180 protein-coding genes and 1 tRNA gene (1 of these 181 only partly in view) are annotated in these 230,686 nt (G+C 50.0%); 81 read left to right on the plus strand and 100 right to left on the minus strand.

Annotated features, from left to right (window positions below; all coding sequences use genetic code 11):
• Positions 1-36: the end of a phosphoglucosamine mutase gene (gene glmM, locus ACYVJM_RS05625; protein WP_461147214.1), read on the plus strand. It extends 1,371 nt beyond the left edge of the window; only the last 36 of its 1,407 coding nucleotides appear in the window; its start codon lies off the left edge, out of view; the stop codon is at positions 34-36.
• A 72-nt stretch (positions 37-108) separates the two neighbouring features.
• Here glmM and ACYVJM_RS05630 read toward each other — a convergent pair whose 3' ends face one another.
• The gene (locus tag ACYVJM_RS05630) at positions 109-1,068 is read right to left on the minus strand and encodes a YsnF/AvaK domain-containing protein (RefSeq protein ID WP_461147215.1); all 960 of its coding nucleotides are present in this window, start codon (positions 1,066-1,068) and stop codon (positions 109-111) included.
• A gap of 59 nt (positions 1,069-1,127) precedes the next feature.
• Positions 1,128-1,589 (minus strand): YsnF/AvaK domain-containing protein, encoded by a 462-nt coding sequence (locus tag ACYVJM_RS05635; RefSeq protein WP_461147216.1) that lies wholly within the window; start codon positions 1,587-1,589, stop codon positions 1,128-1,130.
• 369 nt (positions 1,590-1,958) lie between these two features.
• Here ACYVJM_RS05635 and ACYVJM_RS05640 point away from each other — a divergent pair, with 369 nt between their 5' ends.
• Entirely contained in the window at positions 1,959-2,315 is a 357-nt protein-coding gene (locus ACYVJM_RS05640; RefSeq protein WP_461147217.1) for a YtxH domain-containing protein, read from the plus strand.
• Positions 2,316-2,390: 75 nt separating this feature from the next.
• On the opposite strand, the gene ACYVJM_RS05645 is transcribed toward ACYVJM_RS05640, so the two are convergent.
• The 3 genes from ACYVJM_RS05645 to ACYVJM_RS05655 form a co-directional block, all read right to left on the minus strand.
• Positions 2,391-2,924, minus strand: coding sequence for a DUF2911 domain-containing protein (locus ACYVJM_RS05645; protein WP_461147218.1), 534 nt, complete (start codon positions 2,922-2,924; stop codon positions 2,391-2,393).
• Positions 2,925-3,171: 247 nt separating this feature from the next.
• Positions 3,172-4,704 carry a glutamine-hydrolyzing GMP synthase gene (gene guaA / locus ACYVJM_RS05650; RefSeq protein ID WP_461147219.1) on the minus strand — a complete coding sequence of 511 codons (1,533 nt, stop codon included), beginning with the start codon at positions 4,702-4,704 and terminating at the stop codon, positions 3,172-3,174.
• A gap of 71 nt (positions 4,705-4,775) precedes the next feature.
• Positions 4,776-6,830, minus strand: coding sequence for a sialate O-acetylesterase (locus tag ACYVJM_RS05655; protein ID WP_461147220.1), 2,055 nt, complete (start codon positions 6,828-6,830; stop codon positions 4,776-4,778).
• Positions 6,831-7,109: 279 nt separating this feature from the next.
• Between ACYVJM_RS05655 and ACYVJM_RS05660 the strand changes: the two genes are divergently transcribed.
• A complete protein-coding gene (locus tag ACYVJM_RS05660) occupies positions 7,110-8,336 on the plus strand; it encodes an ABC transporter permease (RefSeq protein WP_461147221.1) in 1,227 nt (408 codons plus the stop codon).
• A gap of 99 nt (positions 8,337-8,435) precedes the next feature.
• Here the strand turns inward: ACYVJM_RS05660 and ACYVJM_RS05665 are convergent, their stop codons facing one another.
• Entirely contained in the window at positions 8,436-9,269 is an 834-nt protein-coding gene (locus ACYVJM_RS05665; protein ID WP_461147222.1) for an SdiA-regulated domain-containing protein, read from the minus strand.
• A gap of 192 nt (positions 9,270-9,461) precedes the next feature.
• Here ACYVJM_RS05665 and ACYVJM_RS05670 point away from each other — a divergent pair, with 192 nt between their 5' ends.
• From ACYVJM_RS05670 to ACYVJM_RS05680, 3 genes are all read left to right on the plus strand, one after another.
• Complete coding sequence (locus tag ACYVJM_RS05670; RefSeq protein ID WP_461147223.1) at positions 9,462-10,661, plus strand: sensor histidine kinase; 1,200 nt, start codon at positions 9,462-9,464, stop codon at positions 10,659-10,661.
• A gap of 54 nt (positions 10,662-10,715) precedes the next feature.
• Positions 10,716-11,495, plus strand: a complete 780-nt coding sequence (locus tag ACYVJM_RS05675) for a LytR/AlgR family response regulator transcription factor (protein ID WP_461147224.1) — start codon at positions 10,716-10,718, stop codon at positions 11,493-11,495.
• A gap of 142 nt (positions 11,496-11,637) precedes the next feature.
• Positions 11,638-12,564, plus strand: coding sequence for an RluA family pseudouridine synthase (locus tag ACYVJM_RS05680; protein ID WP_461147225.1), 927 nt, complete (start codon positions 11,638-11,640; stop codon positions 12,562-12,564).
• Between the two features lie 106 nt (positions 12,565-12,670).
• Here the strand turns inward: ACYVJM_RS05680 and ACYVJM_RS05685 are convergent, their stop codons facing one another.
• Positions 12,671-13,354, minus strand: a complete 684-nt coding sequence (locus tag ACYVJM_RS05685) for a glycosyltransferase family 2 protein (RefSeq protein ID WP_461147226.1) — start codon at positions 13,352-13,354, stop codon at positions 12,671-12,673.
• Positions 13,355-13,393: 39 nt separating this feature from the next.
• Entirely contained in the window at positions 13,394-14,857 is a 1,464-nt protein-coding gene (locus ACYVJM_RS05690; protein ID WP_461147227.1) for a glycosyltransferase family 39 protein, read from the minus strand.
• Between the two features lie 271 nt (positions 14,858-15,128).
• On the opposite strand from ACYVJM_RS05690, the gene ACYVJM_RS05695 reads away from it, so the two are divergent.
• From ACYVJM_RS05695 to ACYVJM_RS05710, 4 genes are all read left to right on the plus strand, one after another.
• Positions 15,129-17,936 (plus strand): TonB-dependent receptor, encoded by a 2,808-nt coding sequence (locus ACYVJM_RS05695; protein WP_461147228.1) that lies wholly within the window; start codon positions 15,129-15,131, stop codon positions 17,934-17,936.
• 154 nt (positions 17,937-18,090) lie between these two features.
• On the plus strand, positions 18,091-18,807 hold the full coding sequence (locus ACYVJM_RS05700) for a DUF4405 domain-containing protein (RefSeq protein WP_461147229.1): 717 nt from the start codon (positions 18,091-18,093) through the stop codon (positions 18,805-18,807).
• Between the two features lie 164 nt (positions 18,808-18,971).
• Entirely contained in the window at positions 18,972-19,319 is a 348-nt protein-coding gene (locus ACYVJM_RS05705) for a DUF3024 domain-containing protein (protein WP_461147230.1), read from the plus strand.
• Positions 19,320-19,551: 232 nt separating this feature from the next.
• Positions 19,552-22,083, plus strand: a complete 2,532-nt coding sequence (locus tag ACYVJM_RS05710) for a DUF5686 and carboxypeptidase-like regulatory domain-containing protein (protein ID WP_461147231.1) — start codon at positions 19,552-19,554, stop codon at positions 22,081-22,083.
• Between the two features lie 340 nt (positions 22,084-22,423).
• On the opposite strand, the gene pgmB is transcribed toward ACYVJM_RS05710, so the two are convergent.
• From pgmB to ACYVJM_RS05745, 7 genes are all read right to left on the minus strand, one after another.
• Positions 22,424-23,080 (minus strand): beta-phosphoglucomutase, encoded by a 657-nt coding sequence (pgmB, locus tag ACYVJM_RS05715; RefSeq protein WP_461147736.1) that lies wholly within the window; start codon positions 23,078-23,080, stop codon positions 22,424-22,426.
• A 42-nt stretch (positions 23,081-23,122) separates the two neighbouring features.
• The gene (locus ACYVJM_RS05720; protein ID WP_461147232.1) at positions 23,123-23,854 is read right to left on the minus strand and encodes a DUF4386 domain-containing protein; all 732 of its coding nucleotides are present in this window, start codon (positions 23,852-23,854) and stop codon (positions 23,123-23,125) included.
• 26 nt (positions 23,855-23,880) lie between these two features.
• Positions 23,881-24,330 (minus strand): hypothetical protein, encoded by a 450-nt coding sequence (locus ACYVJM_RS05725; protein WP_461147233.1) that lies wholly within the window; start codon positions 24,328-24,330, stop codon positions 23,881-23,883.
• Between the two features lie 100 nt (positions 24,331-24,430).
• Positions 24,431-26,047 carry a glycoside hydrolase gene (locus tag ACYVJM_RS05730; protein ID WP_461147234.1) on the minus strand — a complete coding sequence of 539 codons (1,617 nt, stop codon included), beginning with the start codon at positions 26,045-26,047 and terminating at the stop codon, positions 24,431-24,433.
• Between the two features lie 146 nt (positions 26,048-26,193).
• Complete coding sequence (locus ACYVJM_RS05735) at positions 26,194-26,757, minus strand: Crp/Fnr family transcriptional regulator (RefSeq protein WP_461147235.1); 564 nt, start codon at positions 26,755-26,757, stop codon at positions 26,194-26,196.
• A gap of 73 nt (positions 26,758-26,830) precedes the next feature.
• The gene (locus ACYVJM_RS05740; protein WP_461147236.1) at positions 26,831-28,444 is read right to left on the minus strand and encodes a sensor histidine kinase; all 1,614 of its coding nucleotides are present in this window, start codon (positions 28,442-28,444) and stop codon (positions 26,831-26,833) included.
• Between the two features lie 87 nt (positions 28,445-28,531).
• Positions 28,532-30,379 (minus strand): glycoside hydrolase family 13 protein, encoded by a 1,848-nt coding sequence (locus ACYVJM_RS05745; protein WP_461147237.1) that lies wholly within the window; start codon positions 30,377-30,379, stop codon positions 28,532-28,534.
• Positions 30,380-30,560: 181 nt separating this feature from the next.
• Here ACYVJM_RS05745 and ACYVJM_RS05750 point away from each other — a divergent pair, with 181 nt between their 5' ends.
• The 3 genes from ACYVJM_RS05750 to ACYVJM_RS05760 all read left to right on the plus strand — a co-directional run bounded on the left by ACYVJM_RS05750 (position 30,561) and on the right by ACYVJM_RS05760 (position 34,244).
• A complete protein-coding gene (locus tag ACYVJM_RS05750; protein WP_461147238.1) occupies positions 30,561-32,285 on the plus strand; it encodes an alpha-amylase family glycosyl hydrolase in 1,725 nt (574 codons plus the stop codon).
• 63 nt (positions 32,286-32,348) lie between these two features.
• On the plus strand, positions 32,349-33,221 hold the full coding sequence (locus tag ACYVJM_RS05755; protein WP_461147239.1) for an N-acetylmuramoyl-L-alanine amidase-like domain-containing protein: 873 nt from the start codon (positions 32,349-32,351) through the stop codon (positions 33,219-33,221).
• A gap of 42 nt (positions 33,222-33,263) precedes the next feature.
• Positions 33,264-34,244 carry a hypothetical protein gene (locus ACYVJM_RS05760; protein ID WP_461147240.1) on the plus strand — a complete coding sequence of 327 codons (981 nt, stop codon included), beginning with the start codon at positions 33,264-33,266 and terminating at the stop codon, positions 34,242-34,244.
• A gap of 269 nt (positions 34,245-34,513) precedes the next feature.
• Here ACYVJM_RS05760 and ACYVJM_RS05765 read toward each other — a convergent pair whose 3' ends face one another.
• The 6 genes from ACYVJM_RS05765 to ACYVJM_RS05790 all read right to left on the minus strand — a co-directional run bounded on the left by ACYVJM_RS05765 (position 34,514) and on the right by ACYVJM_RS05790 (position 40,406).
• Entirely contained in the window at positions 34,514-36,109 is a 1,596-nt protein-coding gene (locus ACYVJM_RS05765; RefSeq protein WP_461147241.1) for a S53 family peptidase, read from the minus strand.
• Positions 36,110-36,226: 117 nt separating this feature from the next.
• Positions 36,227-36,640, minus strand: coding sequence for an EamA family transporter (locus tag ACYVJM_RS05770; RefSeq protein WP_461147242.1), 414 nt, complete (start codon positions 36,638-36,640; stop codon positions 36,227-36,229).
• Positions 36,641-36,872: 232 nt separating this feature from the next.
• Positions 36,873-37,088, minus strand: a complete 216-nt coding sequence (locus tag ACYVJM_RS05775; protein WP_461147243.1) for a hypothetical protein — start codon at positions 37,086-37,088, stop codon at positions 36,873-36,875.
• A 168-nt stretch (positions 37,089-37,256) separates the two neighbouring features.
• Positions 37,257-37,838 carry a hypothetical protein gene (locus tag ACYVJM_RS05780; protein ID WP_461147244.1) on the minus strand — a complete coding sequence of 194 codons (582 nt, stop codon included), beginning with the start codon at positions 37,836-37,838 and terminating at the stop codon, positions 37,257-37,259.
• 52 nt (positions 37,839-37,890) lie between these two features.
• Positions 37,891-37,974 (minus strand) — tRNA-Thr (locus ACYVJM_RS05785).
• Between the two features lie 158 nt (positions 37,975-38,132).
• Complete coding sequence (locus tag ACYVJM_RS05790; protein WP_461147245.1) at positions 38,133-40,406, minus strand: DUF349 domain-containing protein; 2,274 nt, start codon at positions 40,404-40,406, stop codon at positions 38,133-38,135.
• 94 nt (positions 40,407-40,500) lie between these two features.
• Here ACYVJM_RS05790 and pdxH point away from each other — a divergent pair, with 94 nt between their 5' ends.
• The 3 genes from pdxH to ACYVJM_RS05805 all read left to right on the plus strand — a co-directional run bounded on the left by pdxH (position 40,501) and on the right by ACYVJM_RS05805 (position 44,822).
• Positions 40,501-41,142, plus strand: coding sequence for a pyridoxamine 5'-phosphate oxidase (pdxH, locus tag ACYVJM_RS05795; protein ID WP_461147246.1), 642 nt, complete (start codon positions 40,501-40,503; stop codon positions 41,140-41,142).
• 215 nt (positions 41,143-41,357) lie between these two features.
• Positions 41,358-43,253 carry an acetate--CoA ligase gene (gene acs / locus ACYVJM_RS05800; protein WP_461147247.1) on the plus strand — a complete coding sequence of 632 codons (1,896 nt, stop codon included), beginning with the start codon at positions 41,358-41,360 and terminating at the stop codon, positions 43,251-43,253.
• A gap of 168 nt (positions 43,254-43,421) precedes the next feature.
• Positions 43,422-44,822, plus strand: coding sequence for a PQQ-dependent sugar dehydrogenase (locus ACYVJM_RS05805; RefSeq protein WP_461147248.1), 1,401 nt, complete (start codon positions 43,422-43,424; stop codon positions 44,820-44,822).
• Positions 44,823-45,043: 221 nt separating this feature from the next.
• Here the strand turns inward: ACYVJM_RS05805 and ACYVJM_RS05810 are convergent, their stop codons facing one another.
• The 4 genes from ACYVJM_RS05810 to ACYVJM_RS05825 all read right to left on the minus strand — a co-directional run bounded on the left by ACYVJM_RS05810 (position 45,044) and on the right by ACYVJM_RS05825 (position 48,636).
• Positions 45,044-45,334, minus strand: a complete 291-nt coding sequence (locus tag ACYVJM_RS05810) for a Uma2 family endonuclease (RefSeq protein WP_461147737.1) — start codon at positions 45,332-45,334, stop codon at positions 45,044-45,046.
• Between the two features lie 245 nt (positions 45,335-45,579).
• Entirely contained in the window at positions 45,580-46,752 is a 1,173-nt protein-coding gene (locus tag ACYVJM_RS05815; RefSeq protein ID WP_461147249.1) for a DUF1624 domain-containing protein, read from the minus strand.
• The gene (locus tag ACYVJM_RS05820; RefSeq protein WP_461147250.1) at positions 46,749-47,648 is read right to left on the minus strand and encodes a 3-keto-disaccharide hydrolase; all 900 of its coding nucleotides are present in this window, start codon (positions 47,646-47,648) and stop codon (positions 46,749-46,751) included. Before ACYVJM_RS05820 ends, ACYVJM_RS05815 begins: the two co-directional genes overlap by 4 nt.
• Positions 47,649-47,670: 22 nt before the next feature.
• Positions 47,671-48,636 carry a Kelch repeat-containing protein gene (locus ACYVJM_RS05825; protein ID WP_461147251.1) on the minus strand — a complete coding sequence of 322 codons (966 nt, stop codon included), beginning with the start codon at positions 48,634-48,636 and terminating at the stop codon, positions 47,671-47,673.
• A 139-nt stretch (positions 48,637-48,775) separates the two neighbouring features.
• On the opposite strand from ACYVJM_RS05825, the gene ACYVJM_RS05830 reads away from it, so the two are divergent.
• Positions 48,776-50,449 carry a catalase gene (locus tag ACYVJM_RS05830; RefSeq protein ID WP_461147252.1) on the plus strand — a complete coding sequence of 558 codons (1,674 nt, stop codon included), beginning with the start codon at positions 48,776-48,778 and terminating at the stop codon, positions 50,447-50,449.
• A gap of 129 nt (positions 50,450-50,578) precedes the next feature.
• On the opposite strand, the gene ACYVJM_RS05835 is transcribed toward ACYVJM_RS05830, so the two are convergent.
• Positions 50,579-51,043, minus strand: a complete 465-nt coding sequence (locus tag ACYVJM_RS05835; RefSeq protein ID WP_461147253.1) for an Lrp/AsnC family transcriptional regulator — start codon at positions 51,041-51,043, stop codon at positions 50,579-50,581.
• 175 nt (positions 51,044-51,218) lie between these two features.
• Between ACYVJM_RS05835 and ald the strand changes: the two genes are divergently transcribed.
• Complete coding sequence (gene ald / locus ACYVJM_RS05840; protein ID WP_461147254.1) at positions 51,219-52,349, plus strand: alanine dehydrogenase; 1,131 nt, start codon at positions 51,219-51,221, stop codon at positions 52,347-52,349.
• Between the two features lie 70 nt (positions 52,350-52,419).
• Here ald and ACYVJM_RS05845 read toward each other — a convergent pair whose 3' ends face one another.
• From ACYVJM_RS05845 to ACYVJM_RS05865, 5 genes are all read right to left on the minus strand, one after another.
• Positions 52,420-52,707: a hypothetical protein gene (locus ACYVJM_RS05845; RefSeq protein WP_461147255.1), complete on the minus strand. Its 288-nt coding sequence runs from the start codon at positions 52,705-52,707 to the stop codon at positions 52,420-52,422.
• An 11-nt stretch (positions 52,708-52,718) separates the two neighbouring features.
• Positions 52,719-53,516, minus strand: coding sequence for a DUF3298 and DUF4163 domain-containing protein (locus ACYVJM_RS05850; protein WP_461147256.1), 798 nt, complete (start codon positions 53,514-53,516; stop codon positions 52,719-52,721).
• A gap of 68 nt (positions 53,517-53,584) precedes the next feature.
• Entirely contained in the window at positions 53,585-54,322 is a 738-nt protein-coding gene (locus ACYVJM_RS05855; RefSeq protein WP_461147257.1) for a LytR/AlgR family response regulator transcription factor, read from the minus strand.
• A gap of 67 nt (positions 54,323-54,389) precedes the next feature.
• A complete protein-coding gene (locus tag ACYVJM_RS05860) occupies positions 54,390-55,478 on the minus strand; it encodes a sensor histidine kinase (protein WP_461147258.1) in 1,089 nt (362 codons plus the stop codon).
• Between the two features lie 166 nt (positions 55,479-55,644).
• Positions 55,645-56,280 (minus strand): histidine phosphatase family protein, encoded by a 636-nt coding sequence (locus ACYVJM_RS05865; RefSeq protein WP_461147259.1) that lies wholly within the window; start codon positions 56,278-56,280, stop codon positions 55,645-55,647.
• A gap of 68 nt (positions 56,281-56,348) precedes the next feature.
• On the opposite strand from ACYVJM_RS05865, the gene ACYVJM_RS05870 reads away from it, so the two are divergent.
• The 5 genes from ACYVJM_RS05870 (at position 56,349) to ACYVJM_RS05890 (ending at position 61,597) form a co-directional block, all read left to right on the plus strand.
• Complete coding sequence (locus tag ACYVJM_RS05870; protein ID WP_461147260.1) at positions 56,349-56,765, plus strand: hotdog fold thioesterase; 417 nt, start codon at positions 56,349-56,351, stop codon at positions 56,763-56,765.
• 24 nt (positions 56,766-56,789) lie between these two features.
• Positions 56,790-57,818 carry a hypothetical protein gene (locus ACYVJM_RS05875; RefSeq protein ID WP_461147261.1) on the plus strand — a complete coding sequence of 343 codons (1,029 nt, stop codon included), beginning with the start codon at positions 56,790-56,792 and terminating at the stop codon, positions 57,816-57,818.
• 73 nt (positions 57,819-57,891) lie between these two features.
• Entirely contained in the window at positions 57,892-60,159 is a 2,268-nt protein-coding gene (locus ACYVJM_RS05880; RefSeq protein WP_461147262.1) for an NADP-dependent malic enzyme, read from the plus strand.
• A 114-nt stretch (positions 60,160-60,273) separates the two neighbouring features.
• Positions 60,274-61,251, plus strand: a complete 978-nt coding sequence (trpS, locus tag ACYVJM_RS05885) for a tryptophan--tRNA ligase (protein ID WP_461147263.1) — start codon at positions 60,274-60,276, stop codon at positions 61,249-61,251.
• Between the two features lie 112 nt (positions 61,252-61,363).
• Positions 61,364-61,597 carry a response regulator transcription factor gene (locus ACYVJM_RS05890; protein ID WP_461147264.1) on the plus strand — a complete coding sequence of 78 codons (234 nt, stop codon included), beginning with the start codon at positions 61,364-61,366 and terminating at the stop codon, positions 61,595-61,597.
• An 82-nt stretch (positions 61,598-61,679) separates the two neighbouring features.
• On the opposite strand, the gene ACYVJM_RS05895 is transcribed toward ACYVJM_RS05890, so the two are convergent.
• Positions 61,680-62,723 (minus strand): hypothetical protein, encoded by a 1,044-nt coding sequence (locus ACYVJM_RS05895; protein ID WP_461147265.1) that lies wholly within the window; start codon positions 62,721-62,723, stop codon positions 61,680-61,682.
• 198 nt (positions 62,724-62,921) lie between these two features.
• On the opposite strand from ACYVJM_RS05895, the gene ACYVJM_RS05900 reads away from it, so the two are divergent.
• From ACYVJM_RS05900 to ACYVJM_RS05910, 3 genes are all read left to right on the plus strand, one after another.
• Complete coding sequence (locus tag ACYVJM_RS05900; RefSeq protein WP_461147266.1) at positions 62,922-63,836, plus strand: sugar phosphate isomerase/epimerase family protein; 915 nt, start codon at positions 62,922-62,924, stop codon at positions 63,834-63,836.
• Positions 63,837-63,839: 3 nt separating this feature from the next.
• Positions 63,840-64,415: a phosphatase PAP2 family protein gene (locus ACYVJM_RS05905; RefSeq protein ID WP_461147267.1), complete on the plus strand. Its 576-nt coding sequence runs from the start codon at positions 63,840-63,842 to the stop codon at positions 64,413-64,415.
• A gap of 112 nt (positions 64,416-64,527) precedes the next feature.
• On the plus strand, positions 64,528-65,682 hold the full coding sequence (locus ACYVJM_RS05910; protein ID WP_461147268.1) for a glycosyltransferase family 2 protein: 1,155 nt from the start codon (positions 64,528-64,530) through the stop codon (positions 65,680-65,682).
• Positions 65,683-65,722: 40 nt separating this feature from the next.
• On the opposite strand, the gene ACYVJM_RS05915 is transcribed toward ACYVJM_RS05910, so the two are convergent.
• Genes ACYVJM_RS05915 through ACYVJM_RS05925 form a run of 3 tightly spaced genes read right to left on the minus strand, consistent with a single transcriptional unit; the run spans position 65,723 to position 68,226 of the window.
• Positions 65,723-66,310, minus strand: coding sequence for a class I SAM-dependent DNA methyltransferase (locus ACYVJM_RS05915; protein WP_461147269.1), 588 nt, complete (start codon positions 66,308-66,310; stop codon positions 65,723-65,725).
• Positions 66,273-67,067, minus strand: a complete 795-nt coding sequence (locus tag ACYVJM_RS05920) for a PIG-L deacetylase family protein (RefSeq protein ID WP_461147270.1) — start codon at positions 67,065-67,067, stop codon at positions 66,273-66,275. Before ACYVJM_RS05920 ends, ACYVJM_RS05915 begins: the two co-directional genes overlap by 38 nt.
• A complete protein-coding gene (locus tag ACYVJM_RS05925; RefSeq protein ID WP_461147271.1) occupies positions 67,051-68,226 on the minus strand; it encodes an acyl-CoA dehydrogenase family protein in 1,176 nt (391 codons plus the stop codon). Before ACYVJM_RS05925 ends, ACYVJM_RS05920 begins: the two co-directional genes overlap by 17 nt.
• 181 nt (positions 68,227-68,407) lie before the next feature.
• Here ACYVJM_RS05925 and ACYVJM_RS05930 point away from each other — a divergent pair, with 181 nt between their 5' ends.
• Complete coding sequence (locus tag ACYVJM_RS05930) at positions 68,408-69,349, plus strand: ribose-phosphate pyrophosphokinase (protein WP_461147272.1); 942 nt, start codon at positions 68,408-68,410, stop codon at positions 69,347-69,349.
• Positions 69,350-69,442: 93 nt separating this feature from the next.
• Positions 69,443-70,009 carry a 50S ribosomal protein L25/general stress protein Ctc gene (locus ACYVJM_RS05935; RefSeq protein WP_461147273.1) on the plus strand — a complete coding sequence of 189 codons (567 nt, stop codon included), beginning with the start codon at positions 69,443-69,445 and terminating at the stop codon, positions 70,007-70,009.
• A gap of 115 nt (positions 70,010-70,124) precedes the next feature.
• On the opposite strand, the gene ACYVJM_RS05940 is transcribed toward ACYVJM_RS05935, so the two are convergent.
• The 3 genes from ACYVJM_RS05940 to ACYVJM_RS05950 form a co-directional block, all read right to left on the minus strand.
• Positions 70,125-72,428, minus strand: a complete 2,304-nt coding sequence (locus ACYVJM_RS05940) for a heavy metal translocating P-type ATPase (protein WP_461147274.1) — start codon at positions 72,426-72,428, stop codon at positions 70,125-70,127.
• Between the two features lie 7 nt (positions 72,429-72,435).
• Positions 72,436-72,642: a heavy-metal-associated domain-containing protein gene (locus ACYVJM_RS05945; protein WP_461147275.1), complete on the minus strand. Its 207-nt coding sequence runs from the start codon at positions 72,640-72,642 to the stop codon at positions 72,436-72,438.
• Positions 72,643-72,765: 123 nt separating this feature from the next.
• On the minus strand, positions 72,766-74,625 hold the full coding sequence (locus ACYVJM_RS05950; protein WP_461147276.1) for a glycoside hydrolase family 2 protein: 1,860 nt from the start codon (positions 74,623-74,625) through the stop codon (positions 72,766-72,768).
• Between the two features lie 358 nt (positions 74,626-74,983).
• Here ACYVJM_RS05950 and ACYVJM_RS05955 point away from each other — a divergent pair, with 358 nt between their 5' ends.
• From ACYVJM_RS05955 to ACYVJM_RS05965, 3 genes are all read left to right on the plus strand, one after another.
• Entirely contained in the window at positions 74,984-78,082 is a 3,099-nt protein-coding gene (locus ACYVJM_RS05955; protein WP_461147277.1) for an efflux RND transporter permease subunit, read from the plus strand.
• A 474-nt stretch (positions 78,083-78,556) separates the two neighbouring features.
• Positions 78,557-79,234 (plus strand): response regulator, encoded by a 678-nt coding sequence (locus tag ACYVJM_RS05960; RefSeq protein WP_461147738.1) that lies wholly within the window; start codon positions 78,557-78,559, stop codon positions 79,232-79,234.
• 96 nt (positions 79,235-79,330) lie between these two features.
• On the plus strand, positions 79,331-80,734 hold the full coding sequence (locus tag ACYVJM_RS05965) for a sensor histidine kinase (protein WP_461147278.1): 1,404 nt from the start codon (positions 79,331-79,333) through the stop codon (positions 80,732-80,734).
• Between the two features lie 78 nt (positions 80,735-80,812).
• On the opposite strand, the gene ACYVJM_RS05970 is transcribed toward ACYVJM_RS05965, so the two are convergent.
• Entirely contained in the window at positions 80,813-82,138 is a 1,326-nt protein-coding gene (locus ACYVJM_RS05970; protein WP_461147279.1) for a 3-phosphoshikimate 1-carboxyvinyltransferase, read from the minus strand.
• A gap of 107 nt (positions 82,139-82,245) precedes the next feature.
• Between ACYVJM_RS05970 and nagA the strand changes: the two genes are divergently transcribed.
• The gene (gene nagA / locus ACYVJM_RS05975) at positions 82,246-83,418 is read left to right on the plus strand and encodes an N-acetylglucosamine-6-phosphate deacetylase (protein WP_461147280.1); all 1,173 of its coding nucleotides are present in this window, start codon (positions 82,246-82,248) and stop codon (positions 83,416-83,418) included.
• A gap of 11 nt (positions 83,419-83,429) precedes the next feature.
• Here nagA and ACYVJM_RS05980 read toward each other — a convergent pair whose 3' ends face one another.
• A complete protein-coding gene (locus ACYVJM_RS05980; RefSeq protein WP_461147281.1) occupies positions 83,430-84,857 on the minus strand; it encodes a tetratricopeptide repeat protein in 1,428 nt (475 codons plus the stop codon).
• Positions 84,858-85,466: 609 nt separating this feature from the next.
• On the opposite strand from ACYVJM_RS05980, the gene ACYVJM_RS05985 reads away from it, so the two are divergent.
• On the plus strand, positions 85,467-88,421 hold the full coding sequence (locus ACYVJM_RS05985; RefSeq protein ID WP_461147282.1) for a TonB-dependent receptor: 2,955 nt from the start codon (positions 85,467-85,469) through the stop codon (positions 88,419-88,421).
• A 14-nt stretch (positions 88,422-88,435) separates the two neighbouring features.
• Positions 88,436-88,945 carry a hypothetical protein gene (locus ACYVJM_RS05990; RefSeq protein WP_461147283.1) on the plus strand — a complete coding sequence of 170 codons (510 nt, stop codon included), beginning with the start codon at positions 88,436-88,438 and terminating at the stop codon, positions 88,943-88,945.
• 44 nt (positions 88,946-88,989) lie between these two features.
• Here ACYVJM_RS05990 and ACYVJM_RS05995 read toward each other — a convergent pair whose 3' ends face one another.
• From ACYVJM_RS05995 to ACYVJM_RS06005, 3 genes are all read right to left on the minus strand, one after another.
• Positions 88,990-89,166 carry a hypothetical protein gene (locus ACYVJM_RS05995; RefSeq protein ID WP_461147284.1) on the minus strand — a complete coding sequence of 59 codons (177 nt, stop codon included), beginning with the start codon at positions 89,164-89,166 and terminating at the stop codon, positions 88,990-88,992.
• Between the two features lie 71 nt (positions 89,167-89,237).
• Complete coding sequence (ribD, locus tag ACYVJM_RS06000) at positions 89,238-90,281, minus strand: bifunctional diaminohydroxyphosphoribosylaminopyrimidine deaminase/5-amino-6-(5-phosphoribosylamino)uracil reductase RibD (RefSeq protein ID WP_461147739.1); 1,044 nt, start codon at positions 90,279-90,281, stop codon at positions 89,238-89,240.
• Positions 90,271-90,393, minus strand: coding sequence for a hypothetical protein (locus ACYVJM_RS06005; RefSeq protein WP_461147285.1), 123 nt, complete (start codon positions 90,391-90,393; stop codon positions 90,271-90,273). The genes ribD and ACYVJM_RS06005 overlap by 11 nt, the downstream gene beginning before the upstream one ends.
• A gap of 79 nt (positions 90,394-90,472) precedes the next feature.
• On the opposite strand from ACYVJM_RS06005, the gene prmC reads away from it, so the two are divergent.
• The 3 genes from prmC to msrB all read left to right on the plus strand — a co-directional run bounded on the left by prmC (position 90,473) and on the right by msrB (position 92,907).
• Positions 90,473-91,321 carry a peptide chain release factor N(5)-glutamine methyltransferase gene (prmC, locus tag ACYVJM_RS06010; protein WP_461147286.1) on the plus strand — a complete coding sequence of 283 codons (849 nt, stop codon included), beginning with the start codon at positions 90,473-90,475 and terminating at the stop codon, positions 91,319-91,321.
• A 33-nt stretch (positions 91,322-91,354) separates the two neighbouring features.
• Positions 91,355-92,332 (plus strand): AAA family ATPase, encoded by a 978-nt coding sequence (locus ACYVJM_RS06015; RefSeq protein WP_461147287.1) that lies wholly within the window; start codon positions 91,355-91,357, stop codon positions 92,330-92,332.
• Between the two features lie 62 nt (positions 92,333-92,394).
• Positions 92,395-92,907, plus strand: coding sequence for a peptide-methionine (R)-S-oxide reductase MsrB (msrB, locus tag ACYVJM_RS06020; RefSeq protein WP_461147288.1), 513 nt, complete (start codon positions 92,395-92,397; stop codon positions 92,905-92,907).
• Positions 92,908-92,927: 20 nt separating this feature from the next.
• Here msrB and ACYVJM_RS06025 read toward each other — a convergent pair whose 3' ends face one another.
• The 3 genes from ACYVJM_RS06025 to ACYVJM_RS06035 form a co-directional block, all read right to left on the minus strand.
• Complete coding sequence (locus ACYVJM_RS06025) at positions 92,928-93,197, minus strand: hypothetical protein (RefSeq protein WP_461147289.1); 270 nt, start codon at positions 93,195-93,197, stop codon at positions 92,928-92,930.
• Positions 93,198-93,444: 247 nt separating this feature from the next.
• Positions 93,445-94,074, minus strand: coding sequence for an MCP four helix bundle domain-containing protein (locus ACYVJM_RS06030; RefSeq protein WP_461147290.1), 630 nt, complete (start codon positions 94,072-94,074; stop codon positions 93,445-93,447).
• A gap of 19 nt (positions 94,075-94,093) precedes the next feature.
• On the minus strand, positions 94,094-94,483 hold the full coding sequence (locus ACYVJM_RS06035) for a hypothetical protein (protein WP_461147291.1): 390 nt from the start codon (positions 94,481-94,483) through the stop codon (positions 94,094-94,096).
• A gap of 222 nt (positions 94,484-94,705) precedes the next feature.
• Here ACYVJM_RS06035 and ACYVJM_RS06040 point away from each other — a divergent pair, with 222 nt between their 5' ends.
• The 6 genes from ACYVJM_RS06040 to ACYVJM_RS06065 all read left to right on the plus strand — a co-directional run bounded on the left by ACYVJM_RS06040 (position 94,706) and on the right by ACYVJM_RS06065 (position 103,279).
• Positions 94,706-95,377: a response regulator transcription factor gene (locus ACYVJM_RS06040; protein WP_461147292.1), complete on the plus strand. Its 672-nt coding sequence runs from the start codon at positions 94,706-94,708 to the stop codon at positions 95,375-95,377.
• 92 nt (positions 95,378-95,469) lie between these two features.
• Positions 95,470-96,825: a HAMP domain-containing sensor histidine kinase gene (locus tag ACYVJM_RS06045; protein ID WP_461147293.1), complete on the plus strand. Its 1,356-nt coding sequence runs from the start codon at positions 95,470-95,472 to the stop codon at positions 96,823-96,825.
• A gap of 363 nt (positions 96,826-97,188) precedes the next feature.
• The gene (locus tag ACYVJM_RS06050) at positions 97,189-97,479 is read left to right on the plus strand and encodes a hypothetical protein (RefSeq protein ID WP_461147294.1); all 291 of its coding nucleotides are present in this window, start codon (positions 97,189-97,191) and stop codon (positions 97,477-97,479) included.
• Positions 97,480-97,535: 56 nt separating this feature from the next.
• Entirely contained in the window at positions 97,536-98,627 is a 1,092-nt protein-coding gene (locus ACYVJM_RS06055) for an efflux RND transporter periplasmic adaptor subunit (protein WP_461147295.1), read from the plus strand.
• A gap of 25 nt (positions 98,628-98,652) precedes the next feature.
• Complete coding sequence (locus tag ACYVJM_RS06060; protein WP_461147296.1) at positions 98,653-101,856, plus strand: efflux RND transporter permease subunit; 3,204 nt, start codon at positions 98,653-98,655, stop codon at positions 101,854-101,856.
• On the plus strand, positions 101,849-103,279 hold the full coding sequence (locus tag ACYVJM_RS06065) for a TolC family protein (protein ID WP_461147297.1): 1,431 nt from the start codon (positions 101,849-101,851) through the stop codon (positions 103,277-103,279). Before ACYVJM_RS06060 ends, ACYVJM_RS06065 begins: the two co-directional genes overlap by 8 nt.
• 76 nt (positions 103,280-103,355) lie before the next feature.
• Here the strand turns inward: ACYVJM_RS06065 and ACYVJM_RS06070 are convergent, their stop codons facing one another.
• The 8 genes from ACYVJM_RS06070 to ACYVJM_RS06105 all read right to left on the minus strand — a co-directional run bounded on the left by ACYVJM_RS06070 (position 103,356) and on the right by ACYVJM_RS06105 (position 111,493).
• A complete protein-coding gene (locus ACYVJM_RS06070) occupies positions 103,356-104,888 on the minus strand; it encodes an MBOAT family O-acyltransferase (protein WP_461147298.1) in 1,533 nt (510 codons plus the stop codon).
• 48 nt (positions 104,889-104,936) lie between these two features.
• Complete coding sequence (locus ACYVJM_RS06075; RefSeq protein WP_461147299.1) at positions 104,937-105,905, minus strand: glycosyltransferase; 969 nt, start codon at positions 105,903-105,905, stop codon at positions 104,937-104,939.
• 96 nt (positions 105,906-106,001) lie between these two features.
• The gene (locus ACYVJM_RS06080; RefSeq protein WP_461147300.1) at positions 106,002-106,262 is read right to left on the minus strand and encodes a glycosyltransferase; all 261 of its coding nucleotides are present in this window, start codon (positions 106,260-106,262) and stop codon (positions 106,002-106,004) included.
• Positions 106,263-106,388: 126 nt separating this feature from the next.
• A complete protein-coding gene (locus ACYVJM_RS06085; RefSeq protein ID WP_461147301.1) occupies positions 106,389-107,123 on the minus strand; it encodes a glycosyltransferase in 735 nt (244 codons plus the stop codon).
• A 7-nt stretch (positions 107,124-107,130) separates the two neighbouring features.
• Positions 107,131-108,561, minus strand: coding sequence for a DUF6056 family protein (locus ACYVJM_RS06090; RefSeq protein ID WP_461147302.1), 1,431 nt, complete (start codon positions 108,559-108,561; stop codon positions 107,131-107,133).
• A gap of 56 nt (positions 108,562-108,617) precedes the next feature.
• Entirely contained in the window at positions 108,618-109,562 is a 945-nt protein-coding gene (locus ACYVJM_RS06095) for a DMT family transporter (protein WP_461147303.1), read from the minus strand.
• 86 nt (positions 109,563-109,648) lie between these two features.
• Positions 109,649-110,725: an LptF/LptG family permease gene (locus tag ACYVJM_RS06100; protein ID WP_461147304.1), complete on the minus strand. Its 1,077-nt coding sequence runs from the start codon at positions 110,723-110,725 to the stop codon at positions 109,649-109,651.
• A gap of 111 nt (positions 110,726-110,836) precedes the next feature.
• A complete protein-coding gene (locus tag ACYVJM_RS06105) occupies positions 110,837-111,493 on the minus strand; it encodes a metal-dependent transcriptional regulator (RefSeq protein WP_461147305.1) in 657 nt (218 codons plus the stop codon).
• Between the two features lie 243 nt (positions 111,494-111,736).
• Between ACYVJM_RS06105 and ACYVJM_RS06110 the strand changes: the two genes are divergently transcribed.
• From ACYVJM_RS06110 to ACYVJM_RS06125, 4 genes are all read left to right on the plus strand, one after another.
• Positions 111,737-113,083, plus strand: a complete 1,347-nt coding sequence (locus ACYVJM_RS06110; RefSeq protein ID WP_461147306.1) for an Nramp family divalent metal transporter — start codon at positions 111,737-111,739, stop codon at positions 113,081-113,083.
• Between the two features lie 761 nt (positions 113,084-113,844).
• The gene (locus ACYVJM_RS06115; protein WP_461147307.1) at positions 113,845-115,797 is read left to right on the plus strand and encodes a KUP/HAK/KT family potassium transporter; all 1,953 of its coding nucleotides are present in this window, start codon (positions 113,845-113,847) and stop codon (positions 115,795-115,797) included.
• A 38-nt stretch (positions 115,798-115,835) separates the two neighbouring features.
• Positions 115,836-116,897 carry an NAD-dependent epimerase/dehydratase family protein gene (locus ACYVJM_RS06120; protein WP_461147308.1) on the plus strand — a complete coding sequence of 354 codons (1,062 nt, stop codon included), beginning with the start codon at positions 115,836-115,838 and terminating at the stop codon, positions 116,895-116,897.
• Between the two features lie 170 nt (positions 116,898-117,067).
• Positions 117,068-118,219 carry an aldose epimerase family protein gene (locus tag ACYVJM_RS06125; RefSeq protein WP_461147309.1) on the plus strand — a complete coding sequence of 384 codons (1,152 nt, stop codon included), beginning with the start codon at positions 117,068-117,070 and terminating at the stop codon, positions 118,217-118,219.
• A gap of 77 nt (positions 118,220-118,296) precedes the next feature.
• On the opposite strand, the gene ACYVJM_RS06130 is transcribed toward ACYVJM_RS06125, so the two are convergent.
• The 23 genes from ACYVJM_RS06130 to ACYVJM_RS06240 all read right to left on the minus strand — a co-directional run bounded on the left by ACYVJM_RS06130 (position 118,297) and on the right by ACYVJM_RS06240 (position 154,296).
• Positions 118,297-119,355 (minus strand): endo-1,4-beta-xylanase, encoded by a 1,059-nt coding sequence (locus ACYVJM_RS06130; RefSeq protein WP_461147740.1) that lies wholly within the window; start codon positions 119,353-119,355, stop codon positions 118,297-118,299.
• A 155-nt stretch (positions 119,356-119,510) separates the two neighbouring features.
• On the minus strand, positions 119,511-121,433 hold the full coding sequence (locus tag ACYVJM_RS06135; RefSeq protein WP_461147310.1) for an alpha/beta hydrolase-fold protein: 1,923 nt from the start codon (positions 121,431-121,433) through the stop codon (positions 119,511-119,513).
• 169 nt (positions 121,434-121,602) lie between these two features.
• Positions 121,603-122,769, minus strand: a complete 1,167-nt coding sequence (locus ACYVJM_RS06140; RefSeq protein ID WP_461147311.1) for an alpha/beta hydrolase-fold protein — start codon at positions 122,767-122,769, stop codon at positions 121,603-121,605.
• A gap of 24 nt (positions 122,770-122,793) precedes the next feature.
• Entirely contained in the window at positions 122,794-124,053 is a 1,260-nt protein-coding gene (locus ACYVJM_RS06145) for a glycosyl hydrolase family 8 (RefSeq protein ID WP_461147312.1), read from the minus strand.
• Between the two features lie 185 nt (positions 124,054-124,238).
• The gene (locus ACYVJM_RS06150) at positions 124,239-125,345 is read right to left on the minus strand and encodes an alpha/beta hydrolase-fold protein (RefSeq protein WP_461147313.1); all 1,107 of its coding nucleotides are present in this window, start codon (positions 125,343-125,345) and stop codon (positions 124,239-124,241) included.
• A gap of 149 nt (positions 125,346-125,494) precedes the next feature.
• Positions 125,495-126,574 (minus strand): alpha/beta hydrolase, encoded by a 1,080-nt coding sequence (locus tag ACYVJM_RS06155; RefSeq protein WP_461147314.1) that lies wholly within the window; start codon positions 126,572-126,574, stop codon positions 125,495-125,497.
• Positions 126,575-126,586: 12 nt separating this feature from the next.
• Entirely contained in the window at positions 126,587-127,753 is a 1,167-nt protein-coding gene (locus ACYVJM_RS06160; RefSeq protein WP_461147315.1) for an alpha/beta hydrolase-fold protein, read from the minus strand.
• A 64-nt stretch (positions 127,754-127,817) separates the two neighbouring features.
• Positions 127,818-128,945 (minus strand): esterase, encoded by a 1,128-nt coding sequence (locus tag ACYVJM_RS06165; RefSeq protein WP_461147316.1) that lies wholly within the window; start codon positions 128,943-128,945, stop codon positions 127,818-127,820.
• A 149-nt stretch (positions 128,946-129,094) separates the two neighbouring features.
• Positions 129,095-131,182 (minus strand): alpha-L-fucosidase, encoded by a 2,088-nt coding sequence (locus ACYVJM_RS06170; RefSeq protein WP_461147317.1) that lies wholly within the window; start codon positions 131,180-131,182, stop codon positions 129,095-129,097.
• A 22-nt stretch (positions 131,183-131,204) separates the two neighbouring features.
• The gene (locus ACYVJM_RS06175; RefSeq protein WP_461147741.1) at positions 131,205-132,122 is read right to left on the minus strand and encodes an alpha/beta hydrolase; all 918 of its coding nucleotides are present in this window, start codon (positions 132,120-132,122) and stop codon (positions 131,205-131,207) included.
• Positions 132,123-132,242: 120 nt separating this feature from the next.
• Complete coding sequence (locus ACYVJM_RS06180; protein ID WP_461147318.1) at positions 132,243-133,097, minus strand: sialate O-acetylesterase; 855 nt, start codon at positions 133,095-133,097, stop codon at positions 132,243-132,245.
• Positions 133,098-133,153: 56 nt separating this feature from the next.
• Positions 133,154-135,121 carry a family 43 glycosylhydrolase gene (locus ACYVJM_RS06185; RefSeq protein ID WP_461147319.1) on the minus strand — a complete coding sequence of 656 codons (1,968 nt, stop codon included), beginning with the start codon at positions 135,119-135,121 and terminating at the stop codon, positions 133,154-133,156.
• 69 nt (positions 135,122-135,190) lie between these two features.
• A complete protein-coding gene (locus ACYVJM_RS06190) occupies positions 135,191-137,131 on the minus strand; it encodes a glycoside hydrolase family 97 protein (protein WP_461147320.1) in 1,941 nt (646 codons plus the stop codon).
• A 24-nt stretch (positions 137,132-137,155) separates the two neighbouring features.
• Complete coding sequence (locus tag ACYVJM_RS06195; protein WP_461147742.1) at positions 137,156-138,697, minus strand: glycoside hydrolase family 43 protein; 1,542 nt, start codon at positions 138,695-138,697, stop codon at positions 137,156-137,158.
• A gap of 199 nt (positions 138,698-138,896) precedes the next feature.
• The gene (locus ACYVJM_RS06200; protein WP_461147743.1) at positions 138,897-139,415 is read right to left on the minus strand and encodes a VOC family protein; all 519 of its coding nucleotides are present in this window, start codon (positions 139,413-139,415) and stop codon (positions 138,897-138,899) included.
• A gap of 33 nt (positions 139,416-139,448) precedes the next feature.
• A complete protein-coding gene (locus tag ACYVJM_RS06205; RefSeq protein WP_461147321.1) occupies positions 139,449-141,731 on the minus strand; it encodes a glycoside hydrolase family 127 protein in 2,283 nt (760 codons plus the stop codon).
• Between the two features lie 140 nt (positions 141,732-141,871).
• Positions 141,872-143,530 (minus strand): glycoside hydrolase family 43 protein, encoded by a 1,659-nt coding sequence (locus tag ACYVJM_RS06210; protein ID WP_461147322.1) that lies wholly within the window; start codon positions 143,528-143,530, stop codon positions 141,872-141,874.
• A 135-nt stretch (positions 143,531-143,665) separates the two neighbouring features.
• Positions 143,666-145,480 carry a RagB/SusD family nutrient uptake outer membrane protein gene (locus tag ACYVJM_RS06215; protein WP_461147323.1) on the minus strand — a complete coding sequence of 605 codons (1,815 nt, stop codon included), beginning with the start codon at positions 145,478-145,480 and terminating at the stop codon, positions 143,666-143,668.
• A 14-nt stretch (positions 145,481-145,494) separates the two neighbouring features.
• Positions 145,495-148,992, minus strand: a complete 3,498-nt coding sequence (locus ACYVJM_RS06220; RefSeq protein WP_461147324.1) for a SusC/RagA family TonB-linked outer membrane protein — start codon at positions 148,990-148,992, stop codon at positions 145,495-145,497.
• 207 nt (positions 148,993-149,199) lie between these two features.
• On the minus strand, positions 149,200-150,282 hold the full coding sequence (locus ACYVJM_RS06225) for a FecR family protein (RefSeq protein ID WP_461147325.1): 1,083 nt from the start codon (positions 150,280-150,282) through the stop codon (positions 149,200-149,202).
• Positions 150,283-150,340: 58 nt separating this feature from the next.
• The gene (locus ACYVJM_RS06230) at positions 150,341-150,946 is read right to left on the minus strand and encodes an RNA polymerase sigma factor (protein ID WP_461147326.1); all 606 of its coding nucleotides are present in this window, start codon (positions 150,944-150,946) and stop codon (positions 150,341-150,343) included.
• Positions 150,947-151,443: 497 nt separating this feature from the next.
• A complete protein-coding gene (locus ACYVJM_RS06235) occupies positions 151,444-152,532 on the minus strand; it encodes a dienelactone hydrolase family protein (protein WP_461147327.1) in 1,089 nt (362 codons plus the stop codon).
• Between the two features lie 33 nt (positions 152,533-152,565).
• Positions 152,566-154,296 (minus strand): hypothetical protein, encoded by a 1,731-nt coding sequence (locus ACYVJM_RS06240; protein ID WP_461147328.1) that lies wholly within the window; start codon positions 154,294-154,296, stop codon positions 152,566-152,568.
• Between the two features lie 436 nt (positions 154,297-154,732).
• On the opposite strand from ACYVJM_RS06240, the gene ACYVJM_RS06245 reads away from it, so the two are divergent.
• The 6 genes from ACYVJM_RS06245 to ACYVJM_RS06270 all read left to right on the plus strand — a co-directional run bounded on the left by ACYVJM_RS06245 (position 154,733) and on the right by ACYVJM_RS06270 (position 162,880).
• Positions 154,733-158,704 carry a hybrid sensor histidine kinase/response regulator transcription factor gene (locus ACYVJM_RS06245; RefSeq protein WP_461147329.1) on the plus strand — a complete coding sequence of 1,324 codons (3,972 nt, stop codon included), beginning with the start codon at positions 154,733-154,735 and terminating at the stop codon, positions 158,702-158,704.
• Between the two features lie 233 nt (positions 158,705-158,937).
• A complete protein-coding gene (locus ACYVJM_RS06250; protein WP_461147330.1) occupies positions 158,938-159,777 on the plus strand; it encodes a carboxypeptidase-like regulatory domain-containing protein in 840 nt (279 codons plus the stop codon).
• Between the two features lie 94 nt (positions 159,778-159,871).
• Positions 159,872-160,420 (plus strand): nuclear transport factor 2 family protein, encoded by a 549-nt coding sequence (locus ACYVJM_RS06255; protein WP_461147331.1) that lies wholly within the window; start codon positions 159,872-159,874, stop codon positions 160,418-160,420.
• Positions 160,421-160,555: 135 nt separating this feature from the next.
• Complete coding sequence (locus tag ACYVJM_RS06260) at positions 160,556-161,728, plus strand: acyltransferase family protein (protein ID WP_461147332.1); 1,173 nt, start codon at positions 160,556-160,558, stop codon at positions 161,726-161,728.
• A 32-nt stretch (positions 161,729-161,760) separates the two neighbouring features.
• Entirely contained in the window at positions 161,761-162,639 is an 879-nt protein-coding gene (locus ACYVJM_RS06265; RefSeq protein WP_461147333.1) for an SDR family oxidoreductase, read from the plus strand.
• Between the two features lie 31 nt (positions 162,640-162,670).
• Positions 162,671-162,880 carry a hypothetical protein gene (locus ACYVJM_RS06270; RefSeq protein ID WP_461147334.1) on the plus strand — a complete coding sequence of 70 codons (210 nt, stop codon included), beginning with the start codon at positions 162,671-162,673 and terminating at the stop codon, positions 162,878-162,880.
• 196 nt (positions 162,881-163,076) lie between these two features.
• On the opposite strand, the gene ACYVJM_RS06275 is transcribed toward ACYVJM_RS06270, so the two are convergent.
• Positions 163,077-163,718 carry a hypothetical protein gene (locus tag ACYVJM_RS06275; protein WP_461147335.1) on the minus strand — a complete coding sequence of 214 codons (642 nt, stop codon included), beginning with the start codon at positions 163,716-163,718 and terminating at the stop codon, positions 163,077-163,079.
• A gap of 102 nt (positions 163,719-163,820) precedes the next feature.
• On the opposite strand from ACYVJM_RS06275, the gene ACYVJM_RS06280 reads away from it, so the two are divergent.
• Positions 163,821-165,407 (plus strand): serine hydrolase, encoded by a 1,587-nt coding sequence (locus ACYVJM_RS06280; RefSeq protein WP_461147336.1) that lies wholly within the window; start codon positions 163,821-163,823, stop codon positions 165,405-165,407.
• 162 nt (positions 165,408-165,569) lie between these two features.
• Here the strand turns inward: ACYVJM_RS06280 and ACYVJM_RS06285 are convergent, their stop codons facing one another.
• Positions 165,570-167,966: a TonB-dependent receptor gene (locus tag ACYVJM_RS06285; protein ID WP_461147337.1), complete on the minus strand. Its 2,397-nt coding sequence runs from the start codon at positions 167,964-167,966 to the stop codon at positions 165,570-165,572.
• A gap of 329 nt (positions 167,967-168,295) precedes the next feature.
• Between ACYVJM_RS06285 and ACYVJM_RS06290 the strand changes: the two genes are divergently transcribed.
• Positions 168,296-169,597, plus strand: a complete 1,302-nt coding sequence (locus ACYVJM_RS06290; protein ID WP_461147338.1) for a DUF4249 domain-containing protein — start codon at positions 168,296-168,298, stop codon at positions 169,595-169,597.
• Between the two features lie 7 nt (positions 169,598-169,604).
• Here the strand turns inward: ACYVJM_RS06290 and ACYVJM_RS06295 are convergent, their stop codons facing one another.
• From ACYVJM_RS06295 to ACYVJM_RS06305, 3 genes are read right to left on the minus strand one after another with little or no spacing between them, the layout of a single operon-like run.
• Positions 169,605-169,838: a helix-turn-helix domain-containing protein gene (locus ACYVJM_RS06295; RefSeq protein ID WP_461147339.1), complete on the minus strand. Its 234-nt coding sequence runs from the start codon at positions 169,836-169,838 to the stop codon at positions 169,605-169,607.
• 5 nt (positions 169,839-169,843) lie between these two features.
• Positions 169,844-169,981 (minus strand): DUF2975 domain-containing protein, encoded by a 138-nt coding sequence (locus ACYVJM_RS06300; protein ID WP_461147340.1) that lies wholly within the window; start codon positions 169,979-169,981, stop codon positions 169,844-169,846.
• A complete protein-coding gene (locus ACYVJM_RS06305) occupies positions 169,921-170,136 on the minus strand; it encodes a hypothetical protein (protein ID WP_461147752.1) in 216 nt (71 codons plus the stop codon). The genes ACYVJM_RS06300 and ACYVJM_RS06305 overlap by 61 nt, the downstream gene beginning before the upstream one ends.
• A gap of 320 nt (positions 170,137-170,456) precedes the next feature.
• Here ACYVJM_RS06305 and ACYVJM_RS06310 point away from each other — a divergent pair, with 320 nt between their 5' ends.
• The 11 genes from ACYVJM_RS06310 to ACYVJM_RS06360 all read left to right on the plus strand — a co-directional run bounded on the left by ACYVJM_RS06310 (position 170,457) and on the right by ACYVJM_RS06360 (position 188,726).
• Positions 170,457-172,214 (plus strand): phospho-sugar mutase, encoded by a 1,758-nt coding sequence (locus tag ACYVJM_RS06310; protein WP_461147341.1) that lies wholly within the window; start codon positions 170,457-170,459, stop codon positions 172,212-172,214.
• Between the two features lie 210 nt (positions 172,215-172,424).
• On the plus strand, positions 172,425-175,763 hold the full coding sequence (locus ACYVJM_RS06315; RefSeq protein WP_461147342.1) for a SusC/RagA family TonB-linked outer membrane protein: 3,339 nt from the start codon (positions 172,425-172,427) through the stop codon (positions 175,761-175,763).
• Positions 175,764-175,853: 90 nt separating this feature from the next.
• Entirely contained in the window at positions 175,854-177,566 is a 1,713-nt protein-coding gene (locus tag ACYVJM_RS06320; protein WP_461147343.1) for a RagB/SusD family nutrient uptake outer membrane protein, read from the plus strand.
• A 188-nt stretch (positions 177,567-177,754) separates the two neighbouring features.
• A complete protein-coding gene (gene tsaE / locus ACYVJM_RS06325; RefSeq protein ID WP_461147344.1) occupies positions 177,755-178,177 on the plus strand; it encodes a tRNA (adenosine(37)-N6)-threonylcarbamoyltransferase complex ATPase subunit type 1 TsaE in 423 nt (140 codons plus the stop codon).
• Positions 178,178-178,269: 92 nt separating this feature from the next.
• Positions 178,270-179,481, plus strand: coding sequence for an alanine dehydrogenase (locus ACYVJM_RS06330; RefSeq protein WP_461147345.1), 1,212 nt, complete (start codon positions 178,270-178,272; stop codon positions 179,479-179,481).
• Positions 179,482-179,581: 100 nt separating this feature from the next.
• Positions 179,582-179,986: a hypothetical protein gene (locus ACYVJM_RS06335; protein WP_461147346.1), complete on the plus strand. Its 405-nt coding sequence runs from the start codon at positions 179,582-179,584 to the stop codon at positions 179,984-179,986.
• 472 nt (positions 179,987-180,458) lie between these two features.
• Complete coding sequence (gene gyrB / locus ACYVJM_RS06340) at positions 180,459-182,459, plus strand: DNA topoisomerase (ATP-hydrolyzing) subunit B (protein WP_461147347.1); 2,001 nt, start codon at positions 180,459-180,461, stop codon at positions 182,457-182,459.
• A gap of 68 nt (positions 182,460-182,527) precedes the next feature.
• Positions 182,528-184,894, plus strand: coding sequence for a polyphosphate kinase 1 (gene ppk1, locus ACYVJM_RS06345; protein ID WP_461147348.1), 2,367 nt, complete (start codon positions 182,528-182,530; stop codon positions 184,892-184,894).
• A gap of 146 nt (positions 184,895-185,040) precedes the next feature.
• The gene (locus ACYVJM_RS06350) at positions 185,041-186,282 is read left to right on the plus strand and encodes a NupC/NupG family nucleoside CNT transporter (protein WP_461147349.1); all 1,242 of its coding nucleotides are present in this window, start codon (positions 185,041-185,043) and stop codon (positions 186,280-186,282) included.
• A gap of 184 nt (positions 186,283-186,466) precedes the next feature.
• Positions 186,467-188,158: a fatty acid--CoA ligase gene (locus ACYVJM_RS06355; RefSeq protein WP_461147350.1), complete on the plus strand. Its 1,692-nt coding sequence runs from the start codon at positions 186,467-186,469 to the stop codon at positions 188,156-188,158.
• Between the two features lie 76 nt (positions 188,159-188,234).
• Positions 188,235-188,726, plus strand: a complete 492-nt coding sequence (locus ACYVJM_RS06360) for a metallophosphoesterase family protein (RefSeq protein WP_461147351.1) — start codon at positions 188,235-188,237, stop codon at positions 188,724-188,726.
• A gap of 49 nt (positions 188,727-188,775) precedes the next feature.
• On the opposite strand, the gene ftsH is transcribed toward ACYVJM_RS06360, so the two are convergent.
• Positions 188,776-190,806, minus strand: a complete 2,031-nt coding sequence (ftsH, locus tag ACYVJM_RS06365) for an ATP-dependent zinc metalloprotease FtsH (RefSeq protein ID WP_461147352.1) — start codon at positions 190,804-190,806, stop codon at positions 188,776-188,778.
• A gap of 147 nt (positions 190,807-190,953) precedes the next feature.
• The gene (gene rsfS, locus ACYVJM_RS06370) at positions 190,954-191,349 is read right to left on the minus strand and encodes a ribosome silencing factor (protein WP_461147353.1); all 396 of its coding nucleotides are present in this window, start codon (positions 191,347-191,349) and stop codon (positions 190,954-190,956) included.
• A gap of 109 nt (positions 191,350-191,458) precedes the next feature.
• On the opposite strand from rsfS, the gene ACYVJM_RS06375 reads away from it, so the two are divergent.
• The gene (locus tag ACYVJM_RS06375) at positions 191,459-192,223 is read left to right on the plus strand and encodes a biotin--[acetyl-CoA-carboxylase] ligase (protein ID WP_461147354.1); all 765 of its coding nucleotides are present in this window, start codon (positions 191,459-191,461) and stop codon (positions 192,221-192,223) included.
• A 99-nt stretch (positions 192,224-192,322) separates the two neighbouring features.
• Here the strand turns inward: ACYVJM_RS06375 and pafA are convergent, their stop codons facing one another.
• A complete protein-coding gene (pafA, locus tag ACYVJM_RS06380; protein ID WP_461147355.1) occupies positions 192,323-194,011 on the minus strand; it encodes an alkaline phosphatase PafA in 1,689 nt (562 codons plus the stop codon).
• Positions 194,012-194,211: 200 nt separating this feature from the next.
• Here pafA and ACYVJM_RS06385 point away from each other — a divergent pair, with 200 nt between their 5' ends.
• Positions 194,212-195,036: a sterol desaturase family protein gene (locus tag ACYVJM_RS06385; RefSeq protein ID WP_461147356.1), complete on the plus strand. Its 825-nt coding sequence runs from the start codon at positions 194,212-194,214 to the stop codon at positions 195,034-195,036.
• Positions 195,037-195,196: 160 nt separating this feature from the next.
• Here ACYVJM_RS06385 and ACYVJM_RS06390 read toward each other — a convergent pair whose 3' ends face one another.
• Positions 195,197-196,171, minus strand: coding sequence for a polyprenyl synthetase family protein (locus ACYVJM_RS06390; protein WP_461147357.1), 975 nt, complete (start codon positions 196,169-196,171; stop codon positions 195,197-195,199).
• Positions 196,172-196,416: 245 nt separating this feature from the next.
• Between ACYVJM_RS06390 and ACYVJM_RS06395 the strand changes: the two genes are divergently transcribed.
• On the plus strand, positions 196,417-197,412 hold the full coding sequence (locus ACYVJM_RS06395) for a patatin-like phospholipase family protein (RefSeq protein ID WP_461147358.1): 996 nt from the start codon (positions 196,417-196,419) through the stop codon (positions 197,410-197,412).
• A 4-nt stretch (positions 197,413-197,416) separates the two neighbouring features.
• Here the strand turns inward: ACYVJM_RS06395 and ACYVJM_RS06400 are convergent, their stop codons facing one another.
• The 3 genes from ACYVJM_RS06400 to ACYVJM_RS06410 all read right to left on the minus strand — a co-directional run bounded on the left by ACYVJM_RS06400 (position 197,417) and on the right by ACYVJM_RS06410 (position 203,009).
• Entirely contained in the window at positions 197,417-198,676 is a 1,260-nt protein-coding gene (locus ACYVJM_RS06400; RefSeq protein ID WP_461147359.1) for a ComEC/Rec2 family competence protein, read from the minus strand.
• A gap of 15 nt (positions 198,677-198,691) precedes the next feature.
• Positions 198,692-199,561 carry a glycerophosphodiester phosphodiesterase family protein gene (locus tag ACYVJM_RS06405; protein ID WP_461147360.1) on the minus strand — a complete coding sequence of 290 codons (870 nt, stop codon included), beginning with the start codon at positions 199,559-199,561 and terminating at the stop codon, positions 198,692-198,694.
• Between the two features lie 76 nt (positions 199,562-199,637).
• A complete protein-coding gene (locus ACYVJM_RS06410) occupies positions 199,638-203,009 on the minus strand; it encodes a TonB-dependent receptor (protein WP_461147361.1) in 3,372 nt (1,123 codons plus the stop codon).
• Between the two features lie 327 nt (positions 203,010-203,336).
• Here ACYVJM_RS06410 and selD point away from each other — a divergent pair, with 327 nt between their 5' ends.
• The 7 genes from selD (at position 203,337) to ACYVJM_RS06445 (ending at position 209,008) form a co-directional block, all read left to right on the plus strand.
• Positions 203,337-204,416: a selenide, water dikinase SelD gene (selD, locus tag ACYVJM_RS06415; RefSeq protein WP_461147362.1), complete on the plus strand. Its 1,080-nt coding sequence runs from the start codon at positions 203,337-203,339 to the stop codon at positions 204,414-204,416.
• Between the two features lie 86 nt (positions 204,417-204,502).
• Complete coding sequence (locus tag ACYVJM_RS06420) at positions 204,503-205,276, plus strand: alpha/beta fold hydrolase (RefSeq protein WP_461147363.1); 774 nt, start codon at positions 204,503-204,505, stop codon at positions 205,274-205,276.
• A gap of 80 nt (positions 205,277-205,356) precedes the next feature.
• Positions 205,357-206,058 carry an SAM-dependent methyltransferase gene (locus tag ACYVJM_RS06425; RefSeq protein WP_461147364.1) on the plus strand — a complete coding sequence of 234 codons (702 nt, stop codon included), beginning with the start codon at positions 205,357-205,359 and terminating at the stop codon, positions 206,056-206,058.
• 72 nt (positions 206,059-206,130) lie between these two features.
• The gene (locus tag ACYVJM_RS06430; protein WP_461147365.1) at positions 206,131-206,772 is read left to right on the plus strand and encodes an MBL fold metallo-hydrolase; all 642 of its coding nucleotides are present in this window, start codon (positions 206,131-206,133) and stop codon (positions 206,770-206,772) included.
• A gap of 80 nt (positions 206,773-206,852) precedes the next feature.
• A complete protein-coding gene (pssA, locus tag ACYVJM_RS06435; RefSeq protein WP_461147366.1) occupies positions 206,853-207,551 on the plus strand; it encodes a CDP-diacylglycerol--serine O-phosphatidyltransferase in 699 nt (232 codons plus the stop codon).
• Between the two features lie 94 nt (positions 207,552-207,645).
• Positions 207,646-207,897, plus strand: a complete 252-nt coding sequence (purS, locus tag ACYVJM_RS06440) for a phosphoribosylformylglycinamidine synthase subunit PurS (RefSeq protein WP_461147367.1) — start codon at positions 207,646-207,648, stop codon at positions 207,895-207,897.
• Between the two features lie 103 nt (positions 207,898-208,000).
• Entirely contained in the window at positions 208,001-209,008 is a 1,008-nt protein-coding gene (locus ACYVJM_RS06445; RefSeq protein ID WP_461147368.1) for a 3-oxoacyl-ACP synthase III family protein, read from the plus strand.
• 89 nt (positions 209,009-209,097) lie between these two features.
• Here the strand turns inward: ACYVJM_RS06445 and ACYVJM_RS06450 are convergent, their stop codons facing one another.
• Positions 209,098-209,469, minus strand: a complete 372-nt coding sequence (locus ACYVJM_RS06450) for a CoA-binding protein (RefSeq protein ID WP_461147369.1) — start codon at positions 209,467-209,469, stop codon at positions 209,098-209,100.
• Positions 209,470-209,844: 375 nt separating this feature from the next.
• On the opposite strand from ACYVJM_RS06450, the gene ACYVJM_RS06455 reads away from it, so the two are divergent.
• Positions 209,845-210,438: an HNH endonuclease gene (locus tag ACYVJM_RS06455; RefSeq protein WP_461147370.1), complete on the plus strand. Its 594-nt coding sequence runs from the start codon at positions 209,845-209,847 to the stop codon at positions 210,436-210,438.
• 47 nt (positions 210,439-210,485) lie between these two features.
• Here ACYVJM_RS06455 and ACYVJM_RS06460 read toward each other — a convergent pair whose 3' ends face one another.
• Positions 210,486-214,334: a sensor histidine kinase gene (locus tag ACYVJM_RS06460; protein ID WP_461147744.1), complete on the minus strand. Its 3,849-nt coding sequence runs from the start codon at positions 214,332-214,334 to the stop codon at positions 210,486-210,488.
• A 113-nt stretch (positions 214,335-214,447) separates the two neighbouring features.
• Entirely contained in the window at positions 214,448-214,726 is a 279-nt protein-coding gene (locus tag ACYVJM_RS06465; protein ID WP_461147371.1) for an iron-sulfur cluster assembly accessory protein, read from the minus strand.
• 101 nt (positions 214,727-214,827) lie between these two features.
• On the opposite strand from ACYVJM_RS06465, the gene ACYVJM_RS06470 reads away from it, so the two are divergent.
• On the plus strand, positions 214,828-215,352 hold the full coding sequence (locus ACYVJM_RS06470; protein ID WP_461147372.1) for a DUF7935 family protein: 525 nt from the start codon (positions 214,828-214,830) through the stop codon (positions 215,350-215,352).
• Positions 215,353-215,407: 55 nt separating this feature from the next.
• On the opposite strand, the gene ACYVJM_RS06475 is transcribed toward ACYVJM_RS06470, so the two are convergent.
• From ACYVJM_RS06475 to ACYVJM_RS06485, 3 genes are all read right to left on the minus strand, one after another.
• Positions 215,408-216,250 (minus strand): hydroxymethylglutaryl-CoA lyase, encoded by an 843-nt coding sequence (locus tag ACYVJM_RS06475; protein ID WP_461147373.1) that lies wholly within the window; start codon positions 216,248-216,250, stop codon positions 215,408-215,410.
• Positions 216,247-216,597: a transmembrane 220 family protein gene (locus tag ACYVJM_RS06480; RefSeq protein WP_461147374.1), complete on the minus strand. Its 351-nt coding sequence runs from the start codon at positions 216,595-216,597 to the stop codon at positions 216,247-216,249. Before ACYVJM_RS06480 ends, ACYVJM_RS06475 begins: the two co-directional genes overlap by 4 nt.
• A 110-nt stretch (positions 216,598-216,707) precedes the next feature.
• Positions 216,708-217,427, minus strand: coding sequence for a tetratricopeptide repeat protein (locus ACYVJM_RS06485; protein ID WP_461147375.1), 720 nt, complete (start codon positions 217,425-217,427; stop codon positions 216,708-216,710).
• Positions 217,428-217,694: 267 nt separating this feature from the next.
• Between ACYVJM_RS06485 and galK the strand changes: the two genes are divergently transcribed.
• The 3 genes from galK to ACYVJM_RS06500 all read left to right on the plus strand — a co-directional run bounded on the left by galK (position 217,695) and on the right by ACYVJM_RS06500 (position 220,373).
• Positions 217,695-218,864, plus strand: coding sequence for a galactokinase (galK, locus tag ACYVJM_RS06490; protein WP_461147376.1), 1,170 nt, complete (start codon positions 217,695-217,697; stop codon positions 218,862-218,864).
• 91 nt (positions 218,865-218,955) lie between these two features.
• Complete coding sequence (gene fsa, locus ACYVJM_RS06495) at positions 218,956-219,621, plus strand: fructose-6-phosphate aldolase (RefSeq protein WP_012927566.1); 666 nt, start codon at positions 218,956-218,958, stop codon at positions 219,619-219,621.
• Between the two features lie 71 nt (positions 219,622-219,692).
• A complete protein-coding gene (locus ACYVJM_RS06500; protein ID WP_461147377.1) occupies positions 219,693-220,373 on the plus strand; it encodes a cell division ATP-binding protein FtsE in 681 nt (226 codons plus the stop codon).
• Between the two features lie 226 nt (positions 220,374-220,599).
• Here the strand turns inward: ACYVJM_RS06500 and ACYVJM_RS06505 are convergent, their stop codons facing one another.
• From ACYVJM_RS06505 to ACYVJM_RS06525, 5 genes are all read right to left on the minus strand, one after another.
• Positions 220,600-220,758, minus strand: a complete 159-nt coding sequence (locus ACYVJM_RS06505) for a hypothetical protein (protein ID WP_461147378.1) — start codon at positions 220,756-220,758, stop codon at positions 220,600-220,602.
• Between the two features lie 177 nt (positions 220,759-220,935).
• A complete protein-coding gene (locus ACYVJM_RS06510; RefSeq protein ID WP_461147379.1) occupies positions 220,936-222,258 on the minus strand; it encodes a vanadium-dependent haloperoxidase in 1,323 nt (440 codons plus the stop codon).
• The gene (locus tag ACYVJM_RS06515; RefSeq protein WP_461147380.1) at positions 222,255-225,644 is read right to left on the minus strand and encodes a VCBS repeat-containing protein; all 3,390 of its coding nucleotides are present in this window, start codon (positions 225,642-225,644) and stop codon (positions 222,255-222,257) included. Before ACYVJM_RS06515 ends, ACYVJM_RS06510 begins: the two co-directional genes overlap by 4 nt.
• Before the next feature lie 132 nt (positions 225,645-225,776).
• Entirely contained in the window at positions 225,777-227,378 is a 1,602-nt protein-coding gene (locus ACYVJM_RS06520; RefSeq protein WP_461147381.1) for a SusD/RagB family nutrient-binding outer membrane lipoprotein, read from the minus strand.
• Between the two features lie 85 nt (positions 227,379-227,463).
• Complete coding sequence (locus ACYVJM_RS06525; protein WP_461147382.1) at positions 227,464-230,565, minus strand: SusC/RagA family TonB-linked outer membrane protein; 3,102 nt, start codon at positions 230,563-230,565, stop codon at positions 227,464-227,466.
• Positions 230,566-230,686: the final 121 nt, after the last annotated feature.

Here is a 230,686-nt window from a genome sequence, read left to right on the forward strand (position 1 = left end):
AATGATATTCGGGAAGTACTGGCAGAGAAACGTTAACTCAGCCATGATGCATTAAAAAAGGGGACGACGCAGTTTGCGTCGTCCCCTTTTTATGTATAAACCCGCCACCTATCGATTTAACGATGTGGTGTTGAGATCGTCGTCATAATCCGTATCCGTGCGGTTCGTTGTAACCACCTGATCCGCATTTCTTGGCGCGTCAATGTTTTCAATATTGACGTCCGTACTGCGGACCGTGTCACGAATGGTTTCGACACGTTCGTTAACTTCTTTTCCGACAGAGATTTCTTCAACGACGTTGGCTGTCTTCGATACCACCGGAACTTCAGCATGTTCGATCATTTCAATCTGACCCTCCTGAAAGGCATTCAGCTCAGCCTCTGTGGCCGGACGGTTGACGGGTGTCCGCTGGACCCGCACACGCTCTTCACGTAAACGCAGGCTCTCTTCCACCGGGCGCTCGATAATACGACTCCGTACCCGAACACCACCACGCTCCACTTCACGCTTGCCTACTTCCAGATTTTCCTCGATAACCTTGATTGTTTGATCGTTGTCGGTTGTCAGGTCGCGATCGCTCGTAAGGCCACGGTTCGTGGTATCGCCGTAGTTCACCCCGGTCACATCGGTGTCGAGACCAGTGGTCCCCATCGTGGTGTCGGTTGTGCCATAACTAGTGCCAGCATTGCCCATCGTTGTTTGGGTTCCGGTATTCCCGTATCCATACTGCGATGCTCGTTCATCTACGTCTACAGCGCCGTTGTCGTCAAGAATATCTGCAGCCTGCTCTGCTTCATCATCCGATTGAGCATGCACCGTCACAACTGACCCACGACTGGCAACCCGTGTATGGCGACGGGCATCGTCATCGTCGCTACCGAATAGTGAACTGAAAAAACCACCCACGCTCGAATCGTCGTCGCTATCATCCAGATCACTATTGGAATAGTCTCCTGTCTGCGCCGATAAATCAATACTGCTGCGTGAAAATCCTTTGTCTACTAACTCGTCTACTGCCTTTTGGGCTTCTGTGGCGTTGTCGAATACGCCGATCACTGTGTGTGCCATGCTCTTTTAGGGTTTTGTTTATACGTTGAGAACTTACTATTAATCTATAACGAAGCTTTCTACAAAGCCGAACGTCCGAGTTCATTGGAAATCCGTTCTACACTGATTTCCTCTTTTCTGGTAACAACCCGCTGTGGTTCATTGGCTGTTACCAGACGTTTTGTTATGCGCACTTCTTCAACGAGTACCAGTTTTTTCTCAATGACCAGTACTTCCTTCAATACAGGATACACTGTTGTATCACCTTCGTACCGAACTGCCGGTGGCGAATCTACATACTCATTGACGACAATCCGTTCAACATCGAATTCTTCATGCGATAAGGGTAGATCAATCACTTGCTCTTCCTGCTTAACTGTTTTGAGAATCCGTAGCTTACCCGTTTCGACAAGTGCTTTATCAACATGTACGCTCTCTTCGATAACCGGAATAATCACTACTTTCTCACTTTCGGTGATTAGTTCCGGCTGTTTGGCTGCCTGGTTGTACAATTGATCAGTATTGCCGGTTTCGTTACCCATTACATTCAGATTGCAGGTGATTTGTAAAGGCTACTGCCTATCAAACTCACCTAGGATAATAGTATAATAGGAGTAATTGTCTATTTGTTCTGTATTTTATGTATTATTTAATTTAGAGGTCTTTCACAACTTTTTCACAAATATTTCATATCCGCTGATCAATAGCCGCTGTAGACGCATATTTTGCCCATCCAAAACCCCTATCCTGTGGAATTAACTACTCATAAAATAAAGGTGTGTTATGTTTAAAGGCCCTTCTTAACACCAACAATTAGCTGATAAACAGGCACCTATTAACTAAATAAACCATGTGGCACAATTTTTAGTTAGTAGGAGTTATTCGACAACGATATTCAAACAAACACGATTATGAGCTTTTTGAGAGGAGTACTAACAGGCTTGGCCATCGGCTATTTGACAGCCCCACGCAGCGGTAAAGAAACCCGTGATAAGCTGACTAAAAATGTTAACGATTTACAAAGCCAGTGGGAAGAAGGAGTTGCCCAAGTTAAATCGCAGGTCGACAAACTGGTAGGTAACGCTGAGGAGAAAGCCAATCAATTTGCCAATAAGGCCGAGAATAAGTTCGACCAGTATAAAAATGAGGCTCAGTCGAGCTACAATAAGGAGCAGATGAAATCAGATTACAACAACAAAGTTGATGATGCAGCAGACTCAGTGAAGGCAGGCGTCAATAATGTAGAAGATTCATTGAAATTATACTAAGTGAATCACTTAGTAAAAAGACTAAGTTAAAGTCGGGCGCGGAGATGGATTTAGAATCTATCTCCGCGCCTGATTTTATTTTATCGATATAGGCAATTCAACGTGTTCCCATTTTAGAACAATGCCCTTACCCGTTACGTCATAAACGAGTCGCTCGTTCATTTGGGCAGACTTGACCGGTTTGGCCGTTACGCGTAGCGCATCCTGCGCCTGGTCGTACTTGAATGCCCCCCATTGATTCGAGACTTTGTTAAAAATAACAGTCCATTCCTTTTCGCCGGGAATGGTAAAGAAGCCATATTTTCCGGCTGGCAGGGCTTTTCCCTCCACCATAATATCTTTATCCGTTTCGAATGTTGTGGCCTCATTTGCGCCTGACCGCCACACTTTTCCATAAGGAGCCAATGTACTGCCGGCATCCCAAACAGGACGGCCTTTTACGGATGGACTCCCGTAACTGATCGTAATGGAAGCACCATTTACTTTACCGCTAGCCATAGCAGGTGGGCTGGGGCGGTTGGCTTTATCACCTTGTGCCCAGGTTACTACGCTCAATAATACGCCAATCAAGGTTAACGCAACCGTCCGGTTCATGCGTGTCATTTTCATTGTTTCAATAGATGAGTTATTGGTTAATGGTTCTTTATGAGTGGTCTTGGTCTTCAACTAAGCTACTTGCAGCCAGTGCTGACTGACGAATAACCAATCATCAACAACTAAAGTAAAGAAGAACCAGCGAACTACCAACCCGCCTGATTATTGACAAAGCTTCTGTTAGTATTGCTATTGCCAGAAAGCATAAAAAATGCCCGGTACTAATTCCTGTACCGGGCATTTTTTATATTAATACTTGCGCTTATTCCCACTCAATTGTAGCCGGGGGTTTGGAGGAAATGTCATACACTACGCGGTTGACCCCTTTTACCCGATTAATGATTTCGTTGGATACATCGGCCAGGAATTCATAAGGCAAATGCGCCCAGTCGGCAGTCATGCCATCAACGCTCGTAACTGCCCGAAGTGCGACGACTCGCTCGTACGTGCGTTCATCGCCCATTACGCCTACCGATTGTACCGGCAGCAGCATTGCACCCGCCTGCCATACCTTGTCATATAAGCCTTCGCGCTTTAGTCCGTCAATAAACAGTGCGTCGACTTGCTGAAGAATGTCCACTTTTTCGGGAGTGATATCTCCCAGAATCCGAATCGCCAGGCCGGGACCGGGGAACGGGTGACGGCCCAGAATAGCGTCGGGTAAGCCGAGCGTCCGGCCCACAGCACGCACTTCATCTTTAAACAGGGTGTTGAGTGGTTCTACGACTTTCAGTTTCATGAAGTCGGGAAGACCACCTACGTTATGGTGCGACTTGATGGTTGCGGACGGACCTTTTACCGAAACGGATTCGATCACGTCGGGGTAGATAGTCCCCTGCCCCAGCCACGATACCCCTTCAATCAGGTGAGCCTCGTGGTCGAACACATCAATAAACGTTTTACCAATCGCTTTTCGCTTGGCCTCCGGATCGGTAAGACCTGCCAAAGCGGTGTAAAACTGCTCTTTTGCATCAACTCCTTTTACGTTGAGGCCCAGCGTTTTATAGGAGTCCAATACACCCAAAAACTCGTCTTTCCGAAGAAGGCCGTTATCGACAAAAATGCAATACAGATTTTTGCCGATGGCCTGGTGAATGAGCATGGCCGCTACCGACGAATCGACACCACCCGATAGTCCTAGTACGACTTTATCGTCGCCTAGTTTCTCTTTTAGCTGCGCGATGGTGGTTTCGGCAAACGACTCGGCCGTCCAGTTTTGCGAACAACCGCAAATGTCGACCACGAAGTTATGCAGCAACGTTTTACCCTGGAGCGAGTGCGTTACCTCAGGATGAAACTGTATACCATAGGTAGGTTCATTATCGACCTGAAAAGCCGCTACATGAACGGTGTCCGTTGAAGCAATAATGCTGAAGTTTTCGGGAACGCTCGTAATGGTGTCGGCATGTGACATCCATACCTGAGAGTGCTGGTCGATGCCCTTCATCAGTGGACTTTCGCCATTGACGGTACCCAGTTTAGCCCGTCCATACTCACGAATGGCGGATGCTTTTACCTCACCGCCACTGGTATGCGCCAGCAGTTGAGCACCGTAACAAACACCAAGCAATGGCATTTTATGCCGAAAAGCGGCCAGGTGAACCTCGGGTGCATCGGCATCGCGAACGGACGATGGGCTGCCTGAGAGGATGATACCCTTAATGTCGGGCGTAATCGTTGGGAGATGATTGTAAGGATGGATTTCGCAGTAAACATTCAGTTCGCGCACCCGGCGGGCAATGAGTTGAGTATACTGCGAACCGAAATCCAGGATCAGAATCTGTTCGGTGGCCATGAATAGGTCTCTAAAATGCAAAGTTAGGGCATTTTTATGAAAACGCCCTACTTGCTTTTACAGCCAGCCATTTAATGGGCAACGATTAGCCGGCATTGGACACCGCCCGTGCCGTAGCCAAACGAGACGATATAAATTCCGGCAGGGAGGGCTGCGACCGAAAATGTTAGCGATGTTGCCCCGATTGACACCTGGTAATTTCGTTGTAAAACGACTCTTCCTGCCTGATCCGTTAGGGTAAGCCGGATCGCATTACCACTCCACTCCAGCGGAAGTCGGACAAATACCTGGGTATCTGCCGGATTAGGGTACAACAATGTTCCTGGTGCAATGCCCACTAGTGTACTTTCTACCGCCAGTTGGGGCCATAGTTTGGCGTCCTGAATGACAGCCTCAACAACAGGCGAATAATCGGATGCAGACTGAGAAGACACCGACCGTATACGATACTGGTACACTTTTCCGGCTTTAGGTGAATTCGCCAGGTTAGTGCTTCGCAGGTCCTGATACGTTTGACTCGTACCGGACACGACCGCGATTTGCTTAAAAACGCTGTTTGTTTCAGCCCGTTCAATGGACCACTTGGCCAGACTATCGGTCTTGTTCTCCCAGCTCAGTTTTATGGCACTTGTGTCTACAGGAACAGCCTTCAAATTCACTGCCGCAGGTAATGCCGGGGCAATTGGAACCTGGTAAAAGCTAAGCGCCCGCATACCCACTTTATTCCGTATAACTGGCCCCACATAAAAGCCAATCAGATTGTCCTGGTAAGACGAGGGTAAATACGTCAGGTGTTTGGCCGTAATACGCTTTGTCAACTTTATGACCAGCGAATTTCCCCGTTCGGCAACTGACTTAACCAAACCACTTTCGCCGGTTGGGTAGTCAGCATAGATAAAATCAGACAAACTCTTTGTGTATTGATACCCTTTACCGGTGATAATCGTATCAGTTGGCCAGTTCATTTTATGGACTGGCTCGAACTCAAGGGTAATCTCGTCCTGTTCGGGTTTACTGTAATAAAGCTTCTGCAAATTAGGCGACCCAACACCTATGGTATCAACAACCCCATAGAGATCGCGGGCGATGAGCCGATATAGCTCCAACCCGAACTGATAATGGCCTGCTTCATTGTAATGTATTCCTTCGTACCCTGGCAAACCAACGGTAGCAATAGGCTCGTTATCAGCAAAAATAGTTTTAGACCGGCGTTGGAAGTCCCGTAAAACACCCGCATTGATTACGTTGTCGGTCAATATATTAATCTGCGAATGATAAATTTTTCTCAGGCCGGGGTAATCCTGTTTCCAATAGCTGTAGAGTTTTGGAAAGGTACGCGCATAAACATCCGGATTATTGGCGGCTTCGGCTTCTCCCTGCCGCCAGATCAGGGCTCTTGCCTGAGTGGCTACACCAGCCTTACTCGCTCTGTATAGTAAATGTCCATAGAGGGTGCTTAACGACATCGGCTGACTGGCATCCCGATTGGCATGACTGGTAATCGTAGAACCACCCACGGCACCGTTTATAATAGCCGTTGGAATGCCGTGGTTCTCTTTGATCATCCGTTGCAACTCCATACCCCACAGGCAGGTAAGATATTCATTTGTGTTTGTCAGACACCAGGCCGTATCGGCCGGATTGTAGATGCTATTGAAGTTGTGCACACCAAACGTACGGCAGAATGGGCTGCGAATGGTGTAATCACTGTATTGGCCAACGGCATTCGACTGCCCCATAATCAGGAAAACATCGCCACAAACAATACTGTCGCGAAAGGCTACCGGTATGGAGTCTGCCTGTAATTTCCGGTGTACAAATAGCTGAAAACTGTACTGATTCAGTTCGGCTTTGATAACCGGGGCAAAGGCAAAGTGTCCGGTCAGCGAGTCAGGCGTTGTTTTACGATACTGGTACGATTTATTATCTCTGGCGACGACCAGGGAAATGGCTTTTACATTGCCATCCGGAGCCTGCCCGGAAATCGCGACGGCACACTGACTTGATTGATTACGGGGGTAAAGTTGTAATCTGGCAGGCCATTGATCGAGTCTGACACCCTTCTGCGCCCATATAGCGGTACAGTCAACCAGGACACATACCAGAGCTATTCCTATTATTTTCATGGAGTTACGGTATAAAACAAGTACAAACATACCAATTTGTTAGTAGACCCTTTTGAGCAGCAGCCTAAATAAAAAGGTGTAAGAATCTTAGGGCAATAATCCAGCAACGATACCAGCAATCGTGAAACTACATTCTCTAAAACTCTTACTTTTACGAATGATAATAAAACAGTTGTTGGCGGGAGGTCGTTAGTTGTCAGTCTGTAGTCAGTTACTTACCAGGGCTTTCACTTTACTCTTCAGGCCAATAACTATTGACCGATAATCAACGACTTCATTTTGAACGTTCCTGTTTTTCTGGCCCGAAAAGTTCGTCACGCTCCGGAAGGAAGCTTTTCGGCTACCGTTACGCGCGTGGGCATCGCCAGTATTGCGCTTGGACTGGCGATTTTGATTATCGCTTTTGCTGTTTTGTTCGGCTATAAACGCACCATCGAGCAAAAGATTTTTTTGTTTGGTGCCCACTTACAGGTCAGCAAATTCACCAATAATGCCTCGTATGAAGAAACAGCCCTCTCCCTCAAAACCACGCTCTACCGCGACAGCACCCGGGTTCCCGGCGTTCGCCATATCCAGGCCGTTGCCCTGAAAGCGGGAATTTTAAAAACCCCGGAAGAATTAACGGGTGTCATCCTGAAAGGAGTTGGCAAAGACTACGACTGGAATCTATTCAAAGAGTCACTGGTAGCCGGTACTGTACCCATAGTGGGTGCCGATACGGGCTCCGGCTCTACACAACTACTGCTTAGCCAACTGATGGCCAATCAATTGAAAGTAAAAGTGGGCGATAACGTACCGCTTTATTTTCTGGGGAACCCGCCCCGTGCCCGAAAGATGACCGTAGTGGGTATTTACGAAACCGGCCTTGAAGAAGTTGATAAGACAATTGCACTCGGCGATATTCGGCTGGTACAAAAGCTCAACCGCTGGGGACCCGACTCGGTAGGGAGCTACGAAATTTACGTGAATGACTTCAATCAGTTGACGCTCGCAGCCAACAATGTATTCCAGGCCATGGCACCCGACATGCGCTTGACGCGGGTAACGGATCAGTACCGGCCCCTATTCGACTGGATGCTGCTACTCGACCGAAATATGATTATTTTACTGGCACTGATTACGTTCGTAGCCTCGTTCAACATGGTTTCTGTATTGCTCGTTCTCATGATGGAGCGCACACCCATGATTGGTTTACTCAAGGCGTTGGGGGGCAACAATGCCCTCATTCGAAGAATGTTTGTCTTTGTCGGACTCAATATGGTTGGCTGGGGATTACTCATCGGCAATCTGGTTGGAATTGGCCTGTGCTTTGCGCAGCAACGCTTCAAACTCATTCCGCTGGACCCAAAAAACTACTTCGTCAGCTACGTGCCCATCGCATGGGACTGGGAGACTATTCTTGCCCTGAATGGTGCCACAATTATCCTGATTGGTCTTGTTCTCTGGTTATCGACTATTCTCATCAACCGCATTCAACCCGTTAAGGCGCTGGCGTTTAAAAAGTAGTCTGAACCGTGATTTCAACCGGATTAAAAGAGTAAACAAGAGTACAGCGCAGGTTTAATCTGTCAACAATCTCGTTTGATCCTTTAAATCCGGTTAAAATTACGGTCGGTATGTGAACTTCAGTATGTACCCTTTCTTTCCATCGCCCTCGCTGGCAACGTACAGATCGCCGTTGGGGGCGAAACAGATGCCTTCGGGTTGGCGAAATACCTTTGGGTCAAGGGGTTCAGAATAAATAATCTTGGCTTTCCGACTGGTAATCAGTAGTCGTTTGCCAACGGACGTTAACATGTACCACTCTCCCGTTATTGGATGCACGGCAATGCCCGATGGTTTGTATGTTTTCGGGTCAATCCCCGCCCCTTTCAACTGATCGTCATTTAAGCTCATGTCCTTAAAGACAGCCCGGTTTAGCAAGTCAAAAGAATAGACTGCTTTATCGCTCGATCCATTACCGTTTTTTACGGCAATAAGCAGGCGTTTGGTTTTAGGGTCGTATCCTAACCCTTCTACCTCCGTTTTCTTGGGCAGATCTGTTTTGGTCTTACCAATCTGGGTTGATTCAGGCTCAAAGCGGGAAAGTGTACCGTTGCTCTCGAGGACAAAGACCTGCCCGTTCACGTATTCGATACCCTCGAAATCGCCGTATCCGCCAAAACCGAAATCCTTGACGACTTTCCCTTTTTTTGTGTCAAATACATAAACAACGGCCTCTTCGTCCTGCACGCACAGAAGCTGATCGTCTTTGTAATAGGTCAGACCCGATATCTCTTTCAGTTCCTTTGGAAGGGTATACGTTTGTGCCGGGGCATTTAGCTGATATGGCAGTTTAAACTCAGTAGGCAGGGTTCCTGCTTCGGGTTGCTCTTTTATTTTCGACGAGGTACCGCAACCCGCCAGCAGGATTATAATGCCAATGAAAAGACGATTCATAACAGACTGATTTTGGGCAAATGTATGGATTTGGAACGGAGCTGCTCTCAGAATGATAAGACCAGTTACTAAAATTCTTCACTCTTTCAAAATCGGAATGCCGTCATTCAGATTCCTGAAACGGGCATTCCGCCGGTTTCTTTTTTGCTAGTTATCAGATCTACTTAGTTTTGTTTATAAACCTGATGTACCATGGCTAATCGTCTGACGACTTCGCAAAAGTGGCAACTTGCCCTGAGCGTCTTCGTTATCTACTTTCCAATTCGGCTGTACGTCAACGTGCCAACGCTGACGTGGTTGCTGATGGCACGTAATGTGCCTTTCTGGATAGTCGAAACGATCCTGACGGTTCTATTTTTTTACGCCTGGCTCACCGTTACCGAATGGCTTCAGCAGGTACTTTTCAAGCGCTTCGGTGAAGGATTTCTCATTGAGTTCAAAATTCCGGCTCAACTGGCGACCCTGGGTATTGCCAGCGCCCTGGCCCTGGTGTTCAACTTCGCCTTTTTTATGACCTGGCGTGGACTGGATACTGCACTTGAACGCAATTTCGGTGTGTACCGCGATCAGGAAATTCGGCCACAGCGCCCGGTTCCAACACCGTCCATATTGGAAGAACGACGGAAACGGAGTGAACAACGCCGACGCGTCAATAACGGTTTAACGGTTATGGCTATGCTATCCGCCTTCTACCTGGCTGCCAATCGGCGGGCTTACCGCGAGTTGGAAGTTGTTCAGGTACGCGCCGAACGGCTGGAAAAAGAAAATGTACAGGCACAGTTTGCGGCCCTGAAAAGTCAGGTAAATCCGCACTTTCTGTTCAACAGCCTGAGTATACTATCGTCTCTGGTGCATGCCGACGCCGAACTTTCGGAGAAGTTCATTGACCAGTTGTCACGAGCATACCGCTATATTCTGGAACAGAAAGACAACGAACGGGTCTTGCTGAAAACAGAACTGGAGTTTATTCAGGCATACCGCTTCCTGCTGAATATCCGCTTCGAGAAAAAATTCGATGTCCTCATCAACGTTCCCGAAGCAGACCAGACCCGGTATAGCATTGCCCCGCTAACGCTTCAGTTATTGGTCGAAAACGCCGTTAAACATAACCGCATGTCGACCAAAGAGCCGTTGAACGTGCATATTTTGCTTGAGGGGGACTGTCTGGTTGTTAAAAACAATCTACAACCCCGCCCCCAGTCCGAAACATCGACCGGCATGGGTTTGCAGAATATTATTACCCGTTACGCCCTCCTGACCGACCGGCCCGTTCGGGTTAGCGACAGCGAAGGCAGCTTCATCATAAAAATTCCCTTATTATTCAACGAACGAATGAATGAACCGGTGAGTGAGCGCAACGGTGGATTGACCGGCATGCCTACGCTCGCCTGAACGAGACCTTTTTATGAATAGATTTCCTTATTCAGCCATTCGTTCTATACGCCTATGAACGTTACGATTATTGAAGACGAAAACCTGACGGCCAAACGGCTCGAGAGTTTACTTCACAAATATGACCCTACGATAAAAGTACTGGCTCGCATTCCATCGGTAGCCGAAGCCGTGGCCTGGTTCGATGAATCACCCGCGCCCGTCGATCTGGTGTTTATGGACATACACCTGGAGGATGACCTTGGCTTTCGGATTTTTGAACAAACGCAGCTAACTACGCCTGTCATTTTTACGACTGCCTACGATGAATACATGATTCAGGCCTTTAAGGTCAACAGTATCGACTACCTGCTTAAACCCATCAATTATGATGAACTGGTAGCCGCTATTGAAAAATATAAATCCCTAAAGAAACAGTTTGGGCAAACAGCCTCAACGTCGGCTCAGGATATTGAAACGCTGTTAAACCTGATTGGCAAATCAAAACAGACCGACTATAAAGAGCGGTTCATGATAACCGTCGGCACAAAAATAAGGAGCATAGAAACCGGCGACATTGCTTATTTCTATCTGGAAGAAAAAGTCGTTTTTCTGGTTACAAAGGACGGACTGACGCTCCCTGTCGATTACAGTCTGGATAAATTGACACAGATATTGAACCCACGCCAGTTTTTCCGGATCAGTCGGCAGTTTCTGGTTTCGTTACCCGCTATCCAGACCATTCATACCTTTTCGGCGGGTAAGCTTAAGCTCGACCTGATCCCCAAATCCCGTCAGGAAGTTTTCGTCAGTGGCGACCGCATGACGGAATTCAAAGAGTGGCTGGGAAAATAAATTTAAAGCGATTCTACTTCTTTCTGTTTTTACCTGATTCCTATTCCTAAATCCTCCCCTTGGCCTGCGGCAACGCAGGCCTTTTTTGTACCAGTCGAAACGAATACAAGCAAGATCGGTGACGAAGCCGTACCTTTGCGTTATGGAGAATACCGACGACAAGTCTCGCCGACAACGCGGCCAACGTACTGATGTTAAACTGACTGTTTCGGAGCCCGCCGAACTCATGGCATTTTTGATTGCCAATTTGCCACACAAGAACCGCAATAATATCAAGTCGCTGCTCAGCAATAAGCAAATCTTGGTTGATGGCAAGGTGTTTACCCAATTCAACCACCCGTTGAAGCCTGATCAGGTCGTTACGGTGGCGGGCAACCGGGCCCCACAAACAGCGCAGTATCGCGGGCTTACCATTCTGTACGAAGATCAGTTCCTGATTGTCATTAACAAACAGGCCGGGCTCCTCTCCATGGCGACTAATAAAGAACGTGACCGGACGGCGTACGGTATTCTGAGCGAATACACGAAGAAAGAAAACCCGAAGAACAAGATATTTATCATTCACCGTCTCGACCGCGAAACCTCGGGCGTAATGATGTTCGCCAAAAGTGAAAAGGTGCAGCGGTTGATGCAGGAATCCTGGAATGCAACAACCAAAGAGCGAACCTACGTAGCATTGGTGGAGGGGGTTCCGGAACCCCCGCAGGGCACCATCACGTCGTACCTACGGGAGAGCAAGGCCCTGATTGTGTACTCCAGCCAGAACCCCGAAACCGGCCAGCTCTCCATCACGAACTATACGGTCATGAAAGCCGGCAATGGCTATGCCTTACTGGAACTGGAGCTGGAAACGGGTCGCAAAAACCAGATTCGCGTACATATGCAGGACATTAACCACCCGGTGGCAGGCGATGCTAAATACGGTGCAGAAACCGACCCCATTGGCCGGCTGGGTCTGCACGCAGAAGTACTGGCGTTTGAGCACCCTATCACAAAGGCACCTATGCGCTTTGAGGCACCCGTGCCTAAGTCGTTTCTGGCGATGGTTAAAGAACGCGAACAGGAATAAGGCTATTCGACAGGATTTGGGGGTTTGGAGTGGGGTCTGTTTATCAAAACAAGCCTCACCCAAACCCCCGAATCCTGTTAAAAAATCACAATCCTGCCTGAACCCCTCACTTTATAAGCCGGTATTTAAGGAGTACCCAGATGGCTTCGACGCCATCCAGCCAGGAAATTTTCTTCCCTTCGGCAATTGAACGGGGATAATAACTAATCGGCAGCTCTTTGATACGAATTCCCCGCTTGGCTACTTTCGCCGTTACTTCCGGACAAAACTCAAAACGGGTGCAATCGAGGGGGATCGATCGCAACAAGTTGGCATCGAACACCTTATAACACGTTGGCTCATCGGTAAGACGCTGGTTGAACAGTATGTTTGTCAGCAACGTAACAACCTGGCCACCCACGTAAAAGCTAAAGTAAGAATGCCGGTTTTCGGGATTTAAAAACCGTGAGCCATAAATTACTTTCTCTTTGCCATCGGCAATGGGTTTGACGAGCGCCAGGTAGTCCTGCGGTTCATATTCCAGATCGGCGTCCTGTACAATGGCAATATCGCCGGTCATGTGTTGAATGGCGGTTCGGATGGCCGCACCCTTTCCCTGATTCTTTTCGTGAAAGATTACCCGGATGTTGGGAATGGCCTTAAGCGTTAACAGGTGTTCGCGGGTTCCATCCGTGGAGCCATCGTCGACAATAATGATTTCTTTATTTATTGGGACAGCCTGAATCTTTTCGAGGAGGGTATCAATAGATGTGATCTCGTTGTAAGCAGGGATAAGAACTGATAGCAGCATAAAACAAAAGTAAACGAAAACAGGCGAACAATGGTGAGGTCACTTACGTACCCAGTAAAGCAACGGGAAGCGGGGATTTTTCACTTGCACAAAGTTTTCCTGCAACCCCGCTCGCAGTTGCCGGATGGCATAGGCATTAGCCGGATCATTCAGTGCAGTACTGTCGTCGATAACGCTCGACCGGTTACCAAACACCACCATCTTCAAACTCGTATCCGCTAGCGCCTTTTTGTAGGTGTCCGGGTGTGCCTTTATGTAGTGGGTCGTCTGCATCTCGGTAAAAAAGAACGGTACGTTGGGCTTCCGATCCGACAGATAGTACAGACTCAGCGCATTATCAAACAGCAGCACTTTGCCCGTAGGCCCGGCCTGTTCACGGATAAAATCGCCGGCGTCCTTTTCTCCCGAATAATCGGCAATCGTTACAAATCGTTTGATGGCATCGGGCCGGTATAAAAACGCACTGATCAACACCAGGATGCCCACAACACCGACGCCCATAAATATAGACCGATACGGTACGCTGGTGTGCCTCCGTTCGTACTGTCCTAACCACTTATCGCCCATAAAGCCCAGATGAACCGAGAAGAAAACGGCGGCCGGGAAGAAGTAATGGCTTGCCTGTGTCTTCAGCATGGCGATACAGGAGAAGCCCGCAAGCAGTAATGCCAGCCAAAGGGCGGGTGTTCGCTGGTAAGCGGCCCGGTAGGGTTGTTGCAGCATCAAAACCGCCGACACCGCCAGCAAAAGCAGAAACCAGCTTAATTTGATCAGGAATTTAACCAGAAAAATTGTGTGCGACGGGTAGCCGCCAAAGGGATAAATATACGTCCATTCGAGGTGAGCATCCAGCCGGTTCGTCGCGTAAAAGTACAAGGCGGAGAGCACTAGCGGCAGTAAAAAACCCAGCAACACCAGCATCCCCCTTGCCACCATCGGCCAGAACATCAACCGTCCGGTAAGCCATAAAAGCAGGATAAAAGCCCCAAACCCAACAACGTAAAAAGCCACCACGCTCTTAAAGCACATGGCAATGCCAAGCAGGATACCGGCTCCCAGCCAACGCCAGCCCGGCTGTTCTTTACCATCAGTAGCCAACACAAACGCATTGAGGCCAAAAATGCCAATCCAGCTTTCAGGCTCGAGGAAATTCATTTCCATGAAAAAACAACAGGCGGCCGTCAGCGCAGCCGCCATTAAAGACGCCCGCTCCCCAAATTGGCGGGCTGCCCGCCAGGCAGATGCCACGCAGCCCATTGCCAGCAACGTTATCAGGCTGGAAACACTAACGTGGTTGTAGCCCCCCAGGAAACTTAGCAACACATTGGTCGACGAGTAGATCAGGTATGACTTGGATGGAATAAAATCATACAGAGAATATCCCTCATTGAGCGAGCGCCCAATAACCAGGTATTCAAGCGCGTCGTAGCCATACGTTGAATTATAGGTAAACAGAAAGAAAATAGGGCCAAATAAGATAAGTAATAAAAAAAGTCGTGTCATGGTACTCAAATATTGCTCCCGACGAGCCTTCAATACACTGACAAATGTACTGGATTACAAATAAGTCACCAGATTAAACAAATGTTTTTGTTTACTGTTAGCACACTAACGCTACGATGAAACGATCCTGAATAGCCTCAAAATAGCCACTATTGGTTTCCTTTTCGCCACGATATTTTTTGCCTTCGGCAACCAAAAAACGGCATTCAGCCAAATTGTTTTTATCCTATAAATAGAACGTCTCACTTTTGAGCCGTTAATCGACAACCTCATGAAAGCCCTGTTACTATCTTTACTCATCGTTAGCGCAACCGTCTCCCTTGCCCAAACAACAGAGACCCCTGCCAGTAGAAGGCCGACAACACCTTCAACGGATACCACGATCACTCCAACGCCCGCACCAGATCCTTTTGGCGCAGCACCAGCCAATACCCGTCCAGATAATTTCACCGCACCGGCCGGCTCTCGGCCATCCCGCATCGGCAGTCCGGCAGGTATGCCGCCCCAGGTAGGCGCCACTCCGTCAGAAGCGGAGCCAATCGTTCGGGGTACGGGCAAGATCAGCGGTGTCCTGATGGATTCAACAACGAATAAACCCGTAGAATTTGCGACAATCGCTTTACTCAACACGGCTACCAACAAACCCATTGATGGTACTACCGCCGATGCGAAAGGCAAATTTACCATCGGTAGAGTAGCGCCGGGCCGGTATCGGCTCCAGTACTCATTTATCGGTTATAAGGATAAACGAAGCAGCATCCTTACTATTGACAAAAACAGCGACATTAATCTGGGTACTATAAAGCTGGGTGCCGATGTTCGGACACTGAGCGAAGTGAACGTAGTAGGTCAGGCTGCCATGATTGAAGAGAAAGTAGACCGCCTGGTTTACAACGCCGATAAAGATATTGCCGCCAAAGGTGGTGATGCGGGTGACATTCTTCGCAAAGTACCCATGTTATCCGTTGACCTGGACGGGAACGTCAGCCTGCGGGGCAGTGCCAACGTTACGGTACTCATCAATAACAAACCCTCTACCATTGTTGCCAGCAGCGTGGCCGACGCGTTGAAGCAGATTCCGGCCGACATGATCAAGACAGTTGAAGTGATTACCTCGCCCTCTGCCAAATACGACGCCGAAGGATCAGCGGGTATTATCAATATCGTAACCAAGAAAACCACTTTGCAGGGCGCTACGCTCGATGTGAACGGTGGTGCCGGAAACCGGGGCAGTAATCTGGGGCTGAGCGGCAATTACCGAACGGGAAAAATGGGCTTCTCGCTCAGCGGATTTGGCCGGGCTGAATACAATGTAAGAGGGGCTTTTACCAACGATCAGACAACCCGCAGCTACGACGCAGCGACCAATACGTTATCCGGTAGCACCCGCACCCTTCAGACAGCTACTACCCTGAGCCAGCGCTTATTTGGCAATTACCAGTTGGGCTGGGATTATGACATCGACAAACGCACTTCACTAACGGCAAGCCTGCGCTATGGTGCCCGTAACGGTACGGCAAACCAGTACCATCTGCTCACGCAAACCACCGGTCCCAATAGTTATTTTCCAACCGTTAATGACCGGAATGTGCAAACAAAGGATCTGTCAGGAACGGTTGATGCAAACGTCACGTATACCAAGATTTATAAACCACAACAGGAGTTCAGTATCCTGGCCTTATTTAGCCGCAACAACCGGACAAATAACTTCGTAGCAGACATTTTAAGCGGGGCAGATTTTGAAACGATTACCTCCCGGCAAAAGAATGACAACCTGAGCTACAACCAGGAGTCGACACTTCAGATCGATTACCAGACCCCCATTAAGACGAACCAGTTACTCGAATTTGGTGCGAAAGGTATTTTCCGGAAAGCAAACAGCGATTACACCTACTACCTCGCTACCGGCGATAACTTCGACTATATCGTTGACAAAAACCGGCCTTCCAATACGCTGTTTTACGATCAGAACATTGCGGCCTCTTACCTGTCGTACACCCTGACAACGAAGAACAAATACACGGTTAAAGCCGGTGCCCGTTATGAGTACACCTTTATCAATGCCCGGTTTAGCAAAGAAGTAAGCGGCCAGTCGACAGCGATCCCGGACTACGGTACGCTGGTTCCCAGCATTAACATCTCCAAGAGTCTGAAAGGGGGCAAGATTATTAAACTGGCGTATAACCGCCGTATTCAGCGGCCGGGTATCCAGTTTCTTAACCCCAACGTGAACTCCGCAAACCCAACGAACATTACCCAGGGTAATCCCCTGCTATCGCCCGAGTTTACGGACAATCTCGAATTTAGCACCAGTGCCAACATCAAAGGCCTGTACCTGAACGCTTCGCTCTTTGCCCGACGCACGGCCAATGAAATCACCGCCGTTCGTGATGTGTCACTCCAAACATTTGGTGATGTAACCAGCCAAGTTTTTCAGCAAGTAATCCGGACTACATACCAGAACGTTGGTCGGCAGGACGCCGTTGGCTTGAACCTCTTCGGTAACGGGACACTCTTTCGCAAACTGCAACTGGGCGGTGGCCTCGATCTGTACCACGTCAGCCTGACGAATAACAACGCCAACCCAATCTATTCGGCCGCTAACTCTGGTTGGGTTATAGGTGGCCGGATTCAAAGCAGCGTAACCCTCAGCAATGGCTGGGCGTTCCAGCTCTTTGGCGGTGGACGTGGCAAGCAGGTGCAATTGCAGGGCTATCAGACCCCGATGTACTTCTACAGCATTGGTATGCGGAAAGAGTTCAACAACAAGAAAGCAAGTTTGGGTCTGGCCGGAGAGAATATCTTCAACCACCCATTTACGCAACGTTCAGAACTGGCATCGCCTATCCTGACGCAGAATTCGCAAACCAGCTTCTACAATGCAGGTGTCCGGTTAACGTTCAGCTACAAACTGGGTAAAATGAGTTTCGATGCCCCTCAAAAACGCCGGAAGTCAGTTAATAACGACGACGTGAAGGAAGGTGAAGGGGGTGGCGGTGGAGATAACCAGCAACAAGCCGCTCCAGCAGCACCTGCCGGTGGTGGTGGCCGGACGGGCGGAGGTGGTCGTCCACGCTAATAACAGGTAGTATACGCCCCGCCAGACTATTTTGGCGGGGCTTAAGATAATTAGATTAGGTTGGTGATCAATCCCTCTTGCTCTGCGGGAGGGGTTTCTTGTTTATTACAAGTTCATTTTCGATTTTGCCGGCACATTCCCTATACAATAACTCATGAAGTCAAAAAATCTGGTTAGTCTTTCCGTTTCAGCGGTATTTTCCGTTCTGTCCGTTACGGGCCTGTTAATTTATTTTGGGCAAGGCGGCTACGTTGTCGATCACACCCACGCCTGGTTTGGTGTGCTGTTCTTTATCGCTGCGGTCTTTCATATTGTCAATAACTGGTCGTCGATTGTTGGGTACTCCAAAAGCCGACGAACGGGCAGTATTCAAAAGGAACTGATCATTCCGGTTGTTATTGTTGCCATCTTCGCTGCGGGTATCGGGTTCGACGTACCCGTTTTCAAAAAGTTGGGCAATGCCGGTAAAGACCTCGTGCGTGGCAGTCGGCCGCGGGGTGGACCATTACCACAAACCTCCATCGATTCAATTGCCAACGCCGTTGAGGCAGCGTATGCAACGGCCTATACCAAAGGAGATACGGGTGCATTGGCCGCCGTCATGCCGGTAAAAACAGCATTATTAACCGAAGCAGGAACGATCCTGAGTGGTTCAGATATTCAAAAGAATCTGTTAGCCCGCACAACTCCGGAAACCATAAAAACGAAGGTAGACCGCGCCGAAGCGCTCGACGACCACACAATTCTGGTGTATGGTACATCAACCAACTCAACGGCCACATCCCCATCTGTGTATTCGCACATCTTGAAGGAGCAGGATAAAAAATGGAAAATAATTGCGGCTCAGCGGGCATTTCCTGCTGTGCAATAAGACAGCAACGTCGGGCCATGCCTATTGTGGCTCATTATGTTAGTTGACAACAGACATAAAATCCATTTAATTAAATCAAATCCCGGATTTAATTAAATGGATTTTGTCGTTCTATAGCAGAGAACTCTTTCCGTATTTTTTTTTCCAAACCATATTCAATCACGATGAGTCTGGATCTGCTGTTAACCCTGGATACAATCGAGGTACTGGAAAACTACATTGATAAAATCCGACCCAGTGAAGCACTCAGGGATCAGATCGATATAGCGTATAAAATAGAAAATCAGAGTATCATCATCTTTGAGAGCAGGCCTTACCTCCATGAACCGGACAAACGGTTCGAGTCGGCGGTAGCAAAGGCAACATTTGTAAAATCCCGAAACCAGTGGAAGGTTTTTTGGAAACGTTCAAGTTTGACGTGGCAAATCTATGCACCACAACCCTTTGTGAACACAATAGACCAGTTTGTTGCCCTGGTTGAACAGGATGAACAGTATTGCTTCTGGGGTTAGTCAATTTATCGGCAACAGCTGTTTTTCTGCAACATAACGTAAAGATAAAGCGTACAGACTACTAGAGTCTGCATTTATGTATTAGTTTAGATCAATTTCCATTTTTATACTCACCTTATTATTAAGTATTTATCTAGTTGGAAACCAGCTTTAGTCAATTTTTTCCTATATAGTAAACTCAATTGACTACTATCCGGTTAACTATAGGAATATCAGTTCGCCTGACCATTGAATGAAGCAATTCTTACTGTTCTTTAGTACGTATAGCCTGGTTGCATTCGGCTTGTCGCTGTCGACGTCTGCCCAGACCGCTTATGTAGTATCGGGGCGGGTTACCGATGCGGCTACCGGCGAGGGGATCCCGTTTGCCAGTATTGCACTGAAGGGCAAAACCTCCGGTACCACCTCCGATGCAGATGGGCGTTATTCGTTTCGTCTCACTCAGTTATCCGATTCGCTCATCGTTTTAAGCTTAGGCTATAGAACCACCGCTTATCCACTTTTACTACAGGCAGCCCAGACAATCAATGCGCAGCTTACGGCAACTGCCACAAAGTTGAAAGAGGTTAACGTGTACGCCAAAGGGGGCGACCCGGCTTATCGGATCATGCGCGAAGCCCTCCGAAGACGCGACGAGTACAACCCGGCAAAAATGATGGCTTATCAATACGATAGTTATACCAAGGTTGAAGGGTACATCAATAATTTTGCCCAAAAGCGTAAAAACAACAAAAAGCCGGGGCCTATCGGGCGGTTGCTGGGCAAACTGCCCGCCATCGTAGATGAAAATGGGCAACCTGCCGTTCCAGTATTTATCTCCGAAACGGTCTCTAACTTTTACGCCCGCTCCCAGCCCGAAAAAATAAAAGAGGTCGTGCTGAAATCCCATGTAACGGGGGTTGGGGTCAGCGATGGCGGTCTTATTTCCCAGCTCACCGGTGCCTCTTTTCAGCAGTATAACTTCTACCGGAACTCCGTCAACATCCTCCAGAAAGACATACCCTCCCCTATTGGCAGCCAGTGGGAAACGATTTACCGATTCCGGCTCAGGGACACGATTGTTCTGAACAACGCCGTTTGCTTTGCCATTGAGTTCACCCCCAAACGAGCCAGCGACCTGGCGTTTACGGGCACTCTTCTTATCGATACGCTTCATTTTGCGCTGGCCCAAATGGATGCCCGGGTTGGTAAGCGGGCGAATATCAACTTTGTCGATGAGCTACATATCGAGCAGGATTGGGAGACTACCCCTTCGGGTCTTCGCTTCCCAACCCAAACGCAGGTGATGATCGACACCGACGAACCGACTCCACGCGCACCAGGTGCTTTGGTTCGTTTTTTCACGGCGGCCACAAACATTGTTGAAAATCAGCCGAAAGAGGTTGGCTTTTATGACCCATCGATCGAACTCTCGGATGATTACAAAGACACCGATGCCGCTTACTGGCAGCGCGTCCGCCCTGCCTCTCTGTCCGCCCGCGAGTACCGGGCTATGGAAGTTGTCGACTCCGTTCGTAACGTTCCGTTTATGCGAGTGGCCGGGGAGATTATCAAGCTGGGCGTGATCGGGTACAAACCGCTGGGGAAGTTAAACGTCGAACTTGGCCCACTTCTTTACTCTTATGCCAGTAACACCATCGAAGGGCAGCGGTTTCGGCTGGGGCTACGCACGAATACGGGTTTCAGCCGTAAGTGGTTGCTGAGCGGCTATGCAGCCTATGGCACGCAGGATGAAACGTTCAAGTACAGCGCCAACGTCGAATACATCCTGAGTCGTAAGCCCTGGACAGTCATTGGCGTTCGGCAAAGTTATGATCTGGAACGGATTGGCGTATCCGCCGATAACATCGGTAATAATTCCCTTTTTGGGGCGTATTCGCGCTTTGGCACCATTCGGCGGGCTTATTTCCAGGAAGAAAAACTGGCCTATTTCCGGCGCGAAATGGGCCGCAGTTTCACCCAGACAGTTGCGTTGCGCAATCGTAATTTTGAGCCGCTGTTTCCGTTTGCATTCAGCCCGCAGATGAACGACCGTGACCAGACAATTCGGAGCAACTACCAAATCACGGAACTGATTTCGGAAACGCGCTTTGCCCCTGATGAAGTGATTCTGCAAAATGACAATGTGCGGGTGAGCACCGGGGCCATTCGTAAACCCATTTTTACCCTGCGGTACACACTTGCCCTGCGTGATGTGCTGGGAAGCGATTTTACATACCAGCGCATTGCCCTCACCATGAAGCATTCCTTCCGCATGGGCGTTCTGGGCAGGTCCTATTATACCATCGGGGCCGGTATTATTCCCTCAACGGTTCCGTACCCACTGCTGTACACTCCGCTGGGCAACGAATCGTCGTTTTATGTCGGGAATGCCTATAACCTGATGAACTACTTCGAGTTTATCTGCGACCGCTGGGCAACACTACAGTACGAGCACAACTTTGGTGGTCTGTTGTTTAACCGACTCCCGTTGCTTCGACAGCTAAAATGGCGGGAACTGGTTACCGCAAAGGTGCTCATTGGCGGAGTATCGGGCAGCAATTTATCGGTTATCCCAGCTGTCAATGAAGCTGGGCAGGCCGTGGATGGATTTAGTTCGTTGACCCGAACACCTTATGTTGAAGTGGGCTACGGTATCGACAACATCTTTAAAGTGCTCCGCGTCGATGCGATTCATCGGCTCACCTACCGCGACAATATTGGTCGTACCGGCATCCCCGTTACGCCTTTTACTATTAAGGTATCGGGCTGGCTGGCCTTTTAGCCCGGTACACGATACCTACCTAGTGCTGGCAGCATCTGCCAACATTCAACATCAACAAACCCATCAGTAGAAAGCAGGCCAGTAACAATACCGCCGATGATACCGGCCACTAGTCAGGCAGCAGAAGGGGCTCCGGAAGCGAGCGCAATAACCAGACAAAACAGCAAGCCCGTCAGAAAAACTGACGGGCTTGCTGCTAGATCATTCGGAAAATAGGCCGTCCGATATCCTTGAAAGGTGCGAAGGGGATCAGTACGTGGTATTTACTTTTAGTAAGCCCGGTATCAATAGAAGTTGAGTTTAGCAAAAGCCACCAACGGGTTAAAAAGCATACCTGAACTTATTCAGCCTTCGATAACACTTCTTGTACGGTCAGGCTTTCCAGCGAGGGGGCAACCAGATCAGCTTGCGTCAACACATCGGCAGCGCCCAGGCCAACCACAAACATACCTGCCCGTTTACCGGCTTCGACACCCGCCACGGCATCTTCAAAAACGACGCACTCCGCGGGACTTACCTCAAGTTCGTCGGCCCCTTTCGTAAATACTTCCGGGTCCGGTTTACCCTTGCTGATCTTCGTTCCATCGATAATGGCATCGAAAGCCTGTGTCATACCAATGCGCTCCAGAATAAGGGGAGCATTCTTACTGACCGAGCCAAGCGCCGTCTGTAAACCGGCTTTTCGAACCTGGGAGAAAAACGTGGCTACTCCGGGCAGTATATCGTCGGAGTTCATCCGGCTGACAAGTTCGAGATACCACTCATTTTTCTGAGCGGCCAATTCCGTTTTTTTCTCGTCGGGCAAGGTCAATCCTCCGTGCGCGAGTATAAGGTCGAGCGACTCCATTCGGCTTACGCCTTTAAGGCGCTCATTAAACTCCTCGGAAATATCGAAGCCGAGTTCATTGGCCAGCCGCTTCCAAGCCTGATAGTGGAAGATAGCGGTATCAACGATGACCCCGTCGAGGTCGAAAAGAAAGGCTTTTATCTGACTCATTTTGGGCTTTATCTGCTTAATAAGGCGCAAAGGTAGGCAGATTTAAGTAAGTGCGACTATCTGTTTCTGCCGACTCAACCGCAGAAATTGAACACCAATAACCAAAAGCCAGACGAGCCAGAGGGTACTCCCAATCAAGCCAGCCAAATCCCAAACCGGGAAACCCGTTATAACCGTTGCCACTAACTCTCCCTGCGCCAGCACATACACCGCCGACGCCACATAGCCGAGTAAGCTCACCCATCTTGAAAAAAGGCCAAGCCGCTCGAAAGCCAACGACAGCAATATCGTCCAGATAATTGTGAGCAGCTGGCCCAGGTGCTCACCCAGTACTACCCCCCCGAACTGGTGAATGGTCTGAAACGCAACGACACTGGCAGCCCGGATAGCGGGGTCGGTGGCATGAACGTAGGTAGAGGCCAGCACCGGCACGACAAACGTCCAGCGCAGCAAACCAATGATTTGTAAGAAACCCGACACAACCCCCAGCGTAGTTGCCCATCGAACGAAATAGACTTTCGTTTCCAACCGCTGCCCGAGTAGTACATAAGCGATCAGGAGCGGAAACCCGGAGACGGCGAATGCCCACCAGGTGGCAACGAGTGTAGGGCCGCCAGCCAGAAAATGCATCAGTACAACGCCGGGGTCCTGCCGCAGAATAGCGGGATAGTCGAAAATGAGGGTCAGGACAATGTAGGGAATAAGTACCAGTACAGCGCCGGATACGAACAACCAGCCAATGAGCCGGTAAGACGGCAATGCAGTCGTTTTCATGATGACAAGTTTTTAGCGTTGACAGGTTACCAGGCGAATGAATAGCTAATCCCCGGTGTCGGGTTGATTTTCAGATCCAGGCCCGGGGAGGCCAGTGCAGCTACGCCTATCCGGAAATTGAGCCCCTGCCAGACCATCCAGCGAAAGCCCACTTCGGCCATGGCTCCGTTCATACCTTCGTAGTCCCGATCCAGCCCCCGAACGTACGACCCGGACGCGTAAAAAGAAGATGGATTCGGTCGTTGCCCAACGGGTAGAAACCAGTACGTAAGCCCCGCTCGGCCAAATGATGTTGTAACGCCCGAAGTAAAGTTGGTAGGGTAATACCCAGCGTGAACGGAAACGTGACTACGCCGATATTCGAGCCCGATAGACGGGTTGCGAAACCCATTTAAACTGATCTCATTGCGGGAAAACCGCTGAGCATATAAGGGAATGGATACGGTTATAAAAACACCTAAAACCAGCCGTTTCATATCATCTATTTGGTTAAATCTGATGGTACAAAGTTGGCTGGCTCCCCGGCGAAACTACTGGACAAATGTCTAATTCGTACGTTGTCCTTCTTTTCAGGAGTTATTGATAACTACCCACTAATGTGACAACCGATTTAGGTTCCAGTTGAATAACGCCGGACGAAACGACAGACTTTGCCAGTGTTTTCGATTCGCTGGTGGTGTAAGACGCAAAGCGGTTGTTCCGGATGGACGGGCCTTTGAAGGGTAAAGTTTTGGCCGTAGGCGTCATGTTGATGCAAACCAGGACCAGTTGCTTACGGCGCTCGTCTTTGTAGGCCGACACCATGCATTGGCTGGCTTCTTTAACGGGATCGCTATCGGCCAAATGAACGGCGATGCGCTTCATACCGGGCCGCACAAAGCGGGCGTAATTTCCAAACGCCCATAATTGTCTGGAGTCGACCACTTGCCCATCGGTCCGGGCGTTATCGTGATTTCGGTAAGCACCGTCGGGGCCGTTGATATAAACCAGCCCGTCGCTGTAATTATAGGGATTGATGGCCAGCCACCACTGCCAGGAAGTGACATTCGCAACCGTCAGGTCGTTGTGGATGACTTTAGCAACATACAGGCCGTAATCCATCGTGGTATGGCGCGGGCCACCATTGTACTGCCCGCAAATGTCGCCCAATACACCAAACTCACTTTGCCACAACATCGGGCTCCCAACCGCTTTTGCGCGCTGGGCAGCTTTCCGGCGAACATCCACCAGCGTCGAATCCCGGCAGGTTGTAAAGTAGCTGTGATACGCCCAAACCGGCTCAACATTTGGTAACTTCATAACAGCCGGGGCTTCTGTGGGGGCAAAGAAATAATCCAGCTGACGCCCCCGGCCACTCTCTGCTTTCGCATATAAAAAGTCGAGTTGAGCCGTTTCTCCCGTTACGATACTGGTTTTGGATTTCCGCTGAGAAAGCTTCGCCGACAAGGTTTGCGTGACGGCGGCAATATCAGCGTTTTCGGCAGGTGAACCTTCCTGCTTGGCCCGTCCGTTTTTTTCGGCCATCCAGTCCCACTGCGGTTCATTGATAGGGCTCAGGTAATCGAGTTTGAAGTGATCGGCGACCGTTGTCAGGAAGTCGGCGAAGGGGGCCATTGCGGTAGGTTTGAGATTAAACGAGCGCCCCCCCGGCGAAAAAGCCTTGCCGTTACGCGTCATCTGAACGGGTGCCGAGTTGGTGAACCCCAGCGCGTAACGTACGCCCCGTCGACGGGCAGCCTGCAAAAACCACTGACTCCCTGCCTGTTTAGTCCAGTTGTAACGACCGTCCGGGCTCAAAAAACACTCCTCGCGACGCCAGCTATCCGTAATGGAACTACTATCGCCCTGTTCGAAGCTTCCGGCTCCGATATTGATCCGCCACAACGACAGCCCGATTCCCTTTGGCTGCCCGTTAGACAGGGTATCCAGACTGAACAATAGATCGGCAATTTGATTTTTCTTGGTCTCGTCCTTCCATTTGCCGATGTACTTTGCCGACCAGCAGTCCGATGCACCAAAACTATGGATGGTCTGAAACTCCTCCTGCAGATTAACGATTACGGGTTCGTCAGCAGGCACGCCCAGCCCCCACCCCGACCTGTCTTTCAATGGAAGTACTGGCTCAAGGATGGAAACATTACTGCTTAAGCCAGTGAGCAGGATGAGCAGGGTCAGAGCAAGGATTGGTCTCATTGATACGAGTCGTTTGAATAGAATCTACCCTCTAAATTTACAAACTGCTCCTATTCTACTGAGTGCTCCCTCATTTTTCATCAAAAACGACTCAGGTTGTGAACTGCAGGCGAGATTGCGCCAGCGTTCTGATCGTTAAACCTGTTTTACCGAATCTGGCCCCGAATACGGCTCAGATGCCGTGGCGTTACCCCCAAAATGGATGCCAGATGGTGAAGTGGCACGTCCTGCAGCAGGTGCGGTTCTTCGGCTATCAATCGTTGATAACGCTCTTCGGCAGTGAGTGTGAGTAAGTTGAATCGACTCTGGTCGATGCAGCTGATCTGCTCCTCCAAAATGCCGACATAAAAGCTTTCGAAGGAGGTGACCTCCCGCCGAAGTTGATCAAAAGACGATTTATGAATGACCCAGATGATACTATCCGTGAGCGCCCGGATGGATTCACGGGCGGGTCGTTGCTTTAGAAAACTGCTCAGCGAAACCAAAAAACCACCCGAACCGGTCGTATAGGTGGTGATCTCCTCGCCGTCCCGTGTGCAGAAATACTGAAATAACCCCTGCTCGACAAAACCTAACTGCTGGCTAATCTGCCCTTCGCACAGATAGAAACTACCCTTTGTCAACTCCTGCCGTGTAAACGCTTGAGCAATGGCCGTCTGCTGATCCGCATTGAAACCATTTCCGGCAAAAAACAAGCGTAACTGTTCCATCGCTAGTAAGAATTCATAAAACGGATTTTCCGAACCGCTGTCACGACTAGCCACCAGCGCAATACCTTGCTAATCAAGCAGTATAAGCTGGCAGATAGATTGTAAAGGTAGTGCCTTTCTCCGGCTCACTCTGCACGCGAATGGCGCCGTCGTGTTGCTCAACAACTTTTTTGACCACGGCCAGACCGACACCGGTACCCTCAAATTCCTCCCGACTGTGTAAGCGTTTGAAGACTTCAAACACAAGATCGGCGTGTTTCTGGTCGAAACCAATACCATTATCGGCTACACGAATTACCCAGAATGACTCATTCTCGACCAAGTCCTGTTGGACATCGATGGGTAAATTTACACGTCGTTTCTGCTGCGCCGAGACGGTAATAACCGGAGGCACGGGGAGACCAGCCTCATCGGTTTTATAAAATTTAAGGGCGTTGGACAGTAAATTTTGGAAGAGTTGCCGCAACTGAAACCGGTCGCCGATAAGATCGGGCAACGGTTGTTGACTACCCGAACCCAGTTCGATTCGGGCTTTCGTATGCTCAATCGGATGCCAGAGGTCCTCAATGATGTCTTCGAGCAATTTTGTCAGCGAAAAAGGCCGAAACATCTCGCGCTGGGACGTAATCCGCGAATAGTCGAGTAAGTCCCGAATGAGTGAGGACATCCGCTCGGCAGACGACTGCATGCGCTCGATCATGTGCTGGCCCTCTTTATCCAATAGGGGCGAATACTGTTCTTTCAGGATATCGCCAAATGCCTGGATTTTTCGGAGCGGCTCCTGCAAATCATGGGATGCAATGTAAGCGAAGGATTGCAGGTTTTCGTTCGATCGTTTGAGTTCGGTGTTGGCCGCTTCGAGTTGTTGCCGATAGTGCCGGTTCTCGGAGATGTTCATGTTCAAAATGACTACCCCATCGCCCGACTTCGCAGTCCTGCGGAGCCACCACTGTTCGCCAATGTTAAACTCGGTCAAGTCGGGTTCACCCGTTTCGACCACCCGAATGTATTTCTCCAGGTCCTGTTCCAACTGATCCGGTGTGGCCACCTGAAGAAACGTTTGCGTCATGATTGGCTCGGTCAGATCACCCCACATAAGCTTGGCGCGCCGATTGGCCATCATTGTCCGGAAATCGATAATCTGATTATCCGAATCCCGAATAGCTGTGTGGAGCGATATAGCCGCCTGAACATGGTCGAGCACCGTCTGAAACAAGTCGCTCTGTCGCTTTAAAGCCAGTTCAGCCTGCTTACTGTCGGTCACGTTCATAAACGTAACCACAACGGTTTCCGGCTCCTGAAGTACGGCCGATACGGTAAACCAGGCTTCCAGCCCTTTGTCATCTTTGTAATACTGCGTGGTCTGCTCCGGCTCTCCGGTCGTAACAACCCGTACGTAAGTGTCAAACAGACCCGATTCAAGATTACCGGGAAACGTGTCCAGCAGCCGGGTGCCGATAATCTGCTCGGGTGTCATGGCCAAACTCTGCACAACTGACTTATTGGCTGTTTGCATTCGGAAATCCACGATTTGGCCTCTGGCATCCCGCATCGCGGTCATGGACACGATACTATTCAGCGACGCATCGAAGGCAGCCAATGCCAAACGGACCGCTTCGGGAGACCGGTTTGATACACCCGTAGAAGTCCACTCATTATTTAGCTCAGGGACAGATGAAGGGACCATTCTTTGACTCGTTTTGAAAAAGGGTTGCCACGTCTGTGAATAGTAGTCGGATCATTCGGGAACGCGGCAACTAAAAAAACAGGTTTCTTACTTGATCAACTCCAGTACCAGTGCAGATTTAGCTGGCAGCTTAATCATAGCCAGGTTAGTTAACTGATTGTCTGTCTGTATGTTTCTGGCAGCGACAAATCCCTTCATACGTTCAACAAATCGGGATGTATCGAGCGATATCTCTTTATCGCTGGTATTAGACGCCACCATAACGGTTTTGGTAACGTCGTGCCGGAAGTAGACGTATGTTCCTTCCTGTGGCACAAACTGCGTGAGTTTTCCGGATTGCAGAACCGGATTGTTACGTCGATAAGTAGCCAGTTTACGAACAAACTGAAAGGCTTCATTTTCCCGGTCACTTCGTCCGGCTGCTTCGAACTTGTTTTCTTTAGCGCCCGGAAAACCGCCCGGAAAGTCCTTCCTTACTTCAGCGTCACTCGGGTTTTTGGTGCCTTTCATCAAAATTTCCGTTCCATAATACCAATGAGGAATACCCCGCATAGTCAGCAGCCACGTAACGCCCATCTTATACTTATCGAAATCATCTCCAATTACCGACAGATAGCGGTCGGTGTCGTGGTTTTCCAGAAACGTAACCAGCTTGTTGGGATCAGCGTAGACATCGTCCTGGGCGAGTACCTGATGGATGCGGTTTACGCCCGAGTCCCAATCAAATCGCTGATTCAGCGCGTCGTTGAACGCATTGTACAGTACGAAGTCCAGCGCCCCTGGCTGGTTACTTTTAAACGGAAAACCAATGGTATTTTTCACAAAAAATGCCTGACCAACCGGATTGTTGACCACCGATTCGCCAAAGAGGTGAATGGCTGGGTATTCGTCCATAAGGGCTTTATTGCAGCGATTCAGAAAGGCGAGGTCGTTGTACTTATAGGTGTCGATACGCCAGGCATCCAGGCTGAACATTTCCGTAGACCAGATGGCGTGCTGGATCAGGAAGTTCGCTACGTATGGATTTCGCTGGTTCAAATCGGGGAGAAACGGCGTAAACCAGCCATCGAGCAGCGTTTTTTTGTCGGCCATAGCGCCGTGTGGATCATAAAGGGATTGTTCTTTGTGGGTTGAGCCGGTGTAAGTCGGCCACACGTTGACCCAGTCCTGCATGGGTTTGTCCTTGAAGAACCAGTGGTCATCACTGATGTGGTTGTAGACCGCATCCTGCACGAGTTTCATGCCCCGTTTGTGGAGGGCGGCTGCCAGTTCCACGTAGCCAGCAATGCCGCCAAACCGCTTGTCGATCTGATAATGATCAGTAAAATGGTAGCCGTGATAACCAGCCTGATTTCGGTCCGGTCCTTCTTTCTTGAGCGTTTCGTCGTTATCGATGACGGGCGTAAGCCAGAGTGCCGTAACACCGAGGTCTTTTAAATAATCGAGGTGGTTGATAATTCCCTTAAAATCGCCCCCATGCCGCAGGTACGGGTTTTTCGTGTCGGCCTGTGTGTCGAGCATATCCGGAAATTTATCATTGGACGGATCACCGTTGGCAAATCGGTCGGGCATGATGAGATAGATAAAATCGGCCGCCGTCACCCCCTGCCCTTTCGGCGATTTGTCGCGGGCTTTCAGCTCAAACGGCTGGGTAATGGTCTGCCCTCCGCCCTTCCCCACAATCGTTAGCGTCCCGGCTTTGGCCGTTGGCGCAATCGTTAGATCCAGAAATGCATAATTCGGATTTTCGACCTTATTCGCTTTTACCAGTTTTACGCCGGCATAGTTGATGGTGTAGGTAAGGCTCCCCGCATTTGGGCCGTAGATCAGGAGTTGCAGATTAGGGTTTTTCATGCCAACCCACCAGTTGGTTGGGTTGACGCGCTGAATTCGGGGGCTCTGTGCCCTGGCTGAAGGCAAGCTTGTAAGAAGCATAACCACCAGTAAAAAATATATTCGTATAGTGAGTTGATTAGGCATGAACGTGTTGATTTCTAATTCTGACTAAAAATAATGCAACAATAACGCAAAAATAACTCAGGATTTTCGGCAAAAAAGGGCATAGTTTTGCGTCTGCATCCCGAAAGGTCATTGTATCCTGCTTTACGCTGAATCTATGCATACGCTCTCCGTTGTCCCGGTCATGGATAAACTGATTATCTATCAGATTTTTACCCGTCTATTTGGTAACCAAAAAACCACCAACATACCTAATGGCACGTATGCAGAAAACGGGGCGGGGAAGTTCAATGACATCAACGAGGCCGCGCTGCAATCGATCCGGCAGTTTGGCGTCTCGCACGTCTGGTTTACCGGGATCGTGGAGCATGCTACCCAAACCGACTACTCCGCATTTGGCATCAGGCCCGACGATCCAGCCGTTGTAAAAGGGCGGGCAGGTTCCCCATATGCCGTTAAAGATTATTACGATGTCGACCCCGACATGGCCGTTGATGTACCCAATCGGATGGCCGAATTTGAGGCCCTTGTCGATCGCACCCACGCTCACGGTCTGAAGGTGATCATCGACTTTGTTCCGAACCATGTAGCCCGCCAGTACGGGTCGGATGCCAGACCCGCCGGCGTTATTGATTTAGGGGAGAGAGACGACACGTCGGTTCATTTTTCGCCAAACAATAATTTTTATTACCTGCCCGGCGAAACCTTCGTTTCTCCGGAAGCAGGGCGCAGTTATCCCAACGGAACGCCCATTCGTGAGTTTCCGGCCAAAGTGACCGGCAGCGGCTCCATTACGGCCCGACCCGACATCAACGACTGGTACGAAACCGTAAAGCTCAATTATGGCCTCAACGTGTTCGACGGGAGCCGTCAGTTCGACCCTGTTCCAGATACCTGGCACAAGATGCTCGATATTCTGCTCTTCTGGTCGGCCAAAGGGGTCGACGGGTTTCGATGCGACATGGCGCACATGGTTCCGGTCGAGTTCTGGCACTGGGCCATTGGACGGGTCAAGCGGCAGTATCCGCAAATGATTTTCATCGCCGAAATCTACGATCCGAGCCTGTACCGCTCCTATATTTTTGAAGGGGGCTTCGATTATCTGTACGATAAGGTAGGGCTGTACGATTCGCTCCGGCGGCTCATGGAAGGCCACGGCTCCTGCTATGAGCTCACCCGTGTGTGGCAGCAGGAGTCCGGCGATTTCGCCCAACACATGCTCCGGTTTCTGGAAACTCACGACGAACAGCGCATCGCTTCGCGCTTTTTTGCCAACGATCCCTGGGCCGCAGTACCCGCCATGACACTCGCAGCTACTATGCACACCGGTCCAGCGCTGCTCTACTTCGGGCAGGAAGTTGGGGTTCGGGCCGAAGGAGCTGAAGGATTTAGTGGAGACGATGGCCGGACCACTATATTTGATTACTGGGGACTGCCTGAATGGCAGGGCTGGCTCAATGGAGGTCGGTATGATGGAGCCGGACTCACCGACGACCAACGTAATCTGCGTGCATTTTACCAACGGCTAAACCACCTCGTCAACGGTTCCGATGCCATTCAGAACGGCTATTTCTATGACCTGCAATATGTAAATGATAATGGGCAAAGCACCGGCTACGACGCGCACCAGGTGTATAGTTATCTGCGGTTTACTGATCGGCAGAAATTGCTGATCGTCTGTAACTTTTCCCAGCACCAATCGTACGAAACGACCATTACGATTCCGGAGGCCGCTTTTGATGCGATGGGTTTAAACTCTTCCAGGACGTTGCGCCTGTGCGATATCTTCCTGACAGATATACAGTTTGAAGCTGTTGGACGCCGTGGAATTCCTTTGGAACTCCCCCCGCGAAGTGTTCGGGTGCTGGAAATTAAATTGTAGATTTGTAGTACTTTTCAGTTGTGTCTACGTCAATAGATTACAGCCGAAGATTGCTGCTCTTCTATGATAAAACTGTTTACTACTCTTTTCCTGTCTTTTTTTTCACTCGTTGTTCAGGCGCAGGATACAACATCCAGCGACTTCCGCTCGCTGACCCTCACAACGGGCAAAACACCTGCCGAAACCGCCATACTCATCGGAAAGCAATTTCTGAGAAGGCCCTACGCCCCCTACACGCTCGATCAGACACCCACCGAACAGTTGGTTGTCAACTTCCGCGAGTTTGATTGTACAACCTATCTGGAGAGTGTTCTGGCGCTGACGCTCGCCCTGCATGATGTCGGCTACAAACCGGGTACCTCCCTTTTGGAGCAGAGCTTTCGAAACTACCTTACCCGGTTCCGGTACCGAAACGGCCGCATTGATGGGTACGCCAGCCGACTGCATTACTTCTCCGACTGGCTGCGCGATAATGAACGGAAGGGGCTGATCACCGATGTAAGCAACGAACTGCCCGGTAAAATTACGGTTGCCAAACCCGTTTCGTACATGACGTCGGCTATGTACAAGTACCCCCAGCTGCGTGACCTGAACACGTTTAAACAGGTAGCACTTACCGAAGCCTCCCTGAGCCAGCAGACCTTCTCCTTCATTCCGGTTAAGCACATCCGGCAGGCAGAAGCTCAGTTACAGGACGGTGACATTGTTATGCTACTGGCGGCAAGACCGGGTCTTGATATGCGCCATGTCGGGCTTGCCGTTCGACAGCCCAATGGGCGGATGCATCTTTTGCACGCATCTTCCGATCAGGGTACAGTCGTCATTTCGACTTACCCAATAAGCGATTATGTTTTGTTGCACAAACGGCTATCGGGTATCCGGGTAGCCCGTCTGCGTACCAACACAGTACCTGCCGTGGCGGTGGGCGGGAAGTAACAGTCCGGCCGCAACGAGCGTCAGGCGTCTCAGACTATGCAAATGAAATTAACTCATGTAGGGGCCTTTGTGCTTGTCGGGCTCATCTTTGCCTGTAGTCAGGTCAGCCACAATGCGCTTTTTAAGACGCTGGGATTAGTTACGTACCTATCAGTTGTAACGCCTGAAGATTCCGCTGTTCGCTACACCCCCGATGCTCTAAAGGTCGATACAACGCTTTTCATAAAACCCCGGCTTGTCGGCACGTTGACCGATCCATCGCTGATCGAAGCTTCCGGGCTCGCGCCGAGCCGTGCGAATCCGGGTTTCCTCTGGATTCAGGAAGACTCCGGGAATGCGAATCAAATTCAACTGCTGACCAAAACGGGAGGTATAAGTGCCCGCTACATCCTCGATGGCCTGATTAATCATGATTGGGAGGATATAGCAACCGGTCCTGGCCCTTTAGTGGGCAAAACCTACATTTATCTGGCTGAAATTGGCGATAACAATTTTAAACACGACCAGAAAATCATTTACCGTTTTCCGGAGCCCTCCCTAACCGAGAAGAAGGTACCTGTCACAGAACGCATTACCTCGGTCGATGCGCTCCGGTTCAAACTGCCGGACGGCCCCCAGAATGCCGAAGCCCTCCTGCTGGACCCAATCACGAAAGACCTGTTTATCTTGTCGAAAGGCCGGTATTCAACCGTGTACAAGGCTTCCTACCCGCAGCCCGTTAACCAGCCTGCCATGATGACTCGTGTGCTCAGCCTGCCTTTCGAAAAAGTAACGGGAGCCGCCATCTCCGGAGATGGCAGCGAGATCTTGATCCGTACGTATAAAAAACTCTTTTACTACAAACGACACCCGCACGAATCCGTTGTTGATGCCCTTAAACGCGAGCCCGTCCTGATACCGCTTGCCGACGAGCCCCAGGGGGAAGCCGTTTGTTGGGCAGCCGATGGGTCAGGCTACTACACGACATCGGAGCGCATCTTCTTCACCCCTCAGAACCTGTATTTCTACCAACGCAAAAAGTGAGCCTGGCCGTAACAATTTAATAACATGTTCTTTTTCAGGCGTTCGCTTACTTTTGCAACAGACCAAGCGATAACTAACTGGATGGCAAGAAATTGGATTAATGAGTTAATGAATCTGGTAGGCGGGAATAGCCGTTATGTCCATTATTCACGCTTTTGGCAACTTGTCTTCATCCTGCTCTTACTCGTGCTGCTGATTATCCCGGTTCTACTGTATCACTTCAATTGATTTTCGTGGCGGGCACACGATCGGAATAGAGTACAATCGGGTTAAGCAATGGGTGCACTGGTTAAAACACCGGCTAATTTCTTGCCATCGGCAACGCCAAGCCCGGTACAGGCATCCCAACCCGAAGTCGCCGAATAGCCTTTATTCCCTGTTGTTGTACTATTATTTCCCTGGGTAATATCTCTAAATACCCCCGTATTGGTGTAAATGAGGGGATGGATAAACCCAACGGCTTTACCCCGCTGCTGGTTGATAAGGGCAATTAGTCCGGCCATGAGGGGAGCCACTGCACTTGTCCCTCCAAACACGAGGTTACTACCATCAACCCGCACGGCATAGCCCGTAGCAGGGTCCGCCACGGCAGCTACATCCGGAACACCCCGACCGATTCGGGTTTTATCGTTAACGGATGGCGGAACATGGCTTTTCTGTTGGTAATCAGGCAGGTCGAACACGTCGCTGATGCCGCCCCCCGTTGCGCTGGTTTTGCTTTCGTGCCAAACCACTTCCGACGCTATAGTGCTGTCGCTGGCCGTGAGTTTTGTACCGCCACAAGCCAGCACAAACGGGCTCGAAGCCGGAAAGTCAACGTGTGCTTTCCCATCGCCCACACTATCGTCGGAGCCGGTATCGCCCGCAGCGGCACACACGGTTATACCCAAAGCCGCTGCTGCCTGAAAGGCTTGATTAAACGACGTTAGCGCCTGGGGCGTCCAGTTGCTTTCGGCGGCTCCCCAACTAATGGAAATGACCGACGGCTTATTCTTCGTATCGTGCATAGCCGTCGTAATGGCATCCAAAAAACCCTGATCGGTATTGGGAGCAAAATAAACCACTATTTTTGCCCCCGGTGCCACACCACCCGCAACGTCTATATCGAGCATGACCTCACCGTCGGCGCTATCCGCAGTACTGGGTGAGTTGTGCCCTCCATCAACCGACACGGCAACGACAGTCGGTGGTTTGAGTCCGAGGCTACTAAAATACGTTTTAATGTCCGCCGTACGAAAACCGCCCCCTAATTCAATAATGGCAATGCATTGTCCCTTACCGGTCACCCCAGTCGGGAAATTATAAAGCTTTGCCAATTGAGGTGGTGTATAGGAAATACCTCCCGCCCTAGGGGCCACCTTTCCCCCGCTTTCCGGCTTATATACCTGAAAGTGCGCCCGTGCCTGTGGCCGGTCGTCCAGTCCAAACACGCCCTCAATATGCCCGACCAGTTCGACAGGTACGTTGATAACGCCGGTTCGACCCCGAAACACGGTCCCGTCAGCCATCCGGTAATTGGCAAGCGACACCCCAAAAGCCTGCTCCATTTGCGCCACCGTTCCCCGCAACAAGACGCTGCGCCGGGCAAGACTCTGTTCTACCAGACTCAGGTCATAAGCGCTGGCGAAGGCTTCAATCTGCCTGACAATGGCCGGATCAGCTCCGAATCGACTGGCATATTCACTTCGGCTGACAACCTCCGTTACGGAATCGCCCGTGTTTACCAGTGGGTCTAATGTCCTTTTGCGACGAATCCGTATGGTAACGGTCAGGACTTCATGCGGGTCAAGCGTTTGCAGGGGGGTAGCGTTGGGAACAGTCTTTTCGCTGCCGGGTAGTGGAACGAGTTGATCAAAAGCGCTCATAACGGAGAAGTTCGGGGTTTACACAATCAGCTTAGTCCTTTACTAACGAATTTCAGCCGCTTTTGTCGGATTAAAAATTCAGTAAAAACAGGGCTGAAAAGGACCCACATACTTCTGTTACAAGATCAACACCAGGGTACCACCGATTATCAGGACGGCGCCCAGAGCGGCTTTCCAGGTCAGTACTTCACCCAAAAACAAAACCGACAACAAAATCGCTATGGCTACGCTGAGCTTATCGACCGGTGCCACCTGCGACACCTTACCCAGTTGAAGCGCTTTAAAATAGAAAATCCAGGATAGTCCCGTTGCTCCGCCGGACAGGGTAAGAAAAACCCAGTTCTGCCTCGTTAGGCCGGGTAGAGAATCCAGTCCGCCCCGGTAAAAGACAATGCCCCAGGCCACTAGCAAAATAACAACGGTACGAATGGCAGTCGCCAGATTTGTGTCAACCCCTTTGATGCCGATTTTTGCTAATAAGGCCGTTAGGGCAGCAAAAAAGGCCGAAAGTAATGCGTATATCCACCACATAATTTACCAGTTCAAATGCTTAGGCATAACGACCCAATAGCTGAGCTGTTCAAAGTAGCATTACCAGCCGAGATGTACTCTATTAAAGCATGATAATGTCATTCAATAGATAAACGCGCTTCACCGGTGACCGGGGTAGTTTTACCAGGGTCTAAACACCATCTACCAACCTATCGATAAATGCCCGGCCTGCCTTTGTAGGTTGGGTATTTTTTTATTGTTCATTAATACGTTACGGCTCTGTTTTCGCACTGGCTTCCAGCTTCTCCCTAATTCGTCGTAATGTGTCTCTACTGGCACCGTCTCCCGCTCGAAGGCCGATGATCGCCAGATCGACGGTACTTTTCAAGTTGAATGTTGACTCCCAGGCGGATATCTGGAAGTAGCCTTTGGGGGGTAATTTTCGACCTGTGAAGAAGGTAATTAATTTTTCGTCGGCACTATTCATACGACAAAAATACGTGCCAGGTTGCGCCCATATTGTCCCAAAAACGGCTATCTGATTTAGTGGAACAGAGTTATAAACGATTTATGAGGTTAAGACCTTAAGACTCAGCCGCTAGATTTTTGGCATTGTTTTTATTTTTCCAGGCTCCGCGGTGCGTGTAACGGCCTTTCAGGGCAACCCGTTCAGGAAGGAATCAATGGAGGGGTCGGCATACTTCAGTTCACAGTCAGATGCCAGCGCATTTAATCGCTGACCGGTAATAACCAGCTTTCGTTTATTCTCCAGCTCGCACGTGGCCGTGTACCCTGACGATTGCACAACCAGTGCCAATATATCATTCTGCTGCCACAGAGTACCCTTAATGACTAATGGCTTCTCTTTAGAGCAAAGCACGACTCGGCGGTCGGGCTTTTGCGTTCCCGCTCCAAATTTTTTCGTAAAAACCCGTTCGAGTTCATCACTGTAATGGCAGGACAGCTTGAATAAGCGATTATCGTAAAAATACAGGTTGACATCTGTAATGACCACACCCTCAATTACGGCACTCACGGCTTTAAATGAACGAATGTGCGTGCAGGGCAGGGCTATCGTTCCTTTCACATAGGATTGGTCATCTTCCGTAAATTCACTCTCATTGAGCGAATCCGGGCTTGTAACAAGCAGTTGCAGCGTTCCCAAACCGATAGGGCTGATTTGGGCTGTCAACTGTTTAAACTGAAAAAGCAGGAGAAGGATGAGCCAGTGTTTCATACAAACATGAAAAAGCCACTTAACATTTCTGCTAAGTGGCTGATTTCTAGTGAGCCAGTGGAGGGATTCGAACCCCCGACGCGCTTGCGCATCCTGATTACAAATCAGGCGGAATCGACCGCTATCCGACACTGGCGACTCCTTATTTTAATTCGTTTCCGAATCGTGATGCAAAAGTAGGCTTTTTCGCTCTTTTGTGCAAGTAGAGGCACTAAAAGTAAAAACTTTTTTTGACAGGATGCCGAATTGAAACGCTAACATGATGGCAATCAAATCCGTAATCCTGTCAAAAAATTAGGCTTGTGCTACCCGAAGTTGGTGACGGAGGTCGTCAAGTTGCTTCTCTGCATCAGCAATTTTCTTGTCAATTTCGGCACGCAGTTTATCGGCGTTTTTCGAGCGGGCAAAAAACTCGATGTTGTTGCGATAAGTAGCGATATCATTCTCAATAGATGTAATACGCCGACGGATATCACCCTCCCGTTTATTGTCGCCACCACCGTCGCGGTTTCCACGACCGAAGTCACGATCCCGATCGCGGCCACCCGAGCGGGACGCTTCTGCTTCGCTTTGCAGCATGATCCGCTCTTTATCCTTTGCCGGAATTTTACCGGTTGAGCCAACCAAGGCATTTACAGCATTGATGTACCGCTTCTGAATCGACTGCATGTCTTTCTTCGGCACAAAACCAATGCTGTTCCATTCTTTCTTGAACTCATTCAATTCAGAAAGGTCGGCGTTGGCGCTTGCGGCTGCTTCGATTCGTTCGATCAGAGCCGTTTTCTGCACCAGGTTGTTCTCAAATTCGCGTTCCGTTTCCTGATTCTTGGAGCGTTTCTTATTAAAGAACGCATCACAGGCGGCTTTAAACCGGTCGAAGATAGTATTCTTTTGTTTCTCCGGTACCTGACCAATGTTTTTCCACTGGCGCTGTAATTCGATAACCGTCTGTGTAATTTCCGGCGACTCCTCTCCTGCTGCCAGGATAGCTTCAACCTGCTCACAGAGTTCAGTTTTGGCCCGCAGGTTTTCTTCCCGCTTGCTTTCGAGCTGACGGAAAAATTCGCCTTTATTGTGGAAGAAAGTCTTTAAAGCAGCCCAGAATTTCTTACTCAATTCTTTGCCTTCTTCGCGGGGCATCGGACCTTTTATGCCGTTCCAACGATCCTGCAAAGCCATTACTGCCTTCGTTTTGTCGTTCCAGTCGTTAATGCTGTTCGACGTAAATGAGGTAATGGGTACCAGTTCTTCGTAAATGGCCGACTTCTCTTCGTACAATTGCGCCGACTCTTTCCGCTGCTCGTTGGTTTGGCCGCGACGTTTGTCGTACAGCACATCCAACGCGGCTTTCATCCGGCCCCAGAGCACTTCCTGTTCGGCTTTAGGCGCCGGACCGATATGCTTATATTCTTCAAACAGGGCATTGGCTTCATCAATGGTTTGACGCGTTACCGGCGTCTCTTCCGCTGCTTTCGCCATGGCTTCGACCTTCTCGATCACCTCCGTTTTCAGGCTGGTGTTCCGCTTACGGTCGAGTTCTTTTAATTCAAAATAAATATTCCGGTTGCTGTAATAGCGATCCACCAACGCGTGGTAAGTAGCCCAAAGCGTGGCATTGTGCGGGGAGTTCATGTTCCCGGCCGCTTTCCACTCGTCCTGGATTTTCTTGAACTCGTTCCAGCTAACTTTTGGATCGCCGGCGTTGTTCTCATCCGTTTCGACAAGTTCACGCAATCGGGTCAACAACTCCGTTTTAGAGGCAAAGTTTGTATCCTTCGCTTTATCCAGGTTCTGGAAGTAGGTATTTTTCTGACTCTTGATTTGCTTGTACAGCTCATCGAACCGCTGTACAGAATCGTCATATTTATACTCGAATCCTTCTTCAGCACCCGTCTCAGCAACGTATGCCTGCAAAGCAGCTTCCCGCTCAGCCCGCTTCATCTGATCGAAAAGTGGCTTCACTTCCTTCAGTACCTGATCTGCTTTCTTAAAATCACCCGGCGAGACCGACGCAATGCTGATCGCTGCCATTTGTGTTTCGAGCAGATTTACGAAATCCTGCTTGGTGAAATGGCTATAATCAACAGAAACCTGGGCAGCGGTCTCATCTTCAGCGTCTTCCAACTCGGCGTATTGGGCCGTAATCTCTTCGCTAACAGAAGCCTCATCGCCAGCTACCGGTGCAGACTCATTCATCTGGCCCGCATCGGATACTGCCGTTGCGGGCGTATCGGCAATGGGCTCAGTTGCTGTTTCGGCAACCGGCGCTATGTCTTCTACCGGTGTCTCTACCGATAAATCACCTGTTGGGTCGGCACTAGCGGCCACTGGCTGTGTCTCTTCAGATTCAGCAGAATGCGTTTCTGTTTGTTCGGATACAGAAGTGCTATCTTCGACTACAGATTCTGGAGCCGGAGCTTCATCCGAAACAACCGAAGTAGTATCTTCCGAAACGGAACCATCTGCCGATGCGGATGTGGTATCTTCGGGCGTATTGACTGCCAGCACGTCGGTTGCCTGGATTGGGGTTTCCGGCTGCTGGTTAATTTCCTGTTCTTCGTTTGCCATGTTGGGAACGTACCGATTACTTTTGCAAAAGTACGACAATATGCGGATTTTCTTGTAGTACAGTTATTGAAAAGCCACTAACGAACATAATAAGATGCCTTCAGCTATCAGCAAGTTACGGAACGAATACACTTTAAACGGGTTGGATGCGGCCGATGTTTTACCAGATCCGATTGCCCAGTTTAAAGAGTGGTTTGAGGCTGCCCTTGGTGCGGCCGTTCCCGAACCAAATGCCATGCACGTAAGCACCGTTTCGAAGGATGGTCGCCCGGACGGGCGGATTGTACTACTCAAAGATGTGTCAGATGCCGGTTTTGTTTTCTATACAAACTACGAAAGCCGTAAGGGCCGCGAACTTACCGAACATCCTTTCGCTACGCTTACTTTTTTTTATCCCGAACTCGAGCGACAGATCCGGATTGAAGGGCGCGTAGAAAAGGTTGACCCTTCGGAGTCAGACGACTACTTTACCAGTCGCCCACGAGGAAGCCAGATTGGAGCATGGGTATCGCACCAGAGTGCCGTTATTGACAGTCGCGAAGTACTGGAGAACCGGCAGCGTGAACTTATAGAACAGTTTGACGGCCAGTCTATTCCGCGTCCACCGCATTGGGGTGGCTTCCGGGTCGTTCCGGATGTACTGGAGTTCTGGCAAGGCCGCCCCAGCCGACTTCATGATCGCATCCGGTACCGAAAAGAAGCCGGAAACTGGCTCATCGAACGGTTGTCCCCTTAGCCGTTTACTGTCAATTCCTACTTTTTCCTAAGCCCGTATTTCGCGCTTTGCTTGCTCAATCTTACCGGTAAAAAACGAGTAAAAGGCAGGTAATTGACAAATAGGCTTCCTGCAGAGCATACAATTCTGAAGAGTGCATTAGCGATTCATTGAACGAGTGAATAGTTTTGTCCCCTTCTTTTATTCTTACTTAATCGCTCAATCACTCTTTGATTATGCGTATCCGAACCTTTGACGAGTACCAGGAAGCCTACAAGCACAGTGTAGAAGACCCGGAATCTTTCTGGGCTGAAATTGCTCAGGAATTTCAGTGGCGTAAACCCTGGACCAAAACCCTGCAATGGAACTTCGATGAACCCAGCGTGAAGTGGTTCTCCGGAGGCAAACTCAACATTACGGAAAACTGCCTCGATCGTCACCTGCTTACCCAGGGCGATCAACCGGCTATTATCTGGGAACCCAACGACCCTAACGAAGCGAGTGTTACCTTAACCTACCGGATGCTCCACGACCAGGTGTGCCGGTTCGCCAATGTGCTGAAACGCAATGGCGTGGTTAAAGGCGACCGGGTTTGTATTTATATGCCCATGGTGCCCGAACTGGCCATCGCCGTGCTGGCCTGCGCCCGGATCGGTGCCGTACATTCGGTGGTTTTCGGTGGTTTTTCGGCACAAAGCATTGCCGATCGGATCAATGATGCGCAGTGCAAGGTGGTTGTTACGGCCGATGGTGCTTATCGGGGCAACAAAGAAATTCCGCTCAAAAGCACGGTTGACGATGCCCTGATCGGCTGCCCAAGTGTACAAAGAGTGATTGTCCTGACCCGTACCCGTACCCCGGTATCGATGCTGAAAGGGCGCGACATCTGGTGGGAGCAGGAGCTAAAGCAGGTCACCGCCGACTGTCCCGCCGAGGAAATGGACGCCGAAGATATGCTCTTCATCCTGTACACCTCCGGCTCAACGGGTAAGCCCAAAGGTGTTGTACACACCTGCGGTGGGTATATGGTCTACGCGGCCTACACCTTCCAGAATGTGTTTCAGTATGAGCCCGGCGATATTCATTTCTGCACGGCCGATATTGGCTGGATTACCGGCCACAGCTACATTGTATATGGACCACTGGCCTGCGGAGCTACGTCCATAATTTTTGAAGGAACGCCGACCTATCCGGATTACGGCCGTTTCTGGGATATAACAGATAAGCATAAAGTCAACATTCTGTATACAGCACCAACGGCCATCCGATCGCTGATGGGCTTTGGGCTGGATAGAGTGGAGAACCACGACCTGAGCAGTTTACGTGTGCTTGGCTCGGTGGGTGAGCCCATCAACGAAGAAGCCTGGCACTGGTACGACGATCATATCGGTAAAAACCGCTGTCCCATTGTGGATACCTGGTGGCAGACTGAAACGGGTGGTATTCTCATTTCACCGTTGGCCGGTATCACCAAAACAAAACCAACGTTTGCGACCCTTCCCCTGCCGGGTGTTCAGCCGATTCTGGTCGATGAAAACGGCAAGGAGATCGAAGGAAACGGCGTAAGCGGTAATCTGTGCATGAAGTTTCCCTGGCCGGGTATATTACGAACGACCTACGGTGACCACGAACGCTGCCGCCAAACATACTTTGCAACCTATCCGGGTCTTTATTTCACGGGCGATGGCTGCCTACGCGACGAAGATGGGTATTATCGGATTACTGGCCGTGTGGATGATGTGCTGAACGTATCCGGGCACCGAATCGGTACGGCCGAAGTCGAAAACGCCATTAACATGCACACGGGCGTGGTCGAAAGCGCGGTTGTTGGTTACCCGCACGACATTAAAGGACAGGGCATCTATGCTTACGTCATTACCGATCAGCAACCGTCCGACCACGACGCAGACCTGACCAAACGCGATATTCTGGCTACGGTAACACGGGTCATTGGCCCCATCGCCAAGCCCGATAAAATTCAGTTTGTCACGGGCTTACCCAAAACGCGTTCCGGCAAAATCATGCGCCGTATCCTCCGCAAAATTGCAGAAGGAGACACCAGCAATTTAGGCGACACAACCACCCTGCTCGACCCGGCCGTGGTTGACGAGATTAAGGAGGGAGCGTTGTAACCGACACCTTTCGTTACGATTTTCACTGGCGCCGGGCGGAAACGTTCGGCGCTGGTGCGTTCCACTGGTTGGTTAAAGAAAACACGAAAGGCCTATCCCATTCAAAATCAGTAGAAAAGCCAGAATCATAGCATTTTACGGGAAGATACATTCCCTACACAGAGACCCATGCTTAAATTTACCATCAGCGCTGCATTTGCCGCTGTCTTTTTGCTCAGCAGCTTCCTTATTGACCGAAAGCCGGTTGCGAAAACAGCCCGCGAAAACTATACGACATATTGCTCCTCCTGCCACGGCGAAAAAGTCGAAGCGTTTGTTGACCGTAAGTGGAAACACGGCAACGCGAAAAGCGACCTTATTAAAAGTATTACGGAAGGGTACCCCGATCTGGGCATGCCGACCTGGAAAGCCACGCTGAGCGCATCCGAAATCGACGCGCTGGCCGAGCTGATTACCGAAAGCCTGAAAACTGTTGACCAGTACAAGTTTGCCAGCAAGCCCACCTCCAATCTGTTAGCATCTGAAGGCCAGACGGTAAAGCTTGACACCATTGCCACGGGACTTGGCTCGCCCTGGGGACTGGCATTCCTGCCCAATGATGAACTGCTCATTACCGACCGTTCCGGCGATATCTATCGGATTGACAAAAGCCACCAGAAAGTTAAAGTGAAAGGTGGCCCAACGGTGCTGGCCGAAGGGCAGGGTGGTTTGCTGGATGTAGTTCTGCACCCCGACTTTGCCAAAAACCAACTCGTCTACTTTTCGTATTCGGCCGTAAAGACCGAGGGCGACCAGAAACTATCGACTACCGCCGTTATGTGTGCGAAGTTAACGGGAGCTACCCTAACCGACCAGAAGGTCATTTTTGAGGCTCTCCCTTATTCAAAAACCCGGCACCATTATGGCTCCCGGATGGCGTTCGATAACAAAGGTTACCTGTTTGTTTCGGTAGGCGAGCGGGGTAATGAAAAAGAAAATCCGCAAACCATCACAAACGATCTGGGTAAAGTTCATCGCCTGCACGACGACGGACGCATACCGGCAGACAACCCCTTTGTGAACGACAAAACCGCTCGTGCGTCGATCTATTCGTATGGGCACCGCAATCCGCAGGGGATGATGAAACACCCCATAACCGGCGAAATCTGGACGAACGAGCACGGTCCACGCGGGGGTGATGAACTCAACATTGTCAAGAAAGGCAGCAATTACGGCTGGCCGGTTATATCGTACGGCATCAATTATGACGGCAAACCCATTACGGCCCTGTCGGCCAAAGAGGGCATGGAGCAGCCCCTCACCTACTGGCTTCCGTCTATTGCGCCTTCGGGTATGGCGTTCGTCAATAGTGCGAAGTACCCCGGCTGGAAAGACAACGTACTCATTGGCTCGTTGCGGTTCCAGTACCTGAATCGCTGCGTCATGAACGGTAACAAAGTAGTTAAACAGGAAAAACTGCTGCCCAACATCGGCCGCGTCCGAAACATCAAACAAGGGCCCGATGGGTATTTGTATGTGTCGGTTGAAGACCCCGGCTACGTATTTCGGTTAATGCCCGTGTCGATGTAATGCCCCGTTGGGAAACTGACCTTTTTTACACACGTTCTTACAACAGAAAAGCCGGACAACATGGTCCGGCTTTTCTGTTGTAAGAACGTGACATTTATCCTGTATTTACTTTTCCAAAATATTGGCCAGCACCGTTTCAAAGCCAATTATCACCTCCTCGCCCGACAGTATTCCAGTAAACACTTTCGTTTCGGCAACCTGGTTCGGACAATAGATGTAGGTTAATTTTTCATTTGGATCAACCAGCCACGCCAGCCGAACGCCGTTTTCGATCCATTTCCCCATTTTCTCTCTTTTAGAACCTCTATATTATCTGAGTCGCTGGCTAACTCAAGGACAAAATCCGGGGCCAGATGCGGAAAGGAATGTTTTTCTTTCTTGCTGAGAGCATCCCATTGTTCGCGTCGAATCCAAGCGACATCAGGCGCTTTCATGGATTTATCGTTTAGGAAAAACCCTCCGTTCGAATCAATGACTTTACCCGCTTTTGCCTTACGGTTCCAGATACCGATTTAAGTATTTGATTCGCTGTTATTCGAGCTCGTCAGAAGGTGAGTAGGAGATATATTAATATACAGATTACCATTCTCATCACGCTCAATAGTTAGTTCCGGGTTAGCCAGACAGAACCGGACTAATTCATCATCCGTAAAAACGTCGAGTTGCGGTATGTGCAGCGGCAGTTGGATAAGTAATCGGGTTTCAGCTGTAACTAATCTATCAAATTTGGTAAAGCAATTAAAGCCTGCAACCATTCTTACACGTACCGCAACCAGCTAATTTCAGGGTGAGCGGCCTTATACTTTCCGTACCATTTACACAGCGGATAAAGCAATAATACTAATCCCAGCCAAACCGCATAGACCCATTCGAGCGAGATACCCGCATTGGGCGGCCGGCCGAAATTCAACGGGCCGGACGGCAGGTCAGACCAGGAATATCCTTGCAGCAGACTCATCCCGATCATGGACAGATGCACCAGATACCAGTGAAGGATATAATAAAACATCGGCACCTTTCCGTACACCGTAAGCCAGCGGGTGAAGCGGTTGTCGGCTCCATCAGTGAGGTATAGAAACACCAGCATCAGCCCGAGCATGAGCAAGGCATACAAAAGTGAAGGTGGATATTTGGTGACGTTGATAAACGAAAGGAACGTAAACAGTGCGCTTTTCTGTGGTGCCCAGGGAGCCGGATCGCCATATACGTTCAGAAAACGCAGCACCAAAAACAAAGAAAGTATCCCCAGACCAATTTGAAGCAAGAGCGGTTTCCGCTGCTCCATTGGCCGTTCCATCAACTGACCGCAGGCATACCCAACCAGCATAATACCCAGCCACGGAATGAGTGGATACGCGACCAGCAACGCAAAGTGAGGACTCACCGGAAAGAAATCCGTTCGAAAAAATAAGGCCCACAGCAATTTAGCCGCTGGGTTCGTGAACGTTGGTACAAGCTGGAGAATGTTATGCCCGAACACAATTACCAAACCAATCAGGCCAACCTGTTTCGCGGGCAATTTCGACAGCAGGGAAAGGATAATTAGCCCTCCACCAATGGCATAAATAACCTGCAACATCAGCGACTGAAAGTGAATGTCGAACCAGAAGGCGAAGTTAATAACAGTCAATTCGAGCAGGATGAGTACTACCCCCCGTTTCAGCAAAAACCGTCGCGCCGACTGGCTTGTCTCAACCGTCATACCCTGCTTCCTCAATGACAAATAGGCCGACGTTCCAGATAGAAAGACGAAAGTTGGGGCACACAGATGAGTGATCCACCGGGTCATGAAAATAGCCGGTGTAGTTGTAGCGAAGTCAGTTGGATTCTGGGTAAGTGCAGGCGTATGAAGCAGATCGCGGACATGATCGAGCGCCATGATAACCATCACCAACCCACGCGTTACGTCGATGGCAGTGACCCGTTTCATTTCTTAAACCGGCACTTTGTATTGTCGGCTTTCACGTAATACGACTTATAATTCAACGCTTTCGGGTTCATGCACCCCTTAAGCTCAAGCACTTCAATGTTTTTAAAATCGATGGGATGGCTTTCAGCCTGCAAGGCAAGGTATCCACTGCCAAGTGGGGTGTTAGCCTGACTGACCCAGTGTTTTTCGGCATTGGCGCCAAATCGTCCGGCATCCCAGTCATGATCTTTACTGACAAAACCGCCACCTACTTGGGGCCGCTGGTACGTCAACACGGTGTCTCCATTGATGAGATGATGCACCAGGGAATCCCCCAGCACAATGGCTTCGGCAGTAACCCACTGGTCACCATCGTAGGTTTTCGAATTGGAGTCCGTGCAGTGTTCGGGACGGAGGCTATTTCCTATAAATACCTGCGTTCCAGGTGTGCATAAGTTACCAGTATGGCGCTCTCCTTTACCCAGACCACCCAGCAACTGCATCTCCAGAGAAACAGGGAACGTTTGATTAAGCGACAAACTTTCTGCGGACTGAGAGTGCAGCATAATGCCACTATTACGCACATTCCAGGAATCGCCGCCGGGGGTTTGATTACCTAAAAAGCGGTACTTGAATCGTACACGATAATAGGCGTAGGGCTTTTTGTAATAGATATGTCCGTACTTGAAATCAAAAGTTTTATACTGGTCATAGGCCACACGCAGAATACCATTCTCGACCCGAAAGGTATTTTGATAATTGTCGTTGAGTGGCCGTCCGGCAATTTTTATGTCCCAGTCTTTTAAATCTTTTCCATTGAAAATCTGAACCCATTCCTCTTTACTGGCTGTCTTCTGAGCGAAAACCGTTGTGATTGAGAGGAAGCCGATCAGGAGCAGGCGTAGTGTGTGTTTCATGAGACAAGCTGGTCAAATTATATTATTTCAGTGCTTCAACGGTGTTTAATTCCGGGCCACCACCATGATTGGCCGATCCTGCGACAATGTAGATTTTATCTTTGTAAACGACCGCCTGCGTACCATGACGCCCCTGTTTTAAGGTCGGGCCGGTGGTCCACTTGTTTGTTTTTGGGTCGAGTGCTTCGGCTTCGTTATGAGCCAGCAGTTGTACGGTTTCACCACCAATGATCCAGACTTTACCGCCCAGCGTCACGGCCGTTGCGCCTGCCCGCTGGGTTGGGATGTTAGCTGTAGCGGGCAGCGTTTCCCAACGGCCCGTTTTAAAATCGTACACATCGACCTCAGCAATGGTTGTTTCCAGCACTTTGTTGATCCGCGCCGTCGAATTACGTCCACCAGCCAGATATAATTTATCCCCTACAATGGCGGCCGTAATGTGGTCGCGGGTGCGGGGAGCGTCAGGAAGACGTTTCCAGGTATTCGTTTTCGGGTTATATTCATCCAGCCAGGCTACGTGTCCGTCGTAGTGCCCGTCGATGATACCGCAGGCCATGTATATTTTGTCTTTGTAGACCACCACACCTGCCGAGCCCCGCAGCCGCTCCTTCGGAATTTCGGGACCAGTGCGCCATTTTCCGGTTTTAGGGCTGTAAATGTATATGTTTGGCAATGGAGTTTCGTGCGGGTATTTTCCCTGAAAAGCCCCCATTACGTACAACTCGCCCTGGTATGTAATGGCTTGAAAGTGATTCATTTCAACGGGTGGCGTAGGTAGTGTTTGCCAGACGAGCGTTTTTAGGTTGAGTGCTTCGAGTGGTTTCATACCCCGTCCACCCACGGCATACAGACTGTCGCCAATCAGCGTAGCAGCGTTCTCATGGCGGGTAGAACAGGTGTTCTGGGTTGTAACAGGTTGCCAGCTTTGCGCCTGAACATCCATACTGATGCTGGCGAAGCCCAATAAATAATGAAAATAGCCCTTCATAAAGGTTTGTAATAGAGCAAAAAGAGTGATTGATCAATAAATCATATTTGAACCCGATACTACTCTAATTTAGGGGGTATTTGGTAAACCATTTACTTCATTTACCGTTAAACTATAGAGTTAATATATATATGTTGTTATGGAAACGAACCAAAATGGGAACCTGTCTTCCGAACAGGCAAACGGTCAGAACGGGCATAGCCCCGGACCAGAATTTGGTGCTACCGGACTTCAGCCACAAGACCAGCCCACAGACCAGACCTTAACGACCAGACAGGGTCATCCACTCACCAACAACCAGAATGTCCGCACGGTGGGAAGCCGGGGGCCAACCACCCTGGAAAACTACCCTTTCCTCGAGAAAATCAGTCATTTTGACCGGGAGCGCATTCCGGAACGTGTTGTTCACGCCCGTGGCGCTGGCGCCCATGGTGTGTTCGAAGCTTACGGAACCGTTGGCGACGAGTCCGTTTCGAAATACACCCGCGCCAAACTATTCCAGGAAAAAGGAAAGCAAACACCGGTTTTTGTCCGTTTCTCGTCCGTTATTCATGGTGGTCACTCACCCGAAACACTCCGCGACCCTCGTGGTTTCGCCGTGAAATTTTACACGGAAGAGGGTAACTGGGATCTGGTGGGCAACAACCTTAAAGTGTTCTTCATTCGCGACGCGATGAAGTTCCCGGATATGGTACACGCCTTGAAACCGGACCCAATAACGAACCGGCAGGACGGCGGACGCATTTTTGACTTCATGAGCAATACGCCCGAGTCGGTTCACATGCTCACATTCCTGTTTTCACCCTGGGGTATTCCTGCCAATTACCGCCAGATGCAGGGATCAGGCGTCAACACGTATAAATGGGTAAATGAACAGGGCGAAGCCGTGCTGATCAAATACCATTGGGAACCCAAACAAGGAATTAAGAACCTGACTCAGCCCGAAGCTGAGCAGATTCAGTCAAAAAACTTTAACCACGCCACGCAGGATCTGTACGACGCCATCGAGGCCGGAAACTTTCCCCAGTGGGAGCTCCTGGTTCAGATCATGAGCGATGATGAGCATCCTGAACTCGATTTCGATCCCCTCGACGATACAAAGCTGTGGCCGCCGGAGCAGTTCCCGTGGTTGCCAGTGGGTATGATGACGCTCAACAAAAACCCGGAGAACTATTTCCATGAGGTAGAGCAGGTTGCTTTTGGAACGGGGGTGCTGGTCGATGGGCTGGATTTCTCCGATGACAAAATGCTGCAGGGCCGTACCTTTTCTTACTCGGATACGCAGCGTTACCGTGTAGGTACCAATTACCTGCAACTACCCATCAATGCGCCGAAAAAACATGTGGCGACAAACCAGCGCGACGGTCAGATGCAATACCGCGTTGACACCGCACCGGGGCAGAATAAGCATGTCAATTACGAGCCGTCGTCCATGAACGGCCTGAAAGAAGCGCCCCGGACATATCCGGACAATAAGCCTTTCATTTCAGGAAACCTGATGCGTCAGCCGATCGACCGGACCAATAATTTCAAACAAGCCGGCGATCGCTATCGTACGTTTGAAGACTGGGAACGCGATGACCTGATCAACAACCTGGTGGATAACCTATCGGGCGCTCAGCAAAATGTGCAGGATAAGATGGTCGAACTGTTCAGTCAGTGCGACGAAGAGTATGGTCGACGGGTGAAGGAAGGTCTGCAAAAAGTGGCCAATGGCACAGGCCAGCAACCGCATGGCCAGGCAAACACGCAGGTTGGTCATGAAGCTGCTCAGCAGGCCGAAGAAATGGCCCACGATGCCAAAGCTTATTAACTAATGGATAATGAGAAATGAAGCGTGGAAGTCAAGCTATGAGTAGTAATTGTCCATTTTACATTTTTCATTATCTCTTTACTTTCCAAGGTTCAGTAAAAAAGGCTCTCCCATACAGGAGAGCCTTTTTTACTCGAGCGGAACGATGGTTGAACTTTTAACATCGGCCATAACAAAAAAGCTGCTGATGTGCAGCGTACCGGGAATGACCGATAGCTGCTCCTGATAGAAATAGTTGTACGTCTCCATATCGCGGCTTACAATCTTGAGCAGGTAATCGAATGTTCCCGATACCCGGTTGCATTCCAGTACATCGGGCAGCAAACGTATAGCCCCTTCAAAGTCGGCGAAAGCATCGCGGGTTTGTCGGTCGAGGGTCACCTGACAGTATACCATCAGTAAATTCCCCAGTTTCTTTTTGTTGAGTATCGTTACGTACCGCTCAATGATACCCTCCCGTTCGAGTCGTTTGATGCGTTCATGAACGGGTGTTTTCGACAGATTGATCTGCTGCCCGATCTCCTGTATCGTTAATCGGGCATTCTGCTGAAGCAACGTAAGTATTTTACGATCGGTTTTATCCAAATTCTCCATAAAGGCATTTTTACGGCTTACATTCGCAAATAAAGGTATTTATAGATTTATTTCCTTACAGATTGCCATCTATTAGCAATTTTTCCTAAAAATAAACTTTCTAATAGAAAACTAGTGCATCAATTTTACCTTTGTACTACGCAACTGAATCACTTTTCCAACGCACGTATACGTTATGGTTATTGGTGTTCCCAAAGAAATTAAGAATAACGAAAACCGCGTTGCACTGACTCCCGCCGGTGTAACCGAACTCCGCAAAGCTGGCCATACCGTATATGTCCAGGTAAATGCGGGTGAGGGCAGTGGTTTTGAAGACGAAGAGTACATTGCCGCCGGCGCTGTCATGCTGCCTACAATTGAAGAGGTGTATGGCATTGCCGAAATGATCATGAAGGTTAAAGAACCAATTGCGTCTGAGTACGATCTCATCAAGCAGGACCAGTTGCTCTTCACCTATTTCCACTTCGCATCTTCGGAAGAACTGACACAGGCCATGCTCGCCAAAGGAGCGGTTTGCCTGGCGTACGAAACCGTTGAGCGTCCTGACCGCAGCTTGCCTTTACTGGTTCCCATGTCGGAAGTAGCGGGGCGCATGGCGATTCAGGAGGGGGCTAAATACCTCGAAAAACCATTGAAAGGCCGTGGCATTCTGCTGGGGGGCGTTCCTGGCGTGAAACCGGCGAACGTGCTTATCCTGGGTGGTGGCATCGTTGGTACACAGGCGGCTAAAATGGCAGCCGGACTGGGCGCCCATGTTACCATCATGGATGTTAGCCTGGCTCGTTTACGTTACCTGTCGGACATTATGCCGCCCAACGTGCAGACCATGATGTCGAACGAATACAACATTCGGGAGATGATTAAAGTCTGTGACCTGATTGTTGGTGCCGTTCTTATTCCGGGTGCAAAAGCTCCTCACCTGATTACCCGTGAGATGCTGAAGCAGATGCGTCCCGGTACGGTATTGGTAGACGTAGCCGTTGACCAGGGCGGTTGCATCGAAACCTGCCACCCAACGACTCACGAAAATCCAACCTTTATTATTGACGGTGTTGTACACTACTGCGTCGCCAATATGCCGGGTGCCGTGCCCTATACCAGCACCCTTGCCTTAACAAACGCTACCCTCCCTTACGCCCTGCAACTCGCCAACAAAGGCTGGCAGAAAGCGTGCCGCGACAATGCCGATCTTAAGATGGGTTTGAATGTGGTGGATGGCAAAATAGTTTATAAAGGCGTTGCCGAAGCATTTAACCTACCCCTTACCGAAGTGAGCACCATGCTGACCGAGGAGGAAATGGCTTAATAAAATATTACCTATTCATCGACAGACGCAGGTCGCATTCGCAAGAATGCGGCCTTTTTTTATCCTCTATTCAGAGCTGCTGCTGAACTAAAACACGCCACTCTTCCTCAAGTGACCCCTCGAAGAACGACGTTTTTGCCCGCCGATACCAGTAGTTCGCGTTAAAACGATCCCCTTCTTTGCGGTGTAAATACGCGTGGAGCCGGTCGTACGGAGGCTCTCCCTCCCGGCTTTGTGCAATGTTGTGAGCTTCCTCCCATTGTTCTTTTGCATCAAACCAGAGCCCTTTCAAGATGGGGTTTAGGCCGGCTGGGGGGGCTGTTTGTGTAAGGGTTGCGGTGAATTGATCGAGTGTCATGTGCGTGTAGATTAAAGCCAGTCCTCGCGCAGTATTCCATTGAGCTGCTCGTAGGGAATGGTTACCCGAATGGGGCCAACGGCGTAGGCCGCAATTTCGTAAGGGTTGTAGTAGAATAGCATCCCTGTGCTGCTCATTCCCACGTTAGCCGGGAGAAAAAAATGACCATCACGTAAAAAGTAGCCCTGCTCTTCAAGGTTATTCAGCGGAGACACCGCCTGCTGTTTACGGAAGGCCTTTTCCACGACAGCCAACAAAGCTGTTGTGTCGGACACCAAGTCGGACAGCGTCAGCAACCGACCGGTTTCGCGGTCAAAATTATACAATGACAGGTTTGTGTTTGGATGGGCACCACCTGTATACGCAAACGTTTCAAACTTGACGGTCAATGCTTTTTGACCAACGTGAAGCGTATCGGCATCGGTTTTCACTTCCCAGCACCCGCCTAAACTGCCCATGTCTTTGCGAACGGTTTCGTAATCGGCAGCAAAGAGGGCGGCCGCTTTGGCAAGGTCTGTCTGCGCCTGAGGATTACTGGCAATTGTGGCACTGTCGAGCCAGCCGGTTATGCTGCTCACGGCCAATCGACGCAGACTGTCATTGATCTTCCGGGCACCGTCTGAGTCATCTTTCAGAAGAATATAGGAAACGCCAACATCGACACCACTGTTTTTAGCGGTGTCGCATCGGTTCTCTCCGGCAAATGTAAATTGTTGTTTATTGAATACTGGCAGCTCCGAATTCCTGGAATGACAAGCGGAGAGTAGTGTAATTGAGCCGCCGAAAAACAGGGCCAGAAAGTACTTCATGTGAACGTTGTAGTAGAACTACACGTAAGTTGCTGATTTATTGATTCCGGCAACCTACGTGCCATAGACTACAAACTTAACAAATCTTTAAATCGAATAGCCTGACGCCGGCTAATTTCAATTTTATCACCACCTCTAAGGGTTACCAGCAACCCACCACTGAACCAGGGTTCTATTTTTTCAATCCATTGCAGATTGATAATGTGTTTGCGATTGGCCCGGAAAAATGTGGCCGGGTTCAGCCGGTCTTCAAGTGCATTCAATGACTTGAGCACGAGTGGCTTTTGGTCATCGAAATACAACCGGACATAATTGCCCATCGACTCAAACAAGCGAACTTTACCCAGTTTAACGAACCAGCATTTCTCGCCGTCCTTTACAAAGACCTGGTCATTCTCACCCAATATCTTTGTCGAAATTCCGATTGAAGCACTACCGGAAGTTTCCGGAATATGCTGTTCCTCTTCCACCCGGTGGATCGCTTCTGATAGCCGGGCCAATTCAACGGGCTTAAGCAGGTAGTCGAGCGCGTTATATTCAAACGCTTTGATGGCATACTCATCGAAGGCCGTTGTGAAAATAACTTCGGGGGTCTTGCCTTCAATGGACTGCAACAACTCGAACCCATTTTTGCCGGGCATCTGAATATCCAGGAACAAGAGTTCCGGCTCCAGTTCTTCGATCATTGGCAGTGCTTCGTCCGCGTTGGCGGCTTCACCGATAATCTGAACTTTTGGGAAATTTTCAAGCAGCCGGCGTAGTTCGTTGCGAGCCAGGCGTTCATCGTCAATAATAAGCGTCTTCATTCGTTTTTTTAGCTTTTGAATTCAGGAGCAACAACAGGTCGAAGGGAGCAGATTTACCGATATCGTATTAGTCCAGACTCTTTACGGCAGCCTCTTTTCGGCGGAATATACTTTCAGACTGGGCCGGAATAGTTATTTCGGCACAGACAATCGGGCCGCTTTCTGAGGATTCTTCTTCCTGGAAAATTTGAAACCGGGCATCGGGGCCGTACAGTAACTCCAGACGTTGGGCGGTATTGGCCAGCCCAAATCCGCCCGAAGCGCTCTTATCGCCCAGCACACCTGTATTGCGAATGATGATGTGGAGTTTATCGGCAACCAGGTTTGAGCGAACCTCAATAAATCCGCCCCGAATGGCCGTTGATACCCCATGTTTAATAGCATTTTCAACCAATGTTTGCAGCATCATGGGCGGTACCTGCCAAAACAACGTCCGCCCGTCGAGTTCAATATGTGATGTCAGCCGATCTTCATACCGTACCTTTTCGAGGGCCAGATAGTCCTCGACGGTTTTTATTTCTTCGCGCAGCTCAACGGTTTTCCGCCGGTCGGCGAGGAGCGAATTACGGAGCAGATTCGAAAGTTGGGTGATACTCTGCTGCGCTTTAGCCGGATTTTCGAACACCAGGGCCCGAATGCTGTTCAGGGCATTGAACACGAAATGAGGGTTCAGCTGCGACCGTAATACTTTAGCTTCTGTTTCGCGAATACTGGTTTTTAAAAGGATCTTTTCAATTTCGGCGTTGCGGTTCTCTTCCACATAATGATAGGCCGTATAGCTCAATACCCAGGCAAGCATCGTTTTACCAAAGGTCATAATGTACCCAAATACGGGCCAGGGTTCATCGATCAGATGCTGCGGCACAATCAGTCGATCCATGGGCAGGTTTACCATGGTCATAATCAATGCCAGTACAAAAACAGATAACAGCACACGCGGAGCTAAGCGAAAAAAGGGCAGCCGTACCCAGTTCCACCGCCGAATCATAAGCCGGTAGAGGTGAGTCAGAGTAATACCCAAAAATATATTGGCAATGGCTAAATAGAGCGTGTCCGGGTCAAAGCCATCTTCCAGCAGGTAGGCAATATACTCCACCAGAATGAGGAGCGACCACCCAAATAACTGACAAAACCAATATATTTTCTGTTTAGACATACCTGTTTCCTATGGCGCTGCCGGTCAAAAAGCGAATATACTGAATAAGGCGTCGGATGGCCGTTACATACTACACCAGTGGAGTAAAAGGAGGAAGGCCGGGCCATCTGGCGGAGAAACGAAAAAGCGGGACTTTCGTCACCGCTTTTCTTTGAATCGTATGAAATCACGCGAGGGCCAGCGACAATAAGTGGGCTGTGTCGTTCGCCAGTTCGATGGTAAAGGTTTCCGTTTCATAGCTGTACTGTAGTTTGTACAGACACAGATTGCTGTGCTCAAACTGGTCCATTGTCGACAGCGGCTGGTTAGTTAGCCAGCAAAGCAGAATACGCATAGCCCGACCGTGCATGGCCACCAGAATAATTGACTCATCGGGGTGGGAAAGGATGATGTCAATGGCCACTTTCTGCCGGTCGGCAACCTGTTCAGGGCTCTCCCCACCATCGGTCGTCTGATTGGTTTTTCCCGACTCCCAAGCTTCGATCAGATTCCGGTAATATTCGTTATCCAGATTTCCCGGGGCTTTTCCCTCCATTACACCCCAGCTGATCTCGTTGAGGCCCGTCAATTTTTCGAACGGTAACCCTAGCTCAATGAAGGGCTCAGCGGTTTGGAAAGTCCGCTTCAGACCTGAGATGTAAATCTTGTTGAAAGGTACATGCTGATAGGCGTGAAAGAATGCCTGCGCCTGCGCCCGTCCCATATCGTTGAGGTCTGAGTCTACACCACTGCCCTGTACAACGCCCCGCCGGTTGTAGTCGGTTTCGCCATGGCGAATCAGATAAATTGTTTTTTGTATCAAGCCCGTGTCCTTGCCTATTGGCAAATTTTCCCAAATTTGAGTGCAAAATTACATAAAACACGCTCTTTATGAAAGCTGACGTAGACTTAACTGCGCTTGATTTTATCCATACCGATTCTATTGGCACACATTTAGGCATTGAGTTTACAGAAGCCGGCGAAGGGTATCTACTAGCCCGGATGCCCGTCGACAAGCGTACCCACCAGCCGTTTGGCATTTTGCACGGAGGAGCCTCCGTTGTGCTAGCCGAAACGCTGGGTAGCGTAGCGTCTTACCTGATGCTGGACGATCCCACCAAACAACGGGCGGTGGGTCTGGAAATCAATGCCAACCACATCCGCTCGGTGCGCGATGGCTGGGTTTACGGCCGCTGTACACCCATTCACGTAGGCCGTACCACCCACGTTTGGGACATTCGCATTACGGATGAACAAAACAAGCTTGTCTGCGTAAGTCGGTTAACCATTGCCGTCATCGGGAGTTAAGCGCATACCTCCAACATTCGTTTTATGGTAGCCCAACAGGAAGAGACGTTTCGAATAAGCAGGCGTATTATATATTGGCTACTGTTTGGCCTTTTTATGATTGTGGCGGCAACGATTGTTTTGCCCCTTTTTATTGCTCTGGCCGGGCAGCCTTACCCTGACCTTAGTTTCGCCCCTTTTTATGGGGCTGCCTGCGCGTTTATATGGATACCCTATCTAACCGAATGTTGGCGTCTGACTACGGCAATAACCCTCACCGACCAGGGCTTCCATATTCGGAAACTAGCTCAAAAATCCCGTCAGTTTCACTACAGCGATTGTCTAGCGTATAATGAACGGAAGGAAATTGGTCGGGGAGACTCGTTTCTAGTATTGACGGTCTATCTGAAAAATGATTTCTTTATCGTTAAGTCAAATGCGTTTCCTGACTATGAGCGTATAAAGGCTCACTTCTGTCAATTTGGCGAGTTGATCCCCTACCGGAGAGTGGTGACTCTACCGGAACGGAATCGACTTCGCGTGCTTTTGTCCAGCCTGGCCATGTTTATTATAGCCAATATCGTTTTTGGCTATCTGGCCCATAACCGTGTTGACCATACAAGGGCAAGGCTGACTGCCGTGACTGATGTAGTTGACCGAATCACGGAAAACCGCCCCAAAGGAAGTTTCAAGGGGGTTTACTTTCGGCTGCGCCGATGGCCGGAGTTAAGCTTTTACGCCAGTCGGAGAGCTTACACCCTACCCCTGCAACCGCTTAAACAGGTGATTCGTGTCAATCAGCCAATTACGCTGCTGATTCCGGAGAGTGAGTTTCGCAAAAAGATCACCCACACAGAGCCCCTGACCATCGGCGACAAATACATCAATTACGGTCTGGTTTCAGTATATGGCATTTACCAGGATCATACCGCGCGGATTCGGGCGGTAGAGCCCGCACTTGAACCAACCCGGACAAATCCTTTATTTCGCACCATTCTGCTCGTTTTTTTGCTGCTGATATGTTGGACGGGGTGGGTTTATGTGGACCGACACCAGGTTATCCGAACAGATTGATACGCTACCCGGCTCACTTTTTACGTACCTTCGCGCTCCAATCAGCGAGACAACAATCCTCGTCATCAACAGTATGAATCAGAAAATACGGCGCGAAGATGCCCTCGACTACCACGCCAAAGGGCGGCCGGGAAAACTTGAAGTCGTGCCCACCAAAGAATACAGCACGCAGCGCGACCTTTCACTTGCCTACTCTCCCGGCGTTGCCGAACCGTGTCTGGCCATTGAAGCTAACCGCGACGATGCCTTCAAGTACACCGCCAAAGGGAACCTGGTGGCCGTTATCAGCAACGGTACGGCCGTTTTAGGACTGGGTAATATTGGACCGGACGCCAGCAAACCCGTTATGGAAGGCAAAGGGCTGCTGTTCAAGATTTATTCCGATATCGACGTTTTCGACCTTGAGCTGAACACCACTGATATCGACGAGTTTGTGCGGACGGTCAAGATTCTGGAACCGACTTTTGGCGGTGTGAACCTGGAAGATATCAAAGCACCGGAATGTTTCGAAATTGAAGAACGACTCAAACGGGAGATGAACATTCCGGTCATGCATGACGACCAGCATGGCACGGCCATTGTGAGTGGTGCCGCGTTGCTCAACGCGCTTGAGCTGGTTCATAAGCCGATCGAGACGGCTAAATTCGTCATCCTGGGCGCGGGGGCAGCCGCTATATCGTGCGCCCGCCAGTACATTGCCCTGGGAGCCAAACACGAAAACATGGTGATGTTCGATGTGAACGGCCCGCTTCGCACCGACCGCACCGACCTCAGCGAACTCATGAAACCGTTTGCTACCAGCCGCGACATAAAAACGCTGGAAGACGCCTTTGCCGGAGCCGACGTGTTTGTGGGCTTGTCGAAGGGAAATATCGTCAGTCAGGATATGATTCGCCTGATGGCTAAAGACGCCGTTGTGTTTGCCATGGCCAATCCGAATCCGGAAATCAGTTACGATGATGCCATGGCCGCCCGCCCCGACATTATCATGGCCACAGGCCGATCCGATTACCCCAATCAGGTGAATAACGTGCTCGGTTTTCCGTACATTTTCCGGGGAGCGCTGGACGTTCGGGCTACAGAAATCAACGAAGCCATGAAGTTGGCCGCTACCTACGCGCTGGCCGAGTTAGCCAAAAAGCCCGTACCTGATCTGGTCAACCTGGCTTATGGTGAGTCGAACATGGTCTTTGGCCGGACGTATATCCTGCCAAAACCTGTTGACCCACGGCTGCTCTCTACCGTGGCTCCGGCAGTGGCGAAAGCCGCCATCGAGTCGGGGGTGGCGCGGTCGCCCATTACGGATTGGGAAGCCTACGAACACCAGCTCGCCCGCCGACTTGGACAGGATAACCAAATTTCGCGGGTTATTCTGACGAAAGCCAAAGCGAACCCTAAACGGGTTGTTTTTGCCGATGCCGAAAACCTGAAAGTGCTGAAAGCGGCTCAGCAGGTACGGGACGAAGGCATTGCTCTCCCGATTTTGCTGGGCGAACGCGCCAAAATTGAGCGGCTCATTCAGGAAAACAGCCTCGACTTGGGACACATCCCGATTCTCGATCCCCGTGCGCCTGAGCAGGCAGGGCTGATCGAGAAGTTCGCGAACGCGTATTTCGACAAGCGAAAACGCAAGGGTGTCAACCCGACCGAATCGCGGAAGATGATGTATTACCGCAATTATTTTGGGGCCATGATGGTCGAAACCGGGGAAGCCGATGCCCTGATTTCGGGTTTGACGGGTTCGTATCCCGAAACCATCCGGCCAGCCCTCCAGATTATCGGCAAAGAGCCGGGGGTGAAACGTGTAGCGGGTATGTACATTCTGCTCACCAAACGCGGTCCGTTGTTCTTCTCCGATACCACCGTCAACTTCAACCCCACAGCGGAAGAGATCGTTGAAATTACTGAACTGACCGCTCAAACGGTTGAGCGATTTAACATAAAGCCCCGGATTGCGCTGGTCACTTACTCGAACTTTGGCAGTGCCAAAGGCGAAGACGCGGAGAAGATGAATCGGGCTGTCGAGATTTTACAACGCAAACACCCCGATCTGGTCGTTGATGGGGAAATTCAGGCCCACTTAGCCTTCAATACCGAGCTGCTTCAGCAAAACCACCCATTTAGCAAGCTGGTTGGTGAAGGGGCCAATACACTCATTTTCCCGAACCTGTCGGCGGCCAACATCGCCTACAACCTAATGAGTGAAGCGGCCGGGTTCGATGCTATCGGGCCTATTCTGCTCGGCATCCGCAAGCCGGTTTATGTGTTGCAGTTGGGCTCCTCGGAGCGCGAAATTGTCAACATGGTCGCCATTGCGGTTGTTGAAGCACAAGGGAAGTAAGAAGTAAGTATCAGGAGTGAGGAGCCAGGAGTGAGGAGGGCTGACGCGTCAGCAAAAAACACGCGTCAGCCCTCCTCACTCCTGGCTCCTCACTCCTCACTCCTATAAAAAAACATGTCACGAATTTTAACAGGTATTCAGAGCAGCGGTCGACCGCATTTAGGGAACATTCTGGGGGCCATTAAGCCCGCCATCGACTTGTCCAAAGAGGCTGACAATGAGTCATTTTTATTCATTGCGGATCTTCATTCGCTCACGACCATTAAAGACGGCCCTACGCGTCGGGAGTTTACGCGAGCCGTGGCGGCTACCTGGCTGGCCTTTGGACTGGACACCGCCAAGAACACATTCTGGCGGCAGTCGCGGGTGGCCGAGCATACAGAACTGGCGTGGCACCTGAGCTGCTTTACCCCCGTTCCGATGCTGAACAACGCTACATCGTTCAAGGAAAAATCGGATCGGTCCGCTGGTCCGGTCAATACGGGACTGTTCGTTTACCCCGTTTTGCAGGCCGCCGATATTCTGCTTTACGACGCCGAGATCATCCCCGTCGGCAAAGACCAGCGGCAACACATTGAAATGACCCGCGACATTGCCAGTGCGTTCAACAGACAATACGACGAAGAGGTGTTTGTCCTGCCCGAAGCGCGTATCGATGACCGGCTCATGACGATTCCGGGTATCGATGGGGCCAAAATGAGTAAGTCGTACAACAATTACATCGACATTTTCCTGCCGGAAAACGAGCTATGGAAAGTGGTCAAGAAAATTAAGTCGGACTCGACACCACTCGAAGACCCTAAAGACCCCGATACCGACATTACCTTTCAGTTGTATTCGTTACTGGCTCCGGACGCAAAAATTGCCGAGATGCGCAGTCTGTACGAAGGAGGGAATTATGGGTACGGGATGGCGAAAAAAGCATTTTACGAGCTCATTCTGGAGCAGTTTGCCGAAGAGCGTGAGCGGTTCACTTTTTACATGACCAACAACGATGCCCTCGAAGCCGAACTTCAGGCGGGCGAAGCCAAAGCGAGGGTTGTAGCGGGTCAGACAATTGCGCGAGTACGTGAAAAACTAGGTTTTAACTAACTGAAAGCCAGAAAACAACCGTTAACACAGATGATTTGGTAAAAAGCGCGGGCTCTGTTTATTTTCACCGTAATCTACCGAAGTGAACACCCAACTCTCCATATCCTGAATCATGACTGATCAACGTCCTCCCTACAATCTGAATTCAGTTAAGCTGAATCCACGCGAACGTCATTTTCTACAACTGGCGTGCTCCGAATTAACGTACGTTCAAATTGCCGACCAAATGTGCGTCAGTCCACGTACAGTGGATGGGTATCGTGAAACGCTTTTCGAACGATTCAGTGTAAAAAGTAGGGTTGGTCTGGCACTATGGGCCGTGCGAACCGGCCTGGTAACGCCCTGATTTTATTGCTTGAGTGTATAAAATTGTCCTGAAAAAGAGGTGCCCAGTGGGCACCTCTTTTTGTTATAGTCTATCCAAAATACTACTTACCCGGACCGGCATTTCCGGGCGGACGACGAGCCGTATTGCGGATATTGACCAGTTTAAGCAACAGATCGAACCAGAATGGGGCGCCAAACGAGAGCGCGGCAGCGGTCAGCAGCCAGCCTAAAAACGCAATGACATGATCCTGTCCCGGTAACCAGGGGCCTTGTTTACCGGTCAATACCCAGCCAACCGGTAACTTTAGATCGGCTACCCGGCTTTTCACGAAATCGACATAAACTGCCTGTACCACAAGGCTATCGGCTCCGGTGAGCGAAGATTTAATCTGGATCTTCCTGCTGTCGCGAGAATCTATTGTAACGAGGCTGGAGTCGTACCGGGCCAGCTGACTGACAAAAGCTGTATCTTGTTTGAAGGAAGCTCCTCCATCGACCGTCGTTTTTACGGCGGCATCGACCAATCGATCGCGCAGGCCGTTGTCGTTAAAGAGCTGATTAGTGAGGTGAATGGTATCGACATTCAGCACGAGGGTTACGGCAATGGAAACACCCCACACCACACCCTGTGCGTAACGCTTAAACCAGCCCGAAACTTGCTCCATGTAGCCGTTATACCATTTCTCCAACTCCGATTTAAACATCTGAAAGTTGTCGGACTTGGCCAGTAGGGGTTCAATTAAGTCAATGACGGTCTTGAACTTTTCTGCACTGGGTTGGCTGCTGAGTTGCCTGATCTTGGCAAACGTCGCTTCTGTGGGCTTGAGTCCCGGCGGCAACGGCCCGGCCGAGCGGGTTAATAAGTCAATCAGCACCGTTGAAAACGACTCGGCCGAGAGATAGTTGATGGGCTTCCTAAATCCGGCAAACCGCTGTTCCTTGATTTTTGTGAGCTGATGATCAAAAAACTCATCATTCAGAACGGTGCCCAGTAATTTGTCCAGCGCGATTCGAAGCATACGCGCCCGTTGCTCGATCAGGCTGTTGATCAGTTCGACAATGCCCGAAACAAAAACGCTGAAAACAAAAAAGATGAAAATGAGCCCAATGGCCACATCGAGCAGCGTGGATATATTAATATGCATGGCAGAAACCAGTTTCAGGTGGGGTTCCAAAGATATAACTATTCAGTTAATCCAATCATAGTCAACTAATTGAACGGCATATCTATGTATAGTAACCGTTGTTATTTAGTAGGTTTTTTAGCCTGTCCCGTAACAATCGATTAACTTAGCCCGCCATTTCCCGATAAACCGGTCAGTACCATAAACCTACAGTATTCCATGCTTAACCTTGGCTTTGTTTCGGCTATTCTGGCCGACTATGATCTCAACAGCGTGTTAAAATTTGCCTCAGAGCATCAATTTAAGTGTGTTGAATTGATGTGCTGGCCGTCGGGAAATGCCGATGCACGTCGGTATGCCGGGGTAACGCACATTGATGTCGACAATCTGCATGTCGATCAGATCCATAACCTGACCCGACTCTATCGGGTGTCGATTTCAGGTCTGGGGTATTACCCCAATCCGCTCGACCCCAACCCGGAACAGGCCGAATTTTACCGCGAACATATTAAGAAGATCATTCGGGCAGCTGCCCGGCTGGGTGTTCCGGTGGTCAACACATTCATTGGTCGAAATCCATCGCTGAGCATTACGGATAACCTTAAACTATACGCCGAGCACTGGCCAGCCATCGTAAAGGAAGCGGAAGCCTGTAACGTAAAAATAGGCATTGAAAACTGCCCCATGTGGTTCACGGACGATGAATGGCCGGGCGGCAAAAATCTCGCTACCACGCCTGCCGTCTGGGATCGTATGTTTGAGATTATCCCCTCCCGGGCGCTGGGCCTCAACTACGACCCGAGCCACCTGATCTGGCAGATGATGGATGAAGTGAAACCTATTTACGATTATCGCGACCGCCTGCACCACATCCACCTGAAAGATGTAAAACTGTACCGTGATAAATTGAACCGGGTAGGCATTATGGCCAACCCACTGGAATACCACTCACCCAAACTGCCCGGCCTGGGCGATGTTCGCTGGCGTGACTTTTTTGCCGCCCTGACCGACGTTCGTTACCGCGGACCGGTCTGTATTGAGGTGGAAGACAAAGCCTACGAAAGCCAAGCGGAGGATGTGAAAACCGCCATCCTGACGGCCCGCAACTACCTAAGTCAGTTTCTGGTTCTGTAATTCATGATCGACGCACTTAATCAACTGGACATCCGGTTTTTTCTTTGGCTCAATGGTCGCTACCTGCCCTGGCTGGACCCGATCATGATCTGGATCACGGAGCGAAACAGCTGGATTCCATTTTATGCGCTCCTGATCGGCTGGCTGATTTATCGGTATCGCCAACAGGCCATCGGGTTCATTTTAACCATTATCCTGTCGGTAGCCCTGGCCGATCAGGTGGCGTCTTCAATCATCAAGCCCCTCGCCCACCGGCTGCGGCCCTGCCATGAACTTTCCCTTCAAAAACTAATTCATCCGGTGCTTGAATGTGGCGGTCAGTATGGTTTCTGTTCCTCGCACGCATCGACTACGTTTGCCCTCGCAGCCAGCCTTTGGCTGATGCTGGGAATCGAACACCGCTGGCTGCGGTGGGGCTTTTTGTGGGCCGCCGTGGTGTCTTACAGCCGGATCTACGTGGCCGCTCACTATCCGCTCGATGTACTCGCCGGCACTGGCGTCGGCATATTGGCAGCGGCCCTTTGCGTAACTGGTTTCAGGAAATGGCAGCGGCAGTCCCGAAGCCGTAAAATAGCCTGATCAATTTCTGCCAATAACTTCCGGTGCGGCCGCCAACAATCCGGCGTACAGATGGTTAAAAACTACGACGTGTCCGCACAAAATTTTCGCATACGGACCCACGAGCAGTTCTATGCAAGCTTATATCACGGAGACTAATGACACCGCTGGCAACCAGTTTTTGTTTAACCAAACAGCGCCTTCATCAACCCTGCAACTATCTGTAATTGTGCCGGCACGAAATGAAGCGTATCATTTAACCGACACGCTGGATTCGTTGCGTAATCAATTTAACAGCAACGACTTACCTATCAATCCAGCCCTTTACGAAGTCCTTTTACTGGCCAATAACTGCACCGATAATTCATACGAGGTGGCGCATCGGTACCAGCATCGATATCCAACATTTCCCCTTCACATTGCTCAGATTCATTTACCACCCGACAAAGCAAATATCGGTACGGTTAGGCGGCTGCTGATGGATGAAGCGTACCGGCGGCTAACCGGGAGTGGTCATCCGAACGGTATCATTGCTTCGACCGATGGAGACACGATTGTCGACCGGCACTGGATTCAGAGTATCATGACCGAGATTGCGAATGGCAACGATGCCGTTGGCGGACGAATTTTAACCCGCCCCGATCAGAGTCAGGTTCGTCTGTATCACCTGCGCGATGTAATGTACCGATCTTTGGTTGCCAAAGCTGAAGCCCAATTCGACCCTTGTATACACGATCCCTGGCCCCGGCATTTTCAGCACTTCGGCGCCAGCATTGCCGTGACTTGCCAAATGTATGACCGGGTGGGCCGACTTCCCGAAACACCATTTCTGGAGGACGAAGCGTTTTATCGGGCGTTACTTCGAATGGATGCCAAGGTTCGGAAAAGCCCCCTCGTTAAAGTCTATACCTCTACGCGAACGCAGGGTCGGGTGGCCGTTGGCTTTTCGGAACAGCTCCGATACTGGTCGGCCATGACCGAAACCAATCAATGTCAGTTGGCCCAACCGGCAGAAGCGGTCATTACGCAACTTCGTAACCGCCAGCAGCTTCGGATATGCTGGCAGCAGCGAAAGCAGCCGGTTCAAATCCACTTACTGCAACGTATCGCCAGCGAACTACTGATCGATTTCGACTGGCTGGCCGCGGAACTCAGGCAAAATTGTTTCTTTGGCTCCCTGTGGGAAAAGGTTGAGGAAAAAATGACAACGGGAGCCTGGGCTACTCATTGGAAACCCGTTCCGATTACGGTTGCCATCCAGAGCTTACGGACCAGCCTGGCCTCCTGATACGTTCCTGTCGTACCGACGCGACGGTCGGTACTACACTTCAGACCTTTTGAAACAAATCCAGCCGATACGTTTCTGCGCGCTGCCCCAACAGATGTTTCAGCGGTTGATCAGGGCCAGCCATTTTCATGAACTCGTCGTGAACCTGATCACCCGTCAGCGGATAATCGTGGACAACCGGCGTCCAGTGAACCAATAACAAATGGCCATTTTGGGTCAACTGGTCCAGCATTTTTCGGCGCGCCCGTTGGAGGTCTTCCATAGCCAGGTAATACCCCACTTCCGATAACAGTATTAAATCGAACGCCCCCTCAGGAAACTCATCCGGAATGCTCAGTTGCCGAACAGTTACCTGTTTATAGGGCTCCAGCCGGGCACGGGCCGTTTTTAGCGGGAGTTCACTGGCATCAACGGCTAACAGGGCCTCACACCGATCGGCCAGCAGTTGACTGAGCACCCCAATAGAACACCCGATTTCGAAGGCATTTGTATATCGTTCACGAGGCAATGCCGCCAGCGTAGCTTCGTATTTTGCCCGCTCGTAGGGACTGGTTTCAAAAGCCCAGGGGTCATTGCTGGCCCGGTAGACATCATCGAAATAGCTGGTACTCAGACTGGGCGCTGGCATAATGAGGCTCACGGTTAGGTTGTTCCAGAAACAATTCTCTCGGCTCCCTGAAATGCTCCAGCAATTCGGGAGAAAGGTAAAAAGCGGTGGGGTCATCGTCGATCATCCGGCTAACCTGCGAGCGATGCGCGGCAATAGCCCGGTTGCGCAGGTCCATGACCGATTCGATCGGAATACGCCATGCCAGCATTTCGTTTTCTACCGGCATGTCCTGCTCCGTACCCAATTCCCACAACCAGATCAGGTATTCCAGTACACGGGGTTTGTACTGAAGTTTATCAACGGCAGCCATCAGTTGATGCCAGCTCGCCCGGTGGTCGCGGTGGGGGTCGCGTCGCCAGGGTACAAGCACCGTTGTTGGCTTATAGATCGTCAACAGATCATGTATGCAGTCGACTGCATTATAAAAATAAGGGCTGTCGGGCAAAGCAACCCGTGTATCCTTCTGCCGCATAAAAATGACATTTCCGGTCGGCACCCCTAAGATACCGAGCGCTTCCAGCGCTTCCAGTTCGCGCACTTGCCGGAGCCGCTCGGCCGGATAGCTCGCCGAATTGGGGTGCGACATGGTGCCGTCACTGATGAACAGCACATGTACAGCATAACCCCGTTGGCACAATTGGGCAATAGTCCCTCCGCATCCTAATGATTCATCATCGGGGTGCGGGGCAATTACGAAAGTATCCCCAAGGGTATCGAGGTCGGCCGTACGGGCTAAATCGTCCAGAGCGTGCGCTTTATCATTGCCAGAGTTCATGTGCATTTTGTTGAGTATCAAGAACAAATCGACCAATATCGAGTAATGTGGCATCGGGTGCCGGTTGCCGGAGGTAAAACGTCAGGTCACGGTGAATCCGCTCAAATGGCAGCGGACGCATCAACCCACGAGCACCCACCGATCGCTCGGCGAGGGGCATTATCCGCAGGCAGATCTCTTCGATGTTCGTGCGGGTCATGTTCGCGTAGGCGACAATTTTATCGGCGCTGTTTCCCCTGGCCTGCCATTCATCGGTTTTCAGCCCGGCGCTGTTAATCCACTGATTGCCCGATTCGATCAGGCAAGCCATTTCAGCCAGTCGCGTTCGCTGAAAAGCATCATCGGTACGGCCCATCGACGCTAGAAACGATCTTGTTGCATCGAACAAAGCTTCTGCCCCACCCAGCTGAACGGCCGCAAACCGAATAGCCCCTCCACTAAAATATGGTTGCCGATAATAATCGTCGGGTTGCCCCAGCAGATCCTCTTCATCAATTTCTACGCCGGTAAAGTCCAGCTTATAGCTAATAGAGGCCCGCATACCCAGGGGTTGCCAGAACCGATCATCCTGCGGAATTGGCTGCACTCGCTCGGTAGGAACGATGCACATTTGCCAGCCCGCTTTTGAACCGCCGACGAGCTGCCCTGTGACAAGTGGCCGCTGGATGGAGCCCGCGCCGGAGCAAAACGTTTTTGATCCTTCAAGCCGGTAACGCCCATTCCCAAGAGGGTGGATTTTTACGCCGTCGGCAGCCTGGGTGTTCCAGACACTGAACAAACGATGATGCTGACTTACATCGGCAAACCAAGTCTTTTTTTGCGTTGGTGTGGCGTACTGACGGATCAAACTCAAGGCATTGATGTGTCCTTCATAGACCCGCCCAACCGCCAGATTAGCCGCCCCGATCCGCTTCAGCAACTGCAACAGCCCGGCCATCCGGGGTAGTTGACCGTCGAGCTGATGGTTCGGTAACGTAACCGCCAATAGGCCCGCGTTAGCCAATTCGTTGAATGCTTCGTCCGGAAATGTCTTCTCATTATCGGTTTCAGCCGCAAGGGCATGAATCCGGGCAAGTAAGTCCGTTAACTGACTCGAATTGACGCTTACCGACGGTTTTGGTATAGACTCTATCACCAGGGTAGTAGTGGGAACTTCCATACCTCTTTAAGTTATTGTTTGTCGAATTGTTTTGTTTTTTGGTGCCTATTTATGGGTCTTTCTAGCGACTGGTTTGTCCCCGTTAATCTTACGGTGGTACCCGATTCGTAAAGAAACTTAACGGCAAACCGGTATTCTGCCCGTTTTTTCCGTACCTTTGCGGGAAATTTGTCTGGCACTCATGGCTTCGTTTAACCCCGTCAAGATTTTTTCTGGTAGTCAATCCACATATCTGGCAGAAAAGATTGCTCACTATTACGGCAAGGACTTAGGTGGTTATACCTGCCGGCGGTTCAGCGATGGCGAAATGTCACCCAGTTTTGAGGAATCCGTTCGGGGCTGCGATGTATTTCTCATTCAGTCGACACCTCCTCCCGGCGACAACCTGCTGGAACTGATGCTGATGGTCGATGCCGCCCGGCGTGCCTCGGCCCACTATGTAACCGTGGTGATCCCCTATTTCGGGTACGCCCGCCAGGACCGGAAAGACAAGCCCAGGGTATCGATTGCGGCCAAACTGGTTGCCAATATGCTGGCCGCATCGGGTGTCGACCGGTTGATGACCATTGACCTTCATGCCGGGCAGATTCAGGGTTTCTTCGACTTTCCCGTCGACCACTTGGAAGGTACCTCGGTTTTTGTACCGTACATCCGGAGTCTGAATTTGGAAAATCTGGTTGTAGCGTCGCCGGATGTGGGTGGTGCCAACCGCGCCCGTACATTCGCAAAGCACTTCAACGCCGATATTGTGCTGTGCGACAAACACCGCAAACGGGCTAATGAGATTGCATCTATGCAGGTTATTGGCGATGTGGAAGGCGCCAATGTGGTACTGGTGGATGACCTGATCGACACGGGCGGTACCATGGCGAAAGCGGCCCAGATTATTATGGATAAAGGGGCCCTGTCCGTTCGGGCGGTATGTACCCACCCAATTATGTCGGGCAAAGCCCATGAGAACATTGCTGGCTCAGTATTGCAGGAGTTAGTCGTTGCGGATACGTTACCGTTGAAGCAGACCAATGAAAAAATAAGAGTACTGTCGGTGGCCGAGTTATTTGCCAAAGCCATCGGACGCATTCGTGACCACGAATCTATTAGTTCACTGTTTATAAAATACTGAAGAACGAACGAGTGAATGAGCAAACGAACGGCTAATCTCCGCTTCTATCGTTCTTTCGCTAATTCGTTCTTTCACTCATTAAATTTTTAAGTCATGAAAAAAATCGAGATTGTAGGGTATCAACGAGCGAATCTCGGCCGCACGGAATCACAGGCGATTCGGGCCGAGGGCAATGTTCCATGCGTGTTATATGGTGGAGAAGAGCAGGTGCATTTTTATGCCCCGGCTATTCTGTTCCGTGATTTGATTTATACGCCCAATATTTTTGAAGTAGCACTCAACATTGAGGGCGCTGAATACCGGGCTATTCTTCAGGAAGCACAATTCCACCCAGTGAGTGACGTGCTGCTGCACGCCGACTTCCTGTTGGTAACGGATAAAAAACCAATCAAAATTGCTGTTCCAGTTCGGTTAGTTGGCACAGCGCCAGGGGTACAAAAAGGTGGTAAGCTGGTAACGCGCGTTCGTAAACTGCGCGTGAAAGGTACTGTTGAAAACATCCCTGATTTTATCGATGTAGACGTATCTGGTCTTGATCTGGGCAAATCTGTCCGTGTTGGTCAAATCCCGGTAAAAAATATCGAGATGCTTGAAGAAGGGTCAAACCCCGTAGCCAGCATCGAAATCCCACGTGCTCTGCGTGGTACTGTTGGTAAATAATACCGCGAATACGCTAATAGATCATGAAAAAGCCCGACCAGCAAACTGGTCGGGCTTTTTTGTTTTTGAACGGATGATTCTCCTAATCCTTTCTTAAAAGTGGAAAATGGCATCGTTACAACCGTATACCCCGCAAACGCAGACTGTTGCTAACCACCGATACCGAACTTAGGGCCATGGCAGCGCCGGCAATCATCGGGTTTAGCAGAAAGCCAAAGGCCGGATAAAGAACCCCGGCGGCAATGGGTATACCGATCAGATTATAAATAAATGCCCAGAACAGGTTTTGGCGAACGACCCTAACTGTTTGCTTCGACAACTGAAGCGCCCTGGGTACGCTGGTCAGATCGGACGTGATCAGCGTCATTCGGGCCACGTCCATGGCAATATCGGACCCCTTCCCCATCGCAATGCTGACATCGGCCTGAGCCAGTGCCTCCGAATCGTTGATGCCGTCGCCGACCATCGCTACGATTTTTCCCGAAGCCTGCAACTCACGCACAAAAGCCGCCTTATCAGAGGGCATTACTTCAGCTTTATACTGGCTGATACCTACCTGTTTGGCTACAGCGGCTGCGGTCTGGGCGTTATCGCCGGTTAGCATATAGACGGCAATACCCTGACTCGCCAGCCGGTCGATGGCCTGCTTCGAGCTGGCTTTGACAGGATCGGTAATGGCAAGGATAGCCAGCACCTCTCCCCTGGGAGCTTCCGACAACCGGCGGGCGAAAAACACCACCGTTTTCGCCTGATTTTGTAATTCCAGCGCCTGACGGGTTAACTCTTCGGATACTTCAATCTGGTTTTCGTCTAACAATGCCGGATTACCAACGAGGTATACGCCGTTAGTATATCGAGCACTTACTCCCCGCCCTGTAACACTGGTAAACGTTTCCAACGGCACGGGTTCTGGTTTGGTCAGGTGAGCAACGACCGCTTCGGCCAGCGGGTGCTCAGACTGTTTCTCGAGCGCGTAAAGTACGGCCTCCAGTTGCGGCTGCTGGTTGGCCTCAACGAACCAGCGTAGATCCGTTACCACGGGTTTTCCTTCGGTAATCGTTCCGGTTTTGTCGAGGACAATTGCGTTAACGGTATGCCCAATTTCCAGACTTTCGGCATCTTTGATCAGGATATTGTTTTCGGCTCCTATGCCAACACCCACCATAATGGCCGTTGGGGTGGCCAAACCCAATGCACAGGGGCAGGCAATGACCAGAACCGTTACCGATGTCAGCAGGGCCGTTGTTAACGAATCCGTTCCCGGCATGAAATAGCTTCCAAAAACCGCCCAGACAACGAATGTCAACACGGCAATGCCAAGCACCACGGGTACAAACACACCGGCAATCCGGTCGACGGTTCGCTGCACCGGGGCCTTGCTGCCCTGTGCATCCTGAACCAGCCGGATAATTTGCGCGAGCAGTGTATCGGCCCCTACCTTTTCGGCATGAAAGCGAAAACTTCCTTTCTGATTGATAGTCCCGGCAAAGACCGAAGCACCGGCTAGTTTTTCAACCGGTACGGGCTCCCCACTGATCATGCTTTCATCGACATACGACTGCCCCGACGCCACCCGGCCATCGACCGGAATTTTCTCACCCGGCCGAACCAGCAGCAGATTCCCAACCTGTACGGAAGCAATTGGAATTTCCTGTTCGGTATCGCCCACCACCAGATGAACCGTTTTTGGCTGTAGGCCCATTAGCTTTTTAATAGCCGATGACGTATTTGACTTGGCCCCCTCTTCGAGCAGTTTACCCAGCATGATAAAGGTAATCACGATCGATGCTGCCTCGAAATAAACGTGTGGGTGGACGCCCCGACTGTGCCAGAAATCCGGGTTGAGTGTGGTAAAGGCACTAAATAGAAAAGCTATACCCGTACTCAGTGCCACCAGCGTATCCATGTTGGCAGTGCCATGCCGGGCCTGTTTCCAGGCATTGACAAAAAACGACCGCCCCAGCCCAAACACAACGGGTGCCGAGAGGGCCATCATGACGTAATTGCTGTAGGGTATCTGGTCCATAAAAAACATACCGATCACCACCACGGGCAACGACAGGATCAAGGCCCAGATCGTTCGCTGTTTCAGGCGCTGCACCCGCTGTTGCTGGGCCTCTTCCTGAACCTGCCGGGCATCGACACCCGTCTCTTCCGTTTCGATAATAATATCGTAGCCCATTTCCCGAACGGCGGTTTGCAGTTCGGTGGGTGTCACGGTAGCCGGATTGAACTGAACCCAGGCCGTTTGCGTGGCATAGTTCACCCCGGCGGCACGCACACCGGGTGTGTGTTGCAGGATGGATTCAACACTAACGGCACAAGCCGCGCAGGACATTTCCAGCACGGGATACGTTTTCCTGATTTCCCCGGCCGAAAGCCCTGAATCGGACTTTCGGTCTGTATCGGCAACGGTCATGGCTTTTTTAGTTTAGGGGCTCAGCTTTATAGCCAGCCTTTTCAATGGCCTGACGTACTGTATCGGCCGTTGCAGTTGAAACGGTCAGCACTTTTTTAGGGTCTTTTACATCCACTTCCCAGTTCCCCTCCCCAACGGCTTCGTTCAGAAATGGGGTGACGGTAGCAATGCAGTTACCACACTTTATATTGGTCTTGAATTTTAAAGTTTCCATGATTTCTGTGTCTTTGATGGTATAACACAAAGGTCAGCCCGATGCATCCATTTTGTCGTATATAATTACTGATAGCCTGTACAGAATTAGGGAAGACATCGGGCGATTCCTCTTCTGAACTGCTTACAAGGCTACATTGGGCATGTTCTCGTAGCCACCGGTAGCCAGCAATCCGGCCGGTACGCTGAGTTCGCCGGTTTGCGGGTCAATGAGCCCATTGCGCTCATCTTCAATATTGGTAGCTTGCGTGTACACATCACCCGCAATGGAGCGTTTCCGCATTTCCTGCTTGAACAGGCGAATGCGCTCGGTGCGATCTTCGGCATCCTGCGGCCCGCCGTAGTTGGCAAAGCCGAAACCTCCCCATTCACTCACGATCAGGGGCACCTGGCGCCGGTAAAAGAATGGATCGCCAACTACCAGCGGAAACGCAGCGACGGCCTCCAGATCCCCGGCAACCAGCCGGTCGAGGAGGTTCTGCCAATGGCCCAGGTCGGGGGTGTAGAGGTGTGCCGTGAGCAGATCGGACTTGAGTCGCCCTTCGAACGAAATATGCTGCCAGCCGTCGTTGTCAACCACCAGAAACTGCGGGAAGGCCAGTTGCATGAAATGGTACATGTTCATGATGTACTCACGGGTTTCGGGATTGGTGGCAATATCCTGCGCGCCCCAGTCTTCATTATATAAGCTCCAGATCACGACCGACGGGTGCGTTCCAATGAGGGCCAGCATCCGCATCAGCTCCGCCCGGTGATTCTGGCGGCTGCGGGTTGTGGAACTGTGGGGGCTGGGTACCTCCACCCAAAGCAACAAACCCAGTTTATCGGCCAGGTTATAAATTCGGGGATCAATACCGGCAATGTGTACCCGAACCAGATTGCAGCCCAACTCTTTCATCGCCTTCATATGCCGCTTCATCTCTTCGTAGGTGGCGGTACCGGGTTGATACAGAATCCCGTCAAGATAGATTGGCTTGTTGTTCAGGTAGATGTAACGGCCGCGGGCTTCTATTTTACGAAGGCCAAACTGCGTTTCTATCTGAGCAATATGCCCTTCCGAATCAATCAACTGAGCCACGAGCCGGTAGCGAACCGGTGTTTCCGTTGACCAAAGCTCCGCCCCCGGCACCTCCATAGACACCCGTTGCTGTTTCTGCCCGGCTTCCAGTCGCAACGGGAAATCGGACGTTGCCAGCGGTGTTGCCGATTCGGGTCCTTTTCGCTCGAAGACCTGAAGCCGTAACACATAGTTGCCCGGATCATGAATACGAATGGTCAGCGTAAAGCGTACCAGACGGTCTTCAATGGTGCTTACCACCCCTACCCTGGACCGCAAACGGTTTCGTTCAACGGTTTCCAGCCACACAGAACGCACGGCACCCGTATAGGTCTGGTACCAGATGCCTCCTCGTTTGTAGACGTGCGACTCCTGCTTTCCGCGCGGGGTTTCGGCATCCATGGTATCCGCAATACGGACGGTCAGGCGGTTTGTAGGCCGGAGGTATTCATCAGCCAGTTCGTAGGAAAAGGAGGTATACTCGCCATAGTGAACCTCATCTCCCTCAATGGTGCTAAGTGGGTGGCCGTTGAGCCATACCCGTGTTTCGTACCCGCAGGCACCAAACGTTAACTGAATAATAGAGCGGGAAAGAGGCTCGCTGCGTTCCGGCAGCGAAAACTCCCGTTCATACCAGGCAATTACTTTATCGTGCCAGATCACCGGACTCTCCTGACCTCTGGCATAGGCCATATGTGCTTCTATCGAACCCGGCCACTGGGCAACCCCGTCGTATGAATGACCCAGGTACCATCTGTCACGTAGTCCCGTGTCTTTGGGGTCCAGAGAAAACTGCCACTCGCCATCGAGTAACCAGTGGGTATTTGGCCGCAAAACAGCTCTGGGTAAAGGGTTTATGGGGTCTTCAATTAATGATGTTTCTTCTTTACTGGAAGCAAAGCCAAAGTTTGATTGAATGTCAGACATACTTGTTGAGTTAATTAAGCACTGTAGAAAACTGAAGTACCTTCTAAACGCAACAAACGGCTTATTGGCATAAAAAGTTAGCCTTTATCCAGTTAGGAACAGCTGCTTCAGCAGGCCGAATTGAACTCCTCTATACAGCGCTTTTTTTAAGAACTCTAAAGAAATATACTCCTCTCTGTCATCTGGCTGCGCTAAAGGCAGTATGTCAATATGCTGATTATCAATAATATAAATAAAACAATTAGAATCAATTGAGAAAGATCACTACTTATTTAACTCACTTTTAACAGCAGGTTAAGCCCAATTTAAGTTCGGCCCGGCACTTTTGTACACAACAAAGTCGTACACAATAGCTGGTATGAACAAATTCATCAAAAGCATACTTTCCTTCTCACTGAAGAATAAATTTTTTATTTTCTTTCTGACGGCGCTGTCCGTTGTTGCCGGCATTATCAGCTATCAGAATACCCCGATTGAGGCCTTTCCCGATGTAACGAATACCCAGATTACCCTTATCACGCAATGGCCGGGCCGGTCGGCGGAGGAAGTTGAAAAGTTCGTGACAATCCCGATAGAAATAGGCCTGAACTCCGTTCAAAAACGGACCGATATACGCTCGACTTCCCTCTTTGGACTATCTGTCGTTAAGATACTGTTCGATGATGGGGCCGATGATGCCTTTGCCCGGCAGCAGGTAAACAACCTGCTCAGTGGCATTGAATTACCCGAAGGTATTCGGCCGGACGTACAGCCGCCTTACGGCCCAACGGGCGAGATTTTTCGCTATACCCTCCAGTCGTCGACCCGTACGGCGCGCGAGTTGAAAACGATACAGGACTGGGTCATTGACCGGCAGCTAAAGAGTGTGCCGGGCGTGGCCGATGTGGTTAGCTTCGGCGGAGAAGTGAAAACCTATGAGATTTCGGTTGATCCACGTCGGTTGATCGATTATAACATCACCCCCCTCCAACTCTACCAGGCCGTTGCCAATGCCAATGTAAATGTGGGTGGCGATGTCATCGAAAAAAACTCGGAAGCCTATGTAGTTCGGGGTATTGGGCTGTTGAAAAATCAGCAGGATATCCAGAACATCATCGTTAAGAACATCAAAGGGACGCCCATCACGGTTCATAATGTCGCGCAGGTTTCAGAATCTGCTTTACCTCGACTCGGCCAATCCGGACGTGATAAAAAAGATGACGAAGTAGAGTGCATCATTATCATGCGCAAGGGCGAAAACCCGAGTGAGGTTATTGAGCGGGTAAAGGATAAGATTAATGAACTGAACACCAGCATCCTGCCCACAGACGTTCAGATCAATACCTTTTATAACCGGGAAACGCTCATCAATTTCGCCACCCACACGGTAACGCACAACCTGATCGAGGGCATCATCTTCGTAACGGTTATCGTATTTATCTTCATGGCCGACTGGCGTACCACGATTACCGTTTCGATCGTGATTCCCCTTGCCCTGTTGTTTGCATTCATCTGTTTACGGCTCAAGGGCATGTCGGCAAATTTACTTTCGATGGGTGCCATTGACTTTGGGATCATCGTTGATGGTGCCGTTGTGATGGTGGAGGGTATTTTCGTAACGCTCGACGAACTGGCCCACCAACAGGGCATGGCTAAATTTAACCGTCTTGCCAAGCTGGGCATCCTCCGCCGAACAGGTACTGAAATGGGGAAAGCCATTTTCTTCTCGAAGGCCATTATCATTACCTGTCTGATTCCGATCTTTTCCTTTCAGAAAGTAGAAGGTAAAATGTTCTCACCACTGGCCTGGACGCTGGGGTTTGCGTTGCTGGGTGCCCTCATATTCACCCTGACACTCGTTCCGGTTCTGGCGAGCATACTGTTGAAAAAGAACGTTCGGGAAAAGCATAATCCGTTCGTCAATTTCGTCACGAACTATTCGACCCGGCTCTTTGGCTTTACGTTTGCGCACAAGAAATTAAGCATCATATTTACGGGCTTGCTAGTTCTGGTTGGCCTGTCGGGTTTTACCTTGCTCGGTACTGAATTTTTGCCCGAATTGAACGAGGGTTCCATTTACGTGCGGGCCACCATGCCCATGAGTATTTCGCTGCCCGAATCGGTCAAGCAAAGTGTACAGATGCGCCATATTTTTGAACAGTTCCCGGAAGTAAAAGGCGTCATTTCTCAGACGGGCAGACCTAATGATGGAACCGACCCAACGGGTTTCTATAACATTGAATTTCTGGTCGATATTTATCCGCAGGATGACTGGAAAAGCGGACTAACGAAGGAAGAATTAGTGGAGAAAATGCAGGAAAAACTCAGTGTTTTTCCCGGCGTAAATTTTGGCTTCTCACAACCCATTATGGACAATGTAGAAGAAGCTGTTTCGGGCGTTAAAGGCTCCATAGCCGTCAAAATCTACGGCCCGGACCAGACCATTCTGGAAGCTAAAGCGGGCGAAATCAGGAACCAGCTCGCCACCGTTCAGGGGATCGAAGATCTGGGTGTGATTCGCACCACCGGCCAGCCAGAAATGCGCATTGAGCTCGACGAACAGAAACTGGCTTTATACGGCGTCAACAAATCCGATGCCGAGGCTGTCATTGAAATGGCCATTGGCGGTAAAGCTGCCACGCAGATCTATGAAGGTGAGCGAAAGTTTGACCTGCGCATTCGGTATGACAGGCCTTTTCGTTCCAGCGAGCAACAGATTAGTCAGTTGATGGTCCCTACTGAAAACGGCAGTATGATCCCCATCAAGGAGATTGCGAATGTTTACACCCAAACCGGCCCGGTATTGATTTTCCGGGAAGGTGGGCAGCGATATGGAGCGGTGAAGTTTTCGGTCCGGGGTCGCGATATGGGCAGTGCGGTGGCCGAAGCTCAGCAAAAAGTACTGGCCCACGTAAAACTTCCGGCAGGGTATACTGCCAAATGGGCCGGTGATTTTGAGAACCAACAACGCGCTACTGCTCGTTTGGCCCAGGTGGTGCCTATCAGTTTACTGGCTATCTTCTTTATTCTGTTCGTTCTTTTCGGCAATGTTAAAGACGCTGGTCTGGTCTTATTCAACGTACCTTTTGCGATCATTGGCGGCATTGCCGCGTTGCTGCTCACCCATGTTAATTTTAGCATATCGGCAGGTATTGGCTTCATTGCCCTCTTTGGTATCTGTATTCAGAATGGGGTGATCCTGATATCAGTTTTCAAGAAAAACTTACGGAATGGATTGCCTTTAAACGACGCTATTCGGGAAGGAGTTGTTTCCCGTATACGCCCGGTCGTCATGACGGCCATGATGGCTGGTATTGGCCTGATTCCAGCAGCTATTTCGCACGGTATTGGCTCCGAAACGGCTAAACCACTGGCTATTGTCGTCATTGGTGGGCTGATTACGGCTACTTTGTTAACTCTTTTTATATTTCCACTCATTTTCTACGCTTTCTATCGGCAGAAATTCAGTGACATTTAATCCTGATTCCCTTTTTTGCGCAACACCAAATAATTTTAACCGGCTTTTCACGTTTTATTGAAAAGATGTTGCAACATTTGTAGTGTCTTATACGTAGAAAAAGATATACGTTTCTACCGTATATAAAGAAATTGCTTACTTTAGCATAACAATCCTTTACAAAGGGAAGGTTGAACATCAAGATGTGACGGCCGCTCGGTCGTTCATCTTGAAATGGTGTGGATAGAAGCGGAAAGCCGCCCCGACATTCGGAGCGGCTTTTTTGTATTTTCTTTAGTTTTTGTCCAAAGTAATTTAACAGCCTTTTAATTCTGTTTTCAATTGCTTTTAAGACGGGGCAGCGAGTTTTGATTGCTCGATTGAGCAACGCATTTGCCGGCATTAATAGAGCTATTTTCGCCAGGCTGTGTCTCATTAAGTAAATATTTTATTCTGCCGTTTTTAAATCAGCCGATAGCTATGTATGTTGCCGATATGAAGATTCTGGTAGTAGAAGACGAGCCTAAATTGGCTTCGTTTGTCAAGAAAGGGCTGGAGGAACAATCTTGTGAAGTAGATGTAGCGTATGACGGCCAGGTAGGGCGGAATATGGCTCTCAATAATCTTTACGACGTTATTGTACTGGATATTAATCTGCCCAAAATGAACGGCTTCGATGTTGTTCAGTCAATCAGGCAGGAAAAAAATCGCACGCCCGTACTCATGCTAACGGCAATGGGATCTGTAGATGATAAACTCACAGGTTTTGAAGCCGGTGCCGACGACTATCTGGTCAAACCCTTTGAATTCCGGGAGTTGATGGCGCGGCTGCGGGCCTTAACGAAGCGAAGCAGCGATGCGGGTATGCAGGCCAATGTTCTGAAAGTAGCTGACCTCGAACTTGATCTGAATGAAAAAGTAGCCCGAAGGGGTGATAAACGGATTGAGCTTACCGCCAAAGAGTTTGGCCTGCTCGACTACCTGATGCGCAACCGGGGCCGGGTGGTCTCTCGCGTAGACATTGCCGAAAAGGTTTGGGACATCCATTTCGATACCGGCACAAACGTAATTGATGTGTATGTCAATTTTCTACGCAAAAAAATCGATAAAGACTTCCCCACCAAACTCATCCATACTGTAATTGGTATGGGGTATATGTTGAAGGAAGAGTAATTGATAGTAGTATTAGGAGTTAGAAGTGAAGAGCGAGGAGGGCTGACGCGTTAGCAACTCCTGACTTCTCGCTTCTGACTCCTAACTCCTTAAAAGATGAATATCCGCACGCGCCTGACACTGCTGTTTGTGCTGCTGGTCGCTTCGATCGTGCTGCTCTTTACGGTTTCGGTTTATTACCTCTATGATCAGTTCAGGGAGCAGGAATTCCAGCAGCGTCTTCAGGAAAAAGCCTTTACCACGATTCGCCTTCGCGAAGATGTGGGCGAAGTGCCGCAGGCCGACTTACCCGTTATCACCAACGAACAGGTAACCGTTTATAACATACAGGGAAGGGTACTGTTCAATCAGGGAAACCAACGGCCCCGCTTCCCGGTAACGCCCGACTTTCTGCGCAAAATAACCCTTCGTCAATTTCAGTACATTCGCATTGGCGATCTGGAAGCCGTTGGCGTACTTCACCTTAACGGGCGTGGGGAAAAATTATTGATCGTTGCCTCGGGTAATGACCGCTATGGACTCACAAAACTCGTCCGGCTACGGGAGATCTTATTTTCGGGCTGGCTGCTGAGCCTGATCATTGTCGGCATTTCGGGATATCTGTTTGCTACCGATGCCCTCAGGCCGGTAGCTGAACTGATTACCCAGGTCAACGCCATCTCGGCAACCAACATTCACCAGCGGTTGAGTGTGGGTCGCCAGCGTGATGAGCTAGCCGATCTGGCACGTACTTTCAACGATCTGCTTACGCGACTCGAAGAAGCGTTTGTCCTGCAAAAGAGTTTCGTTTCGCATGCATCGCACGAGTTGCGAACGCCTTTGACCGTGATGATGGGCCAAATCGAAGTAACTCGATTACAGGCGCGTACGACCGAAGAGTACGAAGTGGCATTCGACGCCCTGCTCGAAGAAGTTAAAAGTATGATTCGCCTGGTCAATGGCCTCCTCGAACTGGCCAGAGCTAATTCTGACATCGTCACGTTGAATTACCAGCCTGTCCGTATCGATGAATTATTATGGCAGGCCCAAAGTCTGATCGTCAGCAAAAAAACTGATTATCAGATCGACATTGACTTCGATAATCTGCCCGTTCAGGAAGAAGAACTGGTTATTGTTGGCGAAGAGTCACTCTTGCAGACAGCGTTTCAAAACTTAATGGAGAACGGCTGTAAATATTCCCCCGACAATAGAATGTCTGTCCGGATTTTGTTCAAGCCCGGAAAGATCGTCCTCACCTTCAGCGATCATGGGTATGGAATCTCCCAAAGCGACATTGTCCATATTTTTGAGCCCTTTTATCGGTCCGAATCGACGATGACTATCAGTGGGCATGGCATTGGGCTAGCCCTCACACAACGTATTATCGAGTTACACCACGGTTCTATCGAAGTAGAGTCTACCATTGGCAAAGGCACAACCTTTCGCATTACCCTGCCTACCTCCAGCCCATTTAAAAAACACCTCTCCGTGTCTGGAGAAAGTAGCAGCACCACTTCATAACGCCCGGAAGCGGAAAGCCGGTACAAGGTGAATTTCATCCTGTACCGGCTTTCCGCTTCTATTTGCAGGCTCAGCAAGCTATTCGTTTATAAACTCGACCGCTGTTACGCGCGCCATATCTTCCCAGAAAGAAGGGTATGATTTAGCTACGACACCCGGCTCGTCGATGATGATTTCCTGTTGCATGGCCACGGGGGCAAAGGCCATGGCCATTCGGTGGTCGTCGTAGGTGTCAATGGTTGCCGGACCGGGAGGAGCAACGGCCAGCCGATGAACTTCATACAAATGATTGGCTTCGAGCTCTACCAGCTCTGCACCAATTTTCTGCAATTCGGCCTGTAGCGCAGCCACTCGGTCGGTTTCTTTAATCTTCAGGCTTTCGATACCTGTCATTCGCAGAACAACGCCTTTTACGGCTGCACAAACGGCAACGGTTTGGGCCAGATCCGGGCAATCGGTAAAGTCCCAGGCCAGGGATTGATGCGTCGGGGCTTTCGTTAGCCGAACGCCCGTATCCGTAAAGGTGCTTTCCACACCTAAAGAACGCATAATCGCTACAATGGCACTGTCGCCCTGTAAGGATTTGGCTTTAAGACCCAGCAAATTTATTTCAGCCGTTTCATCCGTTGCCAATGCAGCCACACTGTACCAGTAACTGGCTCCTGACCAGTCCGACTCAATAGCATAGGGTTTCGGCACGTATGGCCGGGGAGCAACCGTTATCGTTTTTGCTTCCCAATCTGCCCGAACATCGGCCCCGAAATAACGCATCTGCTCCAGTGTCATCTCTATATACGGTCGGGAGCCGATAGCGCCGGTCAATTCCAGCGTCAATCCATTAGGCAGTAACGGAGCAATCATAACCAGTGCCGAAATATACTGACTGCTTACATCGCCACGAATGCTGAGCCGGTTGGTCGATTCAGCGGAGGCCGCAAACCCGTTGATTTGAAGCGGAGGGTACCCTTCATTTTTCAGGTACGCAATATCGGCACCCAGCGCCCGCAGGGCATCCACCAGAATACCGATTGGGCGCTCACACATCCGGGGCGTGCCCGTCATCGTTTTATGCTGCCCCGTTACACTGAAATAAGCGGTCAGAAACCGCATGGTAGTGCCGGCATCCAGCACATCGGCGGTGTCGTCCTCGGCTTTCAGCAGCCGAATCATCGTCTGGGTATCGCGGGCGGTTGAAAGGTTTTGCAGATCGCAGCGAAAACCGGTAAGCGCGTCGATAATTAAAGCGCGATTACTTTCACTCTTCGATGAGGCCAGGGGAATCGTAGCCCGGAGTAGATGATCCTGACCAATTTCCAGACTGGAGGGTTCCGTACTGGAAGGTTCCGGACTGGAAGGTCCCGGCTTGGCCAGCGTGGCGGGGGGAGTTAAACGAACGGCGTTCAAAAGAAAAACAGGTTGGTACTCACATGAAATAGTTCGCAAAAAAACGAAAAATCGACTACATTCCAGCCATCATTTACCGGACCAGTCCTAATTCAGACCCAACCCCAATGTCGTATAAATTTGTAAATGCGCATATTTTTACCGGAACCGACTGGTTACCGGGCAGTTCGGTAAAAATCAGCAACGATCGTATTACTGAAATTAGCCCGGCCGCATCGGCTTCCAATACCACCGATGACACAGACACAGTCATTGATGTTGATGGAGATTATTTGATACCGGGCCTGATTGACCTACAGCTTTACGGGGGATCAACGCTATTTCTGAACGACCAGCCAACTCCCGAAACCGTTCGGCACATTTATAACGCCCACGCCCGAAATGGCACCACTACCCTGCTCCCAACCATTCACTCGACCTCGCTCGACGTTATGCGGGATTCGATGGCGGCTGTGCAGGCTGTTCGGAAGGAGAACCCATTCGGCGTACCGGGCATCCATATTGAAGGGCCTTATTTTAATCCGATCAAACGGGGAGCCCACAGTACAGCCTACGTTCGCACGCCGGCGGACGGTGAGCTGGAAACCCTTTTCAGCGCCAATGCCGATGTTATCCGAATTCTTACCTTAGCTCCGGAGATACTTACGCCTACCCAATTCGCAACGATCAAGGCGTTAAAGGATTCAAATACGCTGTTATCGCTCGGGCACAGCAACGCAACCTATCAGCAAGCCACGGCGGCTTTCAACGATGGAATTCCACTGGCAACACACTTGTATAATGCCATGCGTGGCTACGAAAGCCGTGAACCCGGTGTGGTGGGGGCCGTTTTCGACCATCCCACCGTGTATGCCAGTATCATTGCCGACAGCTACCACTGCAACCCAACCACCATCCGTATTGCTTACCGGCTGCTGGGCGAACGTCTCTTCCTCATTTCTGACGCGCTCTTTGCCAACCCGCCCCGACCAACGTTTGAACTCGGTCAATTTGTGGTCCACTACGAGCCCGATACCAGCGGACCCGGTCGCTACGTCAACAATGAGGGCAATCTGGCCGGGTCGGCCATTACGTTGATTGACTGCGTTAAGATTGCCGTAGAACAAGCTGGGATTCCCCTTACCAGTGCCTTACGCATGGCGTCGACCGTTCCGGCCGAAATTATCAGCCTGGGCGACCAGCTCGGCAAAATTCAACCGGGTTACCTGGCAAATCTGGTACGCCTGGATAAGGACCTGCGGGTAAAAGGCGTCTGGACATCAGGCCAGTTGCTGACCTGATGTCCAAACTGCTAGCGGGCACTTTTGACTACAGCCTGCTCGTAGCTCTGGTTGAGGGATTCCAGAAACTTACCCGCTACCCAGCTAATGTCTGAATCCCGGATAAATACGAACCGTTTGGGTATGGATGTATTGGCGTAGGCCCGAAATACAGATTCCAGTAACAGAGCCCCTGCAATCAATTGCTTCTCATTGAATTGATTCTGGACATTAGCAATATCCGCTTCGGCTTTCCGGCGCACAACGGGGTCCGCTAAATCGGTCAAATCGGGCTGAATCAGACTCTGATAATCGGTCATGGCCAGGCGGGCAAATCGCTGCGCATCACTCAATGTCAGCGGTACGGCGGTGGTACCGGCTTTTTCTGGATGCAGATACACGGTCATGGCCCAGGCAATTCCCCCGCCGATGGCCACCGTTTTGCGCTGGTGTAAACCAGGGCTGGCCGTGTTAAATTCAACATTTACTGCGGTGTCGGCAATCATCTTCATAACCCGTTTAGCCTCTTCTTTGTAGGCGTCTATAGGCAAGGACCGATTACGGTCAATCAGATTGGCCAGCGTTTTGGTACCATACGGCAAACTCACCGCATGAAACCTTCGCCCATTATCATAATAGCCACCCTTGGTATTACCACTGCCAATGTCAATGCAGGAAGTGGCGACCCACAACCGCCGGGGAATGGAGCCAATCAAAAACAGTTCGGCTTCGCGGGCAGCCGTCAATGTAGTATCTATGCGAAGGCTGTCACCACCAGACGCGCTGCTGCTCACCAGCGACGAAAACAGTTCGTATAGTTTATTCTTTCGGGCCGGTGTTTTTCCCAACGTTTCATTGATCCCACTGCTAAATGCAATGTAGGTGTGATCGGCAGGAATTTTATACCGCCTGATGGAGTCCATATAGGCTTTCATAACGTCCTGCCCATCTTTAAACGATTGCGGGGTGCCGGACACCAGGGTTACGTTTGGCGCAAGAGGTTTGACCTTAATGTCTTTATTATAAAATCCGTTCTCATAAACTGACCTAAAAATAGCCAGTTTAACGCCCGATGCCCCGATATCGATGCCTGCGTACAACTCCTTACCCGACATTTCGCCAATCAGTTGGCGCATGGCGGCTGCACTAGCGCCGTAATTCAGTTTTTGATACAAGTTATGTGCCTTGTAAAAGTAGCTCAGTGCCGTCTGGCTATTTTCCAGATCCGTGTAGGCAAATCCGAGGTTCTCATAAGCGACGGCCTCCAGATAAACATCTTTCGATTGCACAGCGGGCAGGGCCCGGAGAACCAAGTCAATGGCCTGCTGTGGTCTGTCAACCATCCTGAGCGTATTACCTAATTTAATGAAGTGCAGCGCTTCGACAGGATTGGTTGCGTTTTGCGCGCTAACGGAAAGTTTACAAAAAATAATCAGACAGGTAAGTAAATAATAGTTCATGGAACGTGGAGGAATAAATAACCGATTTTCCGTTGCCCAATGACGGGCAACGCCAAGACCATAAGTTTACTAAACACTTCTGATAACCAGCATATTGTTACCAGAATTTTAGGCAAAGGCCCGGTTGGTTGACCGGTTAGTGGTGGCAACTGAGTATCTATTTAATAGCAATTTAGGGATGAATTACTCTATTGATTACACTACCTCCGATTGAACTTCCGTAAAAAAATATTCGACTACCAATTTAATATTGCATTAATCAAATAAAACAGTATTTAATTCTACCTATTTATTTGAACTCATAATTTTAGTAGGCATATTTGACAAAGTACAACAAAAAATTACCTCTCGTTTCGTGCGCGCGAATTATCAACAGGGGTTCATTTATTAAATGAGCGGGTAATTAAACGATCGTTCAGGATCGACTTGATTACCGTCGGCATTTACGCATTCCGTTTACTAGCATACAGTAGTCGAAAAAATCGGCTAATGGTAGTCCATTGCCCAAACTTTTTCAATACTAACCAGCAATATCCGGCTAAGAATAACTACCCGAGAATAAATAGTGACCTAACAATCAGTGTGTTCAACTTTATCTAAATGCTAAACATGGAAATAAAATTACGTAAGCATGACATTCTACCTGTGTTGGTTGCCATGTTCATGATGGTCGCTCTCTGTCCGACGTCCGCCCTGGCACAAAGCAAGCGAATAACCGGTAAAGTAGTCTCCAGCGTTAACTCCGAAATAGTACAGGGCGTCAATGTATTGGTAAAAGGCAACAGCCGTAAGGGAGCTGTGACGGATGGCGACGGGAAATTCTCGCTGGAAGCCACCCCTAACGACGTGCTTGTGTTTAGTTTCATTGGCTTCAAAACAAAGGAAGTCAAAGTAGGTAATGAGACTGCATTCAACATTTCGCTGGATGAAGACGCTACGCAACTGACGGAGTTGATTGTCACGGGGTCGCGCAATACCGGGCGTACCATTCTGGAAACGCCCGTTCCGGTCGATGTTATTTCGATCAAGGACATCATGGGCGAGCTACCGCAAATCGACCTTGCGCAAATGCTGGCTTTTGTGGCACCCAGTTTCAATGCTGTTCGGTCGCAGGGGGGTGATTTGAACTCGCATGTCGATCCCGTTCAGTTGCGGAACATGGCTCCGAACCAGATTCTTGTGCTGGTAAATGGAAAGCGACGCCACACATCGGCTCTCCTCATTACAGAAACTGCCGTGGGTAGCCCCTCAACAACGGTAGACCTGATGACAATCCCTGTTTCGGCCATTGACCGGGTCGAAATCCTCCGCGATGGTGCCGCTGCCCAGTACGGTTCTGACGCCGTTGCGGGTGTGGTGAACATCATCCTCAAGAAAGGCACCAATAAACTAACGGCTAATTTGACCGGTGGCGGGTACGCCAACACAGGCGGTCAGGCCGGAGCGCTGACAAAATCAGGCAAACCTGACGGCTTCAACTACCAGTTTGACGCTAACTACGGCTTCAAGATTGGGGATAAAGGCTATTTTAACATGTCGGGCCAGATTACGCAACGACGGCCAACGCTGCGCCCGTTCGTGAATGACTGGGGCTTTTTCGATAAAACCTACCTCAACAACCTGCGGACTGACAAAGCAGGCAACCCAGTTATTACCAACCCTGAACTAATCAACGCCCAAGCGGCAGGCAACACCTCACAGATTGCCGCACTGACCACAGAAACCGGGTTGATGAGCGCTCGGGGGCTAACCAAAGCCGATTTTGCCGTGTACGCCGGTATGCCCGCCATTACGCTGGGCAGCACCTTTTACAACGCGGGGTACGAGATAAATCCAACCACCACCATCTATAGTTTTGGGGGCGCATCGTATAAGTATCTGGAAGGCTTCTCCTGCTATTTCCGCCGACCCGCCCAAACTGACCGCTTCAATTACCTGCTCTATCCAAACGGTTTCCGGCCTCAGATGACCTCCAACACCTCGGATGTGTCGAATACCATTGGCCTCAAGAGCAAGATCGGCGAGTTCAGCGTTGACTTCAGCAACACCTTCGGCCGCAATACGATGCGCCTTGGCATGGTCAACACCATGAATGCGTCCTTGGGCTCCAATTCGCCGGTGAACATGAACCTGGGAACTCATCAGTTCTCTCAGAACTCGACTAACCTCGACATGTCCCGTTACTTCAAAGGCATCATGAACGGCTTGAACATCGCTTTCGGCGCTGAGATGCGAATTGAAAATTACAAGATCATGAAAGGGCAGGAAGAAAGTTACGCCTATGGAACAGCAGGCATTGTTACCGTCAGCAAAGAAGGCCTCCTGGTTGGCCCGGACGGTAAACCGCTGGAAAATGCCAGCAGCACTCCTATTGTTGATGCCAACGGAAACCCCCTGGCAGTAACGGCTGGCCAGCAGGTAACGGTCAAGTCCCTCTCCTCGAACTGCCAGTGCTTCGCGGGTTTCGGTCCTAAAAATGAGCGAAATGAGTTCAGAACGACAATGGCCGCCTATCTGGACGCAGAACTGGAGCTCACCCGGAAATTCCTCGTGGCCGGTGCATTCCGTCTGGAGAACTATTCTGATTTTGGTGGCGTAACGATTGGTAAACTGGCTGCTCGCTATTCGATCACCAAAACGCTTTCGCTGCGTGGTTCGATTGCCACAGGTTTTCGGGCACCTTCGTTGCAGGAATTGAACTATACGCACACCGCTACAGCCTTCGTACCGGATAAGAACGGTATTCCCCAGCCACTTGATGTAACCACGTATCCTACCAACAGCACAGCGGCACGGGTGTTGGGCATCAAAGGCCTGAAGCAGGAACAATCGCGTACGTATGGCATAGGCCTTACTTACCAGCCGGCCCCAGGTTTTGAAGTAACACTGGATGCGTATCAAATTGATGTCGACAACCGGATTTTCAGAACCAGCTATTTCAACGCGTTGGAAGTTGGCAACAACTACGGCGAGGTAATTGGTGAAGGGGAAGCTCAGTTCTTCGTGAATGGTGCCGATGTTCGCTCGAAAGGTCTTGAGGCCGTTGGTAACTATACCCTTAATCTTCAGAAAGGCAAAAGCGTAACGTTTACGCTGGCCACTATTCTCAGCAAAAACACGGTTCTCAACCGGAAAGTCCTTGACCTGAATGTGGCCAATCTTACGTCGGAGCAAATTGTGGGCAAGTACCTCAGCCGCGATATCATCGGGCAGTTTGAAACAGGTACGCCACGGACCAAACTGATTGGTTCGGTAACGTATCGGGTTAACCGATTCAATGCCATGCTGCGTGGTACCTACTTTGGCACTGTAACGGAGCGGTCAGTTTCTTCAGACAACGATGGCAACTTCTATGATCAGACCTTCTCGCCACAAGCCGTTTTTGACCTGAGCTTCGGCTATGACCTGAATCGGAACGTGAAAGTATCGATTGGCGGTAGTAACATCTTCGATAAATACCCACAAATACTCCGTCCTGAGAATCAGGGTTTCTATCTGTACTCCAACAATCAGCAAGGGTCAAATGGTGCGTACTACTATGGCCGTTTAACCTTCAACTTCTAACCGCAACTCCAGCTATGAATCGATTCAATAATACAAGAACCGTTGTTCCAGTACTAGGCCTGTTTCTGTGCATGCTCGTTTTTTTGAGTTCGTGCGAGCAGAACAAATATGAGCCCAATACAAGTGTGGCTCCTGGCGGTGGTACTGTAACGACATATAAATCCTATTCGTTAGCCTCGGCAACGGGCTCTACGGTTTATGGACGAGTGGTATTCTATAAGTACAGCACTTCGGTTACGATGGTGGAAATGGGCCTTTACAATACCGTTTCGGGTACCACCTACTCGTCGGCCATTTACGAAGGCAAACTCGCCGACAACTCGAGCAAGTCGCTCAAAACGCTCGACGCCATTAATGGTGCTACCGGGGACTTTGCTACCACCAAATACTACATTATCAGCGAAGCAGGTTTCTACGATAAACTAGGCACTTATAACGCGAATGTGAAGATTATGTCGGGCACCAAGTTGATGGCCAGCGGCAACATAGGCAGTAACGCCTTGCCGGTTGCTCAGTCTCAATAGGTTCTTAAATAGGCAACATGACGGGCTTCGGTCGATGGGTGCGTTCAGGCAACTGACGCGTTCATCGACCGAAGTTTTTTTGTAGCCGGTCTCACCTGAACACGTCGTCCCACCCCAACGACAATACCCACCACGCCATCGTGGTTGGGATCGGTTACACACGGGGACGAAAATGTCCCAACGCCCGGCAGCAATTTTGCCCAGTTGACCTGTGCAGTCATGACTGTTGCTGACAGTGTCAGCCTTAAAACGTAGATCAAACGGGTAATAAGTATCCGGCAGAGGTTTGCCTTTATCGTTGTGTGTATCTAGTCAATTCGTCAGACTCTACTTTCTCCCGATTACGGAATACGCCCCGTACGGTGGGTGCTTTGACTCCTGCGCCAAGCATCATTGGATTACGAAAAACACGTATTTCGTCCCACAGGTCAGCCTCCATGAGAGAGGTCAATACAGCTGCCCCCCCTTCTACCAGCACCGACTGCACCTTACGCTGGTAGAGGTCATGTACTACCTGATCCAGCGATTCGGCAAATATGTAATTAACATTGGGGGCGTCGGGCGGCACGTCCGTTTGGGAAGCATGGTAGACAAGCGTTGCTTGCGAACCATCGAACAAATTCAGGTCGGTGCCCAGCGTCAGGTTTCGGTCCAGTACAATACGTATGGGGTTTTTACCTGCCCATAAACGCGTATTCAGGCGCGGGTTATCCAGTCGGGCCGTGTTCGTACCAACAAGGATGGCATCTTCCTCACCCCGCCAGCGATGGACCAGCCGATGCGCCAGATCACCGCTTATTTTAACGGGTTTACCGCCTTCTCCAGCAATGAATCCATCGGCGGTTTCAGCCCATTTTAGAAGAATATAGGGCCGTTTGTGCTCAAAAAATGTAAAGAATCGGGCGTTCAGCAAACGTCCTTCTTCAGCCAGAACACCCGTCTCGACCTGTATGCCAGCAGCCCGTAGTTTCGCAAATCCCTGACCGGACACCAGTGGATTAGGGTCATCGTTGCAACAAACAACCCGCTTCACCCGGCGTTCAATCAACAGATCGGCGCAGGGGGGCGTTTTTCCCCAGTGCGAACAGGGTTCCAGGGTAACATACACGGTTGCTTCGGCGAGCAAATGTTGATTTTCTGGCTGTACGGCGTTGACCGCATTGACTTCGGCATGCCAGTCGCCATACTGCTTGTGCCAGCCTTCGCCAATGATGCGCTCTTGGCTGCCGGAGCCATGCGTAATGACACAGCCCACCATTGGATTTGGACTTACGTGTCCTCGCCCAAGCCTAGCCAGTTCGAGCGCACGGCGCATAAAACGATCATCAACAGACATATTCATTTTTCAAAGTTAGCCAAAAACGACCGGCGGTCAGGGCGGTTTTGGCGGCAAAGGTTGTTTCCCGGCTGATCTTCTTCCAGGCTCCGGACAGGCCAGATGAGAGCATACGCACTCTTGCCCGGGAAGGAAGCCATGTTTCAGGGAAAACTTCCCTATTTTTGACAAAATTACTAGTCCCGATTCAAATGGCTACTGCCAAACCCTTATACGAACGTCTCAGCAAGAATATCACCGCCTATCCGCCCGAAGAAGCGCGGGAAATGGCGTTCATGCTGCTCGACCATTATTTTGGTCTGCGTAAGACCGATGTATTAACCGATAAACCCCTCCCCCCCAACCGTACCGAGCCCGACTGGTTTAAAATTCTGGAACGGCTGAACCGGCAGGAACCCATCCAGCATGTTATCGGCACGACGATTTTCTGCGGGTTAGAGTTCGAGGTATCGCCCGATGTGCTGATCCCCCGCCCCGAAACCGAAGACCTGGTTCGACTGATCATGCACGATTTTGCAGACCGGGTCGATGATGTGCCCATTCTGGATATTGGTACCGGCAGTGGCTGCATTGCGATTACGATGGCGCGATTCCTGCCCCAGTCGGTGGTAACAGGCTGGGATGTTTCGGAAAAAGCCCTTACGCTGGCCCGTCAGAATGCGGAGCATCTGAAAGCTGATGTCCAGTTTTCGATTCAGGACATTTTAAATGTTCCGGCAGATTTTAATGAGCGTTTCGACTGTGTGGTGAGCAATCCTCCTTATGTTACCCGTTCTGAGGCCGCCGATATGGACCGAAATGTATTGGATTACGAACCCGACCTTGCGCTGTTCGTGGAGGATAATGACCCGCTGGTTTTTTACAAAGCCGTTGCCGATTTCTGCGTTCGCCACCTCACCAAAGAGGGAGCCTGCTACGTAGAGATCAACGAGCGCTTTGGTGAAGCGACGCGTCAGGTATTTGCCGATCGGGGTTTTACGAAGATTCAGGTATACAAAGATATTCACGGTAAAGACCGCAGCATACGGGCAACATTTTAAACGTAGTCGGTAAGTCATGCGACTTTTTAGCTTATGCAATCAACCCCTTCATTCACCTACCACACTAAAATCCGCGAAGTATTCAGCGAAATGAGTCAGGTTGTGGTTGGCCAGGACCGGCTCCTCAATCGATTGCTCATTGGGCTGTTTACCGGGGGCCATATTCTGCTCGAAGGGGTTCCGGGCCTTGCCAAAACGCTTACCATCAACACCTTAGCCAAGGTACTCGAACTGGATTTTCAGCGAATTCAGTTTACGCCCGATCTGCTCCCCGCCGATTTGATTGGTACCATGATCTTCAATCAGAAAACGGCTGAGTTTGAGGTAAAGCAGGGGCCTATTTTTGCGAATCTGATCCTGGCTGATGAAGTCAACCGATCGCCGGCCAAAGTGCAGGCAGCCCTGCTCGAAGCCATGCAGGAAAAACAGGTGACGATCGGAGAGGAAACCTTTGTTCTCGACCGGCCATTTCTGGTATTAGCCACCCAGAATCCGGTGGAGCAGGAAGGCACCTACCCCCTTCCTGAAGCCCAGGTGGACCGATTTATGATGAAAGTCTTTGTGGACTATCTGAGCCGGGAGGATGAAATAGAGGTGATGCGTCGAATGTCGAACATGAATTTCGCCTATGAGGTAAAACCCGTACTGGGTAAAGAAGATTTGGTAGCCATCCGCAATGACATAAATGCCATTACCATCTCCGAAACCCTTGAACGATACATTATAGAACTGGTTTTCGCCACTCGCCGACCGCTGGAGTACAGCCTCCGGGATGAAGCCCGCTACATCCAGTTTGGCGTCTCGCCCCGTGCCAGTATCAATCTGAATCTGGCCGCGAAAGCCCTTGCCTATTTCGACCGGCGCGATTACGTCCTGCCCGAAGACATTAAAGAAGTAGCGCCGGATGTATTCAATCACCGCATTATGCTCAACTACGAAGCGGAAGCCGACGGGGTTACAACCTTACAGGTCATTGACTCCATTCTTCGTAAAGTAGCCATTGGTCGTTAGCCGTTTGTGAACGTCATACTACCTGTTTTGCGTTTCATAGGAAACCCTCCGGGACTTTATCTATGCGGCAAAACAGGTTTTTCTTTTTGATAGCGCTTCTGCTGGCTGGTGGATTATGGATTTATGGAACTTACCTTGCCGCACCCCGTCCTCCGCATAAACGCCCGGCGGGCACCACCTCGCCCGGCAATCGGCGTGTGGAGAAAACGGATGCCGACTGGAAAGCGATTTTAACACGTTCGGCATACAACATAACCCGGGAAAGCGGCACCGAATGGCCCAACAGCAGTGATCTGACGCACGAAACGCAGGAGGGTATATACCGATGTGTGTGTTGTCAGAATCCGCTTTTTTCGTCCGCCACCAAATTCGACTCCCACACTGGCTGGCCCAGTTTCTACGCGCCTGTTGTTTCCAATGCCGTTTATACTGAAGCGGATGGCAATCGGACAGAAGTACGGTGTTCGGTTTGCGATGCCCATCTGGGGCACGTTTTTACGGATGGACCAGCGCCTTCCGGTTTGCGGTATTGCATGAACGGCGTAGCGCTGGCTTTTTCTGCACAGGCCAAGTAACCGGGGTTCAGCCAGCGCCTTCAGGAACGGTCAGCAGGTCGGGTCAAGGCTTTTTTCTCCACTATCCAGACGCTCGAAATAGCCCCCCCTTGCAGCAGTGCACCGCCCGTTACATACCAGACGCCGTTTACGTCCTGGTTGATCAGGCTGGTCAGGCCCCAGGTCAGACTGCTCATGGACATAAAAAACAGCACGCCAGCCGCTATAATTACCAGCCATGAGCTCAGGCTAAGAACGTATTTTGTCTTTTGTGACAGGCTGACGCCGAGTGTAGGAACAGGTTTTTTCACCGATGTACGAGTTGAGTTGTTAGTTTGTTGCTTGAGCGTACCCTGCAAATTCGTTCGGGGCGTTCATCTGCATGAACCTCCATTACTAAGAATATCCTCCCAAGAGAGGGCGTCAGTAATACGCAATAAGTTAACTCAACTCGAACATAGGTCTATGTATAGGTGTTGCCAAGCAAAGGTTGCGGAAGCGCCTTTTCAGGCTTTCGAATGCCCTGATTTCGACCTTGAAAAGTTCTTCCGCATATCCTTAAAAGCGATGCCAGAATAGGCTTAAGCCAACAAACAGGACCAGCCCTATTTGTAAAGCAGTTAAGATGTAGATGTCGTTTGTCTTTCCCCTCGATTCTTCCAGCAGTTCCTGGCCTACCGTAAGTTGTAAGGCAGCTAATTCGTTGAGCGTCTGTACCGTTTGACCGAACGCCATGCTGGCCGTACGGGTAATCTGAAGCTGCCGGTCTTTCGGTAACGAAGTAAACTGGGTAGCCAGTTCAACTTCCAGCCGATCATATATGCTTAGCTGCCGCTTAAACAACCGAAGTTGATCGGCTTCTTTAGCCGTCAATTTGGTTCGGTTAAACTCGGTCAGCAGCGAGTCTGTCCGACGGTTAAACTGATCCAAATTTGATCTAACCAAACCGACATCGGGCTTTTCGGCAGCCAGAAGCTGGGCTTCAAGCATCATCCGTTTGCCGTAGACCGTTGACATCAGATTGACCAGAATAGCCGTTGGCACCAGCCGATCTTTGTAGATAGATACGGACTCTTCCTGGATCTTTTGGGTGTTACTTCGGCTCATAAAAATGCTCGTCAGGATTAAGCCAAGCAAGCTAATGACCAACAGGCCGGAACGTAAGGGATTATAATAAGTTTGCGACATATCCTTAACCTTGTTCTTATTAATTGCCTCCAATAATCGGCTGGGCGGGTACCCGCTCAACGGCAACAGAGGCAGGTTGGGTGGCCAATCGGATTACATTAGTCTGCTGGGCTTTGTAATTCCGCACGGCCACATCCATCTCCGGCGTATGGGGTAACGTTACCCCACCGGCGGGTACATTGCCCGGTACCGGCTGTTTGTAATTGGCAACTGGCTGCTGGCCGAAGCCGGGCGTACGAACCTCAATTCCCGATTGACCTTTCCAGGACTCAGCCGTTTTCGCCTTGTTCGGGTGTTTATAATTGTGCGTTGAATAAGTAGGGTCGTTGCGTAGCTTGCGATCATCCTGAGCCGAAGCCGTCGAAAATAAAAAGCTGCTTAATGCGACGATAAATAGGTACGTTTTCATGATTTCTCTTGATTTTACATCAACCAGATTGAACTGATACAGTTTAAAACTATCCCCTGGTTGACATGACAAAGGTGACGTACCCGAGTTAGGCAGGAGTTAGAACCAGATTAGAACAGCATTAGAAAATTCACACCCCGGCCAACCAGCCAACTAAAAGGGGGAAGTTCGAGTTGACTATATGTTACGAGTGCACCATACTACTCAACCAGAAACGTTAACATGAAAATCCTTTTAGTTGAAGACGAAGAGCGGTTAGCCTCTTTTATCCGAAAAGGTATTCTGGCCGAAGGCTATGAAGTCGAAGTGGCCCACGATGGCTGTACAGGCCTATCTTTATTTCGCCGGGATATTTATGATCTTATCATCCTGGATGTCAATCTGCCGCAAATGAATGGCTTCGATCTGTGTCGGCACATCCGGTCGGAGAACGAAGCTGTGCCTGTTTTGATGCTGACGGCGCTGGATAGCATGGCAGACAAATCGGATGGCTTCAATGCCGGAGCCGACGACTACCTGGCCAAGCCATTTGAATTTCAGGAATTACTGTTACGACTTCGAGCCTTGACACGCCGGATCGGCTCCCGGCCAAAGACCATCCTCAGGCTGGCCGACCTGGAATTGAATCTGGATACGAAAGCCGTAACACGGGCCGGAAAACGCATCGACCTGACCACCCGCGAATACGCACTGGTCGAGTACATGATGCTCAACAAAGGAAAAATCATTTCGCGGGTCGACATTGGCGAACGGGTTTGGAGTCTCAACTTCGACAATAACAGCAACGTTATCGACGTGTATATCAGCTACCTGCGTAAAAAGCTGGATAAAGGTTATTCGCCAAAATTGCTCCATACCATTGTCGGCATGGGATATGTACTCCGGGAAGATTAGTTAATAATTGGTCAGTCGTTAATGGTTACTATTCCGGAACGCACTACTACCCATTACGAATCACCAACAACCATTAACCCGCCACCAACGCTGTGCTTATTCGAAACCGCCTGACCATAATTTTTACGTTGCTGGCTACAGCCATCCAGCTTACGCTGTCGTTGCTAGTCCTGTATTTTTATTCGTTGTATCGGCAGGAAGAGTTTTACAGTCGACTGGAGTCAAAAGCCCGCGTGGCCGGACGGGTGCTGATTTCCCGTCGGCATTTACACGACGACTTTTTCAAGAATATGGTGCGTACCGACCTCCTCACAATTGTAGAGGAGCAGATCAGTATTTACGATAGTCGTCACAATCTGGTCTTCACCAACCGAACCCTGAAAGAATCGGATTATTACAAAGAGAAAATACCCCTGCTGGCAACCGACCCGCTTTCTGAGTTTAGAAGTGGGCATATCGAATCCATCGCTATACCCTACCAGGACCGTGGACAACTGTTTTATATTTTTGCCTCTGGCTATGACCGTATTGGCCTGGCAAAGTTGGGTACATTGCAAAAAATAATGCTGCTGGCCAATCTGCTGGGCTTTACGTTGATCGTGCTGGCTGGCTGGTATTTCTCCGGGCGCGTACTGAATCCCATTTCCCAGATCGTAGACGAAGTGGAGCAGATTACCGCCACCCAGTTGTACAAGCGGGTAAATGAAGGAAATCGTCAGGATGAGATCGCTCAGCTCGCCATGACCTTTAACCAGATGCTCTTTCGGCTGGAAGATGCCTTTGTCTCCCAACGCAGTTTTGTAGCCCATGCTTCACACGAATTGCGTACCCCCCTTACGAACACGCTGGGCACGCTGGAAACGTCCCTTCGCTACGACCACAACCCGGCCGACTGGCGCGACAGTATGGAAGTCGCTATTCAAGAACTGAAAAAAGTGATTGCCCTGACGAATGGCCTACTTGGTCTGGCTAAAGTTACCGATGGAACCATTGCCTTAACGCCCGTTCAGGTGGACGACTGCCTGCTCACGGCTATTGGACAGGTACAGACAAAATATCCCGGTCGGGGTTTGCCACTTCAATTCATGACGGGCGACGAAGCTTCGTTCACCGTGAAAGGAAGCATTACCCTGCTAACGACGGCTTTTTTGAACGTGCTGGATAATGCCTGTAAGTACTCCAGCGAAGACGTTTCGGTACAGCTAAAAGCAAAGCAGGATCAGATCATTGTAATCGTTGCCGACCAGGGGCGCGGCATTTCGGCCACCGATGCTGCTCACATTTTTGATCCGCTTTACCGGGGGGAAAATGTAGAAGGTGTGCCGGGTTATGGTATTGGTCTGGCCGTAACCCAAAAGATCATCGACTTACACCAAGGCATTCTCGATATTAACTCCATAGTGAACCAGGGAACCACTGTTACGATCACCTTACCGATTCAGGAATAAATTGTATTAATTACTTTACACAATTGGTAGGTTTCCTCTAACCCCATTTTGTGAATCCTAAAACTTAACGATACAAAACACCCATAATGAGCCTACAAAATAGTGAGAACAACTATATTTTAATGACTTTTAAATTTGGCATTTTAAGATATAAAATAGTATCTTTTTAATAACACATACATATTTTAATTCATATACACATACAAATAACCACATAACATACTAATAGACAACAACTTACAAATACAACTGACATTCAGCATTAATAAGCTTTTGGACAATTTTAATGCATTCTAATTTCCTTCTCACACCGTTTTAATGTTACGGGGCTTGATTTGTATTGAAGTACAAAGGATACAAGTTATGCAACGCCGAAATTTTCCCTCGATTTTGCTCTATGGTTTTGGACTGGCCCTGGCTCTTTCGCTGGGATTCAATGGCTTTCTGCTGTATGAGCAAAGCCAACGGCTGGGCCTTTACGAATACGAATCAGGCTACACTGCTCGTCCGGTCGATCTCGTGGCCTGGCAACAGCAACTCTCCGACTGCAAACGAGCAAATGAGCAGAAAGACAGCCTGATTAGCCGTTTAGAGCAGGTGCCTGCTCCACCGCCGGGGCAAGCAGCCATTGTTAGCCCCATGTCTTCGCGATAGCATCAACCAGACCCTCAAAATTTTCAAAAATAGGTTCGTGTAAAAATAAAATTAGTATGAAAAGAAATCCCATTCTCATGAGCTTGTTCGCCGTATTGTCCTTTCTAGGCACTATAGGCTGTTCATCAAATGCAGAAGAAAAGAAAGAAGAGGAAGTCAAATTCCTTGTTACAAGTCCTTTACAGAAAGATACACTGGCTACCAAAGATTACGTGTGTCAGGTTCATGCCATCCAGCACATTGAGGTGAGGGCGTTGGAGAAGGGCTATCTGCAAAAGATTTTTGTAGACGAAGGTCAGTACGTAAAACAAGGGCAGCTTATGTTCCAGATCATGCCCGTGGTCTATAATGCCGAGCTACAGAAATCGCAGGCGGAAGCCAATTACGTAGGCATCGAATTTCAGAACACCAAGCGCCTGGCCGACAGCAACATCGTATCGAAAAACGAGCTTGCGCTGGCCAAAGCCAAATTTGATAAAGCGAACGCCGACGTGACACTCGCGAAAACGCACTTGCAGTTCACCGAGATCCGTGCCCCGTTCAGCGGCATTATGGATCACTTTCAAGTACGGTTAGGTAGCCTTGTCGATGATGGTGATTTGCTGACAACGCTGTCTGACAACAGCAAAATGTGGGTGTATTTCAACGTACCGGAAGCCGAGTACCTCGATTATAAAACTCACCACGACGACAATATGAAGCATGTGAAGCTGGTGATGGCCAACAATGAATTATTCGACCATCCCGGCGAAGTGCAGACCATTGAAGCTGACTTCAACAACGAAACCGGTAACATCGCTTTCCGGGCTACCTTTCCTAATCCCAAAGGCCTCCTGCGTCATGGCGAAACGGGTAGCGTACGCATGACGGTGCCCCTGAAAAATGCCCTTATCATCCCGCAGAAAGCCACCTTTGAAGTACTGGAGAAAAAGTATGTGTATGTGGTAGATAAGAACAACACGATCCGGTCGAGGGAGATAAAGATAGCCGCCGAAATGCCGCACATTTTTGTCGTTCAGTCTGGTTTGAACAAAGGCGATAAGATTCTGCTGGAAGGCTTACGTCAGGTAAAGGAAAACGAGAAAATCCACTATAACTACGTGCAGCCTGCTTCTGTCATCTCGAATCTGAGTCTATACGCCGAGTAATCAACTAGTCTAAAACGGAGAAGACATGTTCAATAAATTCATACGTAGACCTGTATTCGCTATCGTGATCTCGATCATGATCGTGTTTATTGGTGTACTGGCTATCAAGAGCTTACCAATTTCTCAGTTTCCCGATATTGCCCCCACAACGGTAAACATATTCATTGCTTATCCCGGGGCCAGTGCCGACGTACTCGTTAAATCCACGCTGATTACGCTGGAACAGGCGATCAACGGTGTTCAGGACATGCGCTACATTGCAACTGATGCAACGAGTGCTGGTGAAGCTACCCTCCGGATTATTTTTGAGCCGGGTACCGACCCCAACGACGCCGTTATCAGGGTAAAAACCAGGGTGGACCAGGTTATGCCCCTCCTACCCGAACTGGTACAGCGCGAAGGGGTTATCATTACGCCTATTCAGCCTAGTATGCTGATGTACGTCAACCTCTACTCAAAAGAGAAGAGCATTGACGAAAAATTCCTGTTTAACTACGCTACCGTTAAAATGATCCCTGAAATCCAGCGGACCAGAGGGGTAGCGCGGGCGCAGATTCTGGGTAGCCGCCGGTACGCCATGCGTGTTTGGCTCAACCCCGAACGCATGCGGGCCTACAACATTTCGGTAGAAGAAGTGATGAAGGCGATTGGCGAGCAGAGTATTATCGGTCGGCCGGGCCGGATTGGTCAAAGCTCCGGTATAGCCGCCCAGTCGCTGGAATATGTACTTACCTACAAAGGCCGGTATAATAAACCGGAAGAGTACGAAGGGATTATTATCCGGGCCAATTCCGCCGGTGAAAGCATTCACCTGAAGGATATTGCCCGAGTGGAATTAGGCAGCGAATTCTTCGACATCTATTCCAATCTGGATGGCAACCCGTCGGCGGCTATCGTGTTGCGGCAAAACTACGGCAGTAACGCCAGCGATGTTATTGAAGAAGTGAAGAAAAAGCTGGAAGTGATGAAAACGTCCTTTCCTCCGGGCGTCGACTACAAAATCAGCTATGACGTATCTAACTTCCTGGATGCGTCGATCGAGCAGGTAATCGATACCCTGCGCGATGCGTTTATTCTGGTAGCGCTGGTCGTGTTCATATTCCTGGGCGACTGGCGGTCCACACTGATCCCGATCCTCGCGGTTCCGGTATCGCTGATTGGTGCATTCTTCGTGATTCAGGCGTTTGGACTATCCATTAACCTGATTACGCTCTTCGCTCTGGTACTGGCCATTGGTATTGTGGTCGATGATGCCATCGTGGTCGTGGAAGCGGTACACGCCAAGATGGAAGAAGAACCGCATTTAACCCCTTTCAGGGCTGTTCAGAAAGTGCTTGGAGAAATCAGTGGCGCCATTATCGCCATTACCCTTGTGATGGTATCGGTGTTCCTGCCCATTTCGTTTATGTCGGGTCCGGTGGGTACCTTCTATCGGCAGTTCTCCATTACTATGGCCAGTTCCATTGTGATTTCGGCACTGATCGCCCTAACGTTAACGCCTGTGTTGTGTGCCATGCTGTTGAAAAACCATCATGGTCACCCACCCAAGAAAAACCCGCTGACCCGCGCACTCGACAGTTTCAACCGGGGCTTTGATAAAATGACCGGGTGGTACGTTGGCTTGCTGAAATTAATTGTTAGCCGCCGTTTCGTTACGTTCGCCATTCTGGTGGGTTTCTGCGCAGGCATCGTATTCGTGAACAAGATTTTGCCTGCCGGCTTTATCCCGAACGAAGATCAGAGCACGATTTATGCTATTATTCAAACGCCACCGGGCTCAACGCTGGAAAAAACCAACGAAGTATCCCGACGGCTTCAGAAGATTTGCGAAGAAGTTCCGGGTATCGAATCCGTATCCTCGCTGGCCGGTTACGAGATCATGACTGAAGGCCGGGGTTCCAACGCCGGTACCTGTCTGATTAACCTGAAAAGCTGGGGAGATCGTGATAAGAACGTGAAAGAGATCATGGAGGAACTGGAAGAGAAATCGAGAAACCTCGGCGCAACAGTCGAATTCTTCGAACCACCGGCTATCCCAGGTTTCGGTACATCGGGTGGTTTCTCGATGCGTCTGCTCGACAAAACGACCGATACGGACTACAGCGAGTTCGACAAGATCAACAAGCAGTTCATGGAGAACCTGGGCAAGCGGAAAGAGCTTACGGGCTTGTTTACCTTCTTTGCCGCGAACTATCCGCAGTACGAACTGGAGATCGACAACAAACTGGCCATGCAAAAGGGCGTGTCCATCGGCAAAGCGATGGATAACCTCAACATCATGATTGGTAGTACGTACGAGCAAGGGTTTATCAAGTACAACCAGTTCTTTAAGGTGTATGTGCAGTCGGACCCCAGTTTCCGGCGGCTTCCTACCGACCTGCTGAAGTTGTTTGTCAAGAACGATGAAGGTGAGATGGTCCCTTACTCGGCCTTCATGCACCTGAAAAAAGGGCAGGGACCCAACGAAATCACCCGGTTCAACTTGTATAACTCGGCGGCTATTCAGGGGCTTCCGGCAAAGGGATACACCACTGCCGATGCCATCCAGGCCATCCGGGAAGTAGCCGCCAAGACACTGCCCAAAGGATACGACATCGCGTTTGAAGGTCTTTCGTACGATGAGTCGATCCGTGGTAATGAGGCTCTTTACGTGTTCCTGATCGTATTGTCTTTCGTATACTTTGTACTGGCCGCCCAGTACGAGAGCTTCATCATTCCGCTGGCTGTTGTGTTCTCGCTGCCGGTGGGGGTATTCGGATCATTCCTGGTACTGAAAATGATGGGCCTGGAAAACAACATCTATGCACAGATCGGACTCATCATGCTGATTGGTCTATTGGGTAAAAACGCCGTACTGATTGTGGAGTTTGCCGTTCAAAAGCGACAGCAGGGCGAAACAATCCTGAACGCAGCCATCGAAGGAGCCCGAGTTCGTTTCCGACCAATTCTGATGACCTCCTTCGCCTTCGTGGCCGGTTTGATACCGCTGATCATTGCAACGGGTGCGGGGGCTATTGGTAACCGGACCATTGGAGCGTCGGCTCTGGGGGGTATGTTATTCGGAACAATCTTTGGGGTCGTCATCATCCCCGGCTTGTATTACATATTTGGCAGTCTGGCCGATGGCCGCAAGATGATCAAAGATGAAGAGGCTGATTCGTTAACCGATAATCTGGTCCACCAATTAGACGAATTTCCTGTCACAGAAGAAAGCACGAACCATGTTTAAAAAATGCATTAAGATAGGGCTGGGTATTGCCTGCACGACGTTAGCTATAACGTCGTGCAAGACCCCGGCATTGGTTACACGAACCGAAAACAGAAACGTTCCGGTCAGTTTTAACACGGGGCAGGATACGCTCAATACAGGAAGAGCGAGCTGGCGGGAATTTTTCACCGACCCGAATCTGGCCGCCCTGATTGATACCGCCCTGCGGAATAACCAGGAACTGAATATCTCGGTACAGGAGATTCAGATCGCCCAAAACGAGATAAGAGCCAGAACCGGGGAATATCTGCCGTTTGTCGGTTTACAAGCCGGTGCCGGTATCGACAAAGTGGGACGCTACACCCGGTCGGGTGCGATCGAAGAGAGTACGGAAATTCGGCCCGGCCATAATTTCCCGAATCCCCTGCCCGATTTTCTGTTGTCGGCCAATGCTTCCTGGCAGGTAGATATCTGGAACAAGCTGCACAACGCCAAACGAGCCGCAGCAATCCGCTACTTATCGTCTATCGAAGGACGAAATTTTACCGTTACGAACCTGGTTTCGGAAATTGCCAACTCGTATTACGAATTGTTGGGACTCGACAGCCAGTTGGATATCGTCAAGCGAAACATCGATATTCAGACCAATGCCCTGTCCATCGTACGGCTGGAGAAAGAATCGGCCAAGGTTACGGAACTGGCGGTACGTCGATTTGAAGCGCAGGTGCTCCGCACCCAAAGTCTTCAGTACGATATTCAGCAGCGGATCACGGAAACAGAGAACCATATAAATTTTCTAATAGGCCGGTTCCCGCAGCCCGTTCAGCGGACTACGCAGGGCTTCAATACATTAATCCCCGAAGCCATGCACGCGGGTATACCTACGCAGCTACTGCAAAACCGGCCGGACATTCGGCGGGCCGAGCGGGAGCTGGAAGCAGCCAAGCTGGATGTTCAGGTGGCCAGAGCCAACTTCCTTCCTTCGCTGGACCTTTCGGCAGCCGTGGGTTTCAATTCCTACAAGCCCACGCTGTTGTTAACGCCCGAATCGTTTCTGTATTCGCTGGTTGGCGGTTTCGTCCGGCCACTGGTGAACCGAAACTCCATTAAAGCCATGTATTACAGTGCCAACGCCAGGCAGATACAGGCTGTGTACAATTACGAACGGACCATTCTGAACGCCTACATCGAAGTAGCCAACCAGATATCCAATATTAACAACCTGCAAAAGAGCTATGATTTGAAAGCAAAGCAGGTAGATGCGTTAATTCAATCGACCAATATCTCAAATACGCTCTTTAAATCAGCACGGGCCGATTATATGGAAGTATTGCTGACCCAACGCGATGCACTGGAATCCACATTCGATCTGGTTGAAACTAAAGTACAACAACTGAATGCTATGGTCAACACGTACCGGGCATTGGGTGGCGGCTGGAAGTAAAATCCTTAAACGGGAAGGGGGGGTCTAAACGCCATATCGTCAAGATATGGCGTTTAGACCCCCCCTTCCCGTTTACTTAGAACTGAAAATAGATAAACTGATTGGAGGAAAACACCCCAAAGAGATAAGTTACGAACGAGATCAGGCCAAACAGCACCGCAAAACGGATCGTGTTGCGCGTTGGGATGGTAAGGTAAAACTGCTCTTTCAGCAAGAGGAATATGATCAGAAAAAAGCAGAACCACATCTCCACCGAATTGAGCGGACTATTGATGGTATCCGCCAGCGATGCCGTTGGTATCCGCTTTAGGATGAGGAAGGCGTCGGCCAGGCTGCGTGCCCGGAAAAACACCCACGTCAACATGATCAGCGTAAATGTTATCAGCACATTGACAACTACCCGCACGGGCGACTTGCGGCTCTCCTTATCCTGTACCGGCGAGGTAACCAGACTTGGCGGGGTGCTCGAAAAGCCCATCCTGGACAGTGCCTTATCCCGCAGGACAGCCAGTATCTGGTAAAAGCCGTTCAGACCGCCCCAAATGACATAGGTCCAGTTAGGGCCATGCCAGAGACCACTAGCCAGAAAGACGATGAGCATGTTGAGGTACTGCCGCAACTCTCCTTTTCGGTTGCCACCCAGCGGAATGTATAGATAATCGCGAAACCAGGTCGAAAGCGAGATATGCCACCGACGCCAGAACTCGGAGACCGACTGGGCAACATATGGCGTCCGAAAGTTTTCCATCAGGGTAAATCCCATCACCCGGGCAGCCCCAATGGCCACATCAGAATAACCCGAAAAGTCGCAGTAAATCTGGAAGGTGTAAAAGAAAGTGGCAATCAGTAGTGTCAGGCCGTTTTGCTGCGCCGGATCGGCATAGGCATGGTCGACGAGCATGGCGAGCCGATCGGCAATAACGAGTTTCTTGAAAAGCCCGAAGGCCATCTGCATCAGGCCCGCTTTTACCTTCTCGACATCGTATTTGAAGTAATCATGAAACTGCCAAAGCACATTCTGCGGTCGTTCAATGGGCCCTGCCACCAACTGCGGGTAAAACATGACATACAACGCGTAGATGCCAAAGTGTTTCTCGGCTTTTTGATTGCCCCGGTACACTTCAATGGTGTAACTCATGGCCTGGAAGGTGTGAAACGACAGCCCGATGGGCAAAATGCTCATGTTGTCTTTGTACGACGAAATTCCGCTCTGCCCAAACACATGCAGCACTTTCACAAACACCCGGTTTACCAGTTCCGTTATCGATTCGGCAACGCCGGGCATGCTCAACTTCTCAAACAGCAAGGAAATATTTTCAGTAAAAAAGCCGAGGTATTTAAAGAAAGCCAGAATACCCAGGTTCGAAATGAGTGATAGAATCAGCAGCCATCGCCGGGACTTACCACTTGATTTCTCAATCCAGATCCCCGCTACGTAATCAATCACAATGGTGAGAAAGAGAATCAGAATGTAAGCGGGCTGGAAGACCATGTAGAAGTAGCAACTGGCTACCAGCAACAAGATCCATCGCCCCTGCCACTTCAAACTAAAGTAACTGAGGGTAACTACCGTAAAAAAAAGTAAAAATTGTAGTGAATTAAAAAGCATCGGTTAGTGAGTAAGTCGGCAAGATGATACATCATCTTGCCGACTCCATTAATATACCTTCTCGACCTTTTCGACAAAATCCTGAAACTGACGCGCCGGGATAAACTGGGGCTGCGTTCGGTAAGACAGAACAATGAAGACCAGCAACAGCGAGATCAGGAAGGCCTGTAAGATAACGATCAGGAAAGAGAACACTAAATAATTGGCCCAGCCCGGCACGGCTGTATCGGTAAACAACCGTAGGGCAACCACCATACCGATACCGGATACCGATACGACGACCATGATAACGCAAAACAACGCCAGGCGTACGGCGGTGGTATCCATAAGTACCGAAACAGCACTCAGACCATGCAGCACCAGCGAAACGAAGTTCATCTTGGATTCGCCCGCCAGCCGACGTCCCCTTTCCAGAGGCACAGCGGTATAAGGTAACCGGGAGCGGATAACGCCACCGGGGTAGTTGTTCCAGATTTCCGAAACATGGGTCAGCTTACGCAACTGCCGGGCGGGCACAAGACTGAAATTCCCAAACGTAATGACTTTGCCGGTAAGCAATTGAAATACCCGTTTATACACTTCGTAGAATAAGCGAAAGACGAAGCTTTCGTGCCGTTTGGCCCGGTGTGCAAAGACAATCCGGTCCGGACTGCTCACGCCGGTTTTTATCAGCTCCGGAATATCTTCGGGCCGGTCTTCACCGTCAGAATCCATCACGATTGTCGGGTACTGCTCGGGTAAGGAGGCCAGATACGAAAGGCCAAGGGCTATGGCTTTCTGATGGCCGACATTCCGGAATAACCGCAGAATCGACAGCGACTGTCCAATACCGGCTGGTAAGGTTTCGAAGTTTGTCGACGAGCAATCGTCAACAATGAGAAAGTCCAACCGGCGAACCAGCGTGGCCTCATTTACCGCCTGAATACGCTCTAATAAAAGTCCGAGTGCCTGCCAGTCATTAAAGAGCGGAATGACGACATTGATGCGGTCGGGATAGCTGGCTAGCGTTTTATCCAATGGTATCGGGGTTCACAACAATAATTAATGATTTACAAAAAGGGACTATTGGGGATTTATGGCCGCCTAGTTTGACGAGTACCGAACAGACAACGGTTAACGCTGCTTCTCCCGAATTATGTCCCTGACCACATAAAATGGCCTTCCTTTTGATTGAAAAAAGTGGTACCGGCTATCAGTCAGGGCAAGCTGTTGCATCAAAACAGCCGTATTATCGCGGCTCCCGCCATCAATCGATACCACTTTGATTGCATGGGGAGAAGTATCCATTATGGCATTCAGCCGTTTTATAAGACGCGGAAACGATTCGGTTTCGTTGTATAATGGAGCAATAATAGAAATCTGCGGATTCAACAAAACAAATAAAGCTGGAACAGTGTCAAACTGGGCAAAAGTAAACTTTTCGCACGAAAAACCTGCTAAAGTCTATCTTACAGCCTACCAGTGACATGGTCAAATTGACTGCATAGCCTTCGAACCGGATTAGGTTCGATACGTCTGGTAGATTCGGAATAGTTCGTACCACATCTTGAAAACATAGCCCGAACTAATTCGAGAGTCGCTTTGCTCAACCCATTGGCGCAGCGGGTACTCGGCTACGTGCGCCAGCACCTTGGGGCGGCCATGTTTCCGGATCAGCCGGGCCAGCAGCTCGACATCAAAGAGCCAGGGACTGATAAACGACTCGTCAAACAATCCGGCCACGGTAGCGCGCCGGAATAATTTGGCTCCGCATTGCGAGTCGTACACGGGTAACCTGAGAATATTACTGATGATTGTAGCAATAACGCGGCCAACGTAATGCCGAAACGGGTCTCGCCGGATGTCCACACCCAGAAATTTTATCCGCGACCCCATCACCATATCCAGCGCCGGGTTGGCATCCAACACGGCGGCCAGGTCGGTAATAGCGGTTAAGGGTGTGGCCAGATCAGCATCCAGGAAGCCCAGATAATCGAACGAACGGGTGGCACAATGCAGCATTCCAGCCCGCACAGCCCCTGCTTTCCCCTGATTCTGGGGGAGAATCAACGCATCAATACAGTCAGGATACCGGACTTTCATCGCTGTCAGTACAGCTTTAGTAGCATCTGTACTCCCATCGTCGACAAAGCAAAAATTCACATTTTCTGTCTGCTGCACATACGAAAGAAACGCATCGACAGGAAGTCGGGTGGCTTCGTTATAACAGGGGACAATAATACAGACAGAGGACATAAAGCCTTTAGCGATTGGCAGTTAGAGTGGAGTCGAGGACAAGTACCTTATGACCATAATAGCCCGATTGGCAGCGATTCCACCAATGCGTACGGTCTGGCTTTACGTCCTCCACAAATAAACTGGGCGGGTATACACTGATGGGGCGGAGCCGAACCGTATCGGCCGAGATCATCAATTGCTGATGCCGATCGGTCATTTCGCGGTCGTAAGTAGCCGCCCGTCCACTCAGCCAATCGGCATACAACTGGTTAACGGCATTGCTGGCTACTACGCTGCCAATTAGCCAGATACCCGTTAAAAGCCACACGGGTGCGGGCCATTTTTGAGCGATCGTGAGGCTGCGCCCCCGCCGGTCGAGCCAGCCTACCCACACCGTCGCGACATAAAACCAGCCTAGTACAAAGAATACGAACAGGATATTCATCGTTCGGGCGTAAGGAGCAATGCCCAGCCCGTAGTAAGACGGGAAAATCATAGCCGCCAGCAAGCCCAGATATACGACTGTTAGCAATCCTGCCGGGATCATAAATAAATCGCGAACCGGACTTCCCTGCCGGGTGGCCCTCCGGGCAAACGGGATAAACAGAATTGTAAACGGAAGAATGGGCGTTTTCAGTAGCCAGAACGCGATGGAACGGCCCAGCCAGATAAATGACCGGGCAATAGATACGAACAGCTCACCGGCTTTAGCTTCATTGCTTCCCATGCGGATGGCATTGCCCGGTGCCTGAAACAACAACCAGGCCGACACGAAGGATACCAGTACAAGCCACATCATGAGTGAATCAAGCTTACGCAGAAATACCAGCCGATAGCCCGTAATGGCCAACAACAGCAAAATCAGCAATACCAGGCTTGTTTCGCCGGAGCCAACAATGGCAAATACTAAAAAACTGGTCCATACAAGGGTGAGCCATTTTATGGGACCATCCGACAGTCGGTTGTACCTGATCAGAACAGCGACTAAATAAATCGTCAGGATGGTAGGAACCGTATAAGTAGCGATCGCGGCTGTCCAGAAAAATGCCTCGACCGGGCTCTGAAGGGCCAAAACGACTAAAAAGAAGAGAATACCTGTGGCAGTGAGTTTATTTATAAGCGATTCGGGGCGAAGCAATTCACTGACCAATGTGTAAATGGCCCCGGCTAAAGCCGTCGCCATCAAGGCCGGAATAAACCGGTATCCATCATACCAGCCCCAGACAAGCGGACTGCCGTGAACCAGCATATTGGAAAAATAACGCCCTGTCCACCCGTTATAATAGAACTTCTGTGCCTGCCAGAAACCGTATTTTAGTGCCGTATCAGCAAAACAGTAATCATCGGCGGCCGAGGGATGGTTGTGGAACGAGAGTAACACCAACGGCAGGTAAGCCACCAGAAATAAGAGAATAACGATTACGGTCGCCAACCGGTCAATAAGCGGATGTTTCATGTAGTAGTATTCATAGGCACACTTAAGTTAACGACTTCAGCTTTCTGCCTGCTGTTTTAATGTAGGTCAATTTCCAGATCGCCCCCGGTGGGCGTTGTGGTTGCTGGCTTTTGACGGTTGAGGAACGGATACGTCAACACCGCCAGCAAAATGACCAGCGTACCAATATAAAATCCAGACGTCATGTGCTCGGTATCACCAAAGATCAGAACGGCCAGTAAAATACCATATACCGGCTCCAAATTTACGGTTAATATGGCCAGGTAGGGCGAAAACTTACGCAACAGGCTTACCCCAACGGTATAGGCGTATACTGTACACACCATAGACAGCACCAGCAGCCATAGCCACTGCATGGGCGTTTGGGGTGTATACTGAACCAGGCTCCCCACCGATCCATCGAACTGTTGCACTGCCAGCCATAGAATTAATGCGCTCAATAGAGCACCCGCCATTTCATAAAAAGAAATTACCAGCGCATCATACTTATGCGTGAACCGGCTATTGATAATCGTAAACAGCGAAGATAGCATAGCCGAACTAACGGCCACTGCCAGCCCAACTACCTTGTCGAACTCAAATCGGAAGATCAGGTACAGGCCTGCCATGACAACAGCTCCTAATGCCACTTCAACCAAACGCACCCGCCGACGCAGCAATAAAGGCTCCAGTACACTAGCCCATAACGAACTGGTTGCCATCCCCGCCAGACAAACCGATACATTGGAAAGGCGGGCGGCCAGAAAAAACAAGACCCAATGCAAACCGATCAGGCAGCCGGTGGCGAGTAACCGCCACCGATCCGTCGATGAAACCTGGATGGATTGCCGCCGAACGAACAGCACAATGCCCAGGCCAAAAACGGCCAGTAACGTTCTAAACAAAACAACCGCCGACGAGTCGAGCGGTACCAGCAGTTTGCCCAGAATGGCCGTGAATCCCCAGATCAGTACAATGAAGTGGAGTTGAAAATAATCTGTTAATGATGCTTTTTTTTGCATAGGGTTGAGGACCGATGAGCAGAGACGGAGAAACCATTTGGCAGAAAATAAACTGAAAGCTCCTCAGTCTCCGCTCTTCACTCCTATTACCTTGGAATCGTATTATACAGTAATACGCCGATAGCTGCAAAAATAGCGTTTGGCAGCCAGACCGCCACTATCGGATTCAGATTGCCGGATTCAGCGATACCCTTCGCTAACATAAAAAACAGCAGGTAGGTAAAGGCCAGGAAGAACCCCAGCGCCACCTGCCAGCCCACCCCCCGCCGACTTTTACGAGCCGACATGATGACCCCGATGACGGTCAGGATAATGATGGCGAAAGGACGGGTATCCCGACTGTATTTCTCAAGCAGGTAAGTTTCTACCCCGTCGGCCCCTCGGCTTTGCAGCAACTCGATGTGGTCATTTAATTCCGGTCGGGTCAGGGTTTCATACAGGTTAAAATCCGAACTAAAGTCGTCAGGCTTCAGATTGAGCGTGGTATCAACCCGGGCACCGGGAGTAAGGGTTTCCTGTAGCCCGTTAATGGTACGTATCTTATAGTCATACACCGTCCATTTTTTCTTTTTAGCATCCCACTCAATATGGTCGGCCGAGAGCTTCTGCTTTAGCTGATTGCCCTCCACACGCTCCATGGTAAACTTGAAGCCCGTATTGGTTTGGTTATTGTAACTCTCCAGGTAGGCATAGGTATTAGGGGCAATTTTCAGGTGCACATTCCGTCCGGAGTAGTTATAGGCATCGTTGATGTACTTTATTTCAAAAGCTATACGGGTTTTATTGGCCTTGGGAATCACGTAGTTCACCATGAAATAGGTGGCTACGGCCAACACCACAGCGCCTAAAACATAGGGAAACAACAGCCGGACAAAACTGACACCACTACTCAGAATAGCAATAATTTCGGTGCGGGCCGCCAGTCGGGACGTTAGAAAAACAGTGGCGATAAATACCATTAGCGGGCTGATGTAATTGGCCCAGTACGGAATAAAATTCAGGTAGTAATTGAACAGGATTTCATTTCCCGGAGCGTGTGTTTTGTGAAAATTGTCCACCTTTTCGGTGTAATCGATCATCACCACCACAAGCACAATCACCATCACCACAAAGATGTAGGTTTGCAGAAAGCGCTTGAGTATATAAGCGTCTAGGAGTTTCATGGAGAAGTTGATAAGTTTTTTTGTCCGTAACCTGGTAAGTCAATAAGCTGGTAGGTGCTGCCGCATTATGGTCACTAACGTTAACCATTTATTGATCCGCCCACGTATCGACTAATTTTTTACTAATAAATTCCGGGCTACCTCGTAGCTGATAAACACGGAACGACCGCTTTCAATCTGCACCAGTACTGATTTATCGAAGGCGTTTATCTCCTGAACCGTTACCGTACAACCAAGCGTTAGCTGTGAATGATCGAGGTGTTTAAGGAACTCGGTGGAGTGTTCCAGAACGGCCATCAGGCATACCCCCTCCCCGGACTCCACTTCCGACAGTTTTCGATAGCCGGTTTCGGGCATCTGTCCGGCCGGAGTCGGAATCGGATCGCCGTGCGGATCAAACTGCGGATGGTTCAAAAACGTATCTAATCGGGTAACCAGCTCTTCCGATCGAATATGCTCCAGTTCCTCGGCTATTTCATGGACTTCGTCCCAGCCAAAACCAAGCTTTTGAACCAAAAAAACCTCCCAGAGCCGATGCCGCCGAATAATCTGCAACGCCAGACGTTCGCCTTCGTCCGTTAATCGTACGCCCTGGTATTTTTTATAATGAATCAACTGTTTATCAGCCAGTTTCCGCAACATGTCTGTCACCGAGGCCGCTTTTGTCGCTGTCATTTCTGCCAGAGCATTCGTGCTGACTTCTCCCTGCCGACGGTTAGCCAGGTAATAGATAGTCTTCAGGTAGTTTTCTTCAGTGAATGAGTGCATAAACAAGACGGCTGCTTACCCACAACGGTGATATAAGCGAAAACAGTTTACCTACAAAGGTAGTTTTTATGTTAAACTTTCTAAAAATTTAGGGCAGTCTAAATTTTTATTTCAACAATCCTTATCTTTGAAACGTTATATGTTTGCTCAGTTGATTAAGGATGTTCAGATACTTGAGTTCGACAGGCTCCATTTATTGAACAGTAAGGTGCAACAAATAGTAGTAAGCAGGTAACAGAAACGATGGAAGCTACGAATACGTCAATGAAAGGCTGGCGGCAGGAGAACACGACTAATTCACTGGCCGACGTACACAGTTCAGTCCATGTACCTGTAGGTGCGGGCTTTTTCAAGACATTACGGGCTTATGCAGGCCCCGGCCTGATGGTTGCCGTTGGCTACATGGACCCCGGAAACTGGGCTACAGATATTGCCGGTGGAGCACGTTACGGCTACAAACTTCTGTCGGTCGTCCTGATTTCCAACTTATTTGCCATTCTGCTGCAGCATCTGGCCCTAAAGCTGGGCATCGCAACCGGACGTGACCTCGCGCAAGCCTGTCGGGATAACTTCAGTCGGCCAGTTGCTATTGGGTTGTGGTTGCTGGCCGAAATAGCCATTGCCGCAACCGATCTGGCCGAAGTGATTGGCTCGGCCATTGCGCTGAATCTGTTGTTCGGTTTACCGTTGACGATTGGTATCTTACTGACAGCACTGGACGTACTGCTGCTTTTATACTTGCAGAATAAGGGCTTTCAGTTGCTCGAACGAATTGTAGCCAGTCTAATTTTCCTTATTATCGGCTGTTTTGGCTACGAATTGATTATTTCCCGACCCGATATAGCCAGCGTGGCGGGGGGCTTGCTTCCACGTACCGAAGTAATTACCAATCCGGGTATGCTCTACATCGCCATTGGTATTCTGGGCGCTACCGTGATGCCCCATAATTTGTACCTACATTCCAGTATTGTACAAACCCGAGATTTTGGCCGTACGGATAGTGGTCGGCAATCGGCTATCAAATTCGCCACGATCGACTCTACGGTTTCATTGTTTCTGGCATTTTTCATCAATGCTGCCATCCTGATCTTATCGGCTTCTGCTTTTCACTTTTCGGGCAACCAGCAAGTGGCTGATATTACTGATGCCCATCGGTTGCTCGACCCGATTCTGGGGGTAAAACTAGCGGGGATTCTGTTCGCCGTTGCTTTGCTGGCCTCTGGACAAAACTCAACCCTTACCGGTACCCTCGCCGGGCAAATTGTGATGGAAGGTTTTGTGAATCTACGGGTAAAACCCTGGCTGCGTCGGCTGATTACCCGTCTGGTGGCTATCGTTCCCGCCCTGGTTGTTGCCATTCTGTATGGTGAACACGGCACCAGCGAACTACTCGTATTCAGTCAGGTTATCCTCTCCCTTCAGTTGAGCTTTGCGGTTGTCCCGCTGGTTTCGTTCACGAACAACAAGACCAAAATGGGCCGTTTTGTTAATCCGTCCTGGATAAAATGGCTATCCTGGGTTGTGGCGGTACTGATTATCGGGTTAAACGGATACCTGTTGTGGGATACTGTTTTGAAGATGGTTAGCTAAGGCAATCATTCGTTTCCTTTAATCTACCCGACTTCCTTATAACTTGACTTCTTCAGAAGGTCGGGCAGCACTGAACCGCCTGGCTTTTTAGGTTGATCACCACATTTCAGGTGAGTTAACGTAACAAGCCGTTCACCTCTTGGCAGTAACCTCGTTTACACCCTGCCGCCATCATGTAGAATACCTTTTCTCCACTTCAACGAAATAGTATAGTCTACAGCGGGCTGAGAGTCCAGCGACTGGCTGGATGTGGAAGCCCGAATGTGGTAGAATCATATGTTTTTTTCAAACTAAATGGTTTACAAGCCCAGGTTACTCTTTACTCTTTTGGCAAGAACTGACGTCTAAAAAAGAGATGGCCCGCTTACTAAGCGAGCCATCTGCCAAACACACCTAATTAAACAAACCCCAAAGAGCCCGTGTGATAAAACGAGTATACATACGCTAACGCCAATGATCCGGTTTTAATCGATTTCACTTACCAGAAAATTCAAGCTGTCTGGAAAGCAATTATTCCACCATTCACTAAACCATTAGACGCGTGTTCTTCGTTAGTTTATCATGTATTGCAATTCACTAAACTGTTCTTTACGCTACTCTTTGTTCGGACCTTTGTTTTATAAAAAAGTAATTATTTTAACCCATTAGCCGGGCGCTGCTCGTGGGTAACTTTCAGCTAAAAAACAGTAAAGAAGGCAAACATCGGTTATCTTTGCGCCGTTTTGACCCGCTCGTAAGGCAAGAAGGCGCAAGCCTATTTTATGGAAGATAAGAAACATTTGGACACCGTTACGGCTGCCGGCTTGCTGGTGGCAATGGGTATCATCTACGGCGATATTGGTACATCGCCTTTATACACACTTAGGGCCATTGTTGGGCCCAATAATGTGATTCGACCGGATGTGGTTCGTGGCGCACTTTCCTGCGTTCTCTGGACGTTAACGCTTCAGACAACCGTCAAGTATGTAATCCTGATTCTTAGGGCCGACAACCGCGGAGAAGGCGGCATATTTGCTTTATATGCACTCGTTCGGCGGCATGCGCGCTGGCTTACGCTCCCCGCCATTATTGGCGGGGCCGCCCTGCTCGCTGATGGGATTATCACACCGCCCATCTCCGTGTCGTCGGCAGTGGAAGGATTGAGACTCCTTTATCCCGCCATTACGCATACTCAGATTATCGAGATTGTTATTGCGATCCTAACGATACTCTTCCTGATTCAGGCCTTTGGAACGAATGTAGTAGGTACGGCTTTTGGACCGATCATGCTGGTGTGGTTCGTGATGTTGGGTACACTCGGTGCCATTCAAATTGCCCATTATCCGGGTATCCTGGCGGCTGCAAACCCCTATTACGCCTGGTGGCTGCTGGCCGAATATCCGGGAGGATTCTGGTTACTGGGCTCCGTTTTCCTGTGCACTACCGGTGCCGAAGCGCTGTATTCCGACATGGGCCACTGCGGCCGCTCCAACATTCGGGTGAGCTGGGTCTTTGTCAAATCATGCCTGATCCTCAACTACTTTGGTCAGGGTGCCTGGCTGATCAGTATCCAGGGGCAGGTCCTGAAAGATCGTATTCCTTTTTATGAAGTAATGCCCTCCTGGTTCCTGACCATCGGAATTGTTATCGCAACGGCCGCTACCGTTATTGCCAGTCAGGCGCTCATTAGTGGCTCTTTTACACTCATCAGCGAAGCCATTCGACTGAATTTCTGGCCTAAAGTACAGCTTCGTTACCCAAGCGTTCAGAAAGGCCAGTTGTATGTGCCGAGCGTGAATATGCTGCTTTGGGCGGGTTGTGTAGGCGTCGTGTTGTACTTCCGCGAATCGTCGAACATGGAAGCCGCTTACGGGCTGGCGATCACGCTGACCATGCTCATGACCACGCTGCTGATGTCGTATTACTTATATACGCATAAGTACCAGGCCTGGTGGGTTGTCCTATTTCTGACGGTTTATCTGGGCATTGAAGGTTCTTTCCTGGTTGCTAACCTGATCAAGTTCCCACACGGCGGCTGGGTATCGGTACTGATTGGTGCCACCATTGCCGGGGTGATGTACATCTGGCTACAGGCATTCCAGATCAAACTCAGGCTTACAGAATATGTCCGCATTGATCAATATACCCAGGCGATCAAAGAGCTTAGCCGCGACATCAGTATTCCGAAGTACGCCACGCACATTGTCTTCATGAGCAATGCCGCCCGGCAATCGGAAATCGAATCAAAGATCATCTATTCTATCTTCCAGAAACGCCCCAAACGCGCCGACATCTATTGGTTTGTCCACGTTGATACGACCGACGACCCGTACACGATGGAGTATAAAGTGAACACCATTGCGCCCGACGATGCCTATAAGGTGACGTTCAAGCTGGGATTCCGGGTCGAGCAACGCATTAACCTGTTCTTCCGTAAGGTGATTGAAGACATGGTAAAGAACAAAGAAGTGGATATTACCAGTCGCTACGAGTCGCTTAGCCGACAGAATGTCATCGGCGATTTTCGCTTCGTTGTGCTGGAGAAGTTCCTTTCGTTCGAAAACGAACTGCCCGCCCGCGAACGGTTCATTATGAATTTGTACTTCACGATCAAAGGGTTTACTACCCCGGAAGACCGCTGGTTTGGCCTTGACAGCAGTTCGGTTAAAGTCGAAAAAGTGCCCCTCGTTATTCGCCCCGTCGAAAACGTCCAGTTGAAACGCATTACATCTTAACGTGGAGACGCAACCCTTCGCGTCTCTACATACTACACATGAAAATTCTCATTACCGGCGGTGCCGGATTCGTTGGTGCATCGCTCGCCATTTCGCTTAAACAGAATTATCCGCAGTACCAGATTTTTGCGCTTGATAACCTTAAACGTCGCGGTTCGGAGCTGAGTCTGGCCCGCCTGAAAGCGGCCGGCATAGAATTCCTGCACGGCGATATTCGGAACAAGGAAGATTTCGATGCACTGCCCGCTGTCGATACCGTCATTGAAGCTTCTGCAGAACCATCCGTACTGGCCGGATTAGATGGTACCCCCGACTATCTCATCAACACGAACCTTTTTGGTACGGTCAACTGCCTCAATTATACGCTGAAACACAAAGCCAACTTCATCTTCCTGTCGACGAGCCGCGTGTATCCGATCAAAACCATCGAAACCCTCAATTTCGAGGAAGCCGACACACGTTTTGTTCTGACGGATGAGCAGCCCGTGCCGGGTGTGTCGTCTAAAGGCATTGCCGAAAATTTTCCCCTCGACGGTGCGCGCTCTCTCTACGGAACGACTAAACTGGCGTCGGAACTGCTGATTCAGGAGTATAACGAATTTTACGGCCTGAAAACGGTCATTAACCGTTGCGGTGTAATCACGGGTCCGTGGCAAATGGGTAAGGTTGATCAGGGCGTGATGGTGCTCTGGATTGCCAAGCACTTCTTCGAGCAGCAACTGGCGTATATTGGCTATGGTGGCACCGGCAAACAAACCCGCGACATGCTTCATATCGCCGACCTCTACCGGCTCATCGACTGGGAACTGCATCACCTTGATAAAGTTGATGGCAAGATACTGAATGCGGGCGGTGGCGTAGAAAGCAGTGCCTCGCTGCAGGAGCTAACCAAGATCTGTCAGGAAGTAACGGGTAAAACAATACCAATAAAGGAAGTCGCCGAAAACCGGGCCGCCGACATTCGCCTGTACATCACCGACAACACCAACGTCACGAACCTGACGGGCTGGAAACCGGAGCTAGGTATCCGCGAAATCGTCACCGATATTCACGACTGGCTGAAGGAAAACCGGACCGCGCTGGAGCCGATCTTGAAGTAAAGCATTCGTATTAATCTCTATTGACAGCCCCCGATTCATAGCCGAGTCGGGGGCTTTTTTGTCTATTGCGGCCTCCGGTCTAACTTAAAGGAATTGTGGACTGAAACACAGTAAATGAATTGAAAACTCTACTTAGAGTAAACAGAGCGCCGACCTAAACCCGCACAACCATGAAATTCTTTGCTCCTGCCTTATTTCTCAACCTGGTCCTTGGCCTGTTAAACAGCTATGCCGGACCGAAGCCTACCCCACCGATCAAAAAAATGGCTGGTATCGAAAAAACACCTTTCGGACAATTTCCCGATGGCCGGGAAGCGGACCTGTTCACGCTTCGGAACGCGGCTGGTATGACCGTAAAAATCACCAACTACGGTGGCTACATCGTATCCATGACCGCTCCCGATAAATCGGGAAATTACGAAGACATCATCCTGGGCATGCCAACCTTTGCCGATTACCTGAAAGGCACACCCAGTCTGGGACCCATCATCGGTCGGTTTGGCAATCGAATTGGCGGTGCCAAATTCACGCTGGATGGAAAGGAATATGTGCTGGCAGCGAACAACCGGGGTAACCAGATTCATGGCGGGCGCGTGGGTTTCGACAAAAAATTATGGAACGCCACGCCCGTAGATGGAAACGAGCCGACACTGAAACTCACCTATACCTCCGCCGATGGCGAAGAAGGTTACCCCGGAAACCTGGCGGTAGAGGTTGATTATACCCTGCAAAAAGATAACTCACTCCGCATTACGTATCAGGCAACTACCGACAAACCAACCGTGTTGAACCTGACCAACCATGCCTACTTTAACCTGTCGGGCATGAAACGGGACGTGCTGGGTTACGAGCTGATGATCAAAGCCAATACCTATCTGCCCACCGATGCCAGTCAGATTCCCACCGGAGCCATCGAACCGGTAAAAGGAACTCCATTCGACTTTACCAAACCTACCGTAGTAGGCGCCCGAATAAACGATACGACGAACATTCAGATCAAATATGGCTCGGGCTACGACCACTGCTGGGTGCTCGGCGAACCGTCTAACAAACTCAGACTGGGGGCAACGGTATACGACCCCGAAAGTGGACGACTCATGACCATGTACACCACCGAGCCGGGAGTACAGGTATACACCGCCAACCATCTGAACGGGCTGAAAGGAAAAGACGGTGTGGCCTATACAAAGCGCTTTGGTATTTGCCTGGAAACGCAGCACTTCCCCGATTCACCCAACAAGCCTAATTTTCCCTCGACCGTTCTCCGGCCGGGTGAGACCTATCGCAGCACAACGGTATATAATTTCGCTGCTAAAAAGTAAGTACGTTCCGGTCTACATGAATCAGGCACCCTTTTGCAAGGGTGCCTGATTCATGTAGGCTGACTTGGTTTTATCCGTTATTTCTTCAGCGCAATTACTTTCTCAAAAGCAGGCTTCGGCTGGTTCTTCCGGTCGAACAGCAGCGGGTAGTTGGTCCGTCCACGAATGGGCCAACCATTCAGCCAGCTATTCCCATCGTTAACACCCCAGAATGTGACACGTGTGACTTTGTCTTTGTGCTTCAAAAAGAGCTTGAACAGATTCTCGTAGTCAGTAGCCAGTTGAGTCTGCACACTATCGGGCAGACCTGCCGTGTAGGGATTCGACTGCTCGTTGGCAGTCATTCGCGCACCTACGTCGGCTCCCTGAAAGTTGCGGGGCAGCACCTCGATATCCAGTTCAGTAAACATGACCTTTACGCCCAAAGCCGAGTATTGCAAAATGCTTTCTTCGATTTCTTTCAGCGGCACTTTGCCTACGTGCCAGTGTCCCTGAATACCAACCCCGTCGATACGTACCCCGGCGTCTTTGATCTTTTTGACTAACTCAATACAGCCCGCCCGCTTTTTGGGTTGCTCGTTGTTGTAATCGTTGTAGTACAGCTCCGTTTTAGGCGATGCCTGCTGCGCCAGTCGGAACGCTTCCGTCACGAAATCATCACCCAGGTGCTGGAGAAATACGGACTTTCGCATCGTTCCATCTTCATTCAGGGCCTCATTGACGACGTCCCACGAGTACACCTTGCCATTATAGTGACCAGCCACCGTTTTGATGTGGTCGGCAAAGAACGTCCGAATCGAATCGGTACTCTTTATCCCCCGAACGAATGACGGCAGTTGACTGTGCCAGATCAGTGTGTGCCCATTGATCTTGATGTTGTGCTTCTTGCCAAACTCGATCAGTTTGTCGCCCATCGTAAAATCGTAGGTGTCCCACTTCGGGTGGACCACTTCCGCCTTCATGACATTTTCGGGGGTGGCCATGTTGAATTGGCTCGCAATGAAAGCCGTCATGGCCGGATCGCGTTCGTCGATCTGGGCGTTGTTCAGCGCCGTACCGATGCCGAAGTCCTTTTTAAACGTGTCTTTCAGCGAAGGGATTTTCTGGGCTGAAGCGGCATTGGGTAGCATAGACATGCTAAGCCAGGCTGCTGCACTGAAGGTGATTATGTGGTTTTTCATAAATAGTATCTGGTTATTTTTGAGCTGAGTTTTATGGTGTAATACATTGATCAACCATTTTGCCTAGCTAAGCCGGTTTTGTCATCGGAATGACAAAAAGCCTATACTTTTTACTTGAACAGCACCTGACTGAACAGCATCAGATCGTGCCGCCAGACGGGCCAGGTGTGCCCACCGGCGTATTCACTGTAGTTGTATTTAACGCCCATCTCGTCGAATTTTTTCATCATGATCTGACAGTTCTGATAGGCAATATCTTCCTTGCCGCCCATCGAGATCCATAGATTCTTGAGGTTGTTGTTGATGGCCGACGCATTGTCTTTCATGAACGCATACTGCGGGTCGGTGAGCTTGGGATTGTTGGCGAACCAGCCCGAACTGAACACACCCAGACTGGCAAACATATTGGTGTTTTTGATGCCCGCGTACAACGTCTGCAGCCCACCCATCGACAGGCCAGCCAGCGCCCGGTTTTTAGCATCGGTCTCGACCCGAAAGTTGCTCTCTACGAAGGGAATAGCAGCCATTTTCAGCTCGTTTTCAAATGCTTTCAGCACATTTTCGTTGAAACCCGCCAGACCACCGGCGCTTACGTTCCCGTCGAGCATGGCAATAATCATCGGTTTGGCCTTTCCCTCAGCGATCAGATTGTCCAGAATCATGTCCGTTTTGCCCTGCGTAGCCCAGCCGCGCTGATCTTCACCCCCGCCATGCAACAGGTACAAAACCGGGTATTTATCGGTCGTTTTGTCGTAGCCCGGTGGCGTGTAAACGTACATTTCCCGCCAGCTATTGGTGGCTTTAGACAGATAACGTTTGATGCGGATGTCGCCGTGGGGTACGTCTTTCATGGCGTAGAAAGCCCCGTCTTTATCAGGTATCTCGATACCGCTCGCCTGACGCCCCATACCGTAGAACGTCTCGCTGGCCGGATCGACAACGGCCACCCCGTCGATCAGGACGGAGTAGTAATGAAAACCCCGACTGACAGAATCGGTGGTGGCGGTCCAGAAACCGCTGGTATCTTTCACCATGTCGTATTTTTTACCGAGGTCAACCTGCACTTTTTGGGCGTCGGGGGCTTTCACGCGGAACACGACGCGGTTATCGGGCAGAATCTGTGGGTATTTGGCATTGCGGATGTTGGTAGCCGCCGGGGTTCCCAGCACGCTGTATTTGGTTAGCGAGGCTACATCGACCGGCTTGAACAGGAACTGGGAGAACATGTACAGACCGTTTTTCCAGACTTTGAAATCATGCCCGCCCGGCTCCACGTAATAGATGTGCGGCACTCCGTTCTGGTACAGGTAGTCGTGGGTGCGTTTGCTGAAGGTGATCAGCCCATCGGCGTCTCCGCACGAAATCCAGAGCAGCTTCAATTGCTTCTTAGCAACTTCAGGGTTCGGCACCAGTTCTTCGGGACGTTTGGTGTTGGGAGCCGACGAGAAGCCACCCACCCAGGCGAACTTGTCCAGATTACCCAGGCCGAAATTCAGCGACTGCCCGCCCCCCATCGACAGCCCGGCAATGGCGCGGTGTTCGCGGTCGGTCAGCGTCGGGTATTTCTTTTCGACATACGGAATCAGATCGTTCAGCAGGTCTTTTTCGAAGGTGGCGAACGCTTCGACTTTGTCTTTTTCGAACACGTTGCCAATGGCCCGGTCGTCTTTCATGGCTCGTCCGTTGGGCATTACCACAATCATCGGCTGGAGTTTGTTTTCGGCGTATAGATTGTCCAGAATAATCTGCGGGTTGCCGCCTTTCAGCCATTCTTTCTCATCGCCCCCAATACCGTGAAGCAGATACAGCACGGGGTATTTGGTCTTCTTGTTATAGCCCGGCGGGGTGTACACCAGCGCCTTACGGGTGTTGCCTACGGTTTTCGACGGGTAGCTGATCGAGTCCAGCTTACCCGTGGCGATACCCGAGCGTAGCTGATCGAACCCTTTAGGGCCTTCTTTCTCAATTTTCTGGGCGTAACCGGCAGAGCAGGCTATGCCCAGGATTGCCACTAATGCAATGAATCGTTTCATTCGTGTTTATCTTTTTTGGGTGGTACCAATACATGATTCCGGCTCTTTTGTCTTTGCATTTTTTTGTCATGCCGACGTCAGGAGGGATCTTCAGGTTAGGCTAAAAACCTCCACTTGCCGCAGATCCCTCGTTCCTCGGGATGACAAAAACTAGCGATGGTCAAAAAGCTTACTTCTTAAAAATCAAACTGGCGTACTGCCGCAGTGAACGGCGCCAGGTTTGCCACTCGTGCGACGTACCCGGCGACTCGTAGTACACGTGCTTGATGCCTGCTTTCTCCAGCGCTTCGTGGAAGCCTTTCACGCCCGTATACATCCGCTCGGGTTCTTTGGTACCGATGCTCACGTACACCAGTTTCATCTTTTTGTTAAAGGCATCGGCATCGGCCCAGGCACCGTCGTAAGCCTGCTTGATATCGGCACCCGGCTGCAACCGACCGGCACCGCTGAACCCACCGATGTACGCGAACTTATCGAGGTTCGTCATCGTGGTCTGAAACGTCTGGAAACCGCCCATCGACAGACCCGCCATGGCCCGGTTGTCGCGGTCGGTCAGCGTGCGAAACGACTTGTCGATCATTGGGATTACTTCCTTTACCAGCACCTCGGGAAACACGTTTGCGTTCATGCTGGCGGGGCCGCCCCCGGCCGGACCGCTCACTGTGGTGCTGACGGGGCGTGTCGGGTCGGTGGCGTAACCGCGTTCCATCACCACAATCATGGGCCTTGCTTTCCCCTCGGCAATCAGGTTATCGAGAATAAAGTCCATTTTACCCTGCGTTGGCCAGCCGGTTTCGTCTTCGCCCGCACCATGTTGCAGGTACATCACAGGGTAGCGCTTCTTCGGATTTTCGTCGTAACCGGGGGGCGTGTACACATTGGCCCGTCGCCACGCTTTGGTGATATTGGAGTAGTAATTGACCGAACGCACCTGACCATGCGGCACATTTTTGGGTTGATAATAGTCCATATCCTTGTCCGGAATATCGATGCCACTAGCCATCCGACCCATGCCATAGAACGTCTGGCTAGACGGGTCGCAGGTGGCTACGCCGTCGGCAATGAGCGAGTAATAGTGAAAGCCTTCTACTACCGGCTCCGTCGTGACCGTCCAGAAGCCGCTGGTGTCTTTCACCATGTCATATTTCTTCACCAGGTCAATTTGCAGCTTGCGGGCGTCGGGCGCTTTCACCCGAAACACAACCCGATTGTCGGGCAGAATCTGCGGGTATTTCTGCCCCGGTATGTTGGTTGAGGCCGGTACGCCAGCCGTTTGGGCATATGCCTGACTGATCAGAGCCGCCACGCCAATGAGTAATGTAATGATCGTTTTCATAGTTAGGGAGTTAGGAGACGGCGATTATTTCGTCTGTGGCGTAATCATCTGGTATTTTCCACTCAAGTGCATCAGGCTGAACACATACAACAGCCCATCGTAATACGGATCGAAATAGCCATCCTCGAACGGTTCCAGTTTGGCATTCCAGAGGGCATGGACAAAATCGAGGCTGTTCTTCTCTTTGTTAATGAGCGACAACGTTGCCGACGTAGATACCAGTCCGAGCGAGTGGCGGAGTTTTTTCACCGGTCCGGCCTGAAGGATAGTCTCAGGTCTCGAACCATCGAGGTTAAACTGATCTTCATACGTATCCATACCTTTCGAGCGCAGAAAGTTCTGAAACCGTTTGGCGTAATCTTCCTGCCAGACTTTGTCCTTGCCCGACCAGGTGTAATCCATCGCAATGTTCATGGGCACCCGCCACGAATCATAACGAAACGCTGAGACCGACCAGCGGGTGTCGTGCGGTTTGCCGCTGAACTCGGTATAATCGGCGTTGAGGCCCGTAACGGGATGACAGGCTCGGTGCAAAAAAACCCGCGACGTGTCGGCGCATTCCTTGTAAAACGCTTCGTGCCCGTCTTTGGCGTACAGCACCCAGGCATCGTAAAAAGCGGGCAGGTGATACGACGGGTCGGTCCATTTGTAATTGTTGCCTTCAGGAACGAACGAGATCTGTTTGGCGTCGGTGTTGATCAGGTTGTAGATGTTGCCGGTGCCATCCTTCTTCCACATCGCATCCAGAATCCGCCGGGCTTCGCCGTAATAATTAATGCCGGTGTTATTGCCCCACTTATTGGCCGCAAAGAGCAGACTGGTGATGTAGTACAACTCGCCATCCGACGCCGACCCTTCCGAGTTTTTCTTCATCGTCTGCGGATTGATACTCCACGCAAAATACGCTTCCCGTGGGCCGCTCTGGTGTTGCAGGTACTTTTTAGACCACCGCCAGATCCGGTCGAATACGTCTTTTTTGTTAAGCTGAACAGCGATCATCATCCCGTACGACAGTCCTTCGGTCCGGGCATCTTTGTTCTTCACGTCCGACACATACGCCATCGTATCACCCACTTCGAAATAGACCTTATTCGGCCCTTCGAAGACGTCATGATAGGCTTTCGCCAGTTTCGCATCAATGTCGGCCTGTCTGTAGCCCGCTTCACGGAACAGGTTCCGGTAGTTGGGCTGACCGGCCTTTTTGCTTTGCCCCAGAACGATACCCTGGCCATAACACAGCACCGCCAGTATCAGCCAAAAATTGAGCGTGCGTTTTCTGTTCATTCGTATTAGTTGTACCATAGAGGAGGTTGAGTAGTAGGCTGTTTATAAGTTTTGTTGCCCAATTTTGTCATCCCGACGTCAGGAGGGATCTTCGGGTGAGGCTAAAAATCTCCACTTACCGAGATTCCTCCTGACGTCGGGATGACAAAGACACGTGATGACAAAACCGACGAAGCTGATCTGCCCTACTTGAACAGCATTGGGGCCATCTCGTGCAGACTCCGGCGCCAGGTCAGGAATTCATGAGCTGTGTTTTCAGACACATACGAAACTGCGTTGTATCCGGCGGCCTTCAGATCGGTGGCGGACTTCTTCACACCATCGGGGCGTTCCTTACTGCCACAGCTGATAAACACAAGCTTCGGTTTTGCCTTGCCGTTGAGGTCTTCCGGTGCGTAAACACCACCGCTGAGCAGGCCGTAATACCCAAACACGTCCGGCTTATTAAGGGTGATCGTTTTGGTTTCCATGCCACCCATCGACAGACCTGCCATGGCCCGATTATCCCGGTTAGCCATTGTTCGGAAGTTGGCATCCACATAAGGAATCAGCTCTTCGGTCAGCACCGTCTGGAAACCATCGATCTTGAAATCTCTCATTTTCCCCCACTTCACTTCGTTGGTCATGCCATAGGTCATTACGATGATGAATGGCTTCGTTTTGCCTTCGGCGATCAGGTTATCCATAATCAGGTTAGCATGTCCCTGATTACTCCAGGCCGTTTCATCTTCGCCCCAGCCGTGTTGCAGATACAGCACCGGGTATTTTTTCGACTTCTCTTTCTCATAGCCCGGTGGCGTATACACAAACGCCCGACGGGGTGTGCCTGTGCTTTTTGAAGGGAACAGAATCTGCTGGACGTTGCCATGGGGCACATCTTTCAGCGCGTAGAAATCCTGGTCGTGGGCAGGTATCTCAATACCACTTTCCCAACGAACGGAGCCATAATAGTTCTTGGCACCGGGATCGTTGAACTTGCCGCCGTCGATGGTCACGTTGTAGTAGTGGAAGCCTTCATCCATCGGTCCCGCCGTTGTGCCGGTCCAGTAGCCGTCCGCTCCTTTAGTGAGGATGGTACCACCACGGCCGCCCAGCCCCAGACTCACCCGGACACTATCTGCTTTGGGAGCGAGAATCCGAAATCGGGCGTAGCCCTGCGAGTTCACCTGCGGGTACTCCTGCCCCGGCTGATTTAACGAGGAGGGTTTGAAATCCTCCTGGATTGTCTGCGCAAAACTGCTTACGCTGATCATCGTGGCTACCACGAATGACGCAATTGATTTGATTGTCATTTGGTTATTGGGTTTAAGGAAATGGATATGAAATTGTTTGTAGTCGTTTTGGGTTCGGGGCCTCGTTTTTGTCATCCCGAAGAATGAATGATCTTCGGGTAAGGTTAGAAGCCTCCGGCGGCCCGGTCATTCTTCGGGATGACAAAAAATCACCGAAACAACTGTGGCAACGTATTCGCCAAATACAGTTTGCAGTTCATCCAGGTATGTCCGCCTGGTACGATCAGCGGTTCTACCTTGATTTTCTTATCCTGAAACATCGCAATGTTTTTCTTCACCGGCTCGTACAGAAAGTCTTCCGTGCCGACGCTGACAGTGAACAGTTTCAGTTGGCTATTGAGCTTAGCAGCATCCGGCGACCAGTTCGAAAAGTTCTTCTGAAACTCCTCGGTGGCTGTGTAAGGCGCATACGAACACACATACGCAAACATAGCGGGGTTGGTCAGGCCGATGTTCAGGGTTTGCCCGCCACCGACCGAAAAACCGGCCACGGCCCGGCCTTTACTTTCCTTCATGACCGGATAATTAGCCTCCACGAACGGGACAATGTCGTTCACCATGTCTTTGGTAAAGTCAGCCATCGGCGCGGGGCGAACGTTTCCGTAGGGCATTACGATCAGCATCGGCTTGGCTTTGCCCTGCGCGATCAGATTATCGGCAATCAGGTTGGCGCGCCCTACTTTCGTCCACGTTTCTTCCGTGTCGGAACCGCCGTGAATCAGATAAAGTACCGGGTATTTCGTTTTGCCATTCGCGTTGAAACCGGGCGGGGTGTAGACCAGCAACTGCCGCGTGGTACCCAACGTACCGGATTTATAGTAGCGGTAGCTGATTTTGCCGTGGGGTACGTTCTGCAGCGAATGCACCAGCGGCTGGTCGCCGGGGACGTCCACAATGCTGCGTTTGAAGCGTTCGTTGGCAAAAATATAGGTGTTGCTGGGATCGGCGATTTGTACGCTGTCGACCGTAAAGCTGTACGGATAGATATCAGGCTTGACCGGCGGCACCGTCACGCTCCAGATACCCGACGTGTCTTTGGTCATGGCGACGGGTGCCACCAAAAACTCGCCGGAAACCATGACCTTTTTCGCGTTTCGGGAGAAGAACCGGAACGTAATGCTGTGGTCTTTATGCACATCCGGCGAGCTAATGGCCGGTGGGCGTTGCTGGGCTACGGCCGAAACCCCCGAAATGACAACAGCCAGAAGAATAAATAGAATGTGTTTCATGGTCGGTTGGGTTTAGGGTTGGAACAGCAGTGGCGTGGTGGCGGCAACGTAGGTTTTTACATTCATCCAGGTATGGCCTCCGTCGGTGATCAGGCTTTTGTAGTTCACTTTTTTCGCTTTCAGGTAGTCCATGAATTCCACCGTTCCCTTGTACAGAAAATCGTCACTGCCGACGCTCACCCACAGCAGCTTGAGTTGCTTGTTGGTCTGGTCTGGTTGAGCCACGATCTGGTTGAAATTGCCGTCCATCTCCTGGGGCGACAGGTACGAACTGTAGGCGCACACATATGCAAACTTGTCCATGTTGCTGAAAGCCGCCCGGAGCGTTTGCCCGCCCCCACGGGAGAAGCCACCAATAGCCCGGTTTTCGCGGTTGGGAATAGCCCGGTAGGTTTTCTCGACGTACGGAATAACGTTGCTCACCAGATCCGTAGTGAAATCGTTGGCCCGTTTCACCGCATCGGCCCCATCGCGAACGGTTGGGTCGGCGGGTTTTGAACCTCCTTTTTGTTCAGCTACGCGAGCCGCAATGTTGCCGTAAGGCATCACAACAATCATCGGTTTTACTTTGCCTTCAGCCAGCAGATTATCCAGTATCAGATTCGTTTTGCCGACTTTAAAAAAGGTCTCTTCGGTATCCGTCGTGCCGCTGATAAGGTAATAAACGGGGTACTTTTTCGACGGATTCTGGTCGTAGCCCGGTGGCGTGTAAACCACCAGCGAACCCGTTGTTCCCTCCATCGACGGGTAATATTCATAATTGATCGACCCGTGTGGTACATCGCGCATGGCGTGGATCAGTGGCTGGTCGCCGGGTACGTCGACGAGGCTGGCTTTGAACCGTTCGTTGGGAAAGAACGCGACGTTGGCGGGGTCCATAACCGATACGCCATCCACCCGAAAGTTGTACGGGTAAATATCCGGCTTGACGGGGCCGACCGTCACGCTCCAGATTCCCTGCGCATCTTTGGTCATGGCAACCGGGCCTTTTTCAAACTGTGCGCTCAGTTCCACCCCTTTGGCCTGCGGAGCCTGATAGCGGAAGGTAACGGTCTTGTCGGGGTTCACCTGGGGCGACACCACCAGCGGCCCGCGTGGCGGCTGGCCAACTGCCAGCCCGGATACCAGCAGCCATACGGACCAGCAGAGCAGCAGGCGTCTTCGTGTTTTTGTGTGCATAGCTATTCACAGATTAGGACACTGAGGGCAGTGTCGGGTTTTAGGAAACGGGTATTGTAATGGCTTACTGAAATAATTTCCGGGCGATGGTCGACAGATAGAGTTTGCAGTTCATCCAGGTATGGCCACCGTCCGAAATCAGGGTTTCGTGTTTGATTTTTTTCTCGTCGAGTACCTTCAGGTAGTCGTTGATGACCGGGTACAGCCCGTCATCTTTCCCGACGCCGATCCAGAACAGTTTCAGGCGTTGGTTGGTGAGGGTGGGGTTGGCAAAGGCCGTGGCGTTGTTGCGGTCGAACTCCTCTTTCAGCATACCGGGGGCAAAGCCGCAAACCCAGCTAAACAGGTCGGGGTTGTTCAGGCTAAGGTAGAGCGTTTCACCACCGCCCCCCGAAAATCCGGCAATGGCCCGGCTGTCTTTGTCCTTTTTTACCCGGTAATTTTTCTCAACAAACGGGAACAGATTGCCCATAAAATCCTTCTTGAACGCCTGTAGATTGTCCCAGTTGCGAAGGCTCCCCGACGATTTGCTGATCACCGGATACGCCCGTCCGTAGGGCATGACAATGATCATGGGTTTGGCTTTGCGCTGCGCAATCAGGTTATCCAGAATGATGTTGGCGCGCCCCACTTTCGTCCAGGTTTCTTCCAGATCCGTGGTGCCGTGGAGGAGGTATAGTACCGGGTACGTTGTTTTTGTATCTGTCTCATAGCCAGGCGGAGTATAGACAACTACGGGCCGTTGCCCCAGCTCGGGCGAGGTATAATACCGATACGACAGGGTGCCGTGGGGCACGTTCTGAAGGGTGTGCACCAGGGGCGTTGAACCGGTTATCTCGACCACGCTGTTCTGAAAACCTTCGTTCGGAAAGATGGCTGAGTTTTTGGGGTCGGCCACCGAAATTCCGTCCACCACAAACGAATAGGGGTACATATCGGGCTTCACAGGGCCAACCGTCACGCTCCAAACACCCTGCGCATCCCTGGTCATGGACACGGGTGCCTTCTCGAACTGGGCATTCAGTTTCACGTCTTTGGCGGACGGGGCCTGCAACCGGAACGTGACCGTATTGTCGGGATTGACCTGGGGCGACACCACGACCGAGCCACCCGGCTGTTGGGCCAGTGCCCCGGCATACAGGCCAAATACGGCCAAGAAGAGCCAGAATCGATGGAGTAATTGTTGGTTCATAAGGGGTTAAGGGTTTAGGGGTTGTCTTTTGTCATCAAGACCATATTGTCATCCTGTTTTTGTCATCCCGAGGAACGAGGGATCTTCGGGTGAGGATAAAAAACTCCGGCTAGAGAAGATCCCTCATTCTTCGGGATGACAAAACGCACTCACTGCGTAATCACATCTACTTCCGCATAGCCTGAGGCTGACCCCTCCTGTGTATTCTTCAGCGCGCGCAGTTTAATGTACCGAGCTTTAGTCGGTGCAAATGGTTTGGTTTGCCAGAACGGACTATTTTTGATATTCGAAAATTCGCCTTCGCTGACCCGTTTCCAGACTTTGTTGTCGGTCGACACTCCGAACTCGTAATGGGTGATGATGCTGGCTTCCTCCCACCAGTTCTGGGCGGGCAGATACCGGAAACCAACCAAATTTTCTTCCTTACCTAAATCAATCACTAAATCCGCAGGCAGGCGCTGGCTTTTAGGCTGCTGCCAGGACGTACCGGGGTTGCCGTCTAAAGCCTGATAGGCCGATTTGGCATCCGTATTCAGAACTTTCCAGTTGCTGCGGGCGACGTCGAATTTCTCTTCGCTGACCACGCTGCTTTGCTTGGTAAAGGGGTTGTACGCAATGGCCTTCAGTTCAACTTTGCCGCTTTCGGTTTTCACCGGAGCCGTGTATTTAGTAGCTTTTGCCGTTGGCGTGCTACCGTCCAGCGTGTAATACAGTTCCGATTCGGTGTCGCCCGGCTTGATCTGAATGTCGCCCGCCTGATTGCGGGTAATAACCGGGGGCGATAGAATCAGGGGGGCATTGTAAACGGCCAGATTGGATATCAGCGGGCTTCCTTTGGCGTCCAGAATCGTCAGGCGCAGTTGCGTGGCTTCGACGGTCGGAAACCGCAGAATACGTTTGTAGCCAATGGTCGTTTGCTTGTCAATCTCTTTCCAATTTCCATCGACCAGCGCTTCGACTTTGAATGCTTTTACCCGTTGCCCTAACCGAATAGGCTCTTGTACTAAAAATCGATTAAACATCATGGGTTTGTTGAATGTCAGCGTCAGCGATGCACTGCGAACGGCGTCATCCGTGGCCCAATAGCTTTCCGGGTCGGCATCGATGGCTTTGCTGGCGTCGTAAGCCGCACTTTTTCCACGTACCTCAGAGGCCGTAGCTTTCGCATTTTTGGCCAGATTTACGGCAAAGGCTTCTTTCCTGGCTTTGGCAAATGCTTGTACAGCTTTTTCGTCCTTTTCGTGAATCAGGCCGTTGGGCATGATCGGGAAATTAAGCAACAACGTCCCATTCCGACCGATGGAATTGTAATATGTATCCATCAGTTGGGGCAATGTTTTCACCTTTCTGTCTTCGCGTTCGTGGTAAAACCACTCGGGCCTAATGGACGTGTTTACTTCGCCCGGCACCCAGGCATTGCCGTTTTCAACGCCGTGCCGAAGCATCTCTTCCGGTACATCGCCGGTCGCATTCAGCAGGCTCCAGTTTGTCTCGCCGACGTACCCGGCTTCGGTACCCACCCAGCGCAGATCGGCCCGGTCGCCCCCATCGTTCCAGATCACGATGTTAGGCTGGAGCTTCCGTACCAGTTTGTAGGTATTTGGCCAGTCGTAATACGTTTTTGCGTCGATTTTTCGCGTTTCGTTGGCTCCGCCATAATACCCCGACCCGCCGTTGGCGCCGTCGTACCAGACTTCAAAAATGTCACCGTAGTTGGTGAGCAACTCTGTTAGCTGATTACGGAAGTAGGTGATATATTCCGGCTTACCATAGTCGGCATGGTTCCGGTCCCAAGGCGAGAGGTACACACCGAACTTAAGCCCGTATTCCTTGCAGGCGTCGGCCAGTTCGCGCACGACATCGGCTTTCCCGTTGCGCCAGGGCACATTTTTAACAGAGTAGTCCGTGTATTTCGACGGCCAGAGGCAGAAACCGCTGTGGTGCTTTGCGGTAAAAATAATGCCTGTCATCCCGGCCTCTTTACAGATACGCGCCCACTGCCGGCAATCCAGTTTGGTCGGGTTGAACAACTTCGGGTCTTCATTACCAAGGCCCCAGGCCATGTCCGTATACGTGTTGATCGAAAAATGGATGAAGGCATAGTACTCCATTTTCTGCCAGCGCAACTGATTCGCATTCGGAAGCGGCCCAACGGGTTTTGGTGGAGCTGTTTGGGCAAATCCGGAAAGACCTGTCAGCAGAACGAGAGATAATCGAATGAAAAAGGATTTCGACATAGTTGGGCAGGTCAATACATGATTAGTTTTTAATCCAGTTATTCAGCTTCATCCAGGCAAACAAGGGCTCCATCCATCCGGGGTGACGAAAGATAAACCCGTGGTCGCCTTTGGGGTAGATGTGCATCTCGACCGGTACCTTCTGGCGTCGCAGGGTTTCGAAATAGAGAATGCTGTTGTCCACATCAACCAGTTTATCGTCGGCCGCATGGGTCAGGTACGTTGGGGGCGTGTTGGCACGTACCTGAAGCTCGTTGGAAAACAGCTCGACGTCGGGTCGCGATGGATTTTTACCCAACAGCGCATCGCGCGAGCCGCCGTGCGTGAGGCTGTCGCGCATGCTGATGACGGGATAAACCAGGATCTGGAAATCGGGCCGCAGACTGGTGTTACCGGTGTTCTCGACATATGCTTTCTCGAAATGCGTTGCCGCTGTGGCAGCCAGGTGTCCACCCGCCGAAAAACCCATGATGCCTATTTTCGTAGCGTCGATCCCCCATTTGGCGGCCCCTTCGCGCACTAGCTTGATGGCTTGCTGGGCATCCTGCAAAGGGCCAATCTTCTTGTCGGGCATGATCGCATCGCCGGGAAGCCGGTACTTCAGCACGAAAGCCGCAACGCCTTTTTCAGCCAGCGCTTTTGCCGTTGCTACGCCCTCGCCGTTGTATACGACTACGCCATAGCCGCCCCCGGCAATGACGATGACAGCCGCACCGGACGCTTTGTCTGGAGAAGGTTTGAAATACTCCAGTGTGGGCTTGGTAATGCCCTTTAAAATTCCGGTCTCCGCCCCTGTTTCCTGTACATCAGATACTTTCGAATTGGGAACGGCACCCGAATAGAGCGGCATTATCTCCTGCGCGGTTGCGATTACTGGCGCTAACAGCCATCCAAACAACGCGACAATACAGTGTGTATAATTTAAACGAAAGCGCTTCATATCAATGAATCCAGTATGGTAAAACGTTTTTTTCACGTTGAGGTATTTTGTCATACGTGCTCTTGTTATCCCGACGCAGGACCGGGCCGCTCGTGCTTAAACAAACTTTCATAACTCACGCTAGTTCGTTGCAGTCGGCTTATACCCCAGCAAGGACAGCATTTGCGTAGCATATCGTTTCCCCAATTCCCGATAACCGGCGGCATTGAAGTGCAGGTCGTCGGCCGAATCAGTGCAGCCCGCTGATGAAATCACGTGGGCGTTTTTGATCGTTTGCGGAAGCGTGGCAATGATTTGGTTCATGCTCGCACATTTGCCGTTCTGGTCAGCGCCGACCGTTTCACCCGCCAGCAGCGGCACTTTTTTGGGTTTCAGGTCGAGGTCATTCATCAGGTTGTCGTACACGACCTTCACCTTCTTCGTCCACAGTGTGTCGCCCGTATTCGACTCGCCCTGGTGCAGCAGAATACCTTTGATTACCCCGTCTTTTTGCGCCAGTTTCGCCATTTCGACCAGCCGGGCGTAAGGATTTCCGCCGTATTCGCCGATAAAATTCTTCATCCAGCCCGGCACGTTGGCAGTATACGATTCGTAATGGTCTTTGTCGAACAGCTCGATCTTACAGCCACCGACGGCTACGTTGATAACGCCGATTCTCACCTTTTCAGGAAGATTCGCTACCAGTTCCCGACCGAAATAATCGGCTGGGGTGAGACCCGTCCGGCAGCGGCAGAGGGGCGGTTTAGCGGTATACCAGTTTCCTTTCGTTCGGTTGATGGCCGGACAGTCAACGGCTTCCATTACCTGAAAACGAGGGTTTACATTGATGGTATCCTGCGCTTCAATTTTAGCATTTCCCTCCATGTTCGATTGCCCGAAACAGAGAAAGATGTAAAAGTTTTTGTCCTGGGCAACGGCGTTCAGACTCAACAGAAAGAGCCCGATCAAGAGGAAATTACCAGTTCGCTTTTTCATGGGTTTAGTCAGTTTAGGATCTTCAATATATCGATAATGACGCTCGGCATGGACCACTACTTTTGAAATTGAAGGGTTTTAATCGTCGCGACATTAGCTTGTCCGGCGGGAAATTTTACGAATACATCATGATGCCCGGAGACACTTTTGATGGACTGGCTTATCGTTTTCCAGTTGGCCTTGCCACCGGTCGATTTGAACGGAATGCTGGCCAGTTTCTTTCCCGTCTTCAGATCGTCGAGCCATAGTTCCAGCGTACCTGACGAAGCCGTTGCCAGTTGAACCTGAACTTGTTTGGCGACATCTTTTCCAACGCCTAGATCAACGCCCGACAGCATGAACCAGCCGCCCAGATCGGAGTCGTTGGTAACGCCACTCTCAGCAGCCTCGCCTACCTTTTCAACGCCATAAAAGTTGCTGAAGCCTACGGCGGGAAGCGCCGAAAAACCATCCTTGCACACGAAGAAGTCAAAGTCGGAGGGTTTACCTTCGGCGAATAGGCCGACGCTGGTACCCACCCACGAATTGTAATTGGGCTGAACTTTATCCAGACTGACAGCACTGACAGGCGCGCCGATGGCTATCCATTGCTTCCCGTCACCGCTATAGTATCCGGTCAGTTGGTGCTCGTACCGCTCTATTTTCAGCCAGACAACATTCCCGACCGAATTGGGAACCGTACGCATAGCCGTATCAAGCTTAAAAATTATCTTCTTGCCACCTTCGAACCCACTGTAGAGCTGCACAACCACTTTCTGATTACCGTTGGACAAATAAAGCCCGGCTTTTGCAGCGGTATCCCCGGCATTCAGGTCAACGCGGGTTACGGCCGAATAATAGTGGTCCGTTTCTTTCTGCATCAGGTGCACGCGGGCGGTGTCGGGCGAGAGACGTACCCAACCTTTGCGGGCAGACAGTGAATAGCAGCCAGCGGCACGTTTGTTCAGGAAATGCCAGTTCAGTGACAGCGTCTCGCTGTCGAACCGGTCAGACTGGGCACTCCGCCACAGAATACCCGACTGCGGTAAGTTGGGCTTTGTAACAGGTTTCGTTGTGGGTGCCACACCCCAAGGGCGGTCATCTTCCCAGATTACCTGATAAAGACCCGTTTGCCGGCCCATCCCCGACCAGTCGGCTCCTTCCAGCGGCTTTTCGTAACTCTGGCCAATGGTCCACCACGTGCCATCATCCAACTTGATCGGTGCTGAAATATGATTGGGCCGACGGAAGCCCGTTTTGGGATCGGTGATCGGTTTAAAGAAATTCCCCAGCCGTTCCCATTGAGTCGAGTCGGCGGTGAGGGCTTTGCCGCGCATGGCATACTGCCCGCCCGAGACGTCGCCCGCCGGAAAATAATAGTAGTATCCGTTGCGCTTGCACATGACCGGCCCCTCCGCCCAACTGTACTGGAGTTTGGCATTGACCCAGTCGAGATCAATGACTGACGACGTTAGTTGCCCATCGCGGCCGAGTTCCTGAATGCGGTTGGTTTTCTGGCCGTTCTTGATCACCATGTAGGGCTTGCCATCATCGTCGACAAAAATGGAATTGTCGTAACCCAGTGGTCCCGTTTTGGGGTCGCCTTTCACCCGAACCGGTTCCGACCACGGCCCTTTGGGGTCGCTGGCTTTAGAAAACCACTGCCCATTGGCCGAGAAATAGATCCAGTACGAGCCATAGAAGTAAGTGATGGCCCCCTGCCAGATGCCTGCCGAAGGCCGGTCGGTGACGAAGCTGGCCGTAGGCGGAACCACGCGACTGATCACCTCCCAGTGTACCATGTCTTTTGAATGGTAGATGGGCAGGTAGGGCGTAAAATGGAAGCTCGACCCGCAATGGTAAAAATCATTACCTACGCGCAGCATCGTCGGGTCGGGATGGTCGCCGGGCAATACGGGATTGACGTAGGTTTTCACCTCGCTGTAGAACGATTTGTCACCTGTACTGCTTTGTGCAAACCCGGTACTGTGGCCCACAATGAGTGCCAGCGTCAGTAGCAGAGTAATTGTCTTCTCGTTTTTCATTCAACTGCCAATTTCCGGTGCTTTATTTCACACCAGGCTTCAGGAAAATTTATCCGTACCCGCGTTACATCAATTTATTAGAACCGCAGCCCCGTTTGTTGGAATTAGCCACTCTACTTCCTGACTTTTCGGAAGCTTTTCAGACGTTAGTTTTCCCGTTAATTGTGCATCGTCGCTATATAATTTATACGTTGTTCCGGCGGCAATCATGGGTAATTTGATTTTCAGTTTGACCGGTTCTTTTTGCGCATTTACACCAGCCACGTACCATTTCGTGCCCTGCCGACGCGCCAGCACCACATACTTGCCCGGATAGCCGTCGATGTAACGGACCTCATCCCAGGTAGTCGGCACGGCTTTCATGAAGTCGATGGCCCAGGCTGGGGCATCGGTGAGATTGTTCGGGGCCAGGGCAAAATGCTGCACGGCACTCTGAAACAGAACCGCCGTTGCCAGCGCGTACACGTCAGAGGTGACTCGTTTGGAGCCCCGGTTTGGCGTATTCGTAGCATTGTAGAATTTGTTCAGGGCACTGCCGCCGAAATCCATGCTGCCCACCGTATTACGGATAAACGGGTGAATAGTGGCGTTGAATGCTTCCATATCACAGCTCCGTTGCGAAAAAGCGAGATTCTCACTAGCTAACACCGCTTCGCTTGCCGCGTAGTTAGGATACATTTTTTCCCAGCCACGCGGCAGTGTCGACCCGTGAAAAATGCACAGGATCCCGTAGTCGTTGGCGTCGTAAAGAATGTCTTCGTACAGCTTCATGGTCTCCTGCTTGTCGCCACCGAAAAAGTCGACTTTGATACCCTTCACGCCAATACTTTTCATCCAGGCCATTTCTTTACGACGAGCAATAGTGTTGTCCATAATGCCTCGTGGTCCTTGTGGCGCATCGTTCCAGTAGCCGTTGGAGTTATACCACAAATACAGGCTCACCCCTTTACTGGCCCCGTATTTAGCCAGATTAGCCATTTTCTCCCGGCCGATCTGCGTGTCCCAAAGAGCATCGACCAAAATGGTTTTGTAGCCCATGGCCGCGCTGAAGTCGATGTACCGAACTTGCTCATCATAGACCGTACGGCCATCCATGCCAATAATCCAGCTCCACGAACCCTTAGTGTATTCGTATTTTTGCGACCCCTCATAACGGGGTTCGACGACATCGAAGGGCACGGTTGTCTCCACAATTGGGGCAAGTGTTTCGCCGACGGTAATGGTGCGCCAGGGTGTTTCGCCGGGCAGTGGAATACCCGGTGCCGAGGTGCCGATGCCGTTGTTTTCATCGGGCATCGGGAAGCCAATCGTATATAATCCACCGGAACGACCCAGCAGGCGGCTCGCACAGTACCGGCTGTCGACGCCCGTCTCCGAGATCAGCACCCAGCCATTGGTGTTCACCTTGAACAGGCAGGGAAATGTGTAGCCATTACCCCGACCGTTTTCACCCAGCGTATCATCGACCGTATAGGGAATCTCGTAGCTGGGCATGGTTCGGGCAAAACCCACCATCGCTTTGCTTTGTGCCGACAAAAACGTGGTTGTTCCAGCAGGCAGCACAAACCCCGATGTTTCCTCATTGATCACACAGGAGCGTGACGCTTTTTGCGGATAGACTTTGTACTTGAACGCTACGTCGTTATTGCTCACCCGGAAGGTGATGTCGATAGCAGGAAGGTTAGCTTTGGAGTAAGACAATACGCCTTCGTTGGCAACGTAATGAACCTTACTTTTCTTGATGTTGGGCAATTCATACGACCGGTCAAGGGTGGTCATGCTCGCCGGCTTACCCGCGACAAGTCCTTCCGAAAAGTCGCCCACATTCGTCTTTACCCCCAATGGCGATTTAGTCAAAAACGACTTACCATTAAGCGAAACACTATAGACCGGCTTGCCATTTTCCAGCGAGACGGACACTACTAATTTTCCATCCGGGCTGCTGATCGTTGTGGTTTGCGCCTTTGCCCAGAGGGTGGCTAACAGCAAAAGACAAAGCGTATAGTTCATTGGAGTAGTTGAAACGAAGAGGGTTTATTTTCCGGAAATGGCGTCGCTAATCCGGAAGAAATCGAAGTCGGCAAAGCCGCCCACTGCCTGGGTAGCGTAATTAAACAGTCCGAAGCGGTAGCCCATAAAATGCGGGATCGTATACGGCATTTTCAGCGGCTCGCCGATGGCCGTCCACGCTTTGCCGTCGAGGCTGTAGAAGAAATGGGCCGTGTCTTTGCGGTCGCGGAAATCACATTCGGCTTTCAGGTATACCGTTTTCTGACCCAGCGGCACCCGCTGTACGTCTACCGGTTTCCCGGAACTGGCGCTGACCATCACGATCGACTTTGCGCCGTTTTCCATTTTCACGCCCACCAGTCCGTAGTTCTTTTGCAGCAGGCTCAGCCCGGCAAAGTCGCCGTCTTTCAGGTTCGATGCATCGAGCATCGTCGATCCGGTGCATTCAGGGCCGATGGTGCGCTGGGTGAGCGTGTTGCGAGCCATCACGAACGAGGTGTCGGTCCGGCCGGTTTTCAACCGCAGAAAGCCTTTTCGCTCCGAAACCGACCAAAGGGCGTTGTCGGGGTTGTGGTTCCACTGCCAAACCAGCGGCAGGGCTGGATCGCCTTTTTTACGGGTGAACTCATCGGCGTTGACGATGCCCGGAATCAAGCCTTTACTGGCTGGCAAGTCGAGGGTTTCAGGCACTTTGCCATTTTCGCCCAACACGGGCCAGCCATCTTTCCACTCAACGGGCACCAGATACGGAATGCGGCCTACGCCACCGAAATCGCGAAACAGGTAAGCAAACCAGCGGCCGTCGGGCGTGTCGATCAATCCGCCCTGTGCCACGCCTTTATCCTGCAAGGCTACGCGGCCTTCCCACGGACCGGTGATCTTGTCGGCCCGGTGAATGATTACCGTCCGCATGCCGCCACGGGGCCACGAAATATTGAACAGGTAGTATTTACCCTTCACCTTGAACAACTGCGACCCTTCGGCGGGTAGGCCGCCACCGGTGCCCGATGGGGTGCTGGCGTTCTCGATAATCACCTGTTCGGTCGTGCCGGGCTTCATCCCCGACGCATCGGCGTTGAGTTCGACCAGACGGAGTTTGCCTGCGCCGTAGATTAGGTATGTTCGACCGTCGTCGTCAAAAAACAAGCTATGGTCGTGGTATGACGGTTTGAAAGACACTTCTTTCCAAGGGCCTTTCTCAATGTTTTTGGTGGTATAGATGTGCGTCCTGCCACTGGTCTGGGCGAAGGTCGTCACGTAGTACAGTCCGTTGTGGTAGCGGAGACTGCTGGCCCATGACCCGCGCCCGTAAGTGCTTTTGCCATTGGTCAGGCTCATCGCATCGGCCGTTGTCAGCGTATCGTAGGCGTAGCCAACCAGTTTCCAGTTGACCAGGTCTTTCGACTTCATGATGGGCAGTCCCGGACTCAGGTGCATGGTGGTGCTGCTCATGTAGTATGTATCACCCACCCGAATCATGGCCATATCGGGCACATCGGCAAAAATGACCGGGTTCCGGGCCGTTTGGGCAACTGCAACCCCGCCAAAGCGGGGCAGGCTCCCCATAAACAGGAAAATACTTGCTAATACAGAGAAGCGAAACAACTTGATTTTCATGTATGTACTCAAGTGTAACTAGTTTTGCAAAGGTGTTTTGTCATGCTGATGAAGGAAGCATCTTCGGTAACAGTCAAAATGCAGCGACCGAAGATGCTTCCTTCGTCAGCATGACAAAAACAATCGGATCAGTTACGGTCTTCCTCCGTTACTGCAGCGGCCCGATCAGCTCAATAAAATTTCCATCGGGGTCCTGCACGAAGACGAAGTGCGCTTTGTCGTTCAGCGGTGTGGGCGTACTGCCCAGAAATGGCACGTTCATCTTCGTCAACCGGTCGATGATGGGTTGCAGGGCTTTCACCTGGATGGTGATGTATTGCATACCTGTATCGTCCTGAATGTATTTCGGCTTTGGGTGCGCTGCTTTTTTGCCAAAACTCATCAGTTTCCAGTCGGTGGCGTCGGGACTGTTTTCGAGTTTCAGGATGGTTACGTTCGTCGCTACGCCGTTGGTGAGGCCGGAGCGTTTGCCAAAATCTTCATTGATGGTAAAGCTGCCCGTTTTGACCATGCCAATGCCATTGACATAAAAATCAACCGAGCGATCGATATCGGCCACTACAACGCCAACGCCGATGGTTTTGCTGGAAAAGTTAGATTGTGCATGGGCACTCAGCGTACACAAAAATATAAATAGTGTTGTTCTGACACATTTATAGACAGTCATCATTCTTCTGGTCCTGTTTAAAAGAGGCATTGGTTAGTTGGTTACAAGTCTGATTTGGTGAAAGCGAGGGGTGTTCGTCTTATTCTGAGCCCTGATCGTCAACGTATTCACTTCGTCGCCATGGGCTTTTAGTCGAATTGTTTTTCCCTTTATAGAAAGAATTTCGGCCGGTTTTTCGTTGATCAGGAACTGTATAGCGTCCGGCTTTATATCCTCTAAAGCAAGTATGTCAATGTATTTACCCGTCCGGTTTTTGTTCTGTAACTGGTAGGTGATGTACGACCGGGTGCGTCGCCAGAACCGCTCATCGTCGTAGCCTGATTCGCTGATTTCTCCCTTGTACTGATGGTCGACTTCGGGCTGCTGTTCCCCACAATTTACTTTATCGACGGTGCTTGCTTCCAGAGCCAAGGCTTCGACCTCCTGCTGCTTCAGTCGCGCCTTCTGCTCATTGTAAGCGGCCTGCGAGAAAGTCTGAAAATACATCTGATAGCGGGCGTCGTGTACCTCGTAAAATGGTTGCAGCGTGAGCGAATCCAGACTAAAACGGAGTTTGTCGACGGATTTAAGTTTTGTCAGGTAGGTTGCCGGGTCGCCCACCAGCGCGTAGGCTTCGTTAATGGGAAATAGTCTGCCTTTGGTCTCGTGACCCATACGGCTATCATCGGCAAAAAGCCCTTTCAGGTCGGTGGTCGACGTTTTGGCGGCCAGTACGATGGGGCCGTTGACAAACGCTGACCAGTTAGAGCCGTCGGGCAGTTGCTCCAATCGGGTGGTGGTGGTGAAGCGCACAGTCACTTTATCGCCCGTTTTCCATTTGCGGTTGACGGCAACGTAACTGGCGGGCTTTCCGGTAACGGGTTGCGCCTTGCCGTTGACGAGGATTTCAAGGTTTTCGGCCCATTTCGGGTAACGGATGTTCAGTGAAAATTTCTGTGGTTTTGTGGTCTCTACAATCAGTTCAGATTGGTTCTGGTACGGGAACCCGGTGCGCTGAGTCAACGTGAGCTTTTTATCTGCCCAGCTCAGCGTTGAGGGGACAAACAGGTTGACGAACAGGTCACTGGCCGAGTGGCTGTAGATCAGTTCGCCGTACTTGGTATGGTTCTCAATACCTGACCCTACGCAGCACCACATACTCGTTTCGGGCTGCGAATAAACCCGGTAATGGTTGGGCCGAATGGGTGTAAAATACACAAACCCGCCTTTCTCCGGATGCTGACTCGACAGGATATGGTTGTACAGCGTCCGTTCGTAGAAATCCAGATAGCTCACGTCGTTCTTATCCAGAAACAGGGCTTTGCTTAGTCGCAGCATATTAAACGAATTACACGTTTCCGGACCCTGATTCGACTTCAATAGCTGGCTAAAATCGGTTGTGGGGTTGAAATGCTCCCGCACGCTGTTGCCGCCAAAAGCCACCGATCGCGTTTGTGATACGTTTTGCCAGAAAAACATAGCTGCTTCCGACCAGTCCCTTTTGCCCGTCAGCGTGGCAATCTTCTCAAATCCGATCACCTTCGGAATTTGCGTATTGGCGTGCAGGCCGGTCAGCTTGTCCTGTTTTGCCAGCAGTGGTTCCAGAATCGCCCGGTGCGAAATCCGCTGCGCCGTTTCGAGGTACTTCTTATCTTTCGTTAGAATGTACAAATCCGCAAACGTTTCGTTGATACCACCGTGTTCGGTACGCAACACCTGCTGAATTTGCTCGTCGGACAGCGGGTTGATCAGGTCAACGAACCAGTCGCCCAACCCGATCAGCACCTGTTTGGCCTGCTGATTTCCGGCGTACTCATAGGCATCGCGCAGGCCGGCAAACAGCTTGTGAATGTTGTACAGCGGCACCCACGTATTATTCAGCCCGAAGCTGCTGCCGTCGATATCGCCTTTGTGAATCCGCTCCCAGAACACTTTTCCCTGCGGAATGCCTCCCACGTACCCATTGCCGTTTTTCGCCTGGCATTGCGCCAGTTGATCGACCATGTAATCCAGCCGTTTTTTCAGTTCGGCATCCCCGGTCGAAGCGTACATCATCGCCAGCGCCGACAGGTAATGCCCGCCGATATGGCCGTCCAGCCCTGAACTTTCCCAGTTGCCGTAACGTGGGGCCTTTACCGGTATGCCAGCGTCGATCAGGTACGGTGCCAGCAGTTTATCCGGGTTCAGGGCCAGGATATAGCGTCTGTCAACATCCTGCGCGTTTTTAAACGGCCCGCCTGTCAGCTTCACTTCCTGCAAAGCAAACGGCTGCATCTGCGCCAGTGTGGTGACGCTTAGTAACAGAAGGAGGGTGATATGGAGTAGGTTCGTTTTCAAAGGGTGATGTTGTGTTTTTGTTATTCCGTCTTTGTCATCCCGACGCAGGAGGGATCTTCGGTCGCCGGAGGTTTTGCCGTCTCACCCGAAGATCCCTCCTGCGTCGGGATGACAAAAACAACAAGAATGTACTCAACTTACTACTTATACATTGGGTCGTCGCCTTTGTATTTCAGGTACTTGAACGAAGCGAAATTCCCGGATTTTTCGCCCGATGAGGTTGCATACAGGCCATACACGCATCCAATGAAGCTGTTAGCCACTTTGGTGCTCAAAAACTTGCCATCAACCTGGTCTTTTAACAAGTTCCAGTTTTTTCCATCGGTCGAATAATAGAAGCTGTACAGGGCACCTGCCGACTGTATTTTAAAATCCACTTTAGCAGCGGCCGACGCTAAAGGGACTTCAGTTATCAATTCCAGGGTCTTGTCTTTACTCTTGAACAATTGAATCACGTCTTTGCCTGCGTTTTTTGATTTGGCCGCGAAGTAAAAATGGCGTTCGTCCTGAAAAATCACCAGCCCTGCTTTTTCATTATCCGATTTGGGCGAAAAGGTCAGTTCAGTCTCGGCTGTGCTCGTTAAATGTTGTTGACGCTTACCCACAAATGAAGGGTTTCCCATCTCAGAAATTGTTTCCGGTTTGAGTGTAAGCGTAAGCCCATTGGCCTTCGACGTCTTAAACGAACTACTATCCACCGTTCTCAAAAAAAGCATCGACAGATCAAGCCCTTTATCGAACGTCATGGTATAGCCGAAGTTGCCGTTTTGTGGTAACGCGCCTTTCTGTTTTACTTCTTTGATGTTGGTTTTGTATTGGTATTCAATGGCTTTTTCGCCGTGCTCAATCATCGGCCAATCGTTTACCCACGTCAGCGGAGCAATGAACATTTCGCGGCCTGTATTATAAAAATCGCCTTCGTAGGGGCGCACCGCCAGGAAGATCGAATACCAATTGCCATCGGGACCTTCGATGAACTGAGCGTGTCCGGCCGATGTAATCGGATTAGGCCGGTCGGCCGGTAAACCTCGTTGCGTCAGCACCGGATTGCCGTCAAACGGTACATAAGGCCCCCAAATATCTTTGCTGCGCAGCGCCACCTGCGAGTGATTGACGGAGGTTCCGCCTTCGGCCGCATACAGGATATACCAACCGTTATGCTTTAAAATATGGGGTCCTTCAATCCAAACCGGTTTTTTAGACAGATCGACGCCCCCGTTCACCAGTTGCTTTTCTTCGCCCAGCACTGTCAGGTTCTTATAATCGAACGCATACATTCGGATGGTGCGGTGGCCCGGATAGAGCGGTTTGCGATCAGGCGCATCGCTGTTGTAAATGATGTAGGCTTTGTCGGTTTCTTCATCGAAATAAATGGAGGGGTCAATGCCTATTACCTGCGGAATTTTTACGGGATCGCTGTAAGGGCCCGCCGGATTTTTGGACGTTACGACAAAATTTCCATCATGGTCAATATCTGTACATGTTATATAATACGTCCCTTTGTAATACGTGATGGCCGGAGCAAACAGCCCGCGCGTCATCCGCTCGCCCATGAACTCCATTTGCGAAGGGCGGTTGATCACGTTGCCAATTTGCTTCCAGTTTTTCAGGTCACGGCTGTGCATGATGGGCAACCCCGGAAAATAGGAAAACGTAGAATGCACCGAATAATAATCAGGACCCACCCGCACAATGCTCGGGTCGGGGTAGAAACCGGTCAGGATGGGGTTGACCAACGTGGTCTGCGCCGGTAAAGTGTAGCTCGTAACTAAACAGAATGCTGCAAAAACAGCTTTCATCAGGTTCTTAAACATAATCCTATGGGCCTGGCTGAACTTTGGGTATGGGAAAGCAGCGTACGAAATGACAAAAAAGATAAAAGAGGATAAAGCCTTAATCCTCTTTTATCTAACCCTTAAATGAACTGTGGTTTATTAATAGCCCGGGTTTTGCGGGAACTTCGGTCCATCGACCACGCGGTCGATCTGTGTCTGGGGAATGGGACGCAGCATGTGATAATCCTGAATGTAGGGAGCCCCTTCCGGATTCCAGGCCTTTACACGACGTACCAGCGAGCGGGTACGAACCAGGTCATGCCAACGCTGCCACTCGCCAAACAGCTCGCGGGTACGCTCATCCAGAACAAAGTCTACCGTTACATCGGCGGGTGTGATGAGCATGGCTGCAGCCGCTGCGGTGTTCTGAGCAGCTGTATTTGTCTTTTTGAAAGCAGCCCGTTGACGTATCACATTCAGCAAGTTGGCTGCCTTATTCGCATCACCTGCTTTCAGATACGCTTCGGCGCCCGTCAGATACACATCAGCAAAACGATACAGCACAACGGGGCGGGTCGAAGGGTCGTTGAAGTTGGCACCCCGGCTGGGGTCCATGAATTTCTTCAGCGCTGGAAAAATCCCGTTGTTCCACAAGCTTGGAGGCACCACGATCCCTTTGAAGGGCCGGTTCCCGACAAACTGGGGGGCACCCGCCACCTCGAAATCGGGCAGCCAGACGGATGTATCGGCCCCAACAACAGTTGTGTAGCTAATTCCCCGTTTGTTGTTGGCCGCCGTAGCCGTGTTGGTAACGGCCGTATTGGCAATGTATACCGTAGTGAACGAATTGGCAAAGCGCGTGTCGATAGTCCGATTCGTAAAGGCCTGATCCAGAAAATAACTCTTCCCTGCATTGGGGCCCGTTGTTAGTTTGTCCGTGTTGGGGCGCATCCGAACATACGGCCGGCCGTACTGCGAGTCGCGAATCATACCCGATGTGCCACTGTTTACAAGGGTCCCGGCCGCATTGACGAACGAGTTGATACCGCTGTTATTCGGGTAGTTCCAGTTTGTAAACCAGGGAGTCAGGTTTTGGGCGGCTCCACCACCGGCGGCTCCACCCACTGTATAGTAACCAAACTTTGGATCCAGTACGTGATCGCTGACAAACATGGTTTCTTTACCATAGTCATTGGCAGGCGCAAACGCATCCCCATAGTCCGCCCACAAATCAAGTCCGTAGGTAGCTTTATTGGCAATGATATCGGCGCAGATCGTAGCGGCCTGTGTAAAATCGGCAGCGGTATTGTTGAGCCAGCCACGGGTCAGGTAGGCCTTGGCCAGCAGCAGCTGCGCAACAGGTTTGGTTGCCGCTTTGCCGAGGAACGGAGCGACTGGCGTGTTCGGCAAATCGGCGGCAGCTTCGGTAAGGTCTTTGATTATCTGCTCATATACCTGGGCGGCTGGCTGGCGCGATGCCGCCTGCGAGGGTACTGTAATGAACGTAGTGTTCAGCGGTACATCGCCCCAGGTCTGCACCAGATAAAAATACCAGAATCCGCGCAGGAATTTGGCCTGGGCCAGATACTGCTTGCGGGTAGCCTCCGGCAAGTCGATGGTGGCACCGTACTGCAATACGCCGTTCAGCGTGTTGATATCCTGAAAAGCCACGCCCCATGCCGAGCCGAAATTACTTCCGTTGAGCCCATTATAGGTGTAAGCGGGACCACCGCCCGAACTGGCCCCTTGCAGGAAATCATCGGTACCTGCCTGCATCTCCACCGTGAACCCTTCGGTACCCCATTGCCCCCGAATGTCGTTATACACCCCGGCAATACCACCCAGTACCCCGGCGGGACTATTGAAATAGGATGGAACAATCTGGGACTGTGGGTTCTCTTCCAGTATTTTTTCGCAGCCTGTATTTAGTAAAGCCGTAAGGCCAATGAGGGCCCAAACGTTTATATGTTTCATTGGAGTGTCCAGGATTAGAATTTAAGATTTAGACCTAAGGTGAATTGCCGAACCGGCGGGTTGTTCAGGTTCACCGCGATCTGGCGCTCGGGGGTTGCCCGGTTTCCCGACTGGTCGTTGAGCGTTGACTGACCCGAAGCATAGCTGTTCCCCTCCGGATCGATTGCCAGTTTCTGGCGCACCAGGGGTGAATACAGGATGAGCGGGTTAGTAGCGTTGAAGTAAAGCCGGGCCGAACTGGCACCGATCTTTTTGATCAGCTGGCTGGTGAAGGTGTAACCCAGGTTAATGCTTCGGATCTTAACGAACGACCCGTCATAGTAACCCAGCGTTGACCCAAAGTTAGCCACGGCGCCACCAGCATCGGGTGCAGGAAAAGCATTGGTTGGGTTGGTATCCGTCCAGTAATCGGTTTTTATCTGGTTTACCCGGCCCTGGTTGTAGAACGCAAACCCGCCCGAACCGGTGGAGTTACCCGTCAGGTAAGGAACGACCACTTTCATGCCCATCCGGGCAAAGGTCACGATAGACGCATCGAAGTTTTTAAACGTAAACCGGTTAGTCAGGCCCCCCTCCCACTTGGGCTGAAAATTGCCCAGAATCTGGCGGTCGTTGGGGTCTATTTTTCCGTCGCCATTTACGTCCTGAACCCGGATCTGACCGGGGAACTGCACCGGCGACGTTTGCTTGGCCAGCGTGCCGTTTTCTTTATCGGAGGTTTGCCAGATACCAATCTTGTTGTAATCGTAGATGACCGAAAGCGGCTGTCCTACAAACCAGCCCGCCCCTATGTTGGAGAGTTCGGTTGGCGTAGTGAGCTGGGTGATTTTTTCACGATTGAAGAAGTAGATCAGGTCGGCACTCCAGTTAAAACCACCGGGCTTTCTGAAAATCTCAAACGTCAGCGATGTCTCTAAACCCCGACCCTCTGTCCGGCCCAGGTTCTTCAGCGTCGAACCGGCACCATTGCTGGGCGGCAGTGGAACGGACAGCAGAATATCTTTGGTTTTCTGAAGATACCAGTCGACCGTACCCGTAATCCGATTGTTCAGGAAACCGAAATCGATCCCCACATCGACTTGCGAGGTCGACTGCCAACCCAGATTCGACGCGGGCAGGCTGGTAACCGTATACGCCAGCTGCTGACCGGCCGTTCCCAGGCCAAAGTTGTAATACCCCGCCGACAGCGCACCCAGTGTCGAGTACGCGCCTACGTTCCGGTTGCCGGAAATACCCCAGCCACCCCGCAGTTTCAGGTTCGAAATAGCGGGAACATTTTTCATGAACGGCTCGTCGATAATGTTCCAGCCAGCACCAATAGCAGGGTAGTTGAAGTAACGATTTTGCGGGGATAAGGTAGAGGAACCATCCCGACGCAGGGTTAACGTAAGCAGATAGCGGCTGTTGTAGCTGTAATTGACCCGGCCCATGTAAGAGAGCAGACCCGTTTCGGCAAAAGAGTTACCGAAGTCCGAGTTTGCCACGGGCTGACCCGACGCCAGCGAGAAGTTCGATGTCTTGATGTAGTCGGCGGGCACCCCGGTTACCGTAAACCGGCTCCCCAGCGAGTGGTTTTGGGTGACCTCATACAGGCCTGTGAAACCTAGCTTATGCTTGCCAAACGTTTTGTCATAATACAACAGGTGCTGGAGGTTGATGTCCCAGTACTCTGTATTGCTGATCTCGGCATTGGACGACGACTGAACCGTAGCGGAGTTGAAATAGGTAAGCGGGCCACCGTAGCCATTGTAGTTCGACTGGCTGAAGTTCAGACCGGCGTTGAACCGATACCGCAGACCCGGCAGAATGTTTACCTCGGCATACAGGCTGTTGAAGGTTCTCAACGACCGCGTACGACCCAGATAGGCATCTTTTTTCGTAATAATCGTCAGCGGGCTGATCCCGGCCGCATCGATCGACCCTTCCGACGGGAACAGGTTTACGGAGCCATCGGCATTATAGGGAGACGCCAGGGGCGTTAACCGGACCAGCCCCCCCGGCACACCACCGCCACCGGGCGTGTTGGTGTAGGTCAGCGTGTTTAACGTATTCAACCCGATTTTGACATTTTTCCCAAGGCGCTGGTCGATGGTGGCCCGGATGGTGTACCGTTCGAATTTCTGGCTGGGGATAATACCCGTCTCGTTGAAATAACCAAGGCCAAGTGAGTACTGCGTATTGTCGGTCCCACCCTGCAAACCCAACTGGTGATTCGTATTAAAGCCGGCTTTGTAAATCAGATCCTGCCAGTCTGTCGAAACACCAGCGGCCAGAGCTTCCTGTTCTTTGATGGTGAGTGGATAGGCGGTGGTTCCGGGCGCGGTGCGGTTATACTTGGCAGCCTCCTGTTTGAACTGTGCATACTCGGGACCGTTCATGACATTGTACTTGCCCATAATGGTCGTGATGCCATGATAGCCGTCGTAGGTCAACACGGGTTTCCCTACTTTTCCGCGTTTGGTGGTCACCAGAATAACGCCACCCGCTCCCCGCGATCCGTAAATGGCCGTCGCGGAAGCATCTTTCAGAATTTCAAGGTTGGCAATATCATCCGGGTTAATGTCATTCAGCCCCCCGTACGGAATGCCATCGACAACCACCAGCGGACCATCGAGCCCATCGCCATTGCTGGTGGTTAACGTGCGGTTTCCCCGGATACGAATCGATCCCTGCGAACCGGGGGTAGACCCGTTACTGACAATCGTTACACCGGCAGCACGGCCTTTCAACTGGTTGACGATGTTTGGGGCAGGGACTTCTTTCAGCGTCGCTTCGTTGACCGACACAACAGAGCCCGTCACATCCCGTTTGCGCTGGATGCCGTACCCCACTACCACAACCTCATTCAGCGTTTTGTCGTCGTTGGCCAGGGTAACGTTAATGGTTGTCTGCGCGCCAACGGCCACTTCTTTCGTCAGGTAGCCGATGAAGGAGAAAACCAGCGTCGTGCCGGGGCCGTTCGGTACGGTCAGTTTATAATTACCGTTCACGTCGGTCGTGGTGCCGCGATTGGTCGATTTTATCTGAATATTTACGCCTGGCAACCCTTCACCATTTTCGGCCGTAACCCGACCGCTGAGTTGTACGTCCTGAACGCCTTCCGTTCTAAGCTCACTTGTAGAGCTTTGCTGCGGGAGTGCGGCTGGAGCCGTTTCTCGTTTTATCAGGATCTGCTGACCAATAACCTCGTATTTTAAATTGAGGGGCGTCAGAATATGATCCAGCAAGAGTGAAAGCTGCTCATTGGTAGCCTGATAGGTTACTTTTCGCTTCGACTGAATGATTTCCCGGCTGAACAGAAACTGCACGTTAGCCTGTTTTTCAATTCGTTTGAAGACAGCCTCAACATCCTGATTTTGAGCCGAAATGCTCACTCGTCTGCCTAAGAGTTCCTGTGCGTTGCCATCAAAGGCAAAGCTGATGTTGACCAGGGCGAATGCAAACAAGATTTGTAGACTTGTGATTTTCATAATCCTGACCCAAACGCTGCGGTTTAGTAAAATGTAATGCATAAGTTTGTGAACGTTGTTGTTCTTTTTTTGGAAGAATGGACAAAAAATTCCCTTACCCTGTACAAGGGTTACGTGTGATAAGAGGCACAAAAAGTGGGGACTTTACAGGCGATAGTGTTGGAAGCACTGTCGCCTTTTGTCATTAGCGGGGAATGTTGATTTACACCATAGCTTACTGTGGGTTTGTTGATGGGTTAGACGAGATAATTAATTACACCCGGCGCTTTGGATAACCACCTGGTTATTGGCTACACTGAAACTCGATTCGATTGTCTGGCACACCAGCCGGATTTTTTCGAGAAACGGAACATCGTCCAGTTGCCCCGTAAACGTGCATTTTTTAAGCAACTCACGATCATACACAATCTGCATATGATATGTAGCCTCTAGTTGAGAAAGTACTTCCGGAACAGGCGTAAAATCGAACTTGAACTGGTGAGTAATAATATCCGGTGCTCCTGACTCCGACAGTTGGTTTACCTTCTTTTCAATCTTATCTGTTTTCGTATCAAGGCTCAACTGCTGATTTACCGAGAGTAACACTTCTTTTTTAGGCGAGCCGGGCGCATTAACTTGCGTCACCATCACCTTCCCCGTCTTCACGGTTACCAACGCGTCTGGCTCATTCGTAAAGGAACGGACCTGAAAGCTGGTCCCCGTTACGCGGGTCGTTAGCCGATCCGTGTACACGATGAATGGTTTCGCCGGATTTTTGGCCACTTCAAAAAATCCTTCGCCCTGTAAGTAAACCTCTCGCAGAGAATCCGCTGTTCCCATCCGGAAACGGATCTGGCTGTTGGCCGATAGCAGAACCGACGATTGTTCGGGAAGCAGGACCGTTACCGCCCGATCCGCTACATTTTTCACGACTTTCCACTGGCTGGCCGTCAAAGCAGTTGTTTTTCCAGTGCCGATACCGGCTATTGACCCGATCGTTGGCTTGCCCGCCTGCCACCAGACCAATGCCAACAGAATGCTGGCTGCGGCTGCCCAACGCCCCCAATGCCAGCTTAGCAAGGGTCTTATCGGTGTTTCTGCATCCGGAATCTGATCCAGAATCTGTTGTGTTTTGACTTTTACTGCTTGGTCGGACAGGGAGACCCTTTCGCCCTCTAACGTCAGAAGAACTGCCACCGCCTGCTCGTAGAGGTCAATTCGCTCCGGGTGTTCAGACAGCCATTGCTGCCAAACCAACTGGTCTTCCGGGCGTTTTTCCAGAATCCAAGTCCGGAAAGCGTCGTTTCCTAAGAAGTCCTCGACGGTCGAAAAGTCGCCAGTTGACAGGTTCATTGGTACTTTTAAGGTATTTTTAATGATAGTATGGGGATTCGGCCCGGCGATACCCTTCTTAAAGCAAATTTTTTTGAAGAAAAATACAGATAAGGCAAAAGAAGGGTACAAGCCATTTCGTCCGCAGTTTGCTGAGGGCTTTTTGCAAAAAATTGGAAACCGACTGGCGGTTCACTTCCATAACCTCGGCAATTTCGGGGATGGACAGGTTTTCGTAGTAGCGTAAATAGAGTGCTTCACGTTCCCGGGCGGGTAAGGTAGCTAACTGGGCCTGTATGGTTTGGGACAGGATAGCCATCGACTCCTGCCGAATCAGCAGGGTTTCGGTGTCGACATCTTCGGCTACCGAAGTGTCCCAGTCCAACTCCTGAAATGTCTGCCTTTTTTGCGACCGCATCGATTGCAGGATATGATGCCGCAACGCTTTTAAGAGGTAATGTTTAACCGAATCAGTATCATTGATCTGGGCACGATTTTGCCAGAGTTGTAAAAAAAGCTCCTGAATACAATCCTCAACAACCGCCCCATCGACCATAAATTTCAGACCATAGTGCTTTAGCATACGATAATAGCGCTCAGCCAATTGACCTAATGCGTGCTTATCGCCTTTACGATATGATTGCCATAAAATCTGGTCCAGGGTTTGTGAAGTCTTGAAGTCCACTTAAATACACGTTGGTGAAAAATGTAAAATCTAAGCAAGGGTCATGATCGTTTCAGGCAAGCCCATATTGAGGCAATAACCTGAACAGTGAGGATCTTTTCTCACTGGCAAAGCAGTCAATGATTGGCTTATCGCATGAACCAAATCTCATTTTTGGTATTGTGTATGGTTGACACTATTTTAGTTATGAATTAATCCTTTCCTGTAGCCTGGCTGCTACGACCTTTAGTTGTACGAAATTCATTGAAAGACAAGTTAGATGGCGTACAAGCGACCTAAATCCTGAAAAGAGAACAAGTATAGGTAAAAAAACAGGATTTTCCCTTAAAAAGAATACAATTCTACAACAATATAATTATAGTCAATTTAAATATATTAACCTAAACTGACTGTTTTTTGACATTTTTAATTTTAGAGGAAATAGAAGTACTGTCAGAGTAAGTCTTATACTAGCCTCACCCGGGTGCTTACCCTCAATAAAGTTTCCTTATCGATAGTTAACCTTCCTTCAAATGTCGGGCAAAAACCGCTTTGGCATGCTCCCACATGGCTTTGGATAAAACGTGTCCTTGACCTGTTTCAATAAAGGAGGTAAAATTTTGAGGCACTCCTGCTCGTTGATAAGCTTTTTCAATACGGGTCAACCCACGGCGAACGGAGTTAATGGGCGAGCCTTCATCCGTTTCACCAAAGTTCAGGTGCAGGGCTCTGGGGGCTATAAGCGCGGCAATGTCGGGCGTATCACCATATTGCAACCAGCCCGGAACAAAGTTTGGAAAACAGTGAAGCAAATGGGCTTCTTCAATGGCTTCGTAGGTTGGCAGGCAGCAGTTCCCAACCACGCATTTCAGCCGGGTGTCGAGCGGGGCCGTCAACCAGGCGTGGGTCGAGCCCATGGAATGCCCGTAACAGCCAATTCGGGCGGGAATCACCTCCGAACGGCCAGACAGGTAATCGATAGCGCGATGCATTTCCATCACATTTTGCCAGGCCATACTGCGTCCACGTACGACCTGACGCAAAAAGGCAAAGCGTTCGTAGTCTCCGCCTTTGAGCTTTCCGGTTGGGTCCTGCCGCTCTTCAAAGCAAAGGGCATCAGGACACAAAACCACGTATCCCTCCCGCACCAGTGCCACAGCGGTATGATGCATCGGATTTCCGGCCAGTCCGGCCGGTTCCGACTTACCGAGGTGATACTCCCCATTGTGCTGATGCCAGACGGCAATTCCCGGAGCCGGACGGGCAGCCGTTACCTCATCCGGCACGAGGATCAAAGCCGGAACCCGTTCGTCCGGGCCAACCTGGTACGTAATCGACTCGATCCGATAGCCATCTTTTTGCGTGATATTCCGGAGGTTCGGCTGCAAGGGCACAGGCGCCGGAAACGGCCCGCCCAAACAAGTTTGATATTGTTTCAGGAGCGTTTGTGGCGGCAATGATTCCGCTTCGGGGGATGTATTCATGTTAGCGGTTCCGGCTGCCAGCCCGGCTGTAGCTGTCAATGCACTCAGGCCACCAACAAGCTGCGCCTTCATGAAATCTCGCCGGTTAGACGTTTGTTCTGACGAAAAAAGATCCTCTTCCATTTTCAGGCATCGGTTACGGGCTACGGGGTTTAGTTACTCAGGTATGGAAAGGCTTTGACAACTGAACCGGTACGGCTGGTTTGACTGTGCCGGCGTCAGCACACCCAGCTGATAACGCCCAGGTGCCAGTACGATGGTAAGGATTTCCGAGTGCGCCGATGTGACCGGCTTGTTCAGCCAGAAATGCCTGAACGTAAAGGGTGTTTCTGACGCGTACAGAATGGTGTGTCGATTTGATTTAAGCATTATAGCTGCCTGGCCTACATCCGACGGGTAGGCGTTGAACGCCGTTGAGGTCTGGTAAATCACCCCCCCTCCGAATATACTCATTGACAGACATGAATCCTTCGATGGCGTACTGTTCATTGACGCTAGCAATGGTTCGACGGGGGTAAGATAGCTTTCGGGATAGTGATATATACCCCGGCTAACGGATTCCCGCATAACGGATCGGGCCATATTGGCAAAAGGCGTTCCCCAGGTGGCTCCCAGCCCAATGTCGCTGTGTTTCTGGTTCATTGCACCGGTTAGCAGCATTTGTTTCCGAAAGGCCATTTTGGGCCAGTAATACCCATACGCAAACAGCCAGACAAACACACCGCCAATTATCCCGATGCGTAAGCACCACTGCTTGGCCTGCCAGGTAACACATTCGCTCAATATATTGAGGTAAACAAGCGCCACCAGGACTGCCGGGTAGATCATGTAATTACTCACCACCATCACATCGTAGCCATACCGAAGCCGGAGCAATGCGATGATAGCTGCGTTTCCGTAGAAAAAAGCGTAAGCGCCACTGAAGAACAAGCGTCGTTTCTGTAAACCATCGTCCACCTGTTCAACCTTTGTCATCCACAGACTGCGGTTCATGCGGTAGAGCAAGCTTACGACAATTGCCGCCAGTAGTGCCCCACCTACCGTTGGCGGTACGTATCGCCAGTTGCTTTTGACCATCGGAATAAAGTCGAACAGGCCGCCGGTGAATGTAAAAAACGCAGCTAAGGCCTGTGCCGGATGCGCCATACTATAGGCTAAACTTTCGCCGGTACGGCTTGCGCTTTGAAAATTATAAAAATAAAGAACGACAGCCAGCACGCTACCGGCCAGCCAACCGGCCAGCTTGTACCATTTTTTATTGAGCGCCAGCACTAACCCACCGGCTACCCAACCCATCAGGCCATTGCTCATAGACAGGGTGGCAAATACCTGCATGAGTATCGCTCCGGCAAACCGATTGCGTCCGGACCGGGTCAGCAAGTACAACGACCAGAGTGTCAGGCAAATCACAACAGGGTGCTGAAGCCCCGGTATAGACCATAAGCTCGTCAGGTAATACTGGGGGCGCAGCATCAAAAAGGGCACCGGAGCAAACAACAGCCAGGACACCTGCATCGATCGGAATACCCGGCTCAGCAGGGCCAGTACACTCAACATAAAAAGCAATGCAATCAGAATGAGCCACCTGAAATTGACTTCCCCCGTCAGGTAATACATGCCCAGGGTAATCAGTTTTGCGACGACAATCCGATGCTCGTTATTCGGGACAAAGATGTTGTAGACTTTCTCCGAGAGGTCCGTTGCCTTCGTATAAGCCAGTGTGAAGCCAAGAAACGCGTCGATATCATCGAACCAGGGGACATTTACGGCGTACGTCCACACAAAGAGGACAAAACAAATAACTGGTAACGCGATCAGGAAGGGAGCAGCCTTCTGTAGGCGGGAAACAAAGGGTCTTTCGATGGGTGCGGAAAGCGTTGCAGCCATAGGAGAACTCATTTTATTCAAATTTAAAGAAGAGAAAAATGACGGCCAGCCACCGATAGATACCTCGTCACGAAATGGCTATGGCCTCGCAATCCTCCCTTTCAGTCATAAAAGACTAAAAGCAGGTACTGTAGAGGATACATAGTGAAAACACAGAGATCAAAAGCTACTACTGGCAAGAGCGTTACCTAACGCTACGCGAGAATAAGTTTTTTTACTGATCTGAGCACTAACATTAAAAAATATTTACCCGGTTAGCCTCGATGAATAGCGGAATGTTCCTACCGCCAGAATCACGAAAGAGATCCTTTTAATTTCCTTCCAGATACGCTTTCAGACAGACAATCTCTGGTGGATTGGGAAAGCATCCTTTGACAATTAATTGACTATCAGTTACCTTCCAGCCTTCGTTCACAACCGACTTGATTACTTACTTATGAATGTCCAACGGATTACGTTGGCCCTTTTGCTATGGGCAGCCGTTCCCCGGCTATTTGCCCAGACTTTTTCGGGTATTAACCGGATTCTGTCTACAGCCGACGGCCTCCCCAGTTCAACCATAACCGGTCTCGTTCAGGATCGGGCAGGTTTCATCTGGATGGCCACAGCCGACGGCCTTGCTCGCTACGATGGGAGAAATGTCAGGATATTCCGGCAGGATGATCAGCCAAATGCACTACTGGAAAACAACATTGCCCATATACAGCTTTTGTCCAATGGCACCTTTCTGCTTCAGACCCGCACGGGCGACTTTCAAAAATTTGATCCTGTAACAGAACGGTTCAGCTTATTCTTTCCATTAGCCAGACAAGGTAAACGTAAAATTGATGACGGCTGGCTGGCACCTGACGGAAAAACATTCTGGGGGCTGTGGCGGGGTGAAAAAATTCAATACTTCGATCAAAAGCTTCATTCGACCTATCGCTGGGATCAACGCACGCTGGGCATTGCAGCCAACACGCTCCATAGTATGATCGTGGCCTCTTCGGGCCTGGTTTATGCACACTCCGACAAAGGATTGATTGTGATAAATCCTCACACGCGGCAACATCGCCTGCTGCCCTTTGCCGGCCCGGTGGAGCGACGACTCAACACCCTTACACCCGTTGTCGATTGGGCACACGTAGTCGAACGACCCAGTGGTGACATTTTGGTTATCGGCCAGCATTGTCTGCATGTATTCAACCCAACAACCCGCCAGTTCCGTGAAGTGGTGATGCCGGGGCCTTTCGCGCCCAACGGGGCTTATGCACTGCGGGTACTGGCTGATGGTAAGGTGTATCTGGGTATTGGTCAACACCTTTATGAACTGTTACCAAACGACCAATTCGCCACGGTCTATACGGGGGAGTTACCCATCGGTGAGCAACGGGCTTTTGGGATACCTTATATCTGCGACCGCACGGGTATCGTGTGGCTTTACGATCAGGCCGGTAAGCTGACCCTGCTCAACCAACGCCAACAGCCTTTCCGGACCTATCCCTACCGCACGAGCTGGACAACGGATTTACTCCAGACCGGATTGGGGATGGAGCCAGTACAAACAATCAAAAACAGTGATAGCTGGACCCGGCTTACTCCATTCCGGGGCAGCTTGTGGTTCATCGATCAACGGACGCTGTACCGGTATAACATAGTCCGCCACCGGCCGGAACAAACGTCCAGTTTTATTATCAACGATACGTGTCATTTTAAAATCGCGTTGAAGCCCGATCAGCACGGGCATCTTTGGGTATATGGAAATGAGAGGGGCGGTTTAACGGAAATAGATTCAGTGGGGCATGTAAAGCGGTACTGGCCAAACAGTCTGGTCCCGCAACCACTCGAAAATCGTGGTCTGGACGTAGCCGACATTCAGCCGATGGGCCAGACAATCTGGATGGCTTCTTACCAGGGTAAAGGCCTTTATCAATATGACCTCCGGCAGAAAAAAATCATCAGGCAATGGCTGCACATACCTGGCAACACCCAGTCGTTGCCTACGAACCAACTGTTGGGTCTGCTGGCCGACCCACGAGAACCCAACCGGACGCTTTGGCTGGGTACCCTGGGCAGAGGACTTATCCGATTCGATACGCAAACGGGTCAGTTCCGGACGTTTACGGTGTCTGATGGCCTTCCCGACAACACCATCAACAGTTTACAGACTGATCACCGGGGATTTATCTGGGTGGCTACCAACAAAGGGTTGGTTCGGCTCGATGCGCACTCGTTCAGGATGCGCGTATTTACCCGTTCGGACGGCTTACAGGACGATGAGTTTGTTTTTGCCGCGGCTACCCAATTACCGGACGGCCGCTTGGCTTTCGGGAGTAAAACCGGGATGACCGTATTTAACCCGAGTGCCATTCGGGAGCAAACAAGTCAAACGCCCGTGGTCCTGTCGGCACTTCGGATCAACAACGAGCTGGTCGAAGCCAATAAACCGTCATCTCCCCTAACCAGCCCAGTCAATGCGCTTACAACGCTGACCCTCAGCCATAAGCAGAACTTCCTCACGTTTGAGTTTGCCGGATTGGCCTATGCCAAACCCGACCAGATTCATTATCGTCATCGTCTGCTGGGAGTCGATCAGGACTGGGTCACAACAGGTACAAACAACTCGGCTACATATACCCAGCTTCGGCCCGGCAATTACGTATTTGAGGTAATGGCTACCAATGCAGATGGCCGGTGGAGCCACAACCTGAAACAGCTGGCTATCAGGATTACCCCCCCCTGGTGGGCAAGCTGGTGGGCGTATATTGTGTACACCCTGACCTTTGGTGTGAGCCTGGCTGGTTTTATCCGATTTCGAATCAAACAGCGCCGGCAACTGCAAGAGATTGATCTTCGTAAGCAGGAAGCAGCGCAGTTAAAGATTATCGGCGAGTTAAAAACGCGGTTCTTTGATAACATTACCCACGAATTCAGGACGCCCCTATCGCTCATTCTTTCGCCAACCGAAAAGTTGCTGGATGAATCGAAACACGATACCATCACTCGCCAGCGGCTGGAAACGATACGACGGAATGGCAACCGGCTTTTGCACCTGGTCAACCAATTACTCGATCTGTCGAAGCTGGAAGCGGGCAGCATGACCGTAACGCCGATTCGATGTAATATAGCGCAGTTCATGAACCATCTGATAGAGCCATTTCGGCCGGTCGCGGAGGAACGGGGTATTGAGTTGATCCTGCTGGTTGACGAATGCCCGCAGGATTATTTACTCGACACGGATAAGTGGGGCACTATTCTCACAAACCTGCTGTCCAATGCGTTAAAATTCACCAGCAAAGGTGGTCGTATAACCGCCATTGTAAGCAGTCCGGATGAGTTTTCCCGCCGTATACTCATCTCAGACACCGGCATCGGTATTTCGGCCGACAAGCTTCCGCATATTTTTGACCGTTTCTACCAGGTCGACGACACACAGACCCGCGCTTACGATGGGACAGGCATCGGGCTGGCGTTGGTTAAGGAATACACCCGCATTCTTGGCGGCAGTATTTATGTATCCAGCCAACCGGCCGTGGGCACTACATTCACCCTTTTACTGCCCGTCTTACCCGCACTCCCCAACGCCGATGCAGCACCGGCGACTACTACACTCAACTTGCCGGACACGTTGGCCTATATACATGACCGTTCGCTGATGAATATGGCTGATTCTCCTACAGATTCACCCGTCATACTGGTCGTAGAAGACAATGTTGAACTTCGTGATTTTATCGCTAGTGAGCTGTATCAGTCATACCGTGTTCTAATCGCCCAAAACGGAGAGGAAGGTTGGGAATTGGCAAAAAGTGAACTACCGGACGTAGTCATCTCGGATGTCATGATGCCGAAGATGGATGGATATGCCCTGACCCGGCACCTGAAAACAAACACCCTTACCAATCACATTGCCGTGCTGCTTCTCACCGCCAGAGCGTCTCAGGAGAGCCGTATGGATGGATTGAGGCAGGGGGCGGATGATTACCTCACCAAGCCCTTTCACGTTAATGAATTACAGCAACGGATACACAATCTGCTCAGTCGTCAGCAAGCGCTGCGGGCTTTTTACGGACAACAGTTTGCCCAGCCAAACGCCCTTTTACCTACCGAAACCCTGGCGAATGAATTTGTCCATCGGTTGCACGAGGCCATCGATTTGCACTTGTCAGACAGCACCTTTGGCGTTGAGGAGATGGCCCGCCATATGGGGGTGAGCCGACGAACGCTCCACCGCAAACTGACGGCCACGGTCAACCTGTCGGCCAACGAGGTGATCCGGCAGCATCGCTTGAAACGGGCTGCTCAACTGCTGCTCGCGGGGCATAACGTATCGGAAACGGCTTACCTCGTTGGCTACGAGAGCTCTGCCCATTTTTCACTGATCTTCAAGGAGTTCTTTCAAAAAACTCCCACCGAATACACCCAGCAGTAGGTGTGGCTCATTTGATTGCCGGACAGCTAAGTTCGAGCCGATAACCAGCCCCTTTTGCCCTAATTCTCAGGCGCTTTTTTTCACAAACGCTGACAGAATATATCTAGCGGTAGGCATGACTCATTACCGATAGGATTTGACTCAAAACCGGACCTTACTTGCGAGTCAGTAACGGAATATTGCAGGGCAGTTCAGATGGACTGCACATTGTTATCACACCGGCAACTATTTCCATGAAGATTATCAATACCTACTCATCGATCGTGGGCCTTTTTATAGGCTTAACAACGTCCGCTTTTTCTCAGGCGACCCTCACCGGCTCGGTTCAGGACGCAGCGGGTAAACCCTTGCCGTTCAGTAACATCGCCCTACTAAATGCCCGCGATTCAAGTTTGGTAAAAGGCACCATTAGTAAAGAAACGGGAAGCTATTCGTTTGAGAATACCAAACCGGGCCAGTACAGGCTGATGGCCTCGGCCGTAGGCTATGCCGCCAATCGAACCAAGGCGTTTTATGTCACATCGACCTCTATGGAAATCCCGGCTATTACGCTCGTCGAATCAGCCAAAACCCTCAATGAGGTGACCGTAGCTACCAAAAAACCCTTTGTTGAGCAGCAGATCGACCGAACGGTGATCAACGTGGCGGGCAGCATCATTGCCAGCGGCAGCACCGCCCTTGAGGTGCTGGAAAAAGCCCCCGGCGTCACCGTCGACCGGCAGAACGATGCCCTGCAACTCCGCGGAAAAGACGGGGTGATCGTACAAATCGACGGCAAGCAGACATACCTTTCCATGCAGGATGTGGTAAATATGCTAAAGAGTATGTCGAGTGATAATATCGAAAAGATCGAACTTATCACCAATCCCGGCGCCCGATACGATGCGTCGGGTAATTCGGGAATTATCAATATCCGGCTGAAAAAGAACAACAACATTGGCACCAATGGCATGGTATCGCTGGCGGGTGGATCGGGGCGATTCGATCGGGAGCGGGGTAGCCCTGATAACTGTATCCTACGCCTTCGGCAATCAGAAAGTGAAGGCCGCCCGTCAACGACGAACAGCTACTGAAGAAGAAATGCAGCGGGCCAACTGATTTCTACGTAGTTGACTTCCCTAACCTTACCGTTTCCATTAATTCACCTAAACAAACCCTCGTTCACCCATGAAAACTACAGGCCGCTTACCCCTCGCTATTGCTTTCATTGTCGCTTCGCTGGCACTCGTTTCCTGTCAGAAACAGGAAGAAAAGGTTAAGGAAAATATAAAGAAATACGTAACCATTACCGACAGTGCCGATGTATACGCAAAGGTGCTGGCCGACTTTGTTAATGCGCTCACGGCCGCCGATTATGAAAAGACCCGGAGCCTGGCTGCCCCCAACTTTAAAAGCTACGGCCCCGCTGCTGCCGATTCGGTCGGTATTGATAGCGTGATTGCCGAATGGCAGCGAAATCACGCTCTTTATAGCGGTATTAAGCTGGTGAGAGCAACACCAATGGGCTTTACCTCAACCGCCCCGGGAACCACGGGCGATTGGGGCTTTCAGTGGGGCGTTTATAGTATGACGTATAAGGCTACCGGCAAGACCATCACCTTTCCGTATCACCTGACGGCTATGATTGCAAACGGCAAGATTCAGCGGTTGGGCAACTATTATGATAAGGCTCAGTTCATTGGTCCGATGGGTAGTAAAGTTGTTAAAGCGGACTAATTCCGCCCGACCAGAAAGCAGCTTCTATCCATAAAAATGCCTTTACGTATACCTACAAAAAGCAGAACAACGATTGGACGATCGTGGCCCTGCAACATACCAAAATTGAGTATAAATAAGCCCTGCCACTCAATCATGAAACAACAAACAACATACCTGACAACCTTGACCCCGCTACGTGGTATTGCGGCCCTGCTGGTGGTTGTCTTTCATTCCAGCATCTATACAATGCCCCTTGTTAATCCGGCACTCACTGGATTGATTAATGAAGGCTGGCTTTGGGTCGATTTCTTTTTTGTACTGAGTGGCTTTGTCCTCAGTCATGTGTATGGTCATTATTTTGAGACCTCAGTCACGAAGGCTCAGTTCATATCCTACGTTGGGGCACGATTTGCCAGAGTTTATCCGCTTCACCTTTTCTCGCTGGTATGTATCACAATAGCAGCCATCTTTATCCGTCAGGAAGCAAGCCAGGTTGATCCTATCCTACAACCCATGTTTAGTTATTGGGGCTTCCCGGCATCGCTGCTGCTGATTCAGTCCATGCATATCTTTCCCATTGCCCCGTTGAATGGCCCATCCTGGTCACTTAGTACCGAGTGGTGGGTTTATATGCTCTTTCCGCTCGTTGTTGGCCCCCTTCGACGATTGCCTGTTTTTGGAAAAGTGCTTTCCTGGCTCGGTGTTGCGGTTTTTTACTATTTTCTGATGTACTATATCGCTCCCCGATATGGGTTGACACGCCAGGTTACCCTCAATCTGGTTGCCGACTGGGGCTTTTTTCGATGTGTTGCCGGTTTTGGGCTGGGCATGCTGCTGTACGATGCGTACCAACATAATTGGGGAAGGCAACTGGCAGGCAATGGGTGGTTCTTTATGCTGGCATCGGGAGCGGTGTTGCTTGCCATGCATGCAAGCCTGCATTCACTGTTGATTGTTGGCCTTTTCCTGCCAGTGATCTTATCGGCAGCTTACCAGACGGGCTGGGTTAAACAAGCATTGAACGTACGGCCCTTGCAACGCCTGGGCGATTGGTCTTTTTCTATCTATATGGTTCACGTCCCCATCATTTATTTTTATTACATCGGGTGGCTGCAAAAGAAACCAGACCTTCTTGCCCACTATTTGCCAACAGGCCCGGCGAATCCAGACTACGCAGCAGGGCAGATATTCTGTGTAATGCTCATTGGCATTACCCTCGTGGTGGCGGCACTAACCTACAATTTTATCGAAGTTCCGGCGCGCCGGTATCTCAACGCCCGGTTTCAGACCAGTAAGCCCAAGGAGTCTCTTTCCGTATCCTTATAAAGCGTCATATACATAACCCTTTTCCTGAAATCATGTCTACCATTCTTATTACCGGATGCAGTACCGGCATTGGCTTTGCCACCGCCGAAGTGTTAGCCCGCAGCGGCCACACCGTTTATGCTACCATGCGCAACCCGCAACGGGCGCCCCAACTGGGTCAACTCGCTGAGCGCGACAACCTGCCCATTGTCGTTTTGCCGATGGATGTTGATTCGGATGAGTCGGTGAAGGCAACTATTACCGAAGTGTTGGCACAGGCAGGTACCATCGACGTACTGGTCAACAATGCCGGTATTTTCAAGCTAGGTTCCGTTGAAGAATTACCACTTTCGGCGTTTCAGGAAGTAATGGAAACCAATTATTTCGGCACCATTCGCTGCATTCAGGCGGTGCTCCCGTCTATGCGGGAAAAGGGGGCAGGCTGTATCGTCAATGTCACCTCCGTTTCCGGTAAAATTTATGGGATTTTTCAGGGAACGTATGCAGCGTCAAAAGCGGCAACCGAAGCCTTCAGCGAAAGCCTGGCCGCCGAAGTTCAACCCTTTGGCATTCGGGTGGTTGTGGTTGAACCGGGCGTTATTGACACCCCAATTCTGGACAAAATACAAACACCATCAGCGGATACCAAGTACCCTATCATGAACCGGGTAAAAGCGTTTTTTGCAGCTTCGCAGACCAATCATGTACCGCCCAGTATCGTTGGCGAAACAATCCGGGATATTTTGACGGACAACAGTACGCAAATGCGCTACCCGGTGGACCCGGATTCCGCTCTGTTGCTCGGCTGGCGGGCATCGTTATCTGACTATGAGTGGATTTCGTCGGGCAATGTGGACGAAGAAATCTGGATTGCGGGCATGGATCAGTTAGGCCTGGACGTACGGCCGTATATGAACGTTGCGGGTCAATAGGCGAATAGGTGCTCTTCTAACTAAAAAGTCCATGAACTCCCGGCTTTCACTCATCACAGCCCGCACCGTTGCGGTAGAGCCCCTTACCCTGCCGCAGTTACTCACCCGGTCGACGATGCGATTCGGTGACCAGCCCGCGCTGACGTTCATGGGCTTTTCTATTACTTACAAAGCGCTCACCGATCTGGTGAACTGGACGGCTCAGGCCCTTGCAGACTTGACTATACGGCCCCGTGTGTGATCGGTGTCAACGGCGTTCTGCCGGGAGCGGCTGGCAGCCTATAAAATTCCAAAGCAAATCGAGTTAATGGCCGAACTCCCCAAAAGCGCCGTCGGTAAGATATTAAGCCGGGAGTTGCTCCGGCTAGACTTATTGACGTCATCATTGTAGGGTTACCCCTTGCCGGATTATCAGCTAACACAAAATTTATGGTTGCCTACCGGACCCGGCTACGGCGGCTATGGCGCGCACGGGATCGGCCGCCAATGCTGAGCAGACCGCCCGAATCAGTGCGGGGCAGGCCGTAGCGAAAATAGATGCCGTAGTACGTTTTTGACGAATCGTAGTGTTCGTTGCTGAAATCGAAATAACCGGAGATAAGACCCACCCCCAGTCGCCGACCAATCTGGGCAAAAATGGTGTACGATAGTTCAAGCATGAGGCTACCTCGGGTATCGAAGAGTTTACCCGCGCCAATCGTGATTTCGCTGGCGAAGATACCCACGTTGCCCGCGTCGAGTGTAGCGCGCCCCTCTACGAACAACGTAGTGTCGGGTCGGACTGAGTTTCGACCGAAAGCCACACCCACATCCAGCACGCCAAATGATTTGCCAACCTCCACATTCTGCGCCAGCCGATCACCCATTTTTCCGGGACCGGTATACACCGACAAGGGCATGGTGCGGGCATACCAGGGTGCGTGCCGAAAGCTGAGCTTGGGCATGCTGGCCCAGATCGAGTCGGCCTGGGCGGCTTTCTGAGCGCGGGTCGTAACAGACGACTGGCCCGACGCGGGCGTCAACACCACCCATGTACAGCAAACGAGCAACAGGCAGACAGCAGATAAGCGATAGCGCATAATCAATCAGGCAAATAATCCAGCGAAGATACCTTGTGAGATAAGCTGTTTGTATGCCTGTAATAGCCTATCTTTTCGGATCATGTTAACCAGCCAGTATTCATGAAGAATAGATTTCGTTTTGCACGTCTCTTTTGGGCTGTTCTTGTGGCGTGGGCTAGCCCCTGTATCGCCACAGCGCAGGTCATTTCCGCCCCGCAGATTGATGCCCTCGTGCAGCGTACCCTAACCACGTTCGATGTGCCGGGCATGGCCGTAGCCGTGGTCAAAGATGGAAAAGTGGTTCACTCGAAAGGGTATGGCGTTCGTTCCCTGAAAACCGGCGCCCCGGTCGACGAAAACACCCTGTTTGGCATTGCCTCCAACAGCAAAGCTTTTACGTCGGCCGCATTGGGCATACTGATGGATGAAGGCAAACTGACCTGGGACGATAAGGTGATCGATTACATTCCCGAATTCAGGATGTACGACCCGTACGTAACCGAGGCCTTCACCATTCGGGATTTGCTTACCCACCGCAGCGGCCTTGGCCTTGGCGCGGGTGATCTAATGTTCTGGCCCGATTCAAGCACCTTTACCATGAAAGACGTTATCCATAATTTGCGCTACCTGAAACCGGTTTCGGGCTTTCGGACAAAATATGATTACGACAATCTGTTGTATATGGTGGCTGGCGAAGTAATCGAGCGGGTCAGCGGAAAAACGTGGCCTGATTTTATCCAGGAACGGATCATGAAACCACTGCAAATGAATCGCAGCGCCGGTTCGTACGAACGGCTTCCCGATAAAGTAAATGCGATTGATGCCCACGCGCCCGTTAATGGGAAGGTACAGGTCATTAGCCGGGATCTATTCCGGTTTGGATACGCGGCCGGCGGAATTAATTCGAGCGTAGCCGATATGAGCAAGTGGGTGATTGCGCAGCTTAATAAAGGAAAGTATGGGGGAGGTAATACGAAACAACTGTTCAGCGAGAAAGTACACGCCGAGATGTGGAGCGCACAAACCATTCTGCCGGTAAACGCTACCCCAACGCCCCCCTACAACACGCATTTCTCGGCCTACGGACTCGGCTGGGAGCTCAGCGACGTAAAAGGCTACAAGCAGGTAACGCACACGGGGGGTCTGGCAGGCATGGTGACACAGGTGACGTTACTGCCCGAGCTTCAGTTGGGCATAATTGTGTTCACCAATCAACAATCGGGAGCTGCTTTCAGGGCGGTTACCAACACGATCAAAGACAGCTACCTGGGCCTTTCACCAACGAATTGGGTTGGTATTTACAACGACCGCGTCAAGAAAGGAGAGACTGAAGCAGCAAAAATCACCAAAGAAATTTGGGACGGTATCGCCAACGCGCAGGCCATAAATACAACCAAAATGGACTTTGCGAACTATGCCGGTACCTACCGCGATCGATGGTTCGGTGATGTTGTGCTGAGTCAGGCAAACGGCAGGTGGTGGTTCCGGTCGGTACGCTCACCCAAACTGACCGGCGAGCTGTTTTATTACAAAGGCAATAGTTTCGTGGTCAAATGGAACAATCGGAGTCTGGATGCGGATGCGTACGTAACGTTTCAGGTAGATGACCAGATGAAACCGGTTTCCATAAAAATGAAACCTATTTCGCCCCTAACCGACTTCAGCTTTGATTTTCAGGACCTGGATCTGCAACGGGTAAAGGAATAATCGGATAGGATTGTATTGACTCCCTCCACGTCGATAATATCCGCTATACCCCGCAGAATCTGATCCTCGGGATCACCGCAGCCTATCGGCACTGTAGAAACAGCCAGACAGCCAATCAGAAGGATGAACCCTGAACGCATGAGTCAGGGAAAAAACGTTGATTTATTTGAACTCAAAATTGTACGTCAAACTTGGTATCGGGGCGCCAAAAATGCTGAGTCGGTAGGGATTCGTGGCCTGCCCTTCTGTACGATAAAAGATCGAGTACGCATTTTTACGACCATAAATATTGTAAACCGTAAAGGTCCAGTGCCCTTGCCAGCGTCGGTTTTTCATACCTGGCCGGTAGATGTTCCAGGCAAAATCCAGCCGGTGATAGTCTGGCAACCGGTACTGATTCCGCTCGTCATAATAGGGATACGTCCGACCCTGATACCGGATAAACCCTTCCGGTGCCGTGTAAGGCCGGCCCGAACTGTAGGCAAAGTTGAACGAAAAGCTGTGCGTCCGGCCCTGGTTAATCGTCAGGCTCATGTTCAGGCTGTGCGGACGATCATAGTTAGCGCGGTACCAGTTACCCTCATTGATCTGCTGCTGAAAATCAACGCCTTCGCTGACCTGATTAAGCGTTCGGGCATACGTATAATTGACCCAGCCCGTTAGCTCACCTTTTTTCTTGGATACCATCACTTCCAGCCCGTAGGCTTTGCTTTTACCCGGTAAAAGTTGCGTTTCGGGATAAGGTTGCAGCAGGAAATCGGCACCGGGTTTATAATCCAGAATATGCTGCGTACTTCGCCAGTATACCTCTGCCGAAAGCTCAAAAATGTTGTTCTTCGAGTTCTGAAAATACCCCGCCGACCAGAGCTGGCTCACCTGTGGCTGGATATGACCATCGGATGTTTTCCAGCGAGCGGTGGGTAAAGGCGTCGTGGTGTTGGTGATGACCTGTAGATATTGCCGCATCAGGTTGTAACCCAGCTTGATGGACGAATTGGGTGTCAGGGCATAGCGAAACCCTAAGCGTGGTTCGAGTCCACCATATTGCTTGCTTACCTGCCCGGCACCGAAGACCATAGAATCCACAACGGTTGTGGCGTCAGGCACCTCACCGTTTGCATAGCGACGGACCACAGAAGGCCCCAGGTTCAGGAAATGGGAGTACCGCAAACCAGCCGATACCGCAAGTTTGTCCGACAAACTGAGCTCATCTTCGGCATGAATGGCAAATTCCATGGCATTTTCGAGGGGCGTTTTCCGGTAATTGACCGCCAAACTGTTCCCCGGAATCAGTTCCCCGGGGTTAAGCCGGTAATGTGTGCCGCTGATGCCAATTTCGATCTTCTGGTTTTCCAGTTGATAGTTCAAATTCGATTTGATCTGTCGTTGTAACAGCGATTGCTTTAACGCCACCTTATTGCTGGTACTGTCTTCGGTCGACAAAATCCTTGGAATATACTGTGCCGCCAAAGCGGTGGTTTGCAGATTCAGCCGTGGCGAAAACGCATGAAACCAGCGCACCATGCCGTTGGCCGTTTGCTGGGCATACTGTGTGTTAACGGCATTTATGTTGGACAGACTACCTAATAGATTCGTCTGAAACAGATCCTGACTGTAATAGCTCATGGCAGTTACGGTATTGCGGTCGTTTACCCGCCAGAAAAGCTTGGCCGTTCCATCGCCAAATTTCGCCCGAATGTTGTCGAATCGGGGCGAAACGGCCCGTAATAAAAAGTCGTTGAAGGCTCCCCTACCCGATACCAGCAAGGCCAGTTTCCCTTTCACGATCGGCGTCTCGATCGTTAGTCGATTGGACACAAAACTAACGCCACCGCTCAGTTGAAACTGATTAAGATCAGGGTTACGCAGGCTGATGTCCAGCACCGATGCCGCCCGTCCGCCGTAGCGGGCCGGGACATTGCCTTTATAGAGATCCAGCCCCCCAACGGCGTCGGGTGGAAAAACCGAAAACAGCCCAAACATATGCGTAGGGTTAAAAATCGGCGTATCGTCCAGCAGGATCAGGTTCTGGTCTGTCGTCCCTCCCCTGATAGTTAACCCGTTGGCCGCTTCGCCCACGCTCGTAACACCCGGCAGCATTTGCAGACTTCGGAGAATATCGACTTCACCCAAAGCCGCAGGCATTTTCCGGAGTGTCGCCATATTGATCTGACTTACGCCCAGCAGCGGTTGCCGAACGTTGCGGTCGTAGCCTTTGCTCGTTACAACCACCTCCTCTAACTGGCTGGCAACGGATGGTAAAATAACATCCACCGTCGCATTGCCCCGTATATAAATCGTCTTCCTGAAGGGAACAAAGCCAACATTTCGAACAACCAGCACGTGCTGCCCCGACCGGATTTTGATGGCGTAATTACCCTGCTCATCGGTATAGGTACCGTTCGTAGACTTTTCGTAGTCGATTACTACAGCGGCCCGAACAAGGGGCTGCTGCGTTGATGAATCCCGAACGGTTCCCGAAAGTGTATATAGAATTTGGGCGCTGACGTAGGTTTGGGTGAGCACTGCCAGCAAAAGGCTTACTAAAAATCGATTCATGAAAAGAAAAGATAAAGGTGTGGCCCTGTTTTCGCTGCCATGGAAGACAACGTTTCAGTAGCACCTATGTGCAAACGACTAAATTTCCTAACAGCGATTTTATTAGTGTCTGAACAAAGTCCCCCTAAGGGAATTTAAAGATTGGTGAGTTTAATCAAGAGTAATGTTACTGCCTTACCTATTCGTTGATGAACTAGTAAAACCAGATGTTCAACATATATACCTATTATATACCTATAATTCCAACACATACCCTGCGTTCCCTATTTGGTACAGGAAAGCGTATTTTTTATCGACTATTTCTGGCTAAATTTCTTTTTTGAGATACTATGCGCTTCTTCCGTTTTGCCTTCAGCAGCTTACTCATGGCAATGGCATTGACCGCCTGCGTGGACCCGCTTGAGCTGACTCTGTCTGAATCGGTCGATATTCTGGTCGTTGACGGCACGATTACGAACCTGCCCGAACCGCAGCTGATCCGGTTAAATCGCTCCAAGTCAGATCCGTTAACCGGCCGCTTTGGCACGATGCCCATCACCAAAGCCAACGTCGAAGTACTCTTTGATTCAACGCAGCGCATACCCTGCCACGAAACCGTAGACGGCACGTATCAATTACCGGCAGATTTTAAGGGACAGGTCGGCCATGCGTATCAATTACAATTTACCCTCAGCGATGGGACCTCCTATGTATCGACTCCGCAAATTATGCAACCGGTACCGTCCATAAGCCGCGTTAATGCCAGGTTTAATTCTGCCAGTCTGCCGGTTGAGGTACAATTACCCGGTGGCTACCGGGGTGGGCACGATGTATTCATCGACTGGCAAGACCCCGCCAATCAACACAATTATTACCGTTGGGAGTGGAAACTCTATGAAAAGCAGAACTGGTGCCGAAGTTGCCAGCAGGGTGTTTATGCCGTTAATGATATTCCGGCGCATGCGTACAAGGACAAACTATTTTACATGTCGGGCAACGAGCCTTTCGAAAACTGCTTCGTCCCGATCAATTACTCAGAAGCAGCCCAGCCTCCAATTCCGAACGGATTGTTCGTATATGACTATCCCTGCCGAACACAATGCTGGGAGATTATATACAGCTCTGCCCTTAATGTGTTTGATGACCAGTACAGCAACGGTGGGCAGATCACCGGCCGAAACGTTGCGCAGATTCCCTATTACGACAGCACAGCCGCCTTGGTAGAAATCAGGCAGCTGTCGTTGCCACAAACAGCCTATTCATTTTTCAGCAAATTCCAGAACCAGACGCAAAATGTGAATGGCCTGGCCGATTCGCCCCCATCGGCGGTGGCGGGAAATATCAGGAATACGGCGAATCGGCGGGAATCCGTCGTGGGTTACTTTACCGCTTCGGCAGTATCAAGCGTCCGGTACTGGCTCGACCGAAAAGACGTTGTTGGCTTACCATACGGTCAAACCGACCCAACGGGCAAATCGATATTGCCGGGCTCCGAACTGTTTTATTCGCTCAACCAGCGGCAACCCATCCCTGAGCCCCTCTACCCCTACCCGAACATCCGTATCTGGGGCGGCCCGCCCCGACCCGTCACGGCCATTTGCGTTCCCAGCGACAGCCGAACGCCCTATAAACCTGATGGTTGGAAAGAGTAAAATACGATCATACCGAATTTAGTTGACGACTTTCTGTTTGAGGTACGTATTCAAGTAAATCGCCCGGCTGACAATCCAGCGCCCGGCATAACGCTTCCAGTGTGTTGAAGCGAATGGCTTTGGCTTTACCTGTTTTCAAGATGGATAAATTGGCTAGTGTCAGATCGACCTTTTCGGCAAGTTCGGTCAACGACATTTTTCGACGGGCCATCATCACGTCTACATTTACAATTATTGGCATGGCTTTCAGATCGTTAGTTCCTGCTCCTCTTTTAGGTATAACCCGGAACGAAACACTTCGGCCAGTCCAAATAATAATAATCCTATAAAAAAACTGGCAGACAATAGAGCAGGAACCCATAGCTGCCCACAACTTCTTCGCACAATCGAACAGGCACTATAACAAACAACTTATACTGGTCGATAGACCCAAAATAGATGTACAGCAGGGCGACTAACCCGGCAACGATGGTACACGACGAAGCATAATAGATAACAGCTGCTATACTTTTTAATGGCTTACTATAAAAGACATGCATAGAGGTAGATGATCTAAGTACACTCAGATCTACAAGAAATATTTATTGTATCCCTAAAATGTTAATCGTGATTTTTGGGAATCTATGCTGTGTATTTGTAGGGTACAGGTATAATTGTAATTTTGACCAACAAACCTGGTAAGCGTGTAAACAAGCTGTTGATGCGGTGCTCTTGTGAGATATTGAGTACCCTAAACAGCTGCACAATTCAGCTAATGCTTTGACCATAAAGGCTTTTACTGTATTTCAAAACAATTTTCTTTTTTGTACCGTAACGTTCTTCGTTACTTCATAACTATTACCCGTTTAGTAAACATACGATGACAACTTCCCTCGACTCCTCGACTCAGCAACGCGTTGACCAGTGGCTTGGCGGTAATTATGATGCCGCTAGCAAAGAATCCATACAACACCTGATCGACTCGGGTAATATTACCGAACTGACAGACTCCTTCTACCGCGACCTTGAGTTTGGAACGGGTGGTCTGCGGGGCGTTTTGGGCGTTGGTTCGAACCGCATGAACCGGTACACGGTTGGCGCGGCTACCCAGGGGCTTTCCAACTACATCAATGCAGCTTTTCCGGGCGAAGACATCAGCGTAGCCATTGCACACGACAGTCGGCGGATGAGCCCAGAGTTTGCTCAGCTGGTTGCCGATATTTTTTCGGCCAATGGCATTAAAGTTTACCTTTTCAGCAGCCTTCGGCCTACGCCAGAGTTGTCGTTTGCTATTCGGCAGTTAGGCTGCCAGAGCGGTATCGTCGTAACAGCCTCGCACAACCCTCCCGAGTACAACGGGTACAAAGTGTACTGGAACGATGGAGGTCAGGTGGTGTCTCCGCACGACAAGGCCATTATTGCCGAGGTGAACAAGATTACCTCCGTCGATGACATCAAATTTGACGGAATTCCCGAACGGATTCACCTGATCGACGAAGAAATTGATGCGCCTTACGTTGAACGCGTCAAATCCAATGCCGTAAACCCGAATGTGATCAAGCGGCAGGCTAACCTGAATATCGTCTACACGCCTATTCACGGAACCGGCATTACCCTCGTTCCCCGCGTTCTGGATGCGTTGGGCTTTACCAATGTACATATCGTTGAGCAGCAGGCTACACCCGACGGCAATTTCCCCACGGTGAAATCGCCAAACCCCGAAGAACGGGCGGCCATGCAACTGGCGCTCGACCTGGCCAATTCGCTCAACGCCGACCTCGTCATGGCTACCGATCCCGATGCCGACCGCGTTGGCGCGGGTGCCCGCAATCACCACGGCGAATTTGAATTGCTGAACGGCAATCAGATGGCCAGCCTGATCATTTATTACCTGCTCAACGCCTGGAAAGATGCAGGTAAACTTACAGGCAAGGAGTTCGTTGCCAAGACCATCGTTACCACCGACCTCATCGACAAGATGTGCGAACGCTACGGGGTCAACTGCTACAATACCTTAACGGGCTTCAAATACATTGCCGAAGTTATCCGTGAGCTGGAAGGCAAAGAGCAGTTCATTGGCGGTGGCGAAGAAAGCTACGGCTACCTCATTGGCGATTTTGTTCGGGACAAAGATGCCATCGCTTCCTGCGCCATCATTGCCGAATTGACAGCCTATGCCAAAGATCAGGGCAAGAGCCTGTTCGATATGCTGATGGCTATGTACCAAGAGAATGGTTTTTATTACGAAGCATTGGTTTCGCTCACCAAAAAAGGGAAATCGGGGGCTGAAGAAATTCAGCAGATGATGGCCGACTTCCGGGCTAATCCACCAAAATCCATTGCCGGTTCAGCCGTTGTTCGGGTGGATGACTACAAAGCATTAACCCGTCTGGACCCATCAACGGGCCAGACATCGGTCATTGAATCCGGTAAAATGGGCATCGAACCTTCTAACGTGTTGCAATTCTTCACCGCAGACGGTACCAAAGTATCCGCTCGCCCATCGGGTACAGAGCCCAAAATCAAGTTTTATGTCAGCGTTGTGGAGCCTCTTGAAAGTAAAGAAGCGTTCGATGATACGTATGCGCAACTAAAGGCAAAAGTACAGCGGGTTATTGATGAGCTGAACCTTAATTAAGACCAATTACTCAATTTTCCCACAGTACTCGTAGTACAAAAAAAGGCCGCTCAGTGCTAACTGGGCGGCCTTTTTTTGTACTATACGACGCTAAAACAAAAATATTCCGTCAAAAAAGAATTAAAATTCCATTAAAAGCATTTTTATTTGCAATGAGTATTAATACTCATTGCAAATCACTCATCACTTATCTAATCTAATTAGTCTATCATGAATAATGCGTACCCAAAAGTTTACCGAATACCCTTGCTGTTTCTGCTCAGCTGGTTCGTATTCACAGGGACAAGTATGGCTCAGGATCGCCGGATTACCGGCCGAATCACGGACGGCGCCGAAAACAGCCCGCTCCCTGGTGCCAACGTTGTTATTAAGGGCACCCAAACCGGTATGGTTACCGATGCCAATGGGCAGTACACGATCCTTGTACCCTCAGGACGGAATGTGCTGACCATCTCAGCTATTGGATTTACCGCTCAGGATGTTACGATTGGGAATAAAAGCGAAGTGAACGTCGCCCTTGTTGCTGACGTCAAAACCCTGAACGAAGTCGTTGTAACCGGTTACGGCGCCCAGTCCAAACGCGACATTACCGGAGCCATCGCCACCGTAAGTACACGGGAGTTACTATCCGTTCCCGCAACCAACGTGGCTCAGGCTCTCCAGGGGCGCGTAGCGGGCGTATCGGTTGGTAACGAAAACTCACCAGGTGGCGGTGTTATCGTTCGGATCAGGGGCTTCGGTACACTCAACGACAACTCCCCCCTTTACATAATTGACGGAGTACCCACCAAAGGAAACTTAAACACCATCAACCAAAACGATATTGAATCCCTGCAAGTGTTGAAAGATGCTGCAGCGGCTTCGCAATATGGTGCCCGCGCCGGTAATGGCGTAGTAATCATTACAACAAAAAAAGGGAAAGCCGGAAAACCCAAACTAACCTACGACGCCTACTATGGTGTGCAAAAACGCGGCAAACTCCTCGACCTGCTCAACACCCAGCAATACGCAGACCTGTGGTGGGAGTCACGCATTAACTCGGGGGTTCTGGTCAACGGTAACCCGCGAAACGCTCAATTTGGAAATGGCCCGCGGCCGGTTATTCCGGACTATATCTTCCCGGATGGCGCTATGGAAGGCGACCCACGCGTTAACCCCGCCAACTATTCGACAGACATTGACGCGGCCGACTTCCGGCGGAGTAAATGGCTGATCACCAAAGCCAACAAAGAGGGCACCAACTGGATGGAGGAGATTTTTAACCCCGCCCCAATGCAAAACCACCAGCTGGGTGTTTCAGGAGGTACGGAAGGGGGCCGATACGCCATCTCGCTCAACTACTTCAACCAGGAAGGTATTATGAAGTACACGGGCTACAAACGGTACTCGGCGCGTGCCAACACCGAATTTAACGTTAACAAACGAATTCGCATCGGCGAAAACATTCAGGTTGCCTATGCCGAACGCATTGGTGGCCCCTTCTCAACCCGTGGTATTGCCAGTAACCAGAGTGAGAGCAACGCCGTTTCGTTTGCCTACCGGTTACAGCCAATTGTTCCTGTCTATGATATTGCCGGAAACTTTGCCGGTACCAAAGGTGGCGACCTCGATAATGCCCGCAACCCGGTGGCCGATCTATACCGCAACCGCACCAATATCAACAAGGAAATCCGTTTGTTTGGCAATGCCTACGCTGAACTTGATCTGGCCAAAAATCTGACGGCACGTACCAGTTTTGGCATCGACTATAACCTGTTCAACGTTCGGGTGTATACCCCACGCGATTTTGAATCATCGGAGTCGGCCGGTACCAACCAGTTGCAAACCCGTAATGATTACGAAGCTACCTGGACCTGGACCAACACACTGAGCTATAACACAACCCTGTTTGATAAACTTCGCCTGAGTGCTATTCTGGGAACGGAGTCGATCAAAAACTATTACGAATTTGTGAACGCCGTTCGGAGCCGGTTTGCTTCCGACGACATTAACAATCAGTTCCTGGCGGCCGGTAATGCCGGTACACAAACCAACGATGGCAGCGCAACCTACTGGCGCTTAGCGTCTGAATTTGCCGTAGCGAACCTGTCGTTCGACGAAAAATACCTACTGAGCGGTACGTTGCGCCGTGACCGGTCGTCGCGTTTTGCCTCCGATTACCGCATCGCTTATTTCCCGGCCTTATCGGCAGGCTGGCGTATTTCGGAAGAAAAGTTTTTGAAAAATTCGACAGCTGGCTGGCTTAATGACTTGAAAATTCGCGCAAGCTGGGGCCAGACGGGTAACCAGGAGATCGGTAACTTCAACCCCTACACATTCTATGGCACCAGCCCCGCCAACAGCTTTTACGACCTGAACGGCTCACGCACATCGGCGCTGCAAGGCTACGACCTGTTCCAGTTTGGTAATGCACAAGCCAAGTGGGAAACCACAACCCAAACCGACTTTGGGTTTGATGCGTCGCTGCTGAAGGGTAAAGTTGATGTCAACTTCGACTGGTTTAACCGCGTTACGACGGATGCGCTCTTCCCGGTCGATCTACCGTTTACGGCGGGCAATGCCACGAATCCCTTCCGAAATATTGCTTCGTTCCGTAACCGGGGTGTTGAACTCAACCTGTCCTATACTGGCAAAGCGTTAAATAATGAACTGACCTATACGCTGTCCGGTAACATTTCGACCTATCGGAATACGGTACTGACCACCAACGGCGACCCAAACACACAGTATTTTGGTTTCGCTACCCGTCTGCCTGCCGTGACGGTTACCCAAGAGGGCTATCCCATTTCGGCTTTTTACGGCTATACCATCGACGGCATCAACAACACGCCCGAGCAGGCGGCCTCCGGTCCCATCTGGAAAGGCTATAACGACGTTGTTACCTACCGGCAGGCCAACGGTACCGGCGTTGTTGGTGCTGGTACGTTCCGGTACCGCGACCTTAACGGCGATGGACTCATAACCCCGGCCGACCGGAGTATTATTGGCTCGCCCCATCCTGATTTCAGCTATGGCTTGAACGTAAATGTAAACTACAAAAACTTCGGTCTTCAGCTATTCGGACAGGGAGTTCAGGGTAACCAGTTGTTCAACTACGTTCGCTACTGGACCGATTTCCCAACGTTTGGCGGTAATCGCAGCCTGCGCATGTACGAACAGTCCTGGCGGCCCGGTGCCGATAATTCCAGGGCTATGCTCCCCATTGTACGGGCAGCCGACAACGTGAGTTCGGTACCATCGACTTACTACCTGGAATCCGGTTCCTACCTGCGCATGCGCAACATACAGTTGTCCTACAACCTGCCGCGCACACTGATGAGCAAAATGGGCATGAGTGCCGCACAGGTGTACATACAGGGACAGAACCTGTTTACTATTACCAAATACACGGGTATGGATCCTGAAATCAACGTTCGTAACTCGCAGGGAGCGGTTTCGGGTAATACCGGCACCACAGCGGGCCAGAATCAGGATCGCCAGATTGGCGTCGATGAAGGTTTATATCCAGTAGCCAGAACGGTGCTGGTTGGTTTGAGCTTAAGTTTTTAATCCAGGAAAAATCATAATGTAACACGAAGATGACCACGTCCTGAAAGAACTGGTCATTCCGGTGCATCATTCGTCATACATTCTAATCTAATGAAAAAGACACTTTTAACTTCTGCATTACTGACAGCCTTATTGGTGACAGGCTGCAAAGAATCCTTTCTGGAAGTAAAACCCCCGGCTGTCTTCGATGAAAGCGGTTTACAGAACCGGGCGGGCGTTAACTTCCTGCTCATTGGTGCTTATTCTATGCTCGACGGTGTCGGATCAGGCGCAACGTCATGGCATGGCTCGGCCGATAACTGGATTTACGGTAGTGTAGCCTCAGATGATGCCTATAAAGGGTCAACATCCGGCGACCAACCGGAAATCACGTTTATCGAGATCAAAAATATCCTCTCCGATAATTCACACTTCCGGGGTAAGTGGCGCACCGTTTACGACGGAGTAGCCCGTGCCAATGACGTCTTACGTGTTGTTGAAAAAACAACGGACCTCACCGATGCCGAGAAAGTACAGATTCGGGCGCAGGCTCGTTTCCTGCGCGGCTGGTACCACTTCGAAGCCAAACGGATGTTTAACCAGGTGCCGTACCTGGACGAAAAAACCTATAATCCGGAAGACCCGAACAGCACCAAAATCCCGAACGATAAAGATATCTGGCCTAACATTGAAGCAGATTTCAAGTTTGCGTACGAAAATCTGCCCAGCACACAGTCTCAGCCGGGCCGGGCAACCAAATGGGCCGCTGCAGCCTCGCTCGCCAAAGCTGAAATGTATCAGAAAAACTGGGCTGATGCCAAAGTTTTGTTGACAGCTGTTGTCAACAGTGGCCGTTACAGATTGATGGAGCGGTATCACGACAATTTCCGCGCGGCTATGAACAACAACGCTGAGTCGATTCTGGAGGCACAAAACTCGGTAAATGATGGTGCTGGCGGGGGCGAAAATGGAAACAGTGGCGCTACCCTGAACTACCCCTATGCCGGGCCAACTACCTGCTGTGGTTTCTTCCAGCCCTCACAGAACCTGGTCAATGCCTATAAAACAAACGCTAATGGCCTGCCGCTGCTCACTAATTTCAACGACTCCGACGTAACTAGTGACCAGGGAATAGAAGGGAATCAGCCCTTCACAGCCTTTACCGGTAATCTGGACCCTCGTTTAGACTGGACTGTTGGCCGCCGGGACATTCCTTTTCTCGACTGGGGCCTCATGCCGGGTAAACCCTGGATCCGCGACCAGGGCAACGGTGGTCCTTACATTGCCAAAAAGCACCTGTTCTACCGCTCGGATGTAGGCACCAACACCTTTGCCAACAACTCACGCCTGAATGCCAACAACACCCGCCTGATCCGGTACGCGCACGTGTTGCTGATGCTGGCCGAATGCGAAATAGAACTGGGTAATCTGGAACCAGCCCGTGCACTCGTGAACCAAGTCCGGAAGCGGGCAGCGAACCCCGACGGTTTTGTAAAAAAAGCGGATGGCACCAACGCGGCCAACTATGTCATCGGTGAATATACAGCGCCTTGGACCGATGCAACCGTAGCGCGTAACGCCCTCCGTTTCGAAACTCGTCTGGAGCTGGCGCTGGAAGGGCATCGCTTCTTTGACCTCGTTCGATGGGGCATTGCCGATCAGGTGCTAAACGCTTATATGGAGCGAGAAGCCCGGTTACGCCCCTATTTCACCGGAGCTACTTTCGTAAAAGGCAAGCACGAGTACTACCCTATTCCGCTTCTTGAAATAACAAACAGCGCGATTAATGGCAAGCCCGTACTCAAGCAAAACCCAAACTATTAATTCTTAACCCGTAAGCGAAGGCCTCTTTCCGTATAAGCCATTGCTTCTTTCGTGGTCGATTGGCAAGTACAACTTGTCGATCGACCACTTTTTCTTGTAAACCCATCGACTTGTTGTAAGTCAGCCGATGGGAGCCAACCAGACCGTTTAAAAATTCCTATCTTTGCCGGTTGTTGCTAAATAATGCCATGATTATTCATATTGACCACCTTGATGAACTCGACACGATGGCCCGTAAACTACTGGCAGAAGGCAGAGAACATCCGGTCTGGCTGTTTGAAGGCGATATGGGTGCTGGTAAAACAACCCTTATCAAGTCCATTTGCCGATCACTTGGCGTGCTCAGTATGGTGCAAAGTCCAACGTTCTCTATTGTGAACGAGTACACCACTCACGAAGGGCATTCGGTTTATCATTTCGATTGCTACCGGCTTCGAAACGAAGCCGAAGCGTTGGACATCGGACTGGAAGAGTACATGTATTCAGGCGATTATTGCTTTATTGAGTGGCCGGAACGGATTGCATCCCTCTGGCCCGCTACTTATTATCAGATCCACATTTCGGCAGATACAGCAGGCCGTCGAACTGTGAAAACTGTACTGGTTGAGTAGGTTATAGTATCCCGTTCAGGCCGAGCTTACTACTAACAGCTCGGAAACGGAATGCAATACGCCGAATACCATAAACCGTAAACTTTTTACAAGTGACTGGATTTGAGGAATTGGCCAAACAAACGGCCCTATACCCGAAAGAAGCGCCATTGGCCGTAAAGACGAATCGAAACAGTCTTCTGATCGGGCTACCCAAAGAGGTATCGCTTCAGGAAAACCGTATTGCACTTACACCCGAAGCGGTGTCAATACTGGTGCGTAATGGCCACAACGTAATTGTTGAACAGGGAGCAGGCGAAAAAGCTAAATTCACGGATACGGAATACAGCGAAGCCGGTGCCCAGATTGCCCGATCACCCAAAGAAGTCTACGAAGCCAACCTGATTTTAAAAGTTGAACCTCTCGTCGACGATGAATTTGAGCATGTTCAATCGGGAAGTACGGTTATTTCGGCGTTGAACCTGCCGGTTCATGACCGATCTTACTTCGAGAAAATAAACAGCAAAAACTTAACCTCGTTCGGCTACGAATTCATTGAGGATCAAGGCGGAAACCTACCGGTAATCCGCTCCATGAGCGAAATTGCCGGCAGTACGGTCATGCTGATTGCCGGTGAATACCTCAGCAATGCCGATAACGGGCGGGGCATCATTTTAGGGGGTATTACGGGCGTTCCACCCACCAAAGTGGTTATGCTCGGCGCTGGAACGGTTACGGAATATGCCGTACGAACGGCGCTGGGTATGGGGGCCGACATAAAGGTCTTTGATAAACATCTGTATAAGCTCCAACGGCTTAAGTATGCCGTTGGGCAACATGTATACACGTCTATTATCGACTCAGATACACTCGCCGAAGCCATTCAGCGAGCCGATGTTGTGATTGGCGCTATGCGCGCCGATGATGCCATGAGCCCGGTCGTTGTCACGGAAGAGATGGTTGGCCGTATGAAACCGGATTCGGTGATCATTGACGTGTCCATTGATCAGGGAGGGAATTTCGAAACGTCGCGCATGACCACCCACAAGCAACCTACGTTCAAGCATATGGGTGTCATTCATTATTGCGTCCCGAATATTGCCGCCCGCGTTGCGTATACAGCCAGCATGGCGCTGAGTAACATATTCCTTCCGTTTCTGCTCGAAACGGGCACCACGGGTGGAATTGAACAGATGATGTACGCGAACCGTTGGTTTATGAAAGGTGTTTATACCCATAAAGGAACGCTCACCAACGCCTATATCGCCCGCAAATTCAACATGCGTTTTAAAGATCTTGACCTTTTGCTGGCCGCTAGATTTTAAAAATAGTAATGAGAAGTTAGGAGTGAGGAGGGTGGACCAGCATATATTTTGCTGACGCCAGTCAACCCTCTTCACTCCTAACTTCTAACTCCTCAAAAAAATGATTAACCATAGCAACGAAAATACGCTACTCGACGATGCAAACTCGTACGACGTAAACAAAGAGTTGATGGGCAAAATCTCATCGGATTTTGTAAAAGTGGCTGATCAGTTGAAAGAAGCATCTTATCAGATCAGAAAACGTGGCTTTTCCGATTATCCCATCTTTGTCGCGTCACGTCGTGATGTACCCATGGGCCAGCTCCTCATCGCGGCCGATGAACTGGGTAATCACTGGAATTATAAAGCCTCGTTTGTCGATGAGTTTACGCAGCGTGAACTCATCGGTCCGGAATCACTCGATCTGTGGAAAGAGAATTACAAAGCGCCGGATGAATATTGCTGTCTTTTTATTGTACATGGCGACTTTGCCGGCTTCGTTTACATTCCATTTCCGGAAGATTAAGGAACCGCGTACCAGACCTTTACCGAAGCCGATTCAGAATGAATCGGCTTTATTTTTTACTGTTTTTATAGAATCGACTCGAGTACTATTTCATAAATAACTACTCATCAAATTGTTGAACAGGAAGCCGGCAAATTTCAAACAAAACTACCCTGAACAACACCATTTAATAATACTTTTTCGAGAAAACGTATGTCGGAAAAATACCCGTTCGAATTCTTCTTTTTTTTAGCATCCATACCTTTTGATAACCTGCTTATACCTGTCGCAAAAGGCCCTAAAAATGAACGCTGAGGCATTATCTATCAAAGAAACTGATGTTCAGGCCTTTTTTTTACACATTAAGTTATTCTTAAAAAAAAGGCATTGGAAATGCGTAATTTTTTTTGTATTTTTACAATCTGTTAGACCTGCATAAACAGGCTATTTTTAAGCATAAAACAACAAATTTCAGACACGCTCCCATTCCGATATGACCAACGAACTAGTTGAAACAGACGCTCCCGTTGATACAAGCAAGAGCAATTACGGTGCTGATAATATCCAGGTATTAGAAGGCCTGGAAGCCGTTCGCAAACGGCCATCTATGTATATCGGCGACGTAGGTGTGCGTGGTCTTCACCATTTAATTTGGGAGGTTGTTGATAACTCCATTGACGAAGCGCTGGCGGGCTACTGCGACAAGATTAGCGTAACCATCAATCCTGACAATTCCATTACAGTACAAGATAACGGGCGGGGTATTCCAACGGGCATTAACACCAAAATGGGTAAGTCGGCGCTGGAAATTGCCATGACCATACTCCATGCTGGTGGCAAGTTCGACAAAGACACCTATAAAGTTTCAGGTGGTTTACACGGTGTCGGCGTTTCCTGCGTCAACGCCCTTTCGACCGATGTACGCGTTGAGGTTCACCGCGAAGGCAAAATATTTGAGCAGGAATATAAAATTGGTATTCCTCAGTATGATGTCCGCATCATTGGTGAAGCGACAGACACGGGTACAACCACCCACTTCAAACCCGACAGCAGTATTTTCACCGAAACCGTTTATAAGTACGACACGGTTGCCGGTCGTCTTCGCGAGCTAGCCTACCTGAACAAAGGCATTCACATATTCCTCAAGGATATGCGCGAAGTTGATGAAACAGGTGAACCGATTCGGCAGAACGATTTCTTCTCGGAAGGCGGCCTGGTCGAATTTGTTGAGTTTCTCGATGAAACCCGGCCCGCCCTCGATGGGATGAAACCCATCTACATGGAAAACAATAAAGGGGCTACACCCGTACAGGTGGCCCTGGTATACAACTACGAAGCCGGTGAAAACGTCCTATCGTATGTTAACAACATCAACACCCACGAAGGTGGTACGCACGTTCAGGGCTTTCGCTCAGCCCTGACCCGGGTATTGAAAAACTATGCCGACAAAAATCCGGGTGTCCTGCCCAAGAACTCGGGTAAAGTAACGTTTAGCGGAGAAGATTTCCGCAAAGGGCTTACTGCTGTCATTTCGGTGAAAGTTCAGGAACCGCAGTTTGAAGGCCAAACCAAAACAAAGCTTGGCAACCAGGAGGTAGTGAGTGCTGTAAGCCAGACTATGGCCGACCTGCTCGAAACATGGCTGGAAGAAAACCCAAAAACGGCTCAGGGTATCGTTAAGAAGGTGCTTGTTTCAGCTCAGGCGCGTATCGCGGCCGATCTGGCCTACAAGCGCATTATGACCGAGCGCAAGGACTTTATGGGTGGCATGGGCCTACCCGGTAAACTGGCCGACTGCTCCGACACCGATCCGGAAAAGTGTGAATTATATCTTGTAGAGGGTGACTCGGCTGGTGGAACGGCCAAACAAGGCCGTAACCGGGCGTTTCAGGCCATTTTGCCGCTTCGTGGTAAAATTCTGAACGTCGAGAAAGCCATGGAGCATAAGATCTACGAAAACGAAGAGATCAAGAACATCTGGACAGCCCTTGGCGTACGGCTTGAGAAAAAGGATGATGAAACCGTGATGAACCTGGATAAACTCCGGTATCATAAAATCATCATCATGACTGATGCCGACGTAGACGGTAGCCACATCCGTACCCTCATTTTGACGCTCTTCTACCGCAACATGAAGGCGTTGATCGACAATGGCTACATCTACATTGCCCAGCCTCCTCTATATCTGGTTAAAAAAGGTAAAGAAGAGCGGTATTGCTGGACAGAAGCCCAGCGCGAAGCTGCGGTAAAAGAACTGGCAGGCAGCGGTCGTGAAGAAAATGTTGGTGTTCAGCGCTATAAAGGGCTAGGCGAAATGAACGCCGAACAACTCTGGAGCACCACAATGAATCCCGATACCCGGTCGTTAAAAATAGTAACGGTCGAGTCTGCTGCTGATGCCGACCATGTTTTCTCGACACTGATGGGTGATGAAGTTGCCCCCAGACGAGAATTTATCGAACGAAACGCCAAATACGCCCGAGTGGATGTTTAACCGAATGATAACATAAAGCGGGCTTTTTAGTCCGCTTTTTTGTTTTATTTCACAGTTCTGTAAACAGTATGCGTTATTCCCTAAACTCAAACCGCACTATATTGGGTAATTTGGTTTCCCGTTTCACCAATAAACAGGCCAATACGCCTGCTCAGGGGACAGACAAAATGGCAAAAGTTAGCGAAAAGGTTACCAGTGTCATCGATCAGAGTAACTACCTGAGCCGTGATTTAAGTTGGCTCAAGTTTAACGAGCGCGTTCTGGACCAGGCCCGTGACACCAAGCCACCACTGAGCAACCGTACCCTCATGGAACGGTTGAAGTTTCTGGCGATTTCGGCCTCGAATCTGGACGAATTTTTCATGATTCGGGTGGGCAGCCTGTATAACTACCTCGACTATCATAAACAACGGGTCGATTATTCGGGCTTGCGTGAAGTGCCGTTTCGGAAAGCGTTGTACACAACCGCTCATAACTTTTTTCGGGACCAGCAAACCGTTTTTTCAGAACAGCTACTACCGCTTTTTGCCGAAAATGGCCTGCAACTAGTGACTCATTCCAGCCTGACACCGGAAGAGCAGGTCGAAGCAACCAATTATTTTGATCGGGCTATCTACCCCACGCTGACACCGATGCTGTATGACTACACGCATACGTTTCCGGTATTGCTGGCAAAAGTCCTCATTTTTGGCGTCGTTACACAGAATCCGGACGACGTCGAGATTAAGAGTTTGCGTGCCGAAGATGAAGATGAGCGTCAACGACTTTCGTTCGTCCAGATTCCGGCTAATCTCCCCAGATTTATTTCATTTGAGCGAGAAGATTCGATCGTTTTCATCCCAATCGAAGAAATTGTTCGTCATAATATCAAGAAACTTTACCGCAACGTAGAGATACTGTCGATGAACCTGTTTCGTATTACACGAAACGGCGATTTTACACTCGATGAGAATGACGACGATGAGGTCGATTTCATTGACGAAGTCAGGCAGAAGATCAAGAACCGGCGGCTTGGCCGGGTTACACGGGTCGAGATCGAAACCGAAGGCAGTGCTGCAGGCAGTCAGTCGACAATCAGCTCTCCCTGGATGCTGAATCTATTGAAAAAGCGGTGGGAGATTGATGATTTGAATATTTTCGAATCGCACACGCTGCTCGACTTTTCGTCCCTATGGCAAATTATCGGCAATCCGGAATTTAAAGACGACATGCCCCTACCCCACGCACCGGTGCAGCCACTTGGGTTGGGGCGTGATAAAACGGACGATATTTTTGAACTGATCAAGCAGCGTGATTTACTGCTGCACCACCCATACAACAATTTCGAGCCCGTACTCCAGTTACTGGAACAGGCGGCCGAAGATCCCAATGTACTAGCTATCAAAATTACCGTTTACCGCCTGGCAAAACGCTCCAGAATTACGGAAGCCTTGCTGAAAGCGGCCGAAAACGGCAAACACGTTTCGGTACTTTTTGAAGTAAAAGCGCGTTTTGACGAGGAAAACAATATCCGCGAAGCCCAGCGGCTGCAAAAAGCCGGTTGTTTCGTTATTTACGGGATTAGTCGGTTCAAAACGCATACCAAACTACTGCTCGTTGTTCGAAATGAAGGTAGCCGCGTGGTGCGTTACGCCCACATGGCTACGGGTAACTACAATGAAGATACGTCGAAACTCTACACGGATATCGGGTTGCTGACAACGAACGAAACCTATACGCATGATATTTCGGAGTTTTTCAATGTAATTACGGGCCACTCCGTACCAAACGAATACCAGTATCTGATTACGGCTCCCCGCGACATGCGCGAGCAACTGTTGCGCCTGATTAGACTGGAAGCCGAAAATGCCAAACATGGTCTACCGAGCGGCATTTGCATAAAAGTCAACTCGCTTGAAGATAAATTAGTTATTGACGAGCTATACAAGGCATCTCAGGCGGGCGTGCCCATTCGCCTTATTGTTCGAAGCATTTGCTGCCTGCGCCCCCATCGTGCAGAACTCAGTGAAAACATCACCGTACGTTCCATTGTTGGTGATTTTCTGGAGCATACCCGCATCTATTATTTTCATAATAATGGCGACCCAAAAGTGTACGGAGGCAGTGCCGACGTGATGGTTCGTAGTTTTGACCGGCGTATCGAATCACTTTTCTATCTGGCTGATCCGCGCGTAAAACAGCAGGCCGTCTTGATTCTGAAATACAACCTTCGTGATAATGTCAATGCTTACGAACTAAAGGAGGACGGTGATTTCAAGAAATGTGAAATACCAACCGGTGGCGAGCCTTTCAGCATACACCAGCGTTTCTTCGAAATTACTGAGAAGGAAGCAATGGATGCCCGCCTTTTCGATGGTGAGCTTAAGCCGGCAGAGATTGCTCAGATAGAGGAAGAATATCAGGAAGGAGCGGAACGAGCTATTGCAAATATTTAAGTTAACGAAACGCTAGCAAAACGGGCAGATTTGACGAATAATATTCGTCAAATCTGCCCGTTTTGCTTTCCGGGCTTTTTTATGGGTTCGTCCCATTCCTTCTTTTTGTATCTTCGCCAACCTAACTGTAATTGTGTCGTCACTGAATGGAGCGTTTTACCGGCCTACTGGGCATTGTTTTAATTCTGGGCATTGCCTATGCCCTTTCTGATAACCGTAAAGCTATTAATTATCGTACTGTTGGGGTAGGGCTAGCTCTTCAATTTGGCCTGGCGGTTTTCGTTTTAAAGACGGATATTGGCCAGCGTCTCTTTCAGGGTCTTGGTTATTACGTTGATCGATTGCTGCAAAAAGCCAATATTGGTGCTGAGTTCGTTTTCTCATCTCTGGTAAGACCAGATATCCTCACCAAAGCCTTTGGTCCCGGAAACAACTTTATTTTCTTCTTCAAGGTCGTTCCAACAATCATTTTCGTGGCCGTTCTGGTCAACATTTTTTATCACCTGGGCATTATGCAGCGCATCGTAGCTGTTATGGCAAAAGCGATGAAATGGTTGATGGGCGTTAGTGGAGCCGAAGCATTATCCAACGTAGCCAGTACGTTTGTTGGGCAGGTAGAGGCACAGATTATGATCAAGCCTTACCTAAATGGCATGACCAACTCCGAACTGCTGGCCAGTATGACCGGTTCATTTGCCTGTATTGCCGGGGGAGTTCTAGCAGTTTATATCTCACTGGGTGTGCCTGCTCCCTACTTGCTGGCCGCCAGCATTATGGCCGCTCCCGGAGCGTTGGTCATCAGCAAGATCGTAATGCCGGAAACGCAGGTATCGGAAACGCAGGGGACCGTGAAAGTAGAAATCAAAAAAATCTACGCGAACCTACTCGATGCCATTGCCGCTGGTGCCAGCGAAGGCCTTAAAGTGGGTTTCAATGTAGTAGCTATGCTGATAGGCTTCATTGCCCTGATTGCGCTGATCGACAGCCTGATGTTTCGGATAGGTTTCTACATTTTCAACGTCGATTTTTTAAGCCTGAACTACCTTCTCGGCAAACTCTTTTCTCTCTTTGCCTGGGCTATGGGCGTCCCTGCCAAAGATATCGAAGCGGCTGGCGCCCTGATGGGTACCAAAATGGTTGTGAATGAATTTGTCGCGTATCTGGACCTTGTTAAAATCAAACAAACACTTGATCCAAAAACAATCGCCATCGTTAGTTTTGCTCTCTGTGGCTTTGCCAATTTCAGCTCTATTGCCATTCAGGTAGGTGGTATCGGCGAGTTAGCTCCGAAACGCCGAAGTGACCTGGCCCGAATTGGTTTCAAAGCACTCATCTGCGGCACACTAGCGAGCTACATGTCGGCGACCATAGCCGGACTGCTCTTGTAACATCTACGTCGACTAGAATTGATGCTTTTAACCAGCTGATCTCTGAGATTAGCTGGTTTTTTTTTGTGCACCAAATAAATTGCCCCTCTCTGGTATCATCTTTTTACCAAATACCATTTTTTCTTTCCATTATTCAATTCTACCTTCGATTTATCCGTTTGTTTACACATACAGTCAAGTTATTATGATTCAGACAAAGCTTATTCCCCGCACTACCGAAGCCCATGAGCCCCCGTTACTTATAAAAAACCTGCTCGCTCAGTCGCTCAAGTATGAGCCCCAGCGCGAAATAGTTTATCGGGACTTATTCCGCATGAATTATCACCAATTTAATCAGCGTGTCCGCCAACTTGCGAACGTCCTGGCCGATCTGGACGTAAAACCGGGCGACACGGTTGCCGTATTGGATTGGGACAGTCATCGCTATCTTGAATGTTTTCTGGGCGTAACCAGTGCCGGTGCTATACTGCACACGATAAACATCCGGCTATCCCCAACGCAGATTCTGTACACCATGAATCATGCCCAGGACAAGGTTGTCTTTGTCCATGAAGATTTCCTCCCGATTCTGGCCGCTATCAAGCCTCAATTGACTACGGTAGAGACGTATGTTGTCATCAGTGATAAGGTTTACTCTGGGACATCAGATACGACGAGTCTTTCAGAAATTCCCGATGGGTTTGCCGGGGAGTACGAGTCGCTTTTGAAAGGTGCATCAGACCAGTACGACTTCCCTGATTTCGACGAGAACACCTGGGCAACCACCTTCTACACAACCGGAACGACGGGCAACCCTAAAGGGGTCTACTTTTCGCATCGGCAGTTGTTCATGCATACGATGGGGCTACTGACGTACATAATCGGTTATGAAGCGATGCCGTTTAAAGGCTCTACGGATGTATACATGCCAATTACACCCATGTTCCACGTACACGCTTGGGGATTCCCGTTCCTGGCAACGATGATGTCGGCAAAGCAGGTGTATCCGGGACGATATGAGCCCGAATTACTGCTTAAGCTACTCATCACCGAAGGAGTTACCTTATCGCACTGCGTACCTACCATATTAAATATGCTGGTAAGCAGCCCGGCTGCGCCAAAATACAAACAGAACCTTAGTCGATGGAAAGTGCTTATTGGCGGCTCAGCGCTCACAAAAGGGCTTGCCAAAGCAGCAACGGAGCTGGGTATTACGGTCATGTCAGGCTACGGTATGTCGGAAACGGCTCCCGTGATGGCCGTAGGGTATTTAAACGAGCAGGAACAAAAACTGTCGCCTGAGGAACAGATCGAACTCCGTACGCGTGCCGGGCGAATATCACCGTTTATTGAGATGCGCTTGATGGACGATGACGGCAATTTTGTTCCCCATGATGGCCATTCGCTGGGGGAGATTGTGGCCCGTGGCCCGTGGCTTACCCAAGGCTATTACGATGATCCTGAACGGGGAGCTGATCTATGGAAAGGTGGCTGGCTTCATACAGGCGACGTAGCCAGTATCTCGCCCGACTATTGGGTGATGATCGCTGATCGCACGAAAGATGTTATCAAGACGGGTGGCGAATGGGTATCCTCGCTGGATATGGAAGATGTCCTTTCACAAATTGAAGGGGTTGCCGAATCGGCCGTGGTTGGTCTACCGGACGACCGCTGGGGGGAGCGCCCTCATGCGCTCATCGTTCAAAAGCCAGGATATACATTACAGGCAGATGGTATAAAAGCCGGTTTACAGGCAAAAGTCGACCGGGGTGAATTGCATAAATGGTATGTTCCCGACCGCATCCTTTTTGTTTCTGAAATTCCCAAAACCAGTGTTGGCAAAATTGACAAGAAGAAGATCCGTAGTGAAATGAAAGAGCTAATTTTGGGCAAATAAGTCAGTAAATTGGCAAGTCGGTGCGTGTCTGACACGTAAGCCACTTATTGACTTGCCATCTTATTAACTCTACAGTATGATTCGAATCGGACTTTTATCCGACACACACAGCTTTCTGGACCCTCAGATTTTCACTCACTTCGAAGCTTGCGATGAGGTCTGGCATGCCGGAGATGTAGGAAACTTTGCGGTGGCAGATTCTTTGAGACAGTTTCGGCCCTTACGGATCGTTAGCGGTAATATTGATACGGAAACAACTGAGTTACCGTTAAATCAGCGCTTTGCATTGGAAGGATTTGACATTTGGATGACGCACATTGGCGGTATACCCCCAAATTACAATCCAACTACACGTCCCCTACTACGCGCCAATCCACCCGATATTTTCATCTGTGGCCATTCGCATATCCTTAAAGTTGTTCGTGACCCGACTCTAAATAACCTACTGTTTCTAAACCCAGGAGCAGCTGGTAAAACAGGGTTTCACAAAATGCGTACCGCCATCCGATTCTCCCTCGATGCAGGTCGCATTCTGGATATGCAGGTAATTGAATTGGGTAAGAAGTAAAAAAGGTCTCCTGTGTACAGGAGACCTTTTTTACTTCTTCTTTATTTTATTAGATGGGAAGCGATTCCGGCTCCGTTTCGGCAGGTTTTGACTCCTTACCAATTTCTTCTTTCACCTCTTCGGCCACACCTTTGTTTTTGTATGCCTGATAAACCGTTTCCCGTTCGAATGGGCGCTTACCGATCAAGCGTACTAAATCGTTTTGGTACAGAATCTCTTTTTCAAGTAACTCTTTCGCAAGAATCTCCAGAGCGTCGCGGTGCTCGGTCAGCAGGTTTTTTGTCCGCTCGTATGCCAAACTAACGATCTTACGAACTTCATCATCAATGTGTTTGGCCGTCTCTTCCGAATAAGGCTTATTGAAGTTGTAGTCCGACTGCTTGGAATCGTAGAAAGATACGTTACCGATCTTATCATTCATTCCATACATCGTCACCATGCTGTAGGCAAGCTTGGTAATTCGCTCCAGGTCACTTAGCGCACCGGTCGATACTTTACCAAAGATCAGATCTTCTGAAGCGCGGCCTCCCAATGCCATGCACATTTCGTCCATGAGTTGTTCGGTGCGATACAGATACTGCTCACGGGGGAGATACTGCGCATAGCCAAGAGCGGCAACACCACGCGGTACAATCGTTACTTTCACGAGGGGATCGGCATGTTCCAGATACCAGCCTGCCACTGCGTGACCAGCTTCGTGATAAGCCACAATCTCTTTCTCTTCGGGAGAAATAATCTTGTTTTTCTTTTCCAGACCACCGATCACACGATCCATCGCATCCTGGAAATCTTTCATATCGACCGCTTCTTTATCACTACGGGCAGCGATCAAAGCGGCTTCGTTACAGACGTTGGCAATCTCAGCACCCGCAAAGCCAGGTGTTTGGGCCGCTAATTCTTTTGGATCAACATCGGACGCCAGTTTAATTGGCTTCAAGTGAACCCGGAAGATAGCTTCCCGACCGATGATATCCGGTTTATCGATGCTGATCTGACGGTCAAAACGGCCGGGACGCTGCAAAGCAGAATCCAGTACATCAGGACGGTTCGTTGCGGCCAGGATAATGATACCTGAGTCGGTAGCAAAGCCATCCATTTCTACCAGCAATGAGTTGAGGGTATTTTCCCGCTCATCATTTGCGCCGGGCATTGAGCCACGACCCCGTGAACGGCCTACTGCGTCAATCTCATCGATAAAGATGATACACGGTGCTTTCTCCTTTGCCTGTTTGAACAGGTCACGTACCCGTGCCGCACCAACACCTACGAACATTTCGACGAAGTCGGAACCCGACAGGGAGAAGAATGGAACACCTGCCTCACCAGCTACCGCTTTCGCTAAAAGGGTTTTACCAGTACCCGGAGGGCCTATGAGCAACGCTCCTTTCGGAATTTTTGCCCCCAGTTTCGTGAACTTGGTTGGATTCTTCAGGTAATCGACAATCTCTTTAATTTCTTCCTTCGCTTCGTCAAGACCAGCAACGTCATTGAAAGTGATCTTAACTTTATTGTCTGCATCGAACAGAGCGGCCTTTGATTTTCCAATGTTGAAAATCTGACCACCCGGACCACCGGCTCCAGACATACGTCCGAGCAGGAAATACATGGCCAATATCATTACGATCAGGAAACCCCAGGTGCTGATAATGCTGCCAAAATCACTGCGGGTTTCAAACTTAAGGTCGATCTTCTCATTTTCAGGCTGCCCTTGCTGAAGTTGATCCAAGTCCTTTTTGAACGTCTCGCCAGAAGCAATCTGGAATTGAAAATGTGGCCCCTGGTTATTCCCAAAGTAGGGTTTATCGGCAAATCGATTTTTGTATCTGGGACTCTGAGCGGCCTGCTGCGTAAGCGTCACTTCGGCAATTTTATCGTTCACGACGATTGCTTCGGCAACCTCATGATCTCTGACCATACGCTCGAACTGCTTCTGCGAAATTTCCTGGGTAGCTGAGCTTCTGTTAAAGAATGTAATGCCAAGAATCGCGGCAATCAGCAACGCAACAATCCAGCCCTGGAAATTGGGTTTACGTGGCCCACCACGGGGTACTAACGGATTTCTATTATTATTTTCTGCCATTTCCTCAGGTTGTACTAACGGATTACATGGGTAACACCGTTTTGCAGTTGATTGTTTCTATCGCGAAAACGGTTAGGACAGACGGTTCGCCAGCCCCATAAACGGCCCGTTTAAATGGTATGTTTAAACAGCCGGACTAAATTTTCCTCAGGAGGCTACTGCCAGGTCACTGTCGGCAATCAAACTAATTTCAGCGTCGCCCCAAAGTTGTTCAAGATCGTAAAACGAGCGTCTATCTTTCTTGAACACGTGAGCAACTACGTCCACGTAATCCAGCAAAATCCACTCCCGGTTTAATTTTCCTTCTCTATGCCAGGGGTCTTGCTTGCTGGCTTTATAAACTTCTTCTTCAATGGAAGTCGAGATAGCGTCAATCTGTGTATCAGAGTTACCCGAACAAAGGACAAAATAATCACAGATCGCGTTTTTCACTTTTCGCAGGTCCATGACAACGATATCCTGGCCTTTTTTCTCCTGCATTCCCCGAACGACGAAGTCACGTATTTGCTCGGCTGTAAACTCACTATTTTTGTTAATTCTCATGCTTTCGGTTTAACATTGCACGATAAGCCAGTCAGCGGGTACATGATTATTAAGAGGAGTTCCTCAGCACCATTCGTTGGCTCTCTATACTACTAAATTACATATTATTTTGTACAAAATCCATCCCAAAACGCTTTTTATTGGACAAATTATCCAATACCTGCCAAGCTGTCAGTCAACTAACGACGAAGCTTCCGTTTTGATTGCACAAACCGACCCAAATGAAGGACTAGTTGTCATTACTGACAATCAAACCGCTGGTCGGGGGCAACGCGGAAATCAGTGGGAAGCTAAACCGGGTGAAAATCTGACCTTTTCCCTCCTTCTTAAGCCCGGATTCTTAATGGCAACTGAACAGTTCTTGCTAAATATGGCCATTTCGCTGGGCATTTACGACACGCTCCAACCCCTTGTTGGACCGTCGCTCCGCATCAAATGGCCGAACGACATTTATGTCGGCAATCAGAAGTTAGGGGGAATCCTGATTGAAAATACGCTGCATGGCTATAGTATTGCCTGGTCGGTGGTGGGCATAGGCCTTAACGTAAATCAGACTGAGTTCGGTTACTCGACCGCTACCGCCTTACAAGCATTGGCTCCTTTACCAAATGCTTATGACCTGCCCGGACTGCTAAGCCGACTTTGTGAAACGTTAGAACAACGCTATCTGCAGTTACGATCTGGCCAGCGCGACGTACTGAAGATTAATTATCTGCAAATACTTTACCGTTTCCAGGAAGAGCACAGTTTCACAAGCGAAGGGCAGGTCTTTAGAGGAACTATCATTGGAATAGACCCGAACGGTCGCCTGGCTATCAATGCCAACGGCCAGATTCGCTATTTTGGTTTTAAAGAAATAAGTTTTGAAATATGAGTTAGCAGGTAGAAGCGAGGGGGCAGGAGTCGCTGACGCATTCTTGGTTCATTACCTGCATCAATAACTCCTGCCTCCTCGCTTCTACCTGCTAACTCTTCATTTTATGGCTTCTTCTACCGGGTTGCCAATGCAGCCACTGGGTTCCAGCAGGCCGAGCAATGCGGTGATGGTTGGAGCGATGTCATGGATGTGGGTTCGGCGCAAGGTTTGCCCTGGCCGAACCCCCCAGCCGTAGAGCAGAAACGGTACGTGCGTATCGTAAGCATAGGTTGTCCCGTGGGTTGTGCCTTTATTACGCCCTTCGAGCCAGCCGGGTTGTTGCATGACGTAAAAATCGCCACTGCGGTTAGGATGATACACATTCCGAAACAGGTTCTCCTGTAATGCGGGCAAGGCCTCTGCACCGAGATTGTGTAGATTAACAACGTTAACTACCGCCTTTTGCTTAAGCAACATTGAACGAAGCAGTTCATACACATCCTGCATGGCTATTTTCTTCTCTGTCAGCAAAGCATGATTGAGGTAGATCTGCTGGTTCATGTAAGAGAGCACCCACTGTCCGGGTCCGTACGCCTTTTCCAGCGTCGACTTCACTGCTTCACCTATCTCACCGTAGCCCCGTACACCGGCAGGAATCCGGTTCTGCTGTAGAAAACCGGGCGCATCAACAACACCATGATCGGCCGACAGAAACGCCACCCACTGGCCTTTACCAACACTGGCATCCAATTGATTGAATAGATCGGCCAACTGGTGGTCCAGGCGGATGTACTGATCCTCCGTTTCGATAGCATGGGTACCAAAAGCATGTCCAATGTAATCGGGAGACGAAAAACTAACGCAAAGCATATCAGTCACATCGCCCTGCCCCAGTTTCTCTTCCTTGAGTGCTGTCAGTGCAAACTCTTTGGTAATTTCATCCCCGTAAGGGCTGGTGCGCAGGGGCTCATATTTACTACCCCCGGCCTGAATGGCAAACGCGTGGGGAAAAACAGACTTTGTCTCACCCGCCAGCACGGTCTCGTAAGGTTCGTCATCCTGCGTACTTTCCGTATACTGGTTCAGGGGCAACGATGGTTCCCACGTTTGGCTTAAGTACTTATCGGATAGCTTTCGGGCATTGAAGGTCTGTACCCACTGTGGCAACTCATTCTGGTAAAAGGTGCTGCTGATAAAATTGCCATCTTTAGAGTCGTACCAGTAAGCTGCATTGGCCGCATGACCAGCGGGCAAAATGGCTCCCCGGTCCTTTAAGGCAATACCAATGACTTTCGCCCGACCGTCGGTGGCGAGTTTAAGCTGATCACCGATGGTCGTTACCAGCAAATTCCGGGGCGACATTTTGCCAGCCGTTCCCGTATTGCCAACGGTTTTGACGGTTGTATCCTCGGCACAATAGAGCAAACGGCCAATGTTTCGCTCATAAAAATCATTCCCAACGATACCGTTTAGCGCAGGAGCTGAACCGGTGTAGATTGCCGCATGACCGGGGCCGGTATACGTGGCAGCATAGTGATAATGATTGTTTCGGGCGTTGAACCCACCGTCCATCATACGGCGAAAACCACCCGAGCTGAACTTATTATAATAGCGGTATAAGTAATCGTACCGCATCTGGTCTACCACAATACCAACAACAAGTTTAGGTTTTGCCAGTTGTTTGCCCGGTGCTGGATGTTGAGCAGAAGTTACAGGTTTCGCTGTACCCAGAACCGTTTTCTTAGGTTGTGCCAAGGTTGCTGTGGTGACCATTGCCACCAGCAAGACAGGGATAATCAGGCGCATAAGCCGTTTCTATAGAATAATTGAGAGACTTCGGCAAAGGTACAAACAAATTGCCCCGTCAGCGAACAGACTGAATTAAGGTACAGTAAACTCATTTTAATGAAACCTTATAGGTCCATTGGTCGTATTGATTATCAGTTAGCTATTCGTTAACAAAGCTGTGCGGGCAGGTTAACCTGACAGATAAGTTTTTGCACTCTATGATTCATTTAACGAGTCCGTCCACAGTAGGGCTGACGGCTTTACTTTTTTTTTCAGCTATTTTCGGACGATACGTTCTCTTTTCGTTAGGCTTCTGGTGGTTATTCAAAGTCTCACTTAAAGAGCAATTCGCTCACCGGGCTGTCCAGACACGCCCCCGAAAAGCGGGACAGGATTGGCGTGAAATTGGCTGGTCTGTCATTACATCGCTGATCTTTACAACGATTGCCATTGGGGTTATTTACGCCTATCAGTTAGGCTACACCCGGATTTACACCGATATAAACGCCTATCCGTTACTGTGGTATCCCGCCAGCATTGTATTGGTGCTTTTCATTCATGAAACGTATTATTACTGGCTGCATCGATGGATGCACTGGCCCGGTATTTATAAGTGGGTACACAAGACCCACCACGACAGCATCACAACCTCACCCTGGACTGCCTTTTCATTTCATCCAACCGAAAGCACTTTACAAGCCATTGTTATTCCGGCGCTGACGTTCGTCATACCCCTGCACATTTCTGCGGTGGGCCTTATTCTGATGATTATGACTATGTCGAGCGCCATAAATCACCTGAACACGGAAATTTACCCACAGGATTTCAACCGGCATTGGCTGGGGCGATGGCTCATTGGTGCAACTCACCACAGCCTCCATCATACGCAGTTCAGGTTCAACTACGGCCTTTATTTCACCTTCTGGGATAAATGGATGAACACCGAAAGCCCGGACTTTCATAGACTGTTTGGGGAGAAGAGTAAGAAGGCGGGCAGTATTCGGAATGAGGAAGCAGTAATAGGAGCGAGAAGTGAAAAGTGAGGAGTTGCTGACGCGGGTAATTACCCATGCCTTGTATGAGGTCAGTATTCACTGACGCAAGCGAATGCTTGCTAAATAAAAAGGCACGGGTAAATACCCGCGCCAGCACGCGCTACCAACTTCTCACTCCACGCTCCTGACTCCTAATACCCTAACCACCTTACTTGCTCCGATCAATCGTGTACTGAACCAGTTTATGAAGAGAGGAGCGATAAGGAGAATCGGGGAAGTCATTTAATAGTGCCTGCGCTTGGGTAACGTATTGGTTCATTACCTCGGTAGCGTATTCGATACCACCTGAATTTTTTACGAAACCAATCACCTCGTTGACTTTTTTGGGCTTTCCGCTTTCGTTTTTGATAATATTGATGATCCGGCGTTTTTCCAGATAACCCGCTTTGTTCAGGGCGTAAATAAGCGGCAGGGTCATCTTCTTCTCTTTAATATCAATGCCCAGCGGCTTGCCTACCTCAGCCGTGCCATAGTCGAATAAGTCATCCTTGATCTGAAATGCGATCCCAACCTTCTCTCCGAAGGCATGAGCCTTATCGACAATTTCCGGGGCATTACCAGCCGATCTTGCGCCTACAGCACAACAGGCAGCAATAAGGGAAGCTGTTTTCTGGCGAATAATCTCGTAGTAAATTGCCTCTGTAATATCCAGCCGACGAGCTTTATAAAGTTGTAGTAACTCGCCTTCGCTCAGTTCGCGCACAGCGGTCGAAACAATCCGGAGCAGGTCGAAATCGTTGTTGTCGACCGATAGTAACAACCCACGTGAAAGCAGATAATCGCCCACCAGTACGGCTACTTTATTCTTCCAGAGTGCATTTATGGAAAAAAAACCCCGTCGGTAGTTCGACTCGTCAACCACATCGTCGTGAACGAGCGTGGCCGTATGAAGCAATTCAATTAACGACGCGCCACGGTAAGTGGCTTCTGTGATGGAACCGCACACCCCGGCCATCAGGAACACAAACATTGGACGCAATTGCTTGCCTTTCCGCTTCACGATGTAATTCATGATTTGGTCCAGCAGCATAACGTCGCTTTTCATTTGCCCTTTGAACTTCTGCTCAAACAGTTCCATTTCAGCAGCAATCGGGGCTTGTATCTCGGCGACGGTAATAGCCATGAAGAAGTTATCAGTCAGTAGCGGTAGTCAATAAGCAGGAAGCACAGGCTATTGCCTTATAATAAATGACTACCGGTTAAATTTCCAGCAAGTATAGTAAGGAAAGCGCAGACCCCGAAAAAGGGTTCCAGAAAACAGAGCGCCGGTTTCATAACTATCCGTGTGTCAATTCGTTTTGATTATTAGTCGAAAAACATCAACTTTCCACACTTCTGATCTTATAACGTTACCTGCTATAGGTGTATATGATTGACAACCCCACCCCGCCCCTTCCGCATCCCGGAGCTATTTCATCTACTCCTCATCCATCCATGCGTGCACTCGTCCTTGGTGGGGGGTCACTTAAAGGAGCCTTTCAGGTAGGGGCTGTCATGGCTCTCTTTGAATCAGGGTTTGTGCCGGACCAACTCTATGGCATTTCGGTGGGTAGTCTGAACGCAACCTTCATTGCGCACGAGGCCGCCCGCCAACACGCGTCCACCGGTCATGTTGATTGGGTAAAAGTTGGCAAGTTTTTAATTGAATTCTGGATTCGAAACATTACCAAACCCGATGATGTAGCCGTTATCCGTTCGCGCTTTCGAATGGGCTACGACACCGTTATGAGCCGTTTTGATGGCTTACTGGACAACTCGCCCATACAGAACCTGATTCGGAACACCATAGATGTTGAAGCACTCAAAACGGGCCCGGTAAAAATTAAAGTCGGGGCTGTGGATATCATCGAAGGCGACATGTGCTATGCCGATGCCCATGACCCTCATTTTCTGGATTATGTGTATGCCAGCAGCTCGCTCCCGTTTCTAATGCCCGCCGTGCAAATCGGGGGCGATCACCGGCGGGCGTTTCTGGATGGAGGCTTACGGGAGGTAGCCCCGCTGCGGGTAGCCATCGAAGATGGCGCGACAGAAATTGCCTGTGTCGCGTGTCACGCCAAGAAAATCTATAACGAAAAGTTCAACTACCGAAACCTGTTGAACCTCATGGATCGGGTTAAAGACATTACAGTCAACCAGTTGGTTAACAATGATATTGCCTGGGCGGAACGGTTTGCCAGCCGCGAGCATCTCCACGGACGGGAACTGAACCTAACGATTATCCGTCCAACCGAGCCGCTTTCCCTTAATCTCATGAAGTTCACCTCCGACGACATTGGCCGGATGATTGTTCAGGGCTATCAGGCCGGAACGGATATGCTCAGACTGAATCAGACTATCGGAAATCCAGCCAATCCGACCTGATCCGTTACTTAGACTTGTAAGGCCCATAAGTCATCTTCACAGGATAGGCTTCACTCGTGTCATCAAGCACGATCACTTTATAGGATTTTCCACCGGGTTCAACCCGAATAACCACATGTCCTGACTGACTTTTTAGCCTTGGCAAAAAATCATTGATAGCCACTTTTGCCTCTGGAAGCAAGTTGGTAGCGAATACGTCGCGCTCAGTCGTATAGATCTCTTTGGCGAAAAGTCGGCTGAGTACGTCAGGTGCCGGATGAGACGATGCCCACGCGGGAATCACGAAAACCCGGGGCTGCAAACTTGCCAGTAGTGCTCCGTTTTCTGAGTCAGCATAACCGTGGTGGTCGAGTAACTGAACGTCGACCGGCCCGACGATGCTTGCCAGTGGTGTTTCGACATCGTGCCAGACTGGTGCTCCAAACTGAAGAACGCCCTGAATGTCTCCGCCAGAAAAGTAAGTAAATCTGCCGTACCGCAGTTGAAACGCAATACTGCACATATTCTCGTTAGGATACTCGGCCGCTTTTAGTGTCTTCAGTTCAGGAAAAAGTTGCCGTACCCTGTCGCCTTCACCCGTCCAGACGGCGCCATTAACCATCAGGTTTCTAATTTCTACTAAATACTTCCAGCGTAATTCCGGCTGTTTCACAAACGCAATCTGATTCATTTGCCCGGCCGTAAACCGCTCGGCAACCAGACCGTTATGCTGCGCCTGCCAAGCCAGAAATCGACGGTAGTTGACGACCATCGAATCACCATCAAACGAACGAGGGTAGTTATAATCCGGCCATCCCCGATCCAGCACTTTACGAATAGGGATGTATTCGCCTACCTCGGTAATGCCCGCCAATGTATACCCGCCCCGCCCCCGTTTGGCCACATTCAACGGTGTTCCCATATGGTCATCGTGAAAATGCGTAATGACAGCATAGTCAAGAACCGGATTAGTTTGAGAACGCAGTGCATTCCGTACGTAACGTGCTATCCACTCGCCGGCCTGTCGGCTGTTATTGGGCTTCACGGGGATATTTCTGGGGGTATTCGTTCGCCAGTCGAGGGAGTTGATGGCACCGGCATCAACCAGCACAGTTGTCCCGTCTGGCAGTACCAGGAGGGTAGCGTTGCCCTGCCCGGTGTTGATATGGTGAATATCCAGCTGACCCGTCCGCCAGACAGGAAGAGACTCACCTATCTGTTGCGCTGGTGCGGCAAACCACGTCAGGAGTAGAGTGAGGCAGATTAACAGTCGGGTGAAGGGCATACAACGGTTGATGGGTTAGAATAAAGCGAAGACCTCAACTGGCCGGTCAGTCGTGATAATGTCGCCACCTTGTCGATATATCTCCTTGTAACCGACAGCCGCTTCTGTCAGTGGTTTTTCATCGAGTTGATCGGTGCCGTACGTACCTACAGAAGCGAGGATACCAAGTTTATGCAGCCGCTCATAAAATGAAACCGGCTGAAGTTTCTGGGGAGTGAGCGCAATTAATCGTTGTCCGGATACCAGTTCACTTGTTTCAAATCGATCCAGATCTGCCGCATTGTTAACCCCAACGGCCAGCCAGAGAGTTGGATACTGATTACGAACACGTTGTGCCTCCGCCATGGAATAACAAATGACAAAAACCGAATGCACGGCCTGGTGCTTTTCCACTTCCTTCATCACTCTGAGCGGGTCTGTTCCGGGTTTTACATCCAGAGCCAGCATATACCGATTCCGGTTCCAGCTCAGTACGTCCGTAAATGTTGGCACAGACTGCTCCGTCGAGGCTCCGGACAGTGTTTTGAGTTTCACTTTTCTCAGGTTTGCCAGCGTCCATTCAGATACAGCCCCTTTCGCATCCGACTCCCGATCTAACGTAGCATCGTGCAACAGCACAAAATTGCTGTCTGCGGTCATGCGTACATCCATTTCGATAATGGCATCCGGCAGTTTTTGCGCTGTCCGGGTAAATGTTACGATTGAATTTTCGGTATCTAATGGTCCGGGGCCACCCCGATGTGCCAGAACAAGTGGATGTTTACGGGCCGCTTTAAGCGAAAAAAAAGAATCAGCGGCCTTAGTGTTCTGAAATCTGTTCAGCCGTTGTGCCATTGCTCCGCTTACAGCAAGGAGAAGCACGAGTATAATCAGGTTAATTTTCATGACGTGTGGCAATTAAATGAAAAATCCCCCGCCACATTACCTGTGCGGGGGATTTCCACATGATTCAATAGTTTGTCTAGAATGAGTAACGCACGCCAAGCTGTGCCTGCCAAACGTTATCAATCGTAATGCTCTTCACAAATGAGTCCTGTAACAGAACTGTTTGACCATTTACGTTCTGCGTACCTAGACGGTATGAAGGAATACCGGCAGCATTAGGTGTTCCGGAAACCAGAGACAACGGCTGCGTTGAAGTATTTGCATATCCAACACCCCATTTGTTGTTGAGCAGGTTACCAACGTTCAGGATATCAGCACGGAACTGAATGGTGTGGCGTGTGCCTTTCGCTCCCGTTGCGATATAGAACTCCTGAATAGCAGTGAAATCAAAACGGGTCAGCCAAGGAGAGTAACCACCGTTACGTTCGGCATATTGACCACGACGGGTTTTCAAGTAATCGTTGTTATTGATATAGGCATCGAAAGCGGCTTGTTGCTGCTCTGGAGAGAACGTTTGCGCGGTAGCTCCCGAACCCACAGTAAGGGGTGCGAATGTCAGCTCAGAAGCAGTCTTTGGAACATAGATCAGATCGTTCGTCGTCTGTCCATCGCCGTTTAGGTCGCCACCTACTACATACGAAACTTTGTAGCCACTAGTCGACTGAGTACCCAGCGTAAAGGTTGTCGATCCGCCGAATTTACCACCGTAGTTCAGGCGATAGTTTACGTAACCAATGATCCGGTGGCGCAGGTCATTATCAGCGAAAGAAACGCCCAGATAATTTTGTCCCTGTACCGTTGGGATGTTAGCTTGTACTGTGCTACCAACCGATTGTAAATCTCTGGCCAGACCATAGGTGTAGGCAAGCATACCGCCAAAGCCATTCGACGTTGGTTTTTCAAGTTTAGCCGTGAACGTATACGCATCGCCCTGGTTCGCGTTTTTCAGAACAAAGGCGTTTGTAACTGCCGTGTTATAGAAACGGGCGATGTTAACCGTGTTGTTGGCACCTGAACCCGAACTAGCCACCCCTGAGGCAGGGAAACGACCGCGGGTATCTGCGCCACTCAAGGTACGATCCGGTGCTTTCAGGTTGGCATCAATATAACGCAGACCCTGAAGTGTTTTGTTGTAAATTACTTCAAGCGTTCCAACTAAGCCCCAGGGTAACCGCTGGTCGATGGCCAGGTTGGTTTTCCAAACAAGCGGGTACTTCAGGTTAGGATCGGTAGCATTGATTACATACGGAGGCAATTTAGTGATATCCGTAGTAGACGGGATGAACCGGCTCGGGTCTGTTGTAAACGGATAAGCCGTTGTGTTTGTAACGTTGATAACGGCGGTATTCACACCATTATTACCCAACTGGTTAGACACAAGTACCTCTGGAATACGGGATACGAAGAAACCGCTACCACCCCGAATCTGCGTCATTTTGTCGTTTTTTACATCCCAGTTGAAACCAACACGGGGCGAAACCAGTAAACGTGCTTTGGGGAAAGCACCGGTGTTGATGCCGTAGTTAGCTCCATTTTCGTCGCGGAAATTGAGACTACCAACTACAGGGTTGAAAAAATCTTTAGCGGTTGAGTTATCATAGGCGAAAATATCAGCGCGAATACCAGCGGTCAATTTGAAATTCGGCCGCACCTGGAATTCATCCTGAACATACGCACTATACGTACTCCGGTTCAGCGTCTGCAAAGGTTCCGCGCCACCTGGCAACAGCGAATAGCGCAGGTTATACCGGGCAGCCGTTACGGGTGACGTCGTTGCATTAGGATTATCGAGGAATGCCTGAGCAGCCGTCTTGAAATCAGCGATTGAGTTATACACGTAAACGCCATTCGAAGCCGGGAAGAATACGTTATTCGACGTAAACTTCTCATACGAAAGGCCAAGTGTCAGCGTGTGATTACCCGCAAAATAGCTGAAGTTATCTGTAATATTCAGTGTCGAATAGTTCAGCTTGTTGTTCGGGGTGAACGGGTCGAAACCAACCGTCGTGTAAGTCGTATTGTCCTTCAGAATATCAATTGTCGGAAATACAGCCGTCTTATAGGTACGGTCTTCAATCTGCTTGTTGTATGTAGCAACCAGTTTGTTAGCAAACTTACCACCAAACGTAGAGTTCAGCTCAGCGGCAACAGAACGGGTGTTGTCAGCAATAATGTATCCCGTATTTTCTGCAGAAAGCGCCAACTGCGAGTTGGTGCGGTTACCGTTACCTGCCGTGTTGCTACTGTTACTGTTACTGATAACCTGACCCGATTCAGAATCGTGGTGTGAGTAACGGACGGATAGTTTGTGATTATCGTTGATGTTGTAATCAATACGAATCAGCCCTTTCGTGCTTTTCACTTCGTTGTTGAAGTTGTCAAAAGCCCCCAGCGAGTAGTTGAATTTCGACTGCATAAACTGATTCAAGTCCGTCAAATCAGCTTCCGTAACGCGCGATACGTTACCAGTTGTACCTGCTCCACGGTTCACTACCCAATCCAGCGCAGGCTGGCTGCTTTTGAATTGCTCCACGTTAGCGAAGAAGAACAGTTTGTTTTTGATGATCGGACCACCAATCCGAAAACCGGTTGTTTTCTGGTCGATCGTAACCGGTGGCAGGTCTTTACCATCAGCTTTCTTACCTGCCAGGCTATTGTTTCTGAACAGGTGATAAACCGAACCCGAAAAATCGTTGGTTCCTGAGCGGGTTACAGCGTTGATGCTCGCCCCCGAGAAACCGGTCTGACGAACGTCGAATGGAGCTACGTTCAACTGAACTTCATCCAGTGCGTCGAGTGATACAGCGGTTGTATTTGTCCGGCCACCAGCTGAAGCACTGTTGCCTAAGCCGAAGCCGTTATTAAATACAGCACCGTCAATCGTAATGTTGTTAAAACGGGCATCCTGTCCACCAAACGACTGGCCATTGCCGTAGGCATTGTACTTGGTAATATCAGCAATGGTACGACCCAGTGTCGGAATGGTATTAATCGTTCCCCGACCATACGATGTTGCAGCACCGGTCCGGTTCGAACTGATAATACCGTTCTGATTACCCGAAACAACGATTTCTGATAACTGCGTGCTGTTATCAGCCATTTTAAAACTTACATCAGAAGACGTACCCAGGTTCGTGAAAACACCTTCGGTTACCTGATCTTTGAACCCTACAAATGTGGCCGTTATTTTAAAAGGACCACCTACCCGCACACCGGGCAACGTATAACGACCAGAAGCGTTTGTTGTCGTACCATAACGGCTACCCGACGGCTCGTGCACAGCTACAACCGTAGCACCCGGTAAGGCCGCCCCTTTATCGTCCGTTACCAGTCCATTAATAACAGACGTCGTTACCTGTGCTGTGGCGGTGTTCCCACTGAGAACAGCCATCACGATACTGCCGATTAGCATGAAAGCCAGCCGAAATTGCAGTAAATTTTTAGACATAGAAGTGTTTGATTTAGTTAATTGTCTTAGGACACAAGTCAAGTTCGGTGAAGTCCCAATTCAGAGACAAATATGCTTCATTTTTTTGAGCTGCGAGATGGGGGTTCTTAAAAAAGTACCAGAATATCAAAGTCTGTATATAAAATTCTAAAAATAACCCAATTTAAGACTGGATACGTTCTATTATGTTTGATTACCAAATTGTTAAGTCATTATTGTCCTTCGTTGGGTATGTTGAAGAAAGAAGAACCATTACACCTATGGATATGTACATAAAGAACGGTTATGTACAATACTCAATTATTTACCTCTTAGCTTTGTCACGTTATGATGTCAACCGAAACAACTGCCTTTAAACTCACCCAATACAGCCACGGTGCAGGTTGTGGATGTAAAATATCGCCCAAGATCCTGGACCGGATTCTGCACGGTCAGACGAGTGGCCCCAAGGGAGAGGTTTCCGGCCTTTCGAGTACGCCTGCTTTCTCGAATTTACTCGTTGGTAACGACTCCCGCGACGATGCTGCGGTGATGGACATGGGAAATGGGGAGGCCATCATAAGCACCACCGATTTCTTTATGCCCATTGTCGACGATGCCTATGACTTCGGGCGCATTGCATCGGCTAATGCCATTAGTGATGTGTATGCCATGGGGGGTGAACCCGTCATGGCCATCGCCATATTAGGCTGGCCTCTGGACAAGCTCCCCCCGGAAGTAGCCGCGCAAGTACTGGAAGGCTCGCGGGCGGTTTGCCGGGAAGCGGGAATTCCGTTGGCGGGTGGTCATAGCATCGATTCCCCCGAGCCTATCTTTGGGTTGGCCGTTACGGGACGTGTTCGGCTCGACCATCTCAAACAGAATAATACCGCAACCCTGGGGTGCAAACTATACCTGACTAAACCACTTGGCGTTGGCATTCTGACCACGGCCCAGAAAAAAGGAATCCTTAAACCCGAACATGCCGATGTAGCCCCCGTTCAAATGGCTAAACTCAACAGTTTTGGCGCTGTTTTGGGCAAACTTCCCTATGTAAAAGCGTTGACCGACGTAACGGGTTTCGGCTTGCTGGGGCACCTGACCGAAATGGCGGAGGGCTCCGGCTTAAGCGCAGTTGTGACGTTTATCGATGTTCCCAAACTCGCCATGCTGGACGAATACCTGGCTCAAAAAAGCTTTCCGGGTGGCACAGTCCGCAACTGGGATAGTTATGGACACAAGATCAGTGACGTTACCGAGGTGCAGAAATATACACTGGCCGACCCTCAAACGTCGGGTGGTCTGCTCATTGCCATTGAACCGGAGAGCACCATCGAGTTTGAACGCGTGGCCCGCGAAAACGGCTTCGACCTAACGAATTTTGGTGAACTCGTTGAACAACGGGAAAAAGTTGTGTACGTAAATTAAAGGGAGCGGGCGTCAAGGAAAGAGGAAATGGCATGATTTTGCCTACTCCGCTTCTTTGCTCCCCTTCCGCCCTCTACTTCTCTCCTATGAAGTTATTCTTCCGCCAAACGGGCGAAACTGGCCCGGCCATTGTCATTTTACACGGTCTTTTTGGCTCTTCCGACAATTGGCTTACCAACAGCAAAGCCATTGCCGCCCAGGGGTACCGCGTATTTCTCGTCGACCAGCGCAACCATGGCCAGTCGCCCCGCGCCGATGATCAGGATTATCAGCATATGGCCGATGATTTGCACGAATTCCTAACCGATCAGCAGTTGGACCAGCCTATTCTGGTTGGGCATTCGATGGGTGGCAAAACCGTTATGCAGTATGCGATGTCGTATCCCGGTACGTTTGCCAAACTTGTGGTTGTCGATATTGCCCCTAAGTTTTACCCGATACACCATGCCGAAATTATTCGGGGCCTAAAAGCCATCAACCTTTTGGGTATCAAAGGTCGAAACGAGGCCGATGCCGTTTTACAGGCCTACGAGCCTATATTACCCGTCCGGCAGTTTCTGCTAAAGAATCTGTACCGAAATGAAGAAGGTGTATTCGACTGGCGAATCAATATTCCGGTCATTGAACGGGAATTACATGGCATTGGTGAAGAGTTAACAAATCCGAGCATTGTCACTACCCCAACGTTATTTATACGGGGCAGCGAGTCGCCGTACATTATTGACGACGATATCCCGGCCATCAAACGTATTTTCCCGAATGCACAGATCGAGACAATTCGGGGAGCCGGACATTGGGTGCAGGCCGAGAAGCCCGTCGAATTTGTAGATGTACTAATAAACTTTATCCGTAAGAATTAACCACAGGACCCTAAAACGCACAGCGTTGATCAGACTACAACCTATCTGCGCGCTTTGGAATTGGTGGTCAAAATCACTTTATGCCCACATTATATCTTATTCCTACACTCCTTGCCGACGACACGGCCGAGCAGGTACTTCCGCCACATATTCGGGACGTTATTGAAAAAACCGATGCTTATTTCGTCGAGAATATCCGGTCCGCACGTCGGTTTATTACTGGGTTGAAAACCAGTCGAATTATTGACGAAACAACTTTTTTCGAACTCAGTAAAGACACACCGCCCGCCGACACGCGCCGACAGATTCAGGAAATGATGGAGCGCAAACGCAATGTTGGCGTCCTGTCCGAAGCAGGTTGCCCTGGTGTGGCCGATCCGGGTTCTGTTGTTGTTAGCATGGCCCATACGCTGGGCTGGCGGGTTGACCCCCTGGTTGGCCCATCATCTATTCTGCTGGCGTTAATGGCGTCGGGAATGAACGGTCAATCGTTTGTTTTTCATGGGTATCTGCCCATTGAACGGCAGGATCGGGCCCGTGCGTTACGGTTTCTTGAAAAAGAAGCGCAGACCCGCCAACAAACGCAGATATTCATGGAAACGCCCTACCGAAACGATGCCATGTTTACCGAGATACTGGCTAATTGTCAGGGTAATACGCGCGTCTGTGTTGCGTGTAATTTAACCGGTCCCGATGCCTTTGTCCGTACCCTGACGATCCGGGAATGGAAAACACAGGTACCCGACTTACGTAAAAAACCAACGGTGTTTCTACTTTTGTAGCGTAACGTGGGTTTCCACCCGCGCTGAATGTGTATATACGATGAGCCACAACGGGTTTCTGCCCGCGTTACCATGATTCAAACCTTTGAATTTTCTCCCTTGCAAGAAAACACGTACGTCATTGCCGACGACGCGACAGGAGAAGCGGTTATTATTGATCCCGGTTGTTATGATCAGGCTGAGAAGGAAGCACTCGGGCACTTTATTACGACCAACAAGTTAACCGTCAAGTATTTACTACTCACGCACTCGCACCTCGACCATGTGTTTGGTGTAGCGTACGTAAAGCGAAAATTTGGAGTTAAGGCATACCTGCATGAATCGGATATGGTGATCTTTAACGATGTACCAACCCGCTGCGCGCTCTACGGTCTTCGAGGATATGAACCCTCAACGATTGATGCGTTTCTGAAAGAAGGCGACCAGTTTCGGTTTGGGAACACGGTGCTGGATGTCATTTTTGTTCCCGGACACGCGCCTGGCCATGTGGCCTTTGTGAACCACGCCGACCGATATATCATTGGGGGCGACGTTTTGTTTAATGGAAGCGTAGGTCGTACAGACTTTCCTTACTGCAATCATGCCGACCTGATCAACAGCATTCGCAACAAGTTCTTCACCCTGCCTGACGATTACATTGTATACGCCGGGCATATGGAACCAACCACCATTGGCGAGGAAAAACGCAGCAACCCTTTTGTCAAAATGGCCTGAGAAGGCTTCCTGAACCCGCTTTTTTAGTAATACCGATTGGTCCTGGTGGCCTGACGAGCTGACAGCTCGTTATTACATACATGAAATTACTCAAACACCTCCCCAATGCCATGACCTGCGGCAATCTGCTCTGCGGTTGTATCGGTATGGTTATGGCACTTCGTGGTCATCTGGATACGGCAGCCTGGTTAATTGGTCTGGCCGCCATTCTTGATTTTGGAGATGGCTTTGTGGCCCGCATGGTACATGTTTCGGGACCATTCGGCAAAGAACTTGATTCACTGGCCGATGTGGTAACGTTTGGGGCCTTGCCCGCCATGATTGTGTTTCAGCTTTGCTGGTTTCAGAATCTGGGCGCTATTTCGTACGGGGCCTTTTTAATTGCTGTATTATCCGCCCTGCGGCTGGCCAATTTCAACATCGACACACGCCAGTCGGAGTCATTTATTGGTTTACCCGTTCCGGCTAATGCCATGCTTATTGGCGCCTTTCCGCTTATGGAACGCTATCAGCCCCAGTTCGACGCTATCTGGAAAAACGATATTGCATTAGGTATGATGATTGCGTTTTCGTTCATGCTGGTGTCTGAACTACCTCTATTTGCGTTAAAATTCAAAACCTTTGGCTGGGCAGAAAACCGGATAAAATTCAGTTTTCTGATTGCATCCGTATTGCTCTTGCTATTTTTGCAATTCGCAGCCATTCCACTAATTATTCTGCTGTACATTCTTGTTTCACTTTTTACTAATGAGCGAAAGAACGAGATAGCGAACGAGTGAACGAGCGTTGGTCAATGAGTACGCTCCACTCGTTTACCCATTTCACTCAATCACTCAATCACTCAATCACTCTTGCGCTCTTTTACTCTTTATAATGAAATACATCGCTGAAATTAACATCATGACCCGTTCGGAAATTTTAGATCCGCAGGGTAAAGCCGTTAAACTGGGGCTTCATAACCTTCAGATGGACACCATTGATAATGTCCGGATTGGCAAACACATTCGCCTTGAGGTCGATGCCGATACCGAAGAACAAGCCCGCACAACGGTCGATGCCGCCTGTCGGCAATTACTGGCCAACATGATTATGGAAGAGTATTCGTTTGAACTGCATGCGGCTTAAGGTACCGTTGACTTTTTTGTACCACAAATAGTACCCGCACACGAGATAAGATAAGCACCACAAGAATAAGTGCTATTTTTGCGGACTATTTTAGCATCAACAAATGAATACAGTTCACTCGACAATTAAGGGATTAGGTTTTTATGTGCCAGACAACATCGTCACAAACGATGATCTGACTCAATATATGGATACGTCTGATGCCTGGATTCAGGAACGGACTGGTATCAAGCAACGTCGGTATTTCACCTATGGCAAAGACACCAACGCCAGCATGGCTACGGCCGCTTCCCGCATGGCGCTGGATCGGGCTGGTCTGGAGGCATCGGCCGTTGATTTGATCGTTTACGCAACCATCACCCCCGATTATTATTTTCCCGGCTCTGCTTTTCTGATGCAGCGCGAACTGGGTTTGGATGGCATAGGCGTTATTGATATCCGAAACCAATGTTCTGGCTTTGTTTACGCTCTATCCATTGCCGATCAGTTCATCAAAACCGGCATGTATAAAACGATTTTGGTGGTTGGCTCCGAAATACAGTCGTCGCTGCTCAACAAAAGCAATGAAGGTCGTGGGGTAGCTGTAATTTTTGGCGATGGGGCCGGGGCCGCTGTGCTACAGGCCACAACCGATCCTGAACACCGGGTTCTGTCCACCCATCTCCACGCCGACGGTCGTTATGCCGAGGAATTGTATATCCGCGATCCTGGTAGCAGCCGGGATGGGCAATGGCTCACCGACGCTACAATTGCTGAAGGGAATTACAATGTTACTATGAACGGAAATGCGGTCTTCAAGCACGCAGTTGTCCGGTTCATGGAAGTAATTAATGAGAGTTTAACAGCCAATGGTTTTCAACCTGAAGATCTTAGTCTGCTGGTGCCTCACCAAGCCAATATTCGTATTTCGGGCTACGTACAGCAACAAATGAACCTGCCCGACGAAAAGGTATTCAACAACATTCAGCAGTACGGAAATACCACTGCTGCTTCCATTCCTATTGCGCTCACAGAAGCGTTTGAACAGGGACGCATCAAACCCGGCGATCTGGTTTGTCTGGCCGCCTTTGGGAGCGGATTCACCTGGGCATCGGCTTTGATTAAGTGGTAAATCGGTTGATTAATGGAATAAGTAATTTGTGGAGTCAGGCGGTTAGTAACTACTGCACTTATTCCACAAATTACTTTTTTCACCACCCCTCAATACGTCCCCACCGATAACATCACCAGCGTACAAGCCTCAATTGACTCGATACCTTCGGCATTTAATTGTCGTTCAAAGTCTGGATTTTCTGCACCAGGATTAAAAATAACCCGCCGAGGTTTAAGGCTTTTGATATATTCGTATAATGGCGGCTGATTTTGCGGTCCCACATACATGGTAACGGTGTCGATATTTTCCAGAGTCGGTTGGCCCACCTGTATCGGGCGTCCTTCAATTTGTCCTTCTTTCAGGCCAACCAATGCTATATCATGTCCGTGTCGAAGCAGCCGGTAGGCAGCCAGGTTAGCGTAACGGCCTGCTTTTTCGGTAGCGCCCACAATCAGCGTCTTTTTCAAACTTGTATCCATATCCATAAGTCAGCACGAAAGACATAGGTTAGGTCTGACTGTTTCCTTAACAAAGAAGTCCCTTTACCTGTTTCAGCATCTGGTAGTCCATTTTCAAACCGTGAATGGGTTCTGGACTAGCTTGTTGATACTTATTGGTACATTACCTTGTTTTTTCTGCAAAAAACCTTGGGAATGGAAAAATAGGTAACCATTTAAGCTTATTCTAGTTTAAATGTCAATATCATCACATTAACTGGTAAAAGTCAGTTGTTAGTTTAGTCTATCACCTGAAATTCAACCGATTAACTTTTAACCTCTTAATCAGATTTGCTGTATTTGTATAAATTAGCAACGTGTTTAAGACATTAATTACGCTTAAAATTTGCTTCGTTCATGAATGCCAGGGAGAGCCAGAGTTTTTGGAATGAGAAGTGGGTACCGATTGTGTTTGAGGGCGTTGAGAATCCACCTCATTACGAAGTCTCCAACTATGGGCGGTTGCGTAGCTTTCAATCAGCTTCAGCAACACGAGCAGGCATACAAGCCAGTCAGCCTACGGGGAAATTCATTAAAGGGTCTGTGATTCAGGGGTATCGGTCCCTAAATATTCGCTCGGCCGGGAAAACGCTCAACCGTTACGTTCATAAATTGGTTGCCGAACACTTTGTGAAGCAGGAAAAGCCCGATCAGGTATTTGTCATCCATGTGGACCACGATAAGTTAAACAACTACCATTTGAATCTGCGCTGGGTGACTAAGGACGAAATGATTGAACACAATCGGAACAATCCGAGTCTAAAAAACCGCCAGTTACCGCGCCAAACGCGTAATTATAAGCTCACCGAAAGCAAAGTCAGAATTATCAAGAAGTTGCTGTTGAATGACAAAAACCGCTTAAAAATGATTGCCAAGCAGTTTGGCATCACGCATACGCAACTCAACCGTATTCGGTCGGGCGAGAACTGGAAACACGTTACGCTCGATTAACAAGAGCTTTATTCTGGTCGACAACCTCTGGTGGGTGATCTCTTACCTTAAACGTTTATGGAATCTCCTGCCAGAGGACCCGAAACTCCTGCCAGCGGCAGCGATACAAAAAATGAAGTCCCCACATTCTCGGCTGTCTCAAACCATATAGTCCCCCCTGCGTGTTCAACACCGCGCTTGGCAATAGCCAGCCCCAGGCCTGACCCACCCCGTTTTGTGCTGAAGTTTGGCAGAAATACTTTACTTCTGATTGACTCCGCAATACCTGCCCCGTTGTCATGAATTTCGATCTGCACATTATCGACGTTCACAAATAGTTTGAGTCCTATAATGGGTCTTCGGTCAGACGGAACCGACTGAATAGCATTGATAAGCAGATTTGTTAAAATACGGCCAATCATCTGCCGATCGCCAATGGCCATCACGGGTCCATTAATGATTTCACGCTGAAGTGAGATTCGCTTGTCATCAGCGTATAAATCGGCCGTTTTGTTGAACACGTTGGTTACTTCAAAGACCTCTTTTTTGGGCAGCGGCATCTTCGCGAATTCGGAGAACGACGTAGCGATATCACTCAGATTATCAATCTGGTCCAACAGTGAATCAAATGCCCGGAGCATGATTCGACGGGCGGGGTCGTTGGCGCTTCCCGAATCATTTCCGCCCGGCAAAGTTCGCTGCAGGTGCTGCAACGTTAACTTCATGGGCGTAAGCGGATTTTTTATTTCGTGGGCTACCTGCTTGGCCATTTCCCGCCATGCCGATTGCTTTTCATTTTGAGCCAGTGCCTGCTTACTTTCTTCCAGATTCACCAGCATACGGTTGTATTCCCGTATCAATAAACCAATCTCGTCATCAGATTGCCAGGGTAAGGGGTCGTTGGGCAGTTCAAGGTTTGTCTTCCTGATTTTCTGGGTAAGCAGTCGAAGTGGTTTTGTCAGTATATGCGATGCGAAATAAGACAGGATAAGGAAGAAAAGGAACAGGCCAGTGAAAATACTTAACGCCGATGCCACGACCTCAATAATCTGGTGGTCGAGTTCGGGACGGGCGTAAAAATAAGGTACACTCAACACGCCAAGTAATTGCCCGTCGTACGATTTGATGCCAGCATAGGCCGTCCGATATTCCTTGTTACCCAACGATTCGTTAAGCAGCCGTTCATTCTCTTTATCTTCGATGATGTGCGTAAAGGCTTCCGGATTAATGTATTTTGAGAGATAACCTCTTTCATAAATAATTGGGCGGGTGGATGTATACAGCCTTCCCTGAGTGTCGAAGAGGTTAATGTAGATGTCGGCATCGCGGGCAATTTTCGCCAGTTCTTCCTCCATCGACGCTTTACTACGTTTTTTTGCATTGACATGCTCATCCAGATATGTCAGGAAATTGGCGGCTATGTTTCGCGTATTACTGATGTAAGCGCTCTCCTGATTGGCTATGTAATTTGAGTTGATCACCTTCACGATAATGACAATGACAAACAGCAAGGGCAGAAAAAAGGCCACATTCAGCAGAATCTGGATTCGGGTTGAATAGTTGATACTGAACTGCGAAAAGCCATAATTAATGGCGTATCCAAGAATAACAATGATGACCGTAAGTACCAGCAGCAGATACAGGAAAGAAAAATTGGAAAATATATTCCTGAATGGATACTCTGCCGTCGATACCACAACGATTCGGCCATCCTGGCTTTGCTGGGCAACGTGCAGGTAGCCATTGCTAGTCACGCCATTGACAAAAAGTGCCGAATTATCCAGTAGCGAGAGGTCAAGTTTTCGATCGTAATTATAACTTCCCGTGCTGAACAGTCGTTTGTACCGCTGTGTCTGACCCTGTGAATAATTTCCGGACAAGGGGCCACTAAAAAAAGCATAACTATAATCCTGCGTATCGGCACTCTGATTAAACTTTGTATCAATGAGTAAGTCAGGGTAAACACTTTTAGGGCGTTCATTACGAAGGCGTAGGTCCAACACAACATAGCCAAGTGTATCTTCGGCAAAGCCTACTGTATTTTCATTGGACGCCAATTGTAACTCCGGCAGCCGGATAGCAACAATGCACACATACTGCTTGACAAATTGATTACTGACCTCGTTGATAAAGTAAATGCCGGGATGTTCTGTCTGATAAGCTTCCCGTTTATAGCGTTTGATAAACGTCGCTAACGAAGCGGCATCGGGACTGATGTCGAGTGGACGGCCATCCGCGCGGAATGAAAATACTTCAATGTCATATTTGTCGAAGTAGTTGTCCAGATGAAGGCTTTTAACCCGTTGCTGAATACGCTCACGTACGAGCAGGGTGTCGCTTTGTAACGCACGACTGATTTCAGTGTCTCGCTGGATAGACTCCTGCGCTTTCGTCATCAGAAATTCACCAAACTCATCGTTTTCGGCTAACAGTTGGGTGGCAAATTCCTGCTCATGAATCAGTTGTTTTTTTATTTCCTGACTATAGACAACGTACGCGGTCATTACGGCGCAGACAAAAGCTGCAAAGAACAGATAAATGGATGTTTTGTACCGAAACGTATAGAGTGTTTTGGTAAACTGGGTTAGGTAAACGATCAGGAAGTAAATTCCATTGAGTAGAATAACACTCTCCAGCGGCAAGCCTAAAACAATCCAGAGCCCGCAACTAATGAGTGTTCCCACTAAAATCAGCAGTACCCCTACCCCTATCCGTTTTTTTCGGTTATACCGCAGAAACAAACTAGCCAGCAGGTGAGTAGTCAGGAAATAGATGAACGATACCGTAATGAAAACGACCAGGCAAACAATTTTCAGAAACGAGAAGTGAATGTTAAGGGTAATATCGAGTGTAAACTGCGACTTCTCGTAAATATTATTTAGTTCAACATAGCACGCTGTAAAGGCCCCGTAGCTGGCTATCACACATGCTACCGATATAATCATCCTTGAGCCGTTTGCCAGGTGTATCAGGTAATCATAAAGGTGTGAACGGTAATAATACCGAACCCAGTAAAATACCAGAGTGGCAATGACAAGAGCATTCAACAGCAAGTCGCCCAATGAGGGGACAATGACCGACGATGCGTAAAATTTCGGATTGAAGAGATCTGTTTCAAAAAACAGGAAGGGTACGCCAAAATAAAGCATCACCACTCTTAGCAAAAGTAAATAAGTGGCAAGGCAAAGGAAGCCCAACTCATACCAGCGTTTCCGCTTGAGCCGGATCATCAGCTGAAAAACATACAGACCCAGAAAAATTATGGCCAGCGTTGCCAGTATAACGGTGTTGACAGGCGTGCAACGATTACGGTACGCGTTTACTTTGGGCGGAACGACCGAGAACAGAAAACTGGAAGCGTTGTCGTAAATGGATTGATACGTACCCAACCGCTTGTCTGAAATAGACTCTGGATCAAGCGAAAACAATTCAGGATTGTAACTCGACTGTAAATAAGAGTTGTTGCTGGGATAGTATCGGTAAATAGTAATAAGCGAAAAAACATCAAGCTCATCGTTACCATCTGCAACACGCTGCCGGCTAACGATATAGCGCTCTTTTTCGAAATTAACCAGTGTGGGTTTTGTAACGGCAGCCAGGCGGGCGAAATCCGGCACAAAACGATGATCAGACCAATAGATCAACTGCTTGTTTCGAAAGACAAAATACGGATATTTTGTAGGGCGGCTAAGGTCGGCAAATGAAGGATTGTGCTTGCGCTTAAGCAAGGTTGTAACGCTATCGAGCTCACTTGCACTAACTAGTAATTCTTCCTTGACGCGCTGCTGAATAGAACTTAAATACTGCTCATCCGTAGCACCGGGCGCATTTTGCTCTAGCAGGAAGAAGTACACGATAGATAACGTGACAGCCAATATGGCTAACAGCAAAAAAATATGTTCTTCTAGGCGCTTCACAAACTGGTAGAATTGTCTTTGCACGAATTGTTCCTAAAATCATGCCAGAATTCCAACAGCAGTCATTTGTGTGGTATTATATGATTAATAGATCAGGATACCAATTAACGGCTTTACCCCTTCTCCACCGTGAAGCCCCCGGGTTCGTAGCCAATTTGTGCACCCAGCACATACAGTAAATGTTTGCGGTCAATAATGACCTGCACACCTTCTACGTTATAGACTTCGTCGGAAGGGCCGGGAACGTCGAAGCCCAATAACCAGGACGAACCACAGCCTCCACCCCGAACGCCAACGCGTAAACCGTATTCTCCAGGAATTTTATTGGCACGTAGTGTGTCCTGAATTTGATGACGCGCTTCTGGCTTTACAGTAACCGGATTATCAAGCATATGCGTGAACGAAATAAAGCTTTTTCAACCAGTTAGCTGGTTGACAATGACTGACTAACTACTGTAAAATTACCTTTTTCTGCTAAACACGTTTGCCTTTTATGGACCTATTGAGTGATTTCCTGAAGTTAATAGTACCCGCCGGACTGGTTTTATACGGCATGTATTTGACCGTCAAATTATTACTGGAGCGCGAAGCCAATCGTCATCAGTTCGACGTTAAGAACCGATATACCGAAACTGTAGTGCCCATACGCCTGCAAGCCTACGAACGAATGGTGTTATTTCTGGAACGAATCAGCCCCAATAATTTATTATTGCGGCTGGGAGGAAGCTCAACAACCGTTCTGGAACTTCAGCAGCGGCTTTTACAGGAGATCAGAGATGAGTATAACCACAACCTTTCTCAACAGGTGTACATGAGTCAGACTACCTGGGATCAGGTTCAGGCGGCCATGAACGACGTGATGATACTCATTAATCAGGCATCCGGCGACACTCGTCCCGATGCCCCCGCTCTCGAACTCTCCAAGCGGATCTTTGAGCGAATAATCCAACAAGACCGGCAGCCGACCTACGAAGCACTGAAAGCCGTAAAAGAAGAGATTCAGGTGATGTTTATGTAGGAAAGGCATGGTGGTAAGGGCATTGGGATTCAAGCTATACCCTTACCCCTATGCCCTAAAACACCCCTGTCGATAAAGTCAGGGCTTTTTGAAAAGCTTCCTGATTGATTGTCAGGGTAACGCCTTCCTGAGCCAGCGTCTGGATAATTTCTTCGGTGGGCAGGTTGCCCGTGAGCTGATCATCGGCCATCGGACATCCGCCAAATCCCCGAAGTGCCCCGTCAATTCGCCGGACGCCTGCCCGAACGGCAGCCCGGACTTTGGCGGGCGCGTCTCCTGGTCGTGCGTGCAGGTGCGCCCCAAACTCAACCTGTGGAAACCCACTGATCAGAGGCCTAAATAAAGCCTCAATGGCCTCGGGCGTCGATGAGCCGATGGTATCGGAAGGGGCAATGATCCGGACACCCAGCTCTACTAACTGCTCCGTAAACGCGCCAACAAGATCCGGACTGTAGGCATCTCCATAAGGATTTCCAAAGCCCATTGACAGATAAACAACCAGTTCTTTTCCTGTCTTCTCACATAACGATTGCATTTCCGACACCTCCATAAAGGCCTGAGCGATCGACTTGTTGGTATTTCGCTGCTGAAACGTTTCGGATATAGACAGTGGAAAACCTACGTACCGAATAAGGCCGGAAGCAACGGCCTGTTCGGCCCCGCGGGCGTTGGCCACAATAGCCAGCAATTTTGTTTTTGTCTCGGCTACGGCCAAACCGGCCAATACCTCAGGCGTATCGCGCATCTGCGGAATGGCTTTGGGCGAAACGAAGCTTCCGAAGTCGAGTGTGTCGAAGCCAATGGCCAACAAAGCATTCAGATACTGGATTTTAAGGTCTGTCGGCACAAAATGCCCCAGCCCCTGCATGGCATCGCGGGGACATTCTATGAGTTTCATGCGTGTACAGGTCGACGCATAAGCACAGCCAGAACGGCCATAACTAACGCACAAATAGCCAATCCCCCTGCTTCGCGGGCCATCTCGATATTCATACTGCGCATCCCGACTTCGCTGAACAGAAATCCTTCAAAAACGGGTGGCCATTGATAAACGGCAGCCACTATATACAGGAGAGCCATAGCTACAAAAAACCACCATTTTCCTACCCCGAAATAAGCCATAAAACAGGCCACAGCCGCAAATCCGTAAATAGGAATCCAGACTTCCGGGTCGGGGTCGTTGTATTGAAAAACGGCAAACAGGATAAATAACAAGCCAAAAACAACAGAGAAGGTCTTTTTCATTGGTTGGTAGTTAGGCGGATAAACCGGTATAATAAGATCATTGGTTAAGCGACTTACTGAATCCGAACAATCCGATTGGTAAATTTTAATTTATCGGGTCTGCCCTTGCGCTATTGGCAGTATTCTGCCACCGCATTGGCGGCATCGACATACCCCAAATTCTGCGCCTGTTTCAGACTCAGGCAAGCGCTCTCACGCTCATTATTTATGATCTGAGCAATCCCCAAACCGTAAAACGCTTTCCCGAATTTAGGGTCAGCCTGAACCGCATGCTGAAAATCGGCGATGGCCCCCTTCAAATCTTTCTCCTGAAACCGCAGATTGCCCCGATTGTAGAGCGCCAGCGAATTTTTGGGGTTAAGCTCAATAGCTTTCGTAAAATCGGTGAGGGCGGGCTGAATCTGACCTTGGGTAGCAAATAACTGGCCCCGGTTCAGGTAAAGCTCGGCCCCAATGCCTCGGCTAGTGTCGGGTACCAATCGAATAGCGTCTGAATAATCTTTCAACGCGCCAGCCTGATCGTTTTGGGCAACTTTCAACAGCCCACGATTATAATAGGGTCGATAAAAATCGGGCTTAAGTTTAATAGCCTGATCGTAATCGAGCGTGGCATTGGCAAACTCTTTCAGCTCGAAATAAGCCACTCCCCGCGAGTTAAAGGCTTCTACATTTTTATCATCGGCCTCGATTGCCTGGTTCAAAATCTGTACTGCCTCCCGAAATTTGCCCTCTTTTAAATAATTTCGGCCCTGTTCAACGAATTTATCCGACGAACTACACGCACTGATACTGAATACAATACCTATTATTACTACTAGTGAACGCTTCATACTTCCTTAATTTACCAGCAAAGGTACGGGTGAAATTTGGTCGTTTAATGAACATTTACTTAACTTTGCATCGGCAAATCGGTGCTACCAGCTCCTGCTGAATCCCCCAGGTCTTGACCGAAGCAAGGGTAGGTGGTCGTAGCGGTGAGACATTGGTTTGCCATTTTTTGTTTCCGTCCCGTAAGGTTTCATTCGAATAGGACGGTTACCCTGTTCAGCGGGTTATGCGTTTAGCTGTAGTAAACCGCTAAATTTCCTGAACCCAATATGGACCTACTTACCCAGCTTACCCGTTCATACCAACAAGCTTTCCCGGCTGAGCCTTCCGCCCGGCAGACCCCACTCCTGATTTGCTCCCCCGGTCGTGTTAACCTGATTGGTGAACATACGGATTATAATGAAGGGTTCGTTCTGCCAGCTGCTATTGACAAGGCGATCTACTTAGCCGTTGGCCCCCGTGCGGATGATGAACTTCATTTTATAGCCCACGATCTCAACAAAACATTCAAAAGTTCTTTAACCGATTTGACACCTACGCACACCTGGGCAGATTATTTGCTCGGCGTTGTTGCACAGTTTCGGCTGGCAGGTCATCAGTTCAGCGGTTTCAATTGCGTATTTGGGGGCACCATTCCTATGGGTTCGGGCTTGTCGTCGTCGGCGGCTCTGGAAAATGGGGTTGGTTTCGCCCTGAATGAGCTTTTTCACCTTGGTGTCGACCGGATCACGCTGGTGAAACGGTCGCAACGCGCCGAAAACGAGTTTGTAGGAGCAAAAGTGGGTATCATGGACATGTTTGCCAGTATGATGGGCAAAGCTGATCACGTGATTAAACTCGACTGCCGCTCACTCGACTACACTTATGCGCCCTTGCAGATGAATGGCATCCGAATCGTTCTCTGCGATTCGAAAGTGAAGCACTCGCTGGTAACATCAGAATACAACACCCGCCGGGCCGAATGCGAAGCCGGGGTACGCTTTCTTCAAACCTTTTACCCCGAAATTAAGAGTCTGCGCGATGTAACCATGCCTATGCTGGACCAGCACCTGCGCGATACCAACCCCCTGATTTATCGTCGGTGTGCGTACGTCGTTCAGGAAAATCAGCGGCTGCTCGATGGTGTGGCGGCTTTGGAAATCAACGACATCGATACGTTTGGCGAGTTGATGTATGGATCGCACGAAGGGTTAAGCCATTGGTACGAAGTAAGTTGCCCTGAACTTGACATCCTGGTGGACATTGCCCGGCAGCAACCTGGTGTGCTGGGCGCCCGAATGATGGGCGGTGGTTTTGGTGGCTGCACCATTAACCTCGTTCGCGAGGAAGCTCTTGACGATTTTACCAAATTGATTACCGAACAATATAAAGCCCGAACGGGGAAAGATACGTACCTTCACGTCTGCAAAATCCAGGACGGGACGAATGTAATCAGTTAATCAGGGTAGTTGGGCAGAAAAAAATCCTTTTTATAGTCAACACCTTCCACTGATTAACAACTCGACTGTTTAACTGTATAACTGTTTAACCATGAAATTTTTCATTGACACAGCCAATTTGGCTGACATTCGCGAAGCCCAGGATATGGGGATTCTTGACGGTGTAACCACCAATCCTTCCCTGATGGCGAAAGAAGGTATTACGGGTAAAGACAACGTAATGCGTCATTACAAGCAAATCTGCGAAATCGTACAGAGCGATGTTAGCGCCGAAGTTATCTCCGTCAAATACGACGAGATGATTAAAGAAGGTGAAGAACTGGCTGATATCGACGAGAATATCGTTGTGAAAGTGCCCATGAGTGGCGATAGCATCAAAGCGATCAAATATTTCTCTGAAAAAGGTATCCGGACCAACTGTACGCTGATTTTCTCAGCAGGTCAGGCTTTACTGGCCGCTAAAGCTGGGGCTACTTACGTATCGCCGTTTGTTGGCCGGTTAGATGATATCTCGACCGATGGTATGGCCCTCATCGAGCAGATCGTTACCATCTTCACGAACTACGGCTACTCGACAGAAGTCTTGGCAGCTTCGGTTCGTCACCCAATGCACGTAATCCAGTGCGCGGAAATTGGTGCAGATATCATGACGGCTCCCTTGAGCGTTATGAAACAACTGCTCAACCACCCGCTCACCGACAGCGGTCTGGCTAAATTCCTAGCCGACCACGAGAAGGCTAATCTGCCGGTAAAATAAAAATTGTTACCTTACGAGGTACGGTTTGCGGAATCAACACTGCAAGCTGTACCTCGTATCTCGTAAATACTATGTTTTCGACAGAACCCGTTCTCACACTCACTAATGCCGATATTTACCAGGGGAAGAAGTTGGTATTGGGCGACGTATCCTTTCAGATTAACAAAGGCGATTTTGTCTATCTTATCGGCCGAACGGGCAGCGGAAAATCCTCATTGCTGAAAACATTGTACGCCGATCTCTGGCTCCAGAATGGAAAGGGTTTGGTAGCGGGTTACCCGCTGGATGCCCTCAAACCCCGTGATGTACCACAACTCAGGCGGAAAATAGGCATCGTCTTTCAAGATTTTCAATTGTTTTTCGACCGCTCGGTCGAAGACAACCTCAAGTTTGTTCTAAAAGCAACCGGCTGGTCGAACAAAACGGACATGAACAACCGCATTGCCGAAGTACTTATGCAGGTTGGTCTGGGAACTGCTCAGAAAAAGATGCCGCATCAGCTTTCCGGGGGTGAACAACAACGAGTAGTGGTTGCCCGAGCCATGCTCAACGAACCGCAGATACTTATTGCCGATGAGCCTACCGGCAATCTGGACCCCTCCGTGGCCGACCAGATTATGAAAGTGTTTCAGTCCATTAACAATGCGGGAACCGCCATTTTGATGGCAACACACAACTACGACTTACTGCATAAATATCCGGCCCGAGTGCTTCGCTGCCAGGATGGACAAGTAGTCGAGTTGAAAGGATAACCCCTCTCCTGTTTCGCTTTTCTGTAAACCTGTACTTTCTCGCTGTTGCCAGCTGCAATCAGCTGATTGTCTATTACCAACAGCGAACGAATATTACCTTTCAGGCACGCTCCGCATCGCCATCGCATAAACCGGCAAGAATGACGCCTGAACAGGCAACCCCCTGCGCTTAACATGCCCCTTATTGTTCACGAGGTACAACGTCGATAGCTCATTGATAGTTGTTTTAGCGGGCGTTTTTTCCCTTAAGCTCATTCACTTTCTCATCCACCGTTGCATTGGAATAAAGCGTGTACAACGTGTATTTCTTCCAAAGCGGAGCCAGCTGATTAAGCAACTCATCCCGACTGTAAGCAGGGTAGTCTTCCTCTGAATGTAGTAGCAAACTATGGGATCTATGGTACCATTCCCGTCGAAATTGTCGGTCAACATACTAATCGGTAAATCAGACGAGACTTTAAATTGGCAATTAAGTCCGTCGTTTCCGGCACTCCGTCCTGATCAAAATCCGCCCATAATGCTCTGCTAAAAGCCGGTTGTCTGATCGCTGTCTGAGATACGATTAGAAAATAGGACTGATACCCGCTTTCTTTAATCGTTCAATAACAAACTCACCGATCGCTTTACCCTGGGCCTGCCCGTTTTCAATAGCATCGCGGTAATGTATGCCGCCATACAGCCGGGAAATTGCGGCTTCCGATGCGGCCTGGCGGAAGGAAGTAAACCGGCGTTCGGGTAATTCAAAGATTACTTCGGTGTTGTCTGTAAAGCTAAAATTATCACCTATGAGGTAGGTTAGCAGTTCGGCCACGGCAGTTGAGATAACACTATGTCCGCTAGTGTACTCCGGGAAGGGTGGCGTTTGAAGGAGTGGTTGCCAGCGCACGTTGATGTAGCGATTAATAACTGTTTCGGGACGAATTCGGCTGCTACGGTATTTCTCGTCCCAGCAGCTAATGAAGGCGTCCATCAGCGTCATCGCAACCAGCGATTGCACCATCAGGGCGATGTCAAACGATAGTCTGGCTTTGGTGGTTGCCAGACTTGTTATATTCATCCAGTGACCACCGGGGCTTATTTTCTTAAACCCAATCGACATGTGTCCCGAGGTATTGACCGCAAACGGGTTGCAATCCCAATACGACGCGATAAACCGTTGTTCATCAGTCAGCCTGTTTCCTACCTGATACACTTCCAGTGCCAGTTTATAAAACTCACTGGTTGTGTCTTTACTAAACGCAACCGGAGGTTTTGGCCTGAACTGGCTGCAGGAGTCGATCATCACGGGCCGAATAATGCGCCAGTGCGGCTCGATTGCTTCAATATAAGCCGGTGGTGTTGGATACCAGAAGCCATCGGCCTTGTTGGGTCGATAGCGGGTGCGGGCGCTCAGATTTCGGTAGTTGTCGGCAGCGGCATAGGTCAGTATTTTTTTAGCCATCTCCTGCGCCACACTCACCGATTGCTGAATAACTGACTCCGGATATTTTTCGGCCCGGAGTTGATCAAGAAGCTTTTTCTCCTCTTCCTCAAGCATATAGCCCGAAGGCAGAATCAACCGTCCCGTTTCCAGAATGCAGTAGAGAGCTGCAATCTGGTAATTGTCGGCTTTAGGTATATCCAGATTTGCCTCCCTAAGACTGCGGACAAACGTGGTTGGCGACACCACCGCTTTCTGATGCCGGGCTACAATTTCGTGGGCCCCTAACAGACAATAGGTGTAAAAACGGCTGGCAGCGGGCGGGTTAACTACATCATGGATCATCACCATCGTTACCGCAAAAACCGTTGGTTGAAGGTGCCGACCAAGCTCTTTTGGAGCAACTTCCGCCTTTGCCGAAACGTGTGATCCCAGCCAAAGGCAAATGAATAGCACTCGTTTCATGGCTTTTGCTGTTTATACACCTGCAACGGCTGATTGAAGGCTCCAATCAGTAAGTGTCTGGTTTTATGGATGTTGATATCAATAACCGACTTAACATCACCAATGACCGATAAACCCGAGCCCGACTGGTTCACGTAGGTGAAACCTCCCTTCCCGTCTCCTTTCAGTAAGCAGCCATAGTTGGCGTCTATACTTCCTATTTTTAGCCGGTTGTCCGACTTATTACCCAACAACAATACGTCCAGTTGGCCATCCAGGTCAAAATCCTCGCATACCATGTTTGTAACCGGGGCAAACTGTGCCTCTATGGGCAGAATCTGTTTTTCAAACTGCCCTTGTTTTGCTAAAAAACAGACTGAACGACATTCTGTAGCCGTAAGCTTCGGCGCGTTGGCCAACTCATCGGCAGGAAGGATGGTGCTGATCGTCGCGTTGGCGTAGTCTTTGTAAAACGCAAATTTCTTACGCATGGCATAGATCTGGTCGTTCAGTTCATCCCGGCTCACAAACGGATAGGCTGTCCCCTGAACGTAAAAACTAACGAAGGGATCGATAGACCCGTTATTATCAAAATCAGCGTAGACCAGTTCAACAGGTTCTTTTGATGAAAACTTGATCTGTGAGTTCGTCCCAAGGTTACCAGCCAGAATATCGTTCTGTCCATCACCATTTACATCAGCGATGGTTAGGGATAACCAGAAGCCTTTTTCATCCTCCGGAAAGTACTGCTTTGTTTTATCGACGAATCCGTCTTTTGTATTCAGGTAGATTTTTATGGACATAAACTCGCCACATAGAACAAGATCGGCACGCCCATCCCCATTCATATCGGCCCATTTAACATCCGTTACCATGCCTATTTTGGCAAATGGAATGGGCACAGCCCTGAACTGGCCGGTGCCGGTATTCTGGAGCAGATAAGAAACCGGTGCTTCGGGATAACGTCCGGGCACAACCCGTCCGCCCACAAATAGATCAATGTCGCCATCCTGATCGTAATCGTACGGACGAACGCATGATTTACTACTGGCACTTAGGTTTGGCAAAGCTGTTTTTGACAAAATCAGGTTGCCTTTCCCGTCATTCATGTACAACTCATCCTGAAAAGAAGTTGTATTGACTTCGAACAGTGAGTACCCTCCTTTTGCTACGTACAGATCGTCAAACCCATCGCCGTTGGCATCCAAAAAGACAGCCGCCGAAATAGATGAAATCGATTCGTCGCCAATAACCAACCCGGTTATTTGTTTGAATGTACCATTCTGTTGCTGCATCCAGACGCCAGCGGGTTTGCTTTGGTCGCCACTGATAAAAACATCGTCCAAACCATCTTTGTTGACATCGCCCTTCGCCAGTATCGGCCCCGTATGCGAATACATCCAGAGCATGAGCGGCTGGCGTTTGAAATCATTTTCCAGAAAACCTTCGTGTGTATGCGGTAGAACGGGGTCCACTTTTGTAAATACAGACGATCCTTTTCTCGGAACCAAAGCACGACCGACGGTAGCCGAGGTTACCGGCTGCTGGATCACAAGTTGCTGGTTAATGGGAACATCGGTTAGTTTCTGTACGGATTGATCCGGCCAGATGATGCTGATGGAGTCGATTCTGCTTGCTGTCCCAACACCGAAATGAAGCGTTAATGGTTGGCTTGATAGATAGCCCCTCACCGGATTCACCTCCTGATATTGTAAGCTCCCATTGGTAAACAGCGTGACTTTAGTGCCGATAGCTGTTCTGTTTTTCTGCGATGGAACCAGTTTTACCTGAAGGAACCCATTGGTTGACTGTTCACGGCTCATATTCTGATATACGAAAGCCGGTTCGTTGATGTTATTGATAACCAGTTCCAGATCGCCATCGTTATCGAGGTCGGCGTAGACGGCCCCGTTTGAGATAGCAGGTGTCTGAAAACCCCATTCCCGCTGTTTGTTTGTAAAGGTTAAATCGTGATTGTTGCTGAAGATATAATTGGCAATTTTAGTAGATGGCATGGCTTTCACCAGATCCATCAACTGCACAGGCTCGCGGTCAATGGCTTTTTTGATCTTATAATCGCCCCAGTATTTCAAAAAATCCTTGTTGGTATAATCACGCAGGTAGCCATTGGTAATGAAGAGATCTTTATACCCGTCATTATCAAAATCGGCTAACAACGGCGACCAACTCCAATCGGTATTCGACACGCCGGCCGTCTGTGCAATTTCACTAAATGTACCGTCGCCGTTATTCAGTTGAAGCATATTCCGCATGTACTGTCGCTGTAGTTTCTGCTGTTGCATCAGTTCAAACGACTCGTAATTTTCCTGAAGCTGCAGGAGTTTCTGGCGTCGGTTATCTTCCGGCAGCATATCCAGCGACATGATGTCGGGCAGGCCGTCATTATTATAATCGGCGATATCCACGCCCATTGAGAACTGCGCCAGATGCCGGAAGCAGGCCTGAGTTTCGTCTTTGAATGCCGGCCCACCCGACCGCCGGGCCGCCAGATCAATCCCCTTCTGATTTATGTATAGGTAATCGGGCTCATTATAATCGTTCGTGACATAAATATCGGGCCACCCGTCTTTATTGACATCCGCTACGGCCATGCCCAGCCCAAACGTTAACGGGTATTGATGGATGCCTTCTTTCTGGGTTACGTCGACAAAGTGACCGTTTCTGTTTTCGAGCAGTTTATTACCAGCCAGCAAATCGGTCTCCCCGTGCAGCTTGGCCAGCTCCATATTATCGTACTTCTTGACATTGTGGTGCAACAAAAACAGGTCGAGGTCGCCATCCCGGTCATAGTCGAAAAAGGTAGCCTGCGTATTATAGCCGTTATCATCGACACCATACTCCTTCGCCTGGTCCACAAACCGGACTGTCCCTTTCGTTCCTGTTCCCTGATTGATAAACAGTTGATTTCTGCGCTTGCTCACATCGCCTTTACCCGAATAGCAGACATAAATATCCAGCCAGCCATCGCCATTGACATCGACCATGCTGACGCCCGTTTTCCAACCGCCCGACCTTCCACCCAGCTCGGCTCCGGCCTCACCGGTGATGTCTTTAAACGTTAATTTACCAAGATTGAGGTACAGTTTGTTGGGTTTCAGATTAGCGGTAAAGAACAAATCAAGCAAGCCATCATTATTAACATCGCCAACGGCGACTCCGCCCCCGTTATAAAAGTATTCGTAGGAAAGCACATTCAGGCTTTCGTTCTCATCGATGTCGTTCTTAAAGTCTATATGAGTCTGTTTGGGAGCAAGAAGCTGAAACAGCGGATTCTGCGCATGCACGACCGAACAGCCCAAAAACAGCCAAAAGCAGGAGAAACGGGCAGAATAACGGAAGAAGTAAAGCAGGACTTTATAGGTACTATAAGTAAATCGGCTATTCATCACTTTATTGGCATTACAAAGCAGGATGACTACGCGAGAGCGGTAGTAGTCACTAGTTTAGCCAGTCAATATAAGCCAAAAAAGGTAAGATAGCACGAGACCATCTTACCTTTTTTTGGGTATTAATACGACTTATTTATCCCAGTAGATACGAGACGTCCAGGTATCACCGCCAGAGAGTTTGCTAACGGCAGCACTGTAGTTGGCCGAGTTCAGCGTGGCCTCGCCCGTTGGGTAAGGCTGCCGACGGGGAATTGTTCCGTTGGAGAAGTTACCTACGTAGTTTACAGGTGTTAAGACAGGGAATCCAGAACGCTTCCAGTTATTCCAAGCCTCCGAGAAGTTCATTAACAGGCCGGTAGTAGCCCAATACTGCTCGTTGATCTGCTTCAGGGCGTTGGCTGTCACCAGCGGGTTGGCATCTGCATAAGCCGTTGCCGCAGCCGAACTGATGGTAGCCGCTGCGCCATAACGCGACAGCGCCAGGATACCTGCTACCACACCATTTTTATAGTGACCGGCAGCGGTACCGCCTACTGAGAAACCACGGGTAACAGCTTCGGCCAGCAGGAGTTCAACTTCAGCATAGGTCAAGACAAACAGTGGCGCATTACGGTCGCGGTAGATTTGCGTAGGCCGTGAATATTTTCCGATTGGAGTAGCATCGGCCCCCGCACCGGTTCCACCCGGATAGCCCGGCGATTTGCTGATGTCGGTAGCTCCACCGTTCAGGTCATAGCCATTGGGCAGACCCAATTGAACCGCCGGTGTTGTGTTACCTGCTGCGGCAATCGACTGATTAGCCGCCAGACCGTCTGCCGGCACTTCGGCGATAACACTCAAACGCGGATCGTTCGTTGCTTTCAGGTAGTCGATCATCGTTTTGCTCCAGCGAACCTGATAAATGTCGGCCAGGGTGCTCAGAGCAGCCCCATTACCATTACCGTATCCATTGGCATTGTCGGCACGAACGTAGGCGTCATCATCAACACTGGTAAAAACACCACCCGCAACGGCTTTTTCTGCGTAGGTCTTGGCCGTTGCCGGATCGGCTTTCGTTAACCGCATGGCCATTTTGAGCATGAGTGAATACCCATATTTTTTCCATTTAGCGACATCTCCTTTGTAGGGAAATGCATCATTTGTAGGTAGCAAAGCCGATGCACTTAGAGCGGCAGTAGCCGTTTCAAGTTTACTCAGCATGCCTTTGTAAGCGCTCTCCTGGGTGTCGTAAACGGGCAGAGTAGTCCCTGCTTTTGCCTGTAATGCCTGCGTAAAAGGAAGATCGCCATAGGTATCGGAGATAGACGCCAGACATTGCACCTGCATAATTTTAGCAATGTTGTTCAGGTTGGCCAGGGCTGGCTTGTCTTTAGTCAATTGCTCCATCTCATAGGCGTAGCTGGCAGCGCCATAACCTCCATTCCAGGTACTGCTCAGGTATGCATTCGTATTACTCGAAATAACATACTTGTCGGCATTAGAATAATAGTTAGCCGCGCCAGACGATGTCGATGCAAAAATCTGCACCCACATGCTCTGGAACAGAATAGGACCGTTATACCCGGCATTAGCGCTCACGTGATTGAACTGCACGCTCGGCAACAACAGGTTAGGATCGAATATAGTCGCAGAAGCACGGGTTGGGTCGGTGTTTATCGCGTCAAAATTATCGGTACACGAAACCTGTAAAGACCCTATCACAAGGGTTAATGCTATCAGTCTTTTTTTCATGATTCTTGTATTTATTAGGTGTGTCTGATAGCGAATTAATAACTCGCCATCAGGCGTTGCACACCGAACTCTTGCTAGAAATACCTTACTTGAACCGGATGTTTAAGTTAACCCCGTAGTTACGGCTTGATGGAAGACTCGTCCCTTCAATACCAGCGTAACGCAGGTTAGCACCAAACGTAGCTTCCGGATCGATATTGGTTGTTTTCTTCATGATATAGAACAGGTTCCGGGCCACGAAAGAAATGTTTACCGCACGAATCAGGGGCACTTTCGTCAAAACACTGGCAGGAATGTTATACCCGAAAGTCAGCTGACGCATTTTGATGAAATCGCCGTCAAGCACGCTGATCTTGGTTACGTTGTTGGCCAGTGCCGTGTAGTAATTCTGTGCAGTAGCGGTAACTGTATTGGCAGCACCGCCTTCGACTACACCTGTTGTGATACCACCTTCACGACCAACCAACGTCGCTTTGTGCAAACCCCGACGGTACGCGTAGTTTTCGGTAGCCGAAAGAATCTTGTTGCCGTAGTTGTAATCAATCAGGAAGGCCAGATTGAAATTACCGAACGAGAACTCGTTATTCAAACCACCATACAGCGTTGGCAATACCGTACCCATGTTGATCAGGTTACCCCGAACCGGCAGGCCGGATGCATCCACAATGATTTGGCCGTTCGATGCATACTTGTAATCATACGCCCGGATCTGTGGACCAGACTCACCCACGACAAATGCAGTAGTTGCATTGCCCAGGGTAGCGCGGTTAGAGCCGAGGCCAAGAGGGTTATTGTTGGCATCGGTTTGGAGGATTTTGTTCTTCACCGAAGTCAGGTTGAACGAAACATTCCAGCCAAATTTTGACGTCTTTATGGGCGTGCCGGTTACCAGCACCTCCAGACCCCGGTTCTGGGTAGAACCGGTAGCTACTACGCCACTTGTATACCCCGTTGCCGGACTGTAGTTGGCAGGCAGGATCTCATTTCTCGTCTTCTGATCGTAATAGGCCAGATCGAACCCTAACCGGTTGCCGAAGAACTTCAACTCTAGACCCACCTCAACTTCACTCTTGGTAAATGGTTTCAGGAACAGGTTGGGCAGGCTGGAACTAAAGTTACCCGTTGGCACACCGTTGATGGCGCTGCCTACTCCGTAATAAACGCTGGTGCCATAAGGAGCACCTGGCTCACCACTGGTAACGGCATAGGATGCCCGCAGTTTACCAAAGCTCAGCGATGGCGATTTAACAAATTCGGAGAAGATAAATGCACCCGTTACCGATGGTGTAAAAATGCTTCGATTGGCACTGGGTAAGGATGAATAAGTATCGTAACGTCCGGTTGTACTGATGTTCAGGAAGCCCTTGTAGCTGAAATCGACGCTATAATAGGCAGACTGAACTTCCGATTTAGCATAGGCATAACTCCGATTAAAATTAACGACGTTGTTGAAGCTATAGAGGTAAGGCAGTACAAAAGGTCCACCACCGATGCCGATTTTCTCGTATTCATTTTTCCGGATGTTACCGCCGATGATAGCATCGACCGTAAAGTCAGGTGTAATGGATTTGTTGATACCAATCAAACCATCGACGTTCAACTCGGTCGTTTGGGCGTTCGACTGCTCATCCAGGCCACCTTTGGCATCCTGCGAGTAAGCCGTTCCGTAGGGTGTGACCCGGAAAATACGGTCATTAGCGTTATCATATCCAACCCGTGCCTGTGCATAAATCCAGTCGGCAAACTGATACTTGGTTGCAATCATAGAGATCAATCGCTTCCGTTTCACGTCGTTCACATACTGATTGATTACGAAGTATGGGTTCGTTACATACTCATCATCACTAAAGATAATTTCACGTCCGGTTGTGGTATTGTAACCTGGGGCCAGAATGCGCTGATCGATGTTTGTTGCCAGAAACATACCGTTGTTGGCGTTCATGGGGCCATCGCTCAATTGCGGCTTTGCCGTAACCTTTTCGTCGATGTAATTAGCCAGCAGACTCACGCTCAGTTTCGAGGTGATGTTCTGGTCGGCCGTCAGGTTGAATGTTTTACGGCCGAGACCACTGTTTGGCAGAATCGATTTGGTATCGAGGTTAGACAATGACAGACGGAATGACCCGTTATCGCCCCCTTTGGTTACCGAAACAGTATTGGTGAAGTTGGTGCCTGTGCGGTAAAAATTTTTGACGTTGTCTTTCTGCGCCGAATAAGCATATTGCTTGCCGTCGAACTGCGTAATTTGTGAGCCATCCAGTTTAGCACCCCAGCTTTGGCGACCCGTTTGCTGAGCAGCCGCAATGGTAGCCGGTTTTACGCCACCCGTTCCCTGTCCGTACTCGTACTGAAAATCAGTGAAATTAACGGGGCTGTCAGCCGTCAGGTTTGCGTTGTATTCAATGGCGTAATCACCTTTCTTACCCCGTTTGGTTGTAATCAGGATAACACCGTTGGTAGCTCTTGTACCATACAAAGCAGATGCCGACTGACCTTTCAAAACCGTCATGGTTTCAATATCATCCGGGTTCAGGTTACCGATACCGTCTCCGCCATCAGCACCACCCCATTCGCCTGCGCTACCCCGCTGAGTATTGTCCATGGGTACACCATTGATAACGATTAACGGTGAACCACCCGAGTTAATACTGGGCATACCCCGCATCAGGATTTTAGCTGTACCACCCGGACCACCGCTGGTTCCCTTCACGTTCAAACCGGCGACCCGGCCAGCCAGCGAATTACCGACGTTGGTTTCGCGGGCTTTCGTGAATGCTTCGCTACTGACGGTTGTAACTGCATAGCCGACCTTCCGGGCTTCTTTCGATATACCCAATGCCGTTACCACAACTTCGTCGAGTACAGCACTACCTGGCTCCAGCTTCACGTCGATTACAGAGCGGTTGCCAACTGTAACCTCCTGCTTGTTGTAGCCAATGTAAGAAAATACAAGTACGGCACTTCCGTTTGGCACGACAATTCGATACTTACCGCTGGCATCTGTATTGGTCCCCCGATTGGTTCCTTTGATGGTGACCGAGGCACCAACCACGTCATTTCCCTTCTCATCCGAAACACGGCCTGTTACCTCACTGTCAATAGCAAAGACGGGAGAGGCAACAGCGGAAATCCATATTCCCAGGAAGAGTAACAGCCCGGGAATGGCTCTACGTAATTTTGACTTCATAGTAGTTAGACACTTAATTTAGTTAATGAAACGAACTCTGTTGAAATAAGTGGTGGGTCTGTAAACACGGCAAAAACGACGTCTCATTCCTGAGTATAATCGCTCTTATGGTGAACAGCAC

Source organism: Spirosoma pulveris (assembly GCF_054781875.1).

Coding starts and splice junctions, on each gene's coding strand:
- ACYVJM_RS05950 (WP_461147276.1), bottom strand. CDS start 74,625: ATGTCTGACATTCAATCAAACTTTGGCTTTGCTTCCAGTAAAGAAGAA.
- ACYVJM_RS05755 (WP_461147239.1), top strand. CDS start 32,349: ATGATAAAACTGTTTACTACTCTTTTCCTGTCTTTTTTTTCACTCGTT.
- ACYVJM_RS06410 (WP_461147361.1), bottom strand. CDS start 203,009: ATGTCTAAAAATTTACTGCAATTTCGGCTGGCTTTCATGCTAATCGGC.
- ACYVJM_RS06425 (WP_461147364.1), top strand. CDS start 205,357: ATGCCCACATTATATCTTATTCCTACACTCCTTGCCGACGACACGGCC.
- ACYVJM_RS05760 (WP_461147240.1), top strand. CDS start 33,264: ATGAAATTAACTCATGTAGGGGCCTTTGTGCTTGTCGGGCTCATCTTT.
- ACYVJM_RS06320 (WP_461147343.1), top strand. CDS start 175,854: ATGAAAAAGACACTTTTAACTTCTGCATTACTGACAGCCTTATTGGTG.
- ACYVJM_RS06245 (WP_461147329.1), top strand. CDS start 154,733: ATGAATGTCCAACGGATTACGTTGGCCCTTTTGCTATGGGCAGCCGTT.
- ACYVJM_RS06315 (WP_461147342.1), top strand. CDS start 172,425: ATGAATAATGCGTACCCAAAAGTTTACCGAATACCCTTGCTGTTTCTG.
- ACYVJM_RS05870 (WP_461147260.1), top strand. CDS start 56,349: ATGAAAGCTGACGTAGACTTAACTGCGCTTGATTTTATCCATACCGAT.
- ACYVJM_RS06180 (WP_461147318.1), bottom strand. CDS start 133,097: ATGAAAAAGCGAACTGGTAATTTCCTCTTGATCGGGCTCTTTCTGTTG.
- ACYVJM_RS05780 (WP_461147244.1), bottom strand. CDS start 37,838: ATGAAACACTGGCTCATCCTTCTCCTGCTTTTTCAGTTTAAACAGTTG.
- ACYVJM_RS05990 (WP_461147283.1), top strand. CDS start 88,436: ATGAATCGATTCAATAATACAAGAACCGTTGTTCCAGTACTAGGCCTG.
- ACYVJM_RS06430 (WP_461147365.1), top strand. CDS start 206,131: ATGATTCAAACCTTTGAATTTTCTCCCTTGCAAGAAAACACGTACGTC.
- ACYVJM_RS05815 (WP_461147249.1), bottom strand. CDS start 46,752: ATGAAACGGGTCACTGCCATCGACGTAACGCGTGGGTTGGTGATGGTT.
- ACYVJM_RS06465 (WP_461147371.1), bottom strand. CDS start 214,726: ATGCTTGATAATCCGGTTACTGTAAAGCCAGAAGCGCGTCATCAAATT.
- ACYVJM_RS06395 (WP_461147358.1), top strand. CDS start 196,417: ATGATTGACAACCCCACCCCGCCCCTTCCGCATCCCGGAGCTATTTCA.
- ACYVJM_RS06120 (WP_461147308.1), top strand. CDS start 115,836: ATGAAAATTCTCATTACCGGCGGTGCCGGATTCGTTGGTGCATCGCTC.
- ACYVJM_RS05910 (WP_461147268.1), top strand. CDS start 64,528: ATGCAAGCTTATATCACGGAGACTAATGACACCGCTGGCAACCAGTTT.
- ACYVJM_RS05995 (WP_461147284.1), bottom strand. CDS start 89,166: ATGACTGCACAGGTCAACTGGGCAAAATTGCTGCCGGGCGTTGGGACA.
- ACYVJM_RS05805 (WP_461147248.1), top strand. CDS start 43,422: ATGCTTAAATTTACCATCAGCGCTGCATTTGCCGCTGTCTTTTTGCTC.
- ACYVJM_RS06130 (WP_461147740.1), bottom strand. CDS start 119,355: ATGTCTATGCTACCCAATGCCGCTTCAGCCCAGAAAATCCCTTCGCTG.
- ACYVJM_RS05845 (WP_461147255.1), bottom strand. CDS start 52,707: ATGACACTCGATCAATTCACCGCAACCCTTACACAAACAGCCCCCCCA.
- ACYVJM_RS06240 (WP_461147328.1), bottom strand. CDS start 154,296: ATGGCTGCAACGCTTTCCGCACCCATCGAAAGACCCTTTGTTTCCCGC.
- ACYVJM_RS05925 (WP_461147271.1), bottom strand. CDS start 68,226: ATGGAAGTTCCCACTACTACCCTGGTGATAGAGTCTATACCAAAACCG.
- ACYVJM_RS05875 (WP_461147261.1), top strand. CDS start 56,790: ATGGTAGCCCAACAGGAAGAGACGTTTCGAATAAGCAGGCGTATTATA.
- ACYVJM_RS06175 (WP_461147741.1), bottom strand. CDS start 132,122: ATGAAGCGCTTTCGTTTAAATTATACACACTGTATTGTCGCGTTGTTT.
- msrB (WP_461147288.1), top strand. CDS start 92,395: ATGCGGCAAAACAGGTTTTTCTTTTTGATAGCGCTTCTGCTGGCTGGT.
- ACYVJM_RS05695 (WP_461147228.1), top strand. CDS start 15,129: ATGAAAGCCCTGTTACTATCTTTACTCATCGTTAGCGCAACCGTCTCC.
- ACYVJM_RS06220 (WP_461147324.1), bottom strand. CDS start 148,992: ATGCATTACATTTTACTAAACCGCAGCGTTTGGGTCAGGATTATGAAA.
- ACYVJM_RS06255 (WP_461147331.1), top strand. CDS start 159,872: ATGAAAACTACAGGCCGCTTACCCCTCGCTATTGCTTTCATTGTCGCT.
- ribD (WP_461147739.1), bottom strand. CDS start 90,281: ATGTCTGTTGATGATCGTTTTATGCGCCGTGCGCTCGAACTGGCTAGG.
- ACYVJM_RS06150 (WP_461147313.1), bottom strand. CDS start 125,345: ATGACAATCAAATCAATTGCGTCATTCGTGGTAGCCACGATGATCAGC.
- ACYVJM_RS05825 (WP_461147251.1), bottom strand. CDS start 48,636: ATGAAGGGCTATTTTCATTATTTATTGGGCTTCGCCAGCATCAGTATG.
- ACYVJM_RS05835 (WP_461147253.1), bottom strand. CDS start 51,043: ATGGAGAATTTGGATAAAACCGATCGTAAAATACTTACGTTGCTTCAG.
- ACYVJM_RS05645 (WP_461147218.1), bottom strand. CDS start 2,924: ATGAAAATGACACGCATGAACCGGACGGTTGCGTTAACCTTGATTGGC.
- ACYVJM_RS06305 (WP_461147752.1), bottom strand. CDS start 170,136: ATGCATGTCTTTTATAGTAAGCCATTAAAAAGTATAGCAGCTGTTATC.
- ACYVJM_RS05640 (WP_461147217.1), top strand. CDS start 1,959: ATGAGCTTTTTGAGAGGAGTACTAACAGGCTTGGCCATCGGCTATTTG.
- ACYVJM_RS06165 (WP_461147316.1), bottom strand. CDS start 128,945: ATGAACCAACAATTACTCCATCGATTCTGGCTCTTCTTGGCCGTATTT.
- ACYVJM_RS06200 (WP_461147743.1), bottom strand. CDS start 139,415: ATGACTGTCTATAAATGTGTCAGAACAACACTATTTATATTTTTGTGT.
- ACYVJM_RS06185 (WP_461147319.1), bottom strand. CDS start 135,121: ATGAAAAACGAGAAGACAATTACTCTGCTACTGACGCTGGCACTCATT.
- ACYVJM_RS06520 (WP_461147381.1), bottom strand. CDS start 227,378: ATGAAAAAAAGACTGATAGCATTAACCCTTGTGATAGGGTCTTTACAG.
- ACYVJM_RS06040 (WP_461147292.1), top strand. CDS start 94,706: ATGAAAATCCTTTTAGTTGAAGACGAAGAGCGGTTAGCCTCTTTTATC.
- ACYVJM_RS06335 (WP_461147346.1), top strand. CDS start 179,582: ATGATTAACCATAGCAACGAAAATACGCTACTCGACGATGCAAACTCG.
- ACYVJM_RS06105 (WP_461147305.1), bottom strand. CDS start 111,493: ATGCACTCATTCACTGAAGAAAACTACCTGAAGACTATCTATTACCTG.
- guaA (WP_461147219.1), bottom strand. CDS start 4,704: ATGGCCACCGAACAGATTCTGATCCTGGATTTCGGTTCGCAGTATACT.
- ppk1 (WP_461147348.1), top strand. CDS start 182,528: ATGCGTTATTCCCTAAACTCAAACCGCACTATATTGGGTAATTTGGTT.
- prmC (WP_461147286.1), top strand. CDS start 90,473: ATGGCTACTGCCAAACCCTTATACGAACGTCTCAGCAAGAATATCACC.
- ACYVJM_RS05895 (WP_461147265.1), bottom strand. CDS start 62,723: ATGCATATTAATATATCCACGCTGCTCGATGTGGCCATTGGGCTCATT.
- galK (WP_461147376.1), top strand. CDS start 217,695: ATGGACCTACTTACCCAGCTTACCCGTTCATACCAACAAGCTTTCCCG.
- ACYVJM_RS06400 (WP_461147359.1), bottom strand. CDS start 198,676: ATGCCCTTCACCCGACTGTTAATCTGCCTCACTCTACTCCTGACGTGG.
- ACYVJM_RS06030 (WP_461147290.1), bottom strand. CDS start 94,074: ATGTCGCAAACTTATTATAATCCCTTACGTTCCGGCCTGTTGGTCATT.
- ACYVJM_RS06385 (WP_461147356.1), top strand. CDS start 194,212: ATGATTCATTTAACGAGTCCGTCCACAGTAGGGCTGACGGCTTTACTT.
- ald (WP_461147254.1), top strand. CDS start 51,219: ATGGTTATTGGTGTTCCCAAAGAAATTAAGAATAACGAAAACCGCGTT.
- ACYVJM_RS05935 (WP_461147273.1), top strand. CDS start 69,443: ATGAAAAAAATCGAGATTGTAGGGTATCAACGAGCGAATCTCGGCCGC.
- ACYVJM_RS06280 (WP_461147336.1), top strand. CDS start 163,821: ATGAAGAATAGATTTCGTTTTGCACGTCTCTTTTGGGCTGTTCTTGTG.
- ACYVJM_RS05900 (WP_461147266.1), top strand. CDS start 62,922: ATGCTTAACCTTGGCTTTGTTTCGGCTATTCTGGCCGACTATGATCTC.
- ACYVJM_RS05725 (WP_461147233.1), bottom strand. CDS start 24,330: ATGAAACGGCTGGTTTTAGGTGTTTTTATAACCGTATCCATTCCCTTA.
- ACYVJM_RS06470 (WP_461147372.1), top strand. CDS start 214,828: ATGGACCTATTGAGTGATTTCCTGAAGTTAATAGTACCCGCCGGACTG.
- ACYVJM_RS06295 (WP_461147339.1), bottom strand. CDS start 169,838: ATGCCAATAATTGTAAATGTAGACGTGATGATGGCCCGTCGAAAAATG.
- ACYVJM_RS06265 (WP_461147333.1), top strand. CDS start 161,761: ATGTCTACCATTCTTATTACCGGATGCAGTACCGGCATTGGCTTTGCC.
- nagA (WP_461147280.1), top strand. CDS start 82,246: ATGTCGTATAAATTTGTAAATGCGCATATTTTTACCGGAACCGACTGG.
- ACYVJM_RS05960 (WP_461147738.1), top strand. CDS start 78,557: ATGAAGATTCTGGTAGTAGAAGACGAGCCTAAATTGGCTTCGTTTGTC.
- purS (WP_461147367.1), top strand. CDS start 207,646: ATGAAATACATCGCTGAAATTAACATCATGACCCGTTCGGAAATTTTA.
- ACYVJM_RS05705 (WP_461147230.1), top strand. CDS start 18,972: ATGAGTCTGGATCTGCTGTTAACCCTGGATACAATCGAGGTACTGGAA.
- ACYVJM_RS06235 (WP_461147327.1), bottom strand. CDS start 152,532: ATGGAAGAGGATCTTTTTTCGTCAGAACAAACGTCTAACCGGCGAGAT.
- ACYVJM_RS05905 (WP_461147267.1), top strand. CDS start 63,840: ATGATCGACGCACTTAATCAACTGGACATCCGGTTTTTTCTTTGGCTC.
- ACYVJM_RS05850 (WP_461147256.1), bottom strand. CDS start 53,516: ATGAAGTACTTTCTGGCCCTGTTTTTCGGCGGCTCAATTACACTACTC.
- ACYVJM_RS06390 (WP_461147357.1), bottom strand. CDS start 196,171: ATGGCTATTACCGTCGCCGAGATACAAGCCCCGATTGCTGCTGAAATG.
- tsaE (WP_461147344.1), top strand. CDS start 177,755: ATGATTATTCATATTGACCACCTTGATGAACTCGACACGATGGCCCGT.
- ACYVJM_RS05855 (WP_461147257.1), bottom strand. CDS start 54,322: ATGAAGACGCTTATTATTGACGATGAACGCCTGGCTCGCAACGAACTA.
- selD (WP_461147362.1), top strand. CDS start 203,337: ATGATGTCAACCGAAACAACTGCCTTTAAACTCACCCAATACAGCCAC.
- ACYVJM_RS05860 (WP_461147258.1), bottom strand. CDS start 55,478: ATGTCTAAACAGAAAATATATTGGTTTTGTCAGTTATTTGGGTGGTCG.
- ACYVJM_RS06015 (WP_461147287.1), top strand. CDS start 91,355: ATGCAATCAACCCCTTCATTCACCTACCACACTAAAATCCGCGAAGTA.
- ACYVJM_RS06135 (WP_461147310.1), bottom strand. CDS start 121,433: ATGAAACGATTCATTGCATTAGTGGCAATCCTGGGCATAGCCTGCTCT.
- ACYVJM_RS06275 (WP_461147335.1), bottom strand. CDS start 163,718: ATGCGCTATCGCTTATCTGCTGTCTGCCTGTTGCTCGTTTGCTGTACA.
- ACYVJM_RS05680 (WP_461147225.1), top strand. CDS start 11,638: ATGGAGAATACCGACGACAAGTCTCGCCGACAACGCGGCCAACGTACT.
- ACYVJM_RS05920 (WP_461147270.1), bottom strand. CDS start 67,067: ATGAACTCTGGCAATGATAAAGCGCACGCTCTGGACGATTTAGCCCGT.
- ACYVJM_RS05685 (WP_461147226.1), bottom strand. CDS start 13,354: ATGCTGCTATCAGTTCTTATCCCTGCTTACAACGAGATCACATCTATT.
- ACYVJM_RS06445 (WP_461147368.1), top strand. CDS start 208,001: ATGAATACAGTTCACTCGACAATTAAGGGATTAGGTTTTTATGTGCCA.
- ACYVJM_RS05820 (WP_461147250.1), bottom strand. CDS start 47,648: ATGAAACACACACTACGCCTGCTCCTGATCGGCTTCCTCTCAATCACA.
- ACYVJM_RS06455 (WP_461147370.1), top strand. CDS start 209,845: ATGAATGCCAGGGAGAGCCAGAGTTTTTGGAATGAGAAGTGGGTACCG.
- ACYVJM_RS06450 (WP_461147369.1), bottom strand. CDS start 209,469: ATGGATACAAGTTTGAAAAAGACGCTGATTGTGGGCGCTACCGAAAAA.
- pgmB (WP_461147736.1), bottom strand. CDS start 23,080: ATGAGTCAGATAAAAGCCTTTCTTTTCGACCTCGACGGGGTCATCGTT.
- ACYVJM_RS05830 (WP_461147252.1), top strand. CDS start 48,776: ATGGAAACGAACCAAAATGGGAACCTGTCTTCCGAACAGGCAAACGGT.
- ACYVJM_RS06095 (WP_461147303.1), bottom strand. CDS start 109,562: ATGCAAAAAAAAGCATCATTAACAGATTATTTTCAACTCCACTTCATT.
- ACYVJM_RS06085 (WP_461147301.1), bottom strand. CDS start 107,123: ATGTCCTCTGTCTGTATTATTGTCCCCTGTTATAACGAAGCCACCCGA.
- rsfS (WP_461147353.1), bottom strand. CDS start 191,349: ATGAGAATTAACAAAAATAGTGAGTTTACAGCCGAGCAAATACGTGAC.
- pssA (WP_461147366.1), top strand. CDS start 206,853: ATGAAATTACTCAAACACCTCCCCAATGCCATGACCTGCGGCAATCTG.
- ACYVJM_RS06065 (WP_461147297.1), top strand. CDS start 101,849: ATGTTTAAAAAATGCATTAAGATAGGGCTGGGTATTGCCTGCACGACG.
- ACYVJM_RS06035 (WP_461147291.1), bottom strand. CDS start 94,483: ATGAAAACGTACCTATTTATCGTCGCATTAAGCAGCTTTTTATTTTCG.
- ACYVJM_RS05790 (WP_461147245.1), bottom strand. CDS start 40,406: ATGGCAAACGAAGAACAGGAAATTAACCAGCAGCCGGAAACCCCAATC.
- ACYVJM_RS05670 (WP_461147223.1), top strand. CDS start 9,462: ATGGCTAATCGTCTGACGACTTCGCAAAAGTGGCAACTTGCCCTGAGC.
- ACYVJM_RS06285 (WP_461147337.1), bottom strand. CDS start 167,966: ATGAATCGATTTTTAGTAAGCCTTTTGCTGGCAGTGCTCACCCAAACC.
- ACYVJM_RS05985 (WP_461147282.1), top strand. CDS start 85,467: ATGGAAATAAAATTACGTAAGCATGACATTCTACCTGTGTTGGTTGCC.
- ACYVJM_RS06420 (WP_461147363.1), top strand. CDS start 204,503: ATGAAGTTATTCTTCCGCCAAACGGGCGAAACTGGCCCGGCCATTGTC.
- ACYVJM_RS06500 (WP_461147377.1), top strand. CDS start 219,693: ATGTTTTCGACAGAACCCGTTCTCACACTCACTAATGCCGATATTTAC.
- ACYVJM_RS06110 (WP_461147306.1), top strand. CDS start 111,737: ATGGAAGCTACGAATACGTCAATGAAAGGCTGGCGGCAGGAGAACACG.
- ACYVJM_RS05945 (WP_461147275.1), bottom strand. CDS start 72,642: ATGGAAACTTTAAAATTCAAGACCAATATAAAGTGTGGTAACTGCATT.
- ACYVJM_RS05880 (WP_461147262.1), top strand. CDS start 57,892: ATGAATCAGAAAATACGGCGCGAAGATGCCCTCGACTACCACGCCAAA.
- ACYVJM_RS06070 (WP_461147298.1), bottom strand. CDS start 104,888: ATGCTTTTTAATTCACTACAATTTTTACTTTTTTTTACGGTAGTTACC.
- ACYVJM_RS06485 (WP_461147375.1), bottom strand. CDS start 217,427: ATGAAGCGTTCACTAGTAGTAATAATAGGTATTGTATTCAGTATCAGT.
- ACYVJM_RS05890 (WP_461147264.1), top strand. CDS start 61,364: ATGACTGATCAACGTCCTCCCTACAATCTGAATTCAGTTAAGCTGAAT.
- ACYVJM_RS06225 (WP_461147325.1), bottom strand. CDS start 150,282: ATGAACCTGTCAACTGGCGACTTTTCGACCGTCGAGGACTTCTTAGGA.
- ACYVJM_RS06060 (WP_461147296.1), top strand. CDS start 98,653: ATGTTCAATAAATTCATACGTAGACCTGTATTCGCTATCGTGATCTCG.
- ACYVJM_RS06190 (WP_461147320.1), bottom strand. CDS start 137,131: ATGAACTATACGCTTTGTCTTTTGCTGTTAGCCACCCTCTGGGCAAAG.
- ACYVJM_RS05730 (WP_461147234.1), bottom strand. CDS start 26,047: ATGAGACCAATCCTTGCTCTGACCCTGCTCATCCTGCTCACTGGCTTA.
- ACYVJM_RS06100 (WP_461147304.1), bottom strand. CDS start 110,725: ATGAAACTCCTAGACGCTTATATACTCAAGCGCTTTCTGCAAACCTAC.
- ACYVJM_RS05750 (WP_461147238.1), top strand. CDS start 30,561: ATGCATACGCTCTCCGTTGTCCCGGTCATGGATAAACTGATTATCTAT.
- ACYVJM_RS05675 (WP_461147224.1), top strand. CDS start 10,716: ATGAACGTTACGATTATTGAAGACGAAAACCTGACGGCCAAACGGCTC.
- ACYVJM_RS05735 (WP_461147235.1), bottom strand. CDS start 26,757: ATGGAACAGTTACGCTTGTTTTTTGCCGGAAATGGTTTCAATGCGGAT.
- ACYVJM_RS06360 (WP_461147351.1), top strand. CDS start 188,235: ATGATTCGAATCGGACTTTTATCCGACACACACAGCTTTCTGGACCCT.
- ACYVJM_RS05700 (WP_461147229.1), top strand. CDS start 18,091: ATGAAGTCAAAAAATCTGGTTAGTCTTTCCGTTTCAGCGGTATTTTCC.
- ACYVJM_RS05930 (WP_461147272.1), top strand. CDS start 68,408: ATGGCTTCGTTTAACCCCGTCAAGATTTTTTCTGGTAGTCAATCCACA.
- ACYVJM_RS06510 (WP_461147379.1), bottom strand. CDS start 222,258: ATGAAACGAGTGCTATTCATTTGCCTTTGGCTGGGATCACACGTTTCG.
- ACYVJM_RS06290 (WP_461147338.1), top strand. CDS start 168,296: ATGCGCTTCTTCCGTTTTGCCTTCAGCAGCTTACTCATGGCAATGGCA.
- pdxH (WP_461147246.1), top strand. CDS start 40,501: ATGCCTTCAGCTATCAGCAAGTTACGGAACGAATACACTTTAAACGGG.
- ACYVJM_RS05765 (WP_461147241.1), bottom strand. CDS start 36,109: ATGAGCGCTTTTGATCAACTCGTTCCACTACCCGGCAGCGAAAAGACT.
- ACYVJM_RS06055 (WP_461147295.1), top strand. CDS start 97,536: ATGAAAAGAAATCCCATTCTCATGAGCTTGTTCGCCGTATTGTCCTTT.
- ACYVJM_RS05655 (WP_461147220.1), bottom strand. CDS start 6,830: ATGAAAATAATAGGAATAGCTCTGGTATGTGTCCTGGTTGACTGTACC.
- ACYVJM_RS06515 (WP_461147380.1), bottom strand. CDS start 225,644: ATGAATAGCCGATTTACTTATAGTACCTATAAAGTCCTGCTTTACTTC.
- ACYVJM_RS06310 (WP_461147341.1), top strand. CDS start 170,457: ATGACAACTTCCCTCGACTCCTCGACTCAGCAACGCGTTGACCAGTGG.
- gyrB (WP_461147347.1), top strand. CDS start 180,459: ATGACCAACGAACTAGTTGAAACAGACGCTCCCGTTGATACAAGCAAG.
- ACYVJM_RS05630 (WP_461147215.1), bottom strand. CDS start 1,068: ATGGCACACACAGTGATCGGCGTATTCGACAACGCCACAGAAGCCCAA.
- ACYVJM_RS06195 (WP_461147742.1), bottom strand. CDS start 138,697: ATGGGGAGCCTGCCCCGCTTTGGCGGGGTTGCAGTTGCCCAAACGGCC.
- ACYVJM_RS06115 (WP_461147307.1), top strand. CDS start 113,845: ATGGAAGATAAGAAACATTTGGACACCGTTACGGCTGCCGGCTTGCTG.
- ACYVJM_RS05720 (WP_461147232.1), bottom strand. CDS start 23,854: ATGAAAACGACTGCATTGCCGTCTTACCGGCTCATTGGCTGGTTGTTC.
- ACYVJM_RS06350 (WP_461147349.1), top strand. CDS start 185,041: ATGGAGCGTTTTACCGGCCTACTGGGCATTGTTTTAATTCTGGGCATT.
- trpS (WP_461147263.1), top strand. CDS start 60,274: ATGTCACGAATTTTAACAGGTATTCAGAGCAGCGGTCGACCGCATTTA.
- ACYVJM_RS06050 (WP_461147294.1), top strand. CDS start 97,189: ATGCAACGCCGAAATTTTCCCTCGATTTTGCTCTATGGTTTTGGACTG.
- ACYVJM_RS06250 (WP_461147330.1), top strand. CDS start 158,938: ATGAAGATTATCAATACCTACTCATCGATCGTGGGCCTTTTTATAGGC.
- ACYVJM_RS05955 (WP_461147277.1), top strand. CDS start 74,984: ATGAACAAATTCATCAAAAGCATACTTTCCTTCTCACTGAAGAATAAA.
- ACYVJM_RS06140 (WP_461147311.1), bottom strand. CDS start 122,769: ATGAAAACGATCATTACATTACTCATTGGCGTGGCGGCTCTGATCAGT.
- ACYVJM_RS05635 (WP_461147216.1), bottom strand. CDS start 1,589: ATGGGTAACGAAACCGGCAATACTGATCAATTGTACAACCAGGCAGCC.
- ACYVJM_RS05745 (WP_461147237.1), bottom strand. CDS start 30,379: ATGCTTCTTACAAGCTTGCCTTCAGCCAGGGCACAGAGCCCCCGAATT.
- ACYVJM_RS06215 (WP_461147323.1), bottom strand. CDS start 145,480: ATGAAACATATAAACGTTTGGGCCCTCATTGGCCTTACGGCTTTACTA.
- ACYVJM_RS05740 (WP_461147236.1), bottom strand. CDS start 28,444: ATGGTCCCTTCATCTGTCCCTGAGCTAAATAATGAGTGGACTTCTACG.
- ACYVJM_RS05915 (WP_461147269.1), bottom strand. CDS start 66,310: ATGCCAGCGCCCAGTCTGAGTACCAGCTATTTCGATGATGTCTACCGG.
- ACYVJM_RS06005 (WP_461147285.1), bottom strand. CDS start 90,393: ATGCTCTCATCTGGCCTGTCCGGAGCCTGGAAGAAGATCAGCCGGGAA.
- ACYVJM_RS06170 (WP_461147317.1), bottom strand. CDS start 131,182: ATGTCGAAATCCTTTTTCATTCGATTATCTCTCGTTCTGCTGACAGGT.
- ACYVJM_RS06475 (WP_461147373.1), bottom strand. CDS start 216,250: ATGAAACTCATAGAATGTCCCCGCGATGCCATGCAGGGGCTGGGGCAT.
- ACYVJM_RS05770 (WP_461147242.1), bottom strand. CDS start 36,640: ATGTGGTGGATATACGCATTACTTTCGGCCTTTTTTGCTGCCCTAACG.
- ACYVJM_RS05710 (WP_461147231.1), top strand. CDS start 19,552: ATGAAGCAATTCTTACTGTTCTTTAGTACGTATAGCCTGGTTGCATTC.
- pafA (WP_461147355.1), bottom strand. CDS start 194,011: ATGCGCCTGATTATCCCTGTCTTGCTGGTGGCAATGGTCACCACAGCA.
- ftsH (WP_461147352.1), bottom strand. CDS start 190,806: ATGGCAGAAAATAATAATAGAAATCCGTTAGTACCCCGTGGTGGGCCA.
- acs (WP_461147247.1), top strand. CDS start 41,358: ATGCGTATCCGAACCTTTGACGAGTACCAGGAAGCCTACAAGCACAGT.
- ACYVJM_RS05965 (WP_461147278.1), top strand. CDS start 79,331: ATGAATATCCGCACGCGCCTGACACTGCTGTTTGTGCTGCTGGTCGCT.
- ACYVJM_RS06125 (WP_461147309.1), top strand. CDS start 117,068: ATGAAATTCTTTGCTCCTGCCTTATTTCTCAACCTGGTCCTTGGCCTG.
- ACYVJM_RS06160 (WP_461147315.1), bottom strand. CDS start 127,753: ATGCACACAAAAACACGAAGACGCCTGCTGCTCTGCTGGTCCGTATGG.
- ACYVJM_RS06480 (WP_461147374.1), bottom strand. CDS start 216,597: ATGAAAAAGACCTTCTCTGTTGTTTTTGGCTTGTTATTTATCCTGTTT.
- ACYVJM_RS06155 (WP_461147314.1), bottom strand. CDS start 126,574: ATGAAACACATTCTATTTATTCTTCTGGCTGTTGTCATTTCGGGGGTT.
- ACYVJM_RS05665 (WP_461147222.1), bottom strand. CDS start 9,269: ATGAATCGTCTTTTCATTGGCATTATAATCCTGCTGGCGGGTTGCGGT.
- ACYVJM_RS05980 (WP_461147281.1), bottom strand. CDS start 84,857: ATGAACTATTATTTACTTACCTGTCTGATTATTTTTTGTAAACTTTCC.
- ACYVJM_RS06355 (WP_461147350.1), top strand. CDS start 186,467: ATGATTCAGACAAAGCTTATTCCCCGCACTACCGAAGCCCATGAGCCC.
- ACYVJM_RS05690 (WP_461147227.1), bottom strand. CDS start 14,857: ATGACACGACTTTTTTTATTACTTATCTTATTTGGCCCTATTTTCTTT.
- ACYVJM_RS06145 (WP_461147312.1), bottom strand. CDS start 124,053: ATGAACAGAAAACGCACGCTCAATTTTTGGCTGATACTGGCGGTGCTG.
- ACYVJM_RS06260 (WP_461147332.1), top strand. CDS start 160,556: ATGAAACAACAAACAACATACCTGACAACCTTGACCCCGCTACGTGGT.
- ACYVJM_RS06525 (WP_461147382.1), bottom strand. CDS start 230,565: ATGAAGTCAAAATTACGTAGAGCCATTCCCGGGCTGTTACTCTTCCTG.
- ACYVJM_RS06090 (WP_461147302.1), bottom strand. CDS start 108,561: ATGAAACATCCGCTTATTGACCGGTTGGCGACCGTAATCGTTATTCTC.
- ACYVJM_RS06210 (WP_461147322.1), bottom strand. CDS start 143,530: ATGAAAGCTGTTTTTGCAGCATTCTGTTTAGTTACGAGCTACACTTTA.
- ACYVJM_RS05775 (WP_461147243.1), bottom strand. CDS start 37,088: ATGAATAGTGCCGACGAAAAATTAATTACCTTCTTCACAGGTCGAAAA.
- ACYVJM_RS06270 (WP_461147334.1), top strand. CDS start 162,671: ATGAACTCCCGGCTTTCACTCATCACAGCCCGCACCGTTGCGGTAGAG.
- fsa (WP_012927566.1), top strand. CDS start 218,956: ATGAAATTTTTCATTGACACAGCCAATTTGGCTGACATTCGCGAAGCC.
- ACYVJM_RS05940 (WP_461147274.1), bottom strand. CDS start 72,428: ATGACCGTTGCCGATACAGACCGAAAGTCCGATTCAGGGCTTTCGGCC.
- ACYVJM_RS06405 (WP_461147360.1), bottom strand. CDS start 199,561: ATGAAAATTAACCTGATTATACTCGTGCTTCTCCTTGCTGTAAGCGGA.